Below are 228945 nucleotides of genomic sequence, written 5' to 3' on the forward strand. Positions count from 1 at the left end.
GACCGGGCTCAGGTCCTGGCGCAGGGTGGTCCACATCTTCACCGGCAGGGTCTGCAGGTCGGGGCTCGCCATCATCACGCTGAGCACCACCTCGTCCCAGGACACCAGGAAGGCGAACAGGCCGCCGGCGATCATCCCCGGGCGAATCGCCGGGAAGGTCACCTTGAAGATGGCCTGCAGGCGCGAGGCGCCGCAGATCACCGCGGCATCCTCGATCGACTGGTCGAACAGCTTCAGCGAGTTGATGATCGAGATGATGGTGAAGGGCAAGGCGACGATTACATGGCTGACCACGAAGGCGAACAGCGTGCCGGTATAGCCAAGCTTGAGGAACAGCGCGTACACCGCCACGGCGATGATCACCAGCGGCACGATCATCGGCATGGTGAACAGGCCGTAGAGCAGCTCACGGCCAGGGAAGCGCCCGCGCACCAGGGCGAATGCGGTGGGCAGGCCCAGCAGCACGGCGGCGAAAGTGGTCAGCACGGCGACCTTGAGGCTGGCCAGGGCGGCGTCCATCCACTCGGGGTTGGAGAAGAACTGGCCGTACCACTTGAAGGTCCAGCCCGGTGGTGGGAACACCAGCCACTGGGATGAACCGAACGACAGCAGGACGATGAACACCACCGGCAGCAGCAGGAAGGCCGCGATGACCCCGGTGGTCAGGTACAGGCCGGTACGCAGCGGGCGGCCCATGGCGTTGGGGGACAGGAGCATGACGGCTTACCTCGCGTTGCCGACCGGAGATTCCGGCTGCAGCTTCAGGTACAGATAGAAGAGCACCAGGGTGATTACCACCAGCAGTGCGGCGGCGGCGCTGGCCAGGCCCCAGTTCAGGAACGACTGCACCTGCTGGATGATGAACTCAGGCAGCATCATGTTCTGCGCCCCGCCCAGCAGCGCCGGCGTGACGTAGTAACCGAGCGACATGACGAACACCATCAGCGCACCGGAGAACAACCCCGAGCGGCACAGCGGCAGGAACACCTTCCAGAAATTGGTCCAAGGGCTGGCGCCGCAGATCGAGCCGGCCTGCAGCACCATCGGGTCGATGGCGTGCATGGTCGCCTGCAGCGGCAGGACGATGAACGGGATCATGATGTAGCTCATGCCGATCACCACGCCGGTGAGGTTGTGCACCATCTCCAGCGGCGCATCGATGATACCCATGGCCATCAACGCCTTGTTGATCACACCGGAACTCTGCAGCAGCACCAGCCACGAGTAGGTGCGCGCCAGCAGGCTGGTCCACATCGACAGCAGCACGATGTTCAGCAGCCAGCGGCCCCAACCCTTGGGCACCAGGGTGATCGCCCAGGCCAGTGGGAAGCCCAGCAGCACGCTGATCAGGGTTACCAGGCCGGCGACCGAGAAGGTGTTGAACAGCACCCGTGCGTAGGCCGAGTTGGCGAACAGTTGCTCGTAGTTGCCAAGCCCCGGTACCGGCTCCAGCACGCCGCGCAGCAACAGACCAGCCAGCGGGGCGAAGAAGAACAGGCCCAGGAACAGCAGGGCCGGCAGCAGGTTGCGGCTGCCTTTCCAGCGTTGGCTCAGGCTGGGGCGGCGCGTGGCCGCCCCCGGTGCGCCGGTGCCGCTGGGGGCACCTTGCGCGTTATGCAGGGCGTTGATGGCGACTTTCATTTGACCAGCCACTCATTCCAGCGCGCCGCGATGGCCGGACCGTTCTTGGCCCAGTAGGCGAAGTCCAGGGTGACCTGGTCCTGGGCGTAGGCGGTCGGCAGGTTTGGCGCAAGGTCTTTGTCGAGTTTGCCAACGCTGTCGACGTTCACCGGCGCGTAGGCGGTCTTGTTGGCGAATTCGGCCTGGCCCTCGGCGCTGCTGGCGTTGGCCAGGAACTTCATGGCCGCGTCCTTGTTCTTGGCGCCTTTGGGAATGACCAGGAAATCGGCCATGACCAGGTTTTGCTTCCAGCTCACGCCAACTGGCGCACCATCTTGCTGCAGGGCATAGACCCGGCCGTTCCAGAACTGGCCCAGCGACGCTTCACCGGAGGCCAGCAGCTGTTGCGACTGGGCGCCACCGCCCCACCAGACGATGTCTTTCTTGATGGTGTCGAGCTTCTTGAAGGCGCGGTCCAGGTCCAGCGGGTAGAGCTTGTCGGGGGCTACGCCGTCGGCCAGCAGAGCCAGTTCCAGCACGCCGGGGCTTGGCCATTTGTACAAGGCGCGTTTGCCGGGGTAGGTCTTGGTGTCGAACAGCGCGGTCCAGTCGACCGGCTTGTTGGCACCGAGCTTGCCTTCGTTGTAACCGAGCACGAAGGAGAAGAAGAACGAGCCGACACCGTGGTCGGAGACGAAACGTGGGTCGATCTTGTCGCGCTGGATCTGCTTGAAGTCCAGGGGTTCGAGCAGGCCTTCGCTGGCGGCGCGCAGGGCAAAGTCGGCTTCGACGTCGACTACGTCCCACTGCACGTTGCCGCTTTCGACCATGGCCTTGAGCTTGCCGTAGTCGGTTGGGCCGTCCTGGACGACTTTGATGTTGGTGCTTTTGGTGAAGGGGACTGCCCATGCTTCTTTCTGGGCGTCCTGGGTGGTACCGCCCCAACTGACGAAGTTGAGGCTGTCAGCGGCCTGGACGGCCTGACATGCCAGGGTCAGCAGGCTGGCGGACAGCACTGCGGTTACACGTTTGCTCAACAGCATGGTTACGCCCTCGTTGCTTTTGTTATTCGAGGCGGGGCTTTTTGGTGCGCCCGCCAATAGTGTTCGGGGAGCAGCTTCAACAAAGTGTCTTCTGGCCGTTTTTAATTGTAGGTGCCGGCCTGCTGATTCAAGGTCTACGGGATATCATATTATGGTATTCCAAACTTTTCGCAAGAGGTTAAGGCGACCGGCCATCACTCCGTGGGTCCAGAAACGACGCGGACCCTGTAGGAGCCGGCTTGCCGGCGATTGCGTCAGTAGTCACACCGGTGGTGCCTGATCTGTCGCAATCGCCGGCAAGCCGGCTCCCACAGGGTCCACGTTGTCATTCCGATTGTGGTCAGCCCACCATCCCCGGCTCGAACGGAATGCTCTGCACCACTTCCAGCTCGTACCCGGCAAGGCCCGCATACTTCAGCGGCGGGCCGAGGTGACGCAGCTTGCCCACGCCAAGGTCTTGCAGAATCTGCGCGCCAGTGCCCACCTCCGAGTACACCTTCGACTGGCCACGCTGGTACGGCCGCGCCGGCTGGGTCAGCTGCGGCACACGCTCGAGCAGCGCCTGGGACGACTCATGGTTGGCCAGAATAACCACCACGCCCGCACCTTCCTCGGCCACCTTCTGCAAGGCTGCCCACAGCGTCCAGTTGGCCGGGCCGGCGTATTCGGCGCCGACCAGATCGCGCAGCGGGTCGATTACATGCACGCGTACCAGGGTTGGCTGTTCGCGGCGGATATCGCCCATCACCATGGCCATGTGCACGCCGCCCTCGATACGGTCTTCATAGGTCACCAGGCGGAAGGTGCCGTGCACGGTGGGCAGCTCCCGCTCGCCGATACGCTTGATGGTCTGCTCGGTGCTCAGGCGGTAGTGGATCAGGTCGGCAATGGTGCCGATCTTGATACCGTGGCGGGCGGCGAACACTTCAAGGTCCGGGCGGCGGGCCATGGTGCCGTCGTCGTTGAGCACCTCGACGATCACCGAGGCGGGGCTGAAGCCTGCCAGGCGCGCCAGGTCGCAGCCGGCTTCGGTATGCCCGGCACGGGTCAGTACCCCACCTTCACGGGCGCGCAGGGGGAAGATGTGGCCAGGCTGCACCAGGTCTTCCGGGCGGGCGTTGGGTGCCATGGCCGCCGCCACTGTACGTGCCCGGTCGGCGGCGGAGATGCCGGTGGTGACGCCGGTCGCGGCCTCGATCGACACGGTGAAGGCGGTGCTGAACACGCTGCCGTTGGCTGGCACCATCTGTTCCAGGCCCAGGCGTTGGCAGTGATCGTCGGTCAGGGTCAGGCAGATCAGGCCGCGGGCTTCACGGGCCATGAAGTTGATGGCCTGGGCGTCACAGCGCTCGGCGGCAATCAGCAGGTCGCCTTCGTTTTCCCGGTCCTCGTCATCCACCAGCAGCACCATCTTGCCTTGCCGGTAGTCTTCGAGAAGTTCTTCGATGCTGTTGAAAGCCATGCTGCACGCTCACTGTGGTGGGGTGATTTTTATGGTATACCATCATACACAAATATCGTTGTTACAGGAGAACCGCCGATGAAGGCCTACTGGATCGCCCATGTGGACATCACTGACCCCGAGCAGTATCAGCAATACACCCAGCGTGCGCCGGCAGCCTTCAAGGCGTTTGGTGGGCGCTTCCTGGCCCGTGGCGGGCGTAGCGAAGCGATGGAGGGGCGGCCTACACCTCAGCGTAGCGTGGTGATCGAATTCGAATCGTATGAGCAGGCGCTGGCCTGTTATCGGTCGGCGCTGTATCAGGAGGCGTGCAGCCATCGCCAGGGGGTGGCAAAGGCGGAGGTGATCATCGTCGAAGGCTTCGAGCCTTGAGCTGTGGCTGATGGCCCAATCGCCGGCAAGCCGGCTCCCACAGGCGATCACAGTTTTCGAGAACTGTGTAGTACCTGTGGGAGCCGGCTTGCCGGCGATAGGGCCATCATTGTCACCACCGAGCATCAAGGCATGCCAGGCAACTCGTATGGGCGCAAGTCGAACACCAGCACTTCAGCGTCGAGGCCGTTGCTCAGTTCCAGCACCTGTTCCTGCCGTACCCGCACGCCGTCGCCTTCGTTCAATACACGGCCATTGAGTTCGATACTGCCGCGGGCCACGTGCACATAGGCATGGCGGTTTTCCGGCAAGGTCAGGGTCGCCCGTTCCTCACCGTCGAACAGCCCGGCATACACCCGCGCGTTCTGGCGTACCTGCAATGAGCCTTCGGCGCCATCCGGTGAGATGATCAGGCGCAAGCTGCCGCGTTTTTCCTCGGCACTGAAGTGCTGTTGCTGGTAACGCGGTGTCGCACCCCGCACGTTGGGCACGATCCAGATCTGCAGGAAGTGCACGGATGCTGTCTGGCTGTGGTTGAACTCGCTGTGGGCCACACCGTGCCCCGCGCTCATCAGTTGCACATCGCCTGGGCGAATCACCGAACCGGTGCCGAGGGTGTCCTTGTGTTCCAGTGCACCTTCGAGCACGTAGGAGAAAATCTCCATGTCGCGGTGCGGGTGCTCGCCGAAGCCTTTGCCGGCGATGACACGGTCGTCGTTGATCACCAGCAGGTCGGAAAAACCTTGTTCTTCGGGGTTGCGGTAATGGCCGAAGGAGAAGGTGTGGAAGGATTTCAGCCAGCCATGGAAGGCCAGGCCGCGGTCTTGGGCGTTACGGACGGTGAGCATGGTGATTCTCCTTGAAAAGCCGAGGCCGAAAGGGCCGCAGGGCTGTTGATGGGAGAATCTTACTGTCACTTTTAATGTTTAAAAATTAGGGTTCGTGAGTATTACTGTCTTGTTTAGGGTGACAAATGTGGGAGTGTTCTGACAGCTACTTCATTTGTAGCGGTAGGACTGTTCCTGATTGTCGCTGACGCGCTTTGGAGGGGGATTTCGGCGGCTAGCTTGCGGACTTTCCACTTCAGGAAGCGAGCCCCATGCGCAACGTAATCGACGGTAAAGGCCAGGCAGTAGACGGGGACAGGACCACCACCGGGGCCAGTGGCTATATCTTCAATGGTCACAAGGTGCTTCGCCGAGGTGATCCCACGACGGCTTGCCCAATGTTCAAGCTGGGGGGATAGCACACGTGATCACGTCTGCAATTAAACCGAAACGGCATTTTTGGCGCTGGGTGGTCGCGATAATGCTCACCCCGATCGTCTTTTGGTATGTCGCCACACCGCTGGTGAGTTTTCATTTTTCTGATAGGGGGCAGGGGCGTCTCGGCTACATATTGAATGTCCAGCACGACATATCAAAAGGTGAGATCTACCCAGGTGAAGCCACCGGCGGCGCCGGCCACATTTTCCCGAACGACCAGTTTTTCATGGAATTGTATTGGAACAACCGTGGGAAATCGCACTGCATCCGGGTTAAACCCAGATGGCCAAGTATCGATATCTACATAGGAGCGGACGGTGCCATAGATAGCCGCACGGATAGCAGACTCATCGAAGCCTGTGGACCATTACCGTAACGAAGCAAAAGACCCGCCTAGGCGGGTCCTTTGGTCATCGACTCACTGTAAATGCACTTTAAGTTCGCCAGCCGCCTGCCTCATCGCCGCCTTGACCGCCGGCACCTGATTCAGTGGGTTAAGCAGCCCATAGTCATGAATCATCCCGTTGTACCGCACCGAAGTCACCGTCACGCCCGCCGCATTCAGATTGCGCGCATACGCTTCACCCTCGTCACGCAGCACATCGAACTCGGCCGTCTGCACCAGCGCTGGCGGCAAGCCTTTCAACTGCTCGCTGCTGGCCCGCAGCGGCGAGGCGTAGATCTGTTCACGTGCCTTGGCGTCGGTGGTGTAGTTGTCCCAGAACCACTTCATCATCCCGGTAGTCAGGAAGTGCCCCTCGGCAAACTGCTTGTACGAGGCGGTCTCGAAGCTGGCGTCGGTCACCGGCCACAGCAGCAGCTGGAAGCGCAACGCAGGTGTGCCTGCTTCCTTGGCTTTGAGTGCCACTACAGCCGCCATGTTGCCGCCGACGCTGTTGCCGGCCACGGCCAGGCGCTTGCCGTCCACGCCGATGTCCTTGCCATGCTCGGCCACCCAGCGGGTCGCGGCGTAGGCCTGGTTGATCGCGGTGGGGTAGTGCGCCTCTGGTGACGGGGTGTAGTCGACATAGACCGCCACTGCGCCGGAGCCCACCACCAGGTCACGAATCAGTCGCTGGTGGGTCGGGAAGTCGCCCAGCACCCAGCCGCCGCCGTGGAAGAACATGAACACCGGCAATTCACCCTTGACCTTGGCCGGGCGCACGATCTGCAGCTTGATTGGCTGGCCGTCGGCTTTGATGGTGCGTTCAGTGACTTCGATGCCGGAAAGGTCGACTTTCACCGAAGCCTGGGCACCGGTCAGTACGGCGCGGGCGTCTTTCGGGCTGAGCTGTTCCAATGGCTTGCCGCCACCTTGTTCCAGGGCTTCGAGGAAGGCCTGGGTGTGCTGTTCGACACCTGGGCTGCCTGCCGCGAAAGCGCTGGAAACGGACAGGGCGAGGAGGCTGGCGGTGAGGGTTTTGTGGACAATGTTCATGTGCGAATCCTTTTCTATGCAGTATGGGGAGTGGGCGTGTTGCCTGGCCTTGGGGCCATCGCTGCGACCTGTGCGTAGATTAAGGAGATGCCTGTTTGGGAAAAAGCCGGTATAAAGCGTTTGACTGTCACGCAGAGAGAGACAATGAACCCTTACGAAGACATGCGGATCTTTGCCCAGGTCATGGAAGCCGGCAGTTTCACCGCCGCCGCCGACCGTCTGGGCATGTCCAAGCAATCGGTCAGCCGGCGCCTGATGCAGCTGGAAGAACGCCTTGGCGTGCGTTTGCTCAACCGTTCGACCCGACGCCTGGATGCCACGCCACTGGGCCAGCACTACTACCAGTCGGCGTTGCGCCTGCTCGGTGAAGTGCAGCAGGTGGAGCACGACATCAGCGGACAGGCCCAGGCCTTGCGCGGCACCCTGCGCCTGAGCGCGCCACTGTCTTTCGCCATGGCGCACCTGGGATGTCTGCTGACCGAGTTTCTTCAGTTGCATCCGCAGGTGGATGTAGAAGTCGACCTGAGCGACCGCGCCGTTGACCTGATCGGCGAGGGCTATGACCTGGCGCTGCGGATCGGCGCGCTGGAGGATTCAAGCCTGGTAGCGCGGCGCATCGCCAGTGTCGAGCGGGTGTACTGCGCCAGCCCGGCCTATCTTGAGGCCCGTGGCCTACCTGCCGCACCGGAGGCACTTGGCGAGCACGATTGCCTGCCATATGGTCATACGCGGCAGGTGCAATGGCAGTTCAAGGGGCAAGGCAAGGCTCAGACCATCGCTGTCAGCGGGCGCATGCGGGCCAACAATGGTGAGCTGCTCAGGGACGCGGCGATTGCTGGTATGGGCATCACCTACCTGCCGACCTTCATCGTCGGGCAGGCACTGGCCGACGGGCGCCTGGTGACGCTGCTGGAACCCTGGACCCCGCCGCCCCTGCAACTGTCGGCGGTGTACCCGCAGCACCGGCAGGTGGCCAGGCCCGTGCAGGGTTTCGTGGCGTTTCTGCGCGAGCGCCTGGCGCAGTTGTAGGCGCCTACTCCAGGCCGTGCTGCAGCGCTTCGATGAACACGCCTTCAGCCCGGCTCAGGCGTTGTTCGCGGTTCCACAGCAGGTGAATGTCCACATCGGCGATGCCCTCATGGGGCGGTAGCTTCCACAGCAGCCCCGCGGCGACATCCGGCGCCACCACATGCTCGGGCAGGCAGCCGATGCCGAACCCGGCAATCACCAGTCGGCGAACTTCTTCCAGGCTGGGCGATGACGCCACGATACGCCCGGAAAACCCCTGTTGGTCGCGAAAAATGGTCAGCGGCGAGAGCATGCCGCCGATCTGGTCGCTGGTGAAACTGACGAAGTTTTCCCGCTGCAGGTCGCCCTCGGCCTGGCCGAACAGGCGGTGGTGCTTGCCACAGAAAAACGCGTAGCGCTGGCGCAGGAACAGCCGTTGTTCCAGGCGCGGCTGTGGCCGGCGGTTCAGGCTCAGGCCTGCTGTGGCGGTCTTTTCCTGCAGGGCGGCGACGATGTCGGAGCTGCGCATCACGTCGATCTCCACCTCCACCCTGGGGTGCTGGCGGTGGAACGCGGCAAGGAAATCATCGAAGTGTTCGCTGACGATGCGGCTGATCATCAGTAGCCGCACCTTGCCTACCAGTTCGTCCGCCGGTTGCTCCAGCAGGCCGCTGATCTGCGACATCTGCCCATACACCTCACCGGACAGCTGGAACAGCTGTTCGCCCATTTCGGTAAGCACGAAGCGTGGCCCGCGACGGGCGATGAGTTGGCGCCCGAGTTGTTCTTCCAGGCGCTTGAGCGCTTGGCTCACCGCCGGTTGGGTCAGGTGCAGGCGGGCGGCGGCGCGGCTGATGGACAGCTCCTGGCCGATGACCCGAAACGTACGCAGCAGGTTCCAGTCGAGGCGGTCGTTGAGCAGGCGGTCGGACATGGCGGGGCTCGAAAATAAGCTTGATTTATAGTTCGCATAATAAATAGAAAATTGACTAATCATAGCCCCGGAACGATAAATCGCATCCAGGCGCCGACAGAGTGCCGCCGTGACCCTATTACTCCTGCCAGAAAAACAAGCAAAGGAGCCATCCATGAAGCCTACCGCTTCACCCCAGCCGCGCCGGGCAGCCGCCGCCGCATTTATCGGCACCATGATCGAGTGGTACGACTTCTACATCTATGCCACCGCCGCTGCCCTGGTGTTCGGTGCATTGTTCTTCCCCTCCGACGACAGCCTGTTCAGCACCATGGCCGCATTCGGCACCTTTGCCGTGGGCTTTTTCGCCCGGCCGCTGGGCGGCATCGTCTTTGGCCATGTGGGTGACCGAATCGGCCGCAAGAAATCCCTGGTCATCACCTTATTGATGATGGGTGTAGTCACCGTTGGCATCGGCCTGCTGCCGACCTACGCCCAGATCGGCGCCACTGCGCCGGTGCTGCTGATTCTGCTGCGCATTGTCCAAGGCATTGCCGTGGGCGGCGAGTGGGGTGGTGCGGTGCTGATGGCGGGCGAGCATGCGCCCAAGGGCCGTCGCAATTTCTTCGCCTCGTTCGCCCAGTTGGGCAGCCCGGCGGGTTTGATCCTTTCGTTGCTGGCCTTTGGCGCGGTTACCCGCTTGCCCGAAGAGGAACTGATGAGCTGGGGCTGGCGCGTACCGTTCCTGGCCAGTGCGCTGTTGCTGCTGGTGGGCCTGGCCATTCGCCTGGGAGTCAATGAATCGCCCGAGTTCATTGCCAGCCGTGAGCAGGCACTGAAGGCTCAGCGCAAAGAGCAGGCACCGGTACTGGAAGTGCTGCGCACTGCCTGGCGCCCACTGCTGCTGTGCATCGGCGCCAATACCCTGGGTATTGCCGGGGTCTATTTCACCAACACCTTCATGATCAGCTACACCACCCAGCAGTTGCACCTTGAGCGTTCGCTGATTCTCGAGTGCCTGTTCTTCGTGGCGGTCATCCAGTTCTGCGTGCAGCCGCTGGCCGCCTGGTTGTCGGAAAAAATCGGCGCCACGCGCTTCCTGGCGCTGGTCGCACTGCTGGCAATGGCTTCGCCTTACCCGATGTTCGTGCTGGTCAGCTCGGGTGAAGGCCCACTGATCGTGCTCGGTATCGCCCTGGCGGCGGCCTGCATGGCGTCGTTTTATGCCGTCATCGCCGGCTACGTCAGCGGCATGTTCGAAACTCGCGTGCGCTACACCGCCATCTCCTTGGCCTACCAGGTGTGCGGTGCCATTGCTGGCGGGCTTACCCCGCTGATCGGCACCTGGTTGGCCCACACCTTCACCGGCCAATGGTGGCCGATGGCGGTGTTCTACACCCTGATCGCCACCATCTCGCTCACCTGCGTGCTGGCCCTGGCGCGCCAGTACACCCGCAGCCAGCGCCTGGAACTGGCCTGAACCCCCGACCCGATTCTGGAGTATCCCTATATGTTGAAAAGCAACGGAGAACGCCTGTGGGCGAGCTTGATGGACATGGCCGAAGTCGGCGCCACCGCCCGTGGGGGCAGCTGCCGCCTGGCTTTGAGCGATGAAGACAAGGCTGGCCGCGAACTGTTCAGCCACTGGTGCCGCGAGGCCGGCCTGAGCCTGTCGGTGGATGCCATCGGCAACCTGTTCGCCCGCCGCCCCGGCACCGACCCGGATGCCGCCCCGGTGATGATGGGCAGCCACCTCGACACCCAGCCCGAAGGCGGTCGCTTTGATGGCGTCTACGGTGTGCTGGCTGGCCTGGAGGTGGTCCGTCGCCTCAACGACCTCGGCATCCAGACCCGCAAGCCGCTGGAAATTGCCGTGTGGACCAACGAGGAGGGTGCCCGTTTCACCCCGGCCATGTTCGGTTCGGCGGTATTCACCGGCACCCTGGCGCTCGAGCAGGCCCTGGCCATTCGCGATGCCGACGGCATCAGCGTGGCCGATGAGCTGCAGCGTACCGGTTACGCCGGCCAGCGTCCGCTGGGCGGCAAGGTCGACGCCTATTTCGAGGCGCACATCGAGCAAGGCCCGATTCTGGAAGACAACACTAAGAGCATTGGTGTGGTCAGCGGCGGCCAGGCCATTCGCTGGCTGGACGTGACGGTCGAAGGCATGGCCGCCCACGCCGGCACCACGCCGATGCCGCTGCGCAAGGATGCCCTGTATGGCGCCGCGCAGATGATTCAAACGGTCGAGCAACTGGCAGCCGATTTTGCCCCTGAAGGCCTGACCACCGTGGGCGAGCTGTCCATCGCCAAGTCGTCGCGCAACACCATCCCCGGCGTGCTGCGCTTTACCGTCGACCTGCGCCACCACCGCGACGAAGCCATCGAAGCCATGGAGCGCGAGCTGGCCGCGAATCTGCAAGCAATTGCCGCGCAGCGAGGCCTGCAGGTGCGCATCGAGCGGCACTGGGTCAGCCCGGCAACCCCGTTCGACGCGGACTGCGTGGCAGCCGTGCAACAGTCGGTCGATGGCCTGGGCTACTCCCAGCAAACCATCGTCAGCGGCGCTGGCCACGACGCCATTCTGCTGGCCCGCTACTGCCCGACGGCCATGGTGTTCATCCCCTGCGTGGGCGGCCTGAGCCACAACGAAGCCGAAGACGTGCTGCCCGAAGACGCAAGCCAGGGTGCCGATGTACTGCTCAACGCCGTGCTGGCCCGCGCTGGCCGTGTCGAACAAGGAGAAGCTTGATGCGTTGCTACTTCCACCCCGAACAACTGCTGCACCACCCACGTAGCTACTACTCTCGCGGCGCCATGCGTACCCCGCAGGAAGTCCCCGAACGTGCCCAGCGCCTGCTGCAGGCAGCCAAGGACCTGGGCTTCGATATTCGTCAGCCTGAAGATGCGGGCCTGGCGCCACTCAAGGCCGTGCACGGCGAGGCTTACCTGGCCTTCCTCGAAGAGGCCCATGCACGCTGGAAGGAAGTGCCCGAGGACTGGGGCGACGAAGTGATGTCCAACATCTTCGTCCGCGAGCCCAATGCCCTGCGCGGCATCCTTGCCCAGGCCGGGCGCTACCTGGCCGATGGCAGCTGCCCGGTGGGCGAGCACACCTGGCGTTCGGCCTACTGGTCGGCGCAAAGCGCGGTGGCCGGTGCCAAGGCCATTCTCGATGGCGAGCCCGCAGCCTACGCCCTGTGCCGCCCGCCGGGCCACCATGCCCGTTTCGATGCGGCCGGTGGCTTCTGCTACGTCAACAACGCCGCAGTCGCCGCCCAGGCCCTGCGCAGCCGCTACAGCCGGGTGGCGATCCTGGACACCGACATGCACCACGGGCAGGGGATTCAGGAGATCTTCTACGAACGCAATGACGTGCTGTACGTCTCGACCCATGGCGACCCGACCAACTTCTACCCAGGCGTGGCCGGGTTTGAGGACGAGCGCGGCAGTGGTGCGGGGGAGGGGTACAACCTCAATCTGCCGATGGCCCATGGGGCCAGTGAGGCGGATTTCATGGGGCAGCTGGAGATTGCCCTGGACGCGGTGAAGGACTTTGGGGCTGAGGTGCTGGTGTTGTCGCTGGGGTTCGATATCTACGAGCTGGACCCGCAGAGCAAGGTGGCGGTGACGACGGAAGGGTTTGCCGAATTGGGCGAGCGGATTCGGGCGTTGGGGGTGCCTTGTTTGATTGTTCAGGAAGGGGGGTATCACCTGGAGAGTCTGGAGGCGAATGCGCAGGCGTTCTTTGCTGAGCCGGTCGCTTGGGTATGAGGGCCTGACTTGGGTTTTGGAGGTGGGGCGTAAATTGAGCGCCGCCCGCGCGGCGCATCGCGAGCAAGGCTCGCTCCTACGTCTGTTTCAGGCCAGTTATGCCTGTGGGAAATGCGCGCGAACGCTTTGAAGAACGGCTCGATATCGCGTCGTACAACAAGGCGGACGCGCGCGCCTGTAACAGGCATTATTGGCCCGAAACAGACGTAGGAGCGAGCCTTGCTCGCGATGCGCCGCGCGGGCGGCGCTCGATCTCACGGGCGCTGTACCTCTCACGCCAGGCATCCAAGAGCCTCGACGCCTTGTATTCGCAATGCTCTAGATTTTCAGCGCTGAAGTACAGGTTTCCCATTCGCTGCACGCCAACCTTCAACGACAGTTAAAATACCTTGCGGACTGTCTTCGACACCTGTCGCAGGATAGAAAATTAGATCGCTTTTCGCTGGGTGCTCAGTTATTTTTTCGAAATGGCTGACTAGTTTCTGGATGTGTTTTCTATAGGGCTCGCCTTTCAGATTGTGTTTGTTTTCAAAGAACTCGCTGAGTAAGTCAAGGAATTCTGCTTCTGTATAGTCTTCATATTTTTCTTTAGGCATTATTAATGGTTATCCGGTTTTAAAGCCTGGTTTGTCATTGGCGAGACGCCATGCTTTTATTTCTTCAATGATAGCGGTCGGGCCGCTTTTTCCGGGGTCGGGGTAGAAGAATAAATCTGATTTTTTGGGGTGCTCAGAAATTCGCTCAAACTCAAGTATTGCTTCTATATGCTTCCGGTCGGAAGGGTAGTCGACGTTGTAAATTTTTATCGCAAATTCTAAAAATTCTGCCTCGGTGAAGTCGGTGATGGTTTTTTTCACTGCTTTCCTCACTGTATATTTCGATATTTTATGCTGTGAGTGTTGCGATGATCTTTGTGTTGTGTATGTCTCAGTCCTCAGGTGTCAATGAATTGTGGTGAGGTTTAAGGGGCCGATTTTTTGCGCGCCTTGATCTGGGTTTTCTGATGTTTAGGCTTGAAGCTTTCCAAGGAAGACCTTACTTGAAACCTGTTCGGAGGGCTTGTAGGAAGCGTCCGAAGTCACTGTAGTCATAATGGAGGCATGCCGATAGATTGATTTTCCATCAAGTGGCAGAGGCGAGAGTCCTGCTTGATTTAAAGCACCCGGCGCTGGTTTGATCCGAGTGTGGTCAAAGCCCTGTCATGAATTGACGGGACTTTGGATAGACACGGGGTGAAGGTTACTCCGTTTTGAAGCCGGGCTTGCCATGAGCAGCACGCCATGCTTTGACTTCAGCGACGATCGAATTCGGGCTCCCTTTGCCAGGCGTGTGATAGTAGATTAGGTCAGAACCATCAGGGTGCTCTGAAAGCCGTTCAAACTCGTAAACGGCATCAATGCTTTCCCGCTCACTGGCAAAGTCATCGGCACAGATTTTTTCAACCAAGGCAGTGAACTCGCTCTCGGTAAATAAGGCGATGGAGTTTTTCATGTTGGTGCGCTTTTATGCAAGTCTATGTGAGGTTTTGGTGTCGCTACAGATAGATTGGCGATGTCAAATGCTTCGCTGAGGCCAGGTAATTAAGTCATGCAACCAGTGCCAACTCTTGGTGTTGTACGAAAAGTGCCGGCGCGACGATAATGCTGCATTGAAAGCAGGCTCGGAATACTGACTCGCAACCAGTAAAGTCGAGCGTGACTCCGACCGTTCCTCGCCTGTTTGAGACTTGCTTGATCGCCGTTTGGCAACTTCTCGTACTAATACTAAAATTACTGCTCGCTTTTAAGTTTACGGGTGATTGCAGCGATATATGTTGCGCGCTCAAGATTTATTGAATGTGTATTTGTTTTCGAGAAGAAACTTGGGGGCTCTCCATTTAGGGGCCTTTACATATCCGCCGCCTTTTTGCTCTATTAATCCCTCGTTGGACATTTTCTTTATTAGCTCAATGAGCTCGAGACAGTTGTTAAGAAAAATCCAGTTGTTGCGCTCATATAGTCTATCTATTTGCGGGTGAGAAATGCTGCCACCTCTCGTGAGGAATAGTATGACTTCAGTAGGGTCTTCGTTTTGCACTACGCTGTTAATGTTATTCATTCGTATTCTCGCTGTGGCTGTTCTAAGTCCGCTTTCAGTGGTTCTGGAATTTGCAGTAATTCGAGCTCTGAGCTTGGTTGATAGTCTTCTAGTGTAGCGGCATGTGTGTGTTCCATGCCTTCCTGCGACTATCCGGAAAAATTATGTCAGCGATACCAAGGGCACGAAACTTCTCAAGTTCCGTTGTCTCATGTGTGAAGAAACGCTTATCTGTGTCGGTTGCTTCTAGCTTGCCGTGTAGGATTTTTCCAGTGCAGAAACTGGGTTGCCATCTTTATATATGGCATTCAATTCCCCCGTATCCTGGAGCGACGACAGTTGGGGGCTTCAGCGGAAGATCCTGTAACCCTGAGAAAGCTGGCGGCCCTATCGAACGCTTGGATTGGCGAGAGGCAGACCCTGCGCAAATTTCTGAGTACCGGCAGCTGTAGAGTGGCTGCCGGCGTTTCTAATGGGGCTCCTACCATGGCGAACAAGAATGTACACCACAAGACTGTAGGATCTGTGGAACTCAGAGCTCGTATTTTTTCGGGCTCAAGAACTCTGGCTCTCGCCAATTCGGCCCCATGATGTATCCGTTGCCACCGTGCTTTATTAATCCTTCTTGACTCATTTTTTTGATTAAATTAATTAACTGTAAGCAGTCTCCAGTGTTTGCCCACTCGTTTCGATTATATAGATTGTCGAGCCGTGGGTGAGAAATGCCATTCCCCCTGACAAGCCACAGAATGACATCTGTGGGGCTTTCGTTGAGTACTATGTCGCTGATGGTGTTCATTTGTTTTCTCGCGCAATCTGTTGGTTGTCTGCCTCGATGGCTTCTGGTGTGTAAAGCATCTCATGCGATGAGCTGAGTTGGTAGTCTTCTAATGTGGCGGCATGTGTATTATTCCAAGTCTCGCCATTGTCGTCTGGTCGTATATTATCCGGAATGCCAACGGCGGTGACGACTGAAGGGTTTGCCGAATTGGGTGAGCGGATTCGGGCGTTGGGGGTGCCGTGTTTGATTGTGCAGGCAGGGGGTACCACCTGGAGAGCCTGGAGGCGAATGCGCGGGCGTTCTTTGCTGAACTGGGGTGCTGGCGGTAGGTGGCGTTGGCCGGTAGTTGAGGGGGGCTACCGGCCAATACGTTCGTCATAGGCCCAGTTTAGAGAGCACTGTTGACTTGATTATTCGGTTTTGAATCCTGGTTTTCCATTTGCCAATCGCCAAGATTTTACTTCTTCGACAATCGACGCTGGGCCGCTTTTCCCGTGATCTGGGTAAAATATTAAATCTGATTTCTTAGGGTGTTCTGAAAGTCGTTCGAATTCAAATATTGCGTCGGTGTGGGTTTTGTCAGTTGGGTAATCTACTTCATAGATTTTTATTACAAAATTTAAAAATTCAGTTTCGGTAAAGTCTGCGATTGTCTTTTTCATTGGTTTTCTCCATGATGGATGTCGATGTGTTGTCTTGGTGTGACAATCACAATGTTTTCTGAGTTGTATATGTCTCCGCCCTCGGATAGAGGGATTTTATGATGTATTTGAAGAGAGGCGAGCGCTCCAACGCGTTCGTGAAGTCGCGCAAAAGGTGCGATGCCTTTCCTCATTCTACCGATGCTGACAGGGTCGAATTGGGCGGAGAGGAAAGAATCACCACTGATGGCCTTCCACAGCGCTTCTCGATAGGCTCTCCAGTTTTTAAACTGTTGCCCTCTTAGTAAATCAGCTATTTGCCTGGGTATCGGGGCGCCCTCACGTGTTTCTACACCCTTGGCCCAATTGTCGCCAACCTCGAAGCCCGCGCCGCTACCGGTCCCGGGCTCTTCCCTGCGATCTTGGAACATCGCATAGATCGGAGGCAACCCGGAGTCTGCCGGAAAGATAATGACATAGTCATCCCAACCGGCATCTGCAGCGCCGGGGAAGCTGTCAATCCTCAGCTCGACCGGCTTGAGCGTTGCACCTTGGTAGATCGGCGGGGCGCTCTGTTCTACAGGTAAGCTCGTTGACGCATCGCCTGGAGTGACAATGGGTGTCCATGTCAGGGTGCGCGGTGGTACATCCGCCGTGATGGCGGTGTAGACGTTTTTCTGGGCGTCATACTGGGCGGTGAGTATCGGTACCTGCGAGGGAACGATTGCGCCATCGGTTTTGACGACGAATATTTCCGATTCGTCCTGCGCATTAACCTGCGAACTCAGTCGGTAGGGTAGGTCGACGTGGCTGGCCGAGGTCACTGTGGCCAACGTCGCGCTGCTTTGAGGATCCAGGTCCGATAAAGGCGTCTGCAGGAGGTATCGGCGAGGAAGCTCGCCATTACCCAAACTGGGCGAATACAGCAGGGCAGCAGCACCGATGGCGAGGCCTGAGGCAACATAGCCGCCTAGTGCAGCTACGGCAGCCCCAAGAACCCTGGCTGCCGACAATTCGATGACCGCAGTTCCGAGATAACCGGCGGCGGTGATGATTATCGACCCACCGACTGCGACTGAACCTGACGCAGTGTAAGTGTTGGCCAATCGTACGAACTCGGCTTCGGCCTTGGCTTTAGCGGCGGCGATGCGGTCAGCTTCGGCCTTGGCTTTAGCGGCGGCGATGCGGTCAGCTTCGGCCTTGGCTTTAGCGGCGGCGATGCGGTCAGCTTCGGCCTTGGCTTTAGCGGCGGCGATGCGGTCAGCTTCGGCCTTGGCTTTAGCGGCGGCGATGCGGTCAGCTTCGGCCTTGGCTTTAGCGGCGGCGATGCGGTCAGCTTCGGCCTTGGCTTTAGCGGCGGCGATGCGGTCAGCTTCGGCCTTGGCTTTAGCGGCGGCGATGCGGTCAGCTTCGGCCTTGGCTTTAGCGGCGGCGATGCGGTCAGCTTCGGCCTTGGCTTTAGCGGCGGCGATGCGGTCAGCTTCGGCCTTGGCTTTAGCGGCGGCGATGCGGTCGGCTTCGGCCTTGGCTTTAGCCGCGGCGATGCGTTCGGCTTCAGCCTTGGCGGTAGCTGAGCGTGCGGCTGCAGCTTTTTTGGCTGCGTCGAGGACTTTGAGAGGTTGTTGGAGTGCCCGAGTCTTATCGGGGAACAATTCGAGCACGCGTAGGGTCAGGTAGACGTGCTCTTGTACCGCTTGAGCATGAGCCGCGGCGGCGCGATGGCTCTCGGTGAACCGTTGTTTAAACAGCTCCAGGTTCTGTTGAACTTTACCGTACTTCTTTTCATAGTTGGCTACATTCACCCGGTTAGGGCGTGAATCCAGGCTGTAGCCCAATAATTTCTTTGCCTCTTTTTCCGCTGCTGTGGCCTGTTCAGCTTTCAGGATAAGCAGGTCTTCGGTGATATATTGTTTTCGTGTGGCGCTGTTCAGTGTTCCGTAAATGGATGTCTTGAGCTTCAATTTGGCGAGGCATGGCGCTCTCCGCTGTTGTTGGGCGGTGGAGAGTCGCGTTTTAAGGGAAAGGTTAGAGCGTTGAATTTTTTCCTCTCGGGTGGATTTTTTTGAGAGGGGAAGGGGTGCCGTATTGCATTGCGCGGGTGGCAGTTGTAGAGGCGGAGGGATGAATAGGCAGTGCAGAGCTAACTGGCATTTTTGTCGGTTGGCGTGTTTTGAAGGAAGTGGAAAGGTGCTGTTGTGTTTAAGGGTATTTACTGTTTTTTTGGTGGTTAATTCGTGGAGGGTGTAAGGGGTTGGAATGGTTTCACGCGCACGTTGGTTAAAAGTGTATTTGCCTTCAGAAAAAATCTCGATTTTTAGAGCGTTTATCGAACGTTTGGTATGTGAGCCTGCAGGTGTATTCCTGGGGGGGCGGTTGAAGCCGCCAAGTGCCTTGTCAGGGATTCAGGAGGGCCGCGCAACACCTCATCCATCGGACAGCTTTCCTGATTCGATGTAGTCCCTTTCCCAAACCCACCAAACGGCCTTTCGCCCCGTTGTTATCGACTTGTTAGCGCTCTAGTTTGCGCACGAACGTCACCAGTTTCGTGCGCAAGGAGCCAAACCGTTGAAACGTATTCTGTGCTTGTTAATGACAAGCTTGATGGCCACCGCCGTGGTCGCCGCCCCTCCGCAAGCCGCCAAACACCCACATACGATCGAGACCCCATCGGGCGCAACGCGTGTGGATGATTATTTCTGGCTGCGTGATGACCAGCGGCAGGATCAGGCGGTGCTGGGCTACCTGCAAGCCGAAAACCTTTACGCTGATCGGCTGCTGGCCCCGCTAAAGCCGCTTGCCGGCAAGCTCTATCAAGAGTTCGTCGGCCGTCTTGCGCAAGAAGACGCCGAACTGCCAGCGCGCAAGCGCGGTTACTGGTATTACAGCCGGTACGAAGATGGCCAGGACTACCCGATTCATGCTCGGCGCAAAGGCGCCATGGAGGCGCCGGAAGAGGTTTTGCTCAACGTCAACGAGCGTACTGCCGGCAATGGCCACTTCACGATTGCCGACATGGTCGTCAGCCAGGACAACCAGTTGCTGGCCTGGTCGGAAGATGACGTAGGCCGCAACCAGTTCACCGTGCGGTTCAAGAACCTGAGCACCGGCGAGGTGCTGCCCGATGTGCTCACCGGGACCACAGGCAACATGGTTTGGGCCGATGACAACCGTACCGTGCTCTACGTCGAGAACGATCCTCGGACATTGCGCAGCACAAGGGTGAAGAAACACGTATTGGGTACTCCGGCCAGTGCCGATGCCGTCGTGTACGAAGAGCAGGATCACAGCTTTTACCTCAGCATCGCCCGCACCCGCGATGATCGCTTCATCACCATCAGCGTGGTCGGTAACGTCACCTCTGAAATGCGCTACGCGCCGAGCCATGATCCTTCCACATTCACGGTTCTGACTCCGCGTCAGCGTGAAGTGAGCTATTTTGCTGACCACTTCGAGGGTCGCTGGCTTATTCAAACCAATCACAACGCGAGGAACGGCAAACTGGCGACCGCGCCAAGCGATGCATCCTCTCGTGCACACTGGCAGGACTGGGTCGCCCATGACGAGGCGGTGACCATCGATCAGTTCCAAGCATTTACCACATTCACCGCGATCGTAGAGCGATCAGCAGGTCTGAAACGCATTCGCCTGCTGTTCAAGGATGGTCGCAGTGAATACCTGACGGCTGAAGAAACCGCGTATTCGATGGCGCTCGCGGAAAACGCCGAGCCAGAGTCGACCTGGCTGCGCTACGCCTATTCCTCGTTGACGACACCTACCCGGATTCTGGAATTGAACACGGCAACGGGCGAACGTCGCCAGTTGAAGCAGGAGCAGGTGATCGGCTACGACGCTTCGAACTATGCATCCGAACGTGTGTGGGTGACTGCGCGCGATGGGGCGCGGGTACCGGTGTCGCTGGTGTATCGCAAGGGTTACCAGAAAGACGGTGCAGGGGCGTTGTTGCTGACGGGTTACGGCAGTTACGGGCTGGCCTATGACGCAGCTTTCGACCCGGCCACGGTCAGCCTGCTGGACCGTGGGCTGGTGTATGCCATCGCCCATGTTCGCGGTGGCCTGGAAATGGGGCGTGGCTGGTACGAAGCCGGCAAGTTGCTGAACAAGCGCAACACGTTCAATGATTTTGTCGATGTTACCCACGCCTTGGTCGCGCAGGGTTGGGCGGCCAGGAGCCGAGTCGCCGCCGCAGGTGGCAGTGCTGGCGGTTTGTTGATGGGGGCGGTGGCGAATCAGGCCGCGCAGGACTATCGGGTGGTGGTCGCGCAGGTGCCCTTCGTCGACGTGGTCACGACCATGCTCGATCCGAGTATCCCGCAGACCACCAACGAGTACGATGAGTGGGGCAACCCCGAAACCGCATGCGAGTATGACTACATGCTGTCCTACTCGCCCTATGACAATGTGCGGCGCCAGGCTTACCCGGCGTTGTACGTGACGACAGGGTTGTGGGACCCGCATGTGCAGTATTGGGAACCGGCCAAATGGGTGGCCAAGCTACGGGCACACAACACCGGGAACTACCCGATCGTATTGCGCACCGACATGCAGGCGGGGCACGGTGGCAAGAGCGGGCGCTCTGGTTTTTATCAGGAGTTGGCTGAGGTGTACGCGTTCGTGTTGCAGCAACTGGGTTTCGATGGTGCGTTGGATTCTCCCGGAAAACCTGGGTGAGGTGCCGAGTTGTCGGATAGGCAGGTTCGGCCCCATCGCCGGCAAGCCAGCTCCCACAGGTTCAGCGGTGATCTCGTGGTCGGCGCGGTCATTGTGGGAGCCGGCTTGCCGGCGATGGGGCTGCGATGCAGCCCCTCAGAATTCACCTGTTCCCACGGCGCACATGCTTGACCAACACTTTCTCAAGCAACTCCCACATCTGCGGGTCGGTACTGAACGCCACGTTGAATCGCATCCACCCGGTCGCCTGCGCATCGACCATGAACAATTGCCCAGGCCCGAGCATGATCCCTTGCTCCAGCGCATCGTCCAGCAACGCGGCGCTGTCTGGGATCGCCGGATGGCGGGTCCAGATGTACATGCCTTCATCCGACTCGATGAACAGCTCGAAGCCCAACCGGTGCAGGTGCCGGCCCACTTCCTGGTGCGCCTCGGCCAGGCGCTGGCGCAGGCGTTTGAGGTGCTTGCGCCAGCGGCCATCGATGACCGCGGCGTAGACCACGCGCTCCATCACCTGTGAAGTGGTCAGGCCCGAGCGCATCTTCAGGTGCAGCAGCTTCTGCATCAGCTCCGGGTTGGCCAGCATGTAGCCGACCCGCACGTTGGGTGAGATGCTCTTGGAGTAACTGCCCACGTAAACCACCTGCTGCAGGTGGTCGAGGCTGGCCAGGCAAGGCTGCGGCTCGGCGACCATGTCGGCGTACAGGTTGTTCTCCACCAGGCGGAAACCATGCTTGCTGGCCAGTTGCAGCAGGCGGTGCAGCTGCGGCAGCGGGGTGCGCGAACAGGTTGGGCTGTGCAGGTGCGGCTGGGTGAAGAACGCCGTGGGGCGGTGGTGCGTCAGCAACTGCTCCAGGTGGTTCAGGTCGTAGCCGGCCGGCGTGCGGGGCACCCCCACCAGGGTGGCGCCCTGGGTACGCAGAATGCTCATCAGGTTGGGGTAACCGGGGTCGTCCACCAGCACCACATCGCCTGGGCGCACCAGGGTGCGTGCGGCCAGGTCCAGGGCCTGGCTGGCGCCGTGGGTCAGCATCAGTTGCGCCGGGTTGGCGACGATCGACAGCTCCTGCTGCAGGTTCTGCGCGGTCAGCGTGCGCAACTCCAGCAGGCCCATCGGGTCGCCATAGCCGGACAGCTCCAGCGGGCTGCCGGCCACCTGACGCAAGCCGCGGCGCAGGCCATCTTCGTACATCCAGTCGTTCGGCAACCAGCCACAACCGGGCTTGAATGGCAGTTGGCGGATCTCAAAGATTTGCTGCAGATACCACTCGGAGTTAAACGTTGGTCGACTGGTGTCGGCCTCGACGCTGTGGTTGTCCAGCAACTCGCCCGCTGCGCGATTGACGAAAAAACCCGCATTGCCACGGCTCACCAGCAGCCCTTGGGCCACCAGGCGATCATAGGCTTCGACCACGGTGAAGGTGCTCACCGAATAGGTCGCGGCAAAGGCGCGGATAGACGGCACCTTGGCTCCAGGCTTGAGGGTCTGGTTGTCGATCAGCGCGCGCACCCCGTCGATGATCTGGTTGACCAACGGGGTTGGAGCGTCTGGATGTAGTTCAAACATTGGGGTGCCTTCAGGTGTGCAAAACGCTGGGCGTCTGCGGGGTACTGCGGGTGTATTGCATGGGCGGCCTGTACAGTGCAGCGCGTATTTCATGCCACTGTGCATGGCTCTCTGCGTCGGACATTTTTACATTACGTGTCAGATATCGCCACATAAAGCATGTTCAGTCCGCTCCAGGGGCAACCTTGGGGCGCGTAAGCAGGCCGCCATGGAAGGCCTGCGTGTGTTTGTGCACACCTTCCTGCCCGCATTAGCGCTGATGTACAGGTGAGACCGCTAGCCATCGGGGTCTCACAGTTTTCCTTGGATAAAAAGAAGCACGGGGTACACAACTGATGGGAGCAACATCCACAACCACCACCGCCAAAGGCGAGCACGAGAGCAAGCTTAGCGCTTCGCTCAAGTCGCGCCACCTGACGATGATGTCGATCGCCGGGGTTATCGGCGGCGCCTTGTTCGTCGGTTCCGGCAGCGTGATTCACAGCGCCGGCCCGGCCGCTGTCCTGGCGTACCTCGCCGGCGGCATCCTGGTGGTCCTGATCATGCGCATGCTGGGTGAAATGGCGACGTCCTCGCCAGACACCGGCTCGTTCTCGACCTACGCCGACCGCGCCATTGGCCGCTGGGCCGGTTTCACCATCGGTTGGCTGTACTGGTGGTACTGGGTCATCCTGATGGCCTGGGAAGCTTATGTGGCGGGCAAGATCCTGCACGGTTTCTTCCCCGACGTGAGCGTCAACGTGTTCGTGCTGGCCACGACCCTGGTGCTGATCACCGTCAACTTCTTCAACGTCAAGCACTACGGCGAGTTCGAGTTCTGGTTCGCGTTGATCAAGGTGGTGGCGATTGTCTGCTTCCTGGTGGTGTGTACCGCTGCGGTGATGAACGTCTGGCAGTTCGGTGAAGTGCGCGGCATGACCCACCTGACCGCCGAAGGCTTCATGCCCAATGGCATCACCACCGTGATCGGTGCGCTGCTTGGGGTGATGTTCGCCTTCCTCGGCGCCGAGATCGTGACCATCGCGGCTTCCGAAGCAAAAGACCCGGCTGCCCAGATCGTCAAGGCCACCAACTCGGTGGTATGGCGTGTGTGCCTGTTCTACGTCGGTTCGATCTTCCTGATCGTCTGCCTGGTGCCTTGGAACGACCCGCACCTGGGTGAGTCTGGCTACGGCGCCTACCGTCGTACCCTTGAGCTGCTGGGCGTGCCTTACGCCGAGCTGCTGATGAACTTCGTGGTACTGACCTCGGTCAGCAGCTGCCTGATCTCCGGCCACTACACCGCTTCGCGCATGCTGTTCTCCCTGGCCCAGCGTGGCGACGCACCGTCGTTCTTCAAGATCACCCGTGCCGGCACTGGCGTTCCGGTGTACGCGATCATCGGTTCCTGCGCTGTGGCCGTGGTGTGCGCGCTGATCAACTTCAGCGAGACCCTGCGTCCGAAAGACGTGCTGGATACCCTGATGAACACCACCGGCATGATCGCACTGCTGGTGTACCTGGTGATTGCCTTCTCGCAGCTGCGCATGCGCCGCAAGCTGATCGCCGAAGGCAAGGAAGTGCGCCTGAAGATGTGGCTGTTCCCTTGGCTGACCTACCTGGTGATCGCGTTCATCGTGGCTGCCCTGGTGACCATGGCGTTCATGCCTGACTACCAGATCCTGGTGGTCTCCACCGGTATTGCCGCCGCGGTCGTGGTGGCGATGGGTGTGGTGCATCAGATCCGTAGCGCCAAGCGTCACTAAACGCTGAGTGCTTGAAGAAACGGCCGGTTCTCTCACGAGACCGGCCGTTTTTCGTTGTGGGTGGGGAAGGGCGCCAAAGCCTCGGCATATGGCTTATGCTTCAGGCACTGCCCGCCAAAAGGAACGCACCATGGCTTGGTCCGCCACCCAGTATTCCCTTTTCGAAGACGAGCGCACCCGCGCTGTACGTGATCTGCTCACCGCAGTACCCCATCGCCCGGTACACCACGCCACCGACCTTGGCTGCGGCCCGGGCAACTCCACCGAAGTGCTGTTGCACCATTGCCCCGATGCCCAGGTGATTGCCCTGGACAGTGACCAGGACATGATCGACAAGGCGCAGCAGCGCCAACGCCTGCGAGTGTTGCGGGTGCGCTGCGAGAAGGCCGACATTGCCAGTTGGTCGGCGCCAAAGCCTCAGGACCTGATCCTGGCCAATGCTTCGTTGCAGTGGGTGCCGGACCACGGTTCGCTGTACCCGCATCTGATCCGCCAGCTCAGCGAAGGCGGGAGCCTTGCGGTGCAAACCCCCGACAACCTGGACGAACCTGCCCACCGCCAGTTGCGTGAAATTGCCAGCCAAGGCCCGTGGGCCGACAAGTTCGCTGACTTCTCCTTGCCGCCCCGGCACAGCGCAGCCTACTACTACGACTTGCTCAGCCCACTGTGTACACGGGTGGATGTGTGGCGCACGACCTACCATCACCCATTGGAGGGTGGCGCCGAGGCGGTTGTGGAGTGGTTCAAGGGGTCGGCCTTGAGGCCTTATCTGGCAAAGCTGGACGAACAGGAGCAGGCCGACTTCCTGCAGATGTACCTGCAAGCCATGCAGCGCGATTACCCACCTGCCACTGACGGTAAAGTGCTGCTGCCGTTCCCGCGTCTGTTCGTGGTCGCTACCCGCTGACCCTGCGCGCACGCCAGATGACATAGCCGTAAACGGCAAGGTTGATCAACAGCACCAGCATCCCCAGCAGTAGCTGGATCTGTTCGGTCAACCCGACGGGGTAGATCAACGGCCAGATGTAGTGCTCGACGAAGCCACCTTGATAACCGGCGTCGCCTGCCGCGCTGCGCATGCGGTTTTCCCAGGCCGTGAGTGGGCAGGCCAGGTGCAGGCATTCGACGGCAAGGCCCCAGGCCAGGGCTGGCAGGTGGATGAGCAAGGCGCGAGGCCAGCGAAGTACCAGCAGGCCGCCGAACAGCACCCAAAGGATGAAGGCCAGGTGCAGGAGGACCAGGGTGTCGGCAGCTAGGCGAAAGAGCATGGGGGCTTATCGCTGGGGGCGGTAACCGACAGCATAAGGCAATTGGTGGGAGTGTACGGGCCTCATCGCCGCGGTTCGTCGCCACGACAAGCTGGCTCCCACAGGTAGTGCAGTGATCTCAAGATCAGCGCGGTCTATGTGGGGGCAACTGATTGTGTTGCTGGTACCGGCCTCATCGCCGGCAAGCCGGCTCCTACAGGAATGCGCTGTCCCTGTGGGAGCCGGCTTGCCGGCGATGCTTTTACTCAGCCCAGCGCGGGGGTGCGCGGCGGAATCATGCGGCGCGAACCGGTCGCCTCGAACGCCGCGCCGAAGCTCAGCAAGGCGTTGTCGGAGTACGCGCGACCGGCGAAGGTCAGGCCTACCGGCATGCCGATGTCGGCCATGATGCCCATCGGCACGGTGACGGTCGGCACGCCCAGGTGACGGATCGCCAGGTTGCCGTTGGCCACCCAGATACCGTTGCTCCAGGCGATGTCCGCCGAAGCCGGGTTGACGTCGGCATCGGCCGGGCCCACATCGGCCACGGTGGGGAACAGCACCGCGTCCAGGCCCAGATTGTCCATCCAGTCTTCCAGGTCCAGCTTGCGGGTTTTTTCCAGCCCGCGCAGGCCGTCGGGCAGGGTTTCGATCTGGTCCCAGGTCTTCAGGCCGCGCGTGGCCATGTTGACGTATTCGTCCATGCCAGCGGCGAGGTCGTCCTCACGGTTGGGCAGGGTGCCAGGGTCGTGGGGGAAGATCTGCGGGCCATCGACGTCGGCCAGGCGGTTGAGCTTGGGGTCGTTGTTGGCGCGCAGGAAATCGTCGAAGCCCCAGCCGGACAGCTCCCACAGTTCGTCGTGGAGGAACTCTTTGCTGACGATGCCGCGGTTGTACACGGTCGGTGCGCCCGGGCGGTCGCCTTCGCAGTTGGACACCAGTGGGAAGTCCACTTCGACCACTTCGGCACCGGCCGCTTCCAGGGCCTGGCGCGCCTGCTGCCACAGGTCGATGACGGTGGCGCGGGTGTTGATGCGCTGGCCGGTCGGGCCGCCGATGCCAGGCTTCTCGGAGGTGCCGGCCTCAGGGTCGGCATTGATGTACATGCGCGGCACGCCGAAACGCTTGCCCTTGAGCGCGCTGGCGTCAACTGCCAGGTCCAGGTACGAGGTCGGGCGCACGCTCGAGGCCGCGGGAATCGGTACCCAGGGTTGCAGGCGCCACAGGTCGCCACGCTTGTCGGCGTCGTCGACCACCACGACATCCAGAATTTCCAGCAGGTCGGCCATGGTCCGCGCATAAGGCACCACCACATCCATGGTCGGGGTCAGCGGCCAGTTGCCACGCACCGAAATCACCCCGCGCGAAGGGGTGTAGGCGCACAGGCCGTTGTTCGAGGCCGGGCCGCGGCCACTGGACCAGGTTTCCTCGGCCAGGCCGAAGGCGCTGAAGCTGGCGGCGGTGGCGGTGCCAGCACCGTTGGACGAGCCGGAGGCGAACGGTGCGGTCAGGTAGTTGGCGTTGTACGGGCTTTCGGCACGGCCGTAGACGCCGCGCTGCATGCCGCCGTTGGCCATGGGTGGCATGTTGGTCTTGCCCAGGCACACCGCACCGGCGGCGCGCAGGCGCTCGATGGTGAAGGCGTCGCGCTGGGCGACCAGGTCCTTGAAGGCCGGGCTGCCGGATGCGGCGGTCAGGCCTTTGACCAGGTAGCTGTCCTTGGCGGTGTAGGGGATGCCATCCAGCGGGCTCAGGGTCTGGCCCTTGGCGCGGCGCGCGTCGGAGGCTTCAGCCTCCTTGAGGGCCTCTGGGTTGCGCACGACCACGGCATTAAGGGCAGTGGCGGTGTCGGCTCCATCGTAGGCGTCGATACGCGCCTGGTAGGCCTTGACCAGCTCGACCGCCGTCGTGCGGCCCGACTCGAGCGCGTCGCGCAGCTCGGCAATGGAAACCTCGGTTACCTCGATCATGCTTTCACCAAAATTGTGCAGGTGGGTACTAATGCGAGGAGTGTACAAGAAGGTCTGGCTGGAAGCAGATTTGCGCGGCAGAAATGGTTTTTTGCAGGCGGGCATTGATGGGGCCGCCGGGCGGCCCCGGTGCACTCAGGCCAGGTCAGCCGCCGAGTGCCGTTCCGCCACCTGGCTGGCTTCGTCGCCCCAGGTGCGGTTGACCCGGGTGCCGCGCTGCACCGCCGGGCGTTGAGCGATTTCTTCGGCCCAGCGTTGAACGTTCGGGTATTCCTCCACCGCCAGGAACTCTGCGGCGCCATACAGGTTGCCGCGTACCAGTTGGCCGTACCAGGGCCACACGGCGATGTCGGCGATGCTGTATTCATCGCCACCCAGGTAACGGCTTTCGGCCAGACGGCGGTCCAGCACGTCGAGCTGGCGCTTGGCTTCCATGGTGAAGCGGTTGATGGCGTATTCGAACTTCTCCGGGGCATACACATAGAAGTGGCCGAACCCACCGCCCAGGTAGGGGGCCGCGCCCATCTGCCAGAACAGCCAGTTCAAGGTTTCGGTACGGGCAGCGGGGGACTTGGGCAGCAAGGCCCCGAACTTCTCTGCAAGGTAGAGCAGGATCGAACCTGACTCGAACACCCGTACCGCAGGCTCGACACTGCGGTCGAGCAGGGCAGGGATCTTCGAATTCGGGTTGACTTGCACGAAGCCACTGGAGAACTGGTCGCCCTCACCAATGCGGATCAGCCAGGCATCGTACTCGGCGCCGGTGTGGCCCAGGGCGAGCAACTCTTCGAGCAGGATGGTGACCTTGACGCCGTTCGGCGTGGCCAGGGAGTACAGCTGCAAGGGGTGTTTGCCCACCGGCAGGTCCTTGTCGTGGGTCGGGCCGGCGACAGGGCGGTTGATGCTGGCGAACTGGCCGCCGGAAGCGGCTTCGTTGCGCCAGACCTTGGGCGGGACGTAGGGGTGCTTGCTCATGTGCGGATCTCCTGCAAAGACCTGCATCTATGCCATGGGTTGGGCGCGCAGGGCAAATGCAACGGACGCGGGCGCAGGATGCATGCGGGGGGACTGTGTTGGCCGCATCGCCGGCAAGCCAGTTCCCACAGGGACAGCGCATTCCTGTAGGAGCTGGCTTGCCGGCGATGAGGCCTTCACGCAACCGGAATGGTCGGGTCTGCCGCTGCCAACGCTGCCGCGCGGTCGCTGGCGGCCGGTGGGTAGATCCAGATCGAGTTGATCTGGTGCTTCAGCACCTTGGCCTCGGCCTTGTCGGTTGGTGGCGACACCGTGCGCTCCCAGCCTTCGGTATACACCGCACCCCACGCCCCGAGGTCGAGGCAGGTCACGTACTTGGGCTGGCTGTAAGTCATGGGGGGCACGCCAATCAGTTCGGCCGCGGCGTTGTTGCCTGCATAACGGCCCAGCGGAATGGCATGCTGACAAGACATCACGGCGTAGTTGCCCGCGTCATCACAGGCGGCATAGGCCACGTCGCCGGCCGCGTACACGGCATCGTTGCCTTTGACCTTGAGGTTGCCGTCCACATGCAGGCGGCCTTGGCGGTCGCGTTCGCCGCTGATTTGCTCCGTGAGCGGGTTGGCCTTGAAGCCGACGGTCCAGATCACCGTGTTGGTATCGATACGCTGGCCGTTGTCGAGCACCACGCCGTCACGGTCCACCGAGGCCACCGTGGCGCCGCAGATCCATTCGATACCGAGTGCTTCCGAAGCCTGCTCGATGGCCGGGCGTATGCCCTCGCCCAGGGCAGCGCCGATCTTCACGCCACGATCGACCACGACGACCCGCAGCTTGGCCTGTTCCCCGAGGATAGCGTGCAGGCGCGCTGGCAATTCGGTGGCCGTCTCGATACCGGTAAAGCCGCCACCGGCCACCACCACGGTGTTGCGTGCCGGGGTTTCCGGTTGGTCGGCCAGTGATTTCAGGTGCTGCTCAAGGCGTGCGGCGCTGTCGATCTTGTCGACATCGAACACATGGTCGATACCGACCATGGCCGGGCGGTTGAGCACGCTGCCACAGGCCATGATCAGCCGGTCGTACTTAAGGCTGCACTCGGTGCCGCTCAGGGTGTGGTAGCTCACGCGCCTGGCGTCTTCGTCGATGTGGTACGCGGTGCCTTGCACGAAGCGCACGTTCACGGCGTCGAACAGCGCTTGCAAGGGGGCGGCCATGGTGTGCACGTCGGGCTCATAGAAGCGGGGGCGTACATGCAGCTCGGCCTGCGGGGCCAGCAGCGTCACCTCGACATCCTTGCGATCGTGCAGGTCCAGCTGGCGTATGGCGCTCAGGGCGCTCCAGAGGCCAGCGAAGCCCGCGCCAATGATCAGGATATTGTTCATCGTTGTGCTCCTGAAAGTCGGGCTAACAGCGTAGTACGGGTTGATCGACCCCGACAGGCGCCCGTCGTCGGACGGTGCTCCTAACAGCCACACTGTTGCGCAAGGCTGCGTGGTAACTGTGCTGGTCCATGGCAAAGAAATGCCTTTATGCTGTTACTAAATATGTCTAGAACGCCTGAAGAAGGAAGCTGCAATGCCGCTCAAGGACCTGCTGATCGCCCTGGTGGTGATCGTCGCGTGGGGAGTCAACTTCGTGGTCATCAAGGTCGGCCTCGACGGCCTGCCGCCGATGCTGCTGGGGGCGTTGCGCTTCGTGTTGGTGGCGTTTCCAGCAATTCTGCTGGTCAAGCGGCCCAAGTTGCCTTGGCGCTGGTTGATCGCCTACGGCGCAACCATCTCCCTGGGCCAGTTCGCCTTTCTCTTCCAGGCCATGTACAGCGGCATGCCACCGGGGCTGGCCTCGTTGGTGTTGCAGTCCCAGGCGTTCTTCACCCTCGGTTTCGCTGCGCTGTTTCTGGGTGAACGGCTGCGCCTGGCCAGTGTGCTGGGGCTGTTGGTGGCGGCCAGCGGCCTGGCGCTGATCGGTAGTGAGGACAGCGGACACGTTCCGATGGTGGCACTGTTGCTGACATTGTGCGGCGGTGCGATGTGGGGCCTGGGCAACATCATTACCCGGCGCTTCGGTTCGGTGGACCTGGTGGCGCTGGTGATCTGGGGCGGTTTGATTCCACCGCTGCCGTTCCTGGCACTGTCGTGGTGGCTGGAGGGGCCCGAGCGTATCGGCCATGCCTTGGCCAATATCAGCTGGAGTTCAGTGCTGGCCCTGGTCTACCTGGCCTTTGTCGCCACCATGCTGGGCTACAGCCTGTGGAGCAAGCTGCTGTCGCGCCACCCGGCGGGCAAGGTGGCACCGTTCTCGTTGCTGGTTCCGGTGATTGGCTTGAGCTCTTCGGCCTGGCTGCTGGGTGAACGGCTGACTGACGTACAAGGTTGGGGCGCGTTGTTGGTGATGCTCGGGCTGCTGGTCAATGTGTTCGGGCCAAAGCTCGGGCAGCGGTTGAGGGCGGCCAGCGCGCAATAAGTGCAAACACATCCGTGGTCTGTTGCAACGGGCAGGCTCCGCGTTCGAGCAGGGCCTTTGTTAAACTTGGCCTCTTTTGCCAGGCCCACGGAGCACTCCCATGATCATATCCACCACCAGCCAGCTCGAAGGCCGCCCGATTGCCGAGTACCTCGGGGTGGTCAGCTCTGAATCGGTGCAGGGCATCAACTTCGTGCGCGATTTCTTCGCACGCTTCCGGGACTTCTTCGGGGGCCGTTCGCAGACCCTGGAAAGCGCATTGCGCGAGGCCCGCGAGCAAGCCACTGAAGAACTCAAGGCGCGGGCACGGCAGTTGCAAGCCGATGCTGTAGTAGGGGTCGATTTTGAAATCAGTATGCCGTCGGTGCAGGGCGGCATGGTCGTGGTGTTCGCCACCGGCACGGCGGTGCGCCTGAAATAAGGCTTTTTGCCACTGGTCGGGTTCGGGCATTTTGTCCATGCAGTCTGCAAATGACTGGCTAGTCTCTTTCTTCAACAGACCGCGTTTTTCTGGGCACTCCATCTGTTTGCCGGCGCGGTCGCCAGTGCAGGGGACAGAGTATGAGCGAAACCTATTTCGAAGATATGAACGACGCATTCCCGATCAACAGCCAGGTATGGTGCGGCCAATCGTCGTTTCGCCTGGGTTTCGCCAACATGACCCTGGATGAGTCCGAACAGCTCAAGCCTGCACATTTGCAGCGCTACAAGAAGGGGCGCTTCACGCCGCGGATACCGTTGAAGAAGTGATGCTGACCCAAGACCCCGCCGAACGGCGGGGTTTTTGTTGCGCTTGCTTGACCCAGCTCATGGCATCCAGGGGTAGCACTCGCCGGTTTTCGGCGATTGTGGTCTTCTTGCGCGGCATGTCAGAAAAGGAGGATTGTTTTTCCATGCGCATCAGGGAAGAGACCTATTGGCAGTGGGCAGACGCCCAACTGCACAGCCGCAACCATGACGAAGCGCTGAGCGACGGCACTACGCTCGACGTGCAGGTGCGCCTGTCGCGCCTTGGAGCGACGCAGTTGTTCCTGGGCTTGTACGCCCAGAACGGCAAAGCGTTGCTTGAGGAGTACTACCCGGCGCGCCCTGGCGAGACCATGACCCGCGCGCTGGTGTGGGGCGTGGACCGTGCACGCGCCTTGGCCACCGGAGCACTGCCGTTGCCAGTCTCCCGGCAACGCCGTCAAGCCTGAACGTGGCGAGCATGGGCCGCCTGGACGATACGTTGCGCAGGGACGTGCAACTGGCGTAGCAGGTAGTCGGCGAACGCCGGGTCCCAAGGTTGCAGGGCGATGGCGTCGCGCATGCAGGTCAACCAGATGCCGGCGTGCTGCGCATCGATCGGCCACTGCGCATGGAACGACGGGATGCCGATCGAACCATAGCGTTCACTGTAGAGTCGCGGCCCGCCCAACCAGCCACTGAGAAAACACGCCAGTTTGTCCCGCGAGCCGCTCAGGTCGCGCGGATGCATCTGGCGCACGCTGGCGGCTGCCGGGTTTTCATCCATCAGGCGGTAGAAGTCGTCGACCAGGCGGCGCAGGCCGTCAATGCCGCCCGCAGCCTGGTAGGAGGCGTCGTCGGTGCCGTATGCGGGAGTGTTCATCGGGGGCTCCAGGGTTCAGAGGCCGACAGTTTAACAGGCATGAAAAAGCCCGGCCGTTGCCGGCCGGGCTGAAGCAGCGGTGCGTTCGATCAGTTGATCGAATCGATCACCTTGATTGCCTGCCGCTCGCGGGCGGCGGGCCATTCTTGTTGCAGGGTCTGCAGCACGCGGCCAACGAAGTCGGTGTCGGCTGCGGCCTTCTTGCCAACGTAGCCCTGGCCACGGCGGTAGACCTTGAAGCGGGCGCGCATGCTGGGCAGGTGCGCTTCGAATTCATCTTCGACAGTGTTGGGCGGCAGACGATCGAGGCGAACCTCACCGGTCTGGCTGACCCACAGCAGGTGGTCGTCGAGGCTGTCCTTGCGCGCGGCGAACAGCTGGGACAGTTGGTCGATTGTGGGATTGTTGTTCAAGTTCATCATAAAGCCCCCATTACCTATTGATTGTGATTTTCACAGTTGGCGCCACCTCGGTGTAGCGCACTACCACGGCTGCTACAGCAGCATCGCAACAGGGGCTTTCTCACGCTGCCTTTTGGACAGTTCCCTCTCCACGGACGGCCTGCGTTACCGCGCAGGCCGTCTGGAACACCCTTGCCACCGCTCCCGATCGGGGAGACGGCCTCATCATGCCCAAGGCAGATGAACGGCGTCAACCGTTTTGTAGTGAATATTTTTTAGCACTACATCTTGTCGGACAATCCGCTCGTGCAGGCCTTTCCAAGGGCGACGAAGGTCAGTGCGTCGAGCCGGACAGAATCTGCCAGGCGGCCCGCACCCGCGCCTCGTTGGGGTAGTTGCGGTTGGCAAGCAGCACCACCGCCAAGCCTTCGGAGGGAATGAAGACCGCATAGGCACCAAAGCCATTGGTCGAGCCGGTTTTGTTGTACCAGGCCTTGCGCAGGGCGGGGCGGGCCGGTACCAGGCGCTGAGTGGCCTGTGGTTCGCGGATCAGCTGGGGGCTGTTGCCGTCGACCAGGGTTTGCAGGGCGGCCGGGTAAGGGTAGCGCTCCCAGCCCAGGCCCTGTGTCATGGCGCCGACCTGGAAGTAACCCGCCTGGGTGATCGCGGTAGCCTTCTGCAGGGCAGGGGACAACGTTGAGGGCTGCATGTGCAGACGCACGTAACGCAGCAGGTCGGTGGCGCTGGTCTTGATGCCGTAAGCCGGGTCGGCATAAGGGCCGGGGTTGACCCGAACGGGCCGGTCTTCGGCGTCATAGCCCTGGGCGTAGAGGCTGCGGGCGCTGGGGGGAACCTGCAGGTAGGTGTGCTTCAGGCCCATTGTTGCCAGTAGGCCCTGGGTCATCAGTTGGGCGAAAGGCCTGTGCTGGGCACGTGCTGCAAGGTCGCCAAACAGGCCGATGCTCGGGTTCGAGTAGCAGCGCTGGGTGCCGCGTTCACTGCGTGGCTGCCACTGGCGGAAGAACGCCAGCACCTGCTTGGACGTCTGCACATCGTCGGGGAATTGCAAAGGCAGGCAGTCGGCGCTGTAGGCGCCAAGCTCAAGCACGCTGGCTTCGCCCAATGGTGTTCCGGCCAGGGCCGGCTGATAGCGGCGTGCCGGCGCGGCGAGGTCCAGTTTGCCTTCGGCGCTGGCCAAAGCCGCCAGGGTGGCGGTGTAGGTCTTGCTCAGCGAGCCGACCTCGAACAGGGTGTCGGCACTGACCGGCGTGCGCGCGGCCTTGTCGGCCACGCCGAAGCTGAAGTAGTGCGCCTGGCCATCCTGGTAGACCCCCACCGCCATGCCGGCGATGCCGTATTGCTGCATCAACGGGCGGATGGTCTCGGTCACCCGGGTTTGCAGGGCGTCGTCGGCCTGGGCCGTGGTGTGGAGCAGAGCAAGGCTGGTGGCGGCAAGCAGTGCGGCCTGGCGAAAGCGTGACATGGAGCGGGTCCTTTGCGACGGGGTGTCCGTTCGGCGATACCGGAGGGAGTTCCGGCGTTAGCGGGAAAAAGCCCAAGACCTTATCGTCTGCCCTTGCACAATGACAAGATGGAGCCTGTGATGAAGTACTTGCGCATGTTATTCGACAATTTCACCCTGGCCTTGCTCGGGGTGGTGTTCATTGCCACCGTGCTGCCCTGCTCGGGTGACGGCGCCTTGTACTTTGGCTGGCTGACCAACCTGGCCATCGGCCTGCTGTTCTTCCTCCACGGCGCCAAACTGTCGCGTGAGGCCATCATTGCCGGTGCCGGGCATTGGCGTCTGCACCTGCTGGTGTTCTCCTGCACCTTCGTGCTGTTCCCGCTGCTGGGCATGGCCTTCAAGCCGTTGTTCGTGCCGCTGGTAGGCAATGAACTGTATCTGGGCGTGTTGTACCTGTGTGCTTTGCCGGCCACGGTGCAATCGGCTATCGCCTTCACCTCGCTGGCCCGGGGCAATGTACCGGCGGCCATCTGCAGCGCGGCGGCTTCCAGCCTGTTGGGTATTTTCCTCACGCCATTGCTGGTGATGATGCTGCTGGGTGCCAGTGGCGACACCGGTTCGGGCCTGGACGCGGTGCTGAAGATCACCTTGCAGCTGCTGGTGCCATTCCTGGCCGGCCAGGTTGCCCGCCGCTGGATCGGCAATTGGGTCAAGCGCAACGCACGTTGGCTCAAGCTGGTGGACCAGGGCTCGATTCTGCTGGTGGTCTACACCGCGTTCAGCGAGGCCGTGGTCACTGGTTTGTGGCACACCGTTTCGCCGCAGCATCTGGCGGGGTTGTTCGCGGTGTGCGGGATTCTTCTGGCCGTGGTGCTGCTGGGCACTCGTCTGCTTGGCAAAGTGTTGGGCTTCAACCTGGAGGACCGCATCACCATTCTGTTCGCCGGGTCCAAGAAGAGCCTGGCCACCGGCGTTCCGATGGCTCAGGTGCTGTTCGTCGGCAGCGGCATCGGGGCGATGATCTTGCCGTTGATGCTGTTCCACCAGATTCAGCTGATGGTCTGTGCGGTGCTGGCGCAACGGTACGCCAGCCGCGAAGTAGTGGGTGAGGCGGTCACCAACAGCTAGCGTGCTTGCCCGGAGCTTCGTTTGCGCAGCGTTTTTTCCACTTCAGCCTCGATCTTGTAAGCCGGCGCTTCCAACTCGTCGTAGTTGCGTGTGTAGCGCCGCGCGAACTCTTCCACACCCAGTTGCTGATACTGCTGCACGTGCTTGAGTTCGTGCGCCCACAGCGCCACGTTGTCCTCGGCATCGGTCGTGTGGCGGAAAATGATGGTGTCGATGAGGGTTACCGCGTTCACGTCCGGGTTTTGCAACAGGGCATTGGCGGCGCTGACTTGCTGCTCATCGCCCACCCGGTAGCGAGCGGCGTCAAGCACGGCGAAGTCGTACCAGGGCTCCAGCTGCACGCGGATATGCAGCGGAATGGGCTGGGTGCCGTTGGCCGTCGCTTCATCGCGCGCTTGCTGCAAGGCGAAGACCAGGCTGCTGGAGGCAAGGACTTCGACGTCCTTGAGAATCTGCCCGGCTTGCCCAGGGTCGATCGGCGCGCAAAAGCAGCCCATCAGGCACACCTGGTATTGCCCTGCAGGGCAGGCTTGTTCGGCGAATGCGGGGGCAGACAGCACAAGGCCAAGCAAAAGACTAGTGAGCTTCATTCAAGGCCTTGTCGACGAAGGTGCGGTTGGCGTCCAGCACCTGGGTTTGCACGGTTTCACTGACCATCATGCGCCCGACCACCAGGGCGCCTACGCACTGGCTGATCAACACCCAGGCCAGTTGCGGGTCTTGCAGCGTTTCGCTCCAGGCAGTGTGCAGGGCCACCAGCCAGTGCTCGGCCTCTTCTCGCACCTGAGGCTCGGCGCGGGCAATTTCAACACCCAGCGGTGGCAGCGGGCAACCCCCCTCGGCATTGTGCAGATGAGCCAGGCTCAGGTATTGCTCCAGGCAGCGGCCCAGGCGTGCCTTGCTGGCGCCTTGATTGGCCAGGCGGGCCAACGGGCTGTTGCTCAATTCCTGGCGGACCACCTCGGTGAACAGGTCGTCCTTGGAGGGGAAGTGATTGTAGAACGCGCCGCCGGTCAGGCCGATGGCCTTCATCAGCCCGGCCACGCCGGTACTGGAGAAGCCGCCACGCTTGGCCAGTGCGCCGCTGCTGGCCAGCAGTCTTTCACGCGTCTGTTGCTTGTGTTCGGTGGAGTAGCGCATCCAAAAACCTCCGCGCCCTGACTTGACGATGGGGGTGATCATAACATAGCGTTCGTTTACTAAATGATCGTTCACTAAAGGAGGCTGGGCGTGACAGAACAACAAAAAGTCGTGCTGGTGATCGGTGCCGGCGATGCCACGGGTGGGGAGATTGCCAAGCGGTTCGCCCGCGAGGGATACACGGCCTGCGTCACCCGGCGCCAGGCCGAAAAACTGCAACCACTGGTGGATGAGATCCGCGCCGCGGGTGGCCAGGCCTATGGTTTTGGCTCCGACGCCCGAAAGGAACAAGAAGTGGCGGAGCTGATCGAGACCATCGAACGTGATATAGGCCCAATCGAGGCATTTGTCTTCAACATCGGCGCCAATGTGCCGTGCAGCATTCTTGAAGAAACACCCCGCAAGTATTTCAAGATCTGGGAAATGGCATGCTTCGCAGGTTTCCTTACCGCCCAGGCGGTCGCCCGCCGCATGGTGACGCGTGAACGGGGCACGATCCTGTTCACTGGCGCCACGGCAGGTACCCGAGGCGCAGCCGGGTTCGCCGCTTTCGCCGGGGCAAAGCATGCCTTGCGTGCCCTGGCCCAGAGCATGGCCCGTGAGTTGGGGCCGCGGAACATTCACGTCGCCCATGTAGTGGTCGATGGCGCTATCGACACCGCGTTCATTCGGGACAGTTTTCCCGAACGCTACGCCCTGAAGGACCAGGACGGCATCCTGGCCCCTGCGCACATCGCCGATAGCTACTGGTTCCTGCATGCCCAGCCAAGGGACGCCTGGACCTTCGAACTGGACCTGCGCCCGTGGATGGAGCGCTGGTAATCCCTCTGTCGATCAAGGAGTTCTACATGGGCAAGACTGTCGAGTTTTTCTTCGATCTGGGCAGCCCGGCCAGCTACCTGGCCTGGACCCAACTGGCGGGCATCTGCGCCCGTCACGCTGCCGAGCTTCGCTACCGGCCAATGTTGCTGGGCGGCGTGTTCCAAGCTACCGGCAATGCGTCGCCGGCCATGATTCCGGCCAAGGGGCGCTACATGTTCACCGACCTGGGGCGCTTCGCCGCGCGCTACGGCGTGCCGTTCGCCATACCGCCGGGTTTCCCGATCAATACGCTGAACCTGATGCGCGGTTTGCTCGGCACTCAACTACAGGCCGCCGAACGCTTCGAGGCCTTGCTCGAGGTGCTGTTCACCGGGCTGTGGGTGCATCAGCGCAACCTTGGTGACGGTGAGGTACTGGAAGCAACGTTGCGCCAGGCAGGTTTCGACCCTGGCCAGTTCCAGGCCCTGGCCGCCGACCCGCAGGTGAAGGCGACGCTCAAGCAGGTGACTGAGGAAGCGGTGGAGCGAGGCGTGTTCGGTGCACCGACCATTTTTGTCGATGGGCAGATGTACTTCGGGCAGGACCGCCTGGACTTCGTTGAAGAGGCGCTGGGTTAATCGGCCAGCAGCTTTTCGAGCTGGGTGCGCTCCCAAAGGCTGAGCAGGTCAGTGGGGTTGCTGCCATAGCGTTGCCAGTCCTCCAGACCGGCCTGCAGGCCGTCGGGAGACTGGCAGCGGACGCACAAGGCCAGGCCTTCGGCGTCCAGGGCCAGGGTAAGCTGCCAGCCGTCGATGGCCACTTCGACCAGGCCGTGCCCATCACGCGCACGGACCTGCAGCGTATGAACGCCGAGGGCCGCCTCGCGCAGGCACTGGTAAATGGCCCGGGTGTGCAGGTGCTGGCTGGGCACTGGCGCGGTCAGAAGTTGGCCGGGGTGTTGGCGCTGATGATCTCGGCCTCGTCCTGGCCGATATTCTTGAAACTGTGCGGCAGGGTGGTGGGGATGTAGTAGCCATCGCCAGAGTTGAGCACGCTCACCTGGCCATCGACCCACAATTCTACGGTACCACGGGTGACCAACCCGCATTCCTCGCCTTCGGCATGCACGATCGGCTCGCCCGAGTCGGCGCCGGGTGCATACAGCTCGCGCAGCATGCGCATCTGGCGGGCCTCGACGCTGGCGCCGACCAGCAGCATGCGCAGGCCGTTGCGGCCCAGGTCTGGCTGCTCGCTGGCGCGGAACACGAAGCGTTCCTCGCGCACCGGCTCGTCGAAGCTGAAAAACTCCGCCAAGGTCATGGGGATCCCCTCGAGCAGTTTTTTCAGGGAACTGACCGAAGGGCTGACACGGTTCTGTTCGATCTGCGAGATCGTCGAGTTGGTCAGGCCGCTGCGGCGGGCCAGTTCCCGTTGGGAGAGGTTGTTGCGTTCACGCACCAGTTTGAGTCGTGTCCCCGTGTCCATAGCCGCCTTGTAATCAGAGGTGTAAAAAATAATGGGCGACGCATTAAAGCACACTCTGCGGGCTTGCGCGCTGTGCTTCTCAGCTGCGTTGGTCGCGGGGCATTGGCCATAGCCCGACCAGCAGCAACAGCGCGGCAACTGCCAGGAACGGCAGGCGCGGATCGAGTGCGTATACCAGGGTGCCTGCCAATGGCCCGATCACCGCGCCCATGCCTTGGGCCGCGCCAATGGAGCCGGCCGTGGCGCCCTGTTCCGAGGCTTTCATGGCATTGGCTGCCAGCGCGGAAAAGGACGGGAACACAAAGCCCATGCCGGCGGCAGCGACGAAGTAGCAGCCCCACAGCCAGGGCGCGCTGGTGGCCAGGGCGCCACAAGCAAAGCCCAGCGCCGAGACGCTGGCGCCAACCCGGATCATTTTCAGCGGCGGCCATTCCAGCTGGCGCAGCGCGAACTGCGACAGGATCAGCGCCACGCCCACGGTGGTCAGGGCAATGCCGGCGGCCTGTGCCGCTTGCGTCGGGCCCAGGTGCAAACGGTCGAGGGCGAAGAAGCCGACGATGATTTGCGAAACGGTCACGCTGAGCATGGCGCTGAACGCTACCAGCAAAGGTCGGCGCAGACGTGGGTCGGTCAACCGCACCGGGCTTGGCGCATGGCTGTGGGCCAGCGGTTGCGGCTTGAGCTTGAACAGCAGCACGAGGAACGCGCTGGCAGGCAGCAAGGACATGATGTGAAACGGCAGGCTCAGGCTATGGCGTGCCAGCAGTGCAGCGACTGCCGGCCCCAGCACCAGGCCCACGGCATTGGCGGCGCCCAGCGAGGCCATGGCCCGCGCCCTGCGTTGCGGTTCGACATGGTCGGCGATCAGCGCATTGCCGCCCACTGGCAGAGCGGCGTAGAACGCGCCGATCAGGCCACGGGAAAGCATCAGGCCGATAAATGCCACACTTGCGCCCGGCAGCCAGCGCAGGGCGCCTTCGACGAACAGGCACAACAGCCAATAGGCCAGGGTGAAGCCCGCAGTGCCCAGCAACAAGATGTGCCGGCGGCCGAGGCGGTCGGCGGCACGGCCCCAGGGGCGAGCGAGCAACACCCAGACCACACCCGCCACGGTCACGGCCGCGCCAGCTTGCCAGGTGGCCATGCCCAACTGCCGGGCAATTGGCCCGATCAAGGCCACGAAGGCCATCATCGACATGGTGCAGGCCATATTGGCCAGCAGTAGTGGGCGCAGGTCGAGGGTGCGTGTGGCACTCAGCGCGGCAGTGTCCTTTGCGACAGTCATTGGGCAGTCCAGGCAGGGTCAGCTAAAAGGTCGATCTTATTAAGAACGTTTATCGTTTGTCGAACCCAGCCTGGATCACGCGGTTTCATTCGCTGCGGCGCAGGGGGGCTGGCCACATGCTACGCAACACGCCGTCCCGACGCACCAACGCATGCATCAATGCTGCCCCCAGGTGCAGCACCACGGTGGCGAACAGCAAGTATCCGGCCCAGCCGTGGGCTTGGCGCAGCACGGCATACAGTTGCAGGTCGTGTGGGGCGATGGCGGGCAACTGCAGTGGGCGTGGGTAACCGCCCGCCGACAGCATGGCCCAGCCCAGCAGCGGCATGGCCAGCATCAACGCATACAGCAGCAAGTGCGAAGCCCCGGCAGCGAAACGTTGCAGCGGCGGCAGGTCGCTGGGCAGGGGTGGGTGAGGCCGGCTCAGGCGCACGCCGATGCGCAGCAGCACCAGTGCCAGCAAGGCGAGGCCGGTCGCCTTGTGCAGTTCAACCAGCAACGGGTGGCGGGTCGACAGGTCGGCGACCATGCTCACGCCAATGAACAGCATGGCCACGATCAGCACTGCCATCAGCCAGTGCAGCAGGCGGGCCAGCGGGTGGAAGGCTTGAGGTTTCATGGGCGGACTCCGGTGCTCAGGGATTCGCGGCTGCGACGGTTGAATGACTCCGAATAAGCGGCCGAACGGGCGGCGAGAATCGGGTCGGCGGAGGGCTCGATGCCGCTCGGCAGAATCAGAGGGTCGAAGTTCAGGTCGCGACAGGCACCTTGTTCGGGGGCCTCGACCTGCTCGATGACCAAGGTGCCAGCATCGACGCTACGCCGTTGCGCAGGCCATGGCTGGGCAGGGTTGTCCACCGCGTCGCCGGGTTCGGCCAGCACCAGGCGCAAGGTCCAGCGCAAGGGGCCTTGGGCCAGGCGTTGTTGCAGGTCGTGTTGCAGGAACTGCTTGTCATCGACCTTGCCTGGCAGGGCGGCGAATGCTGCCTGTGGTTCCATCTGCCAGCGCACCGGGTGACCCACGCCTTTTGCATCGATCAGGCGAAAAGCGTTGATGCTGTGGTACTGGGTGCTGGCAAAGCTGTCGCTGGGTGTGTAGCTGGCGGCCCATTGCCGGAAGGCGGCGCTTTCGGGGTGGGCGGCGAAGAAGGCTTGCAGCCTCGCCGGGTCGGGCTTGCCGGTGGCAGGGTCTGGCGCCCCGGCCAGCACCTGTTCATAGAAGCCTTGTGGCGTGCTCACCGCCAGCACCGGTGGGTTGTTCATCCCGGTGCGCCAGAGCTGGCCGTCGTCGGTGCTCAACTGCAGCGCCAGGCTGCGCACCGGCACGGCTGTGTCCGGGGCGAAGGGATTGGCGCCACCGATGGCGAAACGGCCGATGACCGGTACCCGCGCCTGGCTGAATACCCGAGCCGTGGACAGTGTCGTTGCCTGGCCGCTGGCCTGGAAGTAGCCGCTGACGCACAGGCCTTTTGCGTGGTTCTTGCGGTAGCCGGGGTAATGGCCAGCCTGGGCTTCGAACGTATCGATGATGCGTTGTGGAGTCAGTGGCGGCCCGCCGATCCAGCCGGCGGCATAGGCAAAACCTGCGCCCATGGCCAGCATGATGGCGCCGATGGCGGCCAGCCGCAGTTGCTTGGCGGGGCCGTGCAAGGGTGAGTTCATGGTCATCGTCCGGTGCAGTTGAGGTGCCGGTACGACGGGGCAGGTAAGCGTTTATTCCCGGCGAGGGAATAAATTGTGTGGCCAAGCGTCTGCCCCCTACACTGACCATCCCAGGGGCCGGATGACTTCCATGCACGATCTGGACGAACACCAGTGGCGCGAGCTGCTTCAGCGCCTGCGCCGCTTTGCCATCTGGCTGACCCGCGAGTCCGGCAGCGCCGACGACCTGGTCCAGGCCACCGTCGAGCGCGCCCTGAGCCGCAGCAGCCAGCAGCGCGACGCCGACAGCCTGCGCGCCTGGCTGTTCACCATCCTTTATCGACAGTTTCTCGACGGCAAGCGCCGAGACCGCCTGCACGCGCGCTGGCTGTCCTGGTTTGGCCGCGCCGAGGCGCAGGACGAACCAGTCGGCGGCGACCTTGAAAGCATCGTCCTGGCCCAGGCCGACCTGCAGGCCTTTGCCCGGTTGTCGGCCGAGCAGCGTGCGTTGTTGTTGCTGGTCAGCGTCGAGGGGCTGAGCTACAAGGAAGCCGCCCAGGCGCTGGGGATTCCGATTGGCACCGTGATGTCGCGCCTGTCGCGCGCCCGTGCCGCGTTGCGTGAACTGACCGAGGGCAACCCGCAGCCCCCGGCCTTGCGGAGACTGAAATGACTCGCTTGATTCCCAGTGAGGACGAACTGCACGCCTACGTCGATGACCGCCTGGAGCCGTCACGGCGGGCCGAAGTGCAGGCATGGCTGACGGCCAACCCGCAGGAGGCGGCGCGGATAGAGGCCTGGCGCAGCGATGCCCGGCGATTGCGGGCGGCGTTGGCCGGCTTTGCTGAATCACCTGTAAGCGCGCAGCTGGACCTGGCCCGGCTGCGACGGCGCTTGCGCCAGAAGCGCCAGCGCCGCTGGGCTTCGGCGGCAGTGCTGGTGCTGGCGATTGGGCTGGGCGGCGTAGGTGGCTGGCAGGTTCGGGAGGTCACTTTGGTGGATGGTAGCTTGCCCATGGCCGATGCCGTGCAAGCCCATCGCCTGTTCGCCGCCAGCGAAGCGCTGGACATCCAGGCCAGCGACCCGGCGCAGCTGCGTGAGTGGCTCGGGCGCCACTTCAACCGGGTAGGGCAGTTGCCGGACTTGGCCGGTTACGGGTTCAAGCCAGTGGGCGCGCGCCTGCTCAGCAACGAGCAAGGGCCGGCGGCCTTGCTGGTGTTTCAGGACCGTGAAGGCCAACGTATCAGTCTGTTTCTACGCTCACCGGGCGAGCGCTTCGAGCGCATGCCGGATGGCCAGCGCACCGACGGGCGTCTGGAGGCGCGGTACTGGTCACATGGGGCTTACAACTTTGCACTGGTCAGTGCAGCGGACGATGCGCGGGGGGCAGGGGTTGGAGAGGCGTTGCGCCTGGGGTTGTAGCAGGGGCGGCGGTTTTGTGGTGTATAGGCAGGCCCCATCGCCGGTTTGCCGGCGATGGGGCGTTGCGAATCAGCTCAGTTCAAGCCAGATCGGCGCATGGTCCGAAGGCTTTTCCATACCACGCAGTTCGTAGTCCACGCCTGCGGCCTTGATACGCGGCACCAGGGCTTGCGAGGCCATGATCAGGTCGATGCGCAGCCCTCGTTTCGGGTCATCTTCAAAGCCGCGGCTGCGGTAGTCGAACCAGCTGAAACGGTCGGCCACCTCCGGGTGCAAGTGGCGGAAGCTGTCCACCAGGCCCCAGCCCTTGAGGCGCTCCATCCACTCGCGCTCTTCAGGCAGGAAGCTGCACTTGCCGGTCTTGAGCCAGCGCTTGGCGTTGTCCGGGCCGATGCCGATATCGCAGTCCTGGGGGGAGATGTTCATGTCGCCCATTACCAGCACCGGCTGGTCATTGCGGAACTGCCCTTCAAGCAATGCTTGCAGGTCGCCGTAGAAGCGCTGTTTGGCCGGGAACTTGGTGGGGTGGTCGCGGCTTTCACCCTGGGGGAAGTAGCCGTTCATGATGGTGATCGGGGTGCCATCGGCATCGGCGAAGGTGCCCCAGATGAACCGACGCTGGGCATCTTCCTCATCGGTGGCGAAGCCCTTGAACAGGCTAAGTGGCGCCTGGCGCGAGAGCAGCGCGACGCCGTAGTGGCCTTTCTGGCCATGGAAGTGCACGTGGTAGCCCAGTGCCTGGACATCCGCCAGGGGGAACTGATCGTCGCTGACCTTGGTTTCCTGCAGGCCGATCACGTCCGGCTGGTGCTTTTCGATCAGTGCCGCCAGTTGGTGGGGGCGGGCACGCAGGCCGTTGATGTTGAAACAGACGATCTTCATGGAAAGACAATCCTGGTAAAAGGCCGGATGCTAGCCGACATCGGCCTTCTCCACCAGCGTGGCAGCCTCGGGGTGGCGCTGCTAACGTGCTGGAGGGGGTGAACGATGTGCACAGAACCACCTCCAAGGCTCTGAACGCCCATTCCAGGAGGACCGTCCGCAATGTCCGAAACCACTGACGCCAAGGCCCGTGTCTGCCTGCTCGATGGCGGCTACAGCCGCGAGGCGCGCTCGCTGCTGTACAACGCCTACCGCCACGAGCCCACCTTCGGTTATGTGTTCGAGGGGCAGCGGCCGGGCTACGAGCGGCGGCTGCGGGTAATGGTGCGCGAGTGGGTTCGTCAGCACTTTTATCTGCAACTGCCTGCCATTGGCCTGTTGCTGGATGACCGTCTGATCGCCCTGGCCCTGATCGTGCCGCCGCAACGACGCTTGGGGGTTGCCGACAGCTGGGCCTGGCGAATGCGCATGATGCTGGGCACCGGGCTGCGCTGCACGCGCCGCTACATGGAGTACCAGGCCGCATTGGCCAACTGCCTGCCGGCTGCCAGGGTGCATGTGCTGCCATTGTTGGGGGTGCATCCGCAGTTCCAGGGGCGGCATTACGGTGAACAATTGTTACAGGCCGTGCACGACTGGTGCGCGGATGACCCGAATACGCACGGTGTGGTGCTCGATACCGGCAATGAACACTACCTGGCGTTTTATCAACGGCAGGGGTACGAGGAAATCGGCGAGGTCGCTGTAGGGCCTATCCGAGAAAGGGTGTTCTTTCATCCCAATCCTGTTTCATCAAGAATGACAGAGGCCTGAACGCCTCCCTTGAAGGCCTGGCTCTGGTAGCATGCGCCGCATGACGTATTCAGGAAGATTGACCTGGGGCCTGATTTTCTGGGTCGCCAGTTTCGCAGCATGGGGCCAGAGCGAGTTGCTGGTGAAGGTCAAACCGGCCAACAAAGCGCTCAAGGCCAATGTCGAAGGCTATATCGGTAATCTGGGTGACCGCGACGAAGAGGCGCTGCTGCGCTTCAGTCGTGGGGCGCAGGAGCAGGCGCGCAAGGCCGCGCAGGCACTTGGCTACTATCAGGCGCAGATCGACACCGAGGTCAAGCCGCCTGCCAAGACCGACCAACCCCCGCAATTGATCATTCACATCGAGCCCGGTGAACCTGTGCGCTTGCGTAATGTGACCGTGCGCATCGAAGGGCCCGCCAGCGAAATGAAGGCGTTTCGCATACCTGACAGCCGAGCGCTGCGCCCGGGGGAACCCCTCAACCACGGCCACTACGAGGATGCCAAGCGGCTGATCCAGAACCAGGCCTCACGCTATGGGTTCTTCAGCGGGAAATTCAGCCGCCAGCGCCTGGCGGTCGACCCCCAGGCTGGTGTGGCCGACATCGAACTGGTGTACCAGAGCGGCCCGCGCTATCGCCTGGGTGCGGTGAAGTTCGGCGGAGACACACCGCTGGATGAAGACCTGCTGCAGCGCATGGTCTCGTTCAAGCCGGGCACGCCCTACGATTCCGAACTGGTGGCCGAACTCAACAATGACTTGCAGTCCAGCGGCTACTTCGAAGGCGTGCGGGTCGACGCGGCGCCCACCGCTGCCGTGGGTGAAGACATCCCGGTCGATGTCCATCTGCAAACCCGCAAACCACGCACCATGGGCCTGGGCCTTGGGTTCTCGACCGACGTCGGCCCGCGTGGCAAGGCCAACTGGACACGCCACTGGGTCAACCCGCAAGGCCATAGCTACGGCTGGGAAACCGAGCTATCGGCCCCTCGGCAGAACGTTGGCCTGTGGTACGACATTCCCCTCGACCCACCGCTGACGGACAAACTGCGGTTTGCCGGTGGCTATCAGAATGAAGAACTCGCCGGAACCGACACCCTCAGCAAGCTGCTGACCGTCGGGCCGGAATGGCACAGCAAGTTGCCCAGTGGCTGGCAACGGGTCATCTCGCTCAAGTATCAACGTGAAGAGTACCGGTTGGGCGATGACTCGGGCCTGAGCAACCTGCTCATGCCAGGGGTAAGTTTTTCCTACCTGCGCAGTGACAACCGCATCGACCCGCACAACGGTTACCGCTTGCAGCTCGATGTGCAGGCGGCCAAGGAAGGGCTGGTGTCGGACACCAACCTGTTGCATGGCAACGTGCTGCTCAAGGGCCTGACCACCCTTGGGCACAACCACCGCTTCCTGGGCCGTGTGCAGGTCGGCGGCAGCGCCACCAACGGCTACAAGAACAACATTCCACCGTCGTTGCGCTTCTTCGCCGGTGGCGACCAGAGCGTGCGCGGTTACGACTACCAGAGCCTGTCGCCGAAAAACAGCGATGGCGACAGGATTGGCGGGCGCTATCTGGTGGCTGCCAGTGCCGAGTATCAATACTCGCTGGCCGAGAAGTGGCGTGTGGCGACCTTCATCGACCAGGGTAATTCGTTCAATACGCTGGAGCTGCCCAGCCTCAAGACCGGCGTCGGCATCGGTGTGCGTTGGGTCTCGCCGGTCGGGCCGCTGCGCCTGGACCTGGCCAGGGCGCTCGATGACGATGGCGGTTTCCGCCTGCACTTTTCCATGGGGCCTGAGCTGTGATGCGTGTGTTGAGAACCGTTGTGCTGAGCCTGCTCGCCATCGTGCTGCTGGTGGCCTTGGCGCTCGGCGCGTTGCTGGGCAGCGAAGCCGCCGGCCGTTGGTTGCTGGGACAGGTGCCTGGGCTTGAAGTCACGGATTTCCAGGGGCGCCTGGGCGGCAGTTGGCAGGCCAGCCGGGTGCTCTGGAACGATGCTGGTAACCGTGTCGAAGTGCAGGCACCGGTGTTGTCGTGGTCGCCCGCCTGCCTGTTGCGTGCCACGCTGTGCATCGATGAACTCAAGGCTCAACGGGTCGATATGGCCTTTGCGCCGAGTGAGGCTCCGCCCGACAGCAGTCCGGTGCAACTGCCGATGTTGCGCCTGCCGATCGCGATCGAGCTGGGAGTGGTGGAGGTCGGGCAGTTGCGCCTGGATGGCAATGATCTATTGGGCGACCTGCAACTGGCAGCCCACTGGACAACCGCGGGGCTTCGCATCGACCGCCTGCAAGTGCAGCGGGACGATCTGCATCTAGCCCTGCAAGGTAATCTTCTGCCCGAAGGCGAATGGCCGTTGCAGCTTGAAGGCCAGGTGCAACTGCCTGCTGTAGAAGGTCAGGCTTGGCAACTGGCGTTGACCGCCAAGGGCGATTTACAGCAAACCCTCGAACTGGATGCGACCAGTACTGGCTACCTCAATGCGAGGCTGACAGGCGAACTGCAGGCGCTTGCCGAGCATCTGCCCGCCAAGCTGCAGATCCGTTCCGAGGCGTTCAAACCGACCGCCTCGCTTCCAGACACGTTGCAATTCAACCAGCTCAAGCTGGACGCCGAAGGTGATTTGCTCAAGGGTTACCAGTTGTCGGGTTCGGCCAGTTTGCCAGCGGAGCAAGCACCGATCGCGCTGCTGCTGGCAGGAAGAGTGGATGCCAAGGGGGCAAGGCTCGACGCCCTGGACCTGACCTCCAGTGAAACCCAGCGGTTGAAGCTCAGTGCCAGCGCCGACTGGCAGAATGGCCTGCAGGCCGATGCCCAGCTGGACTGGCTGGACTTCCCCTGGCTACGTCTGTACCCGTTGGAAACCCCGCCGCAGGTCAGTCTCAAGCGCTTGAACGCACGGGTGCATTACCGCGACGGCAGCTATCAAGGCACCTTCGAGGGTGACCTTGATGGCCCGGCAGGTGCGTTCACCCTGGTCAGCCCGTTCGAAGGCGACCTGAGCCAGGTGCGGCTGGCGCAACTGGAACTGGTGGCAGGGCAGGGTAAAGCGACCGGCAACGTCGGCGTGCGCTTCGCCGACACGCTGGCATGGGATGTCGATCTGCAGCTGTCGGCGCTTGACCCGGCCTATTGGCTCGCCGAACTGCCCGGCACCCTGGCAGGCCCGTTGCGCAGCAAAGGTGAAATGAAAGGCGAGCAACTCACGCTCGATGCCCAGCTGGATCTGAAGGGCCGCCTGCGCGGTCAACCTGCTGTGCTGAAGGTGGAGGCTCAGGGCGCTGGCCAAAGTTGGACATTGGGTGCCTTGGCGGTGCAACTGGGTGACAACCGTATCACTGGCAGCGGCAGCCTGCAGCAGCGCCTGGCCGGGCGGGTTGACCTTGACTTGCCGCGTCTGGGCCAGCTTTGGCCAAGGCTTCAAGGCCAGGCCAAAGGCCGGCTGGATGTCAGTGGCACGCTCACGGCCCCCCAGGGCACGCTGACCTTGCAAGGTCAGCAGCTGAGCCAGGCGGAAAACCGTATTCAGCGTCTGGACCTTGACGCACGGTTGGATAACGCCCAGCGCGGAGTGATCGACCTCAAGGCCAGCGGCATCCGCCTGGGTGATACATCGCTCGGCACGCTGCAGGCCAATGGCAAAGGAGACGTTCGCCAGCAGGCACTGACCTTGGCGCTGGATGGCCCGCAATTGAAGCTCGACCTGGGCCTGGATGGCCAACTGAACAAAGGCGACTGGCGTGGCCGGCTGGCCAGTGGGCGGGTCCAGGCCGGTGGCCAGGACTGGCAACTGCAAGCCCCGGCGCGCCTGCAGCGTCTGGCCAATGGTCAGCTGGACTTCGGCGCCCATTGCTGGCGCTCTGGCCAGGCCAGCCTGTGTGGCGAAGACCAGCGCCTGGCACCTGAGCCGCGCCTGCGTTATCACCTCAAGCAGTTCCCGTTGGACAGCCTGGCCCAGTGGTTACCCAAGGATTTTGCCTGGCAGGGCCTTCTCAATGCCGACGTTAATCTGGATGTCCCGGCCAGCGGCCCCAAGGGCAGCATCAGTGTCGACGCCAGTGGCGGCACCCTGCGCGTACGTGACAACGGTCGTTGGGTCGACTTTCCCTACCAGGCTCTGCGCCTGGAAAGCACGCTCGCGCCGCGGCGTGTCGACACTCGTCTGGATTTTCGTGGCGAGCGCCTGGGTGAGTTGAACATCACCACGCGCCTCGACCCATTGGGCAAGGACAAGCCGTTGTCGGGTGATTTCCGCCTGGCGGGCCTGGACCTCTCGATCGCCCGGCCATTCGTGCCCATGGTCGAACGGCTGGCCGGGCAGTTGAACGGCAGCGGTCGGCTTTCCGGCACCCTGCTGGCACCACAAGTCAACGGCAACCTGATGCTCAGCGCAGGCGAGGTGAGCGGTGGCGAGCTGCCGGTGAGCCTGCAGGACTTGTCGCTGCAGGCCTTGATCGCAGGTGAACAGGTGCAGCTCAATGGCGGCTGGCGCAGCGGTGCCGCAGGCCGAGGACAACTTTCCGGGCACCTGACCTGGGGCCAGGCACTGGGCATGGACCTGCGCGTGCAGGGCCAGCAGCTGCCAGTTACGGTTGAGCCTTATGCAGAGCTGGAAGTCGCGCCAGACCTGAATATACGCCTGCTCGACGACAGACTGGCGGTCACCGGCAAGGTGTTGGTGCCCAAAGGCAAGATCACCGTGCGCGAGTTGCCCCCGTCGACGGTGAAGGTGTCGGACGACACGGTCATCGTCGGTCACCAGACCGAGGAGGGCAAGGCGCCCATGGCCGTTGCGATGGACATCGACGTCGAGGTCGGGCGCGAAAAACTCTCGTTCAGCGGCTTTGGCCTCACCGCCAACCTGCTGGGCCATGTGCACATCGGCGACAACCTGGATACCCGTGGCGAATTGAGCCTGGCCGACGGCCGTTACCGCGCCTACGGCCAGCGCCTGACCATTCGCCGTGCGCGCTTGCTGTTCGCAGGCCCGATCGATCAGCCGTATCTGGACATCGAAGCAATCCGCAAAGTGGACGATGTGATCGCTGGCATCCGCTTGAGCGGCAGTGCCGAGCAGCCGACCACCCAGGTGTTCTCGGAGCCTGCGATGAGCCAGGAGCAGGCGCTGTCCTATCTTGTACTGGGTCGCCCGTTGGGGGCGTCCGGCGAGGACAACAACATGCTTGCCGAAGCTGCCTTGGGTCTTGGCCTGGCGGGTAGCGCCGGGATCACCGGCAGTCTGGCTTCGAGCCTTGGAATCGACGATTTCCAACTCGACACCGAAGGCTCGGGAACCACTACCAGTGTGGTGGCCAGCGGTAATCTGACCGAGCGTTTGAGCCTGCGCTACGGGGTGGGGGTGTTTGAGCCGGCCAATACCATCGCCCTGCGCTACAAACTGAGCAAGAAGGTCTATCTTGAAGCCGCCAGCGGGCTGGCAAGCTCGCTGGACATCTTCTACAAGCGGGACTTCTGAGCGCCACCGTCAGTGGGGGGCGCTTCGGTGAACTCGTCGGGGACAGGTGCGGAGTGCGCCTTGCGTGCGGGTACAACCCGTTTGGTGTATTGCTCGATTGCCCCAGCACCGGCCCCTCAGGCCTGGCGACGGATATTGCCGATCTGGCGCAGGCTCAGTCCGTATTTGTCGGCGAGCAGGCTGCGTGACAGGCCATCGGCGCTTTCTTTCTGGATTTGCAGGTTTCGCAGTTGCCGCAGGAAGTGATCTGCCTTGGGGATTTCCAACGCAACACCAGCGAAGCGTTTGATCAAGGCGTCCAGTGCCTGCTCCGGCAATACATCCGCAAGCTTGGTGCGTTCGCGATGCTTGGGGATGTACTTGGGCCTGCCGCCGTAGGTGCAGGTCAAACGGTAGGCATTTTCAATGCCGATGCATTCGATCAGCGATTGGAGTGAGTGCGGTAATTGGCTGATATCAATGTAACTGAGGTCTAGTGAATCCATGTGGGGCCCCCTCGGGTTAGGTGGGATGCGCTTCTTGAACATCCAACGCTGCAGCTTTGCGATTCCTGCCGATCCGTAGTGGATGGCGTGACTGGATTTTCAGATAGAGGCCATTCGACCCGCTAGGCGCCAAGCGGACTGAGCGTTGTAGTCTAGGGGAGCAGCAGTTGCAGGCAGCGATTTCGCTGGTTGTAGGAGAAGGCTTCAGCATTGCTCTGCAGGCCTTGATTTTCCGACGGTCCTCACGCTCATTAATACGTTGCTTGTCGATACCTTCAGCCGCACGGGTACGCGCTGATCAAATTGGCGCCGCGACGAAGGGCATGGGTGGGCAGTGCAGTGAGGGGGGGGCGCTGGGCCTTGTGCCACGAAGGAAATGCAGCGCTTATGCAGGCTGGCGTTGTATCATGGCCGCGGCTCGTTGCGAGCCATTTGCCTCTGGTTGCAAGGAACCTTCGATGACACATGTGCAGCGCCTCAAATACTCCCTTCTGATCATTCTGGTGGTGTTGGGCCTCATGCTTGGCCTGTCTCACCTGCAAAAGGAAGGGGTAATCAGCGAGCAGACGTTCCAGGTGTGCGCCATCGTCATTGCGGTGGTCGTGGTGGTCATCAACGGGATACTGCGGCGCAAGGTCAAACCCTGACCCATGCCGGCCGGCCAGCCCTGGCCGGCCATGGGCTCAACGCGCGGAATGCTGTTCCAGCACTGCGCGGGCCTGGGGGTCGAGGCTGTAGCACTTGTCGACGCCCAGGCAGATCACACCTTCGGCGCATAGGCGCTTGAGCACTTCGCGGACACTCAAGAAAGAAAGCGGGATGTCCAGTTGCTCAAGCTGTGCGTGCACACCTCGCACGCCGATGCTGCGGCCATTGCGGTCGGCCGTGTGCAAGGCGTCGATCACCTTGAGGCGGATCAGGCTGGTACGCAGGCCGTAACTGCGCAGCAACTCGCGAATCTGCTCGTTGCCAACGCGTTCATCCCCGCCGACGACCTGTTCCTTGGGCGCCTTGACCGGCGCATGCCCGGTCTGCATCGTGGGTTGCGGGTGGTACATGTGAATGCTCCTTTTCGTGGACTTTCCCGAAATATGGGTGCCTCACTTACTAGGACGAATGAGAACGGCAAATCTGCAGCCCTGGGGTGAAAAAATTTGCCTTGTCCTGTTCAAGACGTTGGACGGGTGGGCATTGCGTAAAATTTTCATCGAGCCATTCGTCTGATCGGGATGACCCCTGAATCCGAGGAATGCCCGTGTTCACACTTTCGCGTCCACTGACCTGTGCCGGCCTGGCGGCAGCCCTGGTCGGCTTCAGTCTTGCCGCACAGGCTCGGGATACCGGCAACGACGCCAGCGCGCAGATCCGCCGTACCAGTTTCGGTGTTCCGCACATCCTGGCCAAGGACGAGCGTGGCCTGGGCTATGGCATAGGCTACGCCTACGCCCAGGACAACTTGTGCCTGTTGGCGAACGAGGTGCTGACGGTCAATGGCGAACGCTCCCGTTACTTCGGCGCCAAGGGCAAGACCGTGGAGCAGCGTGACAACCTGACCAGTGACCTGTTCTTTACCTGGCTCAACACGCCGTCAGCGGTAAACGGCTTCCTGCAGGCCCAGCCGACAGCAGTGCGTCAGTTGCTGGAAGGCTATGCCAGTGGCTACAACCGTGCCTTGGGTGAGCGGCGTGCCGCTGGCTTGCCGGCTGAATGCGGAACGGCAGAATGGTTGCGCCCGATCACCAGCCTGGACCTGGTCAAGCTGACCCGCCGGCTGTTGGTGGAGGGCGGTGTAGGCCAGTTCGCTGAAGCCTTGGTAGGCGCGCAGCCGCCGAAACTGGCGAGTCAGCGGGTCGATGCGAATTTTGGTGCGGCGTTGGCCCAGCAAGCGCGCTTTGCTTCGGAACGCGGCAGCAACGCCGTGGCAATCGGTGCGCAGCGTTCTGCCAATGGCCGCGGCCTGTTGCTGGCCAACCCGCATTTCCCCTGGGTGGGGGGCATGCGCTTCTATCAGATGCAGCTGACCATTCCTGGCCAGCTGGATGTCATGGGGGCTGCGCTGCCGGGGTTGCCGGTGATCAACATCGGTTTCAACCGACACCTGGCCTGGACTCACACCGTCGATACCTCCAAGCATTTCACGCTTTACCGGTTGCAGCTGGACCCCAAGGACCCGACTCGCTACCTGCTCGATGGCCAGTCACTGCCACTGGCACGGCAAGCCGTGAGTATCACCGTCAAGTCCGAAGACGGCACCCTGAGCCAGGTGGAACGTCAGGTCTACGCCTCGAAGTTCGGGCCGGTGGTGCAGTGGCCGGGCCGGCTCGACTGGGACAGCCAGGCGGCCTACAGCCTGCGCGATGCCAACCAGGACAACACCCGCGTGCTACAGCAGTGGTACCAGATCAACCGCACAGGGAGCCTGGATGAACTCAAGGGTTCGGTCGCCAGCCTGCAGGGCATTCCTTGGGTCAATACAGTGGCAGTGGATGCCGCAGGGCGGACGCTGTACCTCAACCAGTCGGTTGTGCCCTACGTCGATCAGGAGCTGCTGAGCCAGTGCAGCAACCCGGCAGCCCAAGGGCCGTTGGTGGTGCTGGACGGTTCACGCAGTGCATGCCAGTGGAAAGTCGATGCCCAGGCGGCCCAGCCAGGCATTTTCCCGGCACGCCTGCTGCCGAGCCTTGAGCGCACCGACTTCGTGCAGAACTCCAATGACCCCGCCTGGATGGCCAACCCCGGCCAACCGTTGACCGGTTTCTCGCCTTTGGTCAGCCGCAGCGACCAGCCGCTGGGCATGCGCGGGCGTTTTGCCCTGGCGCGTCTGCAAGGTACGGCGAAGGTTGGTGTCGACGACCTGCAGCGGATGGTGACCGATGACGAGGTCTATCTTGCCAGCCTGGTGCTGCCTGACCTTTTGCACTGGTGCAAGGATGCGCAAGCCGACGTGCAGGCGGTGTGCGCAAGCCTGGCAGCCTGGAATGGCAAGGCCGATGTGAACAGTGGCATGGGCCTGGTGCATTTCGAAAACATCATCGAGACGTTGGCCGAGCACCCGCAAAGCTGGCGGGTTGCTTTCAACCCGGCAGACCCGCAGCACACGCCGCGCGGGCTGGCCGTCGAGCAGGCAGCGGTGCGCAAGCTGGTGCACGACGCAGCGCTGGCCTCGTTGCAGGCTGTTGCGCAAGCCGGGGTAGGGGAGGACAGCCGCTGGGGGCAGATCCAGCAGGCGGCCGATGGCACGTCGGTGCCCGGTGGGCCGCAGGGCCTGGGTGTGTATAACGCGATCTACAGCGTGCCCCATGGGCCGGGCAAGCGCCTGGTGGTCAGCGGCACCAGCTACCTGCAACTGGTCAGTTTCACTGAGCAGGGGCCGCAGGCCCGTGGGTTGCTGGCGTTTTCGCAGTCCAGTGAAGCGGGTTCGGCGCATTCAAGCGACCAGACCAAGGCATTCTCGGCCAAGCAGCTGGCGCCGATTCCATTCACCGAGGCGCAGATCAAGGCAGACCCGGAGTACCGGGAGTCTGTGATCAGCGAGCGGGACAAGGGAGTGGTGGCCGGCCAGCCTTGAGGTTTGGCCTGCGCCGGCCCCATCGCCGGCAAGCCGGCTCCTACAGGGAATGCAGTTGCTTGTGGGAGCCGGCTTGCCGGCGATGAGGTCGGAGCAGGCATGAAGGCCACCTCAGGAAAACTCGAACGGCTCCAGGGCAAACCCTTGGGCATCGACCTGCAAGGTCCAGCCCCGACGGTCCCAGTCGCCCAGTACGATGCGCCGCGCGGGCTCACCGTCCACCATCAACTTGTGAATCGCCGGACGGTGGGTATGGCCATGCACCAAGGTGCGCACACCGTGAGCCGCCATCACCTTCGGCACTTCATCGGGCGTGACGTCGACGATCTCGGTGGCTTTCATGCGGGTCTGCGCACGGCTTTCGCTACGCAGCTTGCGCGCCAGTTTCTGCCGCGTGGAAAGCGGCAGGTTCCGCAGGATCCACAGGCTCACCGGGTTGCGCAGGTAACGACGCAGTTTCATGTAGGCCAGGTCCCGGGTGCACAGGGTGTCGCCGTGCATCAGCAGCACCGGTTCGCCACCCAGCTCGATCACGCTCGGATCGGCCAGCAGCGTGCAGCCAGCGGCCTTGCAGAATTGCTGGCCAATCAGAAAGTCGCGATTGCCGTGCATCAGGTAGATTGCCGTGCCGCTGTCGCTCAGCTGGCGCAGGGCCTGGCAGATCGACTGCTGGAAGGGCGACATCGCATCGTCGCCGATCCACGCTTCGAAAAAGTCGCCAAGGATGTACAACGCCTTGGCATGGCGGGCACGACCATCGAGCAGATCAAGAAACGCCCGGGTAATGTCCGGGCGCTCTTCTTGCAGGTGCAGATCGGAGATCAGCAGGATCACTCAATGATCTCGGCTTTCTCGATGACCACGTCGTCCTTCGGTACGTCCTGGTGGCCAGCCTTGGAACCGGTGGCGACCTTTTCGATGGCATCGACGACTTCACGGCCTTCGATCACTTCGCCGAACACGGCGTAGCCCCAGCCCTGCACGTTCTTGCCGCTGTGGTTGAGGAAGTCGTTGTCGCTGGCGTTGATGAAGAACTGCGCCGAGGCGGAGTGCGGCTCCATGGTGCGGGCCATGGCGATGCTGTACTTCTTGTTCTTCAGGCCGTTGTCGGCTTCGTTCTGGATGCTGGCGCGGGTTTTCTTCTGGCTCATGCCAGCCTCGAAGCCGCCGCCCTGGATCATGAAGCCTTTGATCACGCGGTGGAACACGGTGCCGTTGTAGTGGCCGTCCTTGACGTACTGAACGAAGTTTTCGGTGGTCAGCGGCGCTTTCTCGGCGTCGAGTTGCAGGACGATTTCGCCGTGGTTGGTGCTCAGTTTGACTTTGGACATGCTGAAATTCGCTCTTTCAAGGCATTCGGAAATAGGGTGCGCAGGGCGCGGGCACTTACCTGACGCAGGATTGGGCGACCGCGACACATGACGCGCGGCGGGCATTTTTGCACGCCTGGCGATAAAACGTGCCAGTTTGTCGGCGCCCGGCTGTCAGCAGCTTGACTGCTTCGGCTATGATAGGCCCTTTGATTCAATCGGCCTACCCAGGCCGGACACGTGCATTCAAGGATCCTATGAGCAAGCCCACTGCCGACAACGCGCCCAACGCCGCTGCCAAAGGCGCTCCCGCCGTCCCTGCGAACTTCCTGCGGCCGATCGTCCAGGCCGACCTGGACTCGGGCAAGCACAGCAGCATCGTCACCCGTTTCCCGCCGGAGCCCAATGGCTACCTGCACATCGGCCACGCCAAGTCGATCTGTGTGAACTTCGGCCTGGCCAAGGAGTTCGGCGGCGCCTGCCACCTGCGTTTCGACGACACCAACCCGGCCAAGGAAGACCAGGAGTACATCGACTCCATCCAGCGTGACGTCAAGTGGCTGGGCTTCGAGTGGGCAGGCCCGGTGCGCTATGCCTCGGATTACTTCGAGCAGTTGCATGACTGGGCCGTGGACCTGATCAAGTCGGGTAACGCCTATGTTTGCGACCTCACCCCGGAACAGGCCAAGGAATACCGTGGCAGCCTGACCGAAGCGGGCAAGAACAGCCCGTTCCGCGAGCGCAGCGTCGAAGAGAACCTCGACCTGTTCGCCCGCATGCGCGCCGGTGAGTTCAAGGATGGCGACCGCGTGCTGCGCGCCAAGATCGACATGGCCTCGCCGAACATGAACCTGCGCGACCCGATCCTGTATCGCATCCGCCATGCCCACCACCACCAGACCGGTGACAAGTGGTGCATCTACCCCAACTACGACTTCACCCACGGTCAGTCGGACGCCATCGAAGGCATCACCCACTCGATCTGCACCCTGGAGTTCGAAAGCCACCGCCCGCTGTACGACTGGTTCCTGGATAAACTGCCGGTGCCGGCGCACCCGCGTCAGTACGAGTTCAGCCGCCTGAACCTGAACTACACCATCACCTCCAAGCGCAAGCTCAAGCAACTGGTCGACGAGGGTCATGTCGAGTCCTGGGACGACCCGCGCATGTCGACCCTGTCGGGCTACCGCCGCCGCGGCTACACCCCGGCTTCGATCCGCAATTTCTGCGAGATGATCGGCACCAACCGTTCCGACGGCGTGGTCGACATGTCGATGCTCGAGTTCAGCATCCGTGACGACCTGGACCGCACCGCGCCTCGCGCCATGTGCGTGCTGCGTCCGCTGAAGGTGGTCATCACCAATTATCCGGAAGGCAAGGTCGAGCAGCTCGAACTGCCGCGTCACCCGAAGGAAGACATGGGCGTGCGCGTACTGCCCTTCGCCCGTGAGCTGTACATCGACCGTGACGACTTCATGGAAGAGCCGCCGAAGGGCTACAAGCGCCTGGAACCGGCCGGTGAAGTGCGCCTGCGCGGCAGCTACGTGATCCGTGCCGACGAGGCCATCAAGGACGCCGAAGGCAACATCGTCGAACTGCGTTGCTCGTACGACCCGGACACTCTGGGCAAGAACCCCGAAGGTCGCAAGGTCAAGGGCGTGATCCACTGGGTGCCGGCCGAAGGCAGCGTCGAGTGCGAAGTGCGCCTGTACGACCGCCTGTTCCGCTCGGCGAACCCGGAAAAGACCGAAGAGGGCGGCAGCTTCCTGGACAACATCAACCCCGAGTCGCTGCAAGTGCTCAGCGGTTGCCGTGCCGAACCGTCGCTGGCCCAGGCGCAGCCTGAAGACCGCTTCCAGTTCGAGCGCGAAGGCTACTTCTGCGCCGACCTGAAGGACAGCCAACCAGGCCGTCCGGTGTTCAACCGCACCGTCACCCTGCGTGACTCCTGGGGCAGCTAAGGAATCGCCGTGCTTACCATCTACAACACGCTGAGCAAAACCAAGGAAGTCTTCAAGCCGCTCGATGGCAACAAGGTGCGCATGTATGTCTGCGGCATGACCGTGTACGACTACTGCCACCTGGGCCACGGTCGCAGCATGGTGGCCTTCGACCTGGTTACCCGCTGGCTGCGCAAGAGCGGCTACGAGCTGACCTATGTGCGCAACATCACCGACATCGACGACAAGATCATCAACCGGGCCAACGAGAACGGTGAGTCGTTCGACGCGCTGACCGCCCGCATGATCGACGCGATGCACGAAGACGAGCGCCGCCTGAACATCCTCAAGCCGGACCTGGAGCCGCGTGCCACCGACCATATCGCCGGCATGCACGCGATGATCCAGACCCTGATCGACAAAGGCTATGCCTACGCCCCGGGCAATGGCGACGTGTACTACCGCGTCGGCAAGTTCGTCGGTTACGGCAAGCTGTCGCGCAAGAAGATCGAAGACCTGCGCATCGGTGCGCGGATCGAGGTCGACGAGGCCAAGCAGGACCCGCTGGACTTCGTGTTGTGGAAGGGCGTCAAGCCGGGCGAGCCGTACTGGGATTCGCCATGGGGCCAGGGCCGACCGGGCTGGCACATCGAGTGCTCGGTGATGTCCACCTGCTGCCTGGGCGAGAGCTTCGACATCCACGGTGGTGGCAGTGACCTGGAGTTCCCGCACCACGAGAACGAAATCGCCCAGAGCGAGGCCGCCACCGGCAAGCAGTACGCCAACGCCTGGATGCACTGCGGCATGATCCGCATCAATGGCGAGAAGATGTCCAAGTCGTTGAACAACTTCTTCACCATCCGCGACGTGCTCGACAAGTATCACCCTGAAGTGGTGCGCTACCTGCTGGTGGCCAGCCACTACCGCAGCGCGATCAACTACTCCGAGGACAGCCTGCGCGATGCCAAGGGTGCCCTGGAGCGGTTCTACCACGCCTTGCGCGGCCTGCCACGGGTGGCGGCCAAGGGTGGCGAAGAGTTCGTCGAGCGCTTCAGCGTGGCGATGAACGACGACTTCGGCACTCCGGAAGCCTGCGCGGTGCTGTTCGACCTGGTGCGCGAAATCAACCGCCTGCGCGAGACTGACGCTGAGGCCGCTGCCGGCCTGGCCGGACGTCTGCGCGAGTTGGGCGATGTGCTGGGTGTGCTGCAGCTGGAAGCCGATGACTTCCTGCGTGCCGGTGCCGAGGGCAAGGTCGATGCGGCCGAGGTGGAGGCGCTGATCCAGGCGCGTCTGCAGGCGCGTACCGACAAGAACTGGGCGGAATCCGACCGCATCCGCGACCAGCTGACCGCCATGGGCGTGGTGCTGGAAGACGGCAAGGGCGGGACCACCTGGCGTCTGGCCGACTGAGTAACTGGGGCCGCTTTGCGGCCCAATCGCCGGCAAGCCAGCTCCTACAGGTAATGCGGTGATATCTGTGGGAGCCGGCTTGCCGGCGATTGGGCTGCAACGCAGCCCCTGGCCTTACTTGGCCAACCCCGCCAACGGACAATGCAACACCAGCTTCGCCCCACCCAGCTCGCTTGCCCCGATCTCCAGCCCGAACCCATGCAGGTCGACGATCGCCGCAACGATCGACAGCCCCAGCCCGAACCCCGCATGGCGGTGGCCTTCCTCGCTGCGATAGAAGCGTTTCAACACTGCTGCGCGCTCTTCTTCGGGAATCCCCGGCCCGCTGTCTTCAATGGCGATATGCACGCCGGCTTCGTCCTGCGTCGCGGTTATGGCCACACGCCCGCCTTCAGGGGTGAACTTGATGCCGTTGCCCACCAGGTTCGCCAGTGCCTCGAACAGCAGCTCCCGGTCGCCGTGCAGTGCAGGCAGTTGTGCAGGTTGTTCAAGGTGCAGGCGAATGCCGACGTCCTCTGCCAACGGCAGGTAGAAGTCATGCAGTTCCACTAGTAGCCCGTGCGGGTCGAGCTGCACGAAACCGGCTCGGCGCTGGCGATCTTCCAGTTCACTGATGCGCAGCAGGCCGCGAAAGCGCGCCATCAGCGTGTCGGTTTCGCCGATGGCCTGGTCGAGCGCTTCGGCTTCAGCGGAGTCGACGGCGCTTTGCTGGCGAATCCGGTACAACTGCGCCCGCAGACGGGTCAGCGGCGTACGCAGGTCGTGGGCGATGTTGTCGCACACACCCTTGACCTCGTGCATCAGCCGTTCGATGCGGTCGAGCATGGCATTGACGATGGCGGCCAGCATGTCCAGCTCGTCACGGCGTGCCGAAAGCGGCAAGCGGTGGGTGAGGTCGCCAGCAACGATCAGTTCGGCCTGGGCCTGGATGGCGCGGATGCGCTTGAGCGGGCGGCGGCGCAGCAGATACCAGCCGGCAAAGCCGGGGATCAAGGTTAGCGAGATGCCCCACAGCAAGGCATCGAGGATGATCCGGGTGACCACGAACAGCGAGCCGTTGTCGCGCACCAGTACCAGCCAGCGGCCATCCTGCACCTTGATGGCCACCGCGTCGCAGCTGTCGCGTGGCAAATGCGGGTCGTCGGCGTCCAGGCAGCGCTTTAGCTCATGCACCTGGCCATCGAGCCCAAGCTCCTGAGGAATGGCGCGAATACGCCCGCCGATGGGGTTGAGCTGGGCGTCGAACAGGCCGTAGGCATCGAAGGCGCGCTCCTCGAACGCCTGGCTCGCGATCAGTGCATCGTCCAGCTGCTTGCCGCTCATGTGTGCGAACAGGTGCTGGCGCTGCAGCATGGAGTGGCGGGTGAGTTTGTTCAGGTAGCTGGAAACCTCGAAGTACAGCACCCCCATGAGGATGCTGCTCCAGGCCACGAACAGAAAACTGTACAGCGCCAGCAGGCGGCTGGTCGATGAACTCCAGCCTTTAGACGGGTTCAGCAATGGCATAGCCGGAGCCCCGTACGGTACGGATCAGCGGCGACTGGCCGGGTGAGTCGATCTTCTTGCGCAAGCGGCCGATGTGAACGTCGATCAGGTTGGTGCCGGGGTCGAAGTGATAGCCCCAGACTTCCTCGAAAATCATCATCCGCGTGATTACCTGGCCGGAGTGGCGCATCAGGTATTCCAGCAGCTTGTACTCGGTGGGCAGCAGGTTGAGGGTTTGCTCGCCGCGACGCGCTTCATGGCTGATCAGGTCCAGCTCCAGGTCGGCGACCTGCAGGCGGGTCTGGGTCATGGGCACGCTGTTGCGGCGCAGCAGCACTTCGACCCGGGCGGCCATTTCATCCGAGGCGAACGGCTTGGTCAGGTAGTCGTCACCGCCGGCGCGCAAACCGCGCACTCGCTCATCGACGTCGGACAGGGCGCTGATCATCAGGATCGGTGTGGCGATTTTCAGGTTGCGCAGGGTGGTGACGATGGTCAGGCCATCGACTTCGGGCAGCATGCGGTCCAGGGTGATCAGGTCATAGCCCCCGGCGATGGCCTTGGCCAGGCCTTCGCGACCATTGTCGGCCCAATCCACATCCAGGCCGTGGCTGGTAAGTTCGGCGACGATTTCCTGGCCGGTGACGGCGTCGTCTTCGATGGTCAGTACGCGTGGCATGCTGGTTCCTGGGCGGCGAATGGAGACTTGATTGTGCCAAAGAATAGACAAACGGCGATTTAAGAAAAATTCATCTGCGCTGTCTGTTCCGACCTCATCGCCGGCAAGCCGGCTCCCACAGGGGCTGCACCAACCTTGAAATCACCGCTGTACCTGTAGGAGCCGGCTTGCCGGCGATGAGGACGGTACAGGCAACACAAGACAGTTGCTCCCACAAGGGCCGGTAAATCCAATAAAAAACGGGGCATGCCACATATTGGCATGCCCCGTTTTCAATGCAGCTGGAGGCCTCAGGCGACCTTGACGATCCAGCCTGCTGGCGCTTCGACGTCACCGCTCTGGATGCCGGTCAGCTCGTTGTAGAGCTTCTGGGTAACCGGGCCGACGTTTTCCAGGTCATGGAACACGTGCAGCTTGCCGTTGTACTCGATGCCACCGATCGGGGTGATCACCGCAGCGGTGCCGCAGGCGCCGGCTTCAACGAAACGGTCGAGCTTGCTGATCTCGACATCGCCTTCGATCACGGTCAGGCCCAGGCGCGATTGTGCCAGTTCCATCAGCGACAGGCGGGTGATGCCCGGCAGTACCGAAGCCGATTTCGGGGTGACGAACTCGTTGTTGGCGGTGATGCCGAAGAAGTTGGCCGAACCGACTTCCTCGATCTTGCTGTGGGTCAGCGGGTCCAGGTAGATGGCGTCGGCAAAGTGCGCCTTCTTGGCTTCGGCGCCCGGCAGCAGGCTGGCCGCGTAGTTGCCGCCGACCTTGGCCGCGCCAGTGCCTTGCGGGGCGGCACGGTCGAAGGTGGAAATCTGGAAGTTGTGCGGCTTCATGCCGCCCTTGAAGTACGAGCCAACCGGGATGGCGAAGATCGAGAAGATGAACTCGGGGGCGGTGCGCACGCCGATGTTGTCACCGGTACCGATGACGAACGGACGCAGGTACAGGGCACCCTTGCCGTGCGGCGGTACGAAGTGTTCGTTGGCCTTGACCACTTGCTTGCAGGCCTCGATGAACACATCGGTCGGCACTTGCGGCATCAGCAGGCGCGCGCAGCTGCGCTGCATGCGGGCGGCGTTCTGGTCTGGGCGGAACAGGTTGATCGAGCCGTCCTTGCAACGGTAGGCCTTCAGGCCTTCGAAGCACTGCTGGCCATAGTGCAGGGCAGTGGAGCCTTCACTGATGTGCAGCACATTGTCTTCGGTCAGGGTGCCTTTGTCCCACTCGCCGTTGCGCCATACGGACAGGTAGCGCTTGTCGGTCTTGATGTAGTCGAAACCCAGCTTGTCCCAGTTAATGCTCTCGTTACTCATGACACCCTCGATTGTCTTGCAGATGCCCGATCTGCTCGGGCTGCTGTGATATGCGCACCACGCCACGATAATACATCCGTCGCGGATCGGGAACGGCCAGTCACGAATTGGCTGCCGCTTGCGTCAATCAGCGCCCATGCAGGCGTCGGTTCCAGTCGCCGCCATGGCTGTGCGTACAGGCCTCTTCGCTGTCGAAACGGACGTGCCAGGCCGCGTGATCGAGGCGAATGCCGGCTTCCTCTAGCGCCTGGGCAGTGAGTGCCAGCATGCGAGCCTTGTGGGCGCCGGCCAAGGCAGCGGCCTTGTCGGATTCGCGGTCGAAGACCCAGGTAATGCGCAGGCTGCCGGGGAAGGCATCGGGTTCCAGGCGATGGGTCAGCCAGGAAAAACCGACGATCTCGGCCTTGGCGGTTTCGCAGGCTTCGGTCAGGCAGGCGATCAGCTCGCGCTCCATGCGCGCCAATTCACGTTTGTTCAGGGCTTTCACCGGGTCTCCTGGCGGCAGGTTGCGGAAAAAGTGCAACTTTAGCGCAGTTCGTGTCGAGGTTGGCTTTTGCGTGACCGGGGCGGGCGTGGTAGAACGCTGGAGTACCATTCAGAAGTTGAATACCAAGATGTCCATCAGCGTTAAATCGAATAGAGCCTTGTTCGACCTCGACCTGCTCCGCGCTATTGTCGTGGTCGCAGACTGCGGCAGTTTCACCACGGCTGCAGCACGGCTGCACTCGACACAATCGACCATCAGCCAGAAGGTCCGCCGCCTTGAAGAAATGGTCGGCCACCGCCTGCTGGTGCGTGGTAACCGTGACGTGCTACCCACTGACGCCGGCCAGACCCTGCTGGGGTACGCCCGCCATATGCTGGCGCTGAACGACCAGATGCTCGAAGCCCTGGCCGGCGCCATGGTGGGCGTGACCGTGCGCCTGGGCGTGCCCGAAGACTTCGTCGGCGGGCGCACCACCAACGCACTGTCGGCGTTCAGCCGCCTGCACCCGCAGGTCAAACTGGAGGTCACCAGTGGGCTGTGCCGCGACCTCAGCCAGGCCTATGACAATGGCGAACTGGACCTGGTGTTGCTCAAGCAGCGACGCAACAGTCGCGAGGGCGTGGCGTGTTGGCCCGAGCGGCTGCAATGGATCGACAGCGCGCGCCTGCCAGCGTTCGAGCTCGACCCGGTGCCGCTGGTCACGTTCCCGCCACGGGGCTTGTACCGCGACGACATGATCACCGCCATCGAGGGCATGGGGCGGCGTTGGCGCATCAGTTTCACCAGTTCGAGCCTGAGCGGTATCCAGGCCGCGGTGGCCGATGGCATGGGCATCAGCCTGCTGCCGCCACGGGCGTCGACCGGTGAGCATCGCGCCCTCGGGGTAGCGCAGGGGTTGCCGGAGGTGGACAGCTACGAAATCGTCATCCTGCATCGCCCTACGGCGGATGTGATGGTCAAGGCGCTGGCCGATGTGTTGAAGCAGTTGCTGGCTGGAGACGGGATTTAACCAGATTGGGTTTGCTGCGCACTGCGGTTTTTGACGTGAAATGCATGGCTTCGGACTTGAGTGCTTTGCATGGGAAACGGTTCAGGCTGGGGTTCGATGAAGTAGCTGGCATGCTGTCCCGCCTCGGTTGGATGGCGGGTATGCCACCTACCTTCTTTGATTTCCTGGAGATGCGCTCATGAAGGCAGTGGTATTCATTTTGTTGTTGGCCAGCACTGGCCTCGTCAAGGCTGCACAGACTGTGGAACTCAAGCAGGCGGGGCCAAACGGCCCAGGCGAGTCGATCGGCACCGTCGATATTCAACAGAACCAATACGGTACGCTGCTGACCCCAAATCTGCGGGGGCTTGCACCGGGCATCCACGGTTTCCACCTGCATCAACGGCCATCGTGCGAGTCGGTTGCAGAAAACGGTAAACAGGTGCCAGCCGGTGGGGCGGGCGGGCATTGGGACCCAGATTCGACCGGCGCCCACCGCGGGCCCTACGCTGACAGTGGGCATCGGGGTGATTTGCCGGCCCTGTATGTCGCTGCAGACGGCACCGCCACTTATCCGGTATTGGCACCACGCCTGAGGGCAGAAGACTTCACAGGGCATGCGCTGATGGTGCATGCCGGTGGCGACAACCATCGCGATCATCCAGCGATGCTCGGCGGCGGTGGTGCGCGCGTTGCGTGTGGAGTGGTGCGGTAAGCGCCTTGACCGGGTTGTGAGGTGGCGAAGGCCTCAGGCCGCGGTCAATGCACGTTCTTGCGCTGTTTTACGCACCCTTCGGCCTGCACCGTCAGCTCATCCAGCCATTCATCGCGCTGCTGCTCAGCCTCGATCATGGCGTCTTCGCCTTGCTGGTTGAGCAGGTAGGTATGAATCTGGTGCACTTCTGCAGTCTGGTAGATCGGTGCGATATCCAGCCGGCCGATCAGCGCTTGGCTGGCGTGGCCGGTGCTGCTCATCAGTACCTGCGGTCCGCTGGCGGCCACCACCTGCATCCCCATGTTTTCGAACCAGGGTACCTGGGCGGCAAACGCATTCAGTTCGACGCAGGCATAGCGCGACTGCAAGTCCGTCAGCAGGGCGCGGGCGATGCCCTGGCGGCGGTGGCTGGGCAGTATGGCGAGAAATGCCAGGGCGCAGGCCTGGTCGTTGTCCTGGGCCGGTAATGACAGGGCGAATCCGAGCAGTTGGTCCGGTGCGTCGGCGTCCAGTGCCAGGGTCAGCGTCACCCGCAGACCGCGGGTGCCGTCCAGGGCTTGCAGGTATTGGTGCACCTCCATGCCAACGCCGTACTGGTACAGCGGGTACAACGGGTTCTCGACGCGGATGGCGACACTGCTCAAGTCGCCGACGTTGTCGATCACCAGTTGGCGGATCTGGTTCTGGAAGGACTCGGGCGGCACGCTGTCGAGGCGGCTCAGGATGAACATCGGGGGACGGGCTCCGGCTGGCAGGGGTACAACCCGCGCCACACTGGCGCGGGATGCACAGTCTACCCGGTTTTGCCGAGCACGCTCAGGCCTGCAGTGCCGCCAGCATCAGGTCGAGGTTCTGTACGGCCGCTCCCGATGCGCCTTTGCCCAGGTTGTCGAACACTGCCGTCAGCAGCACCTGGCCGTGCTCGGGGTTGGCATAGAGCGCCAGGCGCAGGTCGTTGCTGTCGTTCAGGGCTTCAGGGTCGAGCGGGCTGGCCGGGCCTTGCTGGTGCAGTGGCATCACCTGCACATGTCGCGCGCCCTGGTAGTGCTGCTCCAGGCATGCTTGCAGCTGTTGGGCACAGACTTGGCCCGGCAGCAGGCGCAGTTGCAGCGGAATGCTCAGCACAATGCCCTGGCGGTAGGCACCGTAACCCGGCAGGAACATCGGCCGTTGCGACAGTCCGGCATGTTGCTGGATTTCCGGTACGTGCTTGTGCGCCAGCTCCAGTCCATAGAGTTGCAGGGTTGGGGTGGTTTCTGTCGACGGCTGCTCATGCCGTTCGACCGCCGCTCGGCCACCACCGGAATACCCGGAAATGGCATGAATGCTCAGTGGGTAATCGGCTGGCAGCAGCCCGGCCTTGATCAGTGGATGCAGCAGGGCAATGGCGCCTGTCGGGTAGCAACCCGGGTTGCTGACCCGCTTGGCATGGGCAATGCGCTCGGCCTGCTGTTCGTCCAGCTCTGGCAAACCATAGACCCAGCCCGGTGTGGTGCGGTGAGCGGAACTTGCGTCGATCACCCGCACGGCCGGGTTGTGCAAGGCCGCTACTGCTTCGCGGGCGGCGTCGTCGGGCAGGCAGAGCAGGGCAATGTCGGCGCTGTTGATGGCCTCGGCGCGGCGTTGCGGGTGCTTGCGGTCGGCGTCGGCGAGGGTGAGCAGGCGCAGGTCATTGCGGCCTTGCAGGCGGGCGTGGATTTGCAGGCCGGTGGTGCCTTGGTCGCCGTCGATGAAAACAAGAGGCGTGTGCATGGTCGGGGTCCGTTGGAAGTGAGATGGCTTATGCTCGCTTGTGGCCCAATGAAAGAAAATTTGAATATCATGATGATCATGTTCATTAATTCTGAAGTTGGACCATGCGCGAAATCAGCCTGGATCGCCTGCGCACCCTGGTGGTGATATCCGACTTGGGGTCGTTCGCCGAGGCGGCTCGGCAGCTCAACCTGGCACCCCCGACCATCAGCCTGCACGTGGCCGAGCTGGAGGCGCGGGTCGGTGCCCCGTTGCTGACCCGCAATCGCAATCAGGTTCGGCCCACCGCCATCGGTGAAACGCTGCTGGCCCGTGCCCGCCGTCTGCTGGCCGACGCGGACCTGGCTCTGGACGAGGTGCAGCGGCAGGTCGAAGGCCTGACGGGGCGCGTACGCTTGGGGGCTTCGACCGGTGCCATCGCCCACCTGCTGCCCCGGGCGCTGGAACACCTGCGCCAGGTGCATCCGGGAGTCGATGTGCAGGTTCAGGTGCTGACTTCCCAGGCGTCACTGGCGCGGTTGCGTGACGGCACACTGGAGATAGGCCTGGTGGCATTGCCGCAAGTGGCGGGCAAGGGGCTCAAAGTGACACCTTGGCGGCGCGACCCGATCATGGCTTACATACCGGCCGACTGGCAGCCACCGACCAAGGTCACGCCGGCATGGCTTGGGCAGCGCGCCTTGATCCTCAATGACAGCAGCACCCAGCTGTCGCGGGTGACTTCCGAGTGGTTCGCAGCGGCGGGGTTGTACCCGGTGCCACGCATCGAGCTGAACTACAACGATGCGATCAAGAGCCTGGTGGGGGCGGGGTATGGCGCGACCCTGCTGCCCCAGGAGGGCGAGGCCGCGGAGCTTGACCCGCGAATTGCCCGGCGCCCTTTGCGGCCGGGGTTGTGGCGGCAGTTGGGTATTGCCTGCCGGGAAGGGGAGCTGGAGCGGGCCACGGGGTATGTGCTGGACGCGTTGGAGCGGCTGAGGCAATAACCACAGAGATAGCGGTGGTCTCATCGCCGGCAAGCCGGCTCCCACATGGACCGAGCCAACCTTGAGATCACCGCTGTACCTGTAGGAGCCGGCTTGCCGGCGATGCGGTTTTGTATTCAACCCCGCTCGCGTTGGCGCACCGCTGTGACCGTTTCTCCACCAACTCCCCAGTTGTCGGTGGGTACTTCCTCGATCACCACGAAGGTGCTGGCCGGTGGTTTGCCCAGCACTTGCTGCAGCATCTGCGTGGTGCCCTCGATCAACTGCCGCTTGTGTTCGGCCGTCACCCCTTCATCGGTCACGCGAATATGGACGTAAGGCATGGCTGTTCGCTCCTCTGTTTCAGTGCCAGGTGCCGGCGGTGCTGCCGCCATCCACCGGTAAAATGACGCCGCTGACGAAGCGCGCGTCGGTCAGGTACAGCACCGCATCCACCACATCCTGCGGCGAGCCGGTGCGGCCGCTTGGCGACAGGGCGCCAAGGCCTTCGACATTGCCGCTGTGCAGCGGGGTGTCGATGATCCCCGGGGCCACCGCATTGACCTGCACGCCGCTGGCGGCCAACTCAAGGGCCAGGCCCTTCACGGCCTGGTTCAAGCCGCCTTTCACCAGCACGGGCAATAGCGCCGGTACGCGGGTGTCCGGCTGCAGGGCAACCGAGGCGGTGATCGCGATGATGTGCCCGTGCCCTTGCTCGGTCATCAGGCGTGCTGCTGCCTGGGCCGGGTAGAAGAAGCCTTTGAGGTTGGTGCCGACCAGGGCGTCGACGTCTGCTTCGGTGTAGTCGGTGATGGGTTTAGGAATGAAGATCCCGGCGTTGTTGATCAGGATGTCGACGCCGCCGAAAGTTTCCAGTGCTGCGCTGAACAGCCGCTGTGCCGTGCTGGCTTCGGCGATGTCGCCCGCCACGCCGATGAAACGTTCGGGGTTGCCCAGGCGCTCGGCGGCCTGGTCCAGACGCGCCTGGCTGCGGGCGTTGCCCACCACGTTGTCGCCGCGTTCGAGGTAGGCCTGGGCGAGGGCGAAGCCCAGGCCGCTGGAGGCCCCGGTGATGATGACGGTTCTTGGCTTGCTCATGCTTGCGATCTCCGGTGAGTGAGCCTGGTGGCTCGGTGTGGAGCCACTTTAGGCGTCAACCCCTGCTTGAAAAATGAGGCGCAGGGCATTTCAATTGATACGCCATGTAATCAATCGAGCCGCCATGACCCGCCATTTCGATGACCTGCAACTGGGAAGCCTGGAGTTGTTCTGCCTGGCCGCCGACACCGGCAGCTTCACCGCTGCCGCCAACGAGGCCGGCGTTACTCCGGCAGCAGTGAGCCGCAGCGTGGCGCGCCTGGAAGAACGACTGGGGGTGCGCTTGTTCGTGCGCACCACGCGGCAGATGCGCCTGTCCGAGGCGGGGCAGGCGTATTACCAGCAATGCCGTCAGGCCCTGGGGCAACTGGTCGAGGCCGAGCGCCAGGTCGCCGGTGGGCAGCTCGAGCCCAGTGGTCGCCTGCGCATCAGTGCGCCGACACCCTATGCCCATTACCGCCTGCTGCCGTTGCTGCCACGCTTTCGCGAGCGCTACCCGCGGGTGCAGGTGGATGTGCACGTCAGCAATCGCAACGTCGATTTCGCCGAAGAGCCGTTCGACCTGGCCATCCGCGGCCGGGAACCCGCCGACTCGCGGCTGGTGGCGCGGCGTCTGGAAGATGCCGAGTTGGTGGTGGTGGCGACGCCGGGTTACCTGGCCCGGGCCGGTGTGCCGCAGGCACCGGAAGACCTGCAACACCACGAGTGCATTCAATTCGAGTTGCCCAGCAGCGGGCGCCGCCCACCCTGGAGCTTTCGCCGCGACGGTCGCCAGCTGGAGCTCGAGACTCAGGGGTCGTTGACCTGTCTGGGTGACTTCCTGGCCACCGCCACGCTGGTGCGCCATGGCGGAGGATTGATGCAGGCCTACCGCTTCACGGTGCAGGATGCCCTGGCGCGTGGCGAGCTGGTGGAGGTGTTGAGTGCGTTCGGCGGCACCTCACGCCCGTTCATGCTGATCTACCCTCAGGCGCGGCACATGCCGTTGCGGGTACGGGTGCTGATCGACTTCCTGTTCAGCGAGGCTGCACGACCGCTGGGCTGAAGCCTTACAGCAGATGGCATGGCCAACTATGCTTTTCGCTGCGTCGAGCCAAATTACTCTCGATGATCATTTCGATTTCCCAGGAGAATGCTCCATGAAATCCATGACACTGCTGGTGATTGCCTCTGTGCTGAGTTTTGCCGCCCACGCCGACCCGGCGAGCAACTGTGAAGCCAAGATCAAGGAACTTGAAGACATCAGTAGGACCGATGGCCAGGCGCTGCATGGTGGCATGGCCCATGACTATCATGAGTTGCTCAAGCAGGCCAAGGAGGGTCAGGCGTCGGGCGATATGGAGAAGTGCCAGGCCTCGGCTGATCGGGCCAAGACCATCTACAACAAGGCGCGGAACAAATAACGCTGTGCGACGAAAGGCAGCCCTCGCGCAGGCCCGCGCGGCAACAGGGCTGCCTTCGCGTCTTTAGAACCAGCGATCGTTCTTCTTGCGGCCGCGGGTCAGCGACGGCAGGATCAACCCGGCCAGCAAGCCGGCGCCAGCAATGCTGCCGCCGTACACCATGTAGCGCATCATCACTTGCTTGTTCTCGTCCCCCAGCCGCGCCTGGGTGTCGCGCAGGTTCGACTGGCTCTCGTCGAGCTGTTCGCTGAGGGCCTTGTTGCGTGCTTCCAGCTCATCGATCAGCTTCTTGCGTGAATCGAGGGTTTCCTGCATGCCCTGGACGCGGTTTTTCCAGCTGTCGTCGATGGTTTTCAACTGACCGGACAGCTCCGCCACCTGGGCGTCGAGCTGCGGCAGGCGTTCGTTCTGGCCCGGTACCGCCTGCAGGTCGCTGCTGAGAATCCACACCAGGTCGCCATTCTGCCCACGCACCTGGCTGTAGCTACCCTGGCTGCCGATCAACGTCACCTTTTGCCCTGATTTGAGGTTGCCGACAATGCGGTGGCCATCGGTGGGACCACTGCGTACGTAGGTGGTCAGGCTGTCACTGACCCAGCGCGCATCATTGGTGGGTTCTTCGGCGTGCGCAGGTGCGGCCAGGGCCACCAGCGCAGCGATCAGGCCGCCGCGCAGGGCAGGGAGGACGAGGGAAGAGGGGCGGGAATCAGGCATGTTGGGTCTTCGCTGGAACTGGACAGAATATGACCCGATGAATGGGCCGGTGAACCGGTCGCTGGATTGACCGTCAGGGAATGACCGTTTTTTTGTAAGCAGGTTCACTGCCTAATGTCGGAAATGTCTGCAGGATGTTGCAAGGATGCAGAGGGAGGGAGGCGCTAGACTCAAGATTCCCCTTTCGCTCATGGAGCACTGCCATGATACCCAAGAACGCCATTTGCCTCTGGTTCGACAAGGGCGCGCAAGAGGCGGCGAACTTCTACGCCAGCGTTTTTCCCGACAGCCATGTGGTCGCCGTGCACAAGGCGCCGGCTGATTTCCCCTCGGGCAAGGCTGGCGATGTGATCACGGTCGAGTTCACCGTCATGGGCATACCCTGCGTAGGGCTCAATGGCGGGACGGCCTTCAAGCAGACCGAGGCGTTTTCGTTTCAGGTTTGTACCGAAGACCAGGCCGAGACCGACCGGTTGTGGAACGCCATCGTCGGCAACGGCGGCGAGGAAAGCGTCTGTGGCTGGTGCAAGGACAAGTGGGGGCTGTCGTGGCAGATCACCCCCCGGGTGTTGCTCGAATCCTTCAGTCACTCCGACCCTGCGGCGGCCAAGCGCGCGTTCGAGGCGATGTTGACCATGGGCAAGATCGATGTCGCCGGAATCGAGGCAGCGTTGAAGGGCTGAGTGGCATCAAGGGCGTGAGGTATCCGTAAGCCGTATGATCTGCCGTGCACAGTAAGCCCCGGTGAGAATCACCCCGAACAAGCGCAATGTCTGCATCGCCAGCACCAACCCGACATCGGCGTGGGTTTCGACCGCGATGATCGCCATGGCATCCAGGCCGCCGGGGCTGGTGGCCAGGTACATCGACAGGAAATCGGTGCCCATGGCTTTTGCCAGCAGCCAGGCACAGGCGGCGCACAGCACGATCAGCGCCACCGCCCCGGCCACCATGGTCGGCAGGCGCGTCCACACGTAACGCACGGTCGGCCGGTCAAAGCGCAGGCCGATGTAGCAGCCGATGGCGCCATAGGCCAGGGCCAGCAGCGGCTCGGGCAGGGTGATCGTCAGCAGTCCGCTCAACTGCAGAGCGCCGCCGAGCAGTAGTGGCATCAGCAATGCCCCTGCGGGCATGCGGCTGCCGGCGACTATGCCGATCAACACTACACCGAGGCTAAGCACGCTATTGAGCAGGTGAGGGGGCTCGCTGATCAATGGGGCGTTTGCCGCCGCGCCAGTATTCGGCGTAGCGCCGAGCAGATGGCTGACCAGCGAGCCGATCATCACCACGCACACCACGCGCACATATTGCATGGTGGCCACGACGCGACCATCCGCGCCGTTTTCTTCAGCCATCGACACCATCGCCGACGCAGCGCCTGGTGCGGTACCCCAGGCGGCGGTGCTGCCGGGAATACCGCCGAAACGCACGGTGCCCAGGCCGACCAGAGCGCTCAAGACCACGGTGATGAAAGTGGCGACCAGCATCAGGTGCCAGGATTGCGCCATTGAAACCAGTACCGACCAGGTCACCGCATGCGCCACCAACAGCCCGACGCAACCTTGGCCAAAGCGAAACACCTGGCGATGCAGTGACAGGCGCGCACCGCTTACACCGAACACGATGGCCACCAGCATGGGGCCGAGGAACAAGCCTGCGGGAACGGCCAGGGCATGCAGCAGCTGGCCGAAGGCGCCAGCGCACACCAGCAGTGCGAGCCATTGGGCGAAGGTTTTTTTGATGCCGGGGGCAGAGGACTGCAACGTCGAGACTCCTTGTGCAGCGATAACGCGGGGTGCGGGAAAATTATCGACGGCGCAATTGATCAAGTCTATTTTCTACTTTTGATGAATCCATAACTGAAATTCATGAATCATGGACCTGCGCGACCTTACCTATTTTGAAACCATCGCTGAACTCGGGCATCTGGGGCGGGCTGCCGAACAGCTCAATCGCAGCCAGCCTGCGCTCAGTAAAAGCATCCAGCGCCTTGAAGAATCGCTGGGGACGCGGCTATTCCAACGGGATGGGCGGCGGATCAAGCTCACGGAAGTCGGCAAGCTGTTGCTGGCGCGCGGCAAGCAACTGCAACTGAACATCGCGCAAACCGAGCGTGAGGTGCGCGATTTCGCCAATGGGCTGGTGGGCAACATTCGCCTGGGCTGCGCCGCGAGTATGGCCGACCACCTGTTGCCGCACTTGACGGCGGCGTTGCTGGAGCGTGCGCCTGAGGTGACGTTGAAACTGTCCATCGCCCAGGATGACGTGCTCAAGGAGTCGCTCAGGTCCGGCCAGCTGGACGTGATCATCTCGCCGCAGATCGCCGACGACCCGCAGTTCACCACGTACCCGATTCTTGAAGACGAGGCCGTGGTGGTGGCCAGCGAAGACCACCCGGTATTTGCCGGCTCGATTGCCTTGAAGGACCTGTGCCGTTATCGCTGGGTGCTGGGCGGGCCGACGGTGACAGCCCGGCGCTGGCTCGACAATGTGTTCATTGCCCAACAGTTGCCCACCCCGCAGGTGCAGATCGAGACCAATGCGATTTCGCTCTTGCCTGGCTTGATCGCGAGAACCCGGTTGCTGAGTTTCGTGGCACGGGAAACGCTGGAGCACGGCCTGGGCCGGTCGCGGTTGCGCGAAGTGCCGCTGGAGGAAACCACGATGCGGCGAACCGTCGCGGTTTCGGTTCGTGCTCAAGGGTATTTGCCGCCTGCGGCAGGGGCCATGGTGGACTTGCTGAGGGAAAAGGGCTTGAGCTTTTTCCGCGGTGAGTGAGGTGGGGTGACGCCGCGAGGGGAATCTGATGGCCGGTTGCTGACAGATGTCGCGGTGTATCTACGCTCAAGGCATAAGTAACATCCTGCAACATCTGCCCGGCAGGCCCTGATGGATCTCGTTCACTCGCTGCGCAGGAAGGCCGCGCTGGTCGCAAGTCGCCCCATGGGGGGACGCAACTCGTGAGTTGCCAGGCGCAACTCGTAGCGGAGGCTCATCAATGCTCAGGAAATGCTTGTTGGCGTTGGCCATTGGCGGCGTGCTGTCGGCATCGGCGGTGCTGGTGCCGGATTCGCTCGGTGGTGCATCCAGTGCGTATGCGAAAGACGGGGGCGGCGGCCACGGCGGCGACGGTGGTGGGAATGCAGGTGCCGGGCGTGGCGAGAGCGGTCGCAATGGGGCAGACGATGGTGCCAACCATGAGGCCAACCACGAAGCGAATCACGAGGCCAACCACGAAGCGAATCACGAAGCGAATCACGAAGCCAACCACGATGTGGGTGAGCCCCACGGTGTCGGGCATGGCGCGGATGATGGGGTAGATCATGATGTCGGGGACGATCATGGAGGTGATCGGACCTGACGCTCCATTAGCCTGTGCCAGCCCGCGCCAGGGGCGGCACAGGCGTTCAGATCGACAGCCGCACCATGCGGTTGTCCAGTGCTTGCGGTTGTGCTGCCCGACGTTTGCTCACCACCAGTTCACCCATCGCGATCAAGCGGGTGCGCACGATGTTGCGTGACAACCCCAGCAGTTGCGCGGTGTGCACCTGGTTGTAATGGCAGAACTGGTAGGCCGAACGCAGCAAAGCGTTCTCGACTTGCTCGTACAACCCTTCGGGCTGTTCCTCGTAAAGCTGGCTGAATGCCTGCTGCAGCAGGTCTTGCCCGGCGTTGTGCGTAGGCGCCTCGTCCTGGCGCTCCCGGCGCAGGTTTGACAAGCGCAGGTCTTGCGCCTGAATCAGGCCATCATCACAGGTCAGCAAACTGTGGTGAATGACGTTCTCCAGTTCGCGGATATTGCCCGGCCAGGCGTACTCGACCAGTTTGGCCTGGGCCATCGGGCTGAGTTCGACAGGGCCGTAACCCAGGCGCTGGCTGTAGCTGCGGATGAAGTGCCGGGCCAGCGGCAGGATGTCGCCCGGGCGCTCGCGCAACGGGTGCAGTTGCAGGCTTACCACGTTCAGGCGGTAGTAGAGGTCCTCGCGAAAATGCCCGGCGTTGATGGCCTTTTCCAGTTGAACGTTGGTGGCCGCCAGTACCCGTACGTTGATCGGGATGCTTTTGCGCGAGCCCAGTCGCACCACTTCGCGCTCCTGCAGCACCCGCAGCAGTTTGACCTGGATCGGCAAGGGCAGGTCGCCGATTTCGTCGAGGAACAACGTGCCGCCGTCAGCTTCCTCGAACCAGCCAGCCTTGGCCGTCAGCGCACCGGTGAAGGCGCCTTTTTCATGGCCGAACAGCTCGGCCTCGACCAGTGATTCGGCAAATGCGCCGCAGTTGACCGCAACGAAGGGGCCGTTGCGCCGGCCACTGAGGTTGTGAATGTGGCGCGCCACCAGCTCTTTGCCTGTGCCGGTTTCACCGATGACCAGCACGCTGGCCTCACTGGGCGCAACTTGTTGCAGGTGCGCAAGCAACGCCTGGGACTTTGGGTCTTCGAACACCTGTGCGGTTGCCCTGATCGAGGTGGCCAGTGTCGGTGACGGCGGGAGGGTCAGCAGTTGCATGGGAGATCCCTTGGCAATTGAGGCGACGGGCAGGGCAGCGGCCTGTGTTGTGTCGTGGTTGTTGGGTGGCGGTCAGGTGTTGCGCTGCGGGCAGCTGCCAAGTGTTGGTGGCTGCACAGTGAGAGGAGTTATAGGGGATATTTCTCAGGTTAAAAAAGAATAAGAATTTATATTCTTATTTCTTTTTGATGAATTCTAAGGGTGCACAGCGGTTTTTCCAGTGCAAACGATCCCTTGTACGAATGTCATCAGCTGTTCCCGCGCAGCCAAACCCCACTGCGCCTGTCCGCACAGCAGGCTCAGCACCGCGTGGGCGATCGAGCGTGCCCGTGGGGTGCTCAACCCGCATTCGGCGGCGACGATGTCACTGAGCAGTCCGCTGTAGGCACGTTTGAGTTGCTCCACATGCTCTGCCTGTTCCTCGTTCAGGTTGACCGCCTCCCGTGTGAGCAGAATCAATTTGTCCGGGTGAGCCTGGCTGTATGCGGCGAAGGCCTGGACGAAGCACTGCAAGCGTTCGCTGGTGGTGCGGGCACCTTTGAGGCATTGTCGGGTTTCATACAGCAGGTCGGTCAGGCTCGATTCGATCAGCTCGAACAACAGCCCCTGTTTACTCTCGATATGATGGTAAAGCGACCCGGCGCGCAGGCCCAGGTGGCTGGCCAGGTCACGCAGACCGATGGCTTGGTAGCCATGGCTGGCGAACAGCGTGCTTGCGGCATCCAGCAAGCGATCGCGGGCATCGGGCGAGGCAATGTGCAAGCGGCTGGAGGCGGGCATGTTGGGACCTGTCGGCGATTTGATGTTTGACCAAATGTAAGACAACAGGCATCTTACGTAAAGACTCAATCGCGGAGGTGTTTTGTGGAAAATCAAACGGTGGTGATCGTAGGTGGTGCGTCGGGTCTGGGCCTGGAGACTGCCCGGTTGATGGTCAAGCGGGGTGCGCGCAAAATCGGCCTGATCGACCGCAACGAGCAATTGCTGGTACAAGCTGCCGAAGCGCTTCGCGGGCAGGGCGCCGAAGTGGCGATCGCGGTCGGTGACATCGCTCGCCAGGAAACGGCCCACGCAGCATTCGCTGAAATCGTCGGCAGCCTGGGGCGGGTTCACTGCCTGGTCAACAGTGCGGCAATCTACCCGCGCAAGGACATCTTCGAAATCACCGACGAAGAGTGGGACCTGGAAAACGCCGTCAACATCAAGGGCACCTATCACATGATGGTTGCCGCGGTGCGCCACATGCAGCAGTACGTCGCCGCGCCTGCGGTGACCGGGCGTATCGTCAACGTCACGTCGGTGGATGCGTTCAAGGCTCACCCGCAGAACGCCCATTACGCAGCCACCAAGGCGGCGGTGGTCAGCTTGACCAAGTCCTTCGCCCAGGCCTGCGCCAAGGACCAGATCCTGGTCAACTCGGTGGCCCCGGCCGGCTTCGCCACCGAGCGCGCCAAGCAGCTGGGCTTCCTCGGCGAACTGGCAGCGGCCAACCCGCTGGGTCGCGCTGCGGAACCGGCGGAAATCGCCGAATGGATCGTAATGATGGGTAGCAGCCGCAACAGCTACGCCACCGGCGAGAACGTGATCGTCAGCGGAGGTTACATCTATGCCTGAAGTTGCATTCCCCGAGGGTTACCAGCGCGCGTTGGTGACCGGCGCCACCAGCGGCATCGGCAAGGCTATCGTGCTGGCACTGCGTGATGCCGGCCTGCAGGTGATTGCCGTGGGTCGCAGCCCGGATGCGTTGGCCGAGCTTGCCCGCGAACCTGGCGTCACCACGCTGGAAGCGGATGTGCGTGACTACCGGGCCCTGAACGCCGCGCTCGAAGGCCAGGCGGTGGATGTGCTGGTGAACAACGCCGGCATCCTGTCTACCCGCGCGGCGTTCCAGGACATCGACGAGGCCGAGATCGACAACATGCTCGACATCAACCTCAAGGCGCCGCTGCATCTGGCGCGCCAGGTGCTGCCGGGCATGGTCGAGCGGGGCAGGGGGCACCTGTTCTTCATCGGCTCTAGCGCAGGCCGCGCGCCGCATCCGGGGGCGGCGGTGTACGGTGCTTCGAAGGCGGGTGTGAGCCTGTTCTGCGATGCCTTGCGCTGTGATCTTCTCGGCAGCGGCGTGCGGGTAACCGAGATTGCGCCGGGCAGGGTGCAGACGCAGTTGTACAAGACCGCCATGGGCATGCAGGCCGCGGGCAGCGAACTGTATGACGGCTACGAGTCGATCCAGCCAGAGGACATCGCCGAGCTGCTGTTGGCGGCGCTGAAAATGCCACGGCAGGTGGATGTGTCGCGGCTTGAGGTATTCCCCACGGCGCAGGCGGTGGGTGGCGGGCGGATGGTCAAGACGGGCGGTTGAGTGCACGTCTTGATGGTTTGGGTGGTTTAGAGATCGAGCGCCGCCCGCGCGGCGCATCGCGAGCAAGGCTCGCTCCTACGTTTGTTTACGGCCAATAACGGCTGTGACAGGCGCGCGCGACCGCCTTGTTTGTACGACGCGATATCGCGCCATGCGCGAAAGCGTTCGCGCGCATTTGGCGCAGGCATAACTGGCCCGAAACAAACGTAGGAGCGAGCCTTGCTCGCGATGCGCCGCGCGGGCGGCGCTCGATTCCACAGGCAACAAAAATTTCAAGGAACAGGTGCTTGACCGCCTGTAAGACAACATATAACTTACATGAAGGCCGCATGCTCTCGCACGAGCGTCGGGTCGAGACAACTACAAAGCATTGCAGGGGATATGACGATGACTGCGACATCATGCCGGGTCGGCGTGGACATAGGCGGGACCTTCACCGATATCGCGCTGGACGTGGACGGCGTGCTGCATTCGACCAAGATCCTGACCGACTACGAGCTGCCCGAGCGGGCCATCCTCACCGGCGTACGCCAGGTGATGGCGCAGGCGGGCCTGACCCTGTCGGACATTGACCAGCTGATCCACGGCACCACCCTGGCCACCAACGCCCTGATCGAGCGCCGTGGTGCCCGTACCGCCTTCATCACCACCGAAGGCTTTCGCGACACCCTCGAGATGCGCACCGAAAACCGCTTCGAGCAGTACGACATCAACATCGCCCTGCCGCCGCCGCTGATCGATCGTGAGCATCGCTACACCCTGCGCGAACGTCTGGATGTCAAAGGCCAGGTGCTGATCGCCCCCGAGCAAGCCGAGATCGACGCCCTGGTCGAGCGCATCGCCGAAGGCAACTACGAAAGCGTCGCCATTGGTTTCCTGCACAGCTACGTCAATGGCGCCCATGAGCGTCAGCTGCGCGATGCCTTGCAGGCGCGCCTGCCGCAACTGTCGATCTCGATCTCCAGCGAAGTGTCGCCGCAGATGCGTGAGTTCGAGCGGTTCAACACCGTGTGCGCCAACGCCTACGTCAAACCGCTGATCAAGTCCTACCTGGACCGCCTGGTGGTGACGTTGCGCAAGGAAGGCGCCGAGTGCCCGGTGTTCATGATCCACTCCGGCGGCGGCATCATCTCGGTGCAGAGCGCCGCAGAATTTCCGGTGCGGTTGGTTGAGTCGGGGCCTGCGGGCGGTGCGATCTTCGCTGCTGACATCGCTCGTCGTTACCAGCTGGAGAACGTGCTGTCGTTCGACATGGGCGGCACCACGGCGAAAATCTGTCTGATCGAAGGCCAGGTGCCGAAGACCGCCAAAACCTTTGAAGTAGCCCGCACCTACCGTTTCAAGAAGGGCAGTGGCATGCCGATTTCCATCCCGGTGGTGGAAATGGTCGAGATTGGTGCCGGTGGTGGCTCCATCGCCAGCATCGACAGCATGCGCCAGATCCGCGTCGGCCCGCACAGCGCGGCCTCCGAGCCGGGCCCGGCCTGCTACGGTCGTGGCGGCCTGGAGCCGACCATCACCGACGCCAACCTGTTGCTCGGTCGCCTCGACGCTGACAATTTTGCCGGCGGCGCATTGCGCCTGAATACCGACAATGCCGCCAATGCCATGGCCCGGGTCATCGGCCAGCCGCTGGGCATGAAGGCCGATACTGCTGCCTTCGGTGTCTGCGAAGTGGTGGACGAGAACATGGCCAACGCCGGCCGTGTGCATGCGGTGGAAAGCGGCAAGGACATTGCCGACTACACCATGATCACCTTTGGCGGCGGCGGCCCGCTGCACGCGGCGCGGCTGTGCGAAAAGATGGGCGTGTCGCGCTTCATCGTCCCGGCCGGTGCCGGCGTGGGTTCGGCCATCGGCTTCCTGCGCGCACCGTTCGGCTATGAGGCTGTGCGCAGTGCCTTCGTGCGTCTGTCCGAGTTCGATGCGGTCAGCATCAACGGCCTGATCGACGAGATGAAGGCCGAGTCACTGGGCTTCCTGCGCCAGGGCATGCCGGATGGCGAGCCGGAAATGGAATGCACTGCGTTCATGCGCTACGTCGGCCAAGGCTGGGAAATTCCAGTGGCACTGCCATTCAAGGCGTTCAGCGCGGCGGATACCGCGCAGTTCAAAGCGCTGTTCGAAGAAGCCTACACCCGCTTCTTCGGTCGTCCGATCGAAGGCCCGGACATCGAGATCGTCAGCTGGTCGGTCAAGGCCAGTTCGCCACTGCCGCCGGTCGAGCACATCGAGGAAGTGGGCGCTGCCTACCGTTCCCATGAAGTTGCGCGCCGCCAAGTATTCGACGTGGCCGCCGGTGGTTTCGTGGAAGCCGGCATCCACCCGCGCGAAGAGCTGCAGGTCGGTGCCCGCGTCGACGGCCCGGCCATCATCGTCGAGCGCGAAACCTCGACCTTCGTCACCTCCAACTTCACCGCCACGGTCCAGCCAGACGGCTGCCTGCTGGTCGTGCGTCGTTAACGCCTGATTCGGAAGCCAGAACATGAGCGATACCCTGATCGACATTCAAATGCAGGTGATGTGGAACCGCCTGGTCTCGGTGGTCGAAGAACAGGCCCTGACCCTGATCCGCACGGCTTTCTCCACCAGTGTGCGCGAAGCCGGCGATTTGTCCGCCGGCGTGTTCGACCGCGCCGGCAACATGCTGGCCCAGGCCGTCACCGGCACCCCGGGCCACGTCAACACCATGGCCGAGGCGGTGGTGCACTTCATCAACGAGATTGGTGAAGACAACATCTTCGAAGGCGATGTGTACGTGACCAACGACCCGTGGAAGGGCACCGGCCACCTGCACGACATCACCATCGTTTCGCCGTCCTTCCACAAGGGCAAGCTGATCGGCTATTTCGCCAGTACCGCCCATGTGGTCGACATCGGTGGCCGTGGCTTTGGCCCGGATGCCCGCGAGGTGTACGAGGAAGGCCTGTTCATCCCGATCATGAAGCTGTTCGAGCGTGGCAAGGTCAACCGCGACCTGATCAACATCCTGCGCAACAACGTGCGTGAGAATGACCGCGTGGTAGGCGACTTCTACGCCTTGTCGGCATGCAACGAGACCGGCCACAAGCGCCTGCTGGACATGCTCGAAGAGTTCAAGCTCGACGACCTGGACCACATCGGTGGCTTCATTCTCGAGCACAGCCGTCGCGCCACCTTGGAATGCTTCAAGTCGCTGCCCCACGGTACCTACAGCAACAGCATGACCCTCGACGGCTATGACGTACCGGTGACCCTGGCGGTGACCATCACCGTCGGCCCCGACGGAATCAAGAGCGACTTCACCGGCACCTCGGGCATGAGCCAGTTCGGCATCAACGTGCCGCTGGGCTATGCCAAGGCCTACGCCTGCTATGGCCTCAAGTGCATCGTCGCGCCGGAAATTCCGAACAACACCGCTTCGCTGGCACCGTTCGAAGTCACCGCGCCGGAAGGTTGCATCCTCAATGCCAAGCACCCGGCGCCGGTGTCGGTGCGCCATGTGCTCGGTCACTTCGTCCCCGACCTGGTGCTGGGTGCGCTGCACAAGTGCCTGCCAGGCCAGGTGCCGGCTGAAGGTGCCAGTGCCCTGTGGAACCTGCACCTGAGCGTGCGCCCGCTGGACAGCAACCCCAACGGTCGCAATGCCGAGATGCTGATGTTCAACAGCGGCGGGATGGGCGCTCGTTCGGCGATGGATGGCCTCAGTGCCACCGCGTTCCCCAGCGGTGTACACACCATGCCGGTGGAAGCCACCGAGCACGCCGGCCCCGTGGTGGTCTGGCGTAAAGAATTGCGCGAAGGCTCCGGCGGAGCTGGCCAGTTGCGCGGTGGTCTGGGCCAGGAGATCGAAGTGTCGGCAGCCGAAGGCTACAGCTTCCGCTTCAGTGCCATGTTCGATCGTATCCAGTACCCGGCACGTGGTCTGGAGGGTGGCAAAGAGGGTGCCGAAGGTTTCGTTGGCCTGGATGATGGCAGCTTGCTACGCGGCAAGGGCCAGCAGTTTGTACCCGCTGAGCGCCGTCTGGTGCTGCGTCTTCCTGGTGGCGGCGGTTATGGCGACCCGCGCCAGCGCGACCGTCAACAGGTTGCCCGCGATGTGCGCGCAGGCTACATCAGCGCCGAGCAGGCGCGTGACGACTACGGCTTCGACGCCGCCCAGGAGCGCTGAGCAATGGAAATCCAAAGCAGCCGCGTACGTGCGGTGAAGAGTTCGCCGAGCATGGCCGTGTCGGTGCTGGCCAAGCAGATGCTGGCCAAAGGCGAACCGGTGATCAACCTGAGCCTCGGCGAGCCAGACTACAACGTCCCAGCGCACATCATCGAGGCCGCCCACCAGGCGATGCTGGCGGGCAACAACCACTACACCGCGCCCAATGGCCTGGAGGCGTTGCGCCAGGCCATCGTCGACAAGTTCGCCCGGGAAAACGACCTGGTCTATGGCCTGGACGAAATCTGCGTGGGCAACGGTGCCAAGCAGTTGTTGTTCAACGCCTTCCTGGCCACCCTGGAACCCGGCGACGAGGTGATCACCCCCGCGCCTTACTGGGTGTCGTACACCGACATGGCGATGCTCAACGGCGGTGTGCCCAAGGTCATTCCGTGCGGCGCCGAGCAGGGCTTCAAGATCAAGCCCGAGCAGTTGGAAGCGGCTATCACCCCGCGCACCCGCTGGGTGATGCTCAACTCGCCGAACAACCCGAGCGGGGCGATCTTCACCCGTGAAGAGTTCGCCGCCCTGGGCGCGGTGCTGGAGCGCCACCCGAACGTGCTGATCATCTCCGACGAGATCTACGAGCACATCGTGTTGGGCGACCAGCCGTTCGTGTCCTTCGTCACCGCGTGCCCGCAGCTGCGCGAGCGCACGCTGCTGATCAACGGGGTGTCCAAGGCCTACGCCATGACCGGCTACCGCCTGGGTTACGCGGCAGGGCCCAAGGACCTGGTCGTGGCGATGAACAAGACCCAATCGCAGACCACCACCTGCCCGTCGAGCATCTCGCAGCTGGCGGCGGTGGCGGCGCTCAACGGCCCGCAGGATTTCGTCCGTGAAGCCAACCGTGAGTACCAGGCCCGTGGTGCGCTGGTGGTCCGGGGCCTGGCCGAGATCGAAGGGCTGACCCTGCAGATGCCCCAGGGCGCGTTCTACGCGTTCCCCAACGTGGCGGCCTTCATTGGCAAGCGCACCCCGGACGGGCAGGTGATCGACAACGACGCGGACCTGTCCGCCTACCTGCTGCGGGTCGGCAAGGTCGCCACCGTGCCGGGTTCGGCCTTTGGCGTGGAACCCTACATTCGCCTGTCGTTCGCCACCTCGCGGCAGGAACTGGAACAGGCCTTGGGGCAGTTGCGCGACGCGTTCGCTGCCCTGGTCTGAGCAACTGGATGAAGTGAGAAAAGACATGAGCAAACCGTTCAAACGCCTGCTGATCACCGGTGCCGCCGGGCGCCTGGGCAGCGTACTGCGCAAGCACCTGGCCGCCTTCGCCGATGAACTGCGCCTGACCGACATCGCCGACATGGGGCCGGCCGCGCCCCATGAGCAGATCATCCGTTGCGACCTGGGCAACTTCGACGACGTGTTGCCGCTGGCCGATGGTGTCGACGCCATCGTCCATGCCGGTGGGGTGCCGGTGGAAGATACCTTCCAGAACATCCTCAACGGCAACATCGTCGGCACCTACAACATCTACGAGGCGGCGCGGCGCAGTGGCGTCAAGCGTGTGGTGTACACCAGTTCCAACCACGCCATCGGCTTCTACGAGCGCACCGAAACCATCGACGCCACGGCGGCCCATCGCCCCGACAGCCTGTATGGCGTGAGCAAGTGTTTCGCCGAGGACCTGGGCCGCTACTACTGGGACAAGTTCGGCATCGAGTCGGTGAACCTGCGTATCGGCTCGTCGTTCCCCGAGCCGCTGGACCGTCGCATGCTTGCCACCTGGCTGTCGTTCGATGACTTCGCCCAGCTCACCGAGCGCTCGCTGCTGGCGCCACGGGTCGGGCACATGATCGTCTACGGCATGTCGGCCAACCGCGAAAGCCTGTGGGACAACCGCCTGGCCTCGTCGATCGGCTATGTGCCCAAGGACAGTGCCGACAGCTACCGCGAGAAGGTCCTGGCCGAGCACCCGCCGCTGGACCCGAACGAGCCTGCTGCGCGCTACCACGGCGGCAACTTCGCCGGCGCCGGGCACTTCGAAGACCCGAAATGACCTGCACTGGCCGCAATCGCCGGCAAGCCGGCTCCCACAAGGATCACTGCAGTACCTGTGGGAGCCGGCTTGCCGGCGATGAGGCCGGTACAGGCTCCACACCTTGATCATCGCAACACAGACAAGAGTGCATCCCATGGCTTCTACCGCTAAACAACAGAACTACGATGTGGTGATCGTCGGCGGCGCGGTCAACGGCAGCGCCACTGCGTATTTCCTGGCCAACAACCCGGACTTCAAAGGCTCGGTGCTGGTCATCGAACGTGACTGGACCTACAACAAGTCGGCCACCGCGCTGTCGAGCAGCTCGATCCGCCAGCAATTCTCCAACCCGATCAACATCGAAATCTCCAAGTTCGGCGCCGAGTTCGTGCGCAACTTCCCCGAGGTGATGGAGGTGGATGGCGACCGCCCGGACCTGGCCTTCCATGAGAACGGCTACCTGTTCCTCGGCGAGGACAAAGGCTACGAGGTGCTGCGTCGCCTGCATGACACCCAGGTGTCCCACGGCGCCGACGTGCATCTGCTCGACCCCGAGCAGCTCAAGCGCAAGTTCCCCTGGGTCAACATCGACAGCCTCGCTGGCGCCAGCTATGGCCAGAGCGGCGAGGGCTGGTTCGACAGCCTGGGGATGCTTCAGGGCTTCCGGCGCAAGGCGCGTTCGATGGGTATCGAGTACATCGAGAACGAAGTGGTCGCTATCCAGCGTGAAGGCGACCGCATCACTGGCGTGCAGCTGGCCAGTGGCGAGCGCATCGGTTGCGGCTTGCTGGTCAACTGTGCCGGCACCCGTGGCACCAAGGTGGCGCGCATGGCTGGCCTGGACATTCCGGTGGAGCCGCGCCGTCGTTCGCTGTTCGTGTTCGACTGCCGCACGCCGCTGGAAGGCACCGTGCCGCTGACCATCGACCCGACCGGTGTGTTCTTCCGCCCTGAAGGCAAGTTCTACCTGGGCGGCACCTACCCGAAAAACGACCCGGAAGTGGACTTTGAAGACTTCGACGTACTGCACGACGAGTTCGATGAAGAGGTCTGGCCGATTCTCGCCGAGCGCGTGCCAGCCTTCGAAGGTATCAAGGTGGTGAACTTCTGGGCCGGGCACTACGACTTCTGCGTACTCGACCACAACGCCATCGTCGGCCCGCACAACGAGGTGAGCAACTTCCTGTTCTGCAACGGCTTCAGCGGCCATGGCCTGCAGCAGGCGCCGGCCATCGGCCGTGGTCTGTCCGAGCTGATCACCTATGGCGGCTACCGTTCGCTCGACCTGGGCGCGCTGTCCTACCAGCGGGTGATCGACAACAAGCCGTTCCTGGAAGACTCGGTCATCTGACCGCACCGCCTGAGGAGAACAACAATGAGCAAGGCTGATGTGAAGCGCAGTGGCGGCCAGGTACTGGTCGATGCACTGCGGGTAAACGGCGTCGAGCGCGCCTTCTGTGTGCCGGGCGAAAGCTACCTGGCGGTGCTCGATGCGCTGCACGACGTACAGGATGAGATCGACCTGATCGTCTGTCGCCAGGAGGGCGGGTCGGCCTACATGGCCGAGGCCTATGGCAAGCTGACCGGCAAGCCGGGTATCTGCATGGTCACCCGTGGCCCTGGTGCCACCAACGCTTCGGTGGGGGTGCACACCGCGTTCCAGGACTCGACGCCGATGATTCTGTTCATTGGCCAGGTGGCCCGTGACCAGATCGAGCGCGAGGCTTTCCAGGAGGTCGATTACCGCCGCATGTTTGGTCAGATGGCCAAGTGGGTGGTGCAGATCGACGACGCGGCGCGCATCCCTGAGTTGGTCAACCAGGCCTTCCAGCGCGCCATCAGTGGTCGTCCAGGCCCCGTGGTGGTGGCCCTGCCGGAAGACATGCTCACCGACCTGGTCCAGGTGCCGGACGCACGTCCCGCACAGCGCGTCGAAGCGGCGCCGGCCCCTGAAGCGCTGACTGAGCTGCAACAGTTGCTGGGCAAAGCGAGCAAGCCGCTGGTGATTGCCGGTGGCGGCGGCTGGAACGCTGCGGCCGTGGCTGACCTCAAGCGTTTCGTGCAAGCGCAGAACCTGCCGCTGGCGGCCTCGTTCCGTTGCCAAGACTTGTTCGACAACACCGACCCGCACTATGCCGGTGACCTCGGTCTGGCCGCTGGGCCCGTGCTGGTCGATGCGGTGAAACAGTCCGACCTGCTGATCGTAGTCGGTGCCCGCCTGGGCGAGATGACTACCGGCGGTTACGCGCTGGTAGATATCCCGACGCCCAAACAGGCACTGGTGCATGTGCACGCCAGCGCCGAGGAGATCGGCCGTGTGTACCAGCCGACCCTGGGCATCAACGCCGGCCCCGCCAGCTTCCTGTCGCAGGCAGCAGCACTGCCGGCTGTAAAGCCTGAAGCCTTCGCCGACTGGACCGCGAGCCTGAACAGCGGCTATCGCGGCAACTTCGAAACCCCGCGCTCGCCCGGCGATGTGCAGATGAGCGAAGTGATCGCCTGGCTGAACAAGACCCTGCCCGCCGACAGCATCCTCACCTGCGGCGCCGGCAACTACACCGGCTGGGTGCACCGTGGTTACCAGCATCGCGCCTTCCGCACGCTGCTGGGGCCAACCAACGGTTCGATGGGGTACGGCGTGCCGGCGGCGGTGGCGGCCAAGCTCACCTATCCGCAGCGTACCGTGGTGGCGTTCGCCGGTGATGGCTGCTTCATGATGAATGGCCAGGAGCTGGCCACGGCGATGCACTACGATGCCCGGCTGATCACCATCGTGGTCAACAACGGCATGTACGGCACCATCCGCATGCACCAGGAGCGCAGCTACCCGGGCCGGGTCTCCGGCACCGAGCTGCACAACCCGGACTTCGCCGCACTGGCTCGTGCCTACGGCCTGCATGGCGAGACGGTGACGCGCACCGAAGACTTCGCCGCCGCCTTCGAGCGCTGCCAGGCGTCGGGCAAGCCGGCGCTGATCGAAGTGCAGGTCGACCCCGAAGCCCTGACCCCGCGTATGACCCTCAGCCAGATCCGCGACAAGGCCCTGCAAGCCAAGCGCTGATTTCGCCTCAGGTGGGGCGCGGTCCGGCCCCACCTTTTTTCTTCTTCGAACGAGCCAATCGACATGAAACTTGCCGATCACGACCTGCTGCGTGAAGTTTGCTATATCGACGGAAAATGGCTGGCGGCCGACAGCGGTCGCCACATCGAGGTGACCAACCCGGCCACCGGGCAATTGCTCGGTACGGTGCCACGCATGGGCGCGGACGAGACCCGCCGCGCCATTGCCGCCGCCGAGCGTGCCTTGCCGGCCTGGCGTGCCCTGGCCGCCAAGGAACGTGCCGCGCGGCTACAGGCCTGGTTCAGGCTGATCCTCGAGCACCAGGAGGACCTGGCGCGGATCATGACCGCCGAGCAGGGCAAGCCGCTGGCTGAGTCCCGTGGCGAAATCGCCTTTGCCGCCGCCTATGTTGAGTTCTATGCCGAAGAAGGCAAGCGCATCTACGGCGATGTCATTCCCTCACCGGCCGCCGACCGCCGCCTGATCGTCACCAAGGAGCCGATAGGCGTCTGCGCGGCGATCACCCCGTGGAACTTCCCGGCGGCGATGATCACCCGTAAGGCCGCGCCAGCGCTGGCCGCTGGCTGTACCCTGGTGCTCAAGCCAGCCTCGCAGACGCCGTTCAGTGCCTTGGCGCTGTGCGTGCTGGCCGAGCGTGCCGGCATTCCTGCCGGGGTGCTCAGCGTGGTCACGGGTGACTCGGCGGCCATTGGCGGTGAGCTGACCGCCAGCCCGACCGTGCGCAAGCTGTCATTCACCGGTTCCACGCCAATCGGCATCCAGCTGCTGCAGCAGTCGGCGGCGACGGTGAAGAAGGTGACCATGGAGCTAGGCGGTAACGCACCTTTTATCGTGTTCGACGATGCCGACCTTGAGAAGGCGGTGGAAGGTGCGCTGATCGCCAAATTCCGCAACAGCGGACAGACCTGCGTGTGCGCCAACCGGTTCTACGTGCAGAACGGTATCTACGAGCGCTTCGTGGCGCGCTTTGCCGAGCGGGTGAATGAACTGGTGGTGGGGCATGGCGATGAGCCGGGCACACAGGTCGGGCCGATGATCGACGGGCGTGCTGCGGCGGGTGTCGAGCGTCTGGTGGGCGAGGCCGTGGAAGCGGGCGCCCGTGTTGTCACAGGTGGGCGTCGACATGCCCTGGGCGAAGCGTTCTTCGAACCGACTTTGCTGGCGGACGTGACGCCGGACATGCGCGTGGCGCGCGAGGAGATCTTCGGGCCGGTGGCGCCGATGTTCCGCTTCAGGGTCGAGGAAGAGGTCATTGCCCACGCCAACGACACCGAGTTCGGGTTGGCCTGCTATGTGTACACCCGGGATGTCGGGCGCGTGTGGCGAGTGTCCGAGGCGCTGGAATATGGGATGGTCGGGGTCAACGTCGGCGTGGTGGCGACCGAGGTGGCGCCGTTTGGTGGGGTGAAGGCTTCGGGGTTGGGCAGGGAAGGGTCGCGCTACGGGATCGAGGATTACCTTGAGATCAAGTATGTCTGCTTAGGGCTGTAGGGCCTGTACTGGCCTCATCGCCGGCAAGCCGGCTCCTGCAGGTATCGCAGGGTACCTGTGGGAGCAACTGTCTTGTGTTGCCTGTACCGAACTCATCGCCGGCAAGCCGGCTCCCACAGGTGTTGCGGTGGTCTCAAGGTTGTCGCGGTTCATGTGGGAGCTGGCTTGCCGGCGATGAGGCCGGAACTGACTCAACCCTTGCTGTCGAGCAACCGCTGATACCGCGACAGGCTCTCTTCCAGATGCTTGCGCAGCGCCGTGCGCGCGCTGTTCATGTCGCCCATGCTGATGGCCGAAAGAATCGCGCCATGCTCGCGGCCGATCTTCTTGATGTGCGCCAGGCGGTTCTTGCCGCTGACCTGGCTGTGCTTGAGGTTCAGGTCGAGGATGATGTCCGGTCCCAAGGCTTCGAGCAATTGCGTGAAGTGCGGGTTGTTGGTGGCCCGGGCAATCGCCAGGTGGAACTCGAAGTCGGCCTTGGCTTCTTCTTCCAGGCTCGAACCATCCAGCGCGTTGAAGCGGTCGAACGCTTCGGTGATCTGCGCCATGCTGGTGGGGCTGCGTCGTTCAGCGGCGCGGGCCACCGATTCGGTCTCGATCCCCAGGCGCAGTTCCAGAATCTGCGCGGCGGCGCGCACGTCGTCTACCACGCTGTCGATGGCGAAGCCGATGCGTTTGACGTCCTGTTCGACCACGAACACACCGACGCCCTGGCGTGCCACCAGGCGCCCACCCAGGCGCAGGGACGCCACCGCTTCACGGATCACCGGACGGCTAACGTTGAATTGCTTGCACAGCTCCTGCTCGGACGGCAGCTTGTCGCCCGGGCCATAGGTGCCATTGTCGATCCGGCTGGACAGCTCCTGAATCACGGTTTCCGCGAGATTGGCGCGGCGCGTGCCTAACGACGCATTCATAGAAAAGTTGCTCCTGAAACTGATTGGCTCATCACGGTTGTTCTCCGGCAGGTTGCGCGCAGCCCGTAAGCCCCATGCGGCGGGATCCGTAGCCAACCAGCGGTGATGTTGTCGCCATATGTTATCAAACATCTGACCAGGTCATGGTACGGCCATCATTTTGGCTGCCGTGAACGTTCGTCGTTCGAAAATTTTTTTACCGACTCCCGTAGTATACACCCATTGACAGTTGCCTGCTGACTGTTATCTTACAAGTGCGATGGCGTTCCGGCCAATTCGCAAGCGGTAAGCGATGTCGAGGTTCGTCCAAATACTACTGGGAGCTGAGCATGTATAAGAAAAACGGAGGGCGTACAGCCCTCGCGACCGCGGTAACTTTGCTGATGGCCATGGGAACGGCGAATGCAGCGGACAGTGAGGTGGTCAGGATCGGCTTCGCCGGCCCCCTGACCGGGCCTTCGGCACACCAGGGACAGGACGTCGAACACGGTATCCAGGTCGCCGTGGAGGAAGCCAACCAGCAACACCTGAAACTTGGCGACAAAGAAGTGCAGTTCAAGCTGGTATCGGAAGACGATGTCGCCGACCCGCGCACCGGCACGGCCGTGGCCCAGCGTCTGGTGGACTCGAAAGTGGCCGTGGTGATCGGCCATTACAACTCCGGCACCAGCATTCCGGCTTCGAAGATCTACGCCGCCGCCGGCATTCCACAAATCTCGCCATCGGCCACCAACCCGACCCTCACCCGCCAGGGTATCCCCTCGGTGTTCCGCGTGGTCAACGACGACGCCACCCTTGGCCGCTACGCCGGCAACTACCTGGTCAGCAAGCTCGACGCCAAGCGCATCGCCATCTTCGATGACCGTACCGCCTACGGCCAGGGCCTGGCCGACGAGGTGACCAAGGCGGTCAAGGCCGCTGGCGGCAACGTGGTGGTGCGTGAGTACACCAACGACAAGTCCACCGACTTCAACGCCATCCTCACCACCGCCAAGGCGCAGAAGGCCGACGCGGTGTTCTTCGCCGCGCTCGACTACCAGGCCGCGCCCATGGCCAAGCAGATGAAGAACCTGGGCCTGAAGGCGCGCTTCATGAACATCGGCAACCTGCCCAACGACTCGTTCAAGCAGATGGCCGGCAGCGCCGCCGAAGGCACCTACGCCTGGAACTACGGCACGCCACTGCTGGACATGCCCAAGGGCGCGGCGTTCGAGCAGAAGCTCAAGGACAAGTTCGGCGTCGGCGTCGTGCAGTCCTCGCCAGCGGCCTATGACGCCACCTGGGCGGCGATCAACGCCATGGTCAAGGCCGGTTCCGCCGATCCGAAGGTGTACCTGCCCGTGCTCAAAAGCGAAAGCTACGAGGGCGTGACCGGCACCATCGCCTTCGACGAGCAGGGCAACCTCAAGAGCCCGGCAGCGACCGTGTTCCAGTTCGCCGATGGCGGCTGGAAGACCCTCTCGGTCGAGCGCGACTGACGCCGGCTGCAGCACCCTCAATAACAAGCGGGCAATGGCCCGCGCCATAACAAGAAGACTTTTCCCACCTGCCAGGCCAGTCGGTCGCGCGGCGCTGAGCCGCCGCGCGCCGGCGACAACGCAGTTTCGAGGATTCAGCTCGTGGACGGTAACTTCGATATCTTGTTGCAACAGGTCTTGAACGGCCTGGTGCTGGGCAGTATCTATGCCCTGGTAGCCCTGGGCTACACCATGGTCTACGGCATCATCGGCCTGATCAACTTCGCCCACGGCGAGGTGGTGATGGTCGGCGCCATGGTGACCATTTCGGTACTGACGATGCTTGCCGGCGCAGGTTTCGCCCCAGGCATCATCACCTTGCTGCTGGCGATCATGGCGGCGGTGGTGGTGTGCATGCTGCTGGCCCAGGGCATGGAAAAGTACGCCTACCGGCCGCTGCGCAAGGCGCCGCGCCTGACCCCGTTGATTCTCGCCATCGGCATTTCCATCGCCCTGCAGAACCTGGCGATGATGATCTGGGGACGCGGCTACAAGACCTTCCCCGAGGTGGTCGAAACCCAGCCGGTGGACGTGTTCGGCGCCACCATCACCAACGTGCAGCTGTCGATCATGCTGATCGCCGTGGTGATCATGCTCGGCCTCTGGCTGCTGGTGGACAAGACCCGCCTGGGCAAGGCCATGCGCGCCACCGCACAGAACCAGGAAGTGGCTGGGCTGATGGGCATCAACATCAACCGGGTCATCAGTGCCACTTTCCTGATTGGAGCCAGCCTGGGTGCCATCGCCGGGGTGATGCGCGCCGTCAACTATGGCCAGGCCGACGCTTACATGGGCCTGCTGCTAGGTCTCAAGGCCTTCTCGGCGGCAGTGCTCGGTGGCATCGGCAACCTGTTCGGGGCCATGGCCGGCGGGCTGCTGCTGGGGCTGATCGAGTCGCTGGCTGCAGGTTACACCGGGCAGATCACTGGCGGCTTCCTGGGCGCCAACTACCAGGACATCTTCGCCTTTGCCGTGCTGATCCTGGTGCTTCTGTTCCGGCCCAACGGCCTGCTTGGCGAGCGCCAGGCCGACCGAGCTTGAGGGAGCCGTCATGAAGAATCTCAAGACCCAATACCTGCTGTTGATCCTCGGCTTCATCGCCTTGCCGTTCCTGGTCGACGCCATTCCCATGCTCGGCCCTACCTGGGTGCGTATCCTGGGCTTTGCCATGCTCTATGTGCTGCTGGCACTGGGCCTGAACATCGTCATCGGCTACGCCGGCCTGCTCGACATGGGCTACATCGGCTTCTATGCCATTGGCGCCTACCTCTACGCCTTGCTGGCCTCGCCGCACTTGCAGATGGCCGGGTTGGTCGAAGGCGTGCTGGACTGGCCGTTGTGGGTGATCATTCCGCTGGCGGCGGTGGCCGCGGCGATCTGCGGGGTGTTGATCGGCGCGCCGGTGCTCAAGCTGCGCGGCGATTACCTGGCCATCGTCACCCTCGGCTTCGGCGAAATCATCCGCATCTTCATGAACAACCTGGACCAGCCGGTGAACCTCACCAACGGCCCCCAGGGCATCAGCAACATCGCGCCACTGCATATCGACGGCGGGGCGTGGATGCATGCACCGGGCGAGGGCGCGGCGCCGCTGTTGTCACTGCAGCAGAGCTGGAGCCTGTTCGGTCTGCAGGTGTCGCCAGTGATCAGCTATTACCTGTTCTTCCTGGCCATCGTCATCCTCTGCATCGTGCTGTCCAAACGCCTTGAGGTGTCACGTATCGGCCGTGCCTGGATGGCCCTGCGTGAAGATGAAGTGGCTGCCGAGGCCATGGGCTTGAACAAGCGCAACCTCAAGCTGCTGGCGTTCGCCATGGGCGCGACCTTTGGCGGCGTGTCGGGGGTGCTGTTCTCCAGCTACCAAGGCTTCGTCAGCCCCGAGTCGTTCACCCTGATGGAGTCGATCATGGTGCTGGCCATGGTGGTGCTCGGCGGCATGGGCTCGATTCGTGGCGTGGTGCTGGGTGCGTTGATCCTGTCGGTAATGCCCGAGCTGTTCCGCGACCTGGTCAACTGGATTCAGCCCTGGGTGATGGACAACGTCACCTTCATCAGCCGCGACATCCTGCGCAACGTGCTGGATGCCTCGACCCTACGCATGCTGGTGTTCGGCCTGGCGCTGATTCTGGTGATGCGCTTCCGCCCCGAAGGCCTGTGGCCGTCCGACCGGCGCCGCGCCGAGTTGCACGACGACGACCAGGAACCTGCTCCGGTGCCTGCGGCACTGACCACCACAGTGCCTGCGCAAGCGACTGAAAGCTCCTTCGAACTTCCGATCAAACAGGCGGACAAGGCATGAGCGATATCCTTCTCGAGCTGCACCAGGTCAGCAAGTTCTTCGGCGGCCTGCAGGCCCTGCACGGCATCGACCTGAGCATCCGCCGTGGCGAGATCCGCGGCCTGCTGGGCCCCAATGGCGCCGGCAAGACCACCCTGTTCAACGTGCTCACCGGGCTGTATCGAGCCGAGCAGGGGCGGGTGATGTTCGACGGCAAACCGCTGCGCATCAGCAAGCCGCACAAGGTGGTGGAGGCGGGTATTTCACGCACCTTCCAGAATATCCGGCTATTCCACAACATGACCGCGCTGGAAAACGTGATGATCGGCCGCCATGTGCGCACCCGCAGTGGTGTGTTCGGCGCCATCCTGCGCACCCCGGCCTGCGTGCGCGAAGAGCGTGAGATTCGCCAGGCCGCACGGCATTGGCTGGACTATGTCGGTATCGCCCATCTGGCGGGCGAGTTGGCCAAGAGTTTGTCCTATGGCGACCAGCGTCGCCTGGAAATCGCCCGGGCGCTGGCCACCGAACCCAAGCTGATTGCCCTGGACGAACCGGCAGCGGGCATGAACGCCTCGGAAACCGAAGGACTGCGCCAACTGATGTGCAAGATGCAGGCAGACGGCAAGACGGTGCTGTTGATCGAGCACGACGTGAAGTTGGTGATGGGGCTGTGCGATCACATCACCGTGCTGGAGTTCGGCCGCAAGATCGCCGACGGCCTGCCGGCCGACGTGCGCAAGGATCCACGGGTGATCGAGGCGTACCTCGGCGCGGAGGCAGTGGCATGAAGACGATTCTGCAAGTGGATGACCTCAAGGTGTCCTATGGCGCCATCCAGGCGATCAAGGGCATCGACCTTAAAGTGGGCGAGGGCGAGATGGTCGCGCTGATCGGCGCCAACGGCGCGGGCAAGACCACCACCCTCAAGACCCTGGCCGGGCTGCTCAAGCCCAGCGCCGGGCAGATCACCTTCGACGGCAAGGCCCATGCGGCGATCAAGGGCCATGACCTGATCCGTGAAGGCCTGGCCCTGGTGCCGGAAGGGCGGGGCATTTTCCCCAAGCTGACGGTGCACGAGAACCTGGAGATGGGCGCGTTTACCCGCCGCGATGGCAAGGATGCGATCAACGCCGACATCGAACGCATGTATGGCATCTTCCCGCGTTTGAAAGAGCGTGCCTTTCAGTTGGCTGGGACCATGTCGGGCGGTGAGCAGCAGATGCTGGCCATTTCCCGGGCGCTGATGGGGCGGCCCAAGTTGCTGTTGCTGGATGAACCCTCCATGGGCCTGGCGCCGATCATCGTGCAGAAGATCTTCGAGACCATCGTCGAGGTGGTCAAGGGCGGGGTGACGCTGCTGCTGGTGGAACAGAACGCTCGGCTGGCGTTGCAGACCTGCCAACGCGCCTACGTGATCGACGGTGGGCGTATCAGCCTGGAGGGCTGCGCCAATGACCTGTTGCACGACGACCAGGTGAAAAAGGCATACCTCGGGGAATGACCCATGCCCCTGGCGGTTGCTCAACAATGACAAGAAGACTTGCCCTGGGCCTGATTGGGTAGGCGCTTTACCGGCCTCTTCGCGGGTAAACCCGCTCCCACAGGTACCCCACTGGTTTTGATGGCAGTGGAGAAACCTGTGGGAGCGGGCTTGCCCGCGAAGAGGCCGGTGCAGCCAACCAAGCTGCATGCCTGGGGCGAATCCCTCAAAGGTTCGAATGATGTCGCTTCAACAGAACAACAACGCTGCACTGCAACACGGCCTGACCTCGCGCCAGGTGTCCATGATCTCGATTGCCGGCATCATCGGTGCCGGTCTGTTCATCGGCTCGTCCAAGGCCATCGCCTCCGCCGGCCCGGCCATTCTCATTTCCTACGCCATGACCGGCCTGCTGGTGCTGCTGGTGATGCGCATGCTCGGCGAGATGGCCGTGGCCAACCCCAACAGCGGGTCGTTTTCCACTTACGCCGCCGAGGCCATCGGCCCTTGGGCAGGCTTCACCATCGGCTGGCTGTACTGGTGGTTCTGGGTGCTGATCATTCCGGTCGAAGCCATTGCTGGCGCCGATATCCTGCATGCCTGGTTTCCTGGCGTGCCGTCCTGGTTGTTCGCCTTCCTGATCATGGGCGTGCTGGCGGCCAGCAACCTGGTCAGCGTGAAGAACTTCGGTGAATTCGAGTTCTGGTTCGCGCTGGTCAAGGTGATCGCCATCCTGGCATTCATCGTCGTGGGCGCCATGGCGGTGTTCGGCGTGTGGCCGCTGGCCGAGGTCTCGGGTGTCAGCCATCTGTGGGCCAACGGCGGTTTCGTGCCCAATGGCTGGGGCACGGTGCTGGGCGGCGTGCTGATCACCATCTTCTCGTTCTTCGGTGCCGAGATCGTCACCATCGCCGCCGACGAGACGGCCAACCCGCAAGCCAAGATCCGCCGTGCCACCAACCTGGTGGTGTATCGCATCGCGATCTTCTACCTGGCCTCGATCTTCTTGGTGGTGTCGCTGGTGGCCTGGAACGACCCGGCGCTGGCCGCGGTGGGGTCGTTCCAGCGCGTGCTGGAGGTGCTTGACGTGCCCGGCGCCAAGCTGGTGGTGGACGTGGTGGTGCTGGTGGCGGTGACCAGTTGCATGAACTCGGGCTTGTACACCGCCTCGCGCATGCTCCATTCGCTGAGCGCACGGGGTGAGGCGTTGCCGATTGCCAAGCGGGTGTCGCGCAATGGAGTGCCGGTGGTGGCGGTGCTGATGTCGACCCTGGCAGGCTTTGCCGGGTGCCTGGTGAACTATGTGTTCCCGGGCAAGGTGTTCGGGTTTCTGTTGTCCACCACGGGCGCGATTGCCTTGCTGGTGTACCTGGTGATTGCCATTTCGCAGCTGCGCATGCGCGCCCGGGCCGAGCGTGAGGGCACTTTCCTGGAGTTGAAGATGTGGCTGTTCCCGTGGCTCACCTGGTTGGTGATCGGCACTATCGTGATGGTGCTGGGCTACATGCTGTTCAGCGATGCCTATCGGTATGAAGTGTTGATGACGGCGGGGGTGACGCTGTTCATTCTACTGGTGTGCGTGAGCCGGCGGCGGATCGGGTTGGGCGAAGGCAGTGCCTTGGTGGCAGGCAGCGAGGGCAACTGAGCCAACATCGCATTTGGACTGCCCCCCAAAAGTTGGACAGTTTCAGCCAGTGACCTGAGTCCTGTAATCGACAGGGCTCAGGCCATTGAGCTTCAGTTTGATCCGGTCATGGTTGTAGTAATGGATGTACTCTTCCAGACCTGCCTTCAGCTCCTCAACACTCTCAAATCGCTTCAGATAAAAAAATTCAGCCTTGAGTGTGCCGAAGAAGCTTTCCATAGCTGCATTGTCCAGGCAATTGCCCTTGCGAGACATGCTTTGCTTTACGCCACGTTCATTGAGCTTGTGGCGGTATTGAGCTTGCTGGTAGTGCCAGCCTTGATCAGAGTGGATCACTAGCTTGGGCTTTTCTCCCAAGCGATTGAGAGCTTTCTCCAACATATTTCCAACCAAGCTATAGCTGGGCCGGCTGGCCGTTTCATAGGCAATGATTTCTCCGTTGTACAAGTCCAACACTGGCGACAGATAGAGCTTTTGCTGAGCTACCTTGAACTCAGTGACATCGGTTACCCATTTCTGGTTAGGTCGCTGAGCGATGAAATTGCGTTCCAGCAGATTCTTGGCCACTTTGCCGACGCACCCCCGGTAGGAGCGGTATTTTTTCGGGCGCACCACAGATTTCAGGCCGAGCCGAGCCATTAGCCGTTCGATAACTTTTTTGTTGACCAGGGTCCCTTGGCTTCTGATCGCCAACGCCACACGCCGATAGCCGTACAGCCCCCTCTCCTTGTGATAAACGCGCTGCACCAACTCGTTGAGCGCGGCATGCTTGTCCGGCTTCTGCTGGCTTTTGATCTGGTAATAGAACGTGCTGCGCGCCAGGCCTACTAATTCCAGAAGGTCTGGTAACGGAAATCTGCGTTTGAGTTGGGAGACAATCAGGGCTTTTTCGCCCGTGTTCGCTCCTTTTCCTCTCGCAGCGCTTTGAGCTCCTTTAGGACAGCGTTCTCCATGCGCAGGTATTCGAGTTCAGCCATCAGCTGTTCTCGGGATTTCTCCGTGTCGTTGGAGTCCGTGGGTTTGGCTGGCTTGATTCTCTTGGCCACGTTGGTCGGCTTTCTCTGTTGAATAGCTGTCAGGACGGTAGGGCTGCCACTGTAGTATTGCCGCTGCCAGATGCCTACCTGAGAAGATTGCCCTAAACCAAAATGTGCCGCCGTTTGGCGCATCGAAAGCCGATGCTCCAGCATGTACTGCAACACCTGCCGCTTGAAGTCATCGCTGTAGCGCTGTCCGTGTGATCGCGGGCCAAGACCTGCACTGGCCTGATGGCTCGCCACCCACCGTCTCAACAGACTGACATCGAGCCCGAAATGCCTGGCCACCTTTCGGAAACCATCACTGCCAGTTAGGTAGGTCGTGATTGCAGCGAGCTTGAACTGCTCGGTGTACTTGCCCATAGATCCCCCAAGGGTTGGATTTGTGTCCAACTTCTTGGGGGCAGTCCAATTTGTGGGAGCAACTGTCTTGTGTTGCCTTACCGGCCTCATCGCCGGCAAGCCGGCTCCTACAGGTAGCGCGGTGTTCTTGTAGGAGCGGTTTCGCCGACGATCAGCTGTGTGGCGCCTGTTTGGCGACCGGCGCCCCGGCATACTGCGGCTTCAGATGCCCCTGGTCATCCAGCAGGTACGCATCCATCACTTCCCGCACCACTGGCCCTGCGACCCGGCCGCCAGCTTCGCCGTTCTCGATCATCACCGCCACCACCACGCTTGGGTGATCGGCCGGGGCGAAACCGACGAACAGGGCGTTGTCGCGATGGCGCTCAAGGGTCTTGTCGCGGTTGTAGCGCTCACCTTGCTTGATCGCCACCACCTGCGCCGTGCCGCTCTTGCCGGCAATCCGATACTGCGCCCCGGCCGCCGCGGCGCGGGCGATACCGCGCGGGTCATGCATGACCATCTGCATGCCCTGGTTGACCTGGTCCCAGGCGTGCCGGTCGTGCAGCACGATGTCCGGCATCGGGTTCGGGTCCACTGGCGTGTCACCGCCCACGGTCATGGCCAGGTGCGGGCGGTGCCACACACCTTTGCTGGCCAGCAGGCTGGTGGCCTGGGCCAGCTGCAGCGGGGTCACCTGCATGTAGCCCTGGCCGATGCCGAGAATCAGCGTCTCGCCGGGGAACCAGGCCTGGCGGCGGGTCGCGCGTTTCCACTGTTGTGACGGCATCAGGCCGGGCGCTTCCTCGAACATGTCCAGCGACACCTTCTGGCCCAGGCCGAATTCGGCCATGTAATCGTGCAGACGGTCGATGCCGAGCTTGTGCGCCAGGTCGTAGAAGTAAGTGTCGTTGGAACGCATGATGGCGGTGTACATGTCCACCCAGCCGTCGCCGCTGTGGTTCCAGTTGCGGTATTTGTGGTCGTAGTTGGGCAGTTCGTAGTAGCCGGGGTCGAACACCCGGCTGCCTGGGGTGATCACGCCACTGTCGAGACCGGCGATGGCCACTTCCGGCTTGACCGTCGAGCCCGGTGCGTAGAGGCCGCGCAGCACACGGTTGAACAGTGGGCGGTCGATCGAATCGCGCAGGGCGGCATACTGCTTGAAGCTGATGCCTTTGACGAACAGATTGGGGTCGAAGCTCGGGTTGCTGACCATCGCCAGCACGTCGCCATTGGCCGGGTCCAGCACCACCACGGCCCCACGTCGATCGCCCAGGGCTTTCTCGGCGGCCAACTGCAGGTGGGCGTCCAGGCTCAGGATAATGTCCTTGCCGGGGATCGGGTCCTGGTGGTTGAGCACCCGCATCACGCGGCCCTGGGCGTTGGTCTCGACCTCTTCGTAACCGACGTGGCCATGCAACTGGCTTTCGTAGAAGTGCTCGATGCCCGTCTTGCCGATCGACTGGGTGCCCCGGTATTCGGTGCTGTCGAGGGTCTTGGCTTCTTTTTCGTTGATGCGCCCGACGTAGCCCACCGAGTGGGCGAAGTGCTCGGCCAGGGGGTATTCGCGGATGAACTGCGGTTCCACCTCAAGGCCCGGCAGGCGGAACTGGTTGACCGCCACCAGGGCGATCTGCTCTTCGCTCAGGCCCACCATCAGGGTCACGGGTTCGAAAGGCTTGCGGCCACGGCGCAGGTCCTTGTCGAACTGCTTGCGGTCATCTTCGGGCAGGCTCAGCACCTGGGCCAGGGTATCGAGCACCTTGGCCGAATCGCCGGCTCGCTCGCGGGTCATGGTCAGGTCGAAACTGGGCTTGTTGTCGGCCAGCACCACGCCGTTGCGGTCGTAGATCAGCCCGCGTTCGGGGGCGATGGGCAGCACATGCACGCGGTTGTTTTCCGAAACGGCGGTCTGCTGGTCATGCTGCACCACTTGAAGCACATAGAGCCGACCCACCAGCACGGCCACCAGGCTGCAGACCAGGACGGCGCAGGCAAGCAGCCGGCGGTTGACCAGGTGCTTTTCCTTTTCGTGGTCCTTCAGAGGTATGGGCTGGGGCATGGGCTTGGCTGTCGGGTCTCTGGCGATATGCAAGATCGCGGGGCAGGCACGCAACGGCAGGTTCGGCGCAGCCGCTGACAAGCGGTTTCCCTGCCAAGGCGGACCTGCCCCGCGATGGGCGGGCGATGCTACGCAAGGTCGCCGAACGCCTCAAGGCACCGTGAATGCGGCATGGGCCAGGAAAAGCCGCTTGCCCCCGTTGTCAGTGCCTTCATGACGAACATGAAGATTCCTTCATGCGACTGGTGGGCATGGAAAAGGGGGCACCTGCAACAAGGTATTTCGACCGAATCATGATCTGCAACAGCATTTTTCAACCAACCCATCACTAGACTGGCAGTTCCAACCCAGCAGCCGACGCCCCAGCAACCCATGCGTTTCCCTGTCGGGTTGATCGTCGCGGTCATCGCGTTGGCTATGCTGACCGAGCAATCACTCAAGCTCACGTAGGAATACAAGGAGGCGAGTATGAAAGCTGCAGTCGTTGCCAAAGGGCAACGTGTGGAAGTGGTCGAGAAAACCTTACGGCCGTTGAAGCATGGTGAAGCGCTGTTGAAGATGCAGTGTTGTGGTGTCTGCCACACAGACCTGCACGTGAAGAACGCCGATTTCGGTGACAAGACCGGTGTAGTGCTGGGCCATGAAGGCATCGGTGTGGTCCAGGAAGTGGGCCCGGGCGTCACCTCGCTGAAAATTGGCGACCGCGCCAGCGTCGCCTGGTTCTACCAGGGCTGTGGCCACTGCGAGTACTGCAACAGCGGTAACGAAACCTTGTGCCGCGAAGTGAAGAACTCGGGCTACACCGTCGATGGCGGCATGGCCGAGGAATGCATCGTGGTGGCCGACTACGCGGTGAAGGTACCGGACGGGCTGGACTCCGCTGCTGCGAGCAGTGTCACTTGTGCTGGCGTCACCACCTACAAAGCCGTGAAGATTTCCAACATTCGCCCTGGGCAGTGGATTGCCATCTACGGCCTCGGCGGGTTGGGCAACCTGGCTCTGCAATATGCGAAGAACGTCTTCAATGCCAGGGTCATTGCCGTGGACATCAACGATGACCAGCTGGCATTTGCCCGGGAAATGGGGGCAGACCTGGTGGTCAACTCGCTCAAGCAAGATGCCGCGAAGATCATCCAGGAGAAAACCGGTGGCGCGCATGCCGCCGTGGTCACGGCCGTGGCGAAGTCGGCATTCAACTCGGCAGTGGATGCACTGCGTGCCGGTGGGCGCCTGGTGGCGGTCGGTCTGCCGACGGCCAGCATGGACCTCAACATCCCCCGGTTGGTGCTTGATGGTATCGAAGTGGTCGGCTCGCTGGTCGGCACCCGCCAGGACCTGCAAGAGGCCTTCGAGTTTGCCGCGCAAGGCAAGGTGGTTCCGAAGGTGGCCCTGCGCCGCATCGAAGAGATCAACGAGATTTTCGAGGAGATGGAGCAAGGCAGAATCACCGGGCGCATGGTGATCGACTTCAGCAAGTAAGGCGTAAGAAACAGGGGCCAGGCCAGTTCAGTGCTGCCGATGTGGCCCCTTTTTTTTGCGTTTGGGAATGGCATCGGGGCTGTTGGGCGGTTGAACGTACGATGGCCAAATTGATCAGCAAGGAGCATTTAACTTCCTTGGGAGATGTTTCCTGCCCAGCAGTTGTACTAGGTTTCTAAAACATCGTTATCAACTAACTTCGCCGCAGTTGAATGGGCTGACCAGTTCAATTGTTTCTCACTGTGCGTGCCGGCTGACCAGTAGTGGCGGGGCCGCAGAGTGAGGGTTTTCTCTATCGGAAATTACCTTGCGGCGAGAATGGTTGATATGCAGAAGCATCATGAAATATATGAATCGCTTATTGAGAAAGTTGGTGGTGAAACGGTTGCCTGCCTCGGCAAGCTGTCTGTGGATGAACTGCGCGAGCATCTGGATGAGTCAATAGACGAACACGAAGCGCAGGTCATCCATGATGAACTTCGCAAGGCCTGTGATCAGGAGTTGCTTGACACCAAGAATGCCATGATCCGAACGTCGCCCCTGGCACCGGATTTCATGCGGACCAACGAGGTGGTGGAAGAGATTGCGCAGGCTCGTCTGGACGTCGATGAGCTTCCCGCGCTGGACGAGAATTGGCAACAGCCACGTGCACAGCAGTTCAGCGCCCCAGGCAATGTGGCTTCGATGTTCTCTCCAGCGGCGTATCTGTCGGAGCTGTATCAGCAGGCAAAGGGCCTGTACCCCGCGGGAAATCCATGGCATATCGATCGCCGGCGCCCGGATTTGCAGCAACTGCTGCTCAGCCAGGAAAACCTGGATACGCCGGTCAGTTCCCTGAGCCTGTCCAATGACATCTTGAGCAGTCGTGTACGCGACGTACTAGCACCGCCGGCGGGCCCTGCACTGAGCGATGATGAGTTGCTTGCAGCGTTGTCCAACGACGTGGGTACCTGTGGTACGCCCTATCACCACCACCAGAACCGCCTGCGCCAGGCGTTCGCCCAGAACGACCCGGATTTTTCGCAGCTGTTGGCGGCGCCGCAGTTCGCCAAACACCTGAATGAGACCGTGCAGCAGTACCTTCGTTATGATATTTCGCCGGCCTTGCGCGCGTTGCTGGTTGACCAGATCGACGAGAACAATGCGCAAGCGAAGTTTGAACACTACTTCCCGGGTGTGACACCCGAGTTGATGATGCAGCCCGAGCGACTGCGCAGCTGGTTTGGCCTGTCGGATACAGAACTGCAAGGTTTCATGGGCGTTCTGGATGGCGGTGAATATCAGGAAGGTCGACTGCTGAAGCGTGTGGGAGACGAAGTCGTCGAATTTACGCTTGGTGCACCATCTGGCTTTATCAACTATGTTCGCCTGTTTCCGATGGAGGGCGATACCTGGAAACTTTCATTCAACTTGAAAGTTGGTCGTGTGCATCGCTTTGATATCAGTGATGTGTTTTCCTTGCGACTACGGGTGCACCATTTTGGCGTGGAGGAGATAGCGGCCAATACGGAATACAGTCATGAATTCGAGTGGAAGAATGTACCTGAAAACTTTACCCTGGCTACCTATTGGAGCACCCACAACACGACTGGAACGAAAGGGCACAGGTATTCATTCCAGGGCACCTGCAAGCGATATTCAATGGCAGCTTACCTGCTTGTGCTGAACAAGGTCGTGCGCCTCTACAAAGCCACTGGATTGTCGCAGCGGGCGTTGCTGGACAGCCTGCTGGGTGTCGATCTCATGCGTTCCGACGATCAAATGCTGGCCGCCTTTTCCCGCACAGCGCAGTTGGTGGAACACTACGGAGTCGACCACGAAACGGCACTGCTGATGTCAAAGGGGCTGCTGTCGCAGATGGCCGGCTCCGACCAGAAAAGCCAGTTCGACCGCCTATTCAATGACCCGCCTCTGGTCGATGGAGGAATGAGCCCAAGCGGCGAGCGCTTGTATCTGCATCCGAGCAAAGCTGAGCATCATGCGGCTATCAAGGCAAGCCTCAAGCGTGCTTGCCGCACGGATGATGAAGGTTTGTTCGAGCTTGCACAGCTCATGAGCGGGTCGTCATTGGACATGGTTGGTATTCACGCCAGCCTGTCTCAGTTGTCGGGGCTTTACACCCTGAGCTTGTGGGCCCGCCATCACGGCCTGATGCCTGGCGAGTTGCGCCAGTTGCTGCAGATGATGGGTGTACCCGCTGCACTGCATGCACAGAAAGCCCACGTCTGGCAGCAATGGTTGACGAAACTGCGCGCGGTGAGTGGCTGGCTGAGCGAGCATGGCTGGACCGTGCAGGACCTGCAGCTGATGACCCGTGATGTTGCGGCGATCCCGGAAAGCACGGAGATCGGCAACCTGCTCAACGACCTCAAGTTCGCGTTGAAAGGTACGCAGCCCGCATCGGCGTGGACAACACAAGATCTGATGCGGGTGCTCTCGCCATTGATCGCGTCGGCGTTCAACCTCAGTGGCGATGCACTGGCGCAGGCGCTGCTGTCGTGGGCTGATCGGGTGAAGCCCGGGGGGCTTTCGTTGCTGCAGGTAAACGAACACTTGCGCATGCAGGTGCTTTCGGGGCCGCAGCATCGTGCTGTAGTCGACTTTAGCTATGGCTTGGCGCAGATGGCGATGATTGCCCATGCCTGCGGCGTGACCGGGGACATGCTGCAGCTGTGCGTCGACCAACCGCAGCTGTTGCTGAAGGTAGACGCAGGTGGTGTCGCCGAGTTGGCGCGTGATGCCAGGACGATCATGGCGCTGCGCGATTTCAGTGATTGGTTCAAAAGGCTACCGGACCAGACAGGTAGCGGCGGTGCGTTGCTCGGTGCGTTGAAAACGGGCAACGGCGTATCGTTGGCCCAATTGTCGATGACCACCGGGTATCCCCAACCTGTCCTGGAGCAGGCGGCCAAAAATGCCCATGCCAAGGGTGACCTGCAAGAACAGCAGGCCCTGCACAACTGGCAGGAAATCGAGGTGATCTCGCAATGGGTGAGCTTGGCCAACGCCTATGGCGTGATGCCCGATTCGCTGGCAGCGTTGCTGGCACTGGATACGGACTGGGCAACCTGGCGGCAAGTCGCGGATGCTTTTCAAGCGGCGCTCGAGCCATCGCAGGAACAAAGCGTGCATGCCGCTACGCAGCAACCGCTGAGCCGGGCATTGGTGGGCGTGCTGGGCGCACGGCAGAACTTCACGGTCGATGGGCTGAACCAGCACCTGTTGCTCGATGCCCTGAACTCGGAGCAGGTCATGGCCAGTCGTGTCGGCGAAGCCATCGGCGCCCTGCAGCAGTTCATTCACCGTACCTTGTCGGCGCCTGAAGACCCCCGCGCTTTAAACCACGGGGCGTTGAGCCGCTCGTTCTTCCGGGAATGGGCCCGCTGGAACGCCAGCTATGCCAATTGGGCCGCCGCGCAGATGTTGGTGTACTACCCCGAGAACTACATCGATCCCACGGTCCGCTTAGGGCAAACCCAGGCAATGGACGATATGTTGCAGGCCCTGGGGCAGGCACAGATCAACAACGATACCGTGGGCGATGCCTTCCACGGCTACCTTGCGGCGTTCGAGGAAGTGGCCAACCTGGAGACGATCAGTGGCTACCATGACACCCGCAATGCCGATTTGGGTAAATCCTGGTTTATCGGGCGCAGCCGCGACCAGCTTCACCAGTATTGGTGGCGAACCGTGGACGAAGCCAAGCGCAACACCAATGGCGTGCTGCCCGCCAATGCCTGGAGCGCCTGGACGAAGATCGATCTGGTCCCCAAAGCGCAGGGACGCCTGATACGCCCCGTGGTGTTCCGAGGTCGCTTGCACCTGGGCTGGGTCGAGCGCCAGGAGCAAATCCTGACGCGTGATGGCCAGGGGAAGCCGCAAGCGTGGCAACTTGACTGGTTGTTCAAACTTGCCTGGTTGCGCTATGACGGCAAATGGAGTGCGCCAATCGAGTTTCCGCTGGCCATCAGTGACCTGGGTGATGTGGCGCTGGATAACCTTTCGCTGTTTCTGGCTGCCTGGCCGGCACACGACAGCCTGATACTGAGTGTCTACGATCGCACCAAGTCCAGCGTTTCCGAGGTCTCGACCTTCGCTGGCCTGCAGATTTTCGAGAATTTCAGCAGCCGTCCCCTGAGCCATGTCGCATCGTATCTTCGGCCTGTCCAACACTGGCTGGACACTTCTGGCAGGACCGGCATGTGCGCGGACTTCGAAGAGTCGCAGCGGCCGCTGGCCGAGAACCGGATGCAAGTCGCAGCGGGGTCTCGGGTACCCGAACGGTTCAAAAAGTTTGAAACAAGTCTCATCGAGGCCAAGGTTGTCCATGTATCGGGGGATCAGTACAGCCTGTCTTTGAATGCCCAATTGTTGGTGGAGGCTTGGCAGCCTAGGGTGCCCAACAGGTGGGTTGGAGAACTCACCAAACGGTACCCAGCTCTTGCCTCGGAAGCGCGCGCTGTAAATGGGTTGCTACGCAGTTCAGAAGGTGCGTTTCTGGTGCGCAAGGAGGGCAACCAGTTTTGGGGGTATCTGTGCGTTAGCTATGCACGCATGTTCGCCGTGTACAACCAGGTTGCAGGCAGAATCGTTCGCGTCGGTGACTGGGTCGACGCCCCGGACATGGAAAGTTTTGTGCATGTTCAAACCGAGTCTGGCAACGCCATGATGGGGCGTTTCAAGATCCGGACCGGAAACTATCCTTTGACGCTCATGTATCTCGCTTTAGATGAGCAAATCTCCAGTTCGAACACTAGACGTCTTTCCAAAATGAGCGTGATCGATCTGCTGAACAGCTCGGCGCTGCAGGACACTCTCATTCCTAGCCAATACGCGAATCTGTTGGGCAAGGTCCATGGCAACGATGTGAGGTGCCGCATATACAGTGTGGATGGCACTCGCTCTTCAAGCACACACAAGTATTATGGGGTGTACGATCTGGCGAAGGCGCCACAGAAAGTGCAATTCATCACCACCGCCAACGTGGGAAATCTGAGTCAGTGGCAGACGGCCAAAGAAGCCTATCACCGAATAGAGTTCCAATTCGGTACTGGAAATGTCCGCAGCTTCACCGTCAAGGTCTACAGGGATGCCGATGCCCTCAAAACCGCTATCATCGGCACCAACGATGAGGGCGCCCAATATCTGGCCAGCAGGGGGCACATCAGTCGGCTCAACACCTTGTTCGCCCGGGAACTGACGGTAAAGGCCGTCTCCGGTATCGACAACATTCTCAACTACAGCACCCAACAGATACCTGAGCCGAAACTTGGCAACCTGGTGCGTCTTACCCTTCCTGCGTACAAACCTGAATATCACGGCCCGCAACCGTGGGCCAAGGTCTGGCTCGCCACTTCGGCCAACACGCGCACCCTGCTATGGTCGGGAGAGCTCAGCCACGGTGGCAAGGTATTCGCTGACGTGATGCTCGAACCGGGCAAAGAGTATAACGACCAGCCGTACTTCCATCTGGAAACGGAATACCACGCCAGGTATAACCGAGCCGTGCACGGCCATAGCATCATGATCAACAGCAGCACGCTGACGATCCATCGCGATTCGAATGTGCCAACCCAGGGCAAGCTGTCCAAGGACAATGTCGACAGTGTTCAGGCCTTCAGCGACAACGCCAATAACGAGATGGACTTCACAGGCGCTAACGCTCTGTATTTCTGGGAGTTGTTCTACTACACCCCAATGATGGTCATGCAGCGTTTTCTCCAGGAGGAGCGTTTCGATCTCGCCGAGCAATGGTTGAAGTATGTGTTCAACCCCGCGGGTTATTCCACGGATGGACGGATGTGGAACGTGCGGCCATTGCAGGAGGACAGCGGTTGGAATGACGACCCGTTGCAGGTGCTCGACCCGGACGCGATAGCCCAGAACGATCCGATGCACTACAAGTACAATGTCGTCATGCGCCTGCTGGACATCTACATCGGGCGCGGCGATGCGGCCTACCGCAAGCTGGAGCGCGATAGCCTGAGTGAAGCCAGGGTCTGGTACCAACGTGCCGTGGGCCTGCTGGGCGATGCGCCTTGGACGCCGCCGGCCAATAGCTGGGATGAGCCGATGCTGGCGCAGGCTGGCATTCCTGGAAAATCCAGATTCCTGCCGGAGGCCAACCGCGTGCTGCTGGGTTACTGGGACACATTGCGCATCCGCCAGTACAACCTGCGCCACAACCTGACACTCGACGGCCAGCCGCTGAGCTTGCCGCTGTACGCAACACCCGCCGACCCTCGAAGCTTGCTGGCTGCCGCCGTGGCCGCAGAGGCTGGGGGCGAACGTAGCTTGCCCACAGACCAGACGCTGCCAGCGTTGCGCTTCACGATGCTGCTCGAAGGCGCTCGCAGCATGGCTGCGCAATTGATCCAGTTCGGCAGCACACTGCAGGGCATTCTCGAACGCCAGGATGCCGAGGCCTTGGCAGGCTTGCTCGCCACCCAAGGCGCGGAGCTGGCCGACAGCAATGCGATGCTGTACCAGCAGACACTCAAAGAGTTGGCTGCCGACCGTGTCACGCTGCAGGCTTCCATGGATGCCGCCATTTTGCGCCGCGATCATTACCTCGGCCTGTATGAGCAGAACCTCTCGGCTGCCGAAACGCGGGCGCTGAACCTGAAAACCGAATCCCAGGTGGGCGCATTGTCTGCCAAAGTGATGACCTTGGGTGCCGGGGCGTTGTCTGCAATCCCCAACATCTTCGGCTTGGCTAACGGAGGCGGAAATTATGGCGCGATACTGAAGGCGTCTGCCGATGTCATTTCCATCGACTCGGCTGCACGCGACATCGCGGCTACTCGGATCAGCCAGGAGGAGATCTATCGACGTCGTCGAAGCGAATGGGATTTCCAGCGCAAGTCCGCAGAGAAGGAAATCGCCACGATCCAGGCGCAGCTCGATGCCCTGGCCGTGCGCGAAACCTCCGCACAGATGCAGCTCAAGCACCTGCAGACCCAAGCCGCCCATGCCCAGGCCCAGCTGGCCCTGCATCAAGGCAAGTTCACTGGCAAGGCCATGTACAGCTGGCTGCGCGCACGCCTGGCGAGCATCTTCTACACCTACTACGACCTCACCGTTTCGCGCTGTCTGATGGCGCAAAGGGCTTTGCAATGGGAGCAGGACGACAAGACCGCCTACTTGCGCACGGGCACCTGGAACAGCGCCTGGGCAGGCTTGCTGTGCGGTGAAGGGTTGATGCTGGCGCTGGGACAGATGGAAACAGCATGGGTGAAATGGCAAAAGCGCGAGATGGAAGTGACCCGTACCGTGTCGCTGGCCAAGCTCTTCAACGGCAAGCTCGCGTCGCAGGGCCATGCGCTCAACCTTGGAGACGCCATCAAGGCGCTGCTGGCGGGGCAATCGGTGCAAGTGGAGGCACCGTCGACGCAATACGGCCTGGCGCTGGCGAGCAACGGGGCCCTGTCGATCCGGTTTGGCCTCAAGGCCATGAATCTGAGTGCAGGTTTCTCGTCCGCGAAACTGCGCATACGCAGTATTGCCGTATCGCTGCCTGCATTGCTCGGCCCCTATCAGGATGTGCATGCGCGTTTGAAGACCAATGCCACTGGGTTGCCGAACGGCTGTAACGAATGCGCGATTTCCCATGCCATGCAGGACAACGGCCTGTTCAACCAGCTCAATGGTTACCCGCCGCTGCGCCAGAGTGCCCAGCTGTTGCCCTTCGAAGGGGTGAACATCGTCGATACGGATGACACGACGAACCTGACCTTGGATTTCGCCCAGGCCAAGGGCAATCAGAAAGCACTGCTGGAGCGTCTGAGCGACATCATCCTGCACGTGCAATTCACCGTCCGCTGAGGGCTGGGGGAGGGCGCTTCAACGCCCTCCCGCTTTCTCTTCCTGTCTATTTCCCGCCCCTTGCGCCGTTGCGCGAGGGGCGTAAAGGAGCAAGATCATGAACGAAATGTCTGCCACCCTTGGCGGTGCCAGCCATGCCCCGATGTTCAGCCCGCCGTCGCTACCCAAAGGTGGTGGCACGGTTTCTGCCGGAGGCGGCATGCTGTCCACCGCAAGCGCCGACGGTGCTGCTGGCTGGTCGCTGCCATTGCCCGTGCCACAAGGGCGTGAGCTGACCCCATCGTTAAGCCTGCAATACCGATCGTCGGGGGGCAATGGTGCCTTCGGTGCTGGTTGGCAATGTGCTCCGCCCACTATCTGCCGCATGGAGCGCCTCGCAATCCCGGAGTACGGTAGCGCGGATCGCTGGCTTGGCCCCGATGGCGAGGAAATGCTGCGTGATCAAGGCCCGGCGCGTAGCGTTGCCAATCTGCCATTCTCCGATGTGCCTGCCGCCCATACCGTGACCGATTGGGTGTTGCGCAGTGGTGGCCGCGATCACCGCATGGAGCATTGGCGTGCGACCGCAGAGCCAGGCTCGCCGGGCTTCTGGCTGCAGTACCATCCCGATGGCAGCATCACGCTGTTTGGCTGGTCGGCCGCCGCACGCCTTGGCAAGCCTGGCCAGCCAGCGCAGGTGGCGTGCTGGTATGCCGAGGAAACCGTCAGTGTCACTGGCGAGCATGTGGTGTACACCTACCGGGTCGAAGACCAGGCCGGTTGCGATGCACAGGAGCTGGCTCAGCATCCTCGTGTTGCCAACACATACCTGGCCGCCGTACATGCCATGAACGCCACCCCCAGTGAAGCGCTGCTGATTCCCCAGCAGTCGTTCCGCCCGGACGACTTCATGACGGTGATGCAGTTCGATTACGGCGAGCGGGGCATTGGCCTTGGCACCCCACCTGCGTTCGAGGTGACCACGCCGTGGCCGGTACGTCAGGACTGCTTTTCATACTGGCGGTGGGGCTTCGACAAGCGTACGCGGCGGCTTTGCCGCGAGGTGCTGCTGTGGCACCGCAGCCGGATGCTGGCCGGGGAACCCGACCCAAGCCCTCAACTGGTGTCGCGCTTGCACCTGGATTACGAAGAATCGGGTGTTACATCCACCTTGGTGGCGGCGCAACAAGTTGCTTATGAGGCCGATGGTACGCCACTGGCGCTGCCACCCGTGGAGTTCGAACCCAGCCGCCCGGGGTGTGAGCGTCCGGGCTGGGAAGCGTTGACCGAGCTCGATGGTTTCAGCGCGCCGCACTGGCAAATGGCTGATTTGTACGGGGAGGGACTACCGGGCTTGCTGTACCAGGACGCAGGTGCCTGGTGGTACCGCCCACCGCAGCGCAACAGTACGCTTGGCGGCGATGCCGTCACCTGGGGAGCTGCGCAAGTATTGCCTGGCGCGCCACGCGCAGGTACCGGGATACTGGCTGACCTCGATGGTGATGGTCAGCCGCAATGGCTGATCAATGCCCCGGGTATTCGTGGCAGTTTCACCATGTCCCCAGAGGGGCAGTGGCGCGACTTCGTCGCGGCCGACGCCTTACCCTGCGAACTGGCGCACCCCGCCGCGCAGCTGGTCGACCTCAGTGGACGCGGGCATCAGGACCTGGTGATGATCGGCCCCAACAGTGTGCGACTGTGCGCCAGGGCTCGCCGCACGGGCTGGCAGCCCGTCAGCGAGGTAGTAGCAGGTTGCGCGCTGCCGTTGGCGGGCGGTGAGCACCGGCTGGTGGCCTTTGCTGACTTGGCTGGCACAGGCCTGCAGCAGTTGATTGAGGTCACCGCAGAGGGCGTCAGCTACTGGCCGATGCTTGGCCATGGCCGTGTTGCCGACGCGCTTCGCATGCCGGGCTTTGCCGTCGAGTCCTTCAGCGCGTCGCGGGTACTGCTTGGCGATACCGACGGAAGTGGCACGACCGATATCCTGTATGTGGAACCGGACCGCATTCGTGTGTTCATCAACCACAATGGCAATCGCTTTGTCGAAGCCGAACCGGTGCTGGCCCCCAAAGGCGTCGTGCTCGATGCCAGCTGCAAATGGCAACTGGTCGATCTGCGCGGGCAAGGCACCGCAGAGCTGGTACTGACCGTGCCGCACATGGTCCCGCGCAGTTGGAGCTACCGCTTCAACGACAGGCGACCCTGGTTGTTGGCCGAAGTGTCTGGCAATTGCGGCAGCCGCACGCTGTTCGACTACCGCAGCTCGGCACAAGGCTGGCTGGATGAAAAGCTCGCTTTGCAACGTCAGGGTAAAGCCACTGCAAGCCGTTTGCCGTTCCCGGTCCACACCTTGTGCCAGGTCACCCAGGTGGACGATATCAGCGGCCTGCGCACCGCCAGCCGCATGCACTACCAAGAGGGTGTCTGGGACCCTGTGGAGCGTGAGTTTCGTGGGTTCATGCAAGTCGCCCAGACCGATACGCACAGCGCCGCCCAGGGCAATGCGGCCGAACGCTCACCTCCGGCGCAGGTACGGCGCTGGTTCTTGAGCGGGGTCGAAGAGCCAGAGGCGGTTGCTGCACAGCACAGTCGCTGGCAGCACAATGCAGAATCCGGCTTTGCCATGCAGCCCGTGCGCTTCACTCGTCTTGAACGTGGCCGTGACGTGCCCTACGAGCCGCAAGGGGCCGCTCGCCAATGGTTGCTTCGCGCCCTGAAGGGCGTCCAGGTACGTAGCGAAACCTACGGCCTTGACGGCAGTGAGCGCGCCGAGCTGCCTTACCATATTGCCCGTCAGCGCTGGCAGGTGCGTGTCTACGAGACTGCGCAGGCTGATAGGCCCGCGGCCTTGGTAACGGCCGTGGAGGCGCTGGAGTTCACTACCGAACGAATCCTCGAAGACCCCGTCATCACCCAGTCTCTGGTATTGAGCCAGGATACGCATGGGCAGGTGCTGCAACAGGTGCAGGTGCATTACCCACGGCGCGCCGCTGTCACCCCGTCGCCGTATCCAGACACCCTGCCGCAGGGGCTTGAGGCCGATGCCCGCGACCCGCAGCAGCAGACGCTTTGGCTGCAACTGACACGCGACAAGGTGATCAACCTGACGGATGGCCCCACTTACTGCTGTGGGCTGCACGACGCGACGCGCACCGATGTGCTGGCGCTGCCGGCCGATGCTGTCCCCCCAGGCGGTTTCAGCGTGGAGCGCCTGCTGGCTGCAGACAGCCCGCTGGCCAAAATGAGTGACGCCACGCTGACCGGCTACCAGCGCTGGCAGTGGTGCGATGCCCAGGGACGGTTGACCTCGCAGCCGACTCGCCAGGCGTTGGTGGCGTATAGCGAGTTCGCCATTCTCGAACACGCCACGTTGGACAAGCTCAAGGCCACCCTTGCCCCGCAGGAAGTTGCCCAGTGGCTCGCCAGTGGCGGCTATCACGAGGTTACCCTGGCCGAGGACGGCAAGCGCGTCTACGTCAGCCGTCGCGACCTGGCGCGCAGGCTTGGCGCGTCTGGGTTCCATCGTCTTGCCGCGCTGCGCGACAGCGAGCTGGTCGGCGAAGCGCGCATCGAATGGAGCCCTCACACTGTGCTGGTATCGAGGGTCACCAATGCCGCTGGCTTGCAAACCACGCTGCAGCATGACTGGCGCTTCTTGACGCCGGTGGCCCAGGTCGATGCCAACGACAATCTGCGTCAGGTGACGCTCGATGCTTTGGGCCGGGTGACGCAAACCCGTTTCCAGGGTACCGAACATGGCAGGCAGGCTGGCTATCGCAGCGGCAGGGCATTCACTTTGCCGTCAACGGTGGAGGCCATTCTGGCGCTCAAGGCTGGAGAAGTGCCGGTGGCAACGGCGCATCGAATCGAAGCGCAAAGCTGGATGCCCTGGGCGCGTGACAGCCAAGGCCGCCCCCAGGCCAGCCGCATGGGCGAACTGGCGCTGCGCCGACAACTCAAAGCGGCAGGCCTGGCCGAGGTTGACCACCGCGAGGGCCGCGTAGCGCCGCACATCATCAGCCTGCAGACCGACCGTTATGACGGCGACGCTGCGCAGCAGCTGCGCCTGAGCGTGACGCACAGTGACGGCGCTGGCCGTCTGTTGCAGACAGCAGTGCTGAGTGCGCCAGGGGAAGCCTTGCTGCGGACCGCAGCGGGTGGCCTGCAGCGTGACGCCCAAGGCCGTGCGGTTACCCGATCGGTTGCGCGGCGTTGGGCCGTGACCGGCAAGACCGAGTACGACAACAAAGGGCAGCCTGTGCGCACCTGGTTACCGTTCTACCTCGATGACTGGCGCCCGGTGCATGACCACAGCGCCCGCGATGGCCTGTATGCCGATACCCACCTGTACGACGCCATGGGGCGAGTGTATCGGGTGATCACCGCCGCCGGCTGGGAGCGGCGAACTCAGTATTACCCCTGGTTCACCGTTGCCGAAGACGAGAACGATACTGCCTGAGTGGAGGCCGTCATGGCGTGCGTTGCCTTACGCACGCCACTGCACTCCACCGATACAGACTTCAAGAAAAGGAGGCACGCGATGCCTGCTACCACGGATAACGCCGTACACCGCAACACGCCCACCGTCACGGTGCTGGACAGCCGGGGCCTGGTGGTCCGCACCATCCATTACCATCGTCACCCTGACACGCCGACGCTGACCCAGCCCCGGATTACCCGTCAGCACCATGATGCCAAGGGTTTCATGAGCCACAGCAGTGACCCGCGCCTGCATGAGCGTGGCCGGGTCAACTACCGCTGGCTGACCGACCTGGTCGGCAACCCGCTACGCACCCACAGCGTCGATGCGGGTGTGTCGTTCAACCTTGGCGATGCCGCCGGGCGGCCGTTGCTGGCGCTGCAGCGCATCGCCATCGATGATGCCGGCAAGTACGACCGCAGCCAGGCGGTCGTGCGCCACTGGCATTATGAAAGTGCCAGCTTGCCAGGGCGCTTGCTGGGTATCAGCGAACAGGCCAGCGGCCAGGCGGCCTGCTGGATCGAGCGTCTGGTGTATGCCGGCAATGGCGAGCTGGAAAAAGCCCACAACCTGGCGGGCCAGCCAAGCCATCATTACGATACCGCTGGCTTGCTGCACACCCAGAGCATAAGCCTGACAGGCGAGCCGCTGGTGGTCACCCGGCGTCTGCTCGATGCCGCATCCGAACCCGACGTAACTGCCGATTGGCAAGGCGAGCAGGCGGCCCAATGGAACGCCCAGCTACAACCCATCGCCCGCGCCCACACGACCGTTACCCGCGTGGATGCCACCGGGCAGGTGGTATCGACACTGGACGCTGCCGGCCATGGTCAGCGCCAGGCCTACGATGTGGCCGGTATGCTCAAGTCGAGCTGGCTGACGCTCAAGGGCGGGCGCGAGCAAGTCATCCTCGAATCGGTGAGCTATTCGGCAGCCGGTCAGAAGCTGCGCGAAGCCCACGGCAACGGCCTGGTCACGCGTTATGACTATGAACCGCGCACCCAGCGCCTGGCCGCTACGCGTACCGAACGTCCCGTGGGGCATGCGCACGGGGCCAAGGTGCTGCAGGATCTGCGTTACGCCTACGACCCGGTGGGCAACGTAGTGAGCGTGCGCAATGATGCCGAGCAAACCCGCTTCTGGCGCAACCAGAAGGTCGAACCGCAAAGCGAATACGCCTACGACAGCCTGTACCAGCTGGTGGGCGCAAGCGGACGAGAGATGGCCAGTGCCGGTCAATCATCCAGCCAGTTACCAGTGTCCACACCGTTGGATAGCTCAACCTACACCCGTTACAGCCGTACCTATTGGTATGACGAGGCAGGCAACTTGACCCGTATCCGTCATAGTGCGCCTGCCAGCAACAACAACTACACCACCGACATTACCGTGAGTGACCGTAGCAATCGAGCGGTGTCGAGCGCGTTAGCCATGGTCCCTGGCCAAGTCGAGGCATTGTTCACTGCTGATGGCCTGCAAACCACCCTATCGCCAGGCCAGTCGCTAGATTGGTCGATGCGAGGTGAGTTGCTCAAGGTTACCCCGGTAGTACGAGAAACGGGGGTGGATGATAGCGAAGGTTATCGCTACGACAGCGGCAACCAGCGCATCCTCAAGATCAGTAAGCACAGGGCGGCGAACCTGATGCTCGCACACCAGGTGCTGTACTTGCCGGGCCTGGAATTACGCACATCCAGCCAAGGCACGACCAGGACACAAGACCTCCAGATAATTGCCATTGGCGAGGCAGGTCGCGCACAAGTGCGGGCGCTGCACTGGGCATTGGGCAAACCGCATGATTTGCCGAACGACCTGCTGCGTTACAGCTACGATGACCACTTGGGTAGCGGTACCCTGGAAGTCGACGGTAGCGGGGCGCTGATTACGCGAGAGGAGTATTACCCATACGGTGGGACTTCGGTATGGTCGGCGCGCAGTGAGGTGCAGGGGCGATACAAGTTCGTACGATATTCAGGCAAGGAGCGCGATGCGACCGGCCTCTACTATTACGGGTACCGCTATTACCAGCCTTGGTTATGCCGTTGGCTCAGTGCGGACCCTGCCGGCAACATGGATGGCCTGAACGTGTTCACGATGGTACGCAACAACCCGCTAACGTTGGTTGACGAGCAAGGGTTGGAGGGACGTCCCGCGCAAAAAACGTCGGCTGAAAATGGAGAAAACCAGGAAGCTGCAGAACATAAGGGCACGCCTTCCGATACTGATAAAATCGAAGCCTCAGCTTCAAGGCCTGTTTCACCTGAGGCCAATACTGAAGGCAACGAGGCCATGTCCGAAACCCCTCAAGCAGCGGTTGGTGCACAGTCGGCGAATGAGCATGGCACTTACATCATTCGTCCTGAACAACGTGGTGTCGCGGAAACTGCGTTTTTCAAAAATCTGTATGGTGAGGGGCTGCTGGCCTACAAGACACATGGTAATCCGCAAGGTCAATTATTGAACCGACTTGGTCAATGGGATTCAGCCTCCAATGTGGCGAGGAATGATATTGCTCCATTTTTGGTGGGGCAGCCATTGGGCAAACCCCTCATGCTGATTGCCTGCTTTTCAGGGAAGTCTGGAGCCGCGCAAGAAGTGGCTACCGCACTTCAAAGGCCTGTGACGGGTTTCCCCCGAGCTGACACGGTTTACACCAGACATAGTTCACTCATGACGGAGAGATGGGGGCCGAGCAGGGACTATCCGTTTGGGAACGAAGTGCTGCAGGACCGCTCCGGCGTCTGGCCTTGGGTTCAAAGGAAGGTGTTGAGGATGGAAAATCGAGAAATCGCCGATCTGCACACTTACCAGCCGGCACATCTGACGTTTGTCGGCTCTATAAACAGAGCGGTTGAAGAGCACCGTTCGCTCCGGCATCGATAGTGCTCGGGGCGACCCACACACCCTTTAACTCTGAAAAGAAGTCGTACTTCAATCCGAACATCGCGATACACGGTGTGACGCATGTTGATCGACTCCGCCTAGCACTGCGGTGATATCGAAGCCCCGGTCAGCCTGATGCGGCTGACCGGGGCTTCGTTCTTCAAGCCAGGGTCAATGCTTGAACATCACATGACGTATGGCGGTGTAGTCCTCCAGGCCATACATCGACATGTCCTTGCCGTACCCGGACAGTTTCACGCCGCCGTGCGGCATCTCGCTGACCAGCATGAAGTGGGTGTTCACCCAGGTGCAGCCGTATTGCAGGCGGGCCGCCAGGCGGTGGGCACGGCCGACATCGGCAGTCCACACCGAAGAGGCCAGGCCGTAGTCGGAGTCGTTGGCCCAGGCCAGGGCCTGGGCTTCATCGTCGAACTCGGTGACCGAGACCACCGGGCCGAACAGCTCGCGGCGTACCACTTCGTCATCCTGGCGGGCACCGGCCAGCACGGTCGGCTCGAAGAAGAAGCCGGCACGGTCGGCGCGTTTGCCGCCGGTGACCACCTCGATATGCGGCATCTGCCTGGCACGTTCGACAAAGCCTGCGACGCGCTCCAGGTGCTGCTCGGTGATCAGCGGCCCCAGTTCGGTGTCTGGGTCGTCCTGCTCGCCATAGCGGATGCTGGCGACAGCTTCGCCGAGCTTTTGCACGAACCTGGCATAGATGCCTTTCTGCGCGTAGATGCGGCAAGCGGCGGTGCAGTCTTGCCCGGCGTTGTAGAAGCCGAAGGTACGAATGCCCTCCACAGCGGCGTCGATGTCGGCGTCGTCGAAGATGATCACCGGGGCCTTGCCGCCCAGCTCCATGTGCGTGCGCTTCACCGTGTCGGCGGTGCCGGCGATGATCCGGCTGCCGGTGGCCACCGAGCCGGTCAGCGACACCATGCGCACTTTCGGGTGGGTGGTCAGCGGCTCACCGACGCTCGGGCCACGGCCGAAGACCATGTTCACCACGCCAGCCGGGAAGATGCCGGTGATCAGCTCGGCCAGGCGCAGGGCGGTCAATGGGGTCTGCTCGGACGGCTTGAGCACCACGGTGTTGCCGGCGGCCAAGGCCGGGGCCAGTTTCCACGCGGCCATCATCAGCGGGTAGTTCCAGGGCGCGATGGACGCCACCACGCCCACCGGGTCACGGCGGATCATCGAGGTATGGCCCGGCAGGTACTCGCCAGCGGCCGAACCCTGCAGGCAACGGCTGGCACCGGCGAAGAAGCGGAACACGTCGGCCACGGCCGGCAGTTCGTCATTCAGCGCGGCGCTGTAGGGCTTGCCGCAGTTGTTCGATTCCAGGCGCGCCAGTTCCTCGGCATTGGCATCGATGGCATCGGCCAGTTTGAGCAGCAGCAGCGAGCGGTCTTTCGGTGCGGTCTGCGACCAGCTGTCGAAGGCAGCGTCGGCGGCCTGCACGGCGGCGTCGACCTGCGCGGCCGTGGCCTCGGCGATTTCCACCAGGGCGGTGCCCAGGGATGGGTTGAGCACAGCGAGGCTTTCACCTTCGCCGGCGACCAGTTGGCCGTTGATCAGCAGTTTGGTTTGCATCGGTGGAACCTCCAGTTCGGGAGCGTAGTGCACATTCGGTCGGTGTCTTGCTTGCGGGCGGGCCACAGCGCGGTCATTTGCCGCTGCCGGCCACGCCTTCGCCACCCTTGGTCAGGTAATAGGCGCCCAGGATCGGCAGCATGGTGACCAGCATCACCAGCATGGCTACCACGTTGGTCACCGGTACATCGCGAGGGCGGCCCAACTGGTTCAGCAGCCAGATCGGCAAGGTCCGTTCGTGGCCGGCAGTGAAGGTGGTGACGATGATCTCGTCGAACGACAGCGCGAACGCCAGCATGCCGCCGGCCAGCAGGGCCGAGCCCAGGTTGGGCAGAATCACGTGGCGGAAGGTTTGCCAGCCGTCGGCGCCCAGGTCCATCGACGCTTCGATCAGGCTCTGGGAGGTACGCCGCAGGCGGGCGATGACGTTGTTGTAGACGATCACCACGCAGAAGGTCGCGTGGCCGATGACGATGGTCAGCATGCCCGGCTCGATGCCCAGCGACTTGAACGCCGACAGCAGGGCGATACCGGTGATGATGCCGGGCAGGGCAATCGGCAGAATCAGCATCAGCGAGATACCTTCCTTGCCGAAGAAGTCGCGACGGTACAGCGCCATCGAGGCCAGGGTGCCCAGCACCATGGCGATCAGCGTGGCGATGCTGGCGACTTTCACCGACAGCACGATGGCGTCGAGTACGTCCTGGCGCGCGAAGGCCACGCTGAACCAGTGCAGGGTGAAGCCCTTGGGTGGGAAGCTGAAGGCCGCATCCTCGGTGTTGAAGGCGTACAGGAAGATGATCAGGATCGGGAAGTGCAGGAACACCAGCCCGCCCCAGGCAGCGGCTTTCAGCCCCCAGGAGGCCTGCCCGTGAGTTGAGGAATCAGAGCGCATCGAAGGCCCCCAGGCGTTTGACGATGGACAGGTAGACGGCGATCAGCACGATCGGCACCAGGGTGAACGCGGCGGCCATCGGCATGTTGCCGATCGCGCCTTGCTGGGCGTAGACCATGTTGCCGATGAAGAACCCGGGCGGGCCCACCAGTTGCGGCACGATGAAGTCGCCCAGGGTGAGGCTGAAGGTGAAGATGGAACCGGCGGCGATGCCGGGTACCGACAGCGGCAGGATGACCTGGAAGAACGTTTGGCGCGGGTGCGCACCGAGGTCGGCCGAGGCCTGCAGTAGCGACGGCGGCAGGCGTTCAAGGGAGGCCTGGATCGGCAGGATCATGAACGGCAGCCAGATGTACACGAACACCAGGAAGCGCCCCAGGCTGGAGGTGGACAAGGTGTTGCCACCCAGCCCCGGCAAGCCCAGCAACAGGTTCAGCACAGGCTCCAGGCCCAGGTGCTGGACGAACCACATCGCCACGCCGCCCTTGGCCAGCAGCAAGGTCCAGGCATAGGCCTTGACGATGTAGCTGGCCCACATCGGCAGCATCACGGCGATGTAGAAGAACGCCTTGGTCTTGCCGCTGGTGTACCGTGCCATGTAATACGCAATGGGGAAGGCCACCGCGCCACTGGCGATGGACACCGCCACGGCCATCAGCACCGTGCGCTGGATGATGTCGAAGTTGGCCGGGTTGAGCAGCGCGGCGAAGTTGGCCCAGGTGAGGTCCGAGGTCACCATCATGGTGAAGTCGTCGAAGGTGTAGAAACCCTGCCACAACAAGGTCAGCAGCGACCCCAGGTAGATCGCGCCGAACCACAACAGTGGCGGTACCAGCAGCAGCGAAAGGTACAGCGTCGGCTTGCGGTACAGCAGGTTCGACAGGCGCCGCAGCGGGCGATTGGCGGCCGCGGGTGCCGGTGCATTGATCGTCAGTTCCATGTCACGCGCCCTCGTTCAGCACCACCATGGCCTCGCGCGACCAGCGTGCGGTCACCTGCTGGCCCGGCTGGTGCGGGAGGTGGGTGTCGGCCCACTGGCTGTTGGCCTGGCTTAGGCAGAGGTTCTGGCCATTGTCCAGGCGGATCTCGTAGCGGGTCGCTGCGCCCTGGTACTGGATGTCGTGCAGCAGGCCGCTGATCTCGATGTCGCTGGAACCGCGCTCGCCGTCGGCGAAGCGGATGTGTTCCGGGCGGATGGAGAACGGCTGCGCGTTGCCGGTCAGGGCACGGGCGATATCACCGCGCAGTACGTTCGACGTACCGACGAATTCCGCCACGAACGGTGTGGCTGGTTTCATGTACAGGTTGCGTGGTGTGTCGACCTGTTCGATACGGCCTTTGTTGAACACCGCCACGCGGTCGGACATCGACAGCGCTTCGCTCTGGTCGTGGGTCACGAAGATGAAGGTGATGCCCAGCTGGCGCTGCAGTTTCTTCAGCTCGCTCTGCATCTGCTCGCGCAGCTTGAGGTCCAGGGCGCCCAGTGGCTCGTCCAGCAGCAGCACGCGCGGGCGGTTGACCAGCGCGCGGGCCAGGGCCACGCGTTGGCGCTGGCCGCCGGACAGTTGCACCGGTTTGCGGCCACCATAGCCACCCAGGGCCACCATGCCCAGGGCCTCCTCGGCACGCTGCAGGCGCTCGGCCTTGCCTACACCTTTCACCTTGAGGCCGTAGGCGACGTTCTCCAGCACGTTCATGTGCGGGAACAGCGCGTAGTCCTGGAACACCGTGTTGACGTCACGCTGGTACGGCGGCAGGCCGGCGGCTTCCTGGCCGTGGATGCGGATCGAGCCTGCGCTGGGTTGCTCGAAGCCGGCGATCAGGCGCAGGCAGGTGGTCTTGCCCGAGCCCGAAGGGCCGAGCATGGAGAAGAACTCGCCGTCCTTGATGTCGATGGACACCCGGTCAACGGCCTTCACCTCGCCAAACTGGCGGGAAACCTGGGTGAACTGAACAGCAGGGGTGGTCATGGTGCACGCTCCAAGGGGCAGGAATTCGGCATGGCCGGGCCCGGCCCGTTGCTCTGAAGGACGGGAAATCGTTTAGCGGGTAGTTCGGTGTGGGGCAGGCGCCTGACGCTCGATTGAGCGTCAGGCGCCAGGGCAAAGCCGTGGCTCAACGACCGCCCATGATCCCGATGTAGTCCTGGGTCCAGCGGCTGTAAGGGACGAACTTGCCGCCCTCGGCCACCGGGGTTTTCCAGAAGGCGATCTTGTCGAACTGGTTGTAGCCGTTGGTGGCGCAACCTTCGGCACCCAGCAGGGCGCTGGACTTGCAGCCTTGCGGGGCGGCCGGGACCGAGCCGAACCAGGCGGCCACGTCACCCTGGACCTTGGGCTCCAGCGACCAGCTCAGCCACTTGTAGGCACAGTTGGGGTGCTTGGCCTCGGCATGCAGCATGGTGGTGTCGGCCCAGCCGGTGACGCCTTCTTTCGGGAAGACGGTGGCGATGGGCTGGCCTTCGGCCTTGAGGGCGTTGGCCTGGTACGGCCAGGCGCTGGAGGCGACCACGCCTTCGTTCTTGAAGTCGCTCATCTGCACGGTGGTGTCGTGCCAGTAGCGGTGCACCAGTTCACGTTGCTTGCGCAGCAGCTCGACCACGGCGGCGTACTGCTTTTCGTCGAGCTGGTAGGGGTCGGTGATGCCCAGCTCAGGCTGGGTGGCCTTGAGGTACAGCGCGGCATCGGCGACATAGATCGGGCCGTCGTAGGCCTGCACGCGGCCCTTGTTCGGTTTGCCATCGGCCAGGTTTTCGGCCTGGAACAGTACTTTCCAGCTGTCCGGTGCGGTGGGGAATACCTGGGTGTTGTACATCAGCAGGTTAGGGCCCCACTGGTAGGGCGCGCCGTAGGTCTTGCCGTTGACCACGTACCAGGCAGCGTCCTTGAGACGTGGGTCGATGTTTTTCCAGTTGGGGATCAACGCCGGGTCGATCGGCTGCACGCGCTTGCCGTAGATCAGCCGCAGCGACGCGTCGCCCGATGCGGTGACCAGGTCGTAGCCACCCTTGGTCATCAGGCTGACCATTTCGTCGGAAGTGGCGGCGGTCTTGACGTTGACCTGGCAACCGGTTTCCTTTTCGAACGGGGTGACCCAGTCGTAGTTCTTGTCGGACTCGCCGCGCTCGATGTAGCCGGGCCAGGCAACGATGTCCAGGCGGCCTTCACCCGCGCCGACCTCCTTCAGGGCCTCGGCGGCCTGGGTGCCGGCGCTGGCCAGCAGGGCGGTGGTGATGGCACTGAGCAGTACGGTCTTGCGCATCGGGTGTCTTCCTTTTGTTGTTGTCGCTAGGGATGTGCCGACGGGGGCGTTCACTCCAACTGCTGGCCGTGGCGCGCCATGATGTGGCGCACCACGCTGTAGTCCTGCAGCGAGTCGCTGGACAGGTCCTTGCCGTACCCCGAGCGCTTGAGGCCGCCGTGGGGCATTTCACTGGCCAGCATGAAGTGGGTGTTGATCCAGGTGCAGCCGTACTGCAGGCGATTGGCGACCTGGAATGCTTTGTCCAGGTTTTGTGTCCACACCGACGAGGCCAGGCCGTATTCGGAGTCGTTGGCCCAGTCCACCGCTTGCTCCAGCTGGTCGAAGCGGGTCACGGTCACCACCGGGCCAAACACTTCGCGCTGGACGATCTCGTCCTGTTGCTTGCAGCCGGCCAGCAAGGTCGGCTGGTAGTAGAAGCCGGCGCCGGAGTGCACGGCGGCACCGGTGACGCGTTCGATATGTGGCTGGCCGAGGGCGCGCTCGACGAAGCTGGCCACCCGGTCGCGCTGGCGGGCGCTGATCAGCGGGCCGATCTCGTTGTCGGCGTCACGTTTGCGGGCGAACCGAATGCTGGCCACGGCATCGCCCAGTTCGGCGACCAGGCGGTCGTGGATACCGGCCTGGGCGTAGATGCGGCAGGCGGCGGTGCAGTCCTGGCCAGCGTTGTAGTAGCCGTGGGTGCGCACGCCCTCGACCACGGCGGCCAGGTCGGCGTCGTTGCAGACGATTACCGGGGCCTTGCCGCCCAGTTCAAGGTGGGTGCGTTTAAGCGTGCGCGAGGCGGCCTGGAGAATCTTCTGCCCGGTGACGATGTCGCCGGTGAGCGAGACCATGCGTACTTTCGGGTGGCTGACCAGGTGGCTGCCGATGCCTTCGCCACCGCCGCAGACGATGTTCAGCACACCGGGCGGTAGGATCTGCGCCAGGGCCGGTGCCAGGGCCAGGATACTCAGCGGGGTGTGTTCGGAGGGTTTGAACACCAAGGTGTTGCCTGCCGCCAGGGCCGGGGCGATTTTCCACGCCGCCATCATCAGTGGGTAGTTCCACGGCGCGATGGAGGCCACCACACCCACCGGGTCGCGGCGCACCATGCTGGTGTGGCCGGGAATGTACTCGCCGGACAACTGGCCCTGCTGGCAACGCACGGCGCCGGCGAAGAAACGGAACACATCGGCGGTGGCAGGAATGTCGTCCTGGCGCGCCAGGTGCAGCGGCTTGCCGCAGTTCAGCGCTTCGAGCCGGGCGAGCTCGGCGGCGTGCTGGTCGATGGCATCGGCGATGGCCAGCAGCGTTGCGGCGCGTTGGGCAGGTGTGGTGCGGGACCAGGCCGGGAACGCGCGGTGGGCGGCAGTGATGGCTGACTCGAGCTGGTCCAGCGAGCCTTCGGCGATGCTGACGAGGATCTCGCCACTGGCCGGGTTGATGATCGGCTCGGCAATGCCAAGGCCTGCGACCAGTTGGCCGTCGATCAGCAACGCGGTGTGCAGGGGGGCACCAGTCATCTTGGAGGCTCGTCGTTTATCGGTTTTATTGTCGAGGGGCATGTGCAGGCTCCGGCAGGGTGATGCCCGGAACTGGCCCTTTGCTATGGAACCAGAGACTAGAGTCCGGGCCTGTGGGCGACAAATTCTTAATACTGAAAGTGTCGTTCGAAAAAAACGAATGCTGTGTGCCGTCAGATCGACAGGCGCTTGGCGTTGGGCTGTTCGCGCGCCACCGTCAGGAACGGGTCGACCAACGCTGGCCGCGCGGTTCCCCGGCGCCAGGCCAGGCCGACGTCCAACGGTTCGGAAAGGTCCACCAGCGGGCGCGCCTCGATGATGTCGCCCTCCAGCGACCACGGTCGGTAGGTCATGTCCGGCTGAATGGACAAACCCAGGCCGGCGGCCACCAGGCTGCGCACCGCTTCCACCGAGGCGGTGCGCAGCGTCACCTGCGGCACCAGCCCTGCGCGGGACCAGATGCGCTGGGTGTGCAGGCCCATCTCATCGGCGTTCAGCTGAATCAACGGCTCGCCCGCCACATCGGCCAGGGCGATGCTGTCGCGCTCCAGCAGGGGGTGTTGCGGCGGCAGCCACAGCCGGTGTGGTGAATGGGTGAGCACTTCGGTCTGCAGGGCGTGGCGGTCTTCCAGGTTGGACAGAATCAGCACGCCCACGTCGATCTCGCCGCTGACCAGCAAGTGTTCGATGTAGGGCCGTTCGTCCTCCACCACGCGGGTGCGCACATTGGGGTAGGCGCGCTGGAAACGGTTGATCAGGTCGGCCAGGTAGTAGCCGGCCACCAGGCTGGTAACGCCGATGGTCAGGCTGCCGGTGACCTGGTCGGTGCTCTGCTGCAAGCTGCGCTTGGCGTTTTCCACCGTGGCCAGAATCAGGTGCGACTGGCGCAGGAACTGATGGCCCTGGTGGGTCAGGGTCATGCCCTTGGCGTGGCGGTCGAACAGGCGCACGCCGATTTCCTCCTCCAGCTGTTGAATGGCCAGGGTCAGGGTGGACTGGGAAATGAACACGGCCTGGGCGGCGGCGGAAATCGAGCCGGTCTCGGCGACGGCGATGAAATGGCGGATCTGGCGGAGCGTCATCATGGGGAGTGGGCCGCTTTCGATCAGTTTGTTTTTGTTTATCGAAAGCGCATAGGAGCATTCTTTTTAATCGAATGAAAGTGGCCCAAGGCAAGGCGTCACGACCTTGCAGGCTCTTTTTCGAAGCAGTGGCGCATGGCGTCGAGGTAGCGGCGTGCACCCAGCCCCAGCGGGCGGGACTTGATCCAGATGATGTCCACCCACAGCCGCAAGCGGCTGGCCATGTTGTCGAAGCGCACCTCGGCCAGCGCGCCCGAGGCAATCAGCGGCTCGACCAGGGGCTGGGGCAGGTAGGCCCAGCCCAGGCCGGACTGCACCAGGTTCAGCGTGGCCAGGTAGCTGTCGGTGAGCCAGATGCGGCGCGACAACACCATGCGCGGGTCGGACCCGGTGGGGTTGCCGGACGCCACGATAATCTGCCGCTGTTCGGCGAGTTGTTCCTCGGGCAACGGCGTGCCGCTGTGCTGGCCGGCGGGGTGGCGGGGCGATGCGACCGCCACCAGCAACTGGCTGCCGGCCTCGAGAAAGGACTCGCGCTCATCGATGCCGGGCCGTTCGAACACCAGTGCCAGTTGCACGCTGCCTTCATGCAGCAGGCGAATGGCTTCCGATTGCGTGGCAGAGCGCACTTCGATCTCCAGATTCGGAAACTCAGTCGCCAGCAACTCCAGCGGTTGGCTCCAACGCCCGGTCTGCAGTTCGGGCGCCATGGCGATGGTCAGGCGCTTTTCCAGCCCTTTGTGCAGTTGCAGGGCCTGGGCATCCAGCAGGTTGAGTTGGCAGATCACCTGTCGGGCCTGGGGTTCGAGTGCCAATGCCGCGCTGGTGGGCAGGGCCTTGCGCGTTGCGCGGTCGAACAGGGCCATGTCCAGTTCGGCTTCCAGCTGGGCGATGGCCATGCTCACGGCTGAAGGTACGCGCCCAAGCTTGCGAGCGGCTGCGGAAAACGAACCACCGTCCAGCACTGCCAGAAATACGGCGAGGGAATCGCTAGTAAATGCCATTGTCAGGAAACCTGATGACTCTTGTGTTTTATTGAGAAAAATTATGAACACAAGAGGGCTGTATCACAACCTTGAGCCTTGCCCACCGTTTTCACGCGGTGAGCAAGGTTGCCTGGGGTTACAGGTCTTCCTGCAAGATCCGCTCGATGCTGTCGACGAAGTAGTCGACGCTTGCCCGCGTGGTGCACATCGGCGGCTTGATCTTGAGGATGTTCAGGTAGTCACCGGTCGGCTGCATGAAGATGCCCAGGTCGCGCAGGCGGTTGCACAGGGTCATGGTTTCTTCGCTGGCGGGCTCCAGGGTCTGCCGGTCACGTACCAGTTCCAGCCCCAGGTAGAAGCCCGAACCGTGGGCAGCACCGGCCAACGGGTAGCGGTCGACCAGCGCCTGCAGGCGCGCCTTGAAGTAACGTCCCACGTCCCGGGCGTTGTCCAGCAGCCCCTCATCGCGCAATACATCCAGCACCGCCATGCCGATGCGGCAACTTACCGGGCTGCCGCCGGCCGAGGAAAAGAAGTAACCCTCGGCTTCCAGCGCTTCGGCGATTTCGCGGCGGGTGATCACCACGCCCAGGGGCTGGCCGTTGCCCATGCCCTTGGCCATGGTGATGATGTCCGGCACCACGCCTTGCTCTTCGAAGCCCCAGAAGTATTCGCCCAGGCGTCCGTAGCCCACCTGCACCTCGTCGGCGATGCACACGCCACCGCGGTCGCGGACCTTGGCGTAGGCTGCCTGCAAGTAACCTGCAGGCAGCGAGATGCCGCCGGCATTGCCGTACACCGGCTCGCAGATGAAGCCAGCCAGCTGGCGGCCACGGGCATCGAGGTCGGCCAGCTTGGCATCGACATCGCGCAGGTAATCGGCGGCGCTGTCCGGGCCCCGGTAGCGGCCGCGGAAGGTGTTCGGCGCTTCCACCGGGTGCACCCAGTCCGGCCGGGTTTCCAGGGCCTGCGGGTTGTCGGCGATGGAGGTGGAAATGGCATCGGTGGCCACCGACCAGCCGTGGTAGGCCTCCAGCACGCTGAGCAGGTCACGTCCGCCGCTGTAGGCCCAGGCCAGGCGAATCGCCAGGTCGTTGGCCTCGGTGCCGCTGTTGACTAAAAACACTCGGTCGAAGCCTTCTGGTGCAAGCTCCAGCAGGCGCTCGGAGAACTCGGCGATGGCCGAGTAGTGGAAGCGCGAGTTGGTGTTGACCAGCGACCATTGGCGCGCCGACTCGGCGGCCATGCGCGGGTGGCCGTGGCCCAGCACTGCGACGTTGTTGAGCATGTCCAGGTAGGAGCGGCCCTGCATGTCGATCAGGTAGTTGCGCCAGCCGCGTTCGATGTGTGGCGGCTGGGCGTAGTAATGCTTCTGCGAGCGGGCGAAGCTGGCATCGCGGCGCGCCAGCAGCGCTTGCGGGTCGGGCAGAGGCTCGGCATCGCAGTCCACGCCCAGCAGGGCCGCTGGCGACGGGCACAGGGCTAGCCAAGCGGCGGCCTGCGAGGGCTGGGCGAAGAACGGTGGATGGATGCCGTCGTCCAGGCACAGCTGCACGCTGAGGAAACCACAGCTGCTGCCCAGCGCCTGCCCTTTGCCCAGCGCCTGGCCGTGCTCTGGGGCATCTTCCAACCCGCTCAACCACAGGCTCCAGGTGGCGGTGCGCAGGCAGCCGCGGCCATCACCTGTACGTTCCCAGGTCCCGGCTTCGGGCGCCTGCACGGTGCTGCCGCCCGGCAGGTTCAGCTCCACGCCCAAGGCACAGGTAGCCGGCTCTTCAGGGCGGTCAATATGGGTTTGCGACAAACGGAACTGGCCATGCAGGCTGCACGCGGGGGCCGGCTGGGTGGTCAGCACGTGCTGGTCGAAACCCGGCTGCTCCCAGTTGCCGGCCTCGCAGTGCGCGCTGAGCACGCCCAGGTCGACCCGGCTCACGGCCTGCCCGGCCAGGGTTGGAACCAGTGGCAGGCAGCCGGTGAAGTCCACGGTTGCGTGGGGTTTGCCGGCAGCCTGGAGGATGGCCGCGTCCATCAGGGCGGCGGGCACCGCGCAGGCGGTGTCGAAGATTTCCCATTCGTGGGCGATATTGTCGCGGGTGTACTGGTTGCCCGGGTCTACGGCCAGTTGCTGCTCGCTGCTCAGCACCAGCACCGCCGAACGTAGTTGCACCAGCGGCCACAGGGCGTGCAGCTCGGCATCCTGCAGCAGGTTGAGCGCCTGGTAGGCACTGACTGCGGGCAGGATCCGCAGCGGGTCGCCCTCGGCATGGTGGAGCAGGGCAGAGCAGGTCACCGACAGGTCGGCGATGCGCCAGGTGCGCAGCAGGTCGCCAAAGTCGATCACCCCCTGTACCTGCCAGGCACGCTCGGCGTCACGGGCCCAGACCACGTTGTCGTCGGTGATGTCCAGGTGCACGGCCTGGGTCGGCAGGTGCGCGATCAGTGGCTCCAGCCGCTGGGCTGCCTGCTGCGCAAGGCGGGCTACCTGGTCGCGACGTGCCGGGTCCTTGAGCACCGGAAGCAGGTGCTCGACCAGCGCCAGGGCGTGGCGAGGGTCCCACTGCAAGGTGCGCTCCAGCCCAGGATGGTCGAAGCCGGCCAAAGCCTTGTCGACACGGGCGCACAGCGCGCCGAACTCGGCCACGACCGACGCCGGCAGGTGCGCGAGACGAGTCAGTGGCTGGCCCTCCAGATAGTCCAGCAAGCGTGCGCGCAACGGCTGGCCGTCCACCTCGATCGCCAGCAGGTCCTGGCCATCGCGCGCGGGGCGCACGGCTGGTACCTGGAGCCCCTGGGTACGCAAGTAAGCCAACGCTGCGTGCTGCGCCTCGAGCTCGACCTGCGCGTAGGTGCCATGGCAGACCTTAAGCACATACCGCCCGTTTTGGGTATCGACCCGGTAGTTGAGGTCCTGCTGGCTGCCAAGCGCCTGCAGCGTACCTGTCAGGCCATAGTGGGCCTGCAGCAGCGCATGGGCCTGGTCCTCGCTCAGCGCGGGGTTGGACTGGCTGGAGCGCTCGAACAGCGAGGCGAGCGGGGAGGTGGATGTTGCGTGCGGGAAGGACATGGATGCCACCGTGGGTCATGCAGTTGTTGGGGGCGAATCTATGCCTCTGTTGGCTGATGATAAAAGACGATCGTGATCAGAATTTCTGATAACGCCGCTGCGGCGCGTGGCAGGGGTCAAAGCCCGACACTGGCGCGCACCATGGCGTAGGCCTGGCGAATCAGCGGGTTCACGGTGTTGGCCCGTACCCACAGGTAATAGGTCACATCCGGTAACGGTGGCAGGCCGTCGCTCTGGCCCAGCACGCGCATGTCCGGGCCGACCATCTCCTGGCTACGCGCGGTGATCCCCAAACCGGCGCGCACGGCGGCCTTGATGCCGATCAGGTTGGACGCCAGGTAAGCCTGGCGCCAACTGATGCCCGCCTGTTCAAGAGCCTCCACGGCCAGCTTGCGGTACAGGCTGGGTTCGTCCACCAGCACCAGCGGCAACGACTCCCCCGGCACATGCTGATAGTGCGCGGCACACACCCACCACACCGGCGAGGTGCGCAGGGCAAAGCCTTCGAGGCCTGGCGCCGTGCGCGTGGAGATGACCATGTCGACTTTGCCGCGCTGCAAATCATCCATCAGGAACGGGCTGCGGCCCACGTCGATTTCCAGGCGCAGGTTGGGGGCCGAGCGGGCGATATGGCTGAGAATCGGCGGCAGGATGGTGTCGGCGATGTCATGGGGCGAGCCGATGCGCAGCACGCCGCTGAGGCTGTCTTCGCGCAGGCCGGCAAGGGCTTCGTCGTTGAGCGTGAGCATCTGCCGGGCATGGCGCAACAACTGGCGGCCAGCGTCGGTCAGCGCCTTGTTGCGACCTTGCTTGCGCACCAGGGCGACACCCACTTGCTGCTCCAGACGCTGCATGTGCTGGGTGACCGAGGCCTGGGTGCGGGCCAGGTGGCGGCCGGCTTCGGCGTAGCTTGAGTGGTCGGCGACGGTGACGAAAGTACGGAGCAGGTCGAGGTCGAGGGCGGGCATGGGGGCTCTGTGTTTGAGGGGACCGCAGCGCGGCCCATCGCCGGCAAGCCGGCTCCCACAGGTACAGCGCCGACTTCGAGAACAGCGCCGTATCTTGTGGGAGCCGGCTTGCCGGCGATGGAGCGCGAAGCGGTCCTGTTTTTACATTAAACAACTCGGAATAAACATAACGATTGTTTATGTTTTTTGCGAGGTGCTCGTGTTGCTTGATGGATTTAACCAAGCAATTTCAGGCTTATAACTTTTTAAATGTATTCCTATATCTTCGAAGTTATAAAGTTAGGCGATATTTGCATTTCCCCTCCCGTCGCCGACTTCCTAGCATGCGCCCTCATCAGGCCGGGTGTTCCGGCCGCCGGGATGAGGAACCCCACCATGACGCTGTCCACCCCTGTTCGCCGCAGCCTGCTTGCCACCTTGCTGGCCAGTGCCGCCCTGGCCGCCACCGGTATGGCCCAGGCCGATGCCACCCTGGACAAGATCGAGCAACGCCAGCGCCTGTCGGTGGGCGTGGTGCTGTCCGGCGGGCCGTTCGGCGCCATCGACCCGGCCACCCGCCAGCCCGTGGGCTTCAGCGTCGACCTGGCGCGGGACCTGGCCCGCCAGCTCAATGTGCAGCTCGATCTGGTGCCGGTGCAGCCGGCCAACCGCGTGCAGTTCCTCCAGCAAGGCAAGGTCGACCTGTTGATCGCCAACATGGAGTGGACCCCAGAGCGTGACAAGCTGCTGGGCCATGTGCCGACACCGTTCTACCGGGTCGGCGGCACCGCCGCGCTGGCCAAGGACAGCCCGGTGAGCAGCTGGGCCGACCTCAAGGGCCAGGCAGTGTGCACCTCCCAGGGCAGCAGCTACACCCAGGCCCTGATCGACCTGGGCGCCCAGCTCAAGGCCTTCAAGACCTCCGCCGAATCGCTGCTGGCCCTGCGCGGCAACAACTGCGTGGCCGCCGTGCACGACGCCACGCTGATCAACCCGCTGTTGGCCAAGGGCGGCGAGTGGAGCGGTTATCGCGCCCTGGCGCCGGAGCTCAACCCGGCGCCGTCGGTAATCTGGACCCGGCTGGGCGAGACCGACACCCAGGCTCGCCTCGACCCCTTCGTTCGCCAATGGCACCGCAGTGGTTGGCTGATCGAGCGCGAACAGGCCAACCACATCACCCCGGCTTCGCCTGCACTGGTCGAGCTGCGCCAGAAGCTCCAGGGTGACGGCGCCTGAAATGAGTGAAACCTTGCAATGGCTGGTCGGGCAGGGTGCCAGGTTGGGCCTGGACTACCACTTCCTGCTCGACGGCTACCACCGTGGCAACCTGCTCGAAGGTGCGCTGACCACGCTCTGGCTGTGCCTGCTGAGCATCGCCGGCAGCCTGCTGGTTGGCCTGCTGCTGGCTGGGGCACTGGTCAGTGGCCGGCGCTGGTTGGCCTGGCCGGCACGGGCCTTCGTCGAGGTGACCCGCAACACCCCGACCCTGGTCCAGCTGTACTGCGCCTTCCTGGTGCTGAACATGCTGCTCAACCAGAGCCTGGGCAACGCCAACCCGATGACCCCGTTCGCCTGGGTGGCGATCGTGATTTCCCTGCACAAGGGTGCTTTTCATGCCGAAGCCCTGCGCGCCGGGATCGAAGCGGTGCCTGCAGTGACGTTGGAGGCGGCCAGCTCGCTGGCGTTCAGCCGCCGCCAGCAACTGCTTCAGGTGCAGTTGCCACTGGCCGTGCGCTTTGCCTTGCCGGCCCTGGTCAACAACCTGATCGACCTGGTGAAGATGACGGCGGTGGCGTCTGCCATTGCCGTCAACGACATCACCTATGCCTCGATCATGATCTGGACCCAGGGCGACAACGTGATCGAACTGATGATTCTGATCCTGGCGTACTTCGGCCTGCTGAGTTTCATCGTCAATTGTGTCGGCCGTGCCCTGGAAGCACGCTTGAGGATGCCCGGTTATGGCCACTGAAACCCTGACCACCTTGTGGCACTGGACCCCGACCCTGGCTGCCGGCCTGGTGCAGAACATCCAGATCAGCCTTGGCGCCATTGCCCTGGGCAGTGTGCTGGGCCTGTTCATAGGCGTGCTCGCACTGTCGCCGCTGGCTGCTTTGCGCGGGCTGGCCCGGCTGTGGGTGCAGGTGTTTCGCAATGCGCCCTGGCTGGTGCTGATCTACTTCACTTCCTACGTGTTCCCTTTCGAAGTGCAGGTCGGGCGCACCTGGCTGGCGTTTCCCGACTGGCTGAAAGTCACCGTGGGCCTTGCCTTGCCCGCCAGTGCCAACGTCGCCGAGATTTTCCGTGGCGCGGTGGCCTCGATTCCGGCAACGCAATGGGAAGCGGCGCGTTCGCTGGCCTTCAGCCGTGGCCAGATCTTCCGTTCGATCATCTTGCCGCAGTGCCTCAAGCGCATGCTGCCGCCGTGGATGAACCTCTACGCCGTGGTGACCATGGGCACCGCCCTGGCTTCGCTGGTGGGCGTGCACGACCTGATCGACAGCGCGCAGATCGCCGCCAACACAGTCAACCAGACTGGCTTCACCGTGCTGGTGTACGCCAGCGTGCTGGTGCTGTTCTTCCTCTATTGCTACCCGATTTCCCGACTCACCCAACGCCTGGAGCGCCGCTATGCCTTCTGAACCCTTGATCCAGCTGAGCGACGTGCACCTGGCCTTTGGCGACAACCAGGTCCTGCGCGGCATCGATCTGCAGGTGCAGGCTGGCCAGGCGGTGTCGATCATCGGGCCATCGGGTTCCGGCAAGTCGACCATCCTGCGCTGCATCACCGGCCTGCTGCGCCCACAGCGCGGCAGCATCCGCATCGGCACCACCGAAGTGCGCGACCTGCGCAGCGAAGCCGAGCTGATTGCCTTGCGCAAACAGGTTGGTTTCGTGTTTCAGCAATACAACCTGTTCCCTCACCTGAGCGTGCTGGACAACCTGCTGATCGCCCCGACCAAGGTCCTTGGCCGTGCTCGCGACGAGGCCCGCGACGAGGCGTTGGTGCTGCTGGACAAAGTGCGCCTGCGGCACAAGGCCGATGCCTTCCCCGGGCAGTTGTCCGGCGGCCAGCAACAGCGCGTGGCGATTGCCCGAGCATTGGCCATGCGGCCCCGACTGATGCTGTTCGACGAAGTGACTTCGGCGCTCGACCCGGAAACGGTCGGCGAAGTGCTGGCCGTCATCCGTGCACTCACCGAGGAGGGCATGACCTGCGTGCTGGTAACCCATGAAATGCGCTTTGCCGAGGAAATCAGCGACCAGGTCTACTTCACCGAGCATGGCCGCATCGTCGAGCACGGCAGTGCCGAGCAAGTGTTTCGTGCGCCACGTCACGAGCGTACACGCAGCTTCCTGCAGCATGCCCAGGGCGAGGCCGGCCAGCGTCCAGGCCGCCCAGCCCCGGACCTGTTGAGCAACCTGGGGCGATACAGCCTCAGCGTATGAACCTGACCCAACAAGAGTGCACCTTTATGTCCCGTGAATCCGTGATCCAGCCATTCCTTGCGCAAGTGCGCGCCATCCATGAACGCGGCGTCGACCGTGCGGCCTTGCAGCAGATCGTCGTGCTGCTCGAAGGCCTGGCCAGCCGCCGCGAGCTGTTCAATTTCGAACGCTTTCCAGCGCCGGACGCAGTCAGTGGCGAGACCCAGTTCCGCTATCGCCTCAACGACGATGGCGAGGCGCCGACCCTCTACGTCAACTCGTTGCTGCCTGGCAAGGCGACCCTGCCGCACAACCATGAGACCTGGGCGATCATCGTCGCGGTCGAAGGCCAGGAGCTGAACCGCGTCTATCGCCGTGAGGATGATGGCAGCGACCCGGCCCGCGCCGACCTGCTGCTGGAGCGTGAGATCGTCGTGCAGCCGGGCACGTCGGTGGCTTTCCTGGGCGAAGACCTGCATGGCATTCGCGTCGAAGGCCAAAGCCCGACCTTGCATTTTCACCTGTATGGCCGCCCGCTCGAATCCCTCGACAACCGTTACGGCGTCAAGGAAGACGGCAGCGTGGTGAACTACAACAAATCACAGATGGCGCCTTCCATCCAAGCCTACGGCCTTTGACCCAACGACCACGGACTGTGTCCCATGAGCGCGAGCATTACCCCCGCACACCTGCATGACTGGCTGTTCGACGGCCAAGAGATCGCCCTGTTCGACGTGCGCGAACACGGCCAGTACGGCGAGGCCCACCTGTTCCACGCCGTTAACCTGCCGTACAGCCGCCTTGAAATCGATGCACCGCGCCTGGCGCCGAATCCGGCGGTACGCATGGTGGTCTATGACCTTGAGGGCGGCGAACTGGGCCGGCGCGCGGCGCGGCGTCTCGAAGCCCTGGGCTACCGGTCAGTGTATTGGCTTGAAGGCGGCAGCCTGGCGTGGCAGGCGGCGGGGCATGAGCTGTTTGCCGGTGTGCATTTGCCTTCCAAAGCCTTTGGTGAATTGGTCGAACATGCCTGCCATACCCCGCGCATAAGTGCCGGGCAGTTGGCCGAGTGGCAGCGCGAAGGTAAACCCTTGGTGTTACTCGATGGCCGGCCTCTGGAGGAGTTCGCCAAGATGAGCATCCCCGGGGCGACATGCTGCCCAAACGGCGAACTGGGCTACCGCCTCGAGGACCTGGTCAGCGACCCGCACACGCCCGTGGTGGTCAACTGCGCCGGCCGAACGCGCAGCATCATTGGTGCCCAGACCCTGATCAACCTGGGCATCGACAACCCGGTCTACGCCTTGGAAAACGGCACCCAGGGCTGGTACCTGGTGGACTTGCCGCTGGACCATGGCAGCCAGCGGCATTACCCGGCCCATGGCGGCCAGGCCTTGGCGCAGCAGCGTGAACGCGCCCGGCAGCTGGCTCGACAGGCCGGCGTGCAATGGGCATCGGCGGCCAGCGTTCGATCCTGGGCCGAGGCGGGGGAGCGCAGCCTGTTCCTCTGCGACGTACGCACCCCTGAAGAATTCGCCCGCGGCAGTTTGTCGGGGGCGCAACATGCCCCTGGGGGGCAGCTGGTGCAGGGGACCGACCTGTACATCGGCGTGCGCAAGGGGCGTGTGGTGCTGTTCGATGATGACGGCGTACGTGCGCCGATCGCGGCTAGCTGGCTGCGCCAGATGGGACATGAAGCCTATGTGCTCGAAGGTGGCTTGAGCAGTGGTCTGGCGCTGCCATCGCCGGTTGCGCCTGCGGTGTCGCTGGTCGAGGCGGGGGCCGAAGAGCTCGACGGTGCCTTGTTGATCGACCTGCGCCCAAGCACTGCCTACCGCAAGCGCCACTTGCAAGGTGCACGCTGGTCCATCCGCCCACGGCTGGCCGACCACGTGCAGGGCGAAACGCGCAAGCTGGTGTTCATCGCCGACGAGCCGAAGGTTGCACAGCTGGCACTCGGCGAACTGCCGGCCAGCCAACAGTCCAGCGCGCGGCTGTTTCCCAAGGCATTGCTTGACGACTGGCCACAGGTTGAAAACGATCTGTCGTTGGCCGATGCCGATTGCATCGATTTTCTGTTCTTCGTGCACGATCGCCACGCCGGCAACAAGGACGCGGCGCGCCAGTACCTGGCCTGGGAAACCGGCCTTATTGCCCAGATGAGCCCGGCGCAGATTGCCAGCTTCACCCCGCTGACCGCCGCTGAACCGCTGGCCACGCGGTTGGTGCATGCCGGCCGCGGCGAGCCGGGGCAGGGCGCCCATGGCGTCAACGTGCCGGTCAGCCGACTGAGTACGGTGCTGTTCGACAATGTTGCTGCGATGCGCGACGCCCGTAGCCGACGCGATCAGGAGCGGGTGCTGAGCTACGGTGCCCGTGGCAACCCCACGGCCCATGCCCTGGAGGACCTGGTCAGCGAGCTGGAAGGTGGCTACCGCACCAAGCTCTTTGCGACCGGCCTTCAGGCCATCAGCCAGACTTTCCTGGCCTACCTGCGCCCAGGTGACCATCTGCTGGTCAGCGATGGCGTATACGGCCCGGTTCGGCGGCTGGCCCGCGAACTGCTCGAACCCTTTGGCGTTCAGGTGCAGTATTTCGCCGCCGACGGCCGGGGCCTGGAAAGCGCCTTGCAGCCCAACACCCGGATGGTCTACAGCGAGAGCCCCAGCTCGTTGCTGTATGAACTGAGCGACCTGCCGGCCATGGCGGCGCTGTGCAAGCCGCGGGGCATCCTGTTGGCAATCGACAACACCTGGGCTTCGGGTTACCTGCACCAGCCCCTGGCACTGGGGGCGGACATTTCGATCATGGCGCTGACCAAATACCTGGGCGGCCACAGCGACGTGATGATGGGCAGCGTCTGCACCACGGAGCGGGCCTTTGCCGCGCTGTCGCGCATGAGCGACACCTGCGGCTGCACCGTCAGCCCCGACGATGCCTGGCTGGTGTTGCGCGGTGCCCGCAGCCTGGCCAGCCGCATGGCCGTGCATGAGCGCCAGGGGCTGGAAATCGCCCGCTGGCTGCAGGGCCGGGAAGAAGTGGCGCAGGTGTTTCACCCCGCCTTGCCGGAGCACTCCGGGCATTACTTGTGGCAGCGCGACTTCAAGGGCGGCAACGGATTGCTCAGCTTTACCTTCGCGCAGCCGGATGCGGCCCGTGCCGAGGCCTTCGTCAATGGATTGCGCTTGTTCGGTATTGGCGCATCTTGGGGTGGCTACGAAAGCCTGGTGACCTTGGCCGATGTCAGCGAGCGCAACGCCGCGCCGGTATTGCCGGGGGCGTTGGTGCGCCTGCATGTGGGGCTTGAGGACGTACGCTCGTTGCAGCGCGACCTGGACCAGGCCTTGTGGGGGAGTGCGATGTAATCCCGGCAAGGCATCGCCCCTCATCAAGCGTCGTGCGAGTGTCTTTCTAGGTACGAAAAACATTGATAGCATCCGGCCATCTCGCGCCTTGGCGATCGTTGTGGCCGGCCCGCTCCTTGAAGTCGCTGGCGACAATGGTGCTCGATGATGTCAGCGGAGCCTGGCTTCCCTGGGGGCGCAGCACGGCTCGGCTGGGTACGGCCGCTGTAAGCCAGGTGCACTTTGCGCGTGGGGTTCAGGTGCAGTTTTTTGCGTGGCACGTTTCGGATTGATATCAATCCGGCATGATCCTGATCGCTGGTTACACTGTTGAAACCGCCAAACAGGGAATAGCCGGGATGGGCGACGTGTCGATGGGTCATGCAGCATGGCTGGCAGGCCGCCGGGTGGCGTGCTTCGTGGGCCCGGTTCGGGCAGCCGAACCTGCTGCGGCGAGGGAGACACAACCATGACCAATCCTGGACGTGGTGTTTCCCTACAGTTGCTGGTGGCGCTGGCGATCATGCTGGGCATGCTGGTGCTGGGCGTCGGCCTGGCCTGGCAGGGCTATCGCGCCATTCAGCAGACCTTGGTAGCTGCTGCCGGCGATACGGCCGAGCAATTTGGCCGAACCATTGACGAGCGTGCCCGACGCCTGGTCGACCCGGTGCAAAGCAGCATTCGCCTGCTTGCCGTCAACCCGACTGCACACACCTTGGCCCAGCGTCTGGAGCGGTTGGCGCTGCTGGTCGAAAGCCTGAACGCCAACACGATGCTCAGCGCCGCCTACGTGGGTTACCCCAACGGCGAGTTCATCCTGGTTCGCCCCCTGCGCACGCCCCAGTTGCTCGAGCGTTTCGCCGCACCGCCAGGCACGGCGTTTCTTGTACAGAGCGTCAGCCAGGGGGAGGGTGGGGCGATGCTTGGCGAGTGGCGCTTCTACGACCGTGACTTGACCTTGCTCGAGTCGCGGGGCAAACCGGATTACCATTACGACCCACGTCCACGCCCCTGGTTCGTCGAGGCCTCCAGCCAGCCCCAGACCGTACTGACCCGCCCCTATGTGTTCTTCACCACTGGCCAGATTGGCCTGACCATGGCCCAGCGCAGCGCCGATGGCGCGTCGGTGATCGGCATGGATGTAGCCGTCGACGACCTGGCCAGCCAGAGCCGCGATCTGCGCATCACCGCCGGCACCCAGATCGCCGTGGTCGACGACCTGGGCAATGTGGTGGCTTACCCGGACCTTGTGCGGGTGATCGTGCGCGAAGGGGAGGCGGTGCGCCTGTCGCGCCTTGCTGAACTGGGTATCCCCAGCCTTGCGCGGATCTACGCCGGCCAGCCGCGAAGCAGCCGGCCACAGCCGTATGAGGTGCAGGGACAGACCTGGTATGGCATGCGCGTGCCCTTCACCACCCTCACGGGGCAGGAGTTACAGGTGCTGATCGCTGTGCCGGCCCACGAACTGTTGGCCGGAGCGCGCACGGTGCTGTTCGAACAACTGCTGTGGACAGTGGCATTGATGGCCGTGCTGCTGCTGTTGGGTGGGCTGCTCGGGCAACGTATTGGCCGCCCGCTGCGGATGCTAGCCGAGCAGGTGCGGGCGCTGGCCGGTTTCGACTTCAGCCGTGAGGTGGGGGTGTCTTCGCGGGTGTCCGAGGTGCGTGAGCTGAGCCGTGTGCTGAGCCGCATGTCCGGCACCATCCGCAGCTTCCAGGCGATTACCCTCACGCTTGCCCGCGAAAGCCAGCTGGAGCGCATGCTCGATGGCGTGCTCACGCATCTGGTGAACGCCGCCGGGGTCAGTGCCGGTGCGGTCTACCTGTTCGATGCAGAGGGTGCGTCGTTGCGCCTGGCCGCCTGCCGTGGCGAGGGCTACCCGGCCGAGCTGACGATCGACGAGCACGGGCGCAACGATCTGGCCAGCGCCGTGGCCCACGCCCTCGAACTGCAAGGGGAAAGCCTGGCGGTGGTGCTCAATGACCGCAGCCAGGCGCTGCTCGGCATTCTGGTGCTGCAGCTGCAAAGTGAGCATGCCCGCGAAGAAGTACGCCAGCCGTTCCGGCGCTTCGTCGAGGAGTTGTCGGGCGCCGCCGCCGTGGCCATCGAGACGCGCCAGTTGATCGAGGCCCAGCAACGTCTGCTCGATGCCATGATCAAGCTGCTGGCCGACGCCATCGACGCCAAGAGCCCCTACACCGGTGGCCACTGCGAACGGGTACCGCAACTGGCGCAGATGCTGCTGGACCAGGTCGTGCAGGCCGACAGTGGCCCTTATGCCGACTTCAGCATGAGCGAAAACGAACGCTACGAGTTCCGGGTGGCGGCCTGGCTGCACGATTGCGGCAAGATCACCAGCCCGGAATACGTGGTGGACAAGGCCACCAAGCTGGAGACCTTGTACAACCGCATTCATGAGGTACGCATGCGCTTCGAGGTGCTCTGGCGCGATGCCGAGCTTGCCTACTGGCGAGGGCTGGCCGCAGGTAAAGACCCACAGGGGCTGCAACGCACCCTGGAGCAGTGCCACGCGCAGTTGCAGGAGGAATTCGCCTTCGTCGCCAAGGCCAATATCGGCGGGGAGTTCATGCAGGATGACGATGTCGAGCGTTTGCAGCGCATCGGCCAGCGTCGCTGGCAGCGGCACTTCGATGACCGCCTGGGCATCTCTCGCGATGAAGAACAGCGCTTTGCCGGCAGGGCGCCAGTGCACTTGCCGGTCGATGAGCCGCTACTGTCCGACCGCAGCGAGCACCAAGTGCCTTGGGGGCCGCGTAAACCGCCGGTGGTCAGCGACGACCCGCGCAATGTGTGGGGGTTCGACATGCGTCTGCCGGCCAACGCCAGCAATCATGGCGAGCTGTACAACCTGTCGATCCGGCGCGGCACGCTCAACGATGAAGAGCGTTTCAAGATCAACGAACACATCGTGCAGACCATCATCATGCTCAACGCGTTGCCATTCCCGCGTCAGCTCAGGCGCGTGCCGGCCATTGCCGGCAACCATCACGAACGCATGGACGGCAACGGTTACCCGCGTCGGTTGGGCGAAGACCAGCTGAGCATCGCCGAACGGGTCATGGCCATCGCCGACATCTTCGAAGCCCTGACCGCCGCCGACCGCCCGTACAAGGCGCCGAAGACGTTGTCAGAATCGGTGAAGATTCTGGTGTTCATGGCTCGCGACCGGCATGTCGACGGGCAGCTGCTGCAGCTGTTCTTAAGCAGCGGGGTGTACCGTGAGTACGGCGAACGGTTCCTGCGCCCCGAGCAGCTCGACGAAGTGGACGTGGCGTACTGGCTGGCACAGATCACGGGGCATTCGCTGCAGGAGGGCTGACGGCGCCGGTGGGCCGTTCAGACCTGGAGCATGCAGGCGTTCAGGTCTTCGAGAAATGCCTGCAGGATCGGTGGTGGTGAGACCCCGCGCCGGGTAATGACATCGAACGGAGAAGTCAGGTCCAGCGTGCTGGCGCCCAGGCGGCGCATGTCACCGGTCTTGACCCACTGCTCGGCGAAATGCACCGGCAGGAAGCCGATGTAGGCGCCGGAAATGATCAGGATCGCCGCCGCCTCAATGTTCTCCACGGTGGCCGCGGCCTTGCTCACGCCCAATTGCTCCAGGTCGTACTGCTGCATGTAGCCGCGCACGACGATATGGCAGTTGCGAACCTCTTCCAGCAGGCGCCCGTTCGCCGCCTTGCTGGCATACAGCGGATGGCGGCGGCCACAGTAAAGCCCAAGCCCCTCGTCATAGAGCGGCAGGTAGGACAGCCCCGGAACGCGCAGGGGAAAGTGGCCGATGGCCAGGTGCAGCCGGCCGTCCAGCACGCGCTCTTCCAGCTCTGCCGGGGCGCCGATGTAGATGTGCAGGTGGGCATCGTGCCCGCGCGAGACGAAGCGCTGGGTGGTGCGCGGCAGCGGCGAGGCGGCGTCGGTCAGGGTGGAGTCGATGATGCCGAGGTTGAGCTTGCCGCTGATGTGCTGCTTGAGCACGTCGGCGTCCATGCAGAAGCTTTCCACTGCGCTGAGCAGGCGCAGCGTGGCCTCATGAATGGCCACGCCTTGCTCGGTCAGGCGAAAGCCGCTGCGCCCGCGTTGGCACAGCTTGACCCCCAGGCGGGTCTCCAGGTGCGTCATCTGTTCGCTGATGGTCGATTGGCCGGCGTTGAGCGCAGCCTGCGCTGCGGAAAATCCACCACATTTGACGATGGTGGTGAATACCCTGAGCAGCTTCAGGTCGACGTCGTGGAGCTGGATCAACAGTGCCTCCCGGCCGGCGTTCACATCCGCCTTGGCGATGTGAACATGCCTGCATTGTTTTTTCCCAAGCTAACCATGCGCTTGTGACCACTGCAATGGGCGACTGACGCGCGCATGCATACTTCGGGTTGGCCGATGTATGCATCTGCACTTGCGCATTTTTCCCACTCCCGCCTGGCTCCATAGTGGCTGCAACGGTGGTCGAGTACTCGCCCCGTCTCCTGACCAGAACAATAAGTGGAGAAACCCATGGCAAAGCACGGTTATGAATCCGGCCGCCTGAACCTGCCCTTCGTGGGCCATTGCACCTTCGCCAAGTCCCCTGTGTGCACCGACTGGGCGGCGATCAATGCCGATGTCGCGATTCTTGGCGCCCCCAACGACATGGGTACCCAGTGGCGTTCCGGCGCACGTTTCGGGCCACGCGGCATCCGCGAGGCATCGACCCTGTTCTCCTTCGGCCATGCCGGCGCCTACGACTTCGAAGACGACGCGACCTACCTGACCGATGACCAGCTGCGCATGGTCGATGTCGGTGACGCCGACATCGTGCATACCGACATGGCCACCAGCAACGCCAACATCGAATCGGCCGTACGGCAGATTCTCGCGGCCGGTGCCATGCCAGTCGTGCTGGGCGGTGACCATTCGATCCATGCCCCTGTGATCAAGGCGTTTGAAGGGCGCGGGCCGATCCACATCGTGCATTTCGACGCCCACCTCGACTTCGTCGACGAGCGTCATGGCGTGCGCTACGGCCATGGCAGCCCGCTGCGCCGGGCCTCGGAGCTGGACCATATCGTCGGCATGACCCAGCTGGGTATCCGCAACGTGTCGTCCTCCAACCGTGACGACTACGATGCCGCCCGCGAGGCCGGCTCGCAGATTCTCTCGGTGCGTGACGTGCGTCGCCTGGGCTGCGAAGGCGTAATGGCGAAAATCCCCGAGGGCCGCGATTACTACATCACCATCGACATCGACGGTTTCGACCCCTCCATCGCGCCGGGCACCGGCACGCCGAGCCACGGCGGTTTCCAGTACTACGAAGTGCTGGAAATCATCCAGGCGCTGGCCCGCCGCAGCCAGGGCCGGATCGTCGGCATGGACCTGGTGGAAGTGGCCCCGGCCTACGACCCGGCGGGCGTTACCTCGATCCTTGCCGCGCAATTGCTGATGAACAGCATCGGTTTCATCTTCCACGCGCGCGCCAACGCTCGCTGACCCGGAGACCTTACAGTGGACAACAAGGTAAAAGCCTACCTGCAGGCCTACGGCATTTCCGAGGCCACCCAGCGTTTTCTCGCCAAGCCCCAGCGCATGTTCATTGGCGGGGCCTGGCTGGAGGCCAGTGACGGTGTCAGCGCCGAAGTCATCGAGCCTTCCACCGAGGCTGTGCTGACGCGCATCCCGATGGGCACCCGTGACGACCTCGACCGCGCCGTGCGTGCCGCCCGCGAGCAGTTCGATGGCGGCGCCTGGAGCCAGCTCAAGCCGCTGGAGCGTGAACGCCTGATCCACCGCCTGGCCGACCTGATCGAAGCCAACGCCGATGAGCTGGCGCAGATCGAGTCCATCGACATGGGCAAGTCGGTCGCCCAGGCCCGTGCCGTCGACATTCAAGGCACGGTCGATACGCTGCGCTACTTCGCCGGTTGGGCCAGCAAGATCCATGGCCGTACCGTCGAGCCTTCGCTGCCGGGCAACTACCTGGCCTATACCCGCAAGGAGGCGGTGGGCGTGGTGGGGGCCATCGTGCCCTGGAACTTCCCGCTGCAGACCATGGCCTGGAAACTGGGCGCGGCACTGGCGACCGGCTGCACTGTGGTGGTCAAGCCGGCGGAGCTGACGTCGCTGTCTGCCCTGCGTTTTGCCGAGCTGGTACAGGCGTCGGGCATTCCCGATGGCGTGATCAACATCGTGACCGGGCGCGGCAGCGTGGTGGGCGAGGCGATGTCCAGCCACCCGGGCATCGACAAGCTGAGCTTCACCGGCTCAACGCCGGTAGGCTGTTCGGTGGGCAAGGCGTCGATGGACCAGATGAAGCGCCTGACCCTGGAGCTGGGCGGCAAGTCGCCGGTGATCGTGTTCGCCGATGCCGATATCGACGCCGCAGCCGAGGCGGTGGCCAATGGGGTGTTCTTCAACTCGGGGCAGGTGTGCGACGCCGGCACCCGGGCCTATGTCGAACGCAGCGTCTACCCGGCGTTCCTCGAAGCGTTGGCCCGCTACACCGCCACCTTGAAGATTGCCCCCGGCCTGGACCCGGACTGCTTCATCAGCCCCATGGTGTCGCGTCAACAACAGCAACGCGTGCTGGACTACATCGCCCTGGGCAAGGCTGAAGGGGCGCAGGTGTACTACGGTGGCGAGCCAGTCGAGGGCCCGGGCTTCTTCGTGCAGCCGACGATCTTCGCCAACTGCAGCAATGACATGCGCATCGTGCGCGAGGAAATCTTCGGCCCGGTGCTGGTGACCACGCCCTTCGACAGCCAGGAGCAGGCACTGGAACTGGCCAACGACTCGGACTTCGGCCTGGCGGCGGCGATCTACTCCAACGACCTGGGCAAGGTCCACGGGCTGATTCCGCGCCTGCGCGCCGGCACCGTTTACGTCAACGCCCACAGCACCCTGGACCCGTCCATGCCATTCGGTGGCTACAAGCAGTCTGGCTACGGCAAGGACATGGGCGCAGAACAACTGGAGTTCTTGCTGGAGACCAAGGCGGTCTGGATCACCTTGCCCTGAGGTAACAGGGCCAGCCTGCGCCGCTGACGGTTGGCGAGCGGCGCAGGTTTATCGAATGCATCGAATTTCAAGAACAAGAACCTGTCGAGGTGATGCCGATGAACAGCCAAGTGGATGTCGAGCGAGCGCAAGACCTGGAAAGGCGCCTGCGCGCCTATGAAGAACTGGAGGGCAGGGCGCATTGGCCTGGCGCCCTGGGCGTGGGCGACGTTGTCGCGTTGGCCCTGCTGGTGCTGGTGATGGTCGCCGGGGCGTATTGCCTGGGAGGCCAGCCATGAGCGCCTCCAGAGAGCAGGAGTTTCGCCTGAGCGCGGAACGTGGCGACACCCCGTTGTTGCCCAATGAGCGGGTCTGGGGCTTCTGGGGCTTCGCCTATGCCAACTCGGCGCTGGCGGTGGCCACCTGGGTGTTTCTGATCGGCGGTGCCACCGCGCTGTTCGTCGGCCCCCTGCAAGGGATCGCGGCGATCGTCATCGGCAACATCATCGGCGTGGTGCTGGCCGCCGCGTCCACCTGCCTGCCGTGCGGCAAGTACGGCGTCGAGCAGTTCACCTTCCTGCGCAGCATGTTCGGCCTCAACGGCAGCCGCTTGGTCTACTTCCTCTCGGTGGTGGTGCTGACCATGGGCTGGCTGGCGGTACTGGGGCTGATGTGCGGGCGCGCGCTGGACAACCTGGAAACCCTGGTGCAACACAGCCAGCCGGACGGTGATGGCTGGCTGGTGACCGCCGGTGCCTTGCTGGCCATCGTGCTGGCAGCGTTGGTAGCCATGCGCGGGCCGGACATGATTCGTCGGCTGAGCGCGGTGATCGCCCCGAGCCTGATCCTGATCATGCTGGCGCTGATGTACTTCATTTCCCGGCGCTACAGCCTGGACGAGCTGTTGGCCATGCCGCCACTGCAACCCCCGTTCGAGAACCCGCACGTCAACTTCATGATCGCGGTGGAAATCAACATTGCCGCAGGGTTCTCCTGGTGGCCCTACATCGGCAACCTGTCGCGCCTGTGCAGCAACCAGCGTACGGCGTTCTGGCCCAACCTGGTGGGGATCTTCGGCGCGGCCTCGCTGGGCGAGTCGGTCAGCCTGTTCGCCGCCACCACACTGGGCAGCAGCGACCCCACCGCCTGGATGCGTCTGGCCGGTGGCCTGGGGTTCGGCGTGGTGGCCCTGAGCTTCCTGGCGCTGGCCAACCTCACGGGCATGGTCAACATCCTCTACACCGCTGTCATCGGCCTGCGCCAGCTGGCCGGGGAGCGTCTGCGCAGCATGGGCTGGGGGATACTGATCGCGCTGTTCTGCATCATCCCGGTGGTGATCGTGGTGTTCCTCCCGGGCATCTACGACGGCTTCTTCATCTTCCTGGTGTGGACCTCCGCGCTCAACAGCGCCCTGGCCGGCATCGGCATCGCCGATTACTTCTTCCTGCGCAAGCAGCGCCTGAACCTGCGCCACCTCTATGCCGAGCAAAGCGGCTCGCCGTTGCGCTTCTGCAAGGGCTTCAACCCCATCGCGCTGGTGGCGCTGGTGGCGGGCTTCGCGATCTACGTGGTGGTGTTCAACCCACAGACCCTGGCCCATACCGACTTCTTCACCTTCGCCACGGCTTCGCTGCCGTCCTGCCTGCTGGCCGGGCTGGTGCACTACAGCCTGACCCGACTACTGGCGGCGCGCCTGGGTTGGGGTGGCTACCCAAAGGGCAATGAACGCAACCTCGCGGCCTCGGGCCTGCGTGTACAGGACTAGAACCATGAACAAGCGATACGACTACATCATCATCGGCGCAGGCTCTGCCGGCTGCGTCCTGGCCAACCGCCTGACCGAAGACGCCGGCACCTCGGTGCTGGTCCTGGAGTTCGGCGGCAGCGACCGCAGTGTGATCATCCAGATGCCCAGTGCGTTCTCCTTGCCGATGAACACCAAGAAGTACAACTGGCACTACGAGACCGTGGCTGAGCCGCACCTGGACGGCCGACGCCTGCACTGCCCTCGGGGCAAGGTGCTGGGTGGCTCGTCGTCGATCAATGGCCTGGTGTACATCCGTGGCCATGCCTGCGACTTCGATGAGTGGGAAAGCCTGGGCGCGAAAAACTGGAGCTACCGCAATTGCCTGCCGTACTTCAAGCGTGCCGAGAACTACAAGTTCGGTGGCGATGACTACCGGGGTGGCGCAGGGCCGCTGTCGACCAACAATGGCAACAACATGCAGAACCCGTTGTACGGTGCCTGGGTGCAAGCCGGGGCCGAGGCTGGCTATATCAAGACCGACGACTGCAACGGTTACATGCAGGAAGGTTTCGGGGCCATGCACATGACGGTCAAGGATGGCGTGCGCTGGTCCACCGCCAATGCCTACCTGCGCCCGGCCATGAGCCGGCCCAACCTGACGGTGGTCACCCACGCCATGACCCGGCGCATCCTGCTCGATGGCAAGCGCGCGGTAGGTGTGGAGTACGACGAGGGCGGCCAGACCCACAAGGTCTACTGCAACCGCGAGGTGCTGGTTTCGTCCGGACCGATCGGCTCGCCGCACCTGCTGCAGCGCTCGGGCATCGGCCCCGAGGCGGTGCTCAAGCAGGCGGGTATCGAAGTGCGTCACCACCTGCCGGGGGTGGGTGAAAACCTTCAGGACCATTCGGAAATCTACATCCAGTACGCCTGCAAGGAACCGGTGACCCTGAACGGCAAGATGGGCCTGCTGGGCAAGGCGATGATCGGCCTGCGCTGGCTGCTGTTCAAGGATGGCCTGGGCGCCAGCAACCACTTCGAGGCCGGTGGCTTCATCCGCTCGTCCAAGGGGCTGCGTTGGCCGGACATCCAGTTCCACTTCCTGCCGGCAGCCATGCGCTACGACGGCGATAAACCGTTCAAGGGCCACGGCTTCATGGTGCTCACCGGGCCGAACAAGCCCAAGAGCCGAGGCCATGTGCGGGCGCTGTCGGCCGACCCGTACCAGCATCCGCAAATCCGCTTCAACTACCTGGAGAGCGAAGAGGACCGCGAGGGCTTCCGCCGCTGTGTGCGGCTGACCCGCGAAATCATCGCCCAGCCGGCCATGGACCGTTTCCGTGGCGAGGAGCTGGCGCCTGGGCCGCAGGTACAGACCGACGAGCAGATCGACGCCTTCGTGCGCGCCAACATGGAAAGCACCATGCACCCCTGTGGCTCTTGCCGCATGGGCGAGGACGACATGGCGGTGGTCGATTCGGCGCTGCGTGTGCGTGGTCTGCAGGGGCTGCGGGTGATCGACTCCTCGGTGTTCCCGAGCGAGCCCAACGGCAACCTCAACGCGCCGACCATCATGCTGGCCGAGCGCGCCGCCGACCTGGTGCGCGGGCGCGAGCCGCTGGCGCCGCTCGATGTGCCGGTGGGGCTGGTAGGGGGATGGGAGGAAGATCAGCGCAGCCGCGCGCCGGTGCGCAAGGTAGGCGCCTGATGTAGGGTAAGCCCGCTCTAATAGAACTGCACATCACGTGTTGATATAGCAGAGCCCTGTGGGAGCGGGTTTACCCGCGAAGCGTGCGACGCGGTGCATGGCACCGGCTTCGCCGGTGTTCGCCGGCAAGCCGGCTCCCACAGGTACCGCGACGCTCTTGCGATCACCGCGTTACCTGTAGGAGGCGGCTTGCCGGCGATGAGGCCGGTACAGGCAACACTAGTCAGGGAGGGCACATGAATGGACCGAATACGCTCCAATGGAGCGATTTCGCTACAGGTTAGCCAAGCGCAACGTTCACGACGCTCAGGCCTAAGGAACAGCCTGATTGGCCCTCATATCTGGAGCGACTTCCTTACAGCAAAAATAAACATCGTTCGATAAAACACCGGTATTTACGGTGTTTCACCCTTGGCATAGTCCTTGCTCTTTCCCTTGCGTTCGGCCGGGTTCTGGAAGTTGTTTGCCCGGTTCAAGTCGTTGAACTTGTGACGTTATAAAAACAATTAAACCAGCAAGGTAAAAGACAATGAATAACTTGCCCCATGGTCACCGTCCGCCTGATGGTGAAGCGCACGAACTCAAACGCAACCTGTCCAACCGCCATATTCAGTTGATCGCCATCGGTGGCGCCATCGGAACCGGCCTGTTCATGGGCTCTGGCAAGACCATCAGCCTGGCGGGTCCTTCGATCATCTTCGTCTACATGATCATCGGCTTCATGCTGTTCTTCGTCATGCGGGCCATGGGCGAATTATTGCTGTCCAACTTGAAGTACAAATCGTTCATCGATTTTTCCGCCGACCTGCTGGGGCCATGGGCCGGCTTCTTTACCGGCTGGACTTACTGGTTCTGCTGGATTGTCACCGGTATTGCCGACGTTATTGCCATTTCCGCCTATTCGCAGTTCTGGTTCCCGGACATTCCTCTATGGATGCCGGCGTTGGCGTGCGTTGGCCTGTTGCTCACGCTCAACCTGATGACGGTCAAGATGTTCGGTGAAATGGAGTTCTGGTTCGCCATGATCAAGATCGTCGCCATTTGCGCCCTGGTCTGCACTGGGTTGTACATGGTGGCTGCGGCCTATCAGTCGCCGGCAGGGCAGGTGGCGTCGCTGGCCAACCTGTGGAATGACGGCGGGATGTTCCCCCACGGCGCCATGGGGTTCTTCGCCGGCTTCCAGATTGCAGTGTTCGCCTTCGTCGGCATCGAACTGGTGGGCACCACTGCCGCCGAAACCAAGAACCCTGAACGTAACCTGCCACGGGCGATCAACTCGATTCCGGTGCGCATCATCGTCTTCTACGTGCTCGCGCTGGTCGCCATCATGGCCGTTACACCCTGGCGCGAGGTCGTGGCCAACAAGAGCCCCTTCGTCGAACTGTTCGTCCTGGCCGGCCTGCCAGCAGCGGCAGGGGTCATCAACTTCGTGGTGCTCACTTCGGCCATGTCGTCGGCCAACAGCGGCGTGTTTTCGACCAGCCGCATGCTCTACGGTCTGGCGATGGATGGCGATGCACCGGGCAAGTTCGGCGCGCTGTCCAGCCGTGCCGTGCCGTCCAATGGCCTGATCTTTTCCTGTGTGTGCCTGACGGGTGGGGCGCTGGTCATCTACCTGGTGCCAAACATGCTCGATGCCTTCACCCTGATCACCACGGTATCGGCACTGCTGTTCATGTTCGTCTGGTCGATCATCCTGCTGTCGTACCTGGCGTACCGCAAGCAGCGTGATCAACTGCATCGTGCGTCGAAGTACAAGATGCCGGGCGGTACGGTCATGTGCTGGGCATGCCTGGCGTTCTTCGCCTTCCTTCTGGGGTTGCTGGCCCTGGAAGCCGACACCCGCACTGCGCTGTACCTGGTGCCGGTCTGGTTTGCGGTGTTGGGCCTGGCCTACCGTTCGATCCGTCAGAAGAAACAGGAGACCGTGCAGTTGTCGTTCGACGCCGATTGATCGGCACATTCATGTGTTGCCCAAGGGGGACGGTGCAGGCGCGCTGTCCCCCTGTCGTCTTTTTGCCAAGCAGGGAATTTTGATGAGAATCCACGTCACCTTTGTCGACCGTGTCGGCATCACTCAGGAAATCCTGGCGCTGCTTGGGGCGCGCAACCTCAACCTGGACGCGGTGGAAATGATTCCGCCGAACGTCTACATCGATGCTCCGACGCTGTCTCCAGTGGTGCTGGATGAGCTCTACGCAGCGCTGCTGCGGGTGGTGGGTGTGCAGGAGGTGGCACTGGTCGACTTCCTGCCCGGCCACCGCCGACGCCTGCAGTTGGAGGCCTTGCTGGCGGCGATGAGCGACCCGGTGCTGGCGGTGGACCCCAGCGGCCATGTGCTGCTGGCCAATCCGACCCTGGTCAGCCTGGTAGGGCGCGAGCCTGCGGGTGAGCCGTTGTCGCGGTTGTTTGCCGAGCCGGACCTGGCACAGACCCTGCTCGACAAAGGCTTTCGCCTGCCCATGTGTGAGGTGAGCTTCCAGGAGCAGTCGTTGCTGCTGGAGGCTACGCCCATCAGCGGTGGCGCCGATGGCCTGGTGGGCGGCTTGCTGACCTTGTACCCGCCCAGCCGCATCGGCGAGCGCCTGGCCTCGCTGCTGCATGACAATGCCGAAGGGCTAGGGGCATTGCTGGGCGAGTCGGCGGTTCTCAAGGCGTTCAAGGCACGCCTGCACAAGGTGGCGAGCCTGGAGGCGCCGCTGCTGATCCAGGGCGAGACTGGCACCGGCAAGGAGCTGGTGGCCCGCGCCTGCCATGGGCTCAGTGCCCGGCGCGATGCTTCGTTCCTGGCGCTGAACTGCGCGGCGTTACCCGAGAGCCTGGCCGAGAGCGAGCTGTTCGGCTACGCCGCTGGCGCCTTTACCGGCGCCCAGCGCGGCGGCAAGCCGGGGCTGCTGGAATTGGCCGATGGCGGTACGGTGTTTCTCGATGAAGTGGGCGAGATGTCGCCTTACCTGCAGGCCAAGCTGCTGCGCTTTCTCAATGACGGCAGTTTCCGCCGGGTCGGCGGCGGCAGCGAGGTGCGGGTGAATGTGCGGGTGGTCTGCGCCACCCACCGCAACCTGGAAAACATGGTGATCGACGGCAGCTTCCGCGAAGACCTTTACTACCGCCTCAACGTGTTGAACCTGAAGGTGCCACCGCTGCGCGAGCGCGGCAAGGACATTCTGCTGCTGGCCGAGCACTTCCTGCGCCAGGCCTGTGCCCAGATACAGCGCTCGCCGTGCCGGCTGGCGCTGGCCACCCATCCGCTGCTGCTGGGCAATCGCTGGTCGGGCAACGTGCGCCAGTTGCAGAACGTGATCTTCCGCGCCGCAGCCATCAGTGAAGGGGAGGTGATCGACTGCGACGACCTGGAGTTGGCCGGCACGGCGTTGAACAGCCAGCAACCCGACGGGCTGGAAATCGTCAGCCTCGAAGCGGCCGTGCAGGCGTTCGAAAAATCCCTGCTGGAAAAACTGTACGAGAGCTACCCCTCGACCCGGCAGCTGGCCGTGCGTCTGCAGACGTCCCACACGGCTATCGGCCAGCGTCTGCGCAAGTACGGCATCGCCAGTCGAGTCTCGTAGCCGGCCTGGTTCGAATACGCTCCACTGGAGTGATTGTGCTCCACCTGGCCGTGGGCCGCGTGCCCAGTGGCTGGCCCCGTCGGCAGTGTTGGCCAGGTTCGAGCAGTGGAGCGAATACGCTCCGCTACAACGACCTCCAATTAGCTGCCTTTTATTCGTAACCTATTGATAAATATAAATAAAAACATATTGGCATTGCTCTTGCTCTTGTCTATGTCAGCCCCGCTCAGGGGCCCATCCGAAAACAAGAGAGGAAATTCCATGAGCACTCTGCGTTTTACTCCCGAACACGAATGGCTGCGTCTGGAAGCGAGTGGCGAGCTGACCGTTGGTATCACCAGCTATGCCCAGGAAGCCCTGGGTGATGTGGTGTTCGTGCAGCTGCCGGAGCCGGGCGAGTACGGGGAGGGCAATGAGGTCGCAGTGCTCGAATCGGTCAAGGCCGCCAGCAACATCACCATGCCTTTGAACGGCACCGTGGTGGCCGTCAATCAGGCCCTGGCCGACGACCCTGAACTGGTCAACGCTTCGCCCATGCAGGACGGCTGGTTCTTCCGAATTCAGGTGAGCAACCCCGCCGATCTCGACACGCTGATGGACCAGGACGGCTACGACCGCTTCCTGGCCGACAACGCCTGAGCCCGGGTGCTGCCATGAACAACGCATCCATCCCGCTGGGCACCGCCAACGAATTCATCGCCCGTCACATCGGCCCACGCGAAAGCGATGTCGAGGCAATGCTGGCGCTGACCGGGCATGACTCGCTCGACGCGCTGATCGAAAGCGTCATTCCCGCCAGCATCAAGGGCACCAGTGTGCTCGAACTGACGGCGGGGCAGGGCGAAGCAGAGGCCCTGGCCGCCCTCAAGGCGATTGCGGCGAACAACCAGCTGTATCGCAACCACATCGGCCAGGGTTATTACCCATGCCATACCCCGACGCCGATCCTGCGCAACCTGCTGGAGAACCCGGCCTGGTACACCGCGTACACGCCCTACCAGCCGGAGATCTCCCAGGGTCGTCTTGAAGCGTTGCTGAATTTCCAGACCCTGGTCAGCGACCTGACCGGCATGGAAATCGCCAACGCCTCGTTGCTCGATGAAGCCACCGCGGCCGCCGAGGCCATGACTTTCTGCAAGCGCCTGGCGAAGAACAAGGCGCCGGCGTTTTTCGCCTCCCGCCATTGCCACCCGCAGACCCTGGATGTGCTGCGCACCCGTGCCCAACCGCTGGGTATTGAAGTTGTCGTAGGGGATGACGCGGCACTGGCCGAGCAGAGCCTCGACGGCTACTTCGGTCTGCTGCTGCAGTACCCAGCCAGCACCGGTGAAATCGCCGACCACCGCGCCCTGGTGCAGCGCGCTCATGCAGCTGGCGCTCTGGTGTCGGTGTGCGCCGACTTGCTGGCCCTGACCTTGCTGACCCCACCGGGAGAATTCGGTGCCGACGTGGTGCTGGGCAGTGCCCAACGCTTCGGCGTACCGCTGGGCTTTGGTGGCCCGCATGCGGCGTACTTCGCCACCCGCGATGCGTTCAAGCGCGACATGCCCGGGCGCCTGGTCGGTGTGTCCATCGACCGCTTCGGCAAGCCGGCCCTGCGCCTGGCCATGCAGACCCGCGAGCAACATATCCGCCGCGAGAAAGCCACCAGCAACATCTGCACCGCGCAAGTGCTGCTGGCCAACATCGCCAGCATGTACGCCGTCTACCACGGCCCTGAGGGCCTGACACGCATCGCCCGGCGGGTGCACCGTCTCACCGCCATACTGGTGCAGGGGCTGCGCCAGCTTGGGCATCAGGTGGAGCAGGCGCACTTCTTCGACACCGTCAGCGTGGTGACCGCAGGGCCGGTGACCGCTGTGCTCGCCGCCGCCGACACCGCGCGGTTGAACCTGCGCCTGATCGACGATGTGCGGGTTGGCCTGTCGCTGGATGAAACCTGCGAGCAGGACAGCGTCGAGGCGCTGTGGCGGGTGTTTGCTGCGTCTGGCCAGACGCTACCGGACTTCGCTGCCCTGGCGGCCGATGGTGTGGATTGCCTGCCATCGGCGCTGCTGCGCGATACGCCCTTCCTGCAGCATCCAGTGTTCAACCGCTACCACTCGGAAACCGAACTGATGCGCTACCTGCGTCGCCTGGGCGACAAGGACCTGGCCCTGGACCGCAGCATGATCGCGTTGGGGTCGTGCACCATGAAGCTCAACGCCGCCAGCGAGATGATCCCGATCACCTGGCCGGAGTTCGGCGCCTTGCACCCGTTCGCCCCGGCCGGGCAGTCGCTGGGGTACCGCCAGCTGACCGATGAACTGGAGGCGATGCTGTGCGCTGCCACCGGCTATGACGCCATGTCGCTGCAGCCCAACGCCGGTTCCCAAGGCGAATACGCCGGCCTGCTGGCCATACGCGCCTACCACGCCAGCCGTGGCGAGGCGGGGCGCGATGTGTGCCTGATCCCGTCGTCGGCCCATGGCACCAACCCGGCGACGGCGCAGATGGCCGGCCTGCGGGTGGTGGTGGTCAACTGCGACGAGCGCGGCAATGTCGATGTGGCCGACCTGCAGCGCAAGGCCGAGCAGCACAAGGACCAGTTGGCCGCGTTGATGATCACCTATCCCTCGACCCATGGCGTGTTCGAGGACGGCATCACCCGCATCTGTGACATCGTTCATGAGTGCGGCGGCCAGGTGTACCTGGATGGCGCCAACATGAACGCCATGGTCGGCCTGTGCGCGCCGGGCAAGTTCGGCGGCGACGTGTCGCACCTGAACCTGCACAAGACCTTCTGCATTCCCCACGGCGGCGGAGGCCCCGGCGTCGGCCCGATCGGGGTCAAGGCGCACCTGGCGCCGTTCCTGCCCGGTCACGGTCATCTGGAGAACCCGCAGGGCGCGGTGAGTGCGGCGCCGTATGGCAGTGCCAGTATCTTGCCGATCACCTGGATGTACATCCGCATGATGGGCGGGGAAGGGCTCAAGCGTGCCTCGCAGCTGGCGATTCTGAGTGCCAACTACATTGCCCGGCGCCTGGAGGAGCACTACCCGGTGCTGTACACCGGTGAGAACGGCCTGGTGGCCCACGAGTGCATTCTTGACCTGCGCCCGCTCAAGGACAGTAGCGGCATCAGTGTCGAGGACGTGGCCAAGCGGCTGATCGACTTCGGTTTCCATGCTCCGACCATGTCGTTCCCGGTGGCCGGGACGTTGATGGTCGAGCCGACCGAAAGCGAGTCCAAGGAGGAACTGGACCGCTTCTGCGACGCGATGATCTGCATCCGCGAGGAAATCCGCGCGGTGGAGAACGGCACGCTGGACAAGCTCGACAACCCGCTGAAGAACGCACCGCATACCGCCAGCGAGCTGGTGGGCGAATGGCCGCATCGTTATGACCGGGAATTGGCGGTGTATCCGCTGGCTGATCTGCGCGAGCACAAGTACTGGCCGCCGGTGGGGCGTGTGGACAACGTCTATGGCGACCGCAACCTGGCTTGTGCTTGTCCGCCGATGTCGACCTATCAGGACGCCTGACTACCTCGTCTTTACTGGGGCCGCAACGCGGCCCCAGATCGAAGCTTCGAATCACAAGGATTTATTCAAATGTTCATTAAAAGCCTCACCCTGTCCGACTTCGACCCAGCACTGTCCGAGGCCATCCACCGCGAAGTGCAGCGTCAGGAAGACCACATCGAGCTGATCGCCTCGGAAAACTACACCAGCCCGCAAGTGATGCAGGCTCAGGGCACCGAGCTGACCAACAAGTACGCCGAAGGTTACCCGGGCAAGCGCTACTACGGTGGTTGCGAGCATGTCGATGTGGTTGAGCAACTGGCCATCGACCGCGCCAAGCAGCTGTTCGGCGCAGCTTACGCCAACGTCCAGCCGCATTCCGGTTCGCAGGCCAATGCGGCGGTGTACCTGGCGCTGCTGCAGGCCGGCGACACCATTCTGGGCATGAGCCTGGCCCACGGCGGCCACCTGACCCACGGCGCCAAGGTCAGTGCCTCCGGCAAGTTGTACAACGCCGTGCAATACGGCATCGATGACCATGGCCTGATCGACTACGACGAAGTCGAGCGCCTGGCCGTTGAGCACCAGCCGAAAATGATCGTCGCCGGATTCTCCGCCTACTCCCAGGTGCTGGACTTCCCGCGTTTCCGGCAGATCGCCGACAAGGTCGGTGCCTACCTGTTCGTCGACATGGCCCACGTCGCCGGCCTGGTGGCGGCAGGCCTGTATCCCAACCCGCTGCCTTACGCCGATGTGGTCACCACCACCACCCACAAGACCCTGCGCGGGCCGCGTGGCGGTTTGATTCTGGCCAATGCCGACGCGGAGCTTGAGAAAAAACTCAACGCAGCGGTGTTCCCAGGCGGGCAGGGTGGGCCGCTGATGCATGTGATCGCGGCCAAGGCGGTGTGCTTCAAGGAAGCCCTGGAGCCTGGGTTCAAGGATTACCAGCAGCAGGTCATCAACAACGCACAGGCCATGGCACAGGTGTTCAAACAGCGTGGTTTCGACGTGGTCTCGGGCGGTACCGAAAATCACCTGTTCCTGGTCAGCCTGATCCGCCAGGGCATCACCGGCAAGGACGCCGACGCCGCGCTGGGCCGTGCGCACATCACGGTGAACAAGAACGCCGTGCCCAACGATCCGCAGTCGCCGTTCGTCACCTCTGGCCTGCGCATCGGCACCCCGGCGGTGACCACCCGAGGCCTCAAGGAGCCAGAGTGCCGCGCATTGGCGACCTGGATCTGCGACATCCTCGACCACCTCGGCGATGCCGACGTCGAGGCCCAGGTGGCTCGGTCGGTGGCCAAGCTGTGCGCGGAACATCCGGTCTATCGCGGCTGAACTGATCAAGGGAATCATCCATGTCCACAGAACAACTGCTACACACTCCCTTGCATGCCCTGCACCTTGAACTGGGCGCGCGCATGGTGCCCTTTGCCGGTTACGCCATGCCGGTCCAGTACCCGCTCGGTGTGCTCAAGGAACACCTGCACACGCGCGAGCAGGCCGGCCTGTTCGACGTCTCGCACATGGGGCAGATTCGCCTGCGCGGCGCCGCTGCCGCCAAGGCGCTGGAAGCGCTGGTGCCGGTCGACATCATCGACTTGCCGGTGGGCATGCAGCGCTATGCGCTGTTCACCAATGAAGACGGCGGCATCCTCGACGACCTGATGGTCGCCAACCTGGGCGATGACGAGTTGTTTCTGGTCGTGAACGCCGCCTGCAAGGACCAGGACCTGACCCACCTTCGCCAGCATCTGGAAGGGCAGTGCGAGGTTGAGTCGCTGTTCGACAGCCGCGCCTTGCTCGCTCTGCAGGGGCCGGCGGCGGCCAAGGTCCTCGGGCGTTTGGCGTCCCAGGTCGGCAGCATGACGTTCATGCAGTTCGCCCAAGTGAAGCTGCTGGGGGTGGACTGCTACGTCAGCCGCTCGGGCTACACCGGTGAGGACGGCTATGAAATCTCCGTGCCAGTGGACGCTGCGCAAATGCTCGCCCGTGCGCTGCTGGCCGAGCCCGAAGTCGAGGCCATCGGCCTGGGCGCCCGTGATTCGCTGCGCCTGGAGGCGGGTCTCTGCCTGTACGGGCATGACATGGAGCCACGTACCACGCCGATCGAAGCCAGCCTGACCTGGGCGATTTCCAAGGCTCGGCGTGCGGACGGTGTGCGTGCCGGTGGCTTCCCAGGTGCCGAACGCATCTTTGCCCAACAGCGCGACGGCGTGGCCAGCAAGCGCGTGGGCCTGCTGCCCAAGGAGCGCGTGCCGGTGCGTGAAGGGGCGTTGATCGTTGATGCCCAGGAACAGGTGATCGGCCGTGTCACCAGCGGTGGTTTCGGCCCGAGCCTGGGCGGGCCGTTGGCGATGGGCTACGTGCAGAGCGCGTTTGCGGCGCTGGAAACGGAAGTCTTCGCCCAGGTGCGCGGCAAGCTCGTGCCGATGCACGTGGTGCGCACACCGTTCGTGGCGCAACGTTACTACCGTGGCTGAAGGCCAGACTGTCGGAGCACGAGCATGAATGAAACCCAGACTGTCGCCACGCGCCCGCAGCCCCTGCAGGCCGGGGTGAAACTGCGCGGTGCCGAGAAGGTGGCGCGCATCCCGGTGAAGATCCTGCCCACCGAGGAAGTACCCCGTAAACCCGACTGGATCCGCGTCGAGATTGCCACCTCGCCCGAGGTGGCACGGGTCAAGGCACTGCTGCGCAAGCACAAGCTGCACAGCGTCTGCGAGGAAGCCGCTTGCCCGAACCTGGGCGAGTGTTTCTCGGGGGGGACGGCGACGTTCATGATCATGGGCGATATCTGCACCCGACGCTGCCCGTTCTGCGATGTCGGCCATGGTAGGCCCAAACCGTTGGACGTCGATGAGCCGAAGAACCTGGCCATCGCCATTGCCGACCTGGGCCTGAAGTACGTGGTGATCACCTCGGTGGACCGTGACGACCTGCGCGATGGCGGCGCCCAGCACTTCGTCGATTGCCTGCGCGAGATCCGCAAGCTGTCGCCGGGCATTCAGCTGGAAACCCTGGTGCCGGACTACCGGGGGCGCATGGACGTGGCCCTGGCCATCACCGAACAGGAGCCGCCGGATGTGTTCAACCACAACCTGGAAACCGTGCCGCGCCTGTACCGGGCGGCACGGCCGGGTTCGGACTTTGAATGGTCGCTGGACCTGCTTCAGCAGTTCAAGCAACGCATTCCGGGGGTGCCGACCAAGTCCGGGTTGATGCTTGGCCTGGGCGAGACCGACGCGGAGGTGATCGAGGTGATGCAGCGCATGCGCGAGCATCAGGTCGACATGCTGACCTTGGGGCAGTACCTGCAACCTTCGCGCAGCCATTTACCGGTGCAGCGCTTCGTGCACCCGGACACCTTTGCCTGGTTTGCCGAACAAGGTTTGGCGATGGGCTTCAGGAACGTCGCGTCCGGGCCGCTGGTGCGTTCGTCTTACCATGCCGACCGACAAGCCGGGCAGGTGCAAGGCTAGTTGCGAGGGCTTTTTTAGCTGGTTGGCAAGCTGTGCCGGGGGTATGCTGAATGTTCACATATCGGGACATTCAGCATGCGCAGGTTGATGCTGTTACTCGCCGCCACCCTTGTCGCGGGCTGCCAGGCGCCGCTGCCGGTGGCGGACCCGCAAAAGGCCTGGGTCGACTTCTCCACGCCGTTCCCCAACGACAGGTTGCTGCTGGCTGAGCGGCTGGACAAGCAGCGGCTGCGCGACGGGCGCTTTTTCGAGGTTACCCCTGGCAGCCATGAGCTGATCGTCCGGTTCGATTATGAGCTGGTCGGCGGCGGTAGCATGAGCATGATGGGCGGGCCTACCACCCGCGTTTGTTACCTGACCATTCACTACGACCATTTTGAAGCGGGCCAACGTTACCTGCTTGAAGGGCGCTCGATGGCATTAACGCCCGAGGCCCGGTTGTTTAATGCCAAGCGCGAGATAGTGGCTGAGGTCAGTGAGTACTATTGCCTGATTTGAGGTTATATCAGCCGGCTCATACAGGCACTGCGCTGGTCTCAAGGTTGGTGCGGTCCATGTGGGAGAACTGTCTTGTGTTGCCTGTACCGGCCTCATCGCCGGCAAGCCGGCTCCTACAGGCGCCGAGCAAGCCTTGGGATTTTGACCATCAATAACGCCGCGTACTGATCAACTCATCCAGCACCCGTGCCGATACGCGGAACGGCAGCGACATGTGGTCCTCTCCTGGTTCGACCTGGAAATCACTTCGCAGCCCATACTGCGACAAGGCCTCCAGACGCCGCTGCAACGACCGCGCGTCCTGAATTTCCTGCGGCATTTCGCGGTCGCCGATGATCAGCGTGAGGCTGCGGTGGGTCAGGTCGATTTCGCTAGCATGGGCGCGTTGGGTGAACTCACGCTCATGGGGCATCAGGTAACGGTCGCGCCACCACAGGCTGGGGCTCAGCGCAACTACATGCTGGAACAGCTGCGGCCGGGTGAACAGGGCATACACCCCGAACATGCCGCCGAAGGAATGCCCCACCAGGCTGCGTTGGTCCTGGTCGACCTTGAACCGTGCATTGACCTTGGGCATCAGGCGCTTCTCGATGAAGTCCAGGAACAGGTCCTGCCCCCCTTGCGGCGGGGTGTTGCGCTCAGGCGGTTGTGGCGGCGACAGGTCGAAGGCGCGACGTTCGAAGTCCAGGGGCGTGTCGCTGGGGTAGCCGATGGCCACGATGATCGAGCCGCGCAAGCGGTCCTGGGCGCGCTTGGCGGCGTGGAAGGCCGGAAAGTAGGCATTGCCGTCGAGCAGGTAGATCACCGGGTAGCCGCCGGTCCAGGGCACGTCGCCCTCCGGCAGGCTGACCATGATGCGGTACTCGCGGTCTTCGGCGCTTTTCAACGTCCATTGTTCGGTACCGTCCAGTGTCACCGGCGCGGCGTAGGTTGTGCCCAGGCCGGCCAGCATCAAGGCCGTCAGCCACATCATCAATGTGCGGATCATCATCGCCCCCTTACCAGCGGTAGCTCAGGCTGGTGACCAGGCTGCGCGCTTCACCCCGGTAGCAGTAGCCTTGCTGACAGTTGATGTAGCGCTTGTCGAACAGGTTGCGTGCGTTGAACCCCAGGCGCACGCCTTCGAGGCTGCCGCCGAAGTCGTAGTGCACGCCGGCGTCGACCAGGGTGTAGCCCTCGTTTTTCACGGTGTTCTCGGCATCGCCATAGTTGGTCCCGGTGTAGCGCGCACCACCCGACACGCCCAGGCCGTAGGGCAGGCGGTAGTCGAGCCACAGCGAGGCGAGGTGGCGTGGGGTGTCCATCGGCTGCTTGCCTTCGTTGCCGTCGTTGCTCTTGGTGACCTCGGGGTCGTTGAAGGTGTAGCTGGCGGTCAGTTTCAGGCGGTCGGTCACGTCCGATACCGCTTCGAGTTCCAGACCTTTGGTGACCTGTTCGCCGGTGGCGATGCTGCGGGTCGGGTCCGACAGGTCACGGGTCAGCACGTTTTGCTGAGTGAGGTGGTACAGCGAGGCGGTCAGCATGGTCTTGCTGCCTGGGGGCTGGTACTTGATGCCCACTTCGTATTGCTTGCCCTCGGTGGCCTTGTACGGGCTGTTGTCCGGTTGCCGTGTGCTTTGTGGCAGGAACGAGGTGGCGTAGCTGGCATAGGGCGCCAGGCCATTGTCGAACAGGTACAGCACACCCAGCGAGCCGGTGGTGGCCGAGTCGCTTTCCACGCCGTCGATGGTATTGCGCCGCACATGCACGAAGTCGCGACGCAGCCCGGCCGACAGACGCCAGCGGTCCAGCTCGATCTGGTCCTGTAGGTACAGACCGCTGCGGTGCTCCAGGCCGTTTTCGTCTGCCAGCGGATCGGTCGGGCGGTCCACGTGCTGGTGGTAGTCGGGGTTGTAGCGGTCGATGGATGGCGCCGGGCCCCAGGCGTACAGCAGCGAGGTGTCGATTAGCGCGTAGTCCCAGCCGGTGACCAGGGTGTGCTTGAGTTCACCGGTGTTGAAGTGGCTGACCAGGCGAGTGTCGGTGGACAACGATGACAGGTCTTCGTAGACGCCAACCGCGTAGCGGTCGAGGATTGTGCCGCGCTCGGCGTACGGCTGCAGGTACTGGTTGGTGGTGTCGATCTGGCCGTAGCGCAGGTTCTGCTGGAAGGTGAAGGTGTCGTTGAAGATGTGTTCGAACTCGTAGCCTAGGGTCCATTGGCGCTGTTCGAGCTTGTCGAAGTACTCATCGCCCTGCCAGAAGTTGGTCAGGTGGTCGCCCTCCTGGTACAGCATCGGCGAGGCGGCGGTTTCGCGCTCCTGGTACTGCGCCAGCAGGGTCAGTCGCGTGTCCGGGTCGATCTGCCAGGACAGCGACGGGGCGATCAGGCGCACGTCGTTGTTCAGTTGCTCGATGTAGTTTTCCGCATCGCGGTACACGCCGACTACGCGGTACAGCACGTCGCCGCTGTCGTCCAGGCGCCCGCCGATATCGAACTGGCCTTGCTGGTGGTTGTAGTTGCCGGCCTGGATCTGCACCTCGTTCTTGGCGTCCAGGCTTGGCCGCTTGCTGACCCGGTTGACCATGCCGCCTGGGCTGATCTGCCCGTACAGCACCGAAGACGGGCCCTTGAGCACCTCGATGCGCTCAAGGTTGTAGGCCTCGGTCTGGTACAGCGACAGCCAGCCACTGCCAGGTTGGCGCAGGCCATCGAGAAAATCGGCGTTGATGGTGGTGTCGAAGCCACGCACGGTGATCATGTCGAAGCGCGGGTCCAGGCCGGAGCTGCCGACCCGCACACCGGCGGTGTAGGCCACGGCGTCCTCGACCCGGTCGACCTTGCGGTCGGCCATCTGTTCGGCGGTGACCACGCTGATGCTCTGCGCGGTTTCCAGGATCGGGCGGTCGGTCTTGGTGGCGCTGCTGGCGTTGCTGGCGAAGTAGCCATCCACCGGGGCGAAAGCGCTCTGCAGGCCGGTAGAGTCGATGCTGGTCGGCTCCAGTTGCACGCCCGACTCGGTCGCAGCCGGCAGCACCACATAGCCGGAGGCGGTCTTGTGCACGGTCAGGCCACTGCCGCTGAGCAGGCGGGTCAGGCCGTCTTCAACCGACCCGCCGCCGACAACGCCTGGGCTGCTCAGGCCACGCACGGCTTCCGGGGAAAACGACAAAGTGATGCCGGCCTGCTCGGCATAGCTGCTCAGTGCCTGCCCCAAAGGCCCGGCGGGAATGCTGGGGGCGGTCTGTGCCTGGGCCAGGGCGCTGCCGGCGAACAGGCTCAGGGCCAGGCACACGGCGCGTGGCAGGGTTCGGAAGGGGAAGGGCGCAAGGGCCTTGAGCGGGCGGCGGACGAGCAACATGGAAAGGGTCCATTCAGGGAGTGTTCATCCCTAACCGGATGAGTTGGAAAAGTCCGACAACTTTTTTCAGGCGTGTACGACACGCACCCACCAGCGGGTGCGTTCGACCACCCGCACCGGCAGCAAGTGAGTGATGTTGCGTAGCATCAGGGCCGGTTCATCGAGCTGGAACACCCCCGAAAGGCGCAGGTCCGCGACGCTGGTGTCACACCCCAGCCAGCCGCTGCGGTAGCGGGCGGCTTCGGCGAGGAAGTCGCCAAGACGGATGTCGTTGACCACCAGCAGGCCGCGGCTCCAGGCGAACGGGTCGAGCGCGCCCGCGGCCAACGGGTGCATGCCGCGTGTGTCGATGGCCAGGCCATTGCCTGCCAGCACGGTGCGTTGCTCGGTTGGCGAGGTGACCCGCACTTCGCCGCGTTCGACATGCAGCTCGCTGTAACCGTCGTACTCGCGCAGCACCGCCCGCGCTTGCTTGCCCTGGCACAGCGCGAAGCGGCAGCGGGCACGCCAGACGCTGCCGTCGATAAGCACTTCGCCTGCACGCAGCAACAGTTCGCCGTCCTGCACATCGATGGCGCTGTGGGTGTTGAGTAGTACGTGCGTGTCGCCCAACTGGAACGGGCGGCGCTCGCCCGTGGCGGTGGCAACGTCGCTGTGCCAGCCGGGCGGTGCCTTGCTCGCCAGCAAACCACTGCCTCCCACCGCCAGCCCGACGCCCAGCAGCTTGAGCATGCGCCTGCGGCTGACATCCACCTCGGCGCGCCGCAGCAGTGCGCTGGTATGTGTGGCGTCCGGTAATTGGCTGGGTTGAAAGTGCCCGCTGACCTGGGCCATGCGTTGCCAGGCCAGTTCATGGCGAGCATCCCTTTGCCGCCACGCCTGCAACTGCGCGTGCAGCGCTGGGTTGTGCGGGTGTTCGCGCAGGCGCATCTGCCATTCAATGGCCATGCACACAATGGCCTCTGGCAAGCGCTCGGCGTTGATGTTCACGCCGGGTCCTCGAAACACACCCGGTAGCAGTGCAGCAAGGCGCTGGCCACGTGGCGTTCGGCCGTGCGGCTGGAGATGCTCAATTGTTCGGCCACCTGGGCGTGGGTCAGGCCGCCGAGCTGGTACAACAGAAACGCATCGCGCACCACAGGCTTCAAACCGTCGAGCAGTCGGGCGATACGCTCCAGGCACTGCAAGGCTTCATGACGCACCTCGGGCGAGGGGTAGCTGGCTTCGGGCAGTTGAGCCAATGCTTCGAGGTAGGCACGTTCCAGCGCATCTCGGCGCCAGTGGTCGATCACCAGGCCGCGGGCAATGCGCGCCAGCAGGGCTTTGGGCGCCCGGTTGCTGATCGGCTGGTTGCGTACCAGCAAACGCACGAAGGTGTCCTGAGCCAGGTCCGCCGCCTGCTGCGAGCACCCCAGCGAGCGGCGCAGCCAGCCATGCAGCCAGCCGCGATGGGTGCCGTAGAGCACATCGAGAGGGATGATCGATTCCGTTTCATGCAACGACATGCAATGCCCCGGCTAGGCTGAGTGAGGACGAAAGCGCGCAACATAAACGCGAATCGTTCCCAATTCAACTTTTTTCAGTCAGTTGACGAAGGGCATGTACAGGGGAGGCAAAGCAGTGTGGGAGCCAGGGCAGCTCCCACCATGAGGGTTCAATCAGACGCTGACGGCTTTGCCACCGTTGCGGCTTTGTTCCAGTTGCAGGTTCAACAGGGCAACCTGCTGCTTGAGCTGGTCGCGTTCTTCCTTCAAGCGGGCCAGTTCGTCTCGGCGGACACTGACATAAAGGGTCTGGACGGGAGTAGCAGGCATCAAGGTACCCATTGCACACCTCGCAATTGGCTAGTGACGTTTGTAAGCGTAGACGCTCGCGCGGCGCGCATTCTGAATTCTTTCTGCGGTCATGGGAACTTTTTTGTTTATGGTTGTCTCGCCGTTCGTCGGTGAACCTCGGGGCTGAGCACTGGACTAATCTGAACACCTGAACCGCCTTGTCATCCATTTCTAAGGGGAGCGTCGGCACATGCAACTGGGAATCGTCGGGCTGGGCCGCATGGGCGGCAATATCGCAAGACGGCTGATGCGCGCAGGCCATCGCACCGTGGTCAACGACCGTAACCGTGAAGCCATCACCACCCTGGAGGGTGAAGGTGCCCAGGGCGCCCATGACCTTGGCGCACTGGTACAGAAACTCAAGGCACCCCGCGCGGTGTGGGTGATGCTGCCCGCAGGCGAGCCGACCGAGCAGACCATCGCCCAACTGGCCGAACTGCTGGAGCCGGGTGATGCGATTATCGATGGCGGCAACACTTTCTATAAGGATGATGTACGCCGCGCAGCCGAGCTGGCCAAACGCGGGCTGCATTATCTGGATGTCGGTACCTCGGGCGGTGTGTGGGGCCTGGAACGTGGCTACTGCATGATGATCGGCGGCGAGACAGATGTGTTCGAGCGCCTCGAACCGCTGTTCAAGGCGCTGGCGCCGGGCCTCGGCGACATCCCTCGCACCCAGGGCAGAACGGGTGAACACCAGCGTGCCGAGCACGGTTATATCCATGCCGGGCCGCCTGGCGCCGGGCACTACGTGAAGATGGTCCACAACGGCATCGAATATGGCTTGATGCAGGCCTACGCCGAAGGTTTCGACCTGCTGCGCAGCAAAGGTGGCAACGAGTTGCCTGAGGATCAGCGTTTCGACCTCAACGTGGCCGAGATTGCCGAAGTGTGGCGTCGTGGCAGCGTGGTCACATCCTGGCTGCTGGACCTCACCGCCGATGCATTGGTGACCGACCCGCAGCTCTCGCAGTTCAGCGGCTCGGTGTCCGACAGTGGCGAAGGGCGCTGGACCATCGACGCCGCCGTCGAGCAGGCGGTGCCGGTACCGGTGCTCTCCAGTGCCTTGTTCGCCCGTTTCCGTTCGCGTCAGCAGCAGGGCACCTACGGTGACAAGATTCTCTCGGCCATGCGCCTGGGCTTCGGTGGCCATATCGAGAAGAAAGGCGAATGACTAAACAGACTATCCCTGCCGCACCACCTTGCACCCTGTTCCTGTTTGGCGCCAACGGCGACCTGGTCAAGCGCCTGCTGATGCCAGCGCTGTACAACCTGAGCCGCGATGGGTTGCTGGATCGCAACCTGCGTATCGTCGGGGTCGACCATAACCCGGCCAGCGCAGAAGCATTCGCCGAGCGCCTGCGCAGCTTCATGCTGGAACGCGATCCCAAATGCATGGACGAAAAACTATGGTCCCGCCTGGCCAAGTGCATCGACTACCAGACCGGGGATTTCCTCGACCCGGCTACCTATGCAGCCTTGGCCAAGCGCATCGATAAAACCAGCCACGGCAATGCTATCTTCTACCTGGCCACCTCGCCGCGCTTCTTCCCTGAGGTAGCGCAGCGTCTGGGTGAGGCCGGACTACTCGACGAGTCTGCAGGCGGCTTTCGTCGGGTGGTGGTGGAAAAGCCGTTCGGCACCGATCTGGCCAGCGCCGAGGCGCTGAACGCCTGTCTGCTGAAGGTGATGAGCGAGCGGCAGATCTACCGCATCGACCACTACCTGGGCAAGGAGACGGTGCAGAACATTCTGGTAAGCCGTTTCTCCAACGGCCTGTTCGAGTCGTTCTGGAACAACCACTACATCGACCACGTGCAGATCACCGCCGCCGAGACCGTTGGCGTGGAGACACGCGGCGCCTTCTACGACAATACCGGCGCCCTGCGTGACATGGTGCCCAACCACCTGTTCCAGTTGCTGGCGATGGTCGCCATGGAGCCGCCAGCGGCGTTCGGTGCCGATGCCGTGCGCAGTGAAAAGGCCAAGGTGATCGGCGCCATCCGGCCATGGTCGGCGAAACTGGCGCTGAAAAACTCGGTGCGCGGCCAGTACACCGCTGGCAAGCAGGGGCGCAAACGCCTGCCGGGTTACCGCGAGGAGGCCAATGTCGCCCAGGACAGCCAGACCGAAACCTACGTGGCGCTGAAGGTGATGATCGACAACTGGCGTTGGGCGGGGGTGCCGTTCTACTTGCGCACCGGCAAGCGCATGAGCCTGCGTGACACCGAGATCGCCATCTGTTTCAAGCCAGCGCCCTACGCGCAGTTTCGCGAGTCCGAACTGGAGCGGCCCAAGCCCAACTACCTGAAGATCCAGATTCAACCCAACGAAGGCATGTGGTTCGACCTGCAGGCCAAGCGACCGGGGCCGGAACTGGTGATGGAAAATGTCGAACTGGGGTTCGCCTACAAGGACTTCTTCAAGATGACCCCGGCCACCGGCTACGAGACGCTGATCTACGACTGCCTGACCGGTGACCAGACGTTGTTCCAGCGAGCCGACAACATCGAGAACGGTTGGCGCGCGGTACAGCCGTTTCTCGATGCCTGGGCTACGGAGGGGGAAGTGCACGTGTATTCAGCGGGTGAGAACGGACCGGAAGCGGGTAATGAACTGCTCGCTCGGGACAAGCGAGAGTGGCACAGGCTGGGTTGACCGTCAGGCCTGTCGATTTCCCCTTTGATGATTGTGTGTGACGCATTGCGTCACACATGTTATTTTGCTCTCTGTGATGCGTAGGGTCACACTTTCCCCTTTCTTGCTGAAAGGATGCAGCGTGATCCTCATGATCATCAGCTTTCGTCACAAAGGACTGCGGTAGTTTTATCAAGCAGGCAACGCCTGGGGTATTCAGGTGGCCCATGCCAGGCGCCTGAAAAGGCAACTGCAGTTTCTTGATCGTGCCGTATCGCCGGAAGAACTGCGCGTCCCTGGTTGGCAACTGCATCCGCTCAAGGGCGAGCGGGCAGGTTTCTGGTCGATCAGCGTGTCCGGCAATTGGCGGGTCATTTTTCGGTTCGTTGGTTCAGATGTCGAATTGGTGGACTACCTCGATGATCACTGAACAGGAGGGCACATCATGTCTTTGCACTACCCGCCCCACCCAGGGGAAACCCTGAGAGAAGACGTCTTGCCTGAGCTTGGCCTGACGGTAAAAGCGTTCGCGACGCATCTTGGGTTTTCTCGTGAAGCCCTGTCGCGGGTGCTTCATGGCCGTGCCGCGGTTTCGCCGGACCTGGCCTTGCGGTTGGAAATGGCGGGCATCAGCACGGCCCGGCTATGGTTGGCGATTCAGGCGGATTACGATATCTGGCAGGCTCGGCATCGACACCAGCCGTTTGTTGCACGGCTGGTTCACGCGGCCTGAGGCTATCCGTCATGGCCTTATCGCCCCCGCAAAGGTGAAGATTTCCTCACCTCAACTCCGCCAATCCAATGACTTTCCCGTTGCCCCGCCATGGTAAAAACGGGCCAAACAACAATTGGATCCGTGTAAATGCCTTCAGCCACCAGCCCTCGATTCGGCCTGTTTTGCATCGCCAGTTTTCTTCTGTCGATTGCGTACGGCGCTACGTTCCTGCTGTCGTTGCTGGTCAGCTCGTTCGGTGGTAGCGAGCGCGACGCCGGGCAGGTGTTTGCTGTGGCCATGGTCAGCACCTTGTTGGCCGTGCTGGCGTCCGGGCATATGATGCAGCGCCTGGGCCTGGCACGCTGCATCGCTCTGGGTGCGGTGTGCCTGGTGATCGCATCGCTGGGTTTTGCCCTGGTGTCCGGGTTAGGGGTCGGCCTGATTTTGTCCGGCCTCATGCTTGGGGTTGGCTGGGGTGTGTTCTACACGGCGGGTCCGATCATGGTGGCGGCGATGGTCGAGCCGGCCCGGCGCACCCACTGCTTCGCGTTGCTGTCGGGCAGCATGTTGACGGGTATTGGCAGTGGCCCATTGGCGGGCAAGCTGGCGGGCTTTGCCGGGTTGCCGGTGCAGGCCGCGTTCCTGCTCGCGGCCATTGCGGCTGCAGTTGGTGGTGTGTACTTCTGGTTGTTGGGCGCTGGGCATCGTGGCACAACCGAGCCTGTGCAGATCAGCATGCGCTCGGCTGCCAGCGTCATGCGCTCGCGCTCGGCGCTGTCGATACTGATGGTGGGCCTTGGGGGCGCAATCTTCGGCGGCATGGGCAGTTTCCAAACCAGCTACGCCGCAAGCCTCGGGCTGGACTATTCGTTGTTTTTCGTAGGCTTCATGGGAGCCGCCATTGCCTGCCGCCTGTTGATTGCCGGCTGGGTGGTGAAGCGTAATCCGTTCACGGCCTCATGCGTGCTGACAACGCTCATGCTGATTGCGGTGTTGGGCTTTGGTCTGTGGGTGCAGGGTGATGTGAGTTACATCCTCACGGCTGCGTTGCTTGGGGTCGGGTATGGCTTGAACTATTCGGTGATCAACGGCCTGGCGGCCAACGAAGCACCTGCCAAGTTCACGGCCCAGGCGCTGCTGCTGTTCAGCTTGTCCTATTTCATCGGCGTGTTTGGGTTTCCGTTCGTTGCGGGCAAATTGATCAGCCAGGGTGGCGTGCAGGGCATGCTCGTAAGTGTCGATGTGATCGCCTTTCTGGTGTGGAGCATCAGTGCCGGGCGCTGGCTGAGCTGGCGCCTGGCAAGAACGCAAGCGGTTTCGCCGTGATCAGCGTGCCGTGATTGCCAGTACCCCCCGCAAAACTGTTAGCCTTGAAGGGTTTCAGGCGTTTTGGACAGGCCATGGCCAACCATAAGATCGAAATCCGTCGGCGCAATGTAGAGAAGATTCTGCAGGCGGCCGAGAAAGTGTTTGCCGAAAAGGGCTTCGGCGCTACGTCCATGGGTGATATCGCCGAGCAGGCCGAACTACCGCGCTCGAACCTGCACTATTACTTCAGCACCAAGGACGACCTCTACCGCGCCGTGCTGCAGGACCTGCTGGACGTATGGAAGCAGGATGCGCTGTGCTTCGAGAACTTCGACGACCCCAGGGTCGTGCTCACCAGTTACATCCGGGCCAAGATGGGTCATTCGCGCACCCGCCCGTTGGGTTCGAAGATCTGGGCCGAGGAAATGCTGCACGGAGCGCCGCTGCTGGGCGTCACCCTGGATGAAATCCTGGTGCCCTGGGCGCAGCTCAAGGAGGCGAAGATCCGCCGTTGGGTGGAGGAGGGGCGCATTCTGCCGGTGGAGCCTTCGGCGCTGTTGTACATGATCTGGGCGGCGACCCAGCATTATGCCGACTTCGGTTACCAGGTGGCGTTGCTCAATGGCGGTGAGCCGTTGTCGGATCTGGCGTTCGAAAGTGCGGTGCAGACGGTGACCTGTGTGATTTTGCGGGGCATTGGCCTGGAACCGTGAAAAAAAACCGGGCCTTCGCTTGAAAGTTGTGACGTTCCATTCGCTACTCGCGGCAATTGATAAACTAGCACTTTTACCAGTATCGACAGTTATGGCTGCGTCGTAAGCTTCTGTGCGAGAAACAGAGTGCAACTGTTGTCTGAGGTATGCGCAGTTGCTTTAGTTTGCGGTACGTGGGTTCATATCTGTGAGGGTTAATTTTATGTCTGCAAAACCGGCTATCGATGTTGATTGGGTAAAAGATATCCTGGGGAAAGAGAAGCAGGTCCCCCTTCCAGGGACATTGACGGCTTTATTGAAAGTGGGTGGGAGGGTAGAAGAATATCAAGGCGCCGCCACGTATACGGTGAGGAATGACCTCGTTATAGTGACGGTTGGTAGCGAGGCCGAGTGGTATGCAATTCTGTATAGACAAAGTGGGTTGCCCCCGGGGACCGATTTGAGCATGAAGGAGCGGAAAGTTGATTGTGCGTACCAAGGGCCAGGGCGCCCGTTTGTTAAAGCGTTTAAGGGGACTTACACTTTAGTCAGGGAGCCAGGTAAATTTGAACTGGTCTTCGAGGCCAGTGAAAGTAAGGACGCCAGTATCATGAGTATGAAGATTGTGCCAAGACAACGTTCGTGAAGGGATCTAAGCGAGTCTGGCCTGGAGCCACTAATGTGACGTGCACTTGGCTCCAGGCCCCATCACCTCAACTGGCCTCGCGATAGGGGTTACGCGGATCCTGCGTCCAGTTCATGTAAGGCTTACCGGTATCCTGCGCCTCCATCTCGATGCAGTTCTCCACCGGGCAGGTGATCTGGCACAGGTTGCAGCCCACGCATTCCTCTTCGATCACGCTGTAGGCATGCGTTCCGTCGTCCTTCAGCGTGCTGGCGATGGCCTGGTGCGAGGTATCCTCGCAAGCGATGTGGCAACGCCCACAACCGATGCAGGCGTCCTGATCGATGTGCGCTACCGACTTGTAGTTCATGTCGAGGTACTTCCAGTCCGTGGTATGCCCAACCGCCATACTGCGGAACGCCTCCAGGTTCTTGTAGCCATGCTGGTCCATCCAGCGCGCCAGGCCGTCCTTCATGTCCTCGACAATGCGGAAGCCATGCAGCATCGCCGCCGTGCACACTTGCACCGCACCGCTGCCCAGCGCCATGAATTCGGCGGCGTCACGCCAGTTGCCGATGCCGCCAATGCCGCAGATCGGCAAGTCTCGGGTTTCGGGGTCGCGCGCAATCTCGGCGACCATGTTCAAGGCAATGGGTTTGACCGCCGAACCGCAGTAGCCACCGTGGGTGCTTTGGTCGCCAACGATGGGGTGGGCGACCATGCGGTCCAGGTCGACGCTGGTGATTGAGTTGATGGTGTTGATCAGCGATACCGCATCGGCACCCCCACGGTGTGCGGCACGCGCCGACTGGCGAATGTCGGTGATGTTGGGCGTGAGCTTGACGATCACCGGCAGCGAGCTGTGGGTCTTGCACCAGCGGGTGACCATCTCCACATACTCTGGCACCTGGCCGACCGCCGCACCCATGCCCCGCTCGGGCATGCCGTGGGGGCAGCCGAAGTTCAGTTCGATGCCGTCGGCGCCGGTGGCCTCCACCAGCGGCAGGATGAACTTCCAGGATTCCTCCACGCACGGCACCATCAACGACACGATCAGCGCACGGTCGGGCCAATCCTTTTTCACCTGGGTGATTTCACGCAGGTTGATTTCCAGTGAACGGTCGGTGATCAGCTCGATGTTGTTGATGCCCTGTACGGTGCGGTTGGCGCCGTAGTGGGCGGAGTAGCGCGACGAGACGTTGACCGCCGCTGGGTCTTCTCCCAGGGTTTTCCACACCACGCCACCCCAGCCCGCCTCGAAGGCGCGGACCACGTTGTAGGCTTTGTCGGTGGGCGGCGCGGACGCCAGCCAGAATGGGTTGGGGGCCTTGATGCCGGCGAAGACGATGGACAAGTCGGCCATTTACGCAGCCTCCACATTGAGCATGAGTTGGGCATGGATGGCCTCGGCGGCCAGCTTGCCATGTTGTACGGCCTGGACGGTGAGGTCCTGACCCAAGGTGGTGCAGTCGCCACCGGCATACACGCCCGGCAGGCTGGTGCGCAGCTGCTCGTCGACGCGGATGCGTTCGCCGTCGCGGGACAGTTGCGCGGCCAGCGGGTCGCTGAGGCTGGCTTCGTCGAAGCGCTGGCCGATGGCCTTGAAGATGGCGTCGGCGGGCAGTTCGAAGGTTTCACCGGTGTCGGCGAGGCGGCCCTCCAGCAACGCAGTACGGGCGAAGCGCATGCCGCGCACTCGGCCACTGTCGTCCAGCAGCACGGCATCGGGGCGAGCCCAGGTGTGCAGGCGCACCTGATTGGCCTTGGCGATGTCCTGCTCGTGGTCAGTGGCGCCCATGTCGGCGTGGCCGCGGCGGTACACCAGGTTGACGTCACGAGCACCCAGGCGGCTCATTTGCACGGCCATGTCGATGGCGGTGTTGCCAGCACCGATCACCAGGCAGCGGTCGGCCAGTGGTAGTTGGCTGAGGTCATCGGCCTGGCGCAGCTCGCGGATGTATTCGGTGGCGGCCAGCAAACCGGGCGCTTCTTCATCGGGCAAGCCCAGCTGGCGCACGGCATTCAGGCCCAGGCCGAGGAACACAGCGTCATACTGGTCGCGCAGTTCGCTCAGGGTGAGGTTGCCGCCCAGGCGTTGCCCGTGGCGAATCTCGATGCCGCCGATGCCCAGCAGAAACTGCACTTCGCGCTGGGCGTAATCGTCCACCAGCTTATAGCGGGCGATGCCGTATTCGTTGAGGCCACCAGCCTTTTCACTGGCTTCGAACACCACCACGTCATGGCCGTGCATGGCCAGGCGATGGGCGCAGGACAAGCCGGCGGGGCCGGCGCCGACCACGGCGATGCGCTTGCCGGTGGACGGCGAGCGCTTGAACGGGTGTTCGCTGAACTGGGCGTTGTCCAGTGCGTAACGCTGCAACTGGCCGATCAGCACCGGAGCGCACTCCTGGGCATTATTGCGCACGCATGCCTGCTGGCAGAGGATTTCGGTGGGGCAGACGCGGGCGCAGCTGCCCCCGAGAATATTGGCCGACAGAATGCGCTCGGCGGCGCCTTGCAGGTTTTCGTCGCTGATGCGGTGGATGAACGACGGAATGTCGATCTCGCTGGGGCACGCGTTGACGCAGGGGGCGTCGTAGCAGTACAGGCAGCGGGCGCTTTCCACCGCGGCTTGGCGCGGGGTGAGCGGTGGCGCGAGGTCGGTGAACTGCTCGGCCAGTTGGTCGGCGCCGGCACGGGGGCGCGGCAAGTGGTTCAGGGCGTCGATCACGGTTGTAGCCTCTCTTTTTATAGGCGGGTAGGCGGCGGTCATTCGCCTGTCCGTTCTGGGGATGGCAGTCAACGGCTGAATCTTTGTTGTTATATCGGGGCCGCTTTGCGGCCCATCGCAGGCTGGCGCCAGCTCCCACGGGAGCGGTGTAGCTTTATCTGTGGGAGCTGGCGCCAGCCTGCGATGGGCTGCACAGCAGCCCTTATGGTTTCAGCGCTGAACCGGCGTCGGGCGCTGCTGCTCGGCGCGTTTTTCCAACACCTCGTACACCGAGGGGTACGCTGGGCGCTCTACGTAACGCCCCGCACCAGGTTCGGCGCGCAGGTCGCCATCGGCCCACACCACGCGGCCCTGGCTGATGGTGTGGCTGGGAATGCCGCGTACCGTGCGGCCCTCGAAGATGTTGAAGTCCACGCGCTGGTGGTGGGTCTGCGCCGAGATCGTGCGGGTGCCTTGTGGGTCCCATAGCACCAGGTCGGCATCGGCGCCGACGCGGATCGCACCCTTGCGGGGGAACAGGTTGAAGATCTTCGCCGTGTTGGTGGACGTGAGCGCGACGAACTCGTGCATCGATAGGCGCCCGCTGTTGACCCCAGCGTCCCACAGCACGGCCATGCGGTCTTCGATGCCAGCGGTGCCGTTGGGGATGCGGCTGAAGTCGTTGCGGCCCATGGCTTTCTGTTCGGCGCAGAAGCAGCAGTGGTCGGTGGCGGTGGTGTGGATGTTGCCCGACTGCAGCCCTCGCCACAGCGCTTCCTGATGTTCGCGTGGGCGGAATGGCGGGCTCATCACGTGACCGGCGGCGGTGGACCAGTCCGGGTGGCGGTAGACGCTGTCGTCGATCAGCAAGTGGCCGGGCAACACTTCGCCGTAGACCGGTTGCCCCTTGGCCCGGGCGTAAGTGATTTCATCCAGCGCTTCCTTGCACGACACATGCACCAGATACAGCGGTGTGCCCAGCGTTTCGGCAATGCGGATGGCACGGCTGGCAGCTTCGCCTTCCACCTGCGACGGGCGCGACAGCGGGTGGGCTTCGGGGCCGGTCATGCCCTGGGCGAGCAGTTTCTGCTGGAGGTGGTACACCAGCTCGCCATTCTCGGCATGCACCGTGGGCACCGCGCCCAGCTGCAGGCAGCGCTCGAAGCTGGCGACCAGGGTGTCGTCGGCGGCCATGATCGCGTTCTTGTAGGCCATGAAGTGCTTGAAGCTGTTCACCCCATGCTTGGCGACCAGCTCGCCCATCTCTTCGGCGACCTGTTCACTCCACCAGGTGATTGCGACGTGGAAGCCGTAGTCGGCGGCGGACTTCTGCGCCCAGCCGCGCCAGGTGTGAAAAGCCTCCAGCAACGACTGCTGTGGGTTGGGAATGACGAAATCGATGATCGATGTGGTGCCGCCGGCCAGGCCTGCGGCGGTGCCGCTGAAGAAGTCCTCGCTGGCCACGGTGCCCATGAAGGGCAGTTGCATGTGGGTGTGCGGGTCGATGCCGCCCGGCATCAGGAACTGGCCGCTGCCGTCGAGCACTTCACAGTCGGATGGGGCTTCGAGGTTCTGGCCAATGGCGCGGATCAAACCGTCGGCACACAGGACATCAGCGGAAAAACTCTCTTCGTGGGTAACCACGGTGGCACCACGGATCAACAGGAACATGCCGTTTTCCTCGCAGGCTGACCGGTCGGGCGCCGGTTCTTGAAGTTTTTGTGCCAGTGGCTGGAGGCTGCGATGCAATCCTGTCAGGCCTGACAAGATTGGAATCTAGATGCTGATCAGAGAATGATCAAGAAAATAATTTATGAGCTTATAACCAATATAAGTATTTGAAAAATAAAGAATAAATATAAAAATCACCAAAATGGAACGGCCTCTCACCATTTTGACGCACTTGACAGGAAGCCAAATTGGTCAAGATTTTCTATGCAAAATCAGCTGCTTGATTACTGACCTGCAGGCGCAGGCTGCGCCGAAATTTTTCCAGGCCGCACCAGATTGAAACCCTGGGCGGTGGACGGGCCAGGTGTATGGGGTGCCGGCAATGGCCATAGCGCTGTCGTCGGCGTCCATAAATGCGTTTGCAAGTCAGTGAGTTACCTCCGGTCGGCGGCGACCAAACGGGGAGGCCCAGGCCAAACCGGCACGGTTGTTGAACTGCGTTGGCCGCGACCGCCTGGCCGGGCCGGAGGTGCAGTACTGGTGGTGTGTGTGCTCCGGCCATCGCGTTAGCCCGATGAGCGACAACTAGAAAAAGAACCTGGAGAGCCCCATGCAACAGAGCAGATCGGAAGTGATCGAGCAGGACGGGCTGTTTGAGCTGTCCGCTGGCAACGACGTCCTCGACAGCCCTCGCTACAACCACGACATCGCACCGACCAAGGTGCACCAACGCACTTGGAACAAATGGCACATCACCGCGCTGTGGGTAGGCATGTCCATTTGCGTGCCCACTTACACCCTCGGCGGTGTGCTCACCGCCTATTTCGGGCTCAGCGTGGGCGAAGCCTTGCTGGCCATTCTGCTGGCCAACGTGATCGTGCTGATTCCGCTGACGCTCAATGCCTTCGCCGGCACCAAGTACGGCATTCCCTTTCCGGTGCTGCTGCGTTCCTCGTTCGGCATCATCGGCTCCAACGTGCCGTGCCTGATTCGCGCGGTGGTGGCGTGTGGCTGGTTCGGTATCCAGACCATGTTCGGCGGGCTGGCCATTCACCTGTTCCTCGGTTCGATGTTCGATGGCTGGAAAGCTTTGGGCGGAACCGGTGAAGTGATTGGTTTCATGATCTTCTGGGTGCTCAACCTGTGGGTGGTGCTGCGCGGCGCGGAGTCGATCAAATGGCTGGAAACCCTCTCGGCGCCGTTGTTGGTGGCGGTGGGCTTCGGTTTGCTGTTCTGGGCCTTGCCGCACATGTCGATGACCGAACTGCTGGCACAGCCGCCCAAGCGCCCGGAGGGGGCGAGCGTGGTCAGCTATTTCTGCGCAGGGCTTACGGCCATGGTGGGGTTCTGGGCCACGTTGTCGCTGAACATTCCTGACTTCAGCCGCTACGCGAAAAGCCAGAAGGACCAGATTGTCGGGCAGATTTTCGGCCTGCCGCTGACCATGTTCCTGTTCGCCTCGCTGGGGGTAGTGATGACCGCCGCCTCGGCCTCGCTGGTGGGCGAAACGGTGTCCGACCCGGTCAGCCTGATCGGCAAGATCCAGAGCCCAGGCTGGGTGGCCCTGGCCATGGCGTTGATCGTGATCGCCACGCTGTCGACCAACACGGCGGCGAACATCGTTTCGCCAACCAACGATTTCCAGAACATTGCCCCGCGCCTGATCGGACGCACCCGTGCGGTATGGCTGACCGGCTTCATCGGCTTGGCGTTGATGGGGCACGAGCTGTTGAAAAAGCTGGGCTGGATCGTCTCGGACGTGAGCCTGGAGAGCATCTACTCCAACTGGCTGCTGGGGTACTCCAGCCTGCTCGGGCCGATTGCCGGGATCATGGTGGTGGACTACTTCCTGATCCGTCGCCAGCAGCTGGACCTGGCGGGGCTGTACCGCGACGACGTGTACCCGGCCTGGAACTGGGCGGGCTTCGCCGCCTTCGCGGTGCCGGTAGCGCTGACCGTGATGGCCATCGGCAACAGCAGTTTCAGCTGGTTCTATGACTACGGCTGGTTCACCGGTTCGCTGCTGGGCGGGGTGTTGTACTACGTGCTCGGTGGTGTGGCGGTGCGCGGGGCGGCGCGGTTGGCCAAGCCATTGCCCTGAGTGTTTGGGCCGGCCTCTTCGCGGGTAAACCCGCTCCCACAGGCCCCGCATGCAACTCAAGACTGTGGGAGCGGGTTTACCCGCGAAGAGGCCGGTCCAAGCACAGCGATACTTCCATGATGAATGCAGACAACAAGAACGCCTGAGGAGACAACCCCATGAGCTTCGTCTTGAAACCGTCCGAACGCCACGTCAACAGCGCACGCCTTTGGCAATCGCTGATGGACCTCGCGCGCCTCGGTGCCACCGCCAAGGGCGGCGTCTGCCGCCTGGCCCTGACCGACCTCGACCGCCAGGCCCGTGACCTGTTCGTGCAATGGTGCGAAGACGCGGGTTGCAGCGTGAGCATCGATGCAGTCGGCAACATCTTCGCCCGCAGGCCGGGGCGTAACGCCAAGCTACCCCCGGTGATGACCGGCAGCCATATCGACACCCAGCCTACCGGCGGCAAGTTCGATGGGTGCTTCGGGGTGATGGCCGGGCTGGAGGTGATCCGCACCCTCAATGACCTGGGCGTGGAAACCGAGGCGCCTCTGGAAGTGGTGGTGTGGACCAACGAAGAGGGTTCGCGCTTCGCGCCTTGCATGATGGGGTCCGGGGTGTTCGCCGGCAAATTCACCCTGGAGGAAACCCTGGCCAAGCGCGATGCCCAGGGGGTGAGTGTCGGTGAGGCGTTGAACGGCATCGGCTACGCCGGTGATCGCGCCGTGCTGGGGCACCCGGTCGGCGCCTACTTTGAAGCGCACATCGAGCAGGGGCCGATTCTGGAAGACCAGGCCAAGACCATCGGCGTGGTGCTCGGTGCGCTTGGGCAGAAGTGGTTCGACCTGACGCTGCGTGGCGTCGAGGCTCATGCCGGCCCTACGCCCATGCACCTGCGCAAGGATGCCCTGGTGGGCGCCGCCGCCGTGGTCGAGGCGGTCAACCGTGCCGCGCTTGGGCACCAGCCGCATGCCTGCGGTACGGTGGGTTGCCTGCAGGCGTACCCAGGGTCGCGCAACGTCATTCCCGGCGAAGTGCGCATGACCCTGGACTTCCGTCATCTGGAAGGCGAGCGGCTGGATTCGATGATCGCTGAAGTCCGTGCGGTGATCGAGGCCACCTGCGCCAAGCATGGCTTGAGCCATGAACTGATCCCCACCGCAGACTTCCCGGCGCTGTACTTCGACCGCACCTGTGTCGATGCCGTGCGTGCGTCGGCGGGTGCCTTGGGCTTGTCGCACATGGACATCGTCAGTGGTGCCGGGCATGACGCGATCTTCCTCGCCGAACTGGGGCCGGCGGGGATGATCTTCGTGCCCTGCGAAAACGGCATCAGCCATAACGAAATCGAAAACGCCACGCCAGAAGACCTGGCGGCCGGGTGTGCGGTGCTGTTGCGGGCGATGCTGGCGGCGTCGGAGGCGATCGCCAGCGGGAGGTTGGCGGCGTAGTGACTGTGCTGGCCTCATCGCCGGCAAGCCGGCTCCCACAGGGATCGCGCAGCTTAGTTAGGAACTGAGCAAGACAGTTGCTCCCACAGGCAATGCGGTGATCTCAAGGTCGTCGCGGTCCATGTGGGAGCCGGCTTGCCGGCGATGAGACCGGTACAATCGGACCTGTAGCCTGCGAACCTGTTGTGTCAAACGGCCACCAGGCAGCCATCGCGCCCGATGTGGTAGCGCTGCAAATCCCGCGCGAGGGTCAGGTTGCCACTGTAGTGCGCCTGCGCTTCCTCACGCACATCGTCGATGCACGGGCTGCGCTGGGGGTTGGCCTGGTAGCGGGCGCTGAAGTGGGTCAGCACCAGGTTACGCACGCCAGCCATTTCGGCAAAGCGCGCGACCGCTGCCGCAGTGCTGTGGCCGAACGTTGCCCCGGTACGCTCGATGACCGCTTCGGTGAAGGTGGCTTCGTGCACCAGTACATCCGCGTCCCGGGCCACCTCGGCCAACAGTTCGGGGTTGTCGTTGTCGCCGCACACGATCAGCTTTCGCGGTGGCCGGGAAGCGCGCAGGTAATCCTGCCCGCGCAGCACTCGCCCGGCGTGTTCTACTGCCAAGCCCTTGGCCAGATCGCCCCACAGTGGGCCACGGGGAATGCCTTCAGCATCCAGGCGCTGCACATCCAGCCGTGGCTCAGGGTTCAGCTCGGTAAACACGAAGCCCACGCTCGGCACGCGATGCGACAGTTGCACGGTATTCACCCGAACGGTTTCGCTGCGCCAGTCCACCAGGCTCTCGACTGCCAGAAGACGCAGTTCGAACGGCAGGTAGGTGTCACTGGCTGCCAGGCTCAGACGTAGCCAGTCATGCAGTGCGCTGGGCAGGATCAAGTCCAGAGGCTCGGTGCGCCCACTCATTCCGGCGCTGGCCAGCAAGCCGGGCAGGCCGAAACAGTGGTCACCGTGCACATGGGTGATGAAGATGCCACGCAGGTCGCGGATCGACAGCGGCGTGTGCAGCAGCTGGTGCTGGGTGCCCTCGCCACAGTCGATCAGGTACCAGTGGCTGCCACTGGCTTCGATGACGGCGGTGGCGCTGACATTGCGGGTTTTGGTGGGCACGCCAGCACAGGTGCCCAGAAACAGCAGGTCCAATGGATGGCTCCAGATGTTGCGGGCCTACACCTTAGCCCGACGCGGTCAGGGCGTCGATGTGTCCTGCCGCCAAATCAGCTTGCTGGTGTCATAGCCTTGCTTGCGGGCGATCGCCAGCAGCTGTTCGCGGGTCTGGTCGGTGACCGCGGGCGTGCGTGACAGCAGCCACAGATACTCGCGGTTCGGGTGCCCCACCAAGGCAACGCGATAATCCTGGTCGTGGTACAGCACCCAGTAGTCACCCTTGGTCAGCCCCGGTGCCAGGCGGCTGAACCAGTTATCGAAGCTCACCCACAGCTTGTCTGTACTACCGGGTTGCTGCGCCTGGGCAATGCCTTTGGCTTCGTTCCACTGGCCGTCCTTTTCCTTGCAGCGGTTGGTCACGTCGATTCGGCCGTCTTCGCGCAGGCCGTAGTGCGCTTCGGATTGCACGCAGTTGCGCTGGAAGAACATCGGCAGGCGCGCCAGTTCGTACCAGGTGCCCTGATAACGTTGCAGGTCGACCTGCTGGGTGCTGGGCGGCGGGCGGTGTTCGTCGCTGGAGCCTGCGCAGCCGGTCAGGGCCAGCGACAGGGAAAGACAGGAAAACAGCAGGGACGTGCGCAATGCCATGGGTAGTCTCCATTTCACGTAGGCGGGGCTCACCTGTCTTTCGATACTTACGCTGGGCAAAAGTTGTGCGGGATCACGCAGGTGTATCGAACGAGCCTGTACGCACGTCCCCGGCACGCACGTAGCGGGCAATCACCACGCCTTTGGGCGAGACCACCGAATGCTGCAAGCTGAAGGCCGCTGGCGCCGCGTCGTCACCGAACAGGCGCTTGCCGTGGCCCAGCAACAGTGGGTGGATCAACAATTGCAGTTCGTCCACCAGGTCGGCCGCCAGCAGTTGCTGAACCAGCTCGGCACTGCCCTGAGTCAGCAAGGCAGCGCCGTCCTGTTGCTTGAGCGTGGCGACCGCCGCACACACATCGCGGCCAAGGGCATGGCTGTTGTGCCAGTCGAGGGTGTCTGGGGCATGGGTGGCGACGTGCTTGGGCACGCTGTTGAACAGGTTGGCAATGGAGAAGTCCTGCGAATCGCCTTTGATCTTTGGCCAGTAGCTGGCAAAGATGTCGTAGGTGCGGCGGCCCAGCAGCAATTCGAAGGGCTGGCTGAACAGCGTCTGCATGGCCTGGCCGAAGACTTCATCGGCGTAGGGCACGATCCAGCCGCCGAAGCTGAAGCCCCCGCTGGTGTCCTCCTGGGGGCCGCCGGGGGCTTGCATGACGCCGTCGAGGCTGATGAAGGCGGCAACGATGAGCTTGCGCATGGGTGTCCTCCTGCTATGGCTTTGTTGATGACCATAGTCGAACGGCGACGCGCGGTTTCGACAGAGGAGGATGTTGTTTTGCCTGTACCGGCCTCATCGCCGGCTTGCCGGCGATGAGGCCCTTACAGGCACATCACAACCAGTAGGTCACCGCCCACCATCCAAGCCCACCCATCACCACTGTGTATGGCAACGCCATCCACACCATGCGCCCGTACGACAACCGGATCAGCGGCGCAATCGCCGAGGTCAGCAGGAACAGGAACGCTGCCTGCCCATTGGGCGTGGCCACGCTGGGCAGGTTGGTGCCGGTGTTGATCGCCACCGCCAGGGTTTCGAAATGCTCGCGGCTCATGGCACCGTTGATGAAGGCTTGCTTCACCTCGGTGATGTAGATGGTGGCGACGAACACGTTGTCGCTGATCGCCGAGAGCAGGCCGTTGGCCAGGTACAGCATGCCCGGCTGCTGCTCGGCTGGCAGCGCCAGCACCCAGGCGATCAGAGGGCTGAACAGCTGTTGGTCATGGATGACCGCCACCACGGCGAAAAACACCACCAGCAGGGCGGTGAACGGCATCGCGTCCTGGAACGCGCGGCCCAGGCGATGCTCGTCGGTGATGCCGGTGAAGGCGGTGATCAGCACGATGACCATCAGGCCGATCAGGCCGACCTCGGCAATATGCAGGCCCAGGCTGACGATCAGGATCATTGCGGCCAGGCCCTGCACCAGTAACGCAAGGCGTTGCGCCGGGGTGCGGGCGGCATCGTCTTCGGCGGCATAGGCGGCCAGCACCTGGCGCACGGGTTCTGGCATCAACACGCCGTAACCGAACAGACGCAGTTTTTCCAGCAGCACGCAGGTGACCAGGCCCGCGCCCAGCACGGGCAGCGAAACTGGCGCGACGTTGAAGAAGAAGTCGGCGAAGTGCCAACCCATCTCATGGCCGATCAGTAGGTTCTGCGGCTCGCCCACCAGCGTGCATACGCCGCCCAGGGCCGTGCCGACCGCGCCGTGCATCAGCAGGCTGCGCAGGAAGGCGCGGAACTGGTCGAGGTCTTCGCGGTGCAGCTGGGCGACGCCATGGTCACTGTCCAGCGCGCTGTCCTCGCGCGGGTTGGCGCCCGAGGCCACGCGGTGATACACCGCATAGAAGCCCACGGCGGCGCTGATGATCACCGCCGTCACCGTCAGGGCATCGAGGAAGGCCGACAGGAACGCCGACAACACACAGAACAGCAGGGCCAGGATGGCTTTGGAGCGCACGCCCAGCAGAATTCGCGAGAACAGGAACAGCAGCAACTCTTTCATGAAGTGAATGCCAGCCACCATGAACATCAGCAGCAGGATCACCGGGAAGTTGTGCTGCAACTCTTCGTACAGCGCTTGAGGCGTGGTCATTCCCACCAGCAATGCTTCGATCAGCAGCAGGCCGCCGGGCATCAATGGGTAGCACTTGAGCGCCATGCCCAGGGTGAAGATGAACTCGATCACCAGCAGCCAGCCGGCGGCCACGGGGCCTGCGGTGAACAGCAGCAACGGGTTCAGCACCAGGAACAGGCAGATGACGGCCTTGTACCAGCGCGGCGACTGGCCCAGGAAGCTCTGGGCCAGCGCACCGGTCAGGGAGCGGGACATGAAAATGTTTCCTTATGATTCAGCGATGGCGCACGGTGCCGCATCGCTTGGCGTTAGGCAAGGCATGCAGTCCCGTTTTTGGCACAAGCGCGGCCATGGGGCTGGGTTAACATCCTGCGCTGTGAACCTTTTCCCCTGAGGAGTACCGCCCGTGACCGAGTACAGCGCGTTCAAGGTCGAACTGACCGATAACATCGCCCATGTGCAGATCAATCGCCCGGAGAAGATCAATGCGATGAATGCTGCCTTCTGGGAGGAGATCGTCGACATCTTCCAGTGGATCGACGACACCGATGCGGTGCGTGCAGTTGTGATCAGCGGCGCGGGCAAACATTTTTCTTCCGGTATCGACCTGATGATGCTGGCCTCGCTGGCCGGGCAGATGGGCAAGGATGTGGGGCGCAACGCCCGTTTGCTGCGGCGCACCATCCTGCGCCTGCAGGCGTCGTTCAATGCCGTGGACAACTGCCGCAAGCCGGTGCTGGCGGCGATCCAGGGGTACTGCATCGGCGGCGCCATCGACCTGGTGTCGGCCTGCGACATGCGCTACTGCAGCCAGGATGCGCAGTTCTCGATCAAGGAAATCGACATGGGCATGGCGGCAGACGTCGGCACCTTGCAACGTTTGCCACGTATCATCGGTGACGGCATGATGCGCGAGCTGGCCTTCACCGGTCGCACGGTCGAAGCCGACGAGGCGCTGCGCATCGGCCTGGTCAACCGGGTCTATGATGATCAGGCCGCGCTACTTGATGGTGTCTTTGCCATCGCCCGCGAGATTGCCGCAAAATCGCCGATCGCCGTGGCCGGCACGAAGGAGATGCTCAGCTACATGCGTGACCATCGTATCGACGATGGCCTGGAATACATCGCCACCTGGAACGCCGCCATGCTGCAGTCCGAAGACCTGCGCGTGGCCGTGGCGGCGCACATGAGCAAACAGAAACCGACGTTCGCCGACTGACAGTCCGGGGGACGCGCTGCAAGGAACCCCCACATGTCAGCTCGCTGGATTACCGCAGTACTCGACCCGCAAATCACCGGGGGGCTGGCCGTCGCCCGCAGCCCGGACGGGTTCCTGGTGGATGCCAACGGCGCGCTGTTCCCCCGTGACTGGCTCAAGCGTCAGGACCTGGACGTGCTGTGCGAGCATGGCATCGGCCACTTCGACGGCGAGCCGGTTTTCCTGCTGGAGCTGCGCAGTGCCAGCGAGGTGCCGGGGTGCAACTGGCGCGGGCTGCGTTCGTTCATGCTTGAAGGCGATTTCGACACCTACAAGGTACTTGGCTATGCCGCGCAGATCGGCACCTGGGCGCGCGAGCACCGCTTCTGCGGCAGTTGCGGTCAGCCGATGACGCAAATCCGCTGGGAGCGGGCGATGTACTGTCAGCCCTGTGACCTGCGCAGCTACCCGCGTATCTCACCCAGCATGATCGTGCTGGTGACCCGCGGCGACGAGATTTTGCTGGCCCGTTCGCCACGCTTCGTGACCGGTGTCTACAGCACCTTGGCGGGCTTCGCCGAGCCTGGCGAGTCGGCCGAGGACTGCCTGGTGCGCGAAGTACGTGAGGAGGTGGCGGTGGAGGTCAAGAACATCCAGTACGTCGGCAGCCAGTGCTGGCCGTTCCCGCACTCGATGATGCTGGGTTTCCACGCCGAGTACGCCGGTGGCGAGATCGTCATGCAACCGGACGAGATCGAGGATGCCAAGTGGTTCAGCGTGCATGAACTGCCACCGCTGCCGGCCGGGCGTTCCATCGCCCGGTACCTGATCGACCTTTATGTGGCGCGCCGCTTAGGCCTGCCCGAACCAGTGCTGCCACGCTAGGCGGACGGTCAAGGCCAGCACCACGGTGATGAACACCGGGCGGATGAACTTGCTGCCGCCGCTGATCGCCGTGCGTGCGCCGAAGAAGGCGCCGACCATCACCGAAAGACCCATGCACAGGCCGACGATGTAGTCCACCTGCCCGGAAATGATGAACACCGTCAGCGCCGCAATGTTGCTGACGAAGTTCATGCTGCGCGCCACGCCGCTGGCCCGGACCAGGTCGATGGGGTAGAGCAGCAAGGTGCTGACGGTCCAGAACGCACCGGTACCGGGGCCGGCTACACCATCGTAGAAGCCCAGGGTGAAGCCCTGTGGGAACTGCCACTTTTTCTTGATCGGCGCATCGGCGTCCAGCGGCGCCTTGGGCGTGCCGCCGAACAGCAGGTAGATGCCACAGGCGAAGACGATGACCGGAAGCATCTTGTTCAGCCATTCGGCGGGCATGTAGTGGGCGACCACGGCACCGATCAGTGCCCCCACCAGGGTACCGAGCAGCGCCCGGCGCCATTGGGCGGGGTGGAACAGTTTGCGCCGGTAGTAGGTGATGCTTGCGGTGGCGGCGCCGAAGGTCGAGCTGAGTTTGTTGGTGCCCAGCACCAGGTGCGGCGGCATGCCGGCGGTGAGCAGGGCAGGCGTGGTCAGCAGGCCACCGCCGCCAGCGATGGCGTCGATGAAACCGGCGACGAAGGCGACCAGGGCGAGGATCAGCAGGGTGAGCGGTTCTACGGTGAGTTCGAAAGGCATTGGTGTCTGGCAGGCAGGGAGGCAGGGGCGCGGCAATTGGCCGCGCTGGAAGGCGGACATGTTAATCCTGAGAGCCATGGGTTGCCAGTACCGGCCTAATCGCTGGCAAGCCAGCTCCCACATGGACCGCGACGACCTTGAGATCACCGCCGTACCTGTGGGAGCTGGCTTGCCAGCGATTAGGCCTGTACAGGTAACCCTCAGCTTTGGATGAACGCCAGCAAATCCGCGTTGATCACATCGGCATGGGTGGTCGGCATGCCATGCGGATACCCCTTGTAGGTCTTCAGCGTGCCATTGGGCAGCAATTTGGCCGACAACGGCCCGGAGTTTTCGTAGGGCACAATCTGGTCGTCATCGCCGTGCATCACCAGCACCGGCTGCGTGATGCCTTTGAGGTCTTCAGTGAAGTCAGTCTGTGAAAACGCCACGATGCCGTCGTAATGCGCCTTGGCACTGCCGATCATGCCCTGGCGCCACCAGTTACCGATGATGCCCTCGCTGGCCTCGACCCCGGGTCGGTTGTAGCCATAGAACGGCCCAGTCGGCACATCGCGATAGAACTGCGCGCGATTGCTGGCAACTTGCGCCTGGAAGCCATCGAACACCGACTTGGGCAGGCCGCCGGGGTTGGCGGGCGTCTGCACCATCAGCGGCGGCACGGCGGCAATCAGTACCGCCTTGGCCACCTTGTCGCCGGGATGTCGGGCCATGTAGCGCACCACTTCGCCGCCCCCCGTGGAGTGGCCGACATGCACCGCGCCCTGGATGCCCAGGTGCTGGACCACCGCAGCCACGTCATCGGCATAGTGGTCCATGTCATGGCCGTCCCACACCTGGCTGGAGCGTCCATGACCACGGCGGTCGTGGGCGACGACACGGAAGCCTTTGGACAGGAAGAACAGCATCTGTGCATCCCAGTCGTCGGCACTGAGGGGCCAGCCGTGGTGGAAGTGGATGACCGGCGCATCGCGCGGCCCCCAGTCCTTGTAGAAGATTTGAACGCCATCTTTCGTGGTGACGTGGCTCATGGTCGTGTCTCCTCTGTTGGGGGGGTGAGGCAGAGTCGAATGAACCATTGAGAATAGGAGAGATTACGCAGAAGACAGGTGCTTTTGCGCGCCAATCGCCGGCAAGCCGGCTCCCACAGGGGCAGCGACGACCTCAAGATCACCGCATTAGCTGCAGGGGCCGGTTGTCATCGGAATACCCAGAGTACCCGGGTCGTCTGGTCGGTCAGATTGGCGTAGCGAAACTGGCTGTTCGGCGGCAGCTGGAAGCTGTCGTTGGGGCCGAGGGTGACGGCCTCGTCGCGGCCCTCCAGCCATAAGGTCAGCTCACCCTCGAGGACGAAGCCGCCTTGTTCGGAACTGTCGTTCAGGTGCCCCTCGCCACTGCTGGCGCCTGGCGCCAGGTGGCTGTCGAGCATCGAGAAGCCGCCGTTGAGTTTGGGCGACACCAGCACGTCGGTGATGCCGCCAGCGTAATACAGCGTGCGTCTTTCGTCCGGGCGGGTGACCCAGTCGAGTGCCTTGGGTTTGCTGACGTTATAGAAGTAGGTAGTGGGTACCTTCAGCGCTTCGCTGATGGCGGTGAGGTCGGCGACGGAGGGACGGGAAAGCCCGCGTTCCACCTGCGACAGGAAGCCCACCGAGCGGTTGACCTTGGCGGCCAGGTCGTCGAGGGTCAGGCCACGGTGCTTGCGCAGGTCGCGCACCAGAATCGCCAGCCCTTCGATTTCATCTTGCATGTTCATGTGCGTGCCTCGCTTCAGAAGTTGTCCCGCAGCCGGTACCACGCCTTGGCGGCTGCCTCCAGTGGCGCGGCCAGCGCGTCGCCACCGGGAAAGCGGCCGTTGTCGATTTCCTGGTAAAGCGCGAGCAGTTCGTCGTCACCCAGGATGGCATCGCTGACTGCCCGCGCCGCAGCCAGTGTCGGCAGTACGCCGTGGCCGGAAAACCCTTGCAGCCAGTAACGCTGTCCATCCCGGCCGACATCCGGGGTGCGCCGCATGCTGCAGTCGATATGGCCGCCCCAGGCATAGTCGATGGCCACGCCGGACAGCTGCGGGAAGACCCGCTCCAGATAAGGGCGTGTGGCGCTGGCCACGTCCTTGGGAATACCGCCCAGGTAGGTGCAGCCGCCGCCGAACAGCAGGCGGTGGTCGGGGGTGAGGCGGAAATAGTCGGGGACGAACTGGTTGTCGATCACGCAGCTGTTGCGTGGGAGCAGCGAGGCGGCGAGTGCGGGGTCCAGCGGGGCAGTAGCGACCTGATAGGAACCCACCGGCAGCAGTCGGCGCGACAGTGTTCGGTCGAGCCGGTCGATGTAGGCGTTACAGGCCAGCACCAGCACTTGGCTGCGCACCTCGCCGCGGTCGGTGCGCACGAGGTAGCCATTGCCGGTTTGCTGGTAGTCGACCACCTGGCTCTGTTCGAAGATGCACCCGCCAGCGGCCTCGAGGGTGCTGGCCAGGCCCTGGGCCAGTTTGAGCGGGTTGAGGTGGGCTCCTTTGGCGTCATATAGCGCGGCCTGGTAGCGCGGGCTGCCGATCCACTGGGGCAATTCGTCGCGACCGATCAGGCGCAGGCTGTCGTAGCCCCATTTGACCTCGGCCTCGTGCAGGGCTTCCTCCAGCATCCGCACGCGGCGAGGGAGTACCGCCGTCCACAGGCTGCCGGGTCGGTAGTCAATGTCGAAACCATGGCGCAGCGGCAGTTCGCGCATTTCTTCTGCCGCCCAGCACATGCTGTCCCACAGTCGACGTGTGCGTTCCACGCCAAGGGACTTTTCCAGAGGAGGCATGTCGCATGACCAGCCCAGCAATGCTTGGCCTCCATTGCGCCCGGAAGCCGCCCAGGCCACGCGGCTGGCTTCCAGCAGGGTCACGCGCTTGCCGGCCAAGGCCAGGCGCAGGGCAGTGTGCAGGCCGCTGAAACCGGCGCCGACGATCAGTACATCGGTGTCGTGCAGGCCTTGCAGAGTGGGGCGTAGGGGGATGTCGGCGGGGTAGGTTCGGGCGTAATAGCTGGCAACATGCTGGGTGGATTGCTTGAACATGCCTGGGCCTCATGAAATTTGTTATGTTTATTTTCATGAAAATATACCATGAGATTTTCATGGCGCCAGGTTTCTTTCAGGGCATGTAATGTGTGTACTGGCCTCTTCGCGGGTGAACCCGCTCCCACAGTAATTGCGCTGCACGCGAATCTGGCACAGCTACTGTGGGAGCGGGTTTACCCGCGAAGAGGCCGGAAGCAACAAGTCATAAGTTGGCTAGGTCGATGCCCTGCGTCCTGTCTGCTTCGTCTTGGTTGCCGCCGTTTTGCCTTTGGCGCCGCTCCGGCGCTTCTTCTTCCATGGCGCCGCTGCCTTGCCGGCCGCTGGCCCGCTGATGGTCAGCTGCATGCCACTACAACGTTGCACCAGCTTGCCCATCCAGGCCGATTGCCGGGCAACGAACTCTTCCAGGCTCATTTCGCCGCTTTGCACCATGTCCAGCGCCTGTTCCCAGATGGCGGTGGTGCCGGGGTCGGCAATGGCGCGGGGCACCGCGTCGATCAGGCTGAAGGCAGCAGGTGTAGCGGACAGGGCCTTGCCGTTTTTCACCAGATAACCGCGGTCAAGCAGGCCCTGGATGATGCTGGCGCGTGTCGCTTCGGTGCCAATGCCGGTGGTTTCCTTGAGCTTTTGTTTCAGCCTCGGGTCGTCCACCAGCTTGGCGACGTTCTTCATGGCCTTGATCAGGTCGCCTTCGGTGAACGGTTTGGGGGGCTGGGTCCATTGGTCTTTCAGTTGCAGGCCGAGCACATTGCACGTCTGGCCGTCACGCAAGGCGGGCAGGACCTGGGCCGGTGGCGCCTCGCGGCCTTTGCTCGGGGTCAGCGCTTCGGGCAGGGCGCGGCGCCAGCCGGGTTCGACGATCTGCTTGCCCACTGCACGCAGCGCATGCCCGGCGCAGTCGAATTCGGCCTGGGTGCGGTCATACTCGTGGTTGGGCAGGAATTGCGCCAGGTAACGGGCACGAATGAGCGTGTAGACGGCCTTGTGCTTGGCCGGCAGGCGTGACGGGTCGCTGGCGGCTGCGGTAGGAATGATGCCGTGGTGGGCGCTGACCTTGGCATCGTTCCAGGCCCGTGAGCGGCGCTGCGGTTCAAGGTACGGCTGCAAGGGGGCGAGGCTGGCGTCGGCGCGTTGCAGCGCGGCGAGGATCGCCGGCGCTTCGCTGTGCTGGCTCAAGGGCAGGTAGCCACAGTCGCTGCGTGGGTAGGTGATCAGCTTGTGGGTTTCGTACAGGGCCTGGGCGATGTCGAGGGTTTCCTGGGCGCCCAGACCGAACTTCTTCGAGCACAGCTCCTGCAGGGTGCCAAGGTCGAAGGGTAAGGGCGCGGCTTCGCGCACGCGCTCGGTCGCCACCTTCAGCACCTGCGCGGTGCTGGCGTTGCCCATGTCTGCGGCAGCTTGCTGCGCCAGTGCCTGGTTCAGGCAACGGCCCTGGTCGTCGCAGGTGTCTTCGGGGGCGCGCCACTGGGCGTTGAACTGCTGCCCGGCGTGTTCGAGCTGTACGTCGATAGCCCAGAAAGGCACCGGCACGAAATCGGCGATGCTGCGATCGCGGTCAACCACCAGGCGCAAGGTCGGGGTTTGTACCCGGCCCACCGGCAGGACGCCTTGATAGCCGGACTGGCGGCCGAGCAGGGTGAACAGCCGGCTCATGTTCATGCCGATCAGCCAGTCGGCCCGCGAACGGCCCAATGCCGAGTGATAAAGGCTGAAGGTGTCCTGGCCTGGCAGCAGACGCGCCAGGGCCTTGCGGATCGATGCGTCATCCAGTGCCGACAGCCACAGGCGTTGAATCGGGCCGCGGTAACGGCAATGCTCAACCAGCTCGCGGGCGATCATCTCGCCTTCACGGTCGGCGTCGGTGGCGATCACCAGTTCCCGGGCTTCACCCAGCAGGCGCTTGACTGCCTTGAACTGGCTGGCGGTCTTGGGCTTGACCAGCATTTTCCATTTTTCCGGAATGATTGGCAGGTCGGCGAGGTTCCAGCGTTTGTAACGTGCGTCGTAGCTGTCGGGTGGTGCGGTTTCCAGCAGGTGGCCGATGCACCAGGTCACACAGACATCGGTGCCTTGCCAGCAGCCGTCGCCCTTGCGATTGGCGCCGAGAACCTTGGCGATGTCTTTTGCCTGGGAGGGTTTTTCACAGAGGAACAGGCGCATGGCCGGGAACGCTTCATCGGGAAAGATGGGCACTAGGATGCGCAAGCGGGGGCGCAGAGGCAAGTTTTATCTGGATGGATGTACAGGTTTTTTGTCAAGGGATGTATGTGGCAGTACCGGCCCTATCGCCGGCAAGCCGGCTCCTACAGGTATTGCGTGTCCTGTGGGAGCTGGCTTGCCGGCGACGGGGTCGGTGCGGGTATCAAGCGCGCGAATCGCGCACCATGTCCACGTGCGGAATACCCGCCTCGAGGAACTCCTCGCTGACTACGCGAAAGCCCAAACGCTCGTAGAACGGCGTGGCATGGACCTGAGCACTGAGCATCTGTTGCTTGAGGTCGCGGTTCTGCGCCTCGACGATAACGGCCTTCATCAGGGCATCGCCGACCTTCAGTCCACGCCAGTCCTTGAGCACCGAAATGCGCCCGATGGTGCCATCGGGCAGCAGGCGGGCGGTGCCGATCGGGTAGTCGCCTTCCAGAGCCAGGAAGTGCAGAGCGTCCTGGTCCTCGGAATCGAACTCCAACTCTGGCGGAATGTGCTGTTCGGCGACGAACACCGCCTCACGAATGCGGCGGATATCGGCGTTGTCCTTGTGCCAGTCGGCCAGTCGAACGCTGATCTTATTCATTGGCAAACCCCAGGCTTCCTTGTTTGACCAGCTGCTGTACAAGCATAAGGCCATCTTCGTCCTGTAGCCACTCGCCAAGGTTGTCGATGTGCAACGCGTCGGCGGCGCAGACCAGTTTCAGCAGCTCGCGCAGTTTGGCCGGCAGCGGGCAGCTGCGGCCACTGGCGAACAGCATCAGGTCGTCGCCCAGTTCGGACCAGGCCATGCGCGCGCTCGGGTTGCGGATCAGGATGGCGCCGTCTTCCAGTGCCTCGATCAGCTCTTCTTCAGACAGCTCTTCGCCAACCACCTGTTCCGGGTAACGTGGCTCGGTCATGAATTGGCCGAACCAGGTCAGCAGCAGGTCCTTGTCGCCCATGTGCTTGTCGAGCAGGGCTTTGAGGCGGTCGAGGGCGTCGTGCTGGATCTGGTGCGGGTCGCTGGCTGGCTGGGCGTCGGCGTCGCTGTAGCGCTCTTCGTCGGGCAGGAACTGGCCGAGGAAGTCGGTGAAGTGGGTCAGCACTTCAGCGGCGCTCGGGGCGCGGAAGCCGACCGAGTAGGTCAGGCAGTCGTCCACGGCCACGCCGTAGTGGGCCAGGCGCGGCGGCAGGTACAGCATGTCGCCGGGTTCCAGGGTCCATTCGCCGCTTTGTTCGAATTCGGCGAGGATGCGCAGGTCAGCGTGCGGCAGCAGGGGGCTTTCGCTGTTGCACATCTGGCCAACTTTCCAGTTGCGCTTGCCGACGCCTTGCAGCAGGAACACGTCGTAGTTGTCGAAGTGCGGGCCGACGCTGCCACCGGGGGTGGCGAAGCTGATCATCACGTCATCGATACGCCAGCTCGGCAGGAAGCGGAAGTGCTCCAGCAATTCGGCGACTTCCGGGACGAACTGGTCGACGGCCTGCACCAGCAGGGTCCAGTCTTTCTCCGGCAGCTCGGCGAAGGTTTCTTCCTCGAACGGGCCGCGGCGCAGTTCCCACGGGTGTGCGCCGTGCTCGAGGACGATGCGCGACTCGACTTCCTCTTCCAGGGCCAGGCCAGCCAGCTCGTCAGGGTCGATCGGGCTTTCGAAGTCCGGGAATGCCTGGCGCACCAGCAGGGGCTTCTTCTGCCAGTAGTCGCGCATGAATTCGCGGGCCGAGATGCCGCCGAGCAGCTGCAGTGGAGTATCAGGATTCATGTTCAACCTATTGAAAAAACGTAATTTTCGTCCGGGAATAAAAACGCCCGGCTAAGCCGGGCGTTGAACGCGACGCTCAGCTTAGATGCGTTTTGCCTGGGCTGCCGCGTTACCGATGTAGGTAGCCGGGGTCAGCAGCTTGAGCTCGGCCTTGGCGTCGGCTGGCATGTCCAGGCCGTCGATGAAGGTCAGCAGCGCTTCAGGGGTGATGCCCTTGCCACGGGTGAGCTCTTTGAGCTTCTCGTAGGGGTTCTCGATGTTGAAACGACGCATGACGGTCTGGATCGGCTCGGCCAGAACTTCCCAGCACGCGTCCAGGTCGGCGGCGATGCGGGCTTCGTTGACTTCCAGCTTGCCGATACCTTTGAGGCTGGCCTCGTAGGCGATGACGCTGTGGGCGAAGCCTACGCCCAGGTTGCGCAGCACGGTGGAGTCGGTCAGGTCACGCTGCCAGCGGGAGATCGGCAGTTTGCTGGCCAGATGCTGGAACAGCGCGTTGGCGATACCCAGGTTGCCTTCGGAGTTTTCGAAGTCGATCGGGTTGACCTTGTGCGGCATGGTCGACGAGCCGATTTCGCCTGCGACGGTCTTCTGCTTGAAGTAGCCCAGGGAGATGTAGCCCCAGACGTCGCGGTCGAAGTCGATGAGGATGGTGTTGAAGCGGGCGATGGCGTCGAACAGCTCGGCGATGTAGTCGTGCGGCTCGATCTGGGTGGTGTACGGGTTGAACACCAGGCCCAGCTCGTCTTCGATGAAGGCGCGGGCGTTGGCTTCCCAGTCGATCTGCGAGTAGGCCGACAGGTGGGCGTTGTAGTTGCCCACGGCGCCGTTGATCTTGCCCAGCAGCGGTACGGCGGCAACCTGGGCGATCTGACGCTCCAGGCGGTACACGACGTTGGCCAGCTCTTTGCCCAGGGTGGTCGGCGAAGCCGGTTGACCGTGGGTGCGCGACAGCATCGGCACGTCGGCGTGCTGGTGGGCCAGGGCGCGGATGGCGTTGGCGATCTGGCGCATCAGCGGCAGCAGCACGTCGTCACGACCCGCGCGCAGCATCAGGGCGTGGGACAGGTTGTTGATGTCCTCGCTGGTGCAGGCGAAGTGGATGAACTCGCTGACCTTGGCCAGCTCAGGCAGCTTGGCGGCCTGCTCCTTGAGGAGGTATTCGATCGCCTTGACGTCGTGGTTGGTGGTGCGCTCGATTTCCTTGACGCGTTCAGCGTGCTCGAGCTTGAAGTCGGTGGCCAGGGTGTCCAGCAGGGCGTTGGCTTCGGCGGAGAACGCCGGCACTTCGCCGATCTGCGGGTGGGCGGCCAGACGCTGGAGCCAGCGGACTTCGACCAGGGCGCGGAAACGGATCAGGCCGTATTCGCTGAAAATAGGGCGCAGGGCCTGGGTTTTGCCGGCGTAACGGCCGTCTACAGGGGAAACCGCAGTGAGCGAAGAGAGCTGCATGGGGTGTTCTCGGACAGTCAGGCTTTTGGAAGGGCGCATATCATACATGAATTTTGCGCCCGAGTCGGGTGGCTGACCAAAGGTCGGGCCGTTAATTTCAGGGGCGCTGCGCGCCCATCGCAGGCTTTGCCAGCTCCCACCGGTGTGGGCTGGCTCTGTGGGAGCTGGCGAAGCCTGCGATGGGCTGCGCAGCAGCCCTTGGGTCGGATCAGGTGCGCATCATGTCGTACAGTTCGTTGAGCAACTTGCGCCGGCTGAACACCAGCTGCCAGCGGTGCCCGCCCAGTTGGCGCCACAGGCGCGCGGCACGGATGCCGGCCAGCAGCAGGGCGCGGATCTTCGAGGCGTTGCTGGCCTGCTGCAGGAAGCGCATGTCGCCATGCACTTGAATGCGTTGACGCAGGGTGCTCAGGGTGTCCTGGTACAAGGCTCCGCTGGATGCGATGACATTTTCATGAACCAGGCCGAAATGTTCAGCCTGCGACTGGATCTGCGGCAAGCGGTTACCGATGGTGTCGAGCAGGTCGCCACGCTTGTTCAGCTGGCGCTCCAGGCCCAGCATCGACAGGGCATAGCGCAGTGGCTCGCGCTGCAAGCTGCTGGGGTCGCGCTCCAGGGCGCCGACCAGGGCGCGGTAGCCGTCGCGCAGGTTGAGGTCGTCGCCGCCGAACACTTCCAGGGTGTCCTTGGGGTCGCGTACCAGCAGGCTGCCGAGCATGCAGCCGATGTTGGCCTCGCTGGCCTGGCCGGTGCGGGCGATGCGGTCTACCAGCACGGCGGCCTGGAACACACCGCCGAGGGCGATCAGTTGCTCCTGCAGGTTGCTCATGCGCGCGGGCTCCACGGCTCGGCCGTTTCGATCACGCCACCGCCCAGGCAGACCTCGCCGTCATAGAACACCACCGACTGGCCCGGCGTGACGGCGCGTTGCGGCTCGTCGAACACGGCGCGGTAGCCGGTTTCGGTAAGCTCCAGGGTGCATTGCTGGTCGCTCTGGCGGTAGCGCACCTTGGCGGTGAGCTTGCGTGGGCTGCTGAGGTCGATCGGGTTGACCCAGAAAATTTCCGAGGCCAGCAGGGCGCGGGAGAACAGCCAAGGGTGTTCGTTGCCCTGGCCGACCACCAGCACGTTGCGGGTCAGGTCCTTGTGCAGTACGTACCACGGCTCGTCGCTGGCGTCTTTCAGGCCACCGATGCCCAGGCCCTGGCGCTGGCCGATGGTGTGGTACATCAGGCCGTGGTGGCGGCCGATCACTTCACCGTCGGTGGTTTCGATATCGCCTGGCTGAGCCGGCAGGTACTGCTTGAGGAAGTCGCTGAAACGGCGCTCACCAATGAAGCAGATGCCGGTGGAATCCTTCTTCTTGGCCGTGGCCAGGCCATGCTTCTCGGCAATTGCGCGCACTTCGGGCTTTTCCAGTTCGCCGACCGGGAACAGGGTGCGGGCGATTTCCTTGCCGCCCACGGCGTGCAGGAAGTAGCTCTGGTCCTTGTTCGGGTCCAGCCCCTTGAGCAACTCGGTGAGCTCGCCGGTGTCGCGGCGGCGCACGTAGTGGCCGGTGGCGATCAGATCGGCGCCCAGGGATAGGGCGTAGTCGAGGAACGCCTTGAACTTGATTTCTCGGTTGCAGAGGATGTCCGGGTTGGGCGTGCGGCCGGCCTTGTACTCTTCGAGGAAATGCTCGAACACGTTGTCCCAGTATTCGGCGGCGAAGTTGGCGGTGTGCAGCTTGATGCCGATACGGTCGCACACCGCCTGGGCGTCAGCCAGGTCTTCGCGGGCGGTGCAGTATTCGGTGCCGTCGTCTTCTTCCCAGTTTTTCATGAACAGACCTTCCACCTGATAGCCCTGCTCCATGAGCAGAAGGGCGGAGACGGAAGAGTCCACGCCGCCGGACATGCCGACGATGACGCGGGTCTTGGCGGGGTCTTTGAGTGCTGGGCTGGTCATGGCTACCGATGTGTTTCAGGGGGAAAAGCGCCGATTCTATCAAACCCGCGCACGTACGTCAGTCACGCAGCAGGTCGAGGCTGTGCAATGGGCCAGCCAGGTAGTCGTCGATGCAGCGTGGCACCAGTTCGCTGCGCCAGCGAGTCGGGTCGGCCAGCAGTTCTTCGCGGGTGAGCCATACGGCGCGGACGATGTCGCTGTCCAGCGCCAGGTCGGCGTGGTGGCGCACGGGGCGAGCGGCGAAGCAGATGCGCTGGTAGGTCACGCCGTTGCTTGGGGCGGTGTAGAGGTAGATGCCGACCACGCCGGTGAGCTCGACTTCCCAGGCGGTTTCTTCGAGGGTTTCGCGCAGGGCGGCCTGGGGCAGGGTTTCGTTGGGTTCCAGGTGGCCGGCGGGCTGGTTGAAGACATGCTGGCCGGCTTTGAATTCTTCGACGAACAGGAATTTGCCTTCGTGTTCGACGATGGTGGCGACGGTGATGTGGGGTTGCCAGGTCATTTCTTGGGCTCCATGAGGCCCCTGTGGGAGCGGGTTTACCCGCGAATGCGATGTTGGCATTACCGCCGCATTCGCGGGTAAACCCGCTCCCACAGGGGCCAATCCACTTATCCAGAAAGCACAAACCCCGGTGCGTGGCCGGGGTTTGTGCTGTTACTTCAAGCGAACCTTACAGTGCGGCAATGGCGCTGTTCAGGGTCTGGCTTGGGCGCATCACCTTGGCGGTCAGCTCGGCATCAGGGGCGTAGTAGCCACCGATGTCGGCCGGCTTGCCCTGAACGGCGTTGAGCTCGGCGACGATGGTCGCCTCGTTCTCGGTCAGGGTCTTGGCCAGTGGCGCGAAGCGTGCTTGCAGCGCAGTATCGTCAGTCTGAGCGGCCAGGGCTTCAGCCCAGTACATGGTCAGGTAGAAGTGGCTGCCACGGTTGTCGATACCACCGACTTTGCGCGATGGCGACTTGTTGGTGTCCAGGAACTTGCCGGTCGCCTGGTCCAGGGTGTTGGCCAGAACTTTGGCGCGCGGGTTGTCGTAGGTGTTGCCCAGGTGCTCCAGGGAAGCGGCCAGGGCCAGGAATTCACCCAGCGAGTCCCAACGCAGGAAGTTCTCTTCGACCAGCTGCTGAACGTGCTTCGGAGCCGAACCGCCGGCGCCGGTTTCGAACAGGCCACCGCCGTTCATCAGCGGTACGATCGACAGCATCTTGGCGCTGGTGCCCAGTTCCATGATCGGGAACAGGTCGGTCAGGTAGTCGCGCAGCACGTTACCGGTGACCGAAATGGTGTCCTTGCCTTCGCGGATGCGGGCCAGGGAGAACTTGATGGCGTCGACCGGAGCCAGGACACGGATGTCCAGGCCAGTGGTGTCGTGGTCCTTCAGGTACTGTTGCACCTTCTCGATCATCACGCCGTCGTGGGCGCGAGCCGGGTCCAGCCAGAACACCGCAGGGGTGTTGCTCAGGCGGGCGCGGTTGACGGCCAGCTTGACCCAGTCCTGGATCGGGGCGTCTTTGGTCTGGCACATGCGGAAGATGTCACCGGCTTCGACGTTCTGCTCCAGAACGACTTTGCCCTTGCCATCGACCACGCGCACGACGCCGTCGGCCTTGATCTGGAAGGTCTTGTCGTGGGAGCCGTATTCTTCGGCCTTTTGCGCCATCAGGCCGACGTTCGGCACGCTGCCCATGGTGGTCGGGTCGAAGGCGCCGTTGGCCTTGCAGTCTTCGATGGTGGCCTGGTAGATACCGGCGTAGCAACGATCCGGGATGATCGCCTTGGCATCTTGCAGTTCACCGGCGGTGTTCCACATCTTGCCCGAGTCACGAATCATGGCCGGCATCGAAGCGTCGACGATGACGTCGCTCGGTACGTGCAGGTTGGTGATGCCTTTGTCGGAGTTGACCATGGCCAGGGCCGGACGCTGGGCGTACAGGGCCTGGATGTCGGCTTCGATTTCGGCCTGCTTGTCGGCAGGCAGGTCCTTGATGCGGGCGTACAGGTCGCCGATGCCGTTGTTGGCGTTGAAGCCGACTTCAGCCAGGGCTGCGGCGTGCTTGGTCAGCACGTCGTTGTAGAACTCTTCGACGATGACGCCGAACATGATCGGGTCGGAAACCTTCATCATGGTGGCTTTCAGGTGGACCGACAGCAGTACGCCGGAAGCCTTGGCATCGGCGATCTGCTCGGCGATGAAGGCCTTCAGGGCCTTGCGGCTCATGGTGGCGCAGTCGATGACTTCGGCGGCTTTGACCGCGGTCTTTTCTTTCAGCACGGTGGTGCTGCCGTCTTTGGCGACCAGCTCGATGCGCAGGCTGTCGTCAGCCTCGATCAGGGCAGCTTTTTCGCTGCCGTAGAAGTCGCCTTGGGTCATGTGGGCAACGTGCGACTGGGAGTCGGCGGCCCAGGCGCCCATCTTGTGCGGGTGCTTGCGAGCGTAGTTCTTGACCGACAGCGGCGCGCGGCGGTCGGAGTTGCCTTCGCGCAGCACCGGGTTCACGGCGCTACCCTTGATGCGGTCGTAGCGGGCGCGGGATTCTTTTTCTTCGGCGCTGGCCGGCTCGTCGGCGTAGTCAGGGATGTTGAAGCCCTTGGCTTGCAGCTCCTTGATCGCGGCCTTCAGCTGAGGAACCGAGGCGGAAATGTTCGGCAGCTTGATGATGTTGGCTTCAGGGGTGGTAGCCAGCTGGCCCAGCTCCGCCAGGTGATCGCCTACCTGCTTCTCGGCGCCCAGTTGCTCCGGGAAGGCGGCGAGGATACGGCCGGCCAGGGAGATGTCGCGGGTTTCGACGGCGATGTCAGCCGAAGCGGTGAACGCCTCGATGATCGGCAGCAGGGAATAGGTGGCGAGGGCGGGAGCTTCGTCGGTGAAGGTATAGATGATCTTGGAACGGGTGGGCATGCGGGTTAACTCTCTGTGTGCTGAGCGTGCTCGAGTCTCGTGTTGCGCAGGGTAGGCGCATCGCCCTGGCAACGCCATGAGCGGAAAGTCGAGAGGCTGCGAGCGGTGATGGTGGATGCATCAGTCGAGCGTCAAGTGCTGAGCTGCGGTAACAGCCCAGGCTTTCTGGCCAATCCAGGCCGAGGGCGAGCCGCATTTTCCAAGGGTTCGCCCCGAATGACCCTTCGGTCGCGGCGCAGTATATCAAACCAATCGGGCTATTCAGCAAGGCGAAGTGACATCGGCGCCATTTATAAGACCAAAGACGTAGGGGCAATGTGGCGAGATGCCGCAGGGCTGGGTGCTTGCAGAGGGCCAGCTTGCAGGTCGGCAGATGTGGTTTAGGCTCAGTGGATCGCACGATGTCCAATCACACCCGAAAAGCGGAGTAGTGCAAGCATGGGATACCAGAAAATCAAGGTTCCGACCGACGGCACCAAGATCACCGTCAATGCCGACCATTCGCTCAACGTTCCTGACAACCCCATCATTCCTTATATCGAAGGCGATGGTATCGGCGTGGATGTCTCGCCGGTGATGATCAAGGTGGTGGACGCCGCCGTGCAAAAAGCCTACGGCGGCAAGCGCAAGATCGCCTGGATGGAGGTGTATGCCGGTGAGAAGGCGACCCAGGTTTACGACCAGGACACCTGGCTGCCACAAGAGACGCTTGATGCGGTGCGCGATTACGTGGTGTCGATCAAAGGCCCTCTGACCACACCGGTTGGCGGTGGCATTCGTTCACTCAACGTGGCCTTGCGCCAGCAACTGGACCTGTATGTGTGCCTGCGCCCGGTACTGTGGTTCCAGGGCGTGCCCAGCCCGGTCAAGAAGCCCGGCGATGTCGACATGGTGATCTTCCGCGAGAACTCCGAGGACATTTATGCCGGTATCGAATGGAAAGCTGGTTCGCCCGAAGCCAACAAGGTGATCAAGTTCCTCAAGGAGGAAATGGGCGTCACCAAGATCCGTTTCGACCAGGATTGCGGCATCGGCGTTAAACCGGTCTCGAAGGAGGGCACCAAGCGCCTGGTGCGCAAGGCCCTGCAGTATGTGGTGGACAACGACCGTGATTCGCTGACGTTGGTGCACAAGGGCAACATCATGAAGTTCACCGAAGGGGCCTTCAAGGACTGGGGCTACGAGGTGGCGAAGGACGAGTTCGGTGCCGAGCTGCTCGACGGCGGCCCGTGGATGAAGTTCAAGAACCCCAAGACTGGCCGTGAAGTGATCGTCAAAGATGCCATCGCCGATGCCATGCTCCAGCAGATCCTGTTGCGCCCGGCCGAGTACGACGTGATCGCTACGCTCAACCTCAATGGTGACTACCTGTCCGACGCCCTGGCGGCCGAGGTGGGCGGCATCGGCATCGCGCCAGGGGCCAACCTGTCCGACACCGTGGCCATGTTCGAGGCCACCCACGGCACTGCGCCCAAGTATGCCGGGCAGGACAAGGTCAACCCGGGGTCGGTGATCCTCTCGGCCGAGATGATGCTGCGCCACATGGGCTGGACCGAGGCTGCCGACCTGATCATCAAGGGTACCAACGGCGCGATTGCGGCCAAGACCGTGACCTATGACTTCGAGCGTTTGATGGAGGGCGCGAAGCTGGTGAGCAGCTCGGGCTTTGGTGATGAGATGATCAAGCACATGTAGCGGCGCTAGCGCCGCGGGCTCTGTGGGAGTGGCTGTCTCACCGGCCTCATCGCCGGCAAGCCGGCTCCCACAGGTACTGCAATGATCTTGAGAGTGTCTCGGTCCATGTGGGAGCCGGCTTGCCGGCGATGAGGCCGGTGAGTTAACCGACGTATTCGCGGGTGAACCCGTTTCCACAGAAGCGCCGCAGGATTTGTAAGTAAACGAAAACCGGCCGCCTCCGTTAAAGAGGCGGCCGGTTCATTCGTATACCGGCAGAGCAGGGTATATCAGGCGTTCACGGTAGTGTTGGTCGTGGGCTGTGCTCCGGATGAAGTGGTGGCGCCGACGCCGCTGATGTTGACCGCGTGCAATCCCTTGGGGCCCTGGACGATCTCGAAGGTGACGGCCTGGCCAGCCTTCAGCGTTTTGTAGCCGTCCATCTGGATCGCCGAAAAGTGGGCGAAGAGATCGTCGGTTTTGCCCTCCTCATTGATGAATCCGTAGCCCTTGGCATTGTTGAACCACTTGACTTTACCGCTTGCCATCCCTATGTCCCTCTGCAAAGGACTCCATCACTGGAGTATCATCCACTTCATCCGCATACGAACCGTGCGAAAAATCTGGTTGACTGCGCGGATCTTTATCGACCACGGTGGGTTCTTATTGGTTGTAACACCGTTTTGCCGATAGTCAAGGTCACCCGGCGCGTGCGCCAATGGCGGCCTGTGCGGTCAACCCACAACCTTAACTTGTCGATCATGATGAAATTCTTTCCATGCATGCACCTAGTGAGATTCGACTAACATTCAATCAGGATCGCCCACAATCGAACGAGGACGACGGCTCAGGTCTTGCGGTTCAGGAAGCCAAGCCGATCCTGCAGGCGCCACCGATGTACAAGGTGGTTTTGTTCAACGATGACTACACGCCGATGGATTTCGTCGTCGAAGTGCTCGAAACGTTCTTCAATCTGAACCGCGAGCTGGCGACCAAGATCATGCTGACCGTCCATACCGAAGGGCGGGCAGTGTGCGGATTGTTTACCCGTGACATCGCCGAAACAAAGGCCATGCAGGTCAACCAATACGCCAGGGAAAGCCAGCATCCGCTACTCTGTGAAATCGAGAAGGACGGTTAATCGCCGACCACTTGGGTATGAGGTGAAGCTATGTTAAACCGCGAGCTCGAAGTCACCCTCAATCTGGCCTTCAAGGAGGCTCGTTCGAAACGTCATGAGTTCATGACCGTCGAACATCTGCTGCTTGCACTCCTTGACAATGAGGCTGCCGCGACCGTTCTGCGCGCCTGTGGCGCGAATCTCGACAAACTCAAGCACGACCTGCAAGAGTTCATCGACTCCACTACACCGCTGATTCCGGTCAACGATGAAGACCGTGAAACTCAGCCAACCCTGGGCTTCCAGCGCGTGCTGCAGCGCGCGGTGTTCCACGTGCAAAGCTCCGGCAAGCGCGAAGTGACCGGTGCCAACGTGCTGGTGGCGATTTTCAGCGAACAGGAAAGCCAGGCGGTGTTTCTGCTTAAACAGCAGAGCGTGGCCCGTATCGATGTGGTCAACTACATCGCCCACGGCATTTCCAAGGTGCCGGGCCATGGTTCGCACCCTGAAAACGATCAGGAAATGCAGGACGAAGAGGGCGGCGAAACGTCGGCCTCGGGCAACCCGCTGGATGCCTACGCCAGCAACCTGAACGAACTGGCCCGTGCCGGGCGTATCGACCCCTTGGTGGGGCGCGAGCAGGAGGTCGAGCGCGTTGCGCAGATCCTCGCTCGCCGTCGCAAGAACAACCCGCTGCTGGTGGGTGAGGCCGGTGTTGGCAAGACTGCCATCGCCGAAGGCCTGGCCAAGCGCATCGTCGATGGCCAGGTGCCAGACCTGTTGGCGCAAAGTGTGGTGTATTCCCTGGACCTGGGCGCGCTGCTGGCCGGTACCAAATACCGCGGCGATTTCGAAAAGCGCTTCAAGGCGCTGCTCGGTGAGTTGCGCAAGCGTCCGCAGGCCATTCTGTTCATCGACGAGATCCATACCATCATCGGTGCCGGTGCGGCGTCGGGTGGTGTGATGGATGCCTCGAACCTGCTCAAGCCGCTGTTGTCTTCGGGCGACATCCGCTGCATCGGTTCGACCACCTTCCAGGAGTTCCGTGGCATCTTCGAGAAAGACCGTGCCTTGGCGCGGCGCTTCCAGAAGGTCGATGTCTCCGAGCCGTCGGTGGAAGATACCGTGGGCATTCTGCGGGGTCTGAAAGGCCGCTTCGAAAGCCATCACAACATCGAGTACAGCGACGAAGCCTTGCGCGCCGCCGCCGAACTGGCCTCGCGCTACATCAATGACCGGCACATGCCGGACAAGGCCATCGACGTGATCGACGAGGCGGGTGCGTATCAGCGCCTGCAGCCTGAGGCGAGCCGTGTCAAACGCATTGAAGTGCCGCAGGTTGAGGATATCGTTGCCAAGATTGCACGGATTCCGCCGAAGCACGTCACCAGCTCTGATAAAGAGCTGCTGCGTAATCTTGAGCGAGACCTGAAACTGACCGTGTTCGGTCAGGACGCGGCTATCGATTCGTTGGCCACGGCGATCAAACTGTCGCGTGCTGGCCTCAAGGCGCCGGACAAGCCCGTGGGTTCGTTCCTGTTCGCTGGCCCGACCGGTGTAGGCAAGACCGAAGCGGCTCGGCAGTTGGCCAAGGCGCTGGGTGTGGAGCTGGTGCGCTTCGACATGTCCGAGTACATGGAGCGCCACACTGTGTCGCGCCTGATCGGTGCTCCACCTGGCTATGTCGGATTCGACCAGGGTGGGTTGCTGACCGAAGCGATTACCAAGCAGCCGCACTGTGTGCTGTTGCTCGATGAAATCGAGAAAGCGCATCCGGAAGTCTTCAACCTGCTGCTGCAGGTCATGGACCACGGTACGCTGACCGATAACAACGGGCGTAAGGCCGATTTCCGCAACGTGATCCTGATCATGACCACCAACGCTGGCGCCGAAACCGCCGCGCGGGCCTCGATCGGTTTCACGCACCAGGACCACGCGTCCGACGCCATGGAAGTCATCCGCAAGAGCTTCACGCCGGAGTTCCGCAACCGCCTGGACACCATCATTCAGTTTGGCCGCCTGAGCCACGAGACGATCAAGAGCATCGTCGACAAGTTCCTCATCGAACTGCAGGCGCAGCTGGAGGACAAGCGTGTGCTGTTGGAAGTCAGCGATGCCGCTCGCGGCTGGCTGGCCGCCAGTGGTTACGATGTACAGATGGGTGCGCGGCCGATGGCGCGGCTTATCCAGGACAAGATCAAGCGGCCGTTGGCCGAGGAGATCCTGTTTGGCGAGCTGGCCGAGCATGGCGGTGTGGTGCACATCGACCTGCGCGATGGCGAACTGGTGTTCGACTTCGAGACCACGGCTGAAGTGGCTTGATCGAGTAGGGCCGCTTTGCGGCCCATCGCGGCTAAAGCCGCTCCTACAGGTTTCGCAATTCCCTGTAGGAGCGGCTTTAGCCGCGATGGGGTCTTGCGGGCACAAAAAAGCCCGGCACATTGGCCGGGCTTTTTCATGGCTTGAGCTTAGCGCGCACGGTAAGTGATGCGGCCCTTGCTCAGGTCGTACGGCGTCAGTTCGACGCGGACCTTGTCGCCAGTGAGAATACGAATGTAGTTCTTGCGCATCTTTCCGGAGATGTGCGCGGTTACGACGTGCCCGTTTTCCAACTCCACGCGGAACATGGTGTTTGGCAGGGTGTCGACGACAGTACCTTCCATTTCGAAGCTGTCTTCTTTCGACATGCAGTAAAGCCCTCGGTATCCAGTGTTGGCCCGACGCATAAGTGCACCGGGCAAAAAAGTGGCGTGGATTATGCCCGATAACTGCGTGTCAAGCCAATGCTTTCAGTTGAGGGTGACCCAGCGCTGATTGATCAGCAGTTCGATGGGGCGATATTGGGTCTTGTAGTTCATCTTCTTGCAGTTCTTTATCCAATATCCAAGGTAGACGGCTTCGAGGTCCTGGCGAAGTGCTTCGGTGATTTGCCAGAGAATGGCGAAGCGCCCGAGACTGCGGCGTTCTTCGTCAGGCTCGTAGAAGGTGTACACCGCCGACAGGCCGTTGGGCAGCAGGTCGCACACCGCCACCGCCAGCAAGCGCCCCTCGAGACGGAACTCGTAGAACCAGCAGAATGGCAGGTCGCGAACCAGGAAGGTCGAGAACTGGTCGCGGCTGGGCGGGTACATATCGCCATCAGCGTGGCGGGTTTCAATGTAGCGTCGGTAAAGGTCGAAGTATTCTTCCTTGAACGCCGGGCGAGCTGCCGTCACGGTCAGGTCGGCGTTGCGCTTGAGAATACGGCGCTGCTGGCGATTGGGGATGAAGCGGGCGGCAGGAATGCGCGCCGGCACACAGGCGTTGCAGTTCTGGCAATGGGGGCGATAGAGGTGATCGCCGCTGCGGCGAAAACCCATTTCCGAAAGGTCGGCATATACATGCACGTCCATCGGCTGGCTGGGGTCGAGGAACAGCGTGGTCGCCTGCTCGTCCGGCAAGTAGCTGCAGGAGTGGGGTTGAGTGGCATAAAACTTCAACCGCGCCAGCTCTGTCATGATCAACCCCTCGGTGAGACTTTGCTTTAAGTGTAAGCCAGCTGGCAAAACTCGCCTAGGGAACCCAGCTGGCGCTGTTGGGTTGGTCGAGGTGGCGGCACAGATAGCCGGCAAATTCGGCGCGGCTGATGGCGCGGGCGCCCAGGCTGTGCAGGTGGTTGGTGGGCATCTGGCAGTCGATCAGCACGAAACCGGCCTGGCGCAGGTGATTGACCAATGTCACGAAGCCGACCTTGGATGCGTTGTCGGCGCGGCTGAACATCGATTCGCCGAAGAACAGCTGGCCCATGGCCAGGCCGTACAGGCCGCCAACCAGTTCACCGTCCTGGCGCACTTCCACCGAATGGGCGATGCCGCGTCGATGCAGTTCGACGTAAGCGGCGCGCATGGTGTCGGTGATCCAGGTGCCGTCGGCGTAGTCGCGGGGTGCGGCGCAGGCAGCGATCACACCGGGAAAATCGGTGTCGAAGCTCACCTGGTAGCGGCCTTGGCGCATCAGCTTGGCTAGCGACCTGGAAACGTGCAGTTCGTCTGGAAACAGCACGGTGCGTGGGTCGGGCGACCACCACAGAATGGGTTGGCCATCCTGGTACCACGGGAAGCAACCATGGCGGTAGGCTTGCACCAGGCGCTCGGGGCTCAAATCGCCGCCAGCGGCGAGCAGGCCGTTGGGGTCGTGCAGGGCCTTTTCCAGGGGCGGGAAGGTGAGCGAGTCGCGGGTCAGCCAGGTCAGCATGGTCTATCGTGCGGTGGGGGAGGGGAGAGGGCAGCATGGCTTGGGTGAAAAGCAGGGTCAATCTCTTTGGCTTCTTCGCGGGTAAACCCGCTCCCACAGGTGATTGGTGAATTAAAGGACCGTGCGAGACGTTGTGGGAGTGGGTTTACCCGCGAAAGCGTCCATTCAGGCACTACAGTAGGTAATTTCCTACACATTCATGTTCCCGTCGGCACCATCCAGTACATTTGCTGTCACACCTGTGCAAAAACACAGCATAAGCCTTTGTCACAAAAGAAAATGCATGCTCAAATTGCACCTATACGAAAGTCGCCCGCCAACCAGGCCATATGGCGTGCCGCCATGGCGGCAGGCGGGCAGTAATGTTAAAAGTAGTGGTTCATTGGCCAGTGACCGGCCGATCACTATTGGACGCGCAGCACGCGCAGGAATAGACGCGTTTTGAAGAAATCCACCGCAACTCCAGCCCCTTTGCCAGTCCCCCAGTGGCGGCAGCAGCTGCACTACCGCCTCAAGGAAGGTGCGTTGATCGCTGTTGGCGCCCTGTGCCTGTACCTGTGGATGGCCCTGCTGACCTACGACACCTCGGACCCTGGCTTCAGCCACACCAGCAACGTCGAGCAGGTGCAGAACGCCGCCGGGCGTGCCGGTGCCTACTTCGCCGACATCCTGTTCATGGTGCTGGGCTATTTCGCTTATATTTTCCCGCTGCTGCTGGCGATCAAGACCTGGCAGATTTTCCGTGAACGCCACCAGCCCTGGCAGTGGAGCGGCTGGCTGTTCTCCTGGCGCCTGATTGGCCTGGTGTTCCTGGTGCTCTCCGGTGCAGCGCTGGCGCATATCCATTTCCATCCACCAGAGAGCCTGCCGTTCTCGGCGGGTGGTGCCTTGGGTGAAAGCCTGGGCGACCTGGCGCGCAACCTGCTCAACGTGCAGGGCAGCACACTGATGTTCATTGCCCTGTTCCTGTTCGGCCTGACCGTGTTCACCGACCTGTCCTGGTTCAAGGTGATGGACATGACCGGCAAGATCACCCTCGACCTGTTCGAGCTGGTGCAGGGTGCGGCCAACCGTTGGTGGGAAGCACGCAATGAGCGCAAGCGCCTGGTAGCGCAACTGCGCGAGGTCGACGAGCCGAGCTTCGAGGTGGCGCCGATGGCCGCCGAGAAGCGCGAACCGGTCAAGCCGCAACAGCCGCCGCAGCCGCGTGAGCGCATCGTCGAGCGCGACGAACCCCCAGCCCGTCCGATCGTGGCGCGCGAGCCTGTGGTTGCGCGCGAGGTGCCGCGCGAGCAACCGACGGCCCCGGTGATCATTGCGCCGACTCCGGCCAAGGCGCCGGAACCGAGCAAGCGGGTGATGAAGGAAAAACAGGCGCCGCTGTTCGTCGACAGCGGCTTGGAAGGCACCTTGCCGTCCATTTCCATCCTCGACCCGGCCGAACAGAAAAAGATCGAGTACTCGCCAGAGTCCCTGGCCAGCGTCGGCCAGTTGCTGGAAATCAAACTCAAGGAATTTGGCGTGGAAGTGTCGGTGGACTCGATCCACCCAGGCCCGGTCATTACCCGTTACGAGATCCAGCCAGCGGCCGGGGTCAAGGTCAGCCGTATCGCCAACCTGGCCAAGGACCTTGCGCGTTCCCTGGCGGTGACCAGTGTGCGTGTGGTCGAGGTGATTCCAGGCAAGACCACCGTGGGTATCGAGATCCCCAACGAGAATCGGCAGATGGTGCGTTTCTCCGAGGTGCTGGCCACGCCGCAGTACGACGAGCAGAAGTCGCCGGTCACCCTGGCCCTGGGCCACGACATCGGTGGCAAGCCGGTGATCACCGACCTGGCCAAGATGCCTCACCTGCTGGTGGCCGGTACCACGGGTTCCGGTAAGTCGGTGGGCGTGAACGCGATGATTCTGTCGATTCTGTTCAAGTCCAGCCCGGAAGACGCACGACTGATCATGATCGACCCGAAAATGCTTGAGCTGTCGATCTACGAAGGTATCCCGCACCTGCTCTGCCCAGTGGTCACCGACATGAAGGATGCCGCCAACGCCCTGCGCTGGAGCGTGGCCGAAATGGAGCGGCGCTACAAACTGATGGCGGCCATGGGCGTGCGTAACCTGGCTGGCTTCAACCGCAAGATCAAGGACGCCCAGGAAGCAGGCGAGATCATTCACGACCCGCTGTACCGTCGCGAGAGCATGGACGACGAGCCGCCGGCGCTGAAGACCCTGCCCACCATCGTGGTGGTCGTCGACGAGTTCGCCGACATGATGATGATTGTCGGCAAGAAGGTCGAAGAGCTGATTGCCCGCATCGCCCAGAAGGCGCGTGCCGCGGGCATTCACCTGATCCTCGCAACCCAGCGCCCATCGGTGGACGTGATCACCGGCCTGATCAAGGCCAACATCCCGACGCGGATGGCGTTCCAGGTGTCGAGCAAGATCGACTCGCGGACCATCATCGATCAGGGTGGCGCCGAGCAGTTGCTGGGCCACGGTGACATGCTCTACATGCCGCCGGGCACCAGCCTGCCGATTCGCGTGCATGGCGCGTTCGTCTCCGACGATGAAGTGCACCGTACGGTGGAGGCCTGGAAGCTGCGAGGGGCCCCGGACTACAACGATGACATCCTCAACGGCGTCGAAGAGGCCGGCAGCGGCTTCGAAGGCGGCGGTGGCGGCGGTGACGGCGACGATTCGGAAAGCGATGCCCTGTATGATGAGGCCGTGCAGTTCGTGCTGGAGAGCCGTCGCGCCTCCATCTCGGCGGTGCAGCGCAAGCTGAAGATCGGTTACAACCGCGCCGCGCGGATGATCGAAGCGATGGAAATGGCCGGTGTCGTTACCCCGATGAACAGCAATGGCTCCCGCGAAGTGATTGCCCCGGGCGGCCCACGCGATTGATCACACCTTGCCGGGTGCCAACGGTGGCACCCGGCCTATTCAATGCTCAATGAGGATTCCCATGCGCGCGATTCGCATGCTGTTGGTTTCTGCCCTGACTCTGGGCTCCCTGTCGGCTTACGCCGGCGAGCAGGATGTACAACGCCTGACCCAGTTGCTGGAGAAGTCGCAGACCATCGAAGCCAACTTCTCCCAGCTGACCCTGGATGCCGGCGGCACCAGCCTGCAGGAAACCAGCGGCAAGATGACGGTAAAACGCCCGGGCCTGTTCTACTGGCACACCGATGCGCCCCAGGAACAGGTGGTGGTGTCTGACGGCAAGAACGTCACCCTGTGGGACCCGGACCTTGAGCAGGCGACCATCAAGAAGCTCGACGTGCGTCTGAACCAGACCCCGGCGTTGCTGCTGTCGGGTGATGTGTCGAAAATCAGCCAGAGCTTCGATATCACCTCCAAGGAGCAGGGTGACGTGATGGACTTCACCTTGAAGCCCAAGACCAAGGACACCCTGTTCGACTCCCTGCGCATTTCCTTCCGCAAGGGCCTGGTCAACGACATGCAGCTGATCGACAGTGTCGGCCAGCGGACCAACATCCTGTTCAACGGGGTGAAGGCCAACCAGGCGGTACCGGACAGCAAGTTCAAGTTCGACGTCCCGAAAGGCGCGGACATCATCAAAGAGTAACCAGAGCCCGCCATGGACCTGTTTCGAAGCGAACCCGTCGCCCAGCCCCTGGCCGCCCGTCTGCGCCCGTCGAACCTGGACGAGTACGTCGGCCAGGAGCACCTGCTGGCGCGCGGCAAGCCGCTACGTGAGGCACTGGAGCAGGGTGCCCTGCACTCGATGATCTTCTGGGGACCGCCCGGGGTGGGCAAGACCACCCTGGCGCGGTTGCTGGCGCAGTTCTGCGATGCCCATTTCGAGACCGTTTCGGCGGTACTGGCCGGGGTCAAGGAAATCCGCCAGGCGGTGGAAGTCGCCAAGCAGCAGGCCGGGCAGTATGGCCGACGCACGATTTTGTTCGTCGACGAAGTGCACCGCTTCAACAAGTCCCAGCAGGATGCCTTCTTGCCCTATGTGGAAGATGGCACGCTGATTTTCATCGGTGCCACCACCGAAAACCCGTCCTTCGAGTTGAACAACGCCTTGCTCTCGCGGGCACGGGTGTATGTACTCAAGAGCCTGGACGAAGCGGCGCTGCGCAAGCTGGTCGACCGTGCGCTGAGTGAAGAACGTGGGCTGGGCAAGCGCAACCTGCAGGTTGGCGATGAGGCCTTCAAGATGCTCATGGCGGCCGCCGACGGCGATGGCCGACGCATGCTCAACTTCCTCGAAAACGCCTCGGACCTGGCCGAAGATGGCGGCGAAATCGGCGTCGAACTGTTGCAGAGCCTGCTCGGTGACAGCCGCCGCCGTTTCGACAAGGGCGGCGAGGCCTTCTACGACCAGATTTCGGCATTGCACAAATCGGTGCGTGGCTCCAACCCCGACGGTGCCCTGTATTGGTTCGCCCGCATGCTCGATGGCGGCTGCGACCCGCTGTACATCGCCCGCCGCGTGGTGCGCATGGCCAGCGAAGACATCGGCAACGCCGACCCTCGGGCCTTGAGCTTGTGCCTGGCGGCCTGGGATGTACAGGAGCGCCTGGGCAGCCCCGAGGGCGAGCTGGCGGTAGCCCAGGCCATCACCTACGTTGCCTGTGCGCCAAAGAGTAATGCCGTCTACATGGGCTTCAAGACAGCCCTGCGCGAGGCTGCAGAGCATGGTTCGCTGGAGGTGCCGCTGCACCTGCGCAACGCCCCGACCAAACTGATGAAACAACTGGGCTATGGCGAGGAATATCGCTACGCCCACGATGAACCCGATGCCTACGCGGCGGGCGAAGATTATTTCCCCGAGCAGCTTGAACCTCGCCAGTATTACCAGCCCGTACCGCGCGGCCTGGAACTGAAAATCGGCGAAAAGCTGCGCCACCTGGCCGAACTGGACCGCAACAGCCCCCGGCAGCGGAGAAAACCATGATTGCACTCATTGCCGCCGTCAGTGCAGGCGGCATTTCCGGCACACTGCTGCGTTTCGCCACCGCCAACTGGGTATCGGCCCACTGGCCACGGCACTTCTACATCGGTACGCTGGCGGTCAACCTGGTGGGCTGCCTGCTGATCGGCCTGCTCTACGGCCTTTTTCTGCACAAGCCCCTGGCGCCGGTCGAGCTGCGTGCCGGGCTTATTGTCGGCTTCCTGGGCGGCCTGACGACTTTTTCCTCCTTTTCGCTCGATACCGTGCGCCTCATGGAAAGCGGGCAAGTACCCCTCGCCTTGGGCTATACCGGTATTAGCGTGGTGGGCGGCCTGCTCGCAACCTGGGCCGGCCTGTCCCTGACCCGATTCTGAACCAACCTACACATAACGAGAGAACGATATGCTCGATGCCAAACTGTTACGCGGCCAACTTCAGGAAGTGGCGGATCGCCTGGCCTCCCGTGGCTTCAGCCTGGATGTCGCGCGCATCGAATCACTGGAAGAACGCCGCAAGGCGGTGCAGACCCGTACCGAGCAACTGCAAGCCGAGCGTAATGCCCGCTCCAAGTCCATTGGCCAGGCCAAGGCCAAGGGCGAGGACATTGCGCCGCTGATGGCCGATGTGGAGCGCATGGCCAATGAGCTGGCCGCCGGCAAGGCCGAGCTGGATGGCATCCAGGCTGAGCTGGACGGCATTCTCCTGACCATCCCCAACCTGCCGGACGCCAGCGTACCGGTCGGCGCCAGCGAAGACGACAACGTCGAAGTGCGCCGCTGGGGGACGCCAAACGCGTTCGATTTTGAAATCAAGGACCACGTGGCCTTGGGCGAAATCAGCCAGGGCCTGGACTTCGAAGCCGCAGCCAAACTGTCCGGCGCCCGCTTCGCCGTGCTGCGTGGCCCGATTGCCCGTCTGCACCGCGCCCTGGCGCAGTTCATGATCAACCTGCACACCGGCGAGCACGGCTACGAGGAACACTACACCCCGTACATGGTGCAAGCCCCGGCCCTGCAAGGTACCGGCCAGCTGCCGAAGTTCGAGGAAGACCTGTTCAAGATCAGCCGCGAAGGCGAAGCCGACTTCTACCTGATCCCGACCGCCGAAGTGTCGCTGACCAACCTGGTGGCCGACCAGATCCTCGACGCCAAGCAGCTGCCGCTCAAGCTGGTTGCCCACACCCCGTGCTTCCGCAGCGAAGCGGGCGCCTCGGGTCGCGACACCCGCGGCATGATCCGCCAGCACCAGTTCGACAAGGTCGAGATGGTTCAGATCGTCGAGCCGTCCAAGTCCATGGAAGCGCTGGAAGGCCTGACCGCCAACGCCGAGCGTGTACTGCAACTGCTGGAGCTGCCATACCGCGTACTGGCCCTGTGCACCGGCGACATGGGCTTCGGTGCCGTGAAGACCTACGACCTCGAAGTGTGGGTGCCTAGCCAGGACAAGTACCGCGAAATCAGCTCCTGCTCGAACTGCGGTGACTTCCAGGCCCGCCGCATGCAGGCGCGCTGGCGCAACCCGGAAACCGGCAAGCCGGAGCTGGTGCATACCCTCAACGGCTCGGGTCTGGCGGTCGGCCGTACCCTGGTGGCTGTGCTGGAAAACTACCAGCAAGCCGACGGCTCGATTCGTGTGCCGGAAGTGCTGAAGCCTTACATGGGTGGTGTCGAGGTCATCCGCTAAATGGATTTCCTGCCACTGTTCCACAAGCTGCAAGGCGGTCGTGTACTGGTCGTCGGCGGTGGTGAGATCGCTTTGCGCAAAGCGCGCCTGCTGGCCGATGCCGGCGCCGCGCTGCGGGTGGTTGCGCCCGAGGTCGACAGCCAGCTGGCCGCACTGGCCAGTGAAGGTGGCGGCGAGGTGCAGGTGCGTGGCTATCGTGTGAGTGACCTGGACGGATGCCGGCTGGTCATTGCGGCAACCGATGACGCCGGGCTCAATGCCCAGGTCTCGGCCGACGCCCAGGCGCGAAGCCTGCCGGTCAACGTGGTGGACGCACCGGCCCTGTGCACGGTGATCTTCCCGGCGATCGTCGACCGCTCACCCTTGGTGGTGGCGGTCTCCAGCGGCGGCGACGCCCCAGTGCTGGCGCGGTTGATCCGCGCCAAGCTGGAAGCCTGGATTCCGTCGGCCTATGGCGAACTGGCCGGCTTGGCAGCGCGCTTCCGAGACAAGGTCAAAGCCTTGTACCCGGACGTCAACCAGCGCCGCGGCTTTTGGGAGAACGTGTTCCAAGGCCCGATTGCCGAGCGTCAGTTGGCCGGGCAGGGTGCCGAGGCCGAGCGCCTGTTGCAGGCCATGGTCGAAGGCGCGCCGGTTCAGCAGGGTGGCGAGGTGTATCTGGTGGGCGCTGGGCCGGGTGATCCGGACTTGCTGACCTTCCGCGCCTTGCGCCTGATGCAGCAGGCCGACGTTGTGCTGTACGACCGACTGGTGGCTCCGGCGATCATCGAGATGTGCCGGCGCGACGCCGAGCGCATCTACGTGGGCAAGCGCCGCGCCGACCATGCCGTGCCGCAGGACCAGATCAACCGCCTGCTGGTCGACCTTGCCCGCCAGGGCAAGCGCGTGCTGCGGTTGAAGGGGGGCGACCCGTTCATCTTCGGCCGAGGTGGCGAGGAGATCGAGGAGCTGGCTGAGGAAGGTATCCCGTTCCAGGTGGTGCCTGGCATCACCGCGGCCAGTGGTTGTTCCGCTTACGGCGGCATTCCGCTGACTCACCGTGACTACGCGCAATCGGTGCGCTTCGTCACCGGCCACCTGAAGGATGGCACCAGCAACCTGCCGTGGGATGACCTGGTGGCACCGGCCCAGACCCTGGTGTTCTACATGGGGCTGGTGGGGTTGCCGACCATCTGTGCCGAGCTGATTCGCCATGGCCGTGCGGCCAGCACCCCGGCGGCATTGGTGCAGCAGGGGACTACGCGTAATCAGCGGGTGTTTACCGGGACCTTGGCCGACCTGCCGGACCTGGTGGCCCAGCATGAAGTGCATGCGCCGACCCTGGTGATTGTTGGGGAGGTGGTGCAGTTGCGGGAGAAGCTGGCCTGGTTTGAAGGGGCGCAACAGGGCTGAGGTGTTTGGGGCCGCTTTGCGCCCCATCGCAGGCTTCGCCAGCTCCCACGGATTTGGACTGCCCCCAGGAATCCAACCCTTGGGGGCAGCCCAGATAACTCTGTGGGAGCTGGCGAAGCCTGCGATGGGGCGCAAAGCGGCCCCGATTACTTCAAACCTTCCAGATACCCTTGCCCACCAACCGCTCCCGATCATGCGGCAGGCTGAAGTCCTGCAGCGGCCCCTTGGGTACGATGCCCGTGGGGTTGATGGTCTTGTGGCTCATGTAATAGTGCTTCTGGATGTGCTCCATGTTCACCGTCTGCGCAACGCCCGGCCACTGGTACAGTTCGCGCAGCCAGTTGGACAGGTTCGGGTAGTCGGCCAGGCGGCGCAGGTTGCACTTGAAGTGGCCATGGTAAACCGCATCGAAGCGCACCAGCGTGGTGAACAGGCGTACGTCGGCTTCGGTCAGGTACTCGCCTGCCAGGTAACGCTGGCGGCTGAGCAGTTCTTCCAGGTAGTCCAGCTCGTTGAACACGTCGTCGAACGCAGCCTCATAGGCATCTTGCGTGGTGGCGAAGCCTGCGCGATAAACGCCATTGTTGACCGCTGGGTAGATACGCGCGTTCAGCGCCTCGATAGTTGGACGCAGCGGCTCGGGGTACAGGTCCAACTGGTTGCCGGTCAGTTCGTTGAACGCCGAGTTGAAGATGCGGATGATCTCGGAAGACTCGTTGTTGACGATGCGTTTTTCCTGCTTGTCCCACAGCACGGGCACGGTCACCCGGCCGGTGTAGTGCGGATCGTCCTGGGTATAGCGTTGGTGCAGGTAGCTCAGCGCATCGAGGTGGTCCCCAGTGGAGCCGTTCTGCACGTCGAACGTCCAACCCTGCTCGCCCATCAGCCAGCTCACCACCGACACGTCAATCAGCGGCTCCAGCCCTTTGAGGGCGCGGACAATCAAGGTGCGGTGCGCCCATGGGCAGGCCAGCGAGACATACAGGTGGTAACGGCCGGCTTCAGGGGCGGGCAGTGCGTTGCGGCGTTGGGCGTTTTCACGCTTGAAGGCGCCATCCTTGCCGTTTTCATACCACTGGTCGTGCCAGCGGCCGTCGATCAAAAGGCCCATGCTGAGCTCCTTGGAACAAAAGTGTTTGTCGTTGGAGCCCAGTCTAGGTGAAAACGTTCGAATAAATAGCGCAAAGACTGGGGGTAATTAATCGACTAAATCGATTTGTTTCGTGCATCCCAGTACTGTCGAGCGGTTTCGAAGGCTTCGTCCCGCGTTTGTCCCAGCCCCCGCAACGCCAGGGCCATGGTCGCCACCACGGCCATTTCGCCATAACTGTCCTGCGCCTTGCCCTGCCATACCGCCAGCAGCTGTTCGGGCTGCAGGCTAGGTGGCTTCACATGGCGGCGTTCGCTCAGTGCGGGCCATTCTTCGTCCCAGGCCTCACTTGCAGAGGTGCCATACAGGTGGCTGATGACGTCGGGGTTGACCTCGATTTCGCCACCATCGCCCTTGATCACCACAGCATGGTCGCCGAGCAGGCGGCTGGCCTCTCGGTGCACGGCCTGGTAGCCGGGGTGGAAGATGCTCTGCAGGCCGCAGCGGGCGCCCAAGGGATTCAACACCCGGGCCAGGGAGTGAATGGGTGAACGCAAGCCAAGGGTGTTGCGCAGGTCGATCATGCGCTGCAGCTGAGGCGCCCAGTCTTGCAGGGGGATGAACGCCAGTTGGTGCTGGTCCAGGGCAGTGCCCACCGCCGTCCAGTCGCGGCACAGCGGAATCTGCAGCAGGTCGAGCAGTTGCTCGGTGTACAGGCGTCCGCCGGTATGGGCGCCGCCGCCGTGCAGCAGAATGCGTACGCCGTTGTTGGCCAGGCATTTGGCCGACAGCAGGAACCAAGGCAGGTGCCGCTTCTTGCCGGCATAGCTTGGCCAGTCCAGGTCGACACTGATTTTCGGCGCTTGCAACTGGGCACGCAGAGCCTCGGTGAAACCGGCCAGTTCTTCGGCGCTTTCTTCCTTGTGCCGCAGTAGCATGAGGAAGGCGCCCAGCTGGGTGTCTTCGACCTTGCCTTCGAGCAGCAGGGTCATGGCGGCCCGTGCTTCCTCGCGGGTCAGGCTACGGGCGCCGCGTTTGCCCTTGCCAAGGATTCGCACGAACTCGGCGAACGGGTGCTCGGCCGGGGTTTCCAGGGTCAGTGGGCGCGGGCTGTTGGTCATCGGCTCGGTCATATGCAGTTGGTCGGCTTGGGCAGTCCCGCCAGCTTGGCGGCGAGTTTGGCGGGGGTGCCATTGAACAGGCGGTTGAGGTGCGGGCTGTTGCCTTTCTCTGGGCCCAGCTTGAGCGCGGTGTACTTGATGAGCGGGCGAGTGGCCGGGGACAGCTGGTATTCCTGGTAGAACTGGCGCAGCAGATCGAGGATTTCCCAGTGATCCGCAGTCAGCGGGATGCCCTCGCGGCTGGCGAGGGCTTCGGCGACGGGGTGAGACCAGTCTTGCAGGTCGACCAGGAAGCCGTCTTTGTCCAGGGCGATGTCACGATCGCCGACATTCAGGGTACTCATAGCCAGCTGTTGACCTTGTCGTATTGCAGCGAAAGTGCGACGAAGGCTGGGTAGTCGATGGCCTTGGCCAGTGCCCCGTCGAGGGCGCGTGCCTGAAGGTCCTCATCGAGGGCGAACAGGCGCGTGTCGAGGTCAGCGGCCTGCAGCGCGGCATAGGGTTCGCTGCCTGGGCGCAGGGCATACACCGCATCGCCGCACAGCAGCACGGCATCCTCGGCACCCAGCAGGCGCAGGCAGCTGCTCAGGCGGTCATCGCCAAAGGGCGAGTGGGCAATTACATGCAGGGTCGTCATCACAGGGTTACCACCAGGTCGAAACGGGCGATCAGTGCAGCGAGGGCCTGGTCGTCCAGCACCTGCACCGGCAGCTCCAGCGCGTCGCTGCCAAGGCCGCGTCGGCTTAGGCTGTGGCCGCAGGCGAACAGTTCGTCGACGCCGAACATCGGCAAGGCCTGGAGGTTGGCGGCGAGGTTTTTCTGCTGCACGGCGGCAGGTTGCTGGCCTGGGGCAAGCTGGAAAACGCCGTCATCGAGGAACAGCATGGCGAGGGGCAGGTCAAACGCGCCTCCGGCCAGGGCAATGTCCAGTGCTTCGCGGGCCGACGGGCCGTTCCACGGCGCCTGGCGGCTGATGATCAACATGGATTTGGCCATTTCAATCACCCCCGAAGCAGATCAGGCGGTCGGCAACTTGCGCCGCCTCGTGCAACTGGCCGAGGCCGGACAATTCCCAAGGCTTGGGCAGGTTGACCGCCGCGCGCTGGTAACGGTTGGCTTCGGCTTCGTCGAGCACGCCGCGACGCAGGGCGGCGGCGATGCACACTACCGCGTCGAGCTGGTGTTGCTCGACGAAGGCGCGCCATTGGCTGGCCACGTCCAGTTCATCCTGGGGCGCTACGATGTTGGCCGAGGCGCTGTGCACGCCGTCCTGATAGAAAAACAGCCGGGCAATTTCATGCCCGCCCGCCAGCACCGACTCGGCGAAGCGCAGGGCCCGGCGCGATGAGGGCGCGTGGGCCGGGGAAAACACCGCAATTGCGAATTTCATGGGCAACTCGTGTAAAGGAATGCCGCCATGATAATGCAAAACAGCCCGCACCTGTGGGGGCGGGCGTTACCGTGCGTACGAGGTTACTGGCTTCCCCAGGCCGCGCCTTCCTTGGCCATCCACTTCAGCAACGCCGAGATGGGGACGCTGCGATGGACCTCGCGGTAATGCGGTTGGCCGTTGCCGCTGTGCTGTTCGCGATAGCGGCTGACGATCAGGTGCTGGCCATCCTCGGATACCTTGGCTTCAAGTTCATGCAGCAAAACAGACTGCGGGGCAGCACTTTCCAGGCGCCGGAACAGCAGCATCGAGGCCTGCGCTTCACTGTTCATCGTCTTGCTCCAGGCATTGGTTGGTCCAGGCAACCGGTTTGCCGGCTTTGCCTTCTTCGACATAGTGGGCGCGAACCATCGCGGTGTAGTCACGCACCGCGCGGTAATAATCAGGCGCCTCCTGCAGCACGTCGGTTATCGGGAGTGCCTGCGCTCGGCCGGCCACCGCGCCGCCGGTCATGGCCACGGTGTTCAGGGTGTCGACGGTGTCGCTGTTGTCGCCGAACGGGTCGACGGCAAGGCTCAGCACACGGCCGGTAGCATCGCGCAGGTTGTGCGAGCCAAGCAGGGGCAGCTCGACGATTGGCCCGGCACCGATGCTCCAGACGCCAAAGGTCTGGCCGAAGTCGGCGCTATGGCGCTCAAGCCCCATCTTGCCGGACACATCGACCAGGCCGGCCAGGCCGAAGGTGGTATTGAAGATGAACCGCGACAGGGTGGTCATCGAGCGATGCACGTTGCCTTGCAGCAGGTCGTTGACGAAGACTTTCGGCTCGCCGAAGTTGGCCACGAAGTTGTGCAGGCCGTGTTGTGCAAACTCCGGCAGGGTGGTGTAGCCGCGGGCAATCGGGGCTGCCACGTAGTCATCGACGCTGCGGTTGAAGGCAAATACCGCGCGGTTGGCTGGCTCGGCAGGGTCGCTTACCAGGTGGCGGGAGTCGCTGCACGCGGCGCTTGCCGAAGCCGTGCGCTGGCTGCAGCCCCCCGCCGTGAGCAGTAGCAGGGCCAGCAGTGCGTTACGGGCTGAGGCCGATAGGAAAACAGAAGCAGACATGAATGCATTCCTGACTAGAACTGGCGCAGATGCTGCGGGCGTTTCTTTGCCTGGACATGTCTGCTTTATCTCAAGCCTGACGCTTTGTTTCCGGTTTGAAATATATGACGACAACCGCTCGGATGGTCTTAAATAGGCCATCCTGTCTTTTCCCGCGGTGCCCTTGTGTGAGCCATTTGCTGATTGTCGACGATGATGTCGAGGTGCTTGATCTGCTGCAGAAGTTCCTTCGCCAGCATGGCTATGAAGTGGACGTGGCCAGCGATGGAGAGGGCTTGTGGCGGGCCCTGGAGCGGCGGGTACCTGACCTGGTCATCCTCGATGTGATGCTGCCCGGCGACAGTGGCCTGGTGCTGTGCCAGCGTCTGCTCGCCGAACACAAGGTGGCGGTGATCATGCTGACGGCCATGGGCGAGTTGAGTGATCGCGTCGTGGGGCTGGAGTTGGGCGCTGATGACTACCTGACCAAGCCGTTCGCGGCTCGCGAGTTGTTGGCCAGGGTGAGGGCGGTACTGCGCCGTGCCGGTGAAGCGCCGGTACCCGCAGGCAACCCGCGTACCGTATTGGAGTTCTCGGGCTGGCAGCTGGATGTGGTAAGGCGCGAGTTGCGCTCACCTCAGCAGGTGATGATTCCGCTGTCCAACGGGGAGTTCGAATTGCTGCTGGTGTTCGCCGAGCACCCAAGGCGTGTGCTCAGTCGCCAGCAACTGCTCGACCTGGCGCGTGGCGAGACGCATGAAGCGTATGACCGCAGCGTGGATGTGCAGGTCAGCCGTCTGCGTCGCAAACTGGAAACCGACGGTGAGGCCGAACCGCTGATTCGGACATTGCGCAATGTCGGCTATCTGTTCACGCCAACTGTGGTGAAGCGATGAACCCACGGCCCCGGGGTCGTCAAAAAGGCTGGCGCCCCCGAATCACCATCACCCGCTGGATTGCCCTGACCACGCTGGCGGCGATGCTGACGTTGCTGGGGCTAAGGGGTGTGTTCAGTCTTGTGCTGGAGAACTGGGCGCAGCCTCCCTTGCAACAAAGCGGCATTCTCGAGCGTCTGGCCATCGTCACTCGCATGCTCGATGCGGCGCCTGTCGAGCAGCGTGCGGTGCTGGCGCAGGCGGCCAACGACGGTTCATACGATGTGCAATGGCTGCGTACTTTCGATCAGGCGGGTCTCCCGCCGTTGAACAACACCGAACTCAACAAAAGCGGGGCTATTCTGCGTGGCCTGTTGGGGCGGCCAGATGCCGCCATGAAAGCGTATGGGCCGGAGGACTTGCCGGACAATTCAGCCGTGCAGGGCTATGCGTTGATGGTCCAGCTGTCCGACCGTTCCTGGGTGCTGTTCCACACCACGTCACGCAACTGGGGCCTGGACGAACTGCCACGCTACCTGATCATTCTGGTGCTGATGCTGTCATCCAGCGTTGTCGTGGCGCTGTTGGCCGGTCGCTACCTGGCCAACCCACTGGAGCGCTTCGCCGAGGGGGCGCGGCGGTTCGGCAAGGATTTCAATGCACCACCGATTCCGGTGGTCGGCCCCCATGACCTGCGTCAGGCGATTCTTGCGTTCAACGCTACCCAAGCCCAGCTCAAGCATTTTCTCAACGACCGCACGCAGATGCTGGCGGCCATCTCCCACGACCTGCGTGCCCCCCTGACGCGGATGCGCCTGCGCGGTGAGTTCATCGAGGATGCCGAACTGCAAGCCAAGCTGTTCAAGGATGTGGACGAGATGGAGGCGATGGTCAACGCCGCACTGGAGTTCTTCCGGGACGAAGCGCGGTTCGAGCAGACCACGGCGTTTGACTTGGGCGAGCTGCTGCAGACGGTGGTGGACGACTTCAAGGATGCCGGTGTTGAGGTGGCCTTCGACGGCCCGCGTCGCTGCGTTTATGTCGGCCGGCCGGTGGCGCTCAAACGGGTGCTGGTCAACCTCATCGACAATGCCGCGAAGTATGGGCGGGAGCCAGCGCTGCAGCTACGGGCGGGTTCTGATGAGCTTGAGATTTGCGTGCTCGACCGTGGGCCGGGTATTGCGCCGGAGTTGCACGAGCAGGTTTTTGCGCCGTTCTTTCGCATCGAGGGCTCGCGCAACAAGCATACCGGTGGTGTGGGGCTTGGGCTGTCGACGGTGCGTGCGATCGTACTGGAGCAAGGTGGCAGCGTGACGTTGGCCAACCGCCCGGAGGGCGGGCTGCAGGTCAATGTCACGCTGCCTGTCGGCTGATCAGAGCCCCAGGTCGCTCAGGCCTGGGTGGTCGTCCGGGCGTCGGCCTAGCGGCCAGCGGAATTTACGGTCGGCTTCGGCGATGGGCAGCTCGTTGATGCTGGCATGACGATTACGCATCAACCCGTCTTCGGCAAATTCCCAATTCTCGTTGCCGTAGGCGCGGAACCACTGGCCGCTGTCATCGCGGTATTCGTAGGCGTAGCGCACGGCGATGCGGTTGTCGGTGAACGCCCACAGCTCCTTGATCAGTCGGTACTCCAGTTCACGGTTCCATTTGCGGGTCAGGAAAGCCTGGGCCTGCTCACGGTTGCTGGCGAACTCGACGCGGTTGCGCCAGTGGGTGTCCAAGGTATAGGCAAGCGCGACCTTTGCCGCATCGCGGCTGTTCCAGCCGTCCTCGGCGAGACGGACTTTTTCGACGGCCGAGGCGTGGGTGAACGGGGGCAGTGGCGGGCGGGACATCGTGGTACTCCTCAGGTGACGGTGCGTGATGGAGGCTACTATTGCCCGCCGTGCAGGAGAATCCGCATGCACAGCACTTCATAGTTGCAGTTGCCGAAATAGTCCTGCGCTGGCGTTTTGCCCAACCGCAGCTAGTGTCACAGGTTTGTGCACCGAGGCTTCCACCATGATCAGGACGACAATGGCAGGCATAGGGTTGCTTGCGGTGAGCCTGGCAGCGCCGGCAATGGCTGGCGAGCGCGAGGGCGATTACTGGTATGTGCAGACCAGCGCCTACACCAAGCACTGGACCCACGACCCTGACCATAACAACCATCAGCAGCTGGTCGGCATCGAGCGTATCTACACCGATGGCCTGCTGTGGGGGGCGGCGACCTTCAAGAACTCGTTCTATCAGCGCTCGTACTACGCGTATCTGGGCAAGGTCTGGGAGCATGAGCGCTACCCGGTGTATGTCAAGCTCAGTGCCGGGTTGATCGAGGGGTACAAAGGTGAGTACGACGACAAGATCCCGCTTAACCACCTGGGCGTGGCCCCGGTGATCATTCCTGCTTTCGGCGCCCATTGGGGGCCGGTGGGGGCGGAGTTCGTCGTACTGGGCGCGGCGGCGGGGATGATCAACGTGGGGCTGCGCTTTTGACGCAGCCCCGCACGGGCTTGTTTATGCGGCGTCGCTCAAGGTTGTGTCGCCTGCCTTGCTGCGCTGGCCGAGCCAGACCAGCAGCAGCCCAGCGCCCGCCAGCAAGCCACCGGCCATGGGCACTGCGGCATAGCCCATGTCCAGGCTGATCACCGCGCCGCCCAATGCCGCACCCACGGCGTTACCGAGGTTGAACGCACCTACGTTGATGGACGATGCCAGCCCCGGGGCCTCGCTGGCGGCGATCATTACCCGCATTTGCAGCGGCGGGACCACGGCGAAGGTGAATACGCCCCAGACCAGCAGGGCGACGGCGGCACCGATATGGCTGGCGAGTACCAGCGGCATCAGCAGCATGATCACTGCCAGCACGCCCAGGAAGATCTTCGCCGCGCCGTCCAGCGACCAGTCGGCCAAGCGCCCGCCGAGGCTGTTGCCAAGGGTGAACCCGACACCGATCAGCACCAGCGCGAGGGTGACGAAAGCGTGTGAGGCACCGGTCAACTCGGAAAGTACCGGGGCAACGTAGGTGTACAGGGTGAACATGGCACCTGCGCCCAGTACCGTAGTGGCCATCGCCAGCAGCACGCTGGGCCGGGCAATGACCGCCAGCTCCTTGCGCACGTGGGGTACGCTGCCACGTTCGCCTTTGGGCAAGGCATACCACAGGGTCGCCATGGCCAGCAGGCCGAGCACGGCGGTGCCAGCGAAGGCCATGCGCCAACCGACCTGTTGGCCCACCCAGGTGGCAGCAGGCACGCCACCGATGTTGGCGATGGTCAGGCCCATGAACATGGTGGCCACCGCGCTGGCCTGTTTGTCCTTGGGCACGACGCTGGCTGCCACCACTGCACCCAGGCCGAAGAAGGCGCCATGGTTGAGGCTGGTGACCAGACGCGAGGCCAGCAAGGTGTAGTAGTCCGGCGACAGTGCCGACAGCAGGTTGCCCAAGGTGAAGATGGCCATCAGCGCCATCAACGCGGCGCGTTTGCCGAAGCGGCTGAAAAGCAGGGTCATGATCGGCGCGCCGACCATCACGCCGATGGCATAAGCGGTAATCAGCATGCCCGCGCTGGGGATGCTGACGTTCACGCCTTCGGCGATCACGGGCAGCAGGCCCATGGGGGTGAACTCGGTGGTGCCGATGCCGAATGCGCCGATGGCGAGGGCGAATAGCACCCGTTTGGGAGAAAGCGTGCTCATCAGGAGCTCCGGTTTGAGTATGTGTGAGGCATGAAACTATCGCTGGCTGGCCAGTTTCCACTGTCCATGTGGAAACAACGGCCTTGTGTTGCCTGTGCCGGCCCCATCGCCGGCAAGCCGGCTCCCACATGGACCGCGAGGTTCTCAAAACCATTGCAGTACCTGTAGCCGGCTTGCCGGCGATGAGGCCAGTGCTGACCGAGAGTGGGCACTCAGTCCCAAGCTGGCGCCAGGCCGTCCGGGCTGACTTCACGGCCGTTGCGCTCGAGCGTGGCGATGCGAGCCATGTCTTCGTCGTCCAGGCGAAGGCTGCGCGCCAGCAGGTTGCTCGCCAGGTTTTCACGCTTGGTGGAAGACGGAATCACCGCATACCCCAACTGCATGGCCCAGGCCAGTGCGACCTGCGCCACGGTGGCCTTGTGCTTGGCGGCGATCTCGGTCAGCACCGGGTCTTTCAGAACTTTGCCGTAGGCCAGCGTCATGTAGGAGGTGACGGTGATGCCTTGTTCCTTGAGGAATGCGACCAGCTTGCTGTTCTGCAGGTACGGGCTGAGTTCGATCTGGTTGGTGGCGATTTCGCCTTTTCCGACCACCTCGATTGCTTGTCGGGTCAGCTCGATGTTGAAGTTGGAGACGCCGATCTGACGCGTCAGGCCCAGCTTCCTGGCTTCAGCCAGAGCGGTCATGTATTCGTTCAACTCCACACCGTTGCCAGGTGCCGGCCAGTGAATCAGTAGCAGGTCGACATGGTCGGTGCGCAGTTTGCTCAGGCTCTCGCGCAGGCTGGGGATCAGCTTGTCGGCGGCATAGTTGTCGACCCAGATCTTGGTGGTGATGAACAGCTCATTACGCGGCACGCCGCTTTCGGCGATGGCCTGGCCGACGTCGGCTTCGTTCTTGTAGATCTGTGCGGTGTCGATCACGCGGTAGCCCAGCTCCAGGGCGGACTTGACCGAGTCGATGACGGCTTGGCCGGTCAGGCGGAAGGTGCCGAGGCCGAAGGATGGAATGCTCATGGATCTGCTCCTTGACGAAAAGGTAACGATGGTTCGAGTGATGGGCAGTGTGCGGGTTTCACTGCAAATGATTAAGCGTAGGCGGGGCCAAGGACTTTTGACCTGTGGTCAACAATGATGGGGCATGACATAAGTAGCGCGCCTGCCATTGGGCAGGGTGGTTAGCTGGCGGCTTCATTCTCAGGAGCCGTGTGCCATGACCACTGAATCGTCCTGTTTTCGGGATGTCGACACCCTGATCGCCAGCCAGTTGCCCGAGTGGCTGACCAAAGCCTCGCTGGACCAGCTGAGCTTGTTACGTATCAGCTTGCTGCAACAGCAGCACAGCCAGCATCAGCTGGCCACGCTGTTCGCGAAGGTGACGCCGCTGGATGCGTTTGCCGAGTCGTTGCTGACCAAGGCATTGAGCAAGAAGCATCTGCCAATCATGGACGTGCGCCAGGCGAAGGTGCGACGCACCACGGTGTTTACCCCGGCGCCGGTGGGCACCGGGGCGTTGGGCAAGGTCGTGACGGAAGTCTCCGAGTCCAGTCTGCTGGCTGCTGCGTTGCACAATTTCGCCAGTGTCGAGCAAATACCCACGGGAGCCGTGGTGACCACTTCGCTTGTCGACGCCCAAGACGCGCCACTGGCCTTGAGCGCTGAATCATTTACCCGGTTGTGTCGCGACGAGGATGTGGGCGGCCAGTACCAGGTTCACCTTGAGTCGATCTTCCATACATCGCAGGCGTCGTCAGTGTTGGAGCAGAGCGCTCGGCACAAACTGGAAACAACCTTGCGGCTGGCGGCGCTCAGGGGTGAAGTTGATGAGCAGACGTATTTCCAATGCCTGCCGATGGTCGCCAGCAAACCGCATGTGCTCTCGAGCAATGCCCGTCTGGTGCCATTCGACCTTCGTGTGTTGGGTAAGCGAGTGCGGGGTGCCGTGGCATTCGAAGTCCGCCAGCTGCGCAAGCACAATCCGGCACTGGAGGGGGTGATCTTGTGGGTGCCGGATGATGCGCATGGGCCGTTGCGGCGATACGCCAACTGGGACGCACTGTGGAAGGCGTTGGGGCGACGCTTCCAGGCAGCGGGGTATGCCGCGTTCTTCCAGCGTTTTATCAGTGAGCGTGACCGCATGGCGTTCAGCCAGGCGTTGGGGCCTTTGTTGCAGACACAGGCCAGCAATTTGCCAATTTCGCTCAATGGCCATATGCATGCCATCGAGCTGCCGCTGTACCAGCACATGCGAACTGTTCGCGTCGACACCCTGCTGGACGATGCCCGTGTATTGGCGGTTCCTACTGCACAGGTCAAGCAGGACGAGCGTGAGAAGCGGCTGAGTGACTACGCCGATGCCGGCTTGAACCTGCTGGGCTTGGCCAGCTTGTTCGTGCCAGTGCTGGGTTTGCCGTTGCTTGGCATCGCGGCTGCACAGATCGCCGACGGCGTGTATGAAGGTTTTGCCGACTGGACGCTGGGGGATCGCGCGGGTGCTCTGAAGCACTTGCTGGGCGTTGCGGAAAACCTCGCGGCGGGAGTTGCGCTGGTTGCCATTGGCCAAGTGGCCGGCCGTTTGATCGAGCGCTCGTCCTATGTTGAGCGCCTGGTGCCGGTGCTCAATGGGCAGGACCAACTGCGGCTGATCGATGCAGCTTTGCCCGGTTACGCCGTGGCTGATCGGCAACTGTCGATCGGTGAGCGCACTGAAGTAGAGGGAAAAAGCTACTTGCGCACACATCAGGCAACCTACCAAGTGGTCGATGATCCACAAGGCAGAGTGCGTATCCAGCACCCGAGCAGGCCAGGCGCATACTCGCCGTGGCTCGACAGCAACGGTGAGGGCGGCTGGCGGCACGATCTGGAAGCGCCGCAGCATTGGCAAGGTCCGGGCCTGCTGATACAGCGTCTGGCCAGTGACTGGGCGAGTGTCGACGAGCAGACCGCTGAACAGGTGATGCACATCACCGGGTTCGACGAAGACCGGCTGCGCCGCCTGCTCCTGGAGCACGCACCGGCGCCGGCCCGTTTGCGCGATGCGCTGCAGCGCTATCAAGCACATGCGCAGTACCCTGAGTTGCGCGGCGAGTTCTTCGAGCAATACATCGCTGGGCTTGAGGATGTGCCGACACCGGCTGCGCAACGATTACGTCGCGATTTCCCCGGGCTGACGGCGCGCGGTGCACAGGAAATCGTCGAACACGGGGGCGCCGAAGCGCTCCACAACCTGCTGGTCAGCGGACGGGTGCCGCAGGCGTTGGCCGAACAGACGCGCTGGATGCTGCGCGATAGCCGTCTGGACCGTGCCTGCGCCGGCTTCTTCCAAGAGGTGGCGATCAGCGTCGACACCGAACGACTGGCTGTGGGATTGACCGGCGAATGGTCGGCCTGGCCAGGTGAGCAACGGATCGAGCTGCGTATTGGCGACACGGCAGGCGAACTGGTTGCCCGCTCGGGCGCAGTAGATGCAACGGACATTGGCTATATCATTCGCCAGGGACACCGCTACCAGGCGCTGGATGCAGCGGGCCGTGAGCTTGTTGGCGCAGATCAACATGACAGCCTGTTCCAGGCTCTTTGGCTGCACCTGAGTGCCGCACAGAAGCAAGCGCTCGGCGATGCGGCCGTTTCGGCTGAGCAACTTCGCCAGGCCTTGGCGTTGCGGGCAGCAGGGCAACGGGAAGTTGCCGCTCAACAGCTTGGCATGGCCCCGATCGAATCGGGCATGCGGCCACCGGTGCGTTTGGGCGACGGTCGACTGGGTTACCCGCTCAGCGGTGGAGACCCCGTCGCCCCCCTGCGAGGGCCGGTGTTGACGACCCTGGATCCGCAGGCTCGCCAATCGGTGCGTGCCGGTCTGCAGCAACTGTTTCCTCATCGTCGGGCGGTGGACATTTTTTGGTTGTCCACGCTATTGGCGCAACGGCCAGGGCGTACCCTGTGGGTTGCCTTCAGTGAGCTGGCGGGGCAGGTACGGCGGCTGGACCAAGCCCTGAGGGTGTGGCAAGGCCCGGTCGACGGGTCGGTGTACGCCAACCGCCGGCGCGCCGCACAACTGATTCTTGAAGCCTGGCAACCGCCGTACTATGGGCCCGGCGGTGTTGGTTCGCTGGTCATTCACAACATCGCCATGGACCACTGGCCCAGCTTGCCGGCAGATGTGGGCTTCGGCCACCTTCATCGCCTGTGTCTGACCAATGCCGGGTTCTCGGAGCTGGACCAGGCTTTCTTCAACCTGTTTCCCAACTTGCAGACGCTCCAGTTAAGCGCAAACAGGCTGACCCGACTGCCTTCGTTGGCCGGTTTCAGTGAACTGCGCAGCCTGGATGTGCAACGCAACCGGCTGACAACCCTGGAAGGTCTGGAACACCTGACGGGGCTGACCCAGCTGGTCGCCAATGACAACGCGTTGGTCTCCTTGCCCGACCTGGGCAGGCTCTCCCGATTGACACGCCTGGACTTGCAGAGAAACCAGCTGGAGACGGTCGAGGGTGTGCAGCACCTGACGTTGATGACTCAACTGGACCTCAGTGACAACCGACTGGCAGCCCTGCCAGAGCACATCCACTGGCTGGTGAGGGTCCGGTACGTCAATCTGAGTGCCAATCGCCTGGCTGCATTGCCCACCGGCATCGGCCGCATGACGGCGTTGACCCAGCTGAACCTGGCGGATAACCGCTTGAGCGATTTGCCAGTGACGTTCGGTGATCTGGTCAACCTGAGGATCCTCAATCTGCGGGGCAACCGGCTGACGGCCATTCCCTCCGGGCTCGAACGGCTTCGCGCGTTGCAGGAGCTGTACCTGGCCAACAACCAGGTGGTGATGGACAGCGCAGCGGGGGCGCGTCTGGAGGTGTTGAGTGCGTTGCGCACCCTGACCCTCAACGGCAACCCGATTGGCACGCTGCCATCGCTGCGCAACCTTGACCAGTTGCAGCGATTGTCACTGCGCGGTACGGGTCTGACGGAGTTTCCGCTGGCGTTCCTGGACAGCCACCCAGGCCTGTTCGTGGACCTTGCCGAGAACCTGATCGTCGAGTTGAGCGAGCGGGCATTGCTGTGGATTCGTCAACATCCGACTCGGATCGTTCTCGACGGTAACCCGCTCGATGAAGCGATTCTGGCGCGCTGGCGAGCGGCGGTGGAACGTATAGATACCCTCAGCCGACAGGGGCGCAGCGTCGATTGAGGTGCCGTTGGGAAGGGGGTGGCGCCATGGGTTTGTCTATGGCGTAAACGCAACGGCCCGCCATGAAGGCGGGCCGTTGCGACAAGCAGTGACGAATCAGCGGCGGCGGAACAGCGGCAGCGGCTCGTCGGTGGCGGCCTGGTAGGTCACCGAGAAGTCCTTCAGGCTTTGCAGCGCATCTTCCGGGTCCTTGTCGGCGCGGATGGCAAAGGCATCGAAACCGCAGCGGGCCATGAAGAACAGCTGGTCGCGCAGTACGTCGCCGATGGCGCGCAGCTCACCCTTGAACTTGTAGCGGTCACGCAGCAGGCGCGCATTGGAGTAGTTGCGCCCGTCGGTGAAGGCGGGGAAGTTCAGGGCGATGACCTGGAAGTGCTCGACGTCGTCGCCGATTTCTTCGGCTTGTTCGTCACTGTCCAGCCACACGCCCAGGCCGCCGTCGCGGGCCTTGAGCACGTGGGCATGGTCGCGCCACAGTTGCAGCGGGACGATGTAGTCGTCGCAGTTGGTCAGCTCGTCGAGGGTCGTTTCCTTGGGCAGCAAGTGCCAGGTTTCGTCGACGAGTTGGTTGTTCTTAATGATTCGCTGCATAGACGCGTTCCTTGAAGGGGTCGATGCCGATACGCTGGTAAGTGTCGATGAAGCGCTCTTCCTCGGTACGCTGTTCCACGTACACGGCGATCAGCTTCTCGATCACATCGGCCATGTCTTCCTGGGCGAAGGACGGGCCGAGGATCTTGCCCAGGCTCGCGTCACGTGCGGCGTTGCCGCCCAGCGACACCTGGTAGAACTCTTCGCCCTTCTTGTCCACCCCGAGAATGCCGATGTGGCCGACGTGGTGGTGGCCGCAGGCGTTCATGCAGCCGGAGATGTTCAGGTCGATTTCACCGATGTCGAACAGGTAGTCCAGGTCGTCGAAACGGCGCTGGATGGATTCGGCAATCGGGATCGACTTGGCGTTGGCCAGCGAGCAGTAGTCACCGCCCGGGCAGCAGATGATGTCGGTCAGCAGGCCGATGTTCGGCGTGGCGAAACCGGCTTCGCGCAGCTCCAGCCACAGGGCGTGCAGCTGTTGCTGCTCGACATCGGCGAGGATGATGTTCTGCTCGTGCGAGGTGCGCAGGAAGCCGAAGCTGTAGCGGTCGGCCAGGTCGGCCACGGCATCGAGCTGCTTGTCGGTCAGGTCGCCTGGGGCAACGCCGGTCGGCTTGAGCGACAGGGTCACGGCCACGTAGCCAGGGCGCTTGTGGGCGCGGGTGTTACGCGAACGCCAACGGGCGAAACCTGGGTGCTCCTGGTCCAGCGCGCTGTAGTCGACATTGTCCAGCGCCTTGTAGGCCGGGTCGACGAAGTGGCGCGACACGCGCTCGACTTCCGCTTCGGTCAGGGTGGTGCTGCCGCCACGCAGGTGGGCCATTTCAGCCTCGACCTTCTCGGCGAACACTTCCGGGGTCAGCGCCTTCACCAGGATCTTGATCCGCGCCTTGTACTTGTTGTCACGGCGACCGTAACGGTTGTACACGCGCAGGATGGCGTCCAGGTAGCTGATCAGGTCCTGCCACGGCAGGAACTCGTTGATGAACGAACCGACTACCGGGGTACGGCCCAGGCCGCCACCAACCAGCACGCGGAAGCCCAGCTCGCCGGCTTCGTTGCGCACCGGCTCCAGGCCGATATCGTGCACTTCGATGGCGGCGCGGTCTTCCTTCGAACCGTTCACGGCGATCTTGAACTTGCGCGGCAGGTAGGCGAATTCCGGGTGGAAGGTGGTCCACTGGCGGACGATTTCGCACCACGGGCGCGGGTCGACGATTTCATCGGCGGCCACACCGGCGAACTGGTCGGTGGTGGTGTTGCGCAGGCAGTTGCCGCTGGTCTGGATCGCGTGCATCTGCACGGTGGCCAGCTCGGCCAGGATCTCTGGAATGTCTTCCAGCGCAGGCCAGTTGTACTGCACGTTCTGCCGGGTGCTGATGTGCGCATAACCCTTGTCGTAGTCACGGGCGATCTTCGCCAGCAAGCGGACCTGGGTCGAGTTCAGCTGGCCGTACGGCACGGCAACGCGCAGCATCGGGGCAAAACGTTGGATATAGAGGCCGTTCTGCAGGCGCAGAGGGCGGAATTCTTCTTCGCTCAGCTCACCGGCCAGGTAGCGGCGGGTCTGATCACGGAACTGCTTGACGCGGTCCTCGATGATCCGCTGATCGTACTCGTCGTATACGTACATAAAAGTCCTGTCTCAGGCTGCATGCAGCTATTCGCGCGCACGGCCGCGCACTCCGGTTCGGAGCCGGGGAACGATATCAGGTTGGGGTTATGCGCTAAAGTGATGTTTTTGCATATGAAAAGAACCAAACGAACTAAGTGAGACTGACTGGCATTTGTTCGCCAGTGCGCGCTACG

The 228945-nt window shown here is 62.8% G+C and carries 195 protein-coding genes and 2 pseudogenes (1 of these 197 cut by a window edge); 96 read left to right on the forward strand and 101 right to left on the reverse strand.

Annotated features, from left to right (window positions below):
• From PspTeo4_RS03930 to ribBA, 4 genes are all read right to left on the reverse strand, one after another.
• Positions 1 to 717, reverse strand: partial view of an ABC transporter permease gene (locus PspTeo4_RS03930; RefSeq protein WP_322362420.1) — the 5' portion only. Its footprint begins 93 nt before the window's first position; only the first 717 of its 810 coding nucleotides appear in the window; it begins with the start codon at positions 715 to 717; the stop codon falls past the left edge of the window.
• A gap of 6 nt (positions 718 to 723) precedes the next feature.
• Positions 724 to 1641 (reverse strand): ABC transporter permease, encoded by a 918-nt coding sequence (locus PspTeo4_RS03935; RefSeq protein WP_322362421.1) that lies wholly within the window; start codon positions 1639 to 1641, stop codon positions 724 to 726.
• Complete coding sequence (locus tag PspTeo4_RS03940) at positions 1638 to 2663, reverse strand: ABC transporter substrate-binding protein (protein WP_322362422.1); 1026 nt, start codon at positions 2661 to 2663, stop codon at positions 1638 to 1640. The genes PspTeo4_RS03935 and PspTeo4_RS03940 overlap by 4 nt, the downstream gene beginning before the upstream one ends.
• Before the next feature lie 340 nt (positions 2664 to 3003).
• Positions 3004 to 4125: a bifunctional 3,4-dihydroxy-2-butanone-4-phosphate synthase/GTP cyclohydrolase II gene (gene ribBA / locus PspTeo4_RS03945; protein WP_322362423.1), complete on the reverse strand. Its 1122-nt coding sequence runs from the start codon at positions 4123 to 4125 to the stop codon at positions 3004 to 3006.
• Between the two features lie 78 nt (positions 4126 to 4203).
• Here ribBA and PspTeo4_RS03950 point away from each other — a divergent pair, with 78 nt between their 5' ends.
• Positions 4204 to 4497, forward strand: coding sequence for a DUF1330 domain-containing protein (locus PspTeo4_RS03950; protein WP_322362424.1), 294 nt, complete (start codon positions 4204 to 4206; stop codon positions 4495 to 4497).
• Between the two features lie 125 nt (positions 4498 to 4622).
• On the opposite strand, the gene PspTeo4_RS03955 is transcribed toward PspTeo4_RS03950, so the two are convergent.
• Entirely contained in the window at positions 4623 to 5345 is a 723-nt protein-coding gene (locus PspTeo4_RS03955) for a pirin family protein (protein WP_322362425.1), read from the reverse strand.
• Between the two features lie 403 nt (positions 5346 to 5748).
• Between PspTeo4_RS03955 and PspTeo4_RS03960 the strand changes: the two genes are divergently transcribed.
• Positions 5749 to 6138: a hypothetical protein gene (locus PspTeo4_RS03960; RefSeq protein ID WP_322362426.1), complete on the forward strand. Its 390-nt coding sequence runs from the start codon at positions 5749 to 5751 to the stop codon at positions 6136 to 6138.
• Between the two features lie 42 nt (positions 6139 to 6180).
• On the opposite strand, the gene PspTeo4_RS03965 is transcribed toward PspTeo4_RS03960, so the two are convergent.
• Entirely contained in the window at positions 6181 to 7200 is a 1020-nt protein-coding gene (locus tag PspTeo4_RS03965; RefSeq protein ID WP_322362427.1) for an alpha/beta hydrolase, read from the reverse strand.
• Between the two features lie 144 nt (positions 7201 to 7344).
• Between PspTeo4_RS03965 and PspTeo4_RS03970 the strand changes: the two genes are divergently transcribed.
• Positions 7345 to 8229, forward strand: a complete 885-nt coding sequence (locus PspTeo4_RS03970) for a LysR family transcriptional regulator (protein ID WP_322362428.1) — start codon at positions 7345 to 7347, stop codon at positions 8227 to 8229.
• A gap of 4 nt (positions 8230 to 8233) precedes the next feature.
• On the opposite strand, the gene PspTeo4_RS03975 is transcribed toward PspTeo4_RS03970, so the two are convergent.
• The gene (locus PspTeo4_RS03975; protein ID WP_322362429.1) at positions 8234 to 9142 is read right to left on the reverse strand and encodes a LysR family transcriptional regulator; all 909 of its coding nucleotides are present in this window, start codon (positions 9140 to 9142) and stop codon (positions 8234 to 8236) included.
• A gap of 154 nt (positions 9143 to 9296) precedes the next feature.
• Between PspTeo4_RS03975 and PspTeo4_RS03980 the strand changes: the two genes are divergently transcribed.
• From PspTeo4_RS03980 to PspTeo4_RS03990, 3 genes are read left to right on the forward strand one after another with little or no spacing between them, the layout of a single operon-like run.
• Positions 9297 to 10601, forward strand: coding sequence for an MFS transporter (locus PspTeo4_RS03980; RefSeq protein WP_322362430.1), 1305 nt, complete (start codon positions 9297 to 9299; stop codon positions 10599 to 10601).
• A gap of 30 nt (positions 10602 to 10631) precedes the next feature.
• The gene (locus PspTeo4_RS03985; RefSeq protein WP_322362431.1) at positions 10632 to 11873 is read left to right on the forward strand and encodes a Zn-dependent hydrolase; all 1242 of its coding nucleotides are present in this window, start codon (positions 10632 to 10634) and stop codon (positions 11871 to 11873) included.
• Positions 11873 to 12895 carry a histone deacetylase family protein gene (locus tag PspTeo4_RS03990; RefSeq protein ID WP_322362432.1) on the forward strand — a complete coding sequence of 341 codons (1023 nt, stop codon included), beginning with the start codon at positions 11873 to 11875 and terminating at the stop codon, positions 12893 to 12895. Before PspTeo4_RS03985 ends, PspTeo4_RS03990 begins: the two co-directional genes overlap by 1 nt.
• 326 nt (positions 12896 to 13221) lie before the next feature.
• Here PspTeo4_RS03990 and PspTeo4_RS03995 read toward each other — a convergent pair whose 3' ends face one another.
• The 4 genes from PspTeo4_RS03995 to PspTeo4_RS04015 form a co-directional block, all read right to left on the reverse strand.
• A complete protein-coding gene (locus PspTeo4_RS03995) occupies positions 13222 to 13491 on the reverse strand; it encodes a bacteriocin immunity protein (protein WP_416196896.1) in 270 nt (89 codons plus the stop codon).
• A 9-nt stretch (positions 13492 to 13500) separates the two neighbouring features.
• A complete protein-coding gene (locus PspTeo4_RS04000) occupies positions 13501 to 13752 on the reverse strand; it encodes a bacteriocin immunity protein (RefSeq protein ID WP_322362433.1) in 252 nt (83 codons plus the stop codon).
• Positions 13753 to 14134: 382 nt separating this feature from the next.
• Positions 14135 to 14386, reverse strand: a complete 252-nt coding sequence (locus tag PspTeo4_RS04005) for a bacteriocin immunity protein (protein ID WP_322362434.1) — start codon at positions 14384 to 14386, stop codon at positions 14135 to 14137.
• Positions 14387 to 15503: 1117 nt separating this feature from the next.
• Positions 15504 to 15770 carry a hypothetical protein gene (locus PspTeo4_RS04015; RefSeq protein ID WP_322362436.1) on the reverse strand — a complete coding sequence of 89 codons (267 nt, stop codon included), beginning with the start codon at positions 15768 to 15770 and terminating at the stop codon, positions 15504 to 15506.
• Between the two features lie 162 nt (positions 15771 to 15932).
• On the opposite strand from PspTeo4_RS04015, the pseudogene PspTeo4_RS04020 reads away from it, so the two are divergent.
• Positions 15933 to 16081: pseudogene (locus PspTeo4_RS04020) on the forward strand (histone deacetylase family protein); the annotation flags it as partial.
• Positions 16082 to 16162: 81 nt separating this feature from the next.
• Here PspTeo4_RS04020 and PspTeo4_RS04025 read toward each other — a convergent pair.
• Together PspTeo4_RS04025 and PspTeo4_RS04030 are read right to left on the reverse strand one after the other, a co-directional pair.
• Positions 16163 to 16414 carry a bacteriocin immunity protein gene (locus PspTeo4_RS04025; RefSeq protein ID WP_322362437.1) on the reverse strand — a complete coding sequence of 84 codons (252 nt, stop codon included), beginning with the start codon at positions 16412 to 16414 and terminating at the stop codon, positions 16163 to 16165.
• Complete coding sequence (locus PspTeo4_RS04030) at positions 16411 to 18354, reverse strand: S-type pyocin domain-containing protein (RefSeq protein ID WP_322362438.1); 1944 nt, start codon at positions 18352 to 18354, stop codon at positions 16411 to 16413. The genes PspTeo4_RS04025 and PspTeo4_RS04030 overlap by 4 nt, the downstream gene beginning before the upstream one ends.
• Positions 18355 to 18994: 640 nt before the next feature.
• Between PspTeo4_RS04030 and PspTeo4_RS04035 the strand changes: the two genes are divergently transcribed.
• On the forward strand, positions 18995 to 21082 hold the full coding sequence (locus PspTeo4_RS04035; RefSeq protein ID WP_322364795.1) for a S9 family peptidase: 2088 nt from the start codon (positions 18995 to 18997) through the stop codon (positions 21080 to 21082).
• Between the two features lie 142 nt (positions 21083 to 21224).
• Here PspTeo4_RS04035 and PspTeo4_RS04040 read toward each other — a convergent pair whose 3' ends face one another.
• Positions 21225 to 22649 (reverse strand): PLP-dependent aminotransferase family protein, encoded by a 1425-nt coding sequence (locus PspTeo4_RS04040; protein ID WP_322362439.1) that lies wholly within the window; start codon positions 22647 to 22649, stop codon positions 21225 to 21227.
• A 335-nt stretch (positions 22650 to 22984) separates the two neighbouring features.
• Between PspTeo4_RS04040 and PspTeo4_RS04045 the strand changes: the two genes are divergently transcribed.
• Together PspTeo4_RS04045 and tam are read left to right on the forward strand one after the other, a co-directional pair.
• Complete coding sequence (locus PspTeo4_RS04045) at positions 22985 to 24394, forward strand: amino acid permease (protein WP_322362440.1); 1410 nt, start codon at positions 22985 to 22987, stop codon at positions 24392 to 24394.
• A gap of 130 nt (positions 24395 to 24524) precedes the next feature.
• Positions 24525 to 25301 (forward strand): trans-aconitate 2-methyltransferase, encoded by a 777-nt coding sequence (tam, locus tag PspTeo4_RS04050; protein WP_322362441.1) that lies wholly within the window; start codon positions 24525 to 24527, stop codon positions 25299 to 25301.
• Here the strand turns inward: tam and PspTeo4_RS04055 are convergent.
• The 4 genes from PspTeo4_RS04055 to PspTeo4_RS04070 form a co-directional block, all read right to left on the reverse strand.
• Positions 25291 to 25662, reverse strand: a complete 372-nt coding sequence (locus PspTeo4_RS04055) for a DUF2784 domain-containing protein (protein ID WP_322362442.1) — start codon at positions 25660 to 25662, stop codon at positions 25291 to 25293. The two genes, tam and PspTeo4_RS04055, sit on opposite strands and share 11 nt — an antisense overlap.
• 245 nt (positions 25663 to 25907) lie before the next feature.
• Entirely contained in the window at positions 25908 to 27611 is a 1704-nt protein-coding gene (locus PspTeo4_RS04060; RefSeq protein WP_322362444.1) for an amidase, read from the reverse strand.
• Positions 27612 to 27746: 135 nt separating this feature from the next.
• Positions 27747 to 28586: a glutathione-dependent disulfide-bond oxidoreductase gene (gene yghU, locus PspTeo4_RS04065; protein ID WP_322362445.1), complete on the reverse strand. Its 840-nt coding sequence runs from the start codon at positions 28584 to 28586 to the stop codon at positions 27747 to 27749.
• A gap of 176 nt (positions 28587 to 28762) precedes the next feature.
• Positions 28763 to 29968 (reverse strand): NAD(P)/FAD-dependent oxidoreductase, encoded by a 1206-nt coding sequence (locus tag PspTeo4_RS04070; RefSeq protein ID WP_322362446.1) that lies wholly within the window; start codon positions 29966 to 29968, stop codon positions 28763 to 28765.
• Between the two features lie 193 nt (positions 29969 to 30161).
• Between PspTeo4_RS04070 and PspTeo4_RS04075 the strand changes: the two genes are divergently transcribed.
• From PspTeo4_RS04075 to PspTeo4_RS04090, 4 genes are all read left to right on the forward strand, one after another.
• Positions 30162 to 31049, forward strand: a complete 888-nt coding sequence (locus tag PspTeo4_RS04075) for an EamA family transporter (RefSeq protein WP_322362447.1) — start codon at positions 30162 to 30164, stop codon at positions 31047 to 31049.
• 100 nt (positions 31050 to 31149) lie between these two features.
• Positions 31150 to 31470, forward strand: a complete 321-nt coding sequence (locus tag PspTeo4_RS04080; RefSeq protein WP_003258990.1) for a YbjQ family protein — start codon at positions 31150 to 31152, stop codon at positions 31468 to 31470.
• Positions 31471 to 31610: 140 nt separating this feature from the next.
• Positions 31611 to 31799, forward strand: coding sequence for a hypothetical protein (locus PspTeo4_RS04085; RefSeq protein ID WP_322362449.1), 189 nt, complete (start codon positions 31611 to 31613; stop codon positions 31797 to 31799).
• A gap of 143 nt (positions 31800 to 31942) precedes the next feature.
• On the forward strand, positions 31943 to 32245 hold the full coding sequence (locus tag PspTeo4_RS04090) for a hypothetical protein (RefSeq protein WP_322362450.1): 303 nt from the start codon (positions 31943 to 31945) through the stop codon (positions 32243 to 32245).
• Here PspTeo4_RS04090 and PspTeo4_RS04095 read toward each other — a convergent pair.
• From PspTeo4_RS04095 to ampC, 3 genes are all read right to left on the reverse strand, one after another.
• Complete coding sequence (locus PspTeo4_RS04095) at positions 32236 to 32658, reverse strand: group II truncated hemoglobin (protein WP_322362452.1); 423 nt, start codon at positions 32656 to 32658, stop codon at positions 32236 to 32238. The genes PspTeo4_RS04090 and PspTeo4_RS04095 overlap by 10 nt on opposite strands.
• Positions 32659 to 32747: 89 nt before the next feature.
• The gene (locus PspTeo4_RS04100; RefSeq protein ID WP_322362453.1) at positions 32748 to 33080 is read right to left on the reverse strand and encodes a hypothetical protein; all 333 of its coding nucleotides are present in this window, start codon (positions 33078 to 33080) and stop codon (positions 32748 to 32750) included.
• A 313-nt stretch (positions 33081 to 33393) separates the two neighbouring features.
• On the reverse strand, positions 33394 to 34542 hold the full coding sequence (gene ampC / locus PspTeo4_RS04105) for a class C beta-lactamase (protein ID WP_322362454.1): 1149 nt from the start codon (positions 34540 to 34542) through the stop codon (positions 33394 to 33396).
• 120 nt (positions 34543 to 34662) lie between these two features.
• Here ampC and PspTeo4_RS04110 point away from each other — a divergent pair, with 120 nt between their 5' ends.
• Entirely contained in the window at positions 34663 to 35652 is a 990-nt protein-coding gene (locus tag PspTeo4_RS04110) for a bile acid:sodium symporter family protein (RefSeq protein ID WP_322362455.1), read from the forward strand.
• Here PspTeo4_RS04110 and PspTeo4_RS04115 read toward each other — a convergent pair.
• Complete coding sequence (locus PspTeo4_RS04115) at positions 35649 to 36242, reverse strand: DUF4157 domain-containing protein (RefSeq protein ID WP_322362456.1); 594 nt, start codon at positions 36240 to 36242, stop codon at positions 35649 to 35651. The two genes, PspTeo4_RS04110 and PspTeo4_RS04115, sit on opposite strands and share 4 nt — an antisense overlap.
• Positions 36229 to 36792, reverse strand: coding sequence for a TetR/AcrR family transcriptional regulator (locus tag PspTeo4_RS04120; RefSeq protein WP_322362457.1), 564 nt, complete (start codon positions 36790 to 36792; stop codon positions 36229 to 36231). Before PspTeo4_RS04120 ends, PspTeo4_RS04115 begins: the two co-directional genes overlap by 14 nt.
• 90 nt (positions 36793 to 36882) lie before the next feature.
• Between PspTeo4_RS04120 and PspTeo4_RS04125 the strand changes: the two genes are divergently transcribed.
• Positions 36883 to 37614, forward strand: a complete 732-nt coding sequence (locus tag PspTeo4_RS04125) for an SDR family oxidoreductase (RefSeq protein WP_322362458.1) — start codon at positions 36883 to 36885, stop codon at positions 37612 to 37614.
• A 26-nt stretch (positions 37615 to 37640) separates the two neighbouring features.
• Complete coding sequence (locus PspTeo4_RS04130) at positions 37641 to 38231, forward strand: 2-hydroxychromene-2-carboxylate isomerase (RefSeq protein WP_322362459.1); 591 nt, start codon at positions 37641 to 37643, stop codon at positions 38229 to 38231.
• Here PspTeo4_RS04130 and PspTeo4_RS04135 read toward each other — a convergent pair.
• From PspTeo4_RS04135 to PspTeo4_RS04155, 5 genes are all read right to left on the reverse strand, one after another.
• Positions 38228 to 38524: a hypothetical protein gene (locus PspTeo4_RS04135; protein ID WP_322362460.1), complete on the reverse strand. Its 297-nt coding sequence runs from the start codon at positions 38522 to 38524 to the stop codon at positions 38228 to 38230. The genes PspTeo4_RS04130 and PspTeo4_RS04135 overlap by 4 nt on opposite strands.
• An 8-nt stretch (positions 38525 to 38532) precedes the next feature.
• The gene (locus PspTeo4_RS04140; protein ID WP_012314247.1) at positions 38533 to 39078 is read right to left on the reverse strand and encodes a cupin domain-containing protein; all 546 of its coding nucleotides are present in this window, start codon (positions 39076 to 39078) and stop codon (positions 38533 to 38535) included.
• 79 nt (positions 39079 to 39157) lie between these two features.
• The gene (locus PspTeo4_RS04145; protein WP_322362461.1) at positions 39158 to 40363 is read right to left on the reverse strand and encodes an MFS transporter; all 1206 of its coding nucleotides are present in this window, start codon (positions 40361 to 40363) and stop codon (positions 39158 to 39160) included.
• Positions 40364 to 40448: 85 nt separating this feature from the next.
• Positions 40449 to 40982, reverse strand: coding sequence for a cytochrome b (locus PspTeo4_RS04150; protein WP_322362463.1), 534 nt, complete (start codon positions 40980 to 40982; stop codon positions 40449 to 40451).
• Positions 40979 to 42031 (reverse strand): catalase family peroxidase, encoded by a 1053-nt coding sequence (locus PspTeo4_RS04155; protein ID WP_322362464.1) that lies wholly within the window; start codon positions 42029 to 42031, stop codon positions 40979 to 40981. Before PspTeo4_RS04155 ends, PspTeo4_RS04150 begins: the two co-directional genes overlap by 4 nt.
• A gap of 124 nt (positions 42032 to 42155) precedes the next feature.
• Here PspTeo4_RS04155 and PspTeo4_RS04160 point away from each other — a divergent pair, with 124 nt between their 5' ends.
• Positions 42156 to 42677: a sigma-70 family RNA polymerase sigma factor gene (locus PspTeo4_RS04160; protein WP_322362465.1), complete on the forward strand. Its 522-nt coding sequence runs from the start codon at positions 42156 to 42158 to the stop codon at positions 42675 to 42677.
• Positions 42674 to 43426 carry an anti-sigma factor gene (locus PspTeo4_RS04165; RefSeq protein WP_322362466.1) on the forward strand — a complete coding sequence of 251 codons (753 nt, stop codon included), beginning with the start codon at positions 42674 to 42676 and terminating at the stop codon, positions 43424 to 43426. Before PspTeo4_RS04160 ends, PspTeo4_RS04165 begins: the two co-directional genes overlap by 4 nt.
• A 69-nt stretch (positions 43427 to 43495) precedes the next feature.
• Here PspTeo4_RS04165 and xthA read toward each other — a convergent pair whose 3' ends face one another.
• Positions 43496 to 44308, reverse strand: coding sequence for an exodeoxyribonuclease III (gene xthA, locus PspTeo4_RS04170; protein WP_322362467.1), 813 nt, complete (start codon positions 44306 to 44308; stop codon positions 43496 to 43498).
• 162 nt (positions 44309 to 44470) lie between these two features.
• On the opposite strand from xthA, the gene PspTeo4_RS04175 reads away from it, so the two are divergent.
• Genes PspTeo4_RS04175 through PspTeo4_RS04185 form a run of 3 tightly spaced genes read left to right on the forward strand, consistent with a single transcriptional unit; the run spans position 44471 to position 50575 of the window.
• Positions 44471 to 45121, forward strand: a complete 651-nt coding sequence (locus PspTeo4_RS04175; RefSeq protein ID WP_322362468.1) for a GNAT family N-acetyltransferase — start codon at positions 44471 to 44473, stop codon at positions 45119 to 45121.
• A gap of 40 nt (positions 45122 to 45161) precedes the next feature.
• A complete protein-coding gene (locus PspTeo4_RS04180) occupies positions 45162 to 46904 on the forward strand; it encodes an autotransporter assembly complex family protein (RefSeq protein ID WP_322362469.1) in 1743 nt (580 codons plus the stop codon).
• Positions 46904 to 50575, forward strand: a complete 3672-nt coding sequence (locus PspTeo4_RS04185; RefSeq protein ID WP_416196897.1) for a translocation/assembly module TamB domain-containing protein — start codon at positions 46904 to 46906, stop codon at positions 50573 to 50575. The genes PspTeo4_RS04180 and PspTeo4_RS04185 overlap by 1 nt, the downstream gene beginning before the upstream one ends.
• Positions 50576 to 50691: 116 nt before the next feature.
• Here PspTeo4_RS04185 and PspTeo4_RS04190 read toward each other — a convergent pair whose 3' ends face one another.
• Entirely contained in the window at positions 50692 to 51060 is a 369-nt protein-coding gene (locus tag PspTeo4_RS04190; RefSeq protein ID WP_322362471.1) for a Mor transcription activator family protein, read from the reverse strand.
• A gap of 458 nt (positions 51061 to 51518) precedes the next feature.
• On the opposite strand from PspTeo4_RS04190, the gene PspTeo4_RS04195 reads away from it, so the two are divergent.
• On the forward strand, positions 51519 to 51707 hold the full coding sequence (locus PspTeo4_RS04195) for a hypothetical protein (protein ID WP_023380111.1): 189 nt from the start codon (positions 51519 to 51521) through the stop codon (positions 51705 to 51707).
• A gap of 36 nt (positions 51708 to 51743) precedes the next feature.
• Here PspTeo4_RS04195 and PspTeo4_RS04200 read toward each other — a convergent pair whose 3' ends face one another.
• Complete coding sequence (locus tag PspTeo4_RS04200; RefSeq protein WP_322362472.1) at positions 51744 to 52118, reverse strand: fe2+ zn2+ uptake regulation protein; 375 nt, start codon at positions 52116 to 52118, stop codon at positions 51744 to 51746.
• 197 nt (positions 52119 to 52315) lie between these two features.
• Here PspTeo4_RS04200 and PspTeo4_RS04205 point away from each other — a divergent pair, with 197 nt between their 5' ends.
• Positions 52316 to 54628, forward strand: a complete 2313-nt coding sequence (locus PspTeo4_RS04205) for an acylase (RefSeq protein WP_322362473.1) — start codon at positions 52316 to 52318, stop codon at positions 54626 to 54628.
• Between the two features lie 111 nt (positions 54629 to 54739).
• On the opposite strand, the gene lpxH is transcribed toward PspTeo4_RS04205, so the two are convergent.
• Together lpxH and PspTeo4_RS04215 are read right to left on the reverse strand one after the other, a co-directional pair.
• Entirely contained in the window at positions 54740 to 55462 is a 723-nt protein-coding gene (gene lpxH, locus PspTeo4_RS04210) for a UDP-2,3-diacylglucosamine diphosphatase (RefSeq protein ID WP_322362474.1), read from the reverse strand.
• Complete coding sequence (locus tag PspTeo4_RS04215; RefSeq protein WP_322362475.1) at positions 55459 to 55959, reverse strand: peptidylprolyl isomerase; 501 nt, start codon at positions 55957 to 55959, stop codon at positions 55459 to 55461. The genes lpxH and PspTeo4_RS04215 overlap by 4 nt, the downstream gene beginning before the upstream one ends.
• A gap of 236 nt (positions 55960 to 56195) precedes the next feature.
• On the opposite strand from PspTeo4_RS04215, the gene PspTeo4_RS04220 reads away from it, so the two are divergent.
• Complete coding sequence (locus tag PspTeo4_RS04220; RefSeq protein ID WP_322362476.1) at positions 56196 to 57899, forward strand: glutamine--tRNA ligase/YqeY domain fusion protein; 1704 nt, start codon at positions 56196 to 56198, stop codon at positions 57897 to 57899.
• A 9-nt stretch (positions 57900 to 57908) separates the two neighbouring features.
• Entirely contained in the window at positions 57909 to 59291 is a 1383-nt protein-coding gene (gene cysS, locus PspTeo4_RS04225; RefSeq protein WP_322362477.1) for a cysteine--tRNA ligase, read from the forward strand.
• 114 nt (positions 59292 to 59405) lie between these two features.
• On the opposite strand, the gene PspTeo4_RS04230 is transcribed toward cysS, so the two are convergent.
• The 4 genes from PspTeo4_RS04230 to PspTeo4_RS04245 form a co-directional block, all read right to left on the reverse strand.
• Entirely contained in the window at positions 59406 to 60797 is a 1392-nt protein-coding gene (locus tag PspTeo4_RS04230) for a HAMP domain-containing sensor histidine kinase (RefSeq protein ID WP_322362478.1), read from the reverse strand.
• Positions 60775 to 61455, reverse strand: coding sequence for a response regulator transcription factor (locus tag PspTeo4_RS04235; RefSeq protein WP_322362479.1), 681 nt, complete (start codon positions 61453 to 61455; stop codon positions 60775 to 60777). The genes PspTeo4_RS04230 and PspTeo4_RS04235 overlap by 23 nt, the downstream gene beginning before the upstream one ends.
• Positions 61456 to 61745: 290 nt before the next feature.
• On the reverse strand, positions 61746 to 62765 hold the full coding sequence (locus tag PspTeo4_RS04240) for a branched-chain amino acid aminotransferase (protein WP_322362480.1): 1020 nt from the start codon (positions 62763 to 62765) through the stop codon (positions 61746 to 61748).
• A gap of 127 nt (positions 62766 to 62892) precedes the next feature.
• Positions 62893 to 63252, reverse strand: a complete 360-nt coding sequence (locus tag PspTeo4_RS04245) for a hypothetical protein (protein ID WP_322362481.1) — start codon at positions 63250 to 63252, stop codon at positions 62893 to 62895.
• A 127-nt stretch (positions 63253 to 63379) separates the two neighbouring features.
• Here PspTeo4_RS04245 and PspTeo4_RS04250 point away from each other — a divergent pair, with 127 nt between their 5' ends.
• Together PspTeo4_RS04250 and sodC are read left to right on the forward strand one after the other, a co-directional pair.
• Positions 63380 to 64261, forward strand: a complete 882-nt coding sequence (locus tag PspTeo4_RS04250) for a LysR family transcriptional regulator (RefSeq protein ID WP_322362482.1) — start codon at positions 63380 to 63382, stop codon at positions 64259 to 64261.
• Positions 64262 to 64439: 178 nt separating this feature from the next.
• On the forward strand, positions 64440 to 64955 hold the full coding sequence (sodC, locus tag PspTeo4_RS04255) for a superoxide dismutase [Cu-Zn] SodC (RefSeq protein WP_322362483.1): 516 nt from the start codon (positions 64440 to 64442) through the stop codon (positions 64953 to 64955).
• A gap of 44 nt (positions 64956 to 64999) precedes the next feature.
• On the opposite strand, the gene PspTeo4_RS04260 is transcribed toward sodC, so the two are convergent.
• Entirely contained in the window at positions 65000 to 65686 is a 687-nt protein-coding gene (locus tag PspTeo4_RS04260) for a GNAT family N-acetyltransferase (protein ID WP_322362484.1), read from the reverse strand.
• An 85-nt stretch (positions 65687 to 65771) separates the two neighbouring features.
• Positions 65772 to 66707 (reverse strand): N-acetyl-gamma-glutamyl-phosphate reductase, encoded by a 936-nt coding sequence (gene argC, locus PspTeo4_RS04265; RefSeq protein ID WP_322362485.1) that lies wholly within the window; start codon positions 66705 to 66707, stop codon positions 65772 to 65774.
• Positions 66708 to 66811: 104 nt separating this feature from the next.
• On the opposite strand from argC, the gene PspTeo4_RS04270 reads away from it, so the two are divergent.
• Positions 66812 to 67693, forward strand: a complete 882-nt coding sequence (locus PspTeo4_RS04270) for a LysR family transcriptional regulator (RefSeq protein WP_322362486.1) — start codon at positions 66812 to 66814, stop codon at positions 67691 to 67693.
• Between the two features lie 116 nt (positions 67694 to 67809).
• Here PspTeo4_RS04270 and PspTeo4_RS04275 read toward each other — a convergent pair whose 3' ends face one another.
• Both PspTeo4_RS04275 and PspTeo4_RS04280 read right to left on the reverse strand, forming a co-directional pair.
• Positions 67810 to 68016 (reverse strand): 4-oxalocrotonate tautomerase family protein, encoded by a 207-nt coding sequence (locus PspTeo4_RS04275; RefSeq protein WP_322362487.1) that lies wholly within the window; start codon positions 68014 to 68016, stop codon positions 67810 to 67812.
• A gap of 19 nt (positions 68017 to 68035) precedes the next feature.
• A complete protein-coding gene (locus PspTeo4_RS04280) occupies positions 68036 to 68770 on the reverse strand; it encodes an SDR family NAD(P)-dependent oxidoreductase (RefSeq protein ID WP_322362488.1) in 735 nt (244 codons plus the stop codon).
• Positions 68771 to 68894: 124 nt separating this feature from the next.
• Here PspTeo4_RS04280 and PspTeo4_RS04285 point away from each other — a divergent pair, with 124 nt between their 5' ends.
• A complete protein-coding gene (locus PspTeo4_RS04285) occupies positions 68895 to 69815 on the forward strand; it encodes a LysR family transcriptional regulator (protein WP_322362489.1) in 921 nt (306 codons plus the stop codon).
• Between the two features lie 94 nt (positions 69816 to 69909).
• Entirely contained in the window at positions 69910 to 70173 is a 264-nt protein-coding gene (locus PspTeo4_RS04290; RefSeq protein WP_322362490.1) for a hypothetical protein, read from the forward strand.
• Between the two features lie 63 nt (positions 70174 to 70236).
• Here PspTeo4_RS04290 and PspTeo4_RS04295 read toward each other — a convergent pair whose 3' ends face one another.
• The gene (locus PspTeo4_RS04295; RefSeq protein WP_322362491.1) at positions 70237 to 70887 is read right to left on the reverse strand and encodes a TIGR04211 family SH3 domain-containing protein; all 651 of its coding nucleotides are present in this window, start codon (positions 70885 to 70887) and stop codon (positions 70237 to 70239) included.
• Between the two features lie 203 nt (positions 70888 to 71090).
• Here PspTeo4_RS04295 and PspTeo4_RS04300 point away from each other — a divergent pair, with 203 nt between their 5' ends.
• A complete protein-coding gene (locus PspTeo4_RS04300) occupies positions 71091 to 71570 on the forward strand; it encodes a VOC family protein (RefSeq protein WP_322362492.1) in 480 nt (159 codons plus the stop codon).
• Between the two features lie 6 nt (positions 71571 to 71576).
• On the opposite strand, the gene PspTeo4_RS04305 is transcribed toward PspTeo4_RS04300, so the two are convergent.
• The gene (locus PspTeo4_RS04305; RefSeq protein WP_322362493.1) at positions 71577 to 72650 is read right to left on the reverse strand and encodes an AbrB family transcriptional regulator; all 1074 of its coding nucleotides are present in this window, start codon (positions 72648 to 72650) and stop codon (positions 71577 to 71579) included.
• 112 nt (positions 72651 to 72762) lie between these two features.
• On the opposite strand from PspTeo4_RS04305, the gene PspTeo4_RS04310 reads away from it, so the two are divergent.
• The gene (locus tag PspTeo4_RS04310) at positions 72763 to 73665 is read left to right on the forward strand and encodes a LysR family transcriptional regulator (protein ID WP_322362494.1); all 903 of its coding nucleotides are present in this window, start codon (positions 72763 to 72765) and stop codon (positions 73663 to 73665) included.
• Between the two features lie 217 nt (positions 73666 to 73882).
• Here PspTeo4_RS04310 and PspTeo4_RS04315 read toward each other — a convergent pair whose 3' ends face one another.
• The 3 genes from PspTeo4_RS04315 to PspTeo4_RS04325 all read right to left on the reverse strand — a co-directional run bounded on the left by PspTeo4_RS04315 (position 73883) and on the right by PspTeo4_RS04325 (position 76175).
• The gene (locus tag PspTeo4_RS04315) at positions 73883 to 74230 is read right to left on the reverse strand and encodes a hypothetical protein (protein ID WP_322362495.1); all 348 of its coding nucleotides are present in this window, start codon (positions 74228 to 74230) and stop codon (positions 73883 to 73885) included.
• 64 nt (positions 74231 to 74294) lie between these two features.
• Complete coding sequence (locus PspTeo4_RS04320; protein ID WP_322362496.1) at positions 74295 to 75395, reverse strand: sigma-54 dependent transcriptional regulator; 1101 nt, start codon at positions 75393 to 75395, stop codon at positions 74295 to 74297.
• A gap of 195 nt (positions 75396 to 75590) precedes the next feature.
• Positions 75591 to 76175: a TetR/AcrR family transcriptional regulator gene (locus PspTeo4_RS04325; RefSeq protein ID WP_322362498.1), complete on the reverse strand. Its 585-nt coding sequence runs from the start codon at positions 76173 to 76175 to the stop codon at positions 75591 to 75593.
• An 84-nt stretch (positions 76176 to 76259) separates the two neighbouring features.
• Here PspTeo4_RS04325 and PspTeo4_RS04330 point away from each other — a divergent pair, with 84 nt between their 5' ends.
• From PspTeo4_RS04330 to PspTeo4_RS04370, 9 genes are all read left to right on the forward strand, one after another.
• Entirely contained in the window at positions 76260 to 77009 is a 750-nt protein-coding gene (locus PspTeo4_RS04330; RefSeq protein ID WP_322362499.1) for an SDR family oxidoreductase, read from the forward strand.
• Positions 77002 to 77757 carry an SDR family oxidoreductase gene (locus tag PspTeo4_RS04335; RefSeq protein ID WP_322362500.1) on the forward strand — a complete coding sequence of 252 codons (756 nt, stop codon included), beginning with the start codon at positions 77002 to 77004 and terminating at the stop codon, positions 77755 to 77757. Before PspTeo4_RS04330 ends, PspTeo4_RS04335 begins: the two co-directional genes overlap by 8 nt.
• 387 nt (positions 77758 to 78144) lie before the next feature.
• Positions 78145 to 80220 carry a hydantoinase/oxoprolinase family protein gene (locus PspTeo4_RS04340; protein WP_322362501.1) on the forward strand — a complete coding sequence of 692 codons (2076 nt, stop codon included), beginning with the start codon at positions 78145 to 78147 and terminating at the stop codon, positions 80218 to 80220.
• A gap of 22 nt (positions 80221 to 80242) precedes the next feature.
• A complete protein-coding gene (locus tag PspTeo4_RS04345; protein WP_322362503.1) occupies positions 80243 to 81907 on the forward strand; it encodes a hydantoinase B/oxoprolinase family protein in 1665 nt (554 codons plus the stop codon).
• Between the two features lie 3 nt (positions 81908 to 81910).
• On the forward strand, positions 81911 to 83113 hold the full coding sequence (locus tag PspTeo4_RS04350) for a pyridoxal phosphate-dependent aminotransferase (protein ID WP_322362504.1): 1203 nt from the start codon (positions 81911 to 81913) through the stop codon (positions 83111 to 83113).
• A gap of 25 nt (positions 83114 to 83138) precedes the next feature.
• The gene (locus PspTeo4_RS04355) at positions 83139 to 83951 is read left to right on the forward strand and encodes an NAD(P)-dependent oxidoreductase (protein ID WP_322362505.1); all 813 of its coding nucleotides are present in this window, start codon (positions 83139 to 83141) and stop codon (positions 83949 to 83951) included.
• Positions 83952 to 84087: 136 nt separating this feature from the next.
• A complete protein-coding gene (locus tag PspTeo4_RS04360; RefSeq protein WP_322362506.1) occupies positions 84088 to 85284 on the forward strand; it encodes an FAD-dependent oxidoreductase in 1197 nt (398 codons plus the stop codon).
• A gap of 24 nt (positions 85285 to 85308) precedes the next feature.
• Positions 85309 to 86994 (forward strand): thiamine pyrophosphate-binding protein, encoded by a 1686-nt coding sequence (locus PspTeo4_RS04365; RefSeq protein ID WP_322362507.1) that lies wholly within the window; start codon positions 85309 to 85311, stop codon positions 86992 to 86994.
• A gap of 63 nt (positions 86995 to 87057) precedes the next feature.
• The gene (locus tag PspTeo4_RS04370; protein WP_322362508.1) at positions 87058 to 88506 is read left to right on the forward strand and encodes an NAD-dependent succinate-semialdehyde dehydrogenase; all 1449 of its coding nucleotides are present in this window, start codon (positions 87058 to 87060) and stop codon (positions 88504 to 88506) included.
• A 191-nt stretch (positions 88507 to 88697) separates the two neighbouring features.
• Here the strand turns inward: PspTeo4_RS04370 and PspTeo4_RS04375 are convergent, their stop codons facing one another.
• Complete coding sequence (locus PspTeo4_RS04375; RefSeq protein ID WP_322362509.1) at positions 88698 to 89423, reverse strand: FadR/GntR family transcriptional regulator; 726 nt, start codon at positions 89421 to 89423, stop codon at positions 88698 to 88700.
• Between the two features lie 329 nt (positions 89424 to 89752).
• On the opposite strand from PspTeo4_RS04375, the gene PspTeo4_RS04380 reads away from it, so the two are divergent.
• The 6 genes from PspTeo4_RS04380 to PspTeo4_RS04405 all read left to right on the forward strand — a co-directional run bounded on the left by PspTeo4_RS04380 (position 89753) and on the right by PspTeo4_RS04405 (position 96346).
• Entirely contained in the window at positions 89753 to 90901 is a 1149-nt protein-coding gene (locus PspTeo4_RS04380; protein ID WP_322362510.1) for a branched-chain amino acid ABC transporter substrate-binding protein, read from the forward strand.
• A gap of 141 nt (positions 90902 to 91042) precedes the next feature.
• The gene (locus tag PspTeo4_RS04385) at positions 91043 to 91981 is read left to right on the forward strand and encodes a branched-chain amino acid ABC transporter permease (RefSeq protein WP_108481449.1); all 939 of its coding nucleotides are present in this window, start codon (positions 91043 to 91045) and stop codon (positions 91979 to 91981) included.
• Positions 91982 to 91991: 10 nt separating this feature from the next.
• Positions 91992 to 93239: an ABC transporter permease subunit gene (locus PspTeo4_RS04390; protein WP_322362511.1), complete on the forward strand. Its 1248-nt coding sequence runs from the start codon at positions 91992 to 91994 to the stop codon at positions 93237 to 93239.
• A complete protein-coding gene (locus PspTeo4_RS04395) occupies positions 93236 to 94009 on the forward strand; it encodes an ABC transporter ATP-binding protein (RefSeq protein WP_322362512.1) in 774 nt (257 codons plus the stop codon). Before PspTeo4_RS04390 ends, PspTeo4_RS04395 begins: the two co-directional genes overlap by 4 nt.
• Positions 94006 to 94722, forward strand: a complete 717-nt coding sequence (locus tag PspTeo4_RS04400) for an ABC transporter ATP-binding protein (protein ID WP_322362513.1) — start codon at positions 94006 to 94008, stop codon at positions 94720 to 94722. The genes PspTeo4_RS04395 and PspTeo4_RS04400 overlap by 4 nt, the downstream gene beginning before the upstream one ends.
• Before the next feature lie 220 nt (positions 94723 to 94942).
• On the forward strand, positions 94943 to 96346 hold the full coding sequence (locus PspTeo4_RS04405) for an amino acid permease (protein WP_416196898.1): 1404 nt from the start codon (positions 94943 to 94945) through the stop codon (positions 96344 to 96346).
• 42 nt (positions 96347 to 96388) lie between these two features.
• Here PspTeo4_RS04405 and PspTeo4_RS04410 read toward each other — a convergent pair.
• Together PspTeo4_RS04410 and mrdA are read right to left on the reverse strand one after the other, a co-directional pair.
• Positions 96389 to 97746, reverse strand: a protein-coding gene (locus PspTeo4_RS04410; RefSeq protein ID WP_322362364.1) for an IS3 family transposase whose coding sequence is annotated in 2 segments (ribosomal slippage) — positions 96389 to 97278 and positions 97278 to 97746 — 1359 coding nt in all. Because the reading frame shifts where the segments join, the coding sequence is not laid out codon by codon here.
• A gap of 151 nt (positions 97747 to 97897) precedes the next feature.
• Complete coding sequence (gene mrdA, locus PspTeo4_RS04415; protein WP_322362515.1) at positions 97898 to 99790, reverse strand: penicillin-binding protein 2; 1893 nt, start codon at positions 99788 to 99790, stop codon at positions 97898 to 97900.
• Positions 99791 to 100258: 468 nt separating this feature from the next.
• Between mrdA and adhP the strand changes: the two genes are divergently transcribed.
• The 4 genes from adhP to PspTeo4_RS04435 all read left to right on the forward strand — a co-directional run bounded on the left by adhP (position 100259) and on the right by PspTeo4_RS04435 (position 116435).
• The gene (adhP, locus tag PspTeo4_RS04420; RefSeq protein WP_322362516.1) at positions 100259 to 101269 is read left to right on the forward strand and encodes an alcohol dehydrogenase AdhP; all 1011 of its coding nucleotides are present in this window, start codon (positions 100259 to 100261) and stop codon (positions 101267 to 101269) included.
• A gap of 327 nt (positions 101270 to 101596) precedes the next feature.
• Positions 101597 to 109093: a neuraminidase-like domain-containing protein gene (locus PspTeo4_RS04425; protein WP_322362517.1), complete on the forward strand. Its 7497-nt coding sequence runs from the start codon at positions 101597 to 101599 to the stop codon at positions 109091 to 109093.
• 97 nt (positions 109094 to 109190) lie between these two features.
• Positions 109191 to 113531, forward strand: coding sequence for a SpvB/TcaC N-terminal domain-containing protein (locus PspTeo4_RS04430; protein ID WP_322362518.1), 4341 nt, complete (start codon positions 109191 to 109193; stop codon positions 113529 to 113531).
• Between the two features lie 81 nt (positions 113532 to 113612).
• The gene (locus PspTeo4_RS04435) at positions 113613 to 116435 is read left to right on the forward strand and encodes an RHS repeat domain-containing protein (RefSeq protein WP_322362519.1); all 2823 of its coding nucleotides are present in this window, start codon (positions 113613 to 113615) and stop codon (positions 116433 to 116435) included.
• Between the two features lie 171 nt (positions 116436 to 116606).
• Here the strand turns inward: PspTeo4_RS04435 and PspTeo4_RS04440 are convergent, their stop codons facing one another.
• The 10 genes from PspTeo4_RS04440 to PspTeo4_RS04485 all read right to left on the reverse strand — a co-directional run bounded on the left by PspTeo4_RS04440 (position 116607) and on the right by PspTeo4_RS04485 (position 129792).
• Positions 116607 to 118031 carry a gamma-aminobutyraldehyde dehydrogenase gene (locus tag PspTeo4_RS04440; RefSeq protein WP_322362520.1) on the reverse strand — a complete coding sequence of 475 codons (1425 nt, stop codon included), beginning with the start codon at positions 118029 to 118031 and terminating at the stop codon, positions 116607 to 116609.
• 73 nt (positions 118032 to 118104) lie between these two features.
• A complete protein-coding gene (locus PspTeo4_RS04445) occupies positions 118105 to 118926 on the reverse strand; it encodes an ABC transporter permease (RefSeq protein WP_322362521.1) in 822 nt (273 codons plus the stop codon).
• A complete protein-coding gene (locus tag PspTeo4_RS04450; protein WP_322362522.1) occupies positions 118916 to 119866 on the reverse strand; it encodes an ABC transporter permease in 951 nt (316 codons plus the stop codon). Before PspTeo4_RS04450 ends, PspTeo4_RS04445 begins: the two co-directional genes overlap by 11 nt.
• A gap of 1 nt (position 119867) precedes the next feature.
• Entirely contained in the window at positions 119868 to 120896 is a 1029-nt protein-coding gene (locus tag PspTeo4_RS04455; protein ID WP_322362523.1) for an ABC transporter ATP-binding protein, read from the reverse strand.
• 145 nt (positions 120897 to 121041) lie between these two features.
• Positions 121042 to 122187 carry a putative ABC transporter substrate-binding protein YdcS gene (ydcS, locus tag PspTeo4_RS04460; RefSeq protein WP_322362524.1) on the reverse strand — a complete coding sequence of 382 codons (1146 nt, stop codon included), beginning with the start codon at positions 122185 to 122187 and terminating at the stop codon, positions 121042 to 121044.
• A 50-nt stretch (positions 122188 to 122237) separates the two neighbouring features.
• A complete protein-coding gene (locus PspTeo4_RS04465; protein WP_322362525.1) occupies positions 122238 to 123692 on the reverse strand; it encodes a gamma-aminobutyraldehyde dehydrogenase in 1455 nt (484 codons plus the stop codon).
• Positions 123693 to 123865: 173 nt separating this feature from the next.
• A complete protein-coding gene (locus PspTeo4_RS04470; protein ID WP_322362526.1) occupies positions 123866 to 124777 on the reverse strand; it encodes a LysR family transcriptional regulator in 912 nt (303 codons plus the stop codon).
• 95 nt (positions 124778 to 124872) lie between these two features.
• The gene (locus PspTeo4_RS04475; protein WP_322362527.1) at positions 124873 to 125778 is read right to left on the reverse strand and encodes a LysR family transcriptional regulator; all 906 of its coding nucleotides are present in this window, start codon (positions 125776 to 125778) and stop codon (positions 124873 to 124875) included.
• Between the two features lie 118 nt (positions 125779 to 125896).
• Positions 125897 to 128824 carry an aminotransferase gene (locus tag PspTeo4_RS04480; RefSeq protein ID WP_322362528.1) on the reverse strand — a complete coding sequence of 976 codons (2928 nt, stop codon included), beginning with the start codon at positions 128822 to 128824 and terminating at the stop codon, positions 125897 to 125899.
• A gap of 116 nt (positions 128825 to 128940) precedes the next feature.
• The gene (locus tag PspTeo4_RS04485) at positions 128941 to 129792 is read right to left on the reverse strand and encodes a LysR substrate-binding domain-containing protein (protein ID WP_322362529.1); all 852 of its coding nucleotides are present in this window, start codon (positions 129790 to 129792) and stop codon (positions 128941 to 128943) included.
• A 375-nt stretch (positions 129793 to 130167) separates the two neighbouring features.
• Between PspTeo4_RS04485 and PspTeo4_RS04490 the strand changes: the two genes are divergently transcribed.
• The 7 genes from PspTeo4_RS04490 to PspTeo4_RS04520 all read left to right on the forward strand — a co-directional run bounded on the left by PspTeo4_RS04490 (position 130168) and on the right by PspTeo4_RS04520 (position 139884).
• Positions 130168 to 131007 carry a transporter substrate-binding domain-containing protein gene (locus tag PspTeo4_RS04490; RefSeq protein WP_322362531.1) on the forward strand — a complete coding sequence of 280 codons (840 nt, stop codon included), beginning with the start codon at positions 130168 to 130170 and terminating at the stop codon, positions 131005 to 131007.
• A gap of 1 nt (position 131008) precedes the next feature.
• Complete coding sequence (locus PspTeo4_RS04495) at positions 131009 to 131743, forward strand: ABC transporter permease subunit (protein ID WP_322362532.1); 735 nt, start codon at positions 131009 to 131011, stop codon at positions 131741 to 131743.
• Positions 131733 to 132413: an amino acid ABC transporter permease gene (locus PspTeo4_RS04500; protein ID WP_322362534.1), complete on the forward strand. Its 681-nt coding sequence runs from the start codon at positions 131733 to 131735 to the stop codon at positions 132411 to 132413. Before PspTeo4_RS04495 ends, PspTeo4_RS04500 begins: the two co-directional genes overlap by 11 nt.
• Positions 132403 to 133221: an amino acid ABC transporter ATP-binding protein gene (locus PspTeo4_RS04505; RefSeq protein ID WP_322362535.1), complete on the forward strand. Its 819-nt coding sequence runs from the start codon at positions 132403 to 132405 to the stop codon at positions 133219 to 133221. The genes PspTeo4_RS04500 and PspTeo4_RS04505 overlap by 11 nt, the downstream gene beginning before the upstream one ends.
• 26 nt (positions 133222 to 133247) lie before the next feature.
• Complete coding sequence (locus tag PspTeo4_RS04510; RefSeq protein ID WP_322362536.1) at positions 133248 to 133838, forward strand: cysteine dioxygenase family protein; 591 nt, start codon at positions 133248 to 133250, stop codon at positions 133836 to 133838.
• Between the two features lie 24 nt (positions 133839 to 133862).
• Positions 133863 to 136565: a cystathionine beta-lyase gene (gene metC / locus PspTeo4_RS04515; protein WP_322362538.1), complete on the forward strand. Its 2703-nt coding sequence runs from the start codon at positions 133863 to 133865 to the stop codon at positions 136563 to 136565.
• A 448-nt stretch (positions 136566 to 137013) separates the two neighbouring features.
• A complete protein-coding gene (locus PspTeo4_RS04520; RefSeq protein ID WP_322362539.1) occupies positions 137014 to 139884 on the forward strand; it encodes an HD domain-containing phosphohydrolase in 2871 nt (956 codons plus the stop codon).
• A gap of 17 nt (positions 139885 to 139901) precedes the next feature.
• Here PspTeo4_RS04520 and PspTeo4_RS04525 read toward each other — a convergent pair whose 3' ends face one another.
• Positions 139902 to 140807, reverse strand: a complete 906-nt coding sequence (locus tag PspTeo4_RS04525) for a LysR family transcriptional regulator (RefSeq protein ID WP_322362540.1) — start codon at positions 140805 to 140807, stop codon at positions 139902 to 139904.
• A gap of 249 nt (positions 140808 to 141056) precedes the next feature.
• Between PspTeo4_RS04525 and speB the strand changes: the two genes are divergently transcribed.
• From speB to PspTeo4_RS04590, 13 genes are all read left to right on the forward strand, one after another.
• Positions 141057 to 142028, forward strand: a complete 972-nt coding sequence (gene speB, locus PspTeo4_RS04530; RefSeq protein WP_322362541.1) for an agmatinase — start codon at positions 141057 to 141059, stop codon at positions 142026 to 142028.
• Between the two features lie 15 nt (positions 142029 to 142043).
• Positions 142044 to 143552, forward strand: coding sequence for an aldehyde dehydrogenase family protein (locus PspTeo4_RS04535; protein WP_322362542.1), 1509 nt, complete (start codon positions 142044 to 142046; stop codon positions 143550 to 143552).
• Positions 143553 to 143650: 98 nt separating this feature from the next.
• Complete coding sequence (locus tag PspTeo4_RS04540) at positions 143651 to 143830, forward strand: hypothetical protein (protein WP_322362544.1); 180 nt, start codon at positions 143651 to 143653, stop codon at positions 143828 to 143830.
• Positions 143827 to 145296, forward strand: a complete 1470-nt coding sequence (locus PspTeo4_RS04545; protein WP_322362545.1) for a purine-cytosine permease family protein — start codon at positions 143827 to 143829, stop codon at positions 145294 to 145296. The genes PspTeo4_RS04540 and PspTeo4_RS04545 overlap by 4 nt, the downstream gene beginning before the upstream one ends.
• Positions 145297 to 145300: 4 nt before the next feature.
• Positions 145301 to 146986 (forward strand): choline dehydrogenase, encoded by a 1686-nt coding sequence (betA, locus tag PspTeo4_RS04550; RefSeq protein ID WP_322362546.1) that lies wholly within the window; start codon positions 145301 to 145303, stop codon positions 146984 to 146986.
• Positions 146987 to 147515: 529 nt separating this feature from the next.
• Positions 147516 to 148940 carry a D-serine/D-alanine/glycine transporter gene (gene cycA, locus PspTeo4_RS04555; protein ID WP_322362547.1) on the forward strand — a complete coding sequence of 475 codons (1425 nt, stop codon included), beginning with the start codon at positions 147516 to 147518 and terminating at the stop codon, positions 148938 to 148940.
• Between the two features lie 82 nt (positions 148941 to 149022).
• Positions 149023 to 150555: a sigma-54-dependent transcriptional regulator gene (locus PspTeo4_RS04560; RefSeq protein ID WP_322362548.1), complete on the forward strand. Its 1533-nt coding sequence runs from the start codon at positions 149023 to 149025 to the stop codon at positions 150553 to 150555.
• Positions 150556 to 150816: 261 nt separating this feature from the next.
• Positions 150817 to 151194, forward strand: a complete 378-nt coding sequence (gene gcvH / locus PspTeo4_RS04565) for a glycine cleavage system protein GcvH (RefSeq protein ID WP_322362549.1) — start codon at positions 150817 to 150819, stop codon at positions 151192 to 151194.
• 14 nt (positions 151195 to 151208) lie between these two features.
• On the forward strand, positions 151209 to 154079 hold the full coding sequence (gcvP, locus tag PspTeo4_RS04570) for an aminomethyl-transferring glycine dehydrogenase (protein ID WP_322362550.1): 2871 nt from the start codon (positions 151209 to 151211) through the stop codon (positions 154077 to 154079).
• A gap of 69 nt (positions 154080 to 154148) precedes the next feature.
• A complete protein-coding gene (gene glyA / locus PspTeo4_RS04575; RefSeq protein ID WP_322362551.1) occupies positions 154149 to 155402 on the forward strand; it encodes a serine hydroxymethyltransferase in 1254 nt (417 codons plus the stop codon).
• A 20-nt stretch (positions 155403 to 155422) separates the two neighbouring features.
• A complete protein-coding gene (gcvT, locus tag PspTeo4_RS04580) occupies positions 155423 to 156547 on the forward strand; it encodes a glycine cleavage system aminomethyltransferase GcvT (protein WP_322362552.1) in 1125 nt (374 codons plus the stop codon).
• 24 nt (positions 156548 to 156571) lie between these two features.
• On the forward strand, positions 156572 to 157546 hold the full coding sequence (gene lipA / locus PspTeo4_RS04585) for a lipoyl synthase (RefSeq protein ID WP_322362553.1): 975 nt from the start codon (positions 156572 to 156574) through the stop codon (positions 157544 to 157546).
• Positions 157547 to 157621: 75 nt separating this feature from the next.
• A complete protein-coding gene (locus PspTeo4_RS04590; RefSeq protein WP_322362554.1) occupies positions 157622 to 158044 on the forward strand; it encodes a hypothetical protein in 423 nt (140 codons plus the stop codon).
• A gap of 148 nt (positions 158045 to 158192) precedes the next feature.
• Here the strand turns inward: PspTeo4_RS04590 and PspTeo4_RS04595 are convergent, their stop codons facing one another.
• From PspTeo4_RS04595 to PspTeo4_RS04615, 5 genes are all read right to left on the reverse strand, one after another.
• Positions 158193 to 159032 carry an alpha/beta hydrolase gene (locus PspTeo4_RS04595; protein WP_322362555.1) on the reverse strand — a complete coding sequence of 280 codons (840 nt, stop codon included), beginning with the start codon at positions 159030 to 159032 and terminating at the stop codon, positions 158193 to 158195.
• A gap of 10 nt (positions 159033 to 159042) precedes the next feature.
• Complete coding sequence (locus tag PspTeo4_RS04600) at positions 159043 to 161385, reverse strand: TonB-dependent siderophore receptor (protein ID WP_322362556.1); 2343 nt, start codon at positions 161383 to 161385, stop codon at positions 159043 to 159045.
• Positions 161386 to 161451: 66 nt separating this feature from the next.
• Positions 161452 to 162375 (reverse strand): DUF4880 domain-containing protein, encoded by a 924-nt coding sequence (locus PspTeo4_RS04605; protein WP_322362557.1) that lies wholly within the window; start codon positions 162373 to 162375, stop codon positions 161452 to 161454.
• A complete protein-coding gene (locus PspTeo4_RS04610) occupies positions 162372 to 162890 on the reverse strand; it encodes a sigma-70 family RNA polymerase sigma factor (RefSeq protein ID WP_322362558.1) in 519 nt (172 codons plus the stop codon). Before PspTeo4_RS04610 ends, PspTeo4_RS04605 begins: the two co-directional genes overlap by 4 nt.
• Positions 162891 to 163043: 153 nt before the next feature.
• A complete protein-coding gene (locus PspTeo4_RS04615) occupies positions 163044 to 163211 on the reverse strand; it encodes a DUF6026 family protein (RefSeq protein ID WP_322362559.1) in 168 nt (55 codons plus the stop codon).
• 199 nt (positions 163212 to 163410) lie between these two features.
• On the opposite strand from PspTeo4_RS04615, the gene gnd reads away from it, so the two are divergent.
• The 7 genes and pseudogenes from gnd to PspTeo4_RS04650 all read left to right on the forward strand — a co-directional run bounded on the left by gnd (position 163411) and on the right by PspTeo4_RS04650 (position 169218).
• On the forward strand, positions 163411 to 164394 hold the full coding sequence (gene gnd, locus PspTeo4_RS04620; protein ID WP_322362560.1) for a phosphogluconate dehydrogenase (NAD(+)-dependent, decarboxylating): 984 nt from the start codon (positions 163411 to 163413) through the stop codon (positions 164392 to 164394).
• Positions 164391 to 165878: a glucose-6-phosphate dehydrogenase gene (gene zwf / locus PspTeo4_RS04625; protein ID WP_322362561.1), complete on the forward strand. Its 1488-nt coding sequence runs from the start codon at positions 164391 to 164393 to the stop codon at positions 165876 to 165878. The genes gnd and zwf overlap by 4 nt, the downstream gene beginning before the upstream one ends.
• A 130-nt stretch (positions 165879 to 166008) precedes the next feature.
• Positions 166009 to 166287 (forward strand): annotated as a pseudogene (locus PspTeo4_RS04630) (type II toxin-antitoxin system RelE/ParE family toxin).
• A gap of 15 nt (positions 166288 to 166302) precedes the next feature.
• Positions 166303 to 166590 (forward strand): HigA family addiction module antitoxin, encoded by a 288-nt coding sequence (locus PspTeo4_RS04635; protein ID WP_322362563.1) that lies wholly within the window; start codon positions 166303 to 166305, stop codon positions 166588 to 166590.
• 129 nt (positions 166591 to 166719) lie between these two features.
• On the forward strand, positions 166720 to 167898 hold the full coding sequence (locus tag PspTeo4_RS04640) for an MFS transporter (protein ID WP_322362564.1): 1179 nt from the start codon (positions 166720 to 166722) through the stop codon (positions 167896 to 167898).
• 74 nt (positions 167899 to 167972) lie between these two features.
• Positions 167973 to 168593: a TetR/AcrR family transcriptional regulator gene (locus tag PspTeo4_RS04645; protein ID WP_322362565.1), complete on the forward strand. Its 621-nt coding sequence runs from the start codon at positions 167973 to 167975 to the stop codon at positions 168591 to 168593.
• A 202-nt stretch (positions 168594 to 168795) separates the two neighbouring features.
• Positions 168796 to 169218, forward strand: a complete 423-nt coding sequence (locus tag PspTeo4_RS04650) for a hypothetical protein (protein ID WP_322362567.1) — start codon at positions 168796 to 168798, stop codon at positions 169216 to 169218.
• A gap of 67 nt (positions 169219 to 169285) precedes the next feature.
• Here PspTeo4_RS04650 and preA read toward each other — a convergent pair whose 3' ends face one another.
• The 3 genes from preA to hydA form a co-directional block, all read right to left on the reverse strand.
• On the reverse strand, positions 169286 to 170560 hold the full coding sequence (gene preA / locus PspTeo4_RS04655; RefSeq protein WP_322362569.1) for an NAD-dependent dihydropyrimidine dehydrogenase subunit PreA: 1275 nt from the start codon (positions 170558 to 170560) through the stop codon (positions 169286 to 169288).
• Complete coding sequence (locus PspTeo4_RS04660) at positions 170561 to 171928, reverse strand: NAD(P)-dependent oxidoreductase (RefSeq protein ID WP_322362570.1); 1368 nt, start codon at positions 171926 to 171928, stop codon at positions 170561 to 170563. It lies immediately after the preceding gene.
• A gap of 210 nt (positions 171929 to 172138) precedes the next feature.
• Positions 172139 to 173578, reverse strand: a complete 1440-nt coding sequence (hydA, locus tag PspTeo4_RS04665) for a dihydropyrimidinase (protein WP_322362571.1) — start codon at positions 173576 to 173578, stop codon at positions 172139 to 172141.
• A 610-nt stretch (positions 173579 to 174188) separates the two neighbouring features.
• Here hydA and PspTeo4_RS04670 point away from each other — a divergent pair.
• Positions 174189 to 175679 (forward strand): NCS1 family nucleobase:cation symporter-1, encoded by a 1491-nt coding sequence (locus tag PspTeo4_RS04670; RefSeq protein ID WP_322362573.1) that lies wholly within the window; start codon positions 174189 to 174191, stop codon positions 175677 to 175679.
• A 158-nt stretch (positions 175680 to 175837) separates the two neighbouring features.
• Positions 175838 to 177112: a Zn-dependent hydrolase gene (locus PspTeo4_RS04675; protein ID WP_322362574.1), complete on the forward strand. Its 1275-nt coding sequence runs from the start codon at positions 175838 to 175840 to the stop codon at positions 177110 to 177112.
• Between the two features lie 188 nt (positions 177113 to 177300).
• Here the strand turns inward: PspTeo4_RS04675 and PspTeo4_RS04680 are convergent, their stop codons facing one another.
• The 4 genes from PspTeo4_RS04680 to nhaB all read right to left on the reverse strand — a co-directional run bounded on the left by PspTeo4_RS04680 (position 177301) and on the right by nhaB (position 181205).
• Entirely contained in the window at positions 177301 to 178257 is a 957-nt protein-coding gene (locus PspTeo4_RS04680) for a ribonuclease Z (protein WP_322362575.1), read from the reverse strand.
• Between the two features lie 45 nt (positions 178258 to 178302).
• Positions 178303 to 178869 carry a lipocalin family protein gene (locus tag PspTeo4_RS04685; RefSeq protein ID WP_322362576.1) on the reverse strand — a complete coding sequence of 189 codons (567 nt, stop codon included), beginning with the start codon at positions 178867 to 178869 and terminating at the stop codon, positions 178303 to 178305.
• 73 nt (positions 178870 to 178942) lie between these two features.
• On the reverse strand, positions 178943 to 179569 hold the full coding sequence (locus PspTeo4_RS04690) for a dihydrofolate reductase family protein (RefSeq protein ID WP_322362577.1): 627 nt from the start codon (positions 179567 to 179569) through the stop codon (positions 178943 to 178945).
• Positions 179570 to 179702: 133 nt separating this feature from the next.
• Positions 179703 to 181205 carry a sodium/proton antiporter NhaB gene (gene nhaB / locus PspTeo4_RS04695; protein ID WP_322362578.1) on the reverse strand — a complete coding sequence of 501 codons (1503 nt, stop codon included), beginning with the start codon at positions 181203 to 181205 and terminating at the stop codon, positions 179703 to 179705.
• A 151-nt stretch (positions 181206 to 181356) separates the two neighbouring features.
• Here nhaB and PspTeo4_RS04700 point away from each other — a divergent pair, with 151 nt between their 5' ends.
• Both PspTeo4_RS04700 and nudC read left to right on the forward strand, forming a co-directional pair.
• The gene (locus PspTeo4_RS04700) at positions 181357 to 182169 is read left to right on the forward strand and encodes a crotonase/enoyl-CoA hydratase family protein (RefSeq protein WP_322362579.1); all 813 of its coding nucleotides are present in this window, start codon (positions 181357 to 181359) and stop codon (positions 182167 to 182169) included.
• Between the two features lie 33 nt (positions 182170 to 182202).
• Complete coding sequence (gene nudC / locus PspTeo4_RS04705) at positions 182203 to 183033, forward strand: NAD(+) diphosphatase (protein WP_322362580.1); 831 nt, start codon at positions 182203 to 182205, stop codon at positions 183031 to 183033.
• On the opposite strand, the gene PspTeo4_RS04710 is transcribed toward nudC, so the two are convergent.
• The 12 genes from PspTeo4_RS04710 to PspTeo4_RS04765 all read right to left on the reverse strand — a co-directional run bounded on the left by PspTeo4_RS04710 (position 183001) and on the right by PspTeo4_RS04765 (position 197089).
• On the reverse strand, positions 183001 to 183780 hold the full coding sequence (locus tag PspTeo4_RS04710) for a TSUP family transporter (RefSeq protein ID WP_322362581.1): 780 nt from the start codon (positions 183778 to 183780) through the stop codon (positions 183001 to 183003). The genes nudC and PspTeo4_RS04710 overlap by 33 nt on opposite strands.
• Before the next feature lie 200 nt (positions 183781 to 183980).
• Complete coding sequence (locus PspTeo4_RS04715) at positions 183981 to 184811, reverse strand: alpha/beta hydrolase (protein WP_322362582.1); 831 nt, start codon at positions 184809 to 184811, stop codon at positions 183981 to 183983.
• Between the two features lie 167 nt (positions 184812 to 184978).
• Positions 184979 to 185536: an XRE family transcriptional regulator gene (locus PspTeo4_RS04720; protein WP_322362583.1), complete on the reverse strand. Its 558-nt coding sequence runs from the start codon at positions 185534 to 185536 to the stop codon at positions 184979 to 184981.
• Positions 185537 to 185550: 14 nt separating this feature from the next.
• Positions 185551 to 186840, reverse strand: coding sequence for an FAD-binding oxidoreductase (locus tag PspTeo4_RS04725; RefSeq protein ID WP_322362584.1), 1290 nt, complete (start codon positions 186838 to 186840; stop codon positions 185551 to 185553).
• A gap of 216 nt (positions 186841 to 187056) precedes the next feature.
• The gene (locus PspTeo4_RS04730) at positions 187057 to 189003 is read right to left on the reverse strand and encodes a DNA topoisomerase III (protein ID WP_322364796.1); all 1947 of its coding nucleotides are present in this window, start codon (positions 189001 to 189003) and stop codon (positions 187057 to 187059) included.
• A 202-nt stretch (positions 189004 to 189205) separates the two neighbouring features.
• On the reverse strand, positions 189206 to 189634 hold the full coding sequence (locus tag PspTeo4_RS04735; RefSeq protein ID WP_322362585.1) for a GNAT family N-acetyltransferase: 429 nt from the start codon (positions 189632 to 189634) through the stop codon (positions 189206 to 189208).
• Positions 189627 to 190793 carry a cupin domain-containing protein gene (locus PspTeo4_RS04740; RefSeq protein ID WP_322362586.1) on the reverse strand — a complete coding sequence of 389 codons (1167 nt, stop codon included), beginning with the start codon at positions 190791 to 190793 and terminating at the stop codon, positions 189627 to 189629. Before PspTeo4_RS04740 ends, PspTeo4_RS04735 begins: the two co-directional genes overlap by 8 nt.
• A gap of 81 nt (positions 190794 to 190874) precedes the next feature.
• Positions 190875 to 192245 (reverse strand): adenylosuccinate lyase, encoded by a 1371-nt coding sequence (gene purB / locus PspTeo4_RS04745; protein ID WP_322362587.1) that lies wholly within the window; start codon positions 192243 to 192245, stop codon positions 190875 to 190877.
• 208 nt (positions 192246 to 192453) lie between these two features.
• Positions 192454 to 193074 carry a high frequency lysogenization protein HflD gene (gene hflD / locus PspTeo4_RS04750; protein WP_322362588.1) on the reverse strand — a complete coding sequence of 207 codons (621 nt, stop codon included), beginning with the start codon at positions 193072 to 193074 and terminating at the stop codon, positions 192454 to 192456.
• Positions 193071 to 194195, reverse strand: a complete 1125-nt coding sequence (gene mnmA / locus PspTeo4_RS04755; RefSeq protein WP_322362589.1) for a tRNA 2-thiouridine(34) synthase MnmA — start codon at positions 194193 to 194195, stop codon at positions 193071 to 193073. The genes hflD and mnmA overlap by 4 nt, the downstream gene beginning before the upstream one ends.
• 58 nt (positions 194196 to 194253) lie before the next feature.
• On the reverse strand, positions 194254 to 194694 hold the full coding sequence (locus PspTeo4_RS04760) for an NUDIX hydrolase (protein WP_322362590.1): 441 nt from the start codon (positions 194692 to 194694) through the stop codon (positions 194254 to 194256).
• Positions 194695 to 194863: 169 nt separating this feature from the next.
• On the reverse strand, positions 194864 to 197089 hold the full coding sequence (locus PspTeo4_RS04765) for an NADP-dependent isocitrate dehydrogenase (protein ID WP_322362591.1): 2226 nt from the start codon (positions 197087 to 197089) through the stop codon (positions 194864 to 194866).
• 438 nt (positions 197090 to 197527) lie between these two features.
• On the opposite strand from PspTeo4_RS04765, the gene icd reads away from it, so the two are divergent.
• Positions 197528 to 198784, forward strand: a complete 1257-nt coding sequence (gene icd / locus PspTeo4_RS04770) for an NADP-dependent isocitrate dehydrogenase (RefSeq protein WP_322362592.1) — start codon at positions 197528 to 197530, stop codon at positions 198782 to 198784.
• 269 nt (positions 198785 to 199053) lie between these two features.
• On the opposite strand, the gene cspD is transcribed toward icd, so the two are convergent.
• On the reverse strand, positions 199054 to 199311 hold the full coding sequence (cspD, locus tag PspTeo4_RS04775) for a cold shock domain-containing protein CspD (protein WP_322362593.1): 258 nt from the start codon (positions 199309 to 199311) through the stop codon (positions 199054 to 199056).
• A gap of 230 nt (positions 199312 to 199541) precedes the next feature.
• On the opposite strand from cspD, the gene clpS reads away from it, so the two are divergent.
• Together clpS and clpA are read left to right on the forward strand one after the other, a co-directional pair.
• Entirely contained in the window at positions 199542 to 199904 is a 363-nt protein-coding gene (gene clpS, locus PspTeo4_RS04780) for an ATP-dependent Clp protease adapter ClpS (RefSeq protein WP_013973290.1), read from the forward strand.
• Positions 199905 to 199934: 30 nt separating this feature from the next.
• Positions 199935 to 202205 carry an ATP-dependent Clp protease ATP-binding subunit ClpA gene (gene clpA / locus PspTeo4_RS04785; protein WP_322362594.1) on the forward strand — a complete coding sequence of 757 codons (2271 nt, stop codon included), beginning with the start codon at positions 199935 to 199937 and terminating at the stop codon, positions 202203 to 202205.
• 146 nt (positions 202206 to 202351) lie between these two features.
• Here the strand turns inward: clpA and infA are convergent, their stop codons facing one another.
• From infA to aat, 3 genes are all read right to left on the reverse strand, one after another.
• Complete coding sequence (infA, locus tag PspTeo4_RS04790; protein ID WP_002553999.1) at positions 202352 to 202570, reverse strand: translation initiation factor IF-1; 219 nt, start codon at positions 202568 to 202570, stop codon at positions 202352 to 202354.
• A 102-nt stretch (positions 202571 to 202672) separates the two neighbouring features.
• A complete protein-coding gene (locus tag PspTeo4_RS04795; RefSeq protein ID WP_322362595.1) occupies positions 202673 to 203380 on the reverse strand; it encodes an arginyltransferase in 708 nt (235 codons plus the stop codon).
• 55 nt (positions 203381 to 203435) lie between these two features.
• On the reverse strand, positions 203436 to 204116 hold the full coding sequence (aat, locus tag PspTeo4_RS04800; RefSeq protein ID WP_322362596.1) for a leucyl/phenylalanyl-tRNA--protein transferase: 681 nt from the start codon (positions 204114 to 204116) through the stop codon (positions 203436 to 203438).
• Between the two features lie 441 nt (positions 204117 to 204557).
• On the opposite strand from aat, the gene PspTeo4_RS04805 reads away from it, so the two are divergent.
• The 6 genes from PspTeo4_RS04805 to cysG all read left to right on the forward strand — a co-directional run bounded on the left by PspTeo4_RS04805 (position 204558) and on the right by cysG (position 212112).
• On the forward strand, positions 204558 to 207017 hold the full coding sequence (locus tag PspTeo4_RS04805) for a DNA translocase FtsK (RefSeq protein WP_322362597.1): 2460 nt from the start codon (positions 204558 to 204560) through the stop codon (positions 207015 to 207017).
• 61 nt (positions 207018 to 207078) lie between these two features.
• Entirely contained in the window at positions 207079 to 207702 is a 624-nt protein-coding gene (gene lolA, locus PspTeo4_RS04810) for an outer membrane lipoprotein chaperone LolA (RefSeq protein WP_322362598.1), read from the forward strand.
• A gap of 12 nt (positions 207703 to 207714) precedes the next feature.
• Entirely contained in the window at positions 207715 to 209040 is a 1326-nt protein-coding gene (locus tag PspTeo4_RS04815; RefSeq protein ID WP_322362599.1) for a replication-associated recombination protein A, read from the forward strand.
• Entirely contained in the window at positions 209037 to 209411 is a 375-nt protein-coding gene (gene crcB / locus PspTeo4_RS04820; protein WP_322362600.1) for a fluoride efflux transporter CrcB, read from the forward strand. Before PspTeo4_RS04815 ends, crcB begins: the two co-directional genes overlap by 4 nt.
• A 28-nt stretch (positions 209412 to 209439) precedes the next feature.
• Positions 209440 to 210720, forward strand: coding sequence for a serine--tRNA ligase (serS, locus tag PspTeo4_RS04825; RefSeq protein ID WP_322362601.1), 1281 nt, complete (start codon positions 209440 to 209442; stop codon positions 210718 to 210720).
• Positions 210721 to 212112 carry a siroheme synthase CysG gene (gene cysG, locus PspTeo4_RS04830; protein ID WP_322362602.1) on the forward strand — a complete coding sequence of 464 codons (1392 nt, stop codon included), beginning with the start codon at positions 210721 to 210723 and terminating at the stop codon, positions 212110 to 212112. It abuts the gene before it with no gap.
• Between the two features lie 151 nt (positions 212113 to 212263).
• Here the strand turns inward: cysG and PspTeo4_RS04835 are convergent, their stop codons facing one another.
• From PspTeo4_RS04835 to PspTeo4_RS04870, 8 genes are all read right to left on the reverse strand, one after another.
• Positions 212264 to 213223 carry a glutathione S-transferase family protein gene (locus PspTeo4_RS04835; RefSeq protein ID WP_322362603.1) on the reverse strand — a complete coding sequence of 320 codons (960 nt, stop codon included), beginning with the start codon at positions 213221 to 213223 and terminating at the stop codon, positions 212264 to 212266.
• A gap of 95 nt (positions 213224 to 213318) precedes the next feature.
• Positions 213319 to 214323 (reverse strand): glycosyl transferase family protein, encoded by a 1005-nt coding sequence (locus PspTeo4_RS04840; RefSeq protein ID WP_416196899.1) that lies wholly within the window; start codon positions 214321 to 214323, stop codon positions 213319 to 213321.
• Between the two features lie 8 nt (positions 214324 to 214331).
• Entirely contained in the window at positions 214332 to 214667 is a 336-nt protein-coding gene (locus PspTeo4_RS04845) for a TusE/DsrC/DsvC family sulfur relay protein (protein ID WP_322362605.1), read from the reverse strand.
• Entirely contained in the window at positions 214664 to 214960 is a 297-nt protein-coding gene (gene tusB / locus PspTeo4_RS04850) for a sulfurtransferase complex subunit TusB (RefSeq protein ID WP_322362606.1), read from the reverse strand. Before tusB ends, PspTeo4_RS04845 begins: the two co-directional genes overlap by 4 nt.
• Positions 214960 to 215319, reverse strand: a complete 360-nt coding sequence (tusC, locus tag PspTeo4_RS04855; protein WP_322362607.1) for a sulfurtransferase complex subunit TusC — start codon at positions 215317 to 215319, stop codon at positions 214960 to 214962. Before tusC ends, tusB begins: the two co-directional genes overlap by 1 nt.
• Before the next feature lies 1 nt (position 215320).
• A complete protein-coding gene (gene tusD / locus PspTeo4_RS04860) occupies positions 215321 to 215713 on the reverse strand; it encodes a sulfurtransferase complex subunit TusD (RefSeq protein ID WP_322362608.1) in 393 nt (130 codons plus the stop codon).
• Positions 215714 to 215796: 83 nt separating this feature from the next.
• Entirely contained in the window at positions 215797 to 216045 is a 249-nt protein-coding gene (locus tag PspTeo4_RS04865; protein ID WP_322362609.1) for a hypothetical protein, read from the reverse strand.
• Positions 216035 to 216820 (reverse strand): VacJ family lipoprotein, encoded by a 786-nt coding sequence (locus tag PspTeo4_RS04870; protein WP_322362610.1) that lies wholly within the window; start codon positions 216818 to 216820, stop codon positions 216035 to 216037. Before PspTeo4_RS04870 ends, PspTeo4_RS04865 begins: the two co-directional genes overlap by 11 nt.
• A 167-nt stretch (positions 216821 to 216987) precedes the next feature.
• On the opposite strand from PspTeo4_RS04870, the gene PspTeo4_RS04875 reads away from it, so the two are divergent.
• On the forward strand, positions 216988 to 217695 hold the full coding sequence (locus PspTeo4_RS04875) for a response regulator (RefSeq protein WP_322362611.1): 708 nt from the start codon (positions 216988 to 216990) through the stop codon (positions 217693 to 217695).
• On the forward strand, positions 217692 to 219047 hold the full coding sequence (locus PspTeo4_RS04880) for an ATP-binding protein (RefSeq protein WP_322362612.1): 1356 nt from the start codon (positions 217692 to 217694) through the stop codon (positions 219045 to 219047). The genes PspTeo4_RS04875 and PspTeo4_RS04880 overlap by 4 nt, the downstream gene beginning before the upstream one ends.
• Here the strand turns inward: PspTeo4_RS04880 and PspTeo4_RS04885 are convergent, their stop codons facing one another.
• Positions 219048 to 219512: a DUF1348 family protein gene (locus PspTeo4_RS04885; RefSeq protein WP_322362613.1), complete on the reverse strand. Its 465-nt coding sequence runs from the start codon at positions 219510 to 219512 to the stop codon at positions 219048 to 219050.
• A gap of 166 nt (positions 219513 to 219678) precedes the next feature.
• On the opposite strand from PspTeo4_RS04885, the gene PspTeo4_RS04890 reads away from it, so the two are divergent.
• A complete protein-coding gene (locus PspTeo4_RS04890; RefSeq protein WP_322362614.1) occupies positions 219679 to 220152 on the forward strand; it encodes a sn-glycerol-3-phosphate transporter in 474 nt (157 codons plus the stop codon).
• 21 nt (positions 220153 to 220173) lie between these two features.
• On the opposite strand, the gene PspTeo4_RS04895 is transcribed toward PspTeo4_RS04890, so the two are convergent.
• The gene (locus tag PspTeo4_RS04895) at positions 220174 to 221355 is read right to left on the reverse strand and encodes an MFS transporter (RefSeq protein WP_322362615.1); all 1182 of its coding nucleotides are present in this window, start codon (positions 221353 to 221355) and stop codon (positions 220174 to 220176) included.
• Positions 221356 to 221567: 212 nt separating this feature from the next.
• Positions 221568 to 222371 (reverse strand): 2,5-didehydrogluconate reductase DkgB, encoded by an 804-nt coding sequence (gene dkgB / locus PspTeo4_RS04900; protein WP_322362616.1) that lies wholly within the window; start codon positions 222369 to 222371, stop codon positions 221568 to 221570.
• A gap of 196 nt (positions 222372 to 222567) precedes the next feature.
• On the opposite strand from dkgB, the gene PspTeo4_RS04905 reads away from it, so the two are divergent.
• Positions 222568 to 226542: a leucine-rich repeat domain-containing protein gene (locus PspTeo4_RS04905; protein ID WP_322362617.1), complete on the forward strand. Its 3975-nt coding sequence runs from the start codon at positions 222568 to 222570 to the stop codon at positions 226540 to 226542.
• A gap of 96 nt (positions 226543 to 226638) precedes the next feature.
• On the opposite strand, the gene PspTeo4_RS04910 is transcribed toward PspTeo4_RS04905, so the two are convergent.
• The gene (locus PspTeo4_RS04910; protein WP_322362618.1) at positions 226639 to 227133 is read right to left on the reverse strand and encodes a DUF934 domain-containing protein; all 495 of its coding nucleotides are present in this window, start codon (positions 227131 to 227133) and stop codon (positions 226639 to 226641) included.
• Positions 227117 to 228769, reverse strand: a complete 1653-nt coding sequence (locus PspTeo4_RS04915; protein WP_322362619.1) for a nitrite/sulfite reductase — start codon at positions 228767 to 228769, stop codon at positions 227117 to 227119. The genes PspTeo4_RS04910 and PspTeo4_RS04915 overlap by 17 nt, the downstream gene beginning before the upstream one ends.
• Positions 228770 to 228945 lie beyond the last annotated feature (176 nt).

The sequence above is a fragment of the Pseudomonas sp. Teo4 genome (genome assembly GCF_034387475.1).
Lineage (GTDB): Bacteria > Pseudomonadota > Gammaproteobacteria > Pseudomonadales > Pseudomonadaceae > Aquipseudomonas.

Bases quoted from the DNA above. Each gene is read 5' to 3' on its own strand.
- PspTeo4_RS03985 (WP_322362431.1), top strand. From the start codon at position 10,632: ATGTTGAAAAGCAACGGAGAACGCCTGTGGGCGAGCTTGATGGACATG.
- PspTeo4_RS04215 (WP_322362475.1), bottom strand. From the start codon at position 55,959: ATGTCCAAAGTCAAACTGAGCACCAACCACGGCGAAATCGTCCTGCAA.
- gcvH (WP_322362549.1), top strand. From the start codon at position 150,817: ATGAGCACTCTGCGTTTTACTCCCGAACACGAATGGCTGCGTCTGGAA.
- PspTeo4_RS04140 (WP_012314247.1), bottom strand. From the start codon at position 39,078: ATGGACACGGGGACACGACTCAAACTGGTGCGTGAACGCAACAACCTC.
- PspTeo4_RS04095 (WP_322362452.1), bottom strand. From the start codon at position 32,658: ATGAACACTCCCGCATACGGCACCGACGACGCCTCCTACCAGGCTGCG.
- PspTeo4_RS04070 (WP_322362446.1), bottom strand. From the start codon at position 29,968: ATGAACAATATCCTGATCATTGGCGCGGGCTTCGCTGGCCTCTGGAGC.
- PspTeo4_RS04130 (WP_322362459.1), top strand. From the start codon at position 37,641: ATGGGCAAGACTGTCGAGTTTTTCTTCGATCTGGGCAGCCCGGCCAGC.
- PspTeo4_RS04690 (WP_322362577.1), bottom strand. From the start codon at position 179,569: ATGCGCAAGCTCATCGTTGCCGCCTTCATCAGCCTCGACGGCGTCATG.
- PspTeo4_RS04085 (WP_322362449.1), top strand. From the start codon at position 31,611: ATGAGCGAAACCTATTTCGAAGATATGAACGACGCATTCCCGATCAAC.
- PspTeo4_RS04120 (WP_322362457.1), bottom strand. From the start codon at position 36,792: ATGCGCTACTCCACCGAACACAAGCAACAGACGCGTGAAAGACTGCTG.
- PspTeo4_RS04195 (WP_023380111.1), top strand. From the start codon at position 51,519: ATGACACATGTGCAGCGCCTCAAATACTCCCTTCTGATCATTCTGGTG.
- PspTeo4_RS04495 (WP_322362532.1), top strand. From the start codon at position 131,009: ATGAGTGAAACCTTGCAATGGCTGGTCGGGCAGGGTGCCAGGTTGGGC.
- cysG (WP_322362602.1), top strand. From the start codon at position 210,721: ATGGATTTCCTGCCACTGTTCCACAAGCTGCAAGGCGGTCGTGTACTG.
- PspTeo4_RS04185 (WP_416196897.1), top strand. From the start codon at position 46,904: ATGCGTGTGTTGAGAACCGTTGTGCTGAGCCTGCTCGCCATCGTGCTG.
- PspTeo4_RS04370 (WP_322362508.1), top strand. From the start codon at position 87,058: ATGAAACTTGCCGATCACGACCTGCTGCGTGAAGTTTGCTATATCGAC.
- nudC (WP_322362580.1), top strand. From the start codon at position 182,203: ATGTCAGCTCGCTGGATTACCGCAGTACTCGACCCGCAAATCACCGGG.
- mnmA (WP_322362589.1), bottom strand. From the start codon at position 194,195: ATGACCAGCCCAGCACTCAAAGACCCCGCCAAGACCCGCGTCATCGTC.
- PspTeo4_RS04465 (WP_322362525.1), bottom strand. From the start codon at position 123,692: ATGACTGGTGCCCCCCTGCACACCGCGTTGCTGATCGACGGCCAACTG.
- PspTeo4_RS04765 (WP_322362591.1), bottom strand. From the start codon at position 197,089: ATGCCCACCCGTTCCAAGATCATCTATACCTTCACCGACGAAGCTCCC.
- PspTeo4_RS03940 (WP_322362422.1), bottom strand. From the start codon at position 2,663: ATGCTGTTGAGCAAACGTGTAACCGCAGTGCTGTCCGCCAGCCTGCTG.
- PspTeo4_RS03950 (WP_322362424.1), top strand. From the start codon at position 4,204: ATGAAGGCCTACTGGATCGCCCATGTGGACATCACTGACCCCGAGCAG.
- lipA (WP_322362553.1), top strand. From the start codon at position 156,572: ATGAATGAAACCCAGACTGTCGCCACGCGCCCGCAGCCCCTGCAGGCC.
- PspTeo4_RS04045 (WP_322362440.1), top strand. From the start codon at position 22,985: ATGGGAGCAACATCCACAACCACCACCGCCAAAGGCGAGCACGAGAGC.
- PspTeo4_RS04300 (WP_322362492.1), top strand. From the start codon at position 71,091: ATGATACCCAAGAACGCCATTTGCCTCTGGTTCGACAAGGGCGCGCAA.
- PspTeo4_RS04025 (WP_322362437.1), bottom strand. From the start codon at position 16,414: ATGAAAAAGACAATCGCAGACTTTACCGAAACTGAATTTTTAAATTTT.
- PspTeo4_RS04320 (WP_322362496.1), bottom strand. From the start codon at position 75,395: ATGCAACTGCTGACCCTCCCGCCGTCACCGACACTGGCCACCTCGATC.
- PspTeo4_RS04315 (WP_322362495.1), bottom strand. From the start codon at position 74,230: ATGATCGTCCCCGACATCATGATCTACCCCATCATCCGCGCCATGCCC.
- PspTeo4_RS04260 (WP_322362484.1), bottom strand. From the start codon at position 65,686: ATGTTCATCCTGAGCCGCCTCGACAGCGTGCCGCCCGAGTCCTTCCAG.
- PspTeo4_RS04005 (WP_322362434.1), bottom strand. From the start codon at position 14,386: ATGAAAAACTCCATCGCCTTATTTACCGAGAGCGAGTTCACTGCCTTG.
- PspTeo4_RS04760 (WP_322362590.1), bottom strand. From the start codon at position 194,694: ATGACCTGGCAACCCCACATCACCGTCGCCACCATCGTCGAACACGAA.
- PspTeo4_RS04540 (WP_322362544.1), top strand. From the start codon at position 143,651: ATGAACAGCCAAGTGGATGTCGAGCGAGCGCAAGACCTGGAAAGGCGC.
- PspTeo4_RS03935 (WP_322362421.1), bottom strand. From the start codon at position 1,641: ATGAAAGTCGCCATCAACGCCCTGCATAACGCGCAAGGTGCCCCCAGC.
- betA (WP_322362546.1), top strand. From the start codon at position 145,301: ATGAACAAGCGATACGACTACATCATCATCGGCGCAGGCTCTGCCGGC.
- PspTeo4_RS04895 (WP_322362615.1), bottom strand. From the start codon at position 221,355: ATGAGCACGCTTTCTCCCAAACGGGTGCTATTCGCCCTCGCCATCGGC.
- PspTeo4_RS04485 (WP_322362529.1), bottom strand. From the start codon at position 129,792: ATGCCCGCCCTCGACCTCGACCTGCTCCGTACTTTCGTCACCGTCGCC.
- PspTeo4_RS04635 (WP_322362563.1), top strand. From the start codon at position 166,303: ATGTCTTTGCACTACCCGCCCCACCCAGGGGAAACCCTGAGAGAAGAC.
- PspTeo4_RS04840 (WP_416196899.1), bottom strand. From the start codon at position 214,323: ATGACCAACAGCCCGCGCCCACTGACCCTGGAAACCCCGGCCGAGCAC.
- PspTeo4_RS04350 (WP_322362504.1), top strand. From the start codon at position 81,911: ATGGAAATCCAAAGCAGCCGCGTACGTGCGGTGAAGAGTTCGCCGAGC.
- PspTeo4_RS04375 (WP_322362509.1), bottom strand. From the start codon at position 89,423: ATGAATGCGTCGTTAGGCACGCGCCGCGCCAATCTCGCGGAAACCGTG.
- PspTeo4_RS04870 (WP_322362610.1), bottom strand. From the start codon at position 216,820: ATGTCTGCTTCTGTTTTCCTATCGGCCTCAGCCCGTAACGCACTGCTG.
- PspTeo4_RS04015 (WP_322362436.1), bottom strand. From the start codon at position 15,770: ATGAACACCATCAGCGACATAGTACTCAACGAAAGCCCCACAGATGTC.
- PspTeo4_RS04335 (WP_322362500.1), top strand. From the start codon at position 77,002: ATGCCTGAAGTTGCATTCCCCGAGGGTTACCAGCGCGCGTTGGTGACC.
- PspTeo4_RS04675 (WP_322362574.1), top strand. From the start codon at position 175,838: ATGAGCTTCGTCTTGAAACCGTCCGAACGCCACGTCAACAGCGCACGC.
- cycA (WP_322362547.1), top strand. From the start codon at position 147,516: ATGAATAACTTGCCCCATGGTCACCGTCCGCCTGATGGTGAAGCGCAC.
- serS (WP_322362601.1), top strand. From the start codon at position 209,440: ATGCTCGATGCCAAACTGTTACGCGGCCAACTTCAGGAAGTGGCGGAT.
- PspTeo4_RS04110 (WP_322362455.1), top strand. From the start codon at position 34,663: ATGAAGTACTTGCGCATGTTATTCGACAATTTCACCCTGGCCTTGCTC.
- PspTeo4_RS04725 (WP_322362584.1), bottom strand. From the start codon at position 186,840: ATGTTCAAGCAATCCACCCAGCATGTTGCCAGCTATTACGCCCGAACC.
- gcvT (WP_322362552.1), top strand. From the start codon at position 155,423: ATGTCCACAGAACAACTGCTACACACTCCCTTGCATGCCCTGCACCTT.
- nhaB (WP_322362578.1), bottom strand. From the start codon at position 181,205: ATGTCCCGCTCCCTGACCGGTGCGCTGGCCCAGAGCTTCCTGGGCCAG.
- PspTeo4_RS04455 (WP_322362523.1), bottom strand. From the start codon at position 120,896: ATGACCACCCCTGCTGTTCAGTTCACCCAGGTTTCCCGCCAGTTTGGC.
- speB (WP_322362541.1), top strand. From the start codon at position 141,057: ATGGCAAAGCACGGTTATGAATCCGGCCGCCTGAACCTGCCCTTCGTG.
- PspTeo4_RS04890 (WP_322362614.1), top strand. From the start codon at position 219,679: ATGATCAGGACGACAATGGCAGGCATAGGGTTGCTTGCGGTGAGCCTG.
- PspTeo4_RS04290 (WP_322362490.1), top strand. From the start codon at position 69,910: ATGAAATCCATGACACTGCTGGTGATTGCCTCTGTGCTGAGTTTTGCC.
- PspTeo4_RS04730 (WP_322364796.1), bottom strand. From the start codon at position 189,003: ATGCGCCTGTTCCTCTGTGAAAAACCCTCCCAGGCAAAAGACATCGCC.
- PspTeo4_RS04270 (WP_322362486.1), top strand. From the start codon at position 66,812: ATGCGCGAAATCAGCCTGGATCGCCTGCGCACCCTGGTGGTGATATCC.
- PspTeo4_RS04360 (WP_322362506.1), top strand. From the start codon at position 84,088: ATGGCTTCTACCGCTAAACAACAGAACTACGATGTGGTGATCGTCGGC.
- PspTeo4_RS03990 (WP_322362432.1), top strand. From the start codon at position 11,873: ATGCGTTGCTACTTCCACCCCGAACAACTGCTGCACCACCCACGTAGC.
- PspTeo4_RS04685 (WP_322362576.1), bottom strand. From the start codon at position 178,869: ATGGCATTGCGCACGTCCCTGCTGTTTTCCTGTCTTTCCCTGTCGCTG.
- PspTeo4_RS04180 (WP_322362469.1), top strand. From the start codon at position 45,162: ATGACGTATTCAGGAAGATTGACCTGGGGCCTGATTTTCTGGGTCGCC.
- PspTeo4_RS04325 (WP_322362498.1), bottom strand. From the start codon at position 76,175: ATGCCCGCCTCCAGCCGCTTGCACATTGCCTCGCCCGATGCCCGCGAT.
- ampC (WP_322362454.1), bottom strand. From the start codon at position 34,542: ATGTCACGCTTTCGCCAGGCCGCACTGCTTGCCGCCACCAGCCTTGCT.
- PspTeo4_RS04190 (WP_322362471.1), bottom strand. From the start codon at position 51,060: ATGGATTCACTAGACCTCAGTTACATTGATATCAGCCAATTACCGCAC.
- PspTeo4_RS04430 (WP_322362518.1), top strand. From the start codon at position 109,191: ATGAACGAAATGTCTGCCACCCTTGGCGGTGCCAGCCATGCCCCGATG.
- PspTeo4_RS04400 (WP_322362513.1), top strand. From the start codon at position 94,006: ATGAAGACGATTCTGCAAGTGGATGACCTCAAGGTGTCCTATGGCGCC.
- adhP (WP_322362516.1), top strand. From the start codon at position 100,259: ATGAAAGCTGCAGTCGTTGCCAAAGGGCAACGTGTGGAAGTGGTCGAG.
- PspTeo4_RS04595 (WP_322362555.1), bottom strand. From the start codon at position 159,032: ATGATCCGCACATTGATGATGTGGCTGACGGCCTTGATGCTGGCCGGC.
- PspTeo4_RS04405 (WP_416196898.1), top strand. From the start codon at position 94,943: ATGTCGCTTCAACAGAACAACAACGCTGCACTGCAACACGGCCTGACC.
- PspTeo4_RS04150 (WP_322362463.1), bottom strand. From the start codon at position 40,982: ATGAAACCTCAAGCCTTCCACCCGCTGGCCCGCCTGCTGCACTGGCTG.
- PspTeo4_RS04355 (WP_322362505.1), top strand. From the start codon at position 83,139: ATGAGCAAACCGTTCAAACGCCTGCTGATCACCGGTGCCGCCGGGCGC.
- tusC (WP_322362607.1), bottom strand. From the start codon at position 215,319: ATGGCCAAATCCATGTTGATCATCAGCCGCCAGGCGCCGTGGAACGGC.
- PspTeo4_RS04450 (WP_322362522.1), bottom strand. From the start codon at position 119,866: ATGGAACTGACGATCAATGCACCGGCACCCGCGGCCGCCAATCGCCCG.
- PspTeo4_RS04915 (WP_322362619.1), bottom strand. From the start codon at position 228,769: ATGTACGTATACGACGAGTACGATCAGCGGATCATCGAGGACCGCGTC.
- PspTeo4_RS04510 (WP_322362536.1), top strand. From the start codon at position 133,248: ATGTCCCGTGAATCCGTGATCCAGCCATTCCTTGCGCAAGTGCGCGCC.
- PspTeo4_RS04520 (WP_322362539.1), top strand. From the start codon at position 137,014: ATGACCAATCCTGGACGTGGTGTTTCCCTACAGTTGCTGGTGGCGCTG.
- lolA (WP_322362598.1), top strand. From the start codon at position 207,079: ATGCGCGCGATTCGCATGCTGTTGGTTTCTGCCCTGACTCTGGGCTCC.
- PspTeo4_RS04590 (WP_322362554.1), top strand. From the start codon at position 157,622: ATGCGCAGGTTGATGCTGTTACTCGCCGCCACCCTTGTCGCGGGCTGC.
- PspTeo4_RS04815 (WP_322362599.1), top strand. From the start codon at position 207,715: ATGGACCTGTTTCGAAGCGAACCCGTCGCCCAGCCCCTGGCCGCCCGT.
- PspTeo4_RS04115 (WP_322362456.1), bottom strand. From the start codon at position 36,242: ATGAAGCTCACTAGTCTTTTGCTTGGCCTTGTGCTGTCTGCCCCCGCA.
- PspTeo4_RS04645 (WP_322362565.1), top strand. From the start codon at position 167,973: ATGGCCAACCATAAGATCGAAATCCGTCGGCGCAATGTAGAGAAGATT.
- hflD (WP_322362588.1), bottom strand. From the start codon at position 193,074: ATGAGCAACCTGCAGGAGCAACTGATCGCCCTCGGCGGTGTGTTCCAG.
- PspTeo4_RS04145 (WP_322362461.1), bottom strand. From the start codon at position 40,363: ATGACTGTCGCAAAGGACACTGCCGCGCTGAGTGCCACACGCACCCTC.
- ribBA (WP_322362423.1), bottom strand. From the start codon at position 4,125: ATGGCTTTCAACAGCATCGAAGAACTTCTCGAAGACTACCGGCAAGGC.
- tam (WP_322362441.1), top strand. From the start codon at position 24,525: ATGGCTTGGTCCGCCACCCAGTATTCCCTTTTCGAAGACGAGCGCACC.
- tusB (WP_322362606.1), bottom strand. From the start codon at position 214,960: ATGACGACCCTGCATGTAATTGCCCACTCGCCCTTTGGCGATGACCGC.
- PspTeo4_RS03975 (WP_322362429.1), bottom strand. From the start codon at position 9,142: ATGTCCGACCGCCTGCTCAACGACCGCCTCGACTGGAACCTGCTGCGT.
- PspTeo4_RS04740 (WP_322362586.1), bottom strand. From the start codon at position 190,793: ATGAATCCTGATACTCCACTGCAGCTGCTCGGCGGCATCTCGGCCCGC.
- clpA (WP_322362594.1), top strand. From the start codon at position 199,935: ATGTTAAACCGCGAGCTCGAAGTCACCCTCAATCTGGCCTTCAAGGAG.
- PspTeo4_RS04395 (WP_322362512.1), top strand. From the start codon at position 93,236: ATGAGCGATATCCTTCTCGAGCTGCACCAGGTCAGCAAGTTCTTCGGC.
- hydA (WP_322362571.1), bottom strand. From the start codon at position 173,578: ATGTTCCTGTTGATCCGTGGTGCCACCGTGGTTACCCACGAAGAGAGT.
- PspTeo4_RS04795 (WP_322362595.1), bottom strand. From the start codon at position 203,380: ATGACAGAGCTGGCGCGGTTGAAGTTTTATGCCACTCAACCCCACTCC.
- PspTeo4_RS04490 (WP_322362531.1), top strand. From the start codon at position 130,168: ATGACGCTGTCCACCCCTGTTCGCCGCAGCCTGCTTGCCACCTTGCTG.
- PspTeo4_RS04440 (WP_322362520.1), bottom strand. From the start codon at position 118,031: ATGCAAACCAAACTGCTGATCAACGGCCAACTGGTCGCCGGCGAAGGT.
- PspTeo4_RS04640 (WP_322362564.1), top strand. From the start codon at position 166,720: ATGCCTTCAGCCACCAGCCCTCGATTCGGCCTGTTTTGCATCGCCAGT.
- PspTeo4_RS04075 (WP_322362447.1), top strand. From the start codon at position 30,162: ATGCCGCTCAAGGACCTGCTGATCGCCCTGGTGGTGATCGTCGCGTGG.
- PspTeo4_RS03970 (WP_322362428.1), top strand. From the start codon at position 7,345: ATGAACCCTTACGAAGACATGCGGATCTTTGCCCAGGTCATGGAAGCC.
- PspTeo4_RS04160 (WP_322362465.1), top strand. From the start codon at position 42,156: ATGCACGATCTGGACGAACACCAGTGGCGCGAGCTGCTTCAGCGCCTG.
- PspTeo4_RS04905 (WP_322362617.1), top strand. From the start codon at position 222,568: ATGACCACTGAATCGTCCTGTTTTCGGGATGTCGACACCCTGATCGCC.
- PspTeo4_RS04865 (WP_322362609.1), bottom strand. From the start codon at position 216,045: ATGAACAGTGAAGCGCAGGCCTCGATGCTGCTGTTCCGGCGCCTGGAA.
- xthA (WP_322362467.1), bottom strand. From the start codon at position 44,308: ATGAAGATCGTCTGTTTCAACATCAACGGCCTGCGTGCCCGCCCCCAC.
- aat (WP_322362596.1), bottom strand. From the start codon at position 204,116: ATGCTGACCTGGCTGACCCGCGACTCGCTCACCTTCCCGCCCCTGGAA.
- PspTeo4_RS04040 (WP_322362439.1), bottom strand. From the start codon at position 22,649: ATGTTTGAACTACATCCAGACGCTCCAACCCCGTTGGTCAACCAGATC.
- gcvP (WP_322362550.1), top strand. From the start codon at position 151,209: ATGAACAACGCATCCATCCCGCTGGGCACCGCCAACGAATTCATCGCC.
- PspTeo4_RS04505 (WP_322362535.1), top strand. From the start codon at position 132,403: ATGCCTTCTGAACCCTTGATCCAGCTGAGCGACGTGCACCTGGCCTTT.
- PspTeo4_RS04445 (WP_322362521.1), bottom strand. From the start codon at position 118,926: ATGCGCTCTGATTCCTCAACTCACGGGCAGGCCTCCTGGGGGCTGAAA.
- PspTeo4_RS04200 (WP_322362472.1), bottom strand. From the start codon at position 52,118: ATGTACCACCCGCAACCCACGATGCAGACCGGGCATGCGCCGGTCAAG.
- PspTeo4_RS04055 (WP_322362442.1), bottom strand. From the start codon at position 25,662: ATGCTCTTTCGCCTAGCTGCCGACACCCTGGTCCTCCTGCACCTGGCC.
- gnd (WP_322362560.1), top strand. From the start codon at position 163,411: ATGCAACTGGGAATCGTCGGGCTGGGCCGCATGGGCGGCAATATCGCA.
- PspTeo4_RS04090 (WP_322362450.1), top strand. From the start codon at position 31,943: ATGCGCATCAGGGAAGAGACCTATTGGCAGTGGGCAGACGCCCAACTG.
- PspTeo4_RS04600 (WP_322362556.1), bottom strand. From the start codon at position 161,385: ATGTTGCTCGTCCGCCGCCCGCTCAAGGCCCTTGCGCCCTTCCCCTTC.
- PspTeo4_RS03955 (WP_322362425.1), bottom strand. From the start codon at position 5,345: ATGCTCACCGTCCGTAACGCCCAAGACCGCGGCCTGGCCTTCCATGGC.
- PspTeo4_RS04710 (WP_322362581.1), bottom strand. From the start codon at position 183,780: ATGCCTTTCGAACTCACCGTAGAACCGCTCACCCTGCTGATCCTCGCC.
- PspTeo4_RS04390 (WP_322362511.1), top strand. From the start codon at position 91,992: ATGAAGAATCTCAAGACCCAATACCTGCTGTTGATCCTCGGCTTCATC.
- PspTeo4_RS04845 (WP_322362605.1), bottom strand. From the start codon at position 214,667: ATGAGTACCCTGAATGTCGGCGATCGTGACATCGCCCTGGACAAAGAC.
- tusD (WP_322362608.1), bottom strand. From the start codon at position 215,713: ATGAAATTCGCAATTGCGGTGTTTTCCCCGGCCCACGCGCCCTCATCG.
- mrdA (WP_322362515.1), bottom strand. From the start codon at position 99,790: ATGCCCCAGCCCATACCTCTGAAGGACCACGAAAAGGAAAAGCACCTG.
- PspTeo4_RS04650 (WP_322362567.1), top strand. From the start codon at position 168,796: ATGTCTGCAAAACCGGCTATCGATGTTGATTGGGTAAAAGATATCCTG.
- infA (WP_002553999.1), bottom strand. From the start codon at position 202,570: ATGTCGAAAGAAGACAGCTTCGAAATGGAAGGTACTGTCGTCGACACC.
- PspTeo4_RS04880 (WP_322362612.1), top strand. From the start codon at position 217,692: ATGAACCCACGGCCCCGGGGTCGTCAAAAAGGCTGGCGCCCCCGAATC.
- PspTeo4_RS04425 (WP_322362517.1), top strand. From the start codon at position 101,597: ATGCAGAAGCATCATGAAATATATGAATCGCTTATTGAGAAAGTTGGT.
- dkgB (WP_322362616.1), bottom strand. From the start codon at position 222,371: ATGAGCATTCCATCCTTCGGCCTCGGCACCTTCCGCCTGACCGGCCAA.
- argC (WP_322362485.1), bottom strand. From the start codon at position 66,707: ATGCACACGCCTCTTGTTTTCATCGACGGCGACCAAGGCACCACCGGC.
- PspTeo4_RS04240 (WP_322362480.1), bottom strand. From the start codon at position 62,765: ATGAGTAACGAGAGCATTAACTGGGACAAGCTGGGTTTCGACTACATC.
- PspTeo4_RS04220 (WP_322362476.1), top strand. From the start codon at position 56,196: ATGAGCAAGCCCACTGCCGACAACGCGCCCAACGCCGCTGCCAAAGGC.
- PspTeo4_RS04310 (WP_322362494.1), top strand. From the start codon at position 72,763: ATGGACCTGCGCGACCTTACCTATTTTGAAACCATCGCTGAACTCGGG.
- PspTeo4_RS04250 (WP_322362482.1), top strand. From the start codon at position 63,380: ATGTCCATCAGCGTTAAATCGAATAGAGCCTTGTTCGACCTCGACCTG.
- cspD (WP_322362593.1), bottom strand. From the start codon at position 199,311: ATGGCAAGCGGTAAAGTCAAGTGGTTCAACAATGCCAAGGGCTACGGA.
- PspTeo4_RS04885 (WP_322362613.1), bottom strand. From the start codon at position 219,512: ATGTCCCGCCCGCCACTGCCCCCGTTCACCCACGCCTCGGCCGTCGAA.
- PspTeo4_RS04285 (WP_322362489.1), top strand. From the start codon at position 68,895: ATGACCCGCCATTTCGATGACCTGCAACTGGGAAGCCTGGAGTTGTTC.
- PspTeo4_RS04345 (WP_322362503.1), top strand. From the start codon at position 80,243: ATGAGCGATACCCTGATCGACATTCAAATGCAGGTGATGTGGAACCGC.
- PspTeo4_RS04720 (WP_322362583.1), bottom strand. From the start codon at position 185,536: ATGAACATGCAAGATGAAATCGAAGGGCTGGCGATTCTGGTGCGCGAC.
- PspTeo4_RS04480 (WP_322362528.1), bottom strand. From the start codon at position 128,824: ATGTCCTTCCCGCACGCAACATCCACCTCCCCGCTCGCCTCGCTGTTC.
- zwf (WP_322362561.1), top strand. From the start codon at position 164,391: ATGACTAAACAGACTATCCCTGCCGCACCACCTTGCACCCTGTTCCTG.
- sodC (WP_322362483.1), top strand. From the start codon at position 64,440: ATGAAGGCAGTGGTATTCATTTTGTTGTTGGCCAGCACTGGCCTCGTC.
- PspTeo4_RS04340 (WP_322362501.1), top strand. From the start codon at position 78,145: ATGACTGCGACATCATGCCGGGTCGGCGTGGACATAGGCGGGACCTTC.
- glyA (WP_322362551.1), top strand. From the start codon at position 154,149: ATGTTCATTAAAAGCCTCACCCTGTCCGACTTCGACCCAGCACTGTCC.
- PspTeo4_RS04500 (WP_322362534.1), top strand. From the start codon at position 131,733: ATGGCCACTGAAACCCTGACCACCTTGTGGCACTGGACCCCGACCCTG.
- metC (WP_322362538.1), top strand. From the start codon at position 133,863: ATGAGCGCGAGCATTACCCCCGCACACCTGCATGACTGGCTGTTCGAC.
- PspTeo4_RS04670 (WP_322362573.1), top strand. From the start codon at position 174,189: ATGCAACAGAGCAGATCGGAAGTGATCGAGCAGGACGGGCTGTTTGAG.
- PspTeo4_RS04230 (WP_322362478.1), bottom strand. From the start codon at position 60,797: ATGCCATTGCTGAACCCGTCTAAAGGCTGGAGTTCATCGACCAGCCGC.
- PspTeo4_RS04735 (WP_322362585.1), bottom strand. From the start codon at position 189,634: ATGAATAAGATCAGCGTTCGACTGGCCGACTGGCACAAGGACAACGCC.
- PspTeo4_RS03965 (WP_322362427.1), bottom strand. From the start codon at position 7,200: ATGAACATTGTCCACAAAACCCTCACCGCCAGCCTCCTCGCCCTGTCC.
- PspTeo4_RS04610 (WP_322362558.1), bottom strand. From the start codon at position 162,890: ATGTCGTTGCATGAAACGGAATCGATCATCCCTCTCGATGTGCTCTAC.
- PspTeo4_RS04035 (WP_322364795.1), top strand. From the start codon at position 18,995: ATGGCCACCGCCGTGGTCGCCGCCCCTCCGCAAGCCGCCAAACACCCA.
- PspTeo4_RS04155 (WP_322362464.1), bottom strand. From the start codon at position 42,031: ATGACCATGAACTCACCCTTGCACGGCCCCGCCAAGCAACTGCGGCTG.
- PspTeo4_RS04100 (WP_322362453.1), bottom strand. From the start codon at position 33,080: ATGATGAACTTGAACAACAATCCCACAATCGACCAACTGTCCCAGCTG.
- PspTeo4_RS04365 (WP_322362507.1), top strand. From the start codon at position 85,309: ATGAGCAAGGCTGATGTGAAGCGCAGTGGCGGCCAGGTACTGGTCGAT.
- PspTeo4_RS04545 (WP_322362545.1), top strand. From the start codon at position 143,827: ATGAGCGCCTCCAGAGAGCAGGAGTTTCGCCTGAGCGCGGAACGTGGC.
- PspTeo4_RS04275 (WP_322362487.1), bottom strand. From the start codon at position 68,016: ATGCCTTACGTCCATATTCGCGTGACCGATGAAGGGGTGACGGCCGAA.
- PspTeo4_RS04560 (WP_322362548.1), top strand. From the start codon at position 149,023: ATGAGAATCCACGTCACCTTTGTCGACCGTGTCGGCATCACTCAGGAA.
- PspTeo4_RS03980 (WP_322362430.1), top strand. From the start codon at position 9,297: ATGAAGCCTACCGCTTCACCCCAGCCGCGCCGGGCAGCCGCCGCCGCA.
- PspTeo4_RS04910 (WP_322362618.1), bottom strand. From the start codon at position 227,133: ATGCAGCGAATCATTAAGAACAACCAACTCGTCGACGAAACCTGGCAC.
- clpS (WP_013973290.1), top strand. From the start codon at position 199,542: ATGCATGCACCTAGTGAGATTCGACTAACATTCAATCAGGATCGCCCA.
- PspTeo4_RS04435 (WP_322362519.1), top strand. From the start codon at position 113,613: ATGCCTGCTACCACGGATAACGCCGTACACCGCAACACGCCCACCGTC.
- PspTeo4_RS04280 (WP_322362488.1), bottom strand. From the start codon at position 68,770: ATGAGCAAGCCAAGAACCGTCATCATCACCGGGGCCTCCAGCGGCCTG.
- PspTeo4_RS04060 (WP_322362444.1), bottom strand. From the start codon at position 27,611: ATGATCGAGGTAACCGAGGTTTCCATTGCCGAGCTGCGCGACGCGCTC.
- icd (WP_322362592.1), top strand. From the start codon at position 197,528: ATGGGATACCAGAAAATCAAGGTTCCGACCGACGGCACCAAGATCACC.
- PspTeo4_RS04715 (WP_322362582.1), bottom strand. From the start codon at position 184,811: ATGAGCCACGTCACCACGAAAGATGGCGTTCAAATCTTCTACAAGGAC.
- ydcS (WP_322362524.1), bottom strand. From the start codon at position 122,187: ATGCGCAAGACCGTACTGCTCAGTGCCATCACCACCGCCCTGCTGGCC.
- PspTeo4_RS04235 (WP_322362479.1), bottom strand. From the start codon at position 61,455: ATGCCACGCGTACTGACCATCGAAGACGACGCCGTCACCGGCCAGGAA.
- preA (WP_322362569.1), bottom strand. From the start codon at position 170,560: ATGGCCGACTTGTCCATCGTCTTCGCCGGCATCAAGGCCCCCAACCCA.
- yghU (WP_322362445.1), bottom strand. From the start codon at position 28,586: ATGAGCAAGCACCCCTACGTCCCGCCCAAGGTCTGGCGCAACGAAGCC.
- purB (WP_322362587.1), bottom strand. From the start codon at position 192,245: ATGCAGCTCTCTTCGCTCACTGCGGTTTCCCCTGTAGACGGCCGTTAC.
- PspTeo4_RS03995 (WP_416196896.1), bottom strand. From the start codon at position 13,491: ATGCCTAAAGAAAAATATGAAGACTATACAGAAGCAGAATTCCTTGAC.
- PspTeo4_RS04080 (WP_003258990.1), top strand. From the start codon at position 31,150: ATGATCATATCCACCACCAGCCAGCTCGAAGGCCGCCCGATTGCCGAG.
- PspTeo4_RS04615 (WP_322362559.1), bottom strand. From the start codon at position 163,211: ATGGGTACCTTGATGCCTGCTACTCCCGTCCAGACCCTTTATGTCAGT.
- PspTeo4_RS04295 (WP_322362491.1), bottom strand. From the start codon at position 70,887: ATGCCTGATTCCCGCCCCTCTTCCCTCGTCCTCCCTGCCCTGCGCGGC.
- PspTeo4_RS04165 (WP_322362466.1), top strand. From the start codon at position 42,674: ATGACTCGCTTGATTCCCAGTGAGGACGAACTGCACGCCTACGTCGAT.
- PspTeo4_RS04470 (WP_322362526.1), bottom strand. From the start codon at position 124,777: ATGATGACGCTCCGCCAGATCCGCCATTTCATCGCCGTCGCCGAGACC.
- PspTeo4_RS04380 (WP_322362510.1), top strand. From the start codon at position 89,753: ATGTATAAGAAAAACGGAGGGCGTACAGCCCTCGCGACCGCGGTAACT.
- PspTeo4_RS04835 (WP_322362603.1), bottom strand. From the start codon at position 213,223: ATGGGCCTTTTGATCGACGGCCGCTGGCACGACCAGTGGTATGAAAAC.
- crcB (WP_322362600.1), top strand. From the start codon at position 209,037: ATGATTGCACTCATTGCCGCCGTCAGTGCAGGCGGCATTTCCGGCACA.
- PspTeo4_RS04175 (WP_322362468.1), top strand. From the start codon at position 44,471: ATGTCCGAAACCACTGACGCCAAGGCCCGTGTCTGCCTGCTCGATGGC.
- PspTeo4_RS04475 (WP_322362527.1), bottom strand. From the start codon at position 125,778: ATGGCATTTACTAGCGATTCCCTCGCCGTATTTCTGGCAGTGCTGGAC.